The following is a 224,734-nucleotide window of genomic DNA, read 5'->3' as shown; positions in this document are numbered from 1 at the left end:
CCAGCCGCGAGGGCCCCTGCGAGGTGAACGCTCTGATGTCCACATACCGCTTGATCTGCGCGCGCTCGTTGAGCAGGTCGCGTACGGTCGCGGACGTCTCCAGCTCCACCTTGTCCGACAGCGTGCCGCGGTCGGGGTTCGCGTCGACGGCGATGACGCGGTCGCCGCGCACCTGCGCGAGCGTGGCGCCGAGGCCCACGGTGGTCGTGGTCTTGCCGACGCCGCCCTTGAGGCTGAGCACGGCGACGCGATGGTGGCCGGTGGCGACCGGGGTGCGGGCGCGGTTGACCAGCTCGCGGCGGCGCCGCACCTCCGGCGGCTCGCCCGGCTTGATCAGCCCCGCCGACGCCTTGTAGACGAGACGCCGCCAACCGGCGGCGGGAGCGTTCCGCCGGCCCCTCAGCAGGGTGACGGGGTCGAGACTGTCGGCGGTCGGCCCGCCCGCCTTGGCGCCCGTCGCGCGGGCCGGTGAGCCGAACGCGCCGGGCGACGGGGCCTGCCTGCGCCGCGGCTGGTACGGCTCCCGCTCGGCGACGGCCTCGCGGTCCGGCTCGGCGCCGAGCGGCGGATCCGCCTCGTACGGCTGTCGCTCGCGGGCGGGGGGTGCCTGCTCGCGCTCGGGGTCCTGGGCGGGCTCCGCGGTGGTCCTCCGCTCCGTGCCGTAGGAGCCGAAGGAGATGTCCGCGGCGTGGTCGGCGGTCAGGCCGAAGCCCCGTTCCCCGGTGGAGCCGAAGCCCGCGTCCCGGTCGGTCTCCGAGCCGCCCGAGGAGCCGCCCGATGGGCCGCCCGTTGAGCCGCCAAACGAATCACCCGCCGAGCCCCCGGAGAAGCCCACAGACGATCCGGTGGGCGAGCCGCCGTAGGGCTGCCACTCCCGCTCGGCCGTCACCGTCGGCTCCGGCTCATACGGCTGGTACGGCGACGAGTGCTCCTCGACGTCCCGCTCCTCGTCCCGGACGGAGTGGTCGCCCGGCGGTTGGTCGGCGGCCGTTGTGGCATCCGACGATTCGCCGGGCTCCTGGAGATCCGAGGCCGGCGTCTCCGCCGACAGGCCCGCCTCCACCTTGGCGATGTCGACCGGTACGGCCGGCTCCAGCCAGCCGCGCAACTGCTGCTCGCCGGTGGTCGCCGAAGACGACGTCTCCTCGGCCTCGTCGCGACTCTCACCACGACCGCCGGCACGGCTGTCACCGCCGCCGTCCACCTCGCCGAACGCGCCGACGCCGTAGGCGTCGGTGTCCGCCGGTGACCGCGAGAACGCTCCACGCCCCTCCGACCGCTCCCCGAACAGCGGGCCGGAAAAGGGCGAGCCGGAGTCGAGGGCTCCGGGAGGCGAGGTGGAGTAGTCGTCGTCCTCGCGCGAGCGGTCGGCGAACGACTCAAGCGACTGCGTGGCCTCCACGGGCGAGGATCCCAGTGACGAGGATCCCGGGGCACGGTCGACGGCGACGGTCGCGTCTCCGGCACGCTCGGCGGCCGGTTCCGGCGCGGCGTCCTCCTCCGGCTCCGTCGCGAACGCCGACCGGCGGCCCTCGTCGGCGGAGCCGGCTCCGGACGCCGGCTCCTTGTCGCCGAAGAGCGGGTCGCGGCCGAAGCCCGGCGTGCCGAAGTCTCTCGTGTCCGAACCGCCGAAGGACGAGCCGCCGAACGACGACCCTCCCAAAGAAGATCCGCCGAACGACGGCTCTCCGTACGACGAGCCGGACCCGAAGGCCGGGCCGTCCTCCCGCGCGGGAGCGTCCTCGACGGCCGGCGAGCCGTACACCGACTCGACGGCACCGCGCAGCAGCGTGCCCGACGTCGACTCGGACGGGACGTGGCTCCAGGGGTCCTTGGGGTACGGCGAGGTGGCCTCGGGCTCGGCGGGCGGAGCGGGGGCCGGCTGGGGAGCGGCGAGCGTCGCGGAGGTCACGGCGCTGACCGCGATCTCCACTTCGTCGGGCATCTCCTTGATCGCGTCAAGCCATGCGAGCTGGTCCTCGAGAGAATGGGGATCCTCACGATCATGTCTCGCCACCGTGTTCCCCCTCGGGATGGGCTAATGGGGTAGCAAACACAATGCAGATTAGCGCCACGTAATACGGTGAATCCGGGCAACCTCTGAGTTCTCCGCCAAGCTACTTTAGGTCACATGCGCGCGATCGTGATTACTGAGCCGGGCGGACCTGAGGTTTTGGCCTGGCGAGAAGTGCCCGACCCGCGTCCGGGCCGGGGCGAGGTTGTCATCGACGTCACAGCCTCGGCCGTGAACCGGGCCGACGTCCTGCAACGGCAGGGGAACTATCCTCCGCCGCCCGGCGCGTCCGAGATCCCGGGCCTCGAATGCGCCGGAGTGATCTCCGAGATCGGCGAGAACGTCGAGGGCTTCTCCGTCGGCGACCGGGTCTGCGCCCTGCTCGCGGGTGGCGGGTACGCCGAGCGGGTGGCCGTCCCCTGGCAGCAGGTCATGCCGGCGCCCGAGGGGATCTCCCTCGCCGAGGCGGCCGGCCTGCCCGAGGTCGCCTGCACGGTCTGGTCGAACGTCTTCATGGCCGCCCGGCTGCGCAAGGGCGAGACGCTGCTGGTGCACGGCGGCGCGAGCGGCATCGGCACGCTCGCGATCCAGCTCGCGAAGGCGTTCGGCTCCCATGTGCTGGTGACGGCGGGTACGGCGGAGAAGGTGCGGCGCTGCCTCGACCTCGGCGCGGACGAGGGGGTCAACTACCGCGAGGAGGACTTCGCGGAACGGTTCCGGGGGCGGGCCGACGTGATCCTCGACATCATCGGGGCCAAGTATCTGGAGGGAAACCTGGCCGCCCTCACCACGGGCGGGCGGCTGGTCGTCATCGGCCTCCAGGGCGGGGCCTCGGCCACGCTCAATCTGGGCGTCCTGCTGACGAAGCGGGCCTCGATCTTCGCGGCCGGCCTGCGGGGCCGCCCGGTGGACGAGAAGGGCGCCATCTGCCGCGGGGTCGTCGACAACATCTGGCCGCTGGTCGGGGCCGGGGCCATCCGGCCGGTCGTGCACGCGGAGGTGCCGATGCGGGACGCCGCGGAGGGCCACCGCCTGATGGAGCAGGGCGAACACATCGGAAAGATCCTGCTGATCCGGTGAGCTAGGTTGGAGCGGGTGGGCACGGAGCATCCGCTGGATCCGAACCAGGAGTCATAAGGGATCAATGAACGCAGACGAGAGCACCCCGCAGATCGTCGTCGTTGGGCCTGAGGGTCTCATCTCCGGCGACGACGGCAAGCAGGGCGAGCAGGAGCGGTCGGTCGCCGAGTTGGTCGAGCAACCGGCGAAGGTGATGCGCATCGGCAGCATGATCCGCCAGCTTCTCGAAGAGGTCCGCGCGGCGCCTCTCGACGAGGCGAGCCGGCGGCGGCTGAAGGAGATCCACGAGAGCTCGGTCAAGGAGCTTGAGGAGGGTCTCGCCCCGGAGCTCGTCGACGAGCTGGAACGGCTGTCCCTGCCCTTCAGCGACGAGAACGGCACCCCGCCGAGCGAGGCGGAGCTCCGGGTGGCGCACGCGCAGCTGGTCGGCTGGCTGGAGGGCCTGTTCCACGGCATCCAGACCACCCTGTTCGCGCAGCAGATGGCCGCCCGCGCCCAGCTTGAGCAGATGCGCCGCGCCCTGCCGGGCGGCGTTCCCCAGGACGACCAGGGCCACCGGGGCGGCGGCCCCTACCTGTGACGGTTTAGAAGTCCACTAGAACAGCGTCTCCAGCACCCGGGCCACCCCGTCGTCGTCGTTGGCCGCCGTGACATGATCCACGGCGGCCAGCACGTCGGCGTGGGCGTTCGCCACGGCGTACGAGACGCCGGCCCAGCTCAGCATGGGCAGGTCGTTCGGCATGTCCCCGAACGCGATCACCTCGGCCGGCTCGATGCCGCGCTCCTCTGCCAGGACGGCCAGCGCGGAGGCCTTCGTCACACCGTGGGCGCTCATCTCGATCAGGGCCCGGCGGCTGGAGTGGGTGGGGGTCACCAGCTGGCCGACGAGCCCGTGCACGAGAAGCTGGAGATCGTCCGGGTCCATGTACGGGTGCTGCGCGAGCAGCTTGGCGCACGGCCGGGCGATGAGCGCCGCGGTGGGGGTCTCCCGCCCGGTCGGCCGCCGGGAGTCCCAGCCTCCGGGTGTGAATTCCGTCTCATGGGCGAAGCCGCCCTCGTACTCGACCGCGAACCGCAGGCCGGGCACACCGTCCCGCAGGCGGCCTACGCACTCCCGCAGCACGTCCGGGGCGATCAGATGGGCCTCCACGATCTCCTCGCTGTGCAGGTCGTACACCAGGGCGCCGTTGGCGCAGATCGCCAGCCCACGGTGCCGTACGGCCCCGGCCACGGTGTGCATCCAGCGGGGCGGGCGGCCGGTGACGAAGACCAGCGTGCCGCCGGCCTCCTCCACCCTGGCGAAGGCGGCGGCCGTACGTGGGGAGATCGTCCCGTCGGCGCGCAGGGCGGTGCCGTCGAGATCGGTGGCGACGAGGCGGGGGCAGGTCATGAGAGTTCCAGTCTGTACCGATATGGGTACGTCCCAGGCCCGCGACCATCCACAGATCGAGAAATCTGCCGCGGACGTGGAACACCATGGGGCTACATAGTGTTAGATGTGAAGGCGTTGTATTAGCTGTTCCCGTAGCGAAAACCAGCTTGACTGTATGAGCCACCCGGGGAGCTGTGCGACACACCCGGGGTCCACGAGGTGTGGTCCCCAAGATTCATCCTTAGGGAGAGCAGTAATGGCTCAGGGAACCGTCAAGTGGTTCAACGCTGAGAAGGGCTTCGGCTTCATCGCACCGGACGGCGGCGAGCCGGACGTGTTCGTGCACTTCTCCGCGATCACCGGCTCTGGTTACCGGAACCTCGAGGACGGCCAGCGGGTCGAGTTCGAGGTCATCGCGGGCCCGAAGGGTCCGCAGGCGTCCAACGTTCGCGGTCTCTGATCTGACCTGACGCGCCGAAGGCGGGGTTCGCATCGCGAACCCCGCCTTCCGTGCTGTCCGGGGTGGAAACCGCGGCCCGCGGGCCTCAGCGGGACACCGGCTCCAGGACGTCGAGCCCAACGTACGGCCGCAGCGCCTTGGGCACCACGACCGAGCCGTCCGCCTGCTGGTGGTTCTCCAGGATGGCGACGATCCAGCGGGTGGTGGCGAGGGTGCCGTTCAGCGTGGCGACATGCTGCGGCCTGCCGTCGGCGTCGCGGGTGCGCACCCGCAGGCGGCGGGCCTGGAAGTCGGTGCAGTTGGACGTCGAGGTGAGCTCCCGGTAGCGGCCCTGCGACGGGATCCACGCCTCGCAGTCGTACTTGCGCGCCGCGGACGTGCCGAGGTCGCCCGCCGCCGTGTCGATGATCCGGTACGGCAGCTCGACCTTGTCCAGCATCTCCTTCTCCCAGGCGAGCAGCCGCAGGTGCTCCTCGTGGGCGTCCTCCGGCCGGCAGTAGGAGAACATCTCGACCTTGTCGAACTGGTGCACCCGGATGATGCCCCGGGTGTCCTTTCCGTACGAACCGGCCTCGCGGCGGAAGCAGGACGACCATCCGGCGTACCGCAGCGGCAGCGAGCGCACGTCGAGGATCTCGTCGGCGTGGTAGGCCGCGAGCGGCACCTCCGAGGTGCCGACCAGGTAGAGGTCGTCCTCGGGCAGCCGGTAGATCTCCTTGTCGTGCGCGATGTGGAAGCCGGTGCCCTGCATCGACTCCGGCTTCACCAGGACCGGCGTGATCATGGGGGTGAAGCCCGCCTCGACCGCCTGCTGCATGGCCATGGTGAGCAGCCCGAGCTGGAGCCGGGCGCCGACGCCCTTGAGGAAGAAGAACCGGGCGCCCGACACCTTGGCGCCGCGCTCGATGTCGATCGCGTCGAGCAGCTCGCCCAGCTCCACGTGGTCACGCGGGGTGAACTCGAACGCCGGCTTCTCGCCGACCTCCTCCAGCACGACGTAGTCGTCCTCACCGCCGGCGGGAGCGCCCTCCTCGACGATGTTGGGCACCGACATGAGCAGCTCGTCGAGCTCGCCGCCCAGCGTCTCCGCCTCCGACTCGGCGGCCTTGACCTGCGCCGCCAGGTCCTTCGCCCGGTCGAGCAGCGCCTGCCGCTCGTCGCCGGAGGCGCGGGACACCGACTTGCCGATGTTCTTCTGCTCGGCGCGGAGCGACTCGAAGCCGGTCAGCGCGGCACGGCGGCGCTCGTCCAGGGCGAGCAGGGCGTCCACGACCGAATCGTCCTCACCGCGGGCGCGCTGCGACGCCCGGAGACGATCGGGGTCCTCACGAAGGGTGCGCAGGTCAATCACGGATCAAAGGCTACCGGAGCCGGTACGGCTCCCGCCCATCACACGCGATCCGCCCGGACCGGACCTGGCAGAGATTCCCGAACCCTAGATCCTCTGATCAGGCGCCGCCGGAACGGATCCGGTCGAGCCAGCTCGCCGCCTCGGCGAATTCGGACTCCGACATGCCCGGCCCGATCCGCGGCCGGCCCCGGTCGGCCCGGGGATAGCTGCCCAGGAAACGCACGTCGAGACAGCGCCGGTGCAGGGCCGCGATCGCCTCCCCGACCCTGGCGTCGGCCACGTGGCCCTCGCAGTCGAAGTGGAAGAAGTAGTGGCCGATGCCGTCGCCTGTGGGACGCGACTCGATGCGGCTCAGGTTGACCCCGCGGACCGCGAACTCGCTCAGCATCTCCATCAGGGCGCCGGGATGGTCGTCGCGCAGGAAGACGACCAGCGAGGTGCGGTCGGCGCCGGTGGGCTGGGGCAGCGACCCGGGACGGCTCACCCGGACGAACCGGGTCACCGTGTCGGACCGGTCGCCGATGCCCGAGGCGAACTCCGCCAGGCCGTAATAGCCGGCCGCGACGGCCGGGCTGATCGCCGCGTCGTACGGCGAGCCGGCCGCGGCGACCTCCTGTGCGGCGGCCGCGGTGGACGGCCAGGCGACCACGTCGGCGTCGGGGAACTCCCGTTCGACGTATCCCCGGCACTGGGTGATGGCCGCAGGGTGGGAGATGATCCGCTTGATCTGCCACGACTCGGTCCCCGGCCGTACGAGCAGGGAGAACTCCACGGGCAACAGCAGCTCCCCGGTGATGAGGAGCGGCACCCCCCGGGCCAGCTGGTCGAGCGTCTGGGTGATCGCCCCCTCGACCGAGTTCTCCAGGGGGACGACGGCGCCGTCGGCGGTGCCGTCGCGGGCCGCGTCGAGGGCAGCCCCGACGTTGGCGCAGGCGAGGCTCTCGGCGTCCGGCGCCAACCGGCGCAGGGCGGCGTCGCAGAAGGTGCCCCGCGGGCCGAGATACGCGAGCTTCGACATGCCCACCAGACTATTCGCACAGGCGGCCGTTCTCCGGGTGATCCGGGTGACCTGAATGGGTTGAATAGGCTGGGTCGCGCCCGCCGTCAGCGACGGACCCGCTGGGGCTCCACCTCGGGGCCGATGCCGAGCCGGGCCGCCCTGACCGCGTGCTCCTCCTCCGGGGAGAGCGGTTGCAGGCCCTTGCCGCCGCTCACCGGTCGTACGTAGGTGCGGGTCTCGGTCCTGCCGTTGATCGAGGTGAGCACGATGCCGTCGCCGAACCCGTTGATCAGGGCCACCGAGAACGACAGCCGCCCGGTCATCTCGTCGAGCGCGTCGTATCGGTAGACGGCGACGTCGCGGATCGCCCTGCTGTCCATCGCGCCGTCGAAGGCGTCGCGGCGGGCGAGCGCGTCCATGCACTCCTCCACCGAGCCGCGGGCCCGCCGTAGCATGACCAGCCCGATTGACAGGCCGGTCACACCGGACAGCGTCCCGGCCATCACCAGAACGGTAATCAACACGGCACCGAGCGTAATCAGTCGGGCAAGTCGGCGTACGCGGAACGGGAGATCTGGGGACGGTCCGCCACGCGCCGGGGCAGCCAGGACCCGAGAATCCACACGAGGGCGACGGCGCCGAGACCGAAGCCGTCCTGGACGATCTTCCCCACGACCGGGCTGAGCACGGGGATCTCCAGCGCCTTGATCGACACGCCCCACCACGGCACCGGCAGCACGTAGAAGAGCCAGACACCGGCGGCGACCAGCGACCTGACCCGGTCCCGTCCCGTGCCCGCGAGGGCGGCGACGACGATCACCACCCAGGCGATGTGGTGGATCCACGCGACCGGCGACAGCAGCACGGCCATCAGACCGGTCAGCGCGACGGCGGTCATGGTGTCGCCGGACCGGTGGGCCCGGCGGGCGGCGCGGAAGCCGTACCAGCCGATCACCGCCACGGCTGCCAGCCAGATGACGGCGGTGAACGGGCCGGGCAGGTAGAGCCTGAGCAGCATGCCGCGCAGCGACTGGTTCGTCGTGGCGGCGTTGGCGCCGAGGCGCTCGGAGTCGAGGAGAGCGCCGAACCAGTAGTCCCGCGCGTCGTCGAAGATCACGAGGAACGGCAGCACGGTGAGCAGCGCGGCCGTTAACGCGCCCAGGAAGAACGCCCGCCGCGACTCCCCGTCGCCGCCGCGCCGGGGGAAACCGGTGATCGCGAGGTAGATCAGGAACACGCCGGGGGTGAGCTTCACCGCCGTGGCGATGCCGATCAGCATTCCCCTGGGCCACCTCGGCCGGCGGACGACGCAGTCGAGCAGGCACAGCAGCAGCAGGAAGAGATCGACCTGCCCAAACCTGACCTGATCCCTGATCGGCATCAGATAGGCGCAGGCGGCGGTGAGCAGCGCCAGTGCCGGCGGCGCCGCCCATCGGCCGGGCAGCGACCGCAGGAGCGGGCGGAAGGCGCACCCACCTGTGACCACGAGGGCGGCCACGATCCCCGCCGTCCACACCCACTGCGCGGCCGGCCACGACATCTCGGCGAGCGGCACGGCCAGCATGGCGGCGACGGGCGGATAGGTGAACGGGAGGAGCTGCGGTGCCGGAGTGATCACGCCGTAGACCGGAAGGCCGGTCAGCAGGGCCCAGCCGCCCGTACGGTAGACGTCCAGGTCGACCAGGCGCTGGTCGGCCGGGTTGGTCAGCCAGTAGTGGACCAGCGGCGCCACGGCCGCGGCGATCGCCAGCAGCGCGAGGGCCCAGGCCCACGCCGGTGGCCTGCCCGCGGTCGTCCGGCCAGTCGTCACGAGCAGGCAGGTTACCGTGGACCCTGTCCCCGACGTCGGCCCAGACGTCCCGTCACGAGCGAGGAGCCGGACAACCGTGCCAGCCGAGAGTGGTGCCCACCGCTCACCGGGCCGCCCGTCGCCAGGCCGCCCCACACCGCCCCGGCCCGCCCGAGGCCGCGCGTACGCGCGGGCGGTTTTCGCCGCGGTGCTCGCCGTGGGAGCCCTCCTGGCAGGCGGCCTGACGGGCGTCGCGGCGCCTGCCGAGGCCGCGGCACGGCCCGAGGGGCGGGTGATCGTCATCGGCGTGCCCGGCCTGCGCTGGGACGATCTCGACCCGGCCCGCACGCCCAACCTGTGGAGCCTGGCGGCCAAGGGCGGCACGGCCTCGCTGTCGACGCGGGTGGTCCCGCCCGAGGGCCTGCCGGTCACCTGCCCCGCGGCCGGATGGCTCACGGTCTCGGCCGGTCAGCGGGCTGCGGCGCCCGGCACACGGTGCGGTCCCGCGCCCACGCCGGTGGCGGCCCCGGACGGCTCCGCCACCGTCCCCGGCTGGGCCGAGCTGGCGGCCCTCCAGCGATCGAGCCCGTTCCGGGCCACTTTGGGGCTGCTCGGCCGTACGGTCACCGCGGCGGGAGGCACAGTGGCCGCCGCCGGGCCGGGGGCCGCGCTCGCCGCCGCCGACGGGTTTGGCCGGATCGGGAGATACGCGCCCGACGTGTCCGGGCTGCCCGACCTCACGCCGTACAGCCTCGTGATCGCCGAGGCGGACGACATCACCCGGGCCTGGACGGGCGCGGCCGCCTCCGGGACGCCCGGGGCGGCCGATGGGGGAGGCGATCTCGCCGGTGCCGCGCGCCGGGCGGCCGTCGCCGCCGCCGACCGGACGGTCGGGCAGGTCCTGGCCCGGGTGCCCGCCGGGTCGACCGTACTCGTGGCCGGGCTGGCCGACTCGGGATCCACCGCGCACCTGCACGTCGCGGTCGCCGCGGGCCCGGGAGGCGCCGGACTGGGGGGCGCCGGTCTGGGAGGCGCGGGCGGGGCGCGGGAGCCGTACCGGCCGGGGTCGCTGACCGCGCCGTCGACGCGGCAGGAGGCGCTGGTCACCCTCACCGACCTGACCGCGACGGTCACCCACGCGCTCGGCCTGCCCACTCCCCAGGGCGTCGTCGGCCGGCCGTGGGAGAACGGCGCGGCCGCGACGTCCGGACGCGCCGCGATCACCCGGCTTTCCGACGCCGATCTGGCCAGTCAGGTGCTCAGGCAGGTGCGCGAGCCGTTCTTCGTCGTGCTCGTGGTGGCGCAACTGCTCTTCTACGCGCTGGCGTCGGCCGTCGTCCGGCGGCACCGGCGCATGCTCACCGCGACGCGGGTGGTCGCGGTGGTGAGCGCCGCGCTCCCGGTGTCGACGTTCCTCGCGCAGCTCGTGCCGTGGTGGAGCTTCGCCCACCCGATGCCCGCCGTGCTGGTGACGATCCTGGCGTTCGCCGGGCTGATCACCGCGCTCGCCTTCGCCGGTCCCTGGCGGGGGAGCGTCCTCGGGCCCCCCTCGGTCGTCGCCGGGGTGAGCTCGCTCGCCCTGCTCCTCGACGTCATGACGGGCTCTCACCTGCAGGTCAACGCGGTCACGGGATACGAGCCGGTCACCGGAGGCCGCTTCTACGGCTTCGGCAACATGGCCTTCGCCACCTACTCCACGGGGACCCTCCTGCTGCTGGCCGGGGTCGCGCACGCGTTCGGACGCCGCAGGCGCGCCGCCGTGGCCGTCTGCCTGGCGTACGGGCTGCTGGCGATCGTGGGCGACGGCTGGCCCGGCTGGGGGGCCGACTTCGGCGGGGTGCCGCCGTTCGTGGTGGGTCTGGCCGTGTTCCTCCTGCTGCTGACCGGCCGGCGGGTGTCGGTCGCCCGTCTCGGGCTGATCGGGGTCGGCGGCGCGGTGTTCATCGCGCTGATCGCGGTGGCCGACTGGCTCCGGCCCGACGAGCAGCGGACCCATCTCGGCGCCTTCGTCCAGCAGGTCGTCGACGGCGAGGGCGGCCTGGTGGTCGGCCGCAAGCTGAGCGCGATGATCCACAACCTGGGCAACGGGTGGCTCACGGCGCTGTCGCTGGTGGCGCTGGCGTTCCTGTTCCTCGTGCTGTCCCGCCCGTCGCGGTGGGGCGCCTCCGCGCTCAGTCTCGCCTACGGCCGGGCTCCCGAGTTGCGCGCGGGGCTCGTCGCGGCGCTCACCACCGCGCTGGCGGGCTTTCTGCTCAACGACTCCGGGATCGCGATCCCGGCGATGGCCCTGACGGTGGCCGTACCGCTGACTCTCGCGGCGTCTGCCCGGGCGCTGGAGCTCGGGTCGCCACCGCCCACCAGATCAGGCATGCAGTCAGCGCGAGCAGGAACGCCGGCACCGCCAGCGACCTGACCACGCTGACCAGCCATTCCAGGTCGGCGGGCTGCCCGGCCTGACGCGCCGGGAGATACGCCAGGGAGAGGGCGGTGAGCCGGGCCGTCAGGAAACCGTCCAGGCCTGTGGCCGGGACCAGCGCGACCAGCGCGAACGCCAGGCCGTCATACCAGGGCAGGGCGTACGGCGTGGCGAACAACCAGGCGGTCGTGAGGGCGAGGGCCACTCCGGCGCCCGCAGGACCGGTTGAAGGCGCCGCGTGCCGTCCGGGGGCGTCGGCGTCCCCCGGCGACAGCCGCCGCAGCAGCAGGACGGCGAGCACCGCCATCAGCAGCAGCGAGCCGATCTGGATCAACGCGTGGTACGACCCCGAGCTGATCGACTGGGCGGCCCGCTTCACGAGCATCCACGGCGTGGCCAGGGACACGGTTTTGCTGGCGTCGAGCACCTGGTCGAGCGCGTGGGGCCCAGCCAGCCAGTAGAGCGTGACGACGGTCGCCGTCGCCGACACGGCGACCAGGGCCAGGCGTCCGGGCTGGCGCCGCAACTCCCAGGCGGTGCCCAGGGCGACCAGACCTGCCGTGACCTTGACGGCGACGCCCAGCCCGAGCAGCACGCCCCGGCGGGCCACCAGCCCGCCCACCACCAGGGCGATCGCCAGGGTGTCGAGGTGCATGCCGGCCGCGAGCTGGTAGAGGAGCAGCGGGTTGACCGTCCACAGCAGGGCCGCCCTGGCCTGCCGTACGGGATCGTCCCGGGTGGCCCGGTGGAGCACCAGGGCCGCGGCGACGAACGCGACGAGGTTGGCCAGCTCCAGTGCGAAGACCGTCAGCCGCAGCGAGTCGCCGCCCACATGGGCCGCGAGAGACTGCACGATCGTCGCGACGGGGCCGTACACACTGGGTGTGCCGCGCCACTCCTCGACCCGCCCGATCAGCGGGTCGGCCGGCAGGTCAGCGGCCACGGTGACGTACGGGTCGTACCCGAGCGCCGCCATCCGTCCGTACGCCGCGTAGTTGAGGTGGTCGGAGGAGCCCGAGGGCGGCAGGAAGGTCAGCACGGCGGCCGCCAGGCACCCGGCGAGGAGCAGCACGCGAGGCCGGGGGAGCCTGCCGGGCACCGCGAGACCGGCCGCCAGACCGGCGCCGCCGAGGATGATCGCCACCGCTCCCAGCGCGACGACCAGGTGGCCGCCGGGCGCGAGCCCCAGCGAGTACGGCGGCTGCCAGGGCGCGCCGGGCAGCTCCGGGACCATCGCCGATGGGCCGAGGAGCCCGATCGTGACCGTGCAAAGGATCGACAGGGCACCCGCCACCGTCGCGGCCCGCGACAGAAGACGCTGCGGCTCTGCGACGGCAGGCGTGGACGACCTCGGTAAGGTCACGAGCGCGGTCGGGGGCGCAGCGCGTCCCAGCCCTGCCGGACGGCGGGCTCGCGGGCGGCCAGGGCGAGGCCGACGTCGCGGAGCTGCCGGGCCCGGTGCAGCTGCGACCGCCAGTCGGTGCCGGTCGCCCGGTGGGCCATGTCGACCTCCACCTCGACGATCCGGAAACCCTTCCTGAGCAGGTCGACGGTCATGCCCGTCTCCACGCCGAAGCCGTGGGCGAGCGGCCTGGCCGCCTCGAACGCCGCCCGGGTCAGGCACCGCTGCCCGTTGAGAGGCTGGGTCGCCGACCAGCCGGTCAGCCGCTTGATGCCGTCGCGGGCCAGCCGCACCACGGCGCCGTGACCGCCCAGCTTCACCCGGGTGGCGAACACCGCGATCGTCATGTCGGCCGAGCCCGTGCGCACCGGCACGATCAGCTCGTGCGCGGCGCCGGCCGTCTCGCCGAGGTCGGCGTCGAGGAAGAGCAGGTTGCGTGCCTTCTCCTCGTCGAGGAGGCGCACGGCCTCCGCTCCGCTCTCCATGGCGGCGGCCTTGCCCTTGTTGCGGCTGTGCCGCACCACCCTGGCCCCGGCCGCCCTGGCCGCCCGGCCGGTCTCGTCGGCCGAGCCGTCGTCGACCACGACCACGAGATCCACACCGGGCAGCTTCAGGGCGGCCGAGACCGTGGCGGCGATGCGCTCGGCCTCGTCCTTCGCCGGGATCACCACTGCGGTGTCCGGCTCCGGGACCACAAGCTCACCCATGCGGCTAGCCCTGCGGCTCAGCCGTGAGCAGGTCGTCCGGCAGGGTCTCGTGCACGGTGAAGACCGAGTCCAGGCCGGTGACCTGGAGGATCTTCCGTACCGCCGGCCTGGGCGCCGCCACTTCGAGCACGCCTCCGCGCTCGCGCAGCCGCTTGAGCGCCGACAGCAGCACGTTCATGCCCGTGGAGTCGCAGAACTCCACCCCGGACATGTCGATGACCACCCGATCCGGCTCGGTTTCCAGCAGGCGGGTGAACTCCGCCTGCAGCCGGGGAGCGGTGTACAGATCGATTTCGCCGGCGACGGCCATGACGGCCTGACCGGCGTGGGATTGCGTCGCGACTTTGAGCTCCACGAGCCGCACACTAGCGCCGTACCGGCCCCGGGTCACGTTCCAGCGGAATCGTCGAAGAGTCGTCCGCGCTTTGTCCCCGATTCCGGCCTCACGCAAACGGCGAGTGCGCGAAGCTTGACGCTATGCGACGCCGGCTTGCCGGATGGAGGGCCCCGGAACCTCCGCGTCTTGGTCGTCACTTCGAAGAGGAGGGCGGGCGCCGAGCACAGTGGGCCCGACAGCATGATGAACAGTGATTTCTTCGAGGATCCACACCGGCAGAGGCTGCGGGAACGGCTGGAGGCCATCCAGGTCCGCACCGAGAAGGCGTCCTCCTGGCGTGAGGCGGCCGAGCCGCTGCGGAGCCTGATCAACCGCGAGGGCTACGTCCCGGTGACCGCACGGCTGGCCGTCGAGGATCTCGACTTCCTCACCGAGGCCCGCGAGGAGCTGCTCGGCTTCGCCGAGCTGGGCATCCGCCTGCTCGACCTCCATCAGCCCAGGGACGCGGGCGGCATCTCCAGCGACCCGGCCAACCCGATCCTCCGGTGCCGCAGCTGCATGTGGCGCTGGCCCTGCCCGACGTTCCGGGCGATGGCGGAGGCGTTCGCCGACCGCGAGCGCGACGTCCGGCGCGAGCCCGACGTCGAAGTGCCCGCGTGGCGCGGCCAGCTGGAGCACCAGACCGACCCCTGAGCTCGGCGCGTCCCCTGCCCTCAGGTGCGTACGGCCAGGGGAAGCCGGATCTCGAAGCGGCAGCCCGGTCCGTCGTTGACCACGCCGATCTCGCCCTCGTGGGCCTCGATCACGCCCTTGGCGATGGCGAGGCCCAGCCCCGCCCCGCCGTCCGGCCCGGGAGTCCGGGCGGCCTCCCCGCGGAAGGCGACGTCGAAGACCCGCGGCAGATCGTCCTCGGGGATGCCGCCGCACTCGTCGAGCACGGCGAGGGTGGCCCGGTCTCCGGTCTCGATCGCCCGCACCCGGACGACTCCCCCCGCCGGGGTGTGCCGGATCGCGTTCACCACCAGGTTCCGTACGGCCCGGGACAACTGGTCGGCGTCCACATCGACGGGCAGCGCCGGGTCGGCCTCTCCCTGGAGCCTCACGTGCTTGACGGCGGCGAGCGGCTCCACCCCGGCGAGCGCGTCGGCGAGCAGGTCGCCGAGCCCGACCCGGGCCCGGTTCAGCCGCAGCGAGCCGGCGTGGATGCGCGACAGCTCGAACAGGTCGTCGACCATGCCGGCCAGCCGGTCGGCCTCCAGCCGCATCTGTACGTGATACCGCTTGATCGTCTCGGGCTCGGCGGCCACGCCGTCCTCGAGCGCCTCGGCCATGGCCCGCAGCCCGGCGAGCGGGGTACGCAGGTCGTGGCTGACCCAGGCGACCAGTTCCCGGCGGGCGCTTTCGAGGGCCCGCTCCCGTTCGCGGCCCACGCGCAGCCGCTCGTAGGCCTGTTCGAGCGCCCTGGCGATGGTCTCCAGCTCGGCGGGCAGCGGCACCTGCGGCGCCGTGAAGTGCCCGGAGGGCGGCATGGTCTCCACGGCGTCGACCAGGACCCGGCTCGCGTGCACGACCTTCCTGGCGTTGATCAGCGCGACGCCGAGCCCGACGAGCCCGCCGATGGCGACCACGGTGAGGACGATGTTCTTGGGTTCCCCGTTGATGACCATTTCGAGGGTGATCGCCACCACGCCGGCCAGCGTGGCGGCCACCGTCACGGCCGCCACGACCGTCAGCATCACGCCGATCGAGCGGCGCCGCAGAACCTTGAGCAGGGCGAGGCCGAGGGCCGCGATGAGCGCGCCGAGCCCCGCCGTCACCACGACGATCTGGGTGATCATCGCAGCGGCTCGTATCGGTAGCCGACCCCCCAGACCGTCACGATCCGCCGGGGATCGGTCGGATCGGGCTCGATCTTCTCCCTGAGCCTGCGCACGTGCACGGTCACGGTCGAGGAGTCGCCGAACGACCAGCCCCACACCTGGTTCAGCAGGGCCGTGCGGCTGAAGGCCTGCCGGGGGTTGCGCAGCAGGTAGGCCAGGAGATCGAACTCGCGGGCCGTCAGCGTGATCTCCTCCTCGTTCAGGCGCACCTCGTGCGCGCCGACGTCCACGACCAGGTCGCCGTCGCGCAGCACCCCGGTGCCCGTCGGCACGAGCGCCCCGCGCGCCCGGCGCAGCACGGACTGGACGCGGAGGGCGAGTTCGCGCGGGCTGAACGGCTTGGTCACGTAGTCGTCCGCGCCCGTCTCAAGCCCGGCGACGCGGTCGATCTCCTCACCGAGGGCGGTCAGCATGATCACGGGGACCGGCCAGCGTTCCCGCAGCTTCCGGCAGACCTCCAGGCCGTCCATCTTGGGCAGCATGAGGTCGAGGACGAGCAGGTCGGGCGGGTCGGCGAGAGCGCGCCGCAGGGCTTCGGCGCCGTCGCCGACGCACTCGACGCGGTGGCCGTCCCGTTCGAGGTAGCGGGCCACGACCTCGGCCACTGTGGGGTCGTCGTCCACGACGAGGACACGGGACGCCGAACCGGCCGTCATGGGGTTGCTCCGGGTGACACACGTTCACGGTAGGCCCTCGGCCGGGCCCCGGGAACGCGGAAGTCGTTCCGGATCGGAGCCACCCGCCTTCACCCGGTCATGCCGAAAAGGCATGATTCACGTGAAACCTTGCACTACCCAAAGATCATCCGAGCTGCGGGAACGAACCGGCACCGGCATCTCGATCATCCTCGCGGTTGTCGGTCGCACCGCGTACCTTGACCCTATGGCCCGTATCGCTCTGACCGTCCTGGGGATCATCCTGGCCGTCTGGCTGGTGTTCGGATTCGTGATCCCCGCGCTTTTCGCGACACTGAAGTTCCTCTTCATGATCGCCGTTATCGCGTTCATCGTCGTCGCGGTGATCACCGTCGTCGGCAAGCTGTCACGTTAGGAAGCCAGGCCGTGTCGGCGCGCGGTCACGATCGACGCCGCGCCGGCACGCCACCCGGTCGAGGCGCCGTACGCCTGCCAGGTCAACCCACCTCGCGCAGAGCGGGGGTTCCGGTCTTTTCGGCTTGACCGTTTCGGGTCGGCCATGAACCCACCACGATCGCCCACACGGTGGTCGAATCGTCGTCGTGGCGGACTCCCCAGCGGTCCGCCAGGTATTCCACGATGCCCAGGCCCCGGCCGCCGAGCGAGGAGAGGGGCGGCCGCCCGGCCCGTGGTTGCGTGTGCGCGCCGCCGTCGCTCACGGCCACCTCGATCTGGCCCTCCGAGCAGATCCAGGTCACCCTGAGCTGGCCGGAAGGCAGGGGATGCGCATGTCGCAGGGCGTTGCTGAGCAGTTCGCTCATCACGAGGACGACGTCGTCGACCGTGTCGGCGACCAGTCCCGTGGCCAGCAGTTCCGTGGTGAGGCGCTGGCGTGCGATGGCGACGCTCGACGGTGCGTACGGCAGCATCACGGCGCTCGACGCACTCACCTCCCCGACTTCATACCCCCGGCGGAGTCCAGCCCCAGGACCGAAATGCCCCGTTCCATCGGACGGGAAACCGCCGTCCGATCACAGCTTGTGCACATTGGACAGTAGATCAGTCGTCGGATGGCGGCCTCGTTACCGCCACGCTGGGCCGGATCAGGTAGTGGAGGCCGCGTCGAGCACGACCCGCATCCGGGTCCCGCCGCCCGGGCGGGCGAGGGCCGTGACGTCGCCGCCCTGCGCCCGGGCCAGGCTCCGCACGATGTAGAGGCCCAGCCCCACTCCGCCGAACCTGCGCCTGTCACCCGTGTCGACCTGGACGAACCGCTCGAAGACCCGCTCGCGGTCGGCGGCGGCGATGCCCAGCCCCTCGTCGTCCACCGCGAGGACGACCCGCCCCGACTCCGGCCACGCCTGCACCCTGATCAGGCCGCCGTCCGGGGAGTACTTGAACGCGTTCTCCAGCAGTTGCCCGAGGAGAATGTCCGTCGCCAGCGCGTCGCCGTACACGGGCGGCAGGCCCGGCGGGATGTCCACCTCGACGCGGTGCCGGTCGGACAGAACGGGTAGGCCGTCGGTCGCCACCCGCACCCGCTCGCCCAGATCGAATGTCTCGACCTTGACCTCCAGCTCGCCGGCGCCCGCCCGCGCCCCGAGCAGCAACTGGTCGAGCAGCCGCCCGAGCGACCGGGCGCGCTCCGCGATGGTGTGCACGGCGGCGCGCCGGTCCGCGTCGGACAGGTGATCCCATCGGGAGTCGAGCGTGCCGGCGAAACCGCGCACGATCGTGACAGGAGTCCGCAGCTCGTGGCTGGTCGTGGCGAGGAACAGGTCCTTGGCCTCCTCCAGCTCCTTGGCCCGGGTGACGTCGCGGAAGTCGACGACGGTCTCCCCCGTCTCCCTGATCTCCGCGCACAGCACGTCGAGCCAGCGGCCGGAGGGGAGCTGGAAGGTCAGTTTCTCCCCCGGAGCCGGCAACGGGAACGGCGGCGGGCCGCCCAGCGCCTTCTCGGCGGGCACAGCGGTCAGCTCGGCGGCGGCGGGGTTCCACCTGGTCACCCTGCCCGTCCCGTCGAGCACGGCGATGCCGTCCGCGCTCGCGTCGAAGACCGCCCGCTCGTGCGCGCGCTGCCGGACCGCCTCCTGGTAGGCCATGGCGTTGCCGACGGCGATGCCGGCGTGGCCCGCGAGCAGTTCGAGGAGCTCCAGCTCCAGATGCCCGGCCCGGTCACCCGCGAACAGCGCGTAGAGCGCCCCGTACGGCCGTCCGCCCACGGCCGCCAGCCCCACGGCGATCGTGTGCAGCCCGGGCAGCCGCGCCCAGACCAGGTCGCGCAGGGCGTCACCGCCGGTCTCCAGCAGGACGGGTTTGCCTGTGCGCAGGAGCTTGCCGACGAGGCTCGTGTGCAGGTCGGCCGTGGCGCCCCGCATCGTCTCCGGCAGGCGGTGGACCCCGACCAGGCGCAGCCTGTCCCCCTCGATGGACACGAATCCGCCGGCGTCCGCGCCGGTCAGCTCGGTGAGGCTCGCGGCGATCCGGTCCAGCACCACGGACAGGTCGAGCTCGGCGTTGATGTCCCCCACGACGTCGGTCAGCCGGCTGACCAGGGTGGCGCGCCGCGCGGCCCGCCCCTGCGCGGCGTCGTCGTCCTGCGCGGCGTGGCAGACGCTGACATATCCGAGCAACGCCCCGTTCTCCGAGCACAGGGCGCTGGTGTCGACCCGCAGGTCGAGGAGCCGGCCGTCCTGGTGGAGCCGCTTGGTGAGCAGCGACACCCGGCCTCCGTTGCGGGCCCGTTCGAGGACGGCGTTGTGCTCGGCCACCAGCTCGTCGGGGACGATCGGGGCCCGCCTGCCGATCAACTCCGCGGCCGTCCAGCCGAACAGCCGCTCCGCCGCGGAGTTCCAGGTGAGGACCGTCAGGTCGCGGTCGACGGCGAAGATGGCATCCGGCGAGCTGGCGAGCACGGCCTGCGCGATGCCGTCGCCGTCTCCCCCCTCGTTGTTCCAGTCGCCGCCCACGCCCCCAATCGTGCCGTCTTTCCCCATTGATCATGTGCTTTTCCACCACCTCGCGACCGCTCCGATACGCTGCCTCCACAGAGCGAGAGGAAGTGGGGCGCCAATGTCCTCAGGGGACCTCGAAGCCCTGCTGCGCGTGACCGCGCCGGGGTATGTGGGAAAGTCCCCGCCCGACGTGGCATTCGGCACCGCCGACACGCCCGTCGGCCGTCTGACCCTCGCCGTGACGGCCCGTGGTGTGGTGGCGTGCAGCTATGACGACGAGCACACGGTCTACGCCCGGGTCCACAAGTCCGTCGGCTCGTTCATCGGGCCCGATCCCCGCCGCCTGGATCCCGTACGGCGCGAGCTTGACGCCTACTTCGCCGGCCGGCTCCGGGCCTTCTCCACGCCGGTCGACCTCCAGCTCGCCACCGGGTTCGCGCGGACCGTGGTCCAGATGGTCATGTCGGTGCCCTACGGGAGTGTCACGACCTACCAGGAGGTGGCCCTGCGGATCGGCCGGCCGCAGGCGCCACACGCGGTGGCCAACGCCCTGACGGCCAACCCCGTCTGCGTGATCGTGCCGTCCCACCGGGCGATCGAGGCGCCCGGCGCGCTCGGCGGATACGCCGGGGGGCCCGCGGCCAAGGACCATCTTCTCCGCCTCGAAGGCGCCCTGGACTAGACGGTCCCGGGCGACGGCGCGTCGGGCAACGGCGCCGCGGACGGCGGTGCCGCGGGAGACGGCGCCTTGGGCGACGGCGCCGCGGAGGGCGGGACCTCGGGGGACGGCGGGGCCGGGGCCGCTTGGGCCGCGCACTCCTCGGACAGGCACGACCGTTCCCCGTCGGGCGTCCGCATCTCGACCCGGGTGCCCGACGGCACGGTCAGCGTGTAGGTGGCATGGCACTCGTCGCGAGGGCAGTCGAGATCGACGCTGAGCTTGCGGCCGTTCTCCCACGTCTCCTTCAGGTCCCCGCCGCGGTCGTCGTCGTACCACGTCAGCTCTCTCAGCACGGAGAGGCGGCCGGGCGGGCCGGGCAGAACGCGCACACTGGTCCGCCCGGCGGCCTCGACGACGACGACCGACGCCAGCAGCGAGTACGCGCGGGAGGACAGCTCGGTCTTCATCACCCGTGGTGGCGGCGGGCCGGACCTTCCGCCGAAGCCGTGGCCCACTCTGATCCCGTCCGAGATCGCGAAGGCGACGACTATCACGGAGATCGCGGTGAACGCGCCGCCCACGGCGATCCAGGCTCTGCGGGCGCGGCTGCCCATCGGTGTGTCCTCTCTCAGATCTTCAGGAAGCGCAGTACGGCGAGCACGCGTCGATGGTCCTTCTCCGCGCCCGTCAGCTCGAGCTTCGTGAAGATGTTGTTGATGTGCTTGCCCACGGCGCTCTCGGTGATCACCAGAGCCTCGGCGATACCGGCGTTCGACCGACCCTCCGCGATCAACGCGAGCACCTCGTGCTCCCTGCGGGTCAGCCGGTCGAGCGGATCGCTGCGGCGCCGGACCAGGAGTTGAGCCACCACCTCGGGATCCAGGGCGGTGCCGCCGGCCGCGACCCGGCGCAGCGCGTCCAGGAACTCGGCGACGTCGGCCACCCGGTCCTTGAGGAGATAACCGACCCCGGTGGTCGTGGTCGACAGCAACTGGGTCGCATACCGTTCCTCGACGTACTGCGAGAGCACCAGGATCGCGAGATCGGGCCGCTGCCTGCGCAGGACCAGCGCCGCCCGCAGCCCCTCGTCGGTGTGCGTCGGCGGCATCCGCACGTCGGTCAGCACGAGGTCGGGGTCATGCTCGTCGACCGCACGCAGCAGCGCCTCGGCATCGGCCACCGCCGCCACGACCGCCATGCCCGCCGCGTCGAGCAGGCGGACGAGCCCCTCCCTGAGCAGGACCGAGTCCTCGGCGAGCACTACACGCACGGCAGATCCGCCTCGATCGTCGTCGGGCCGCCCCTCGGGCTCTCGATCGTCAGGGTGCCGTCGACCGAGCCGACCCGCTGGGCCAGGCCGCGCAGCCCGGTCCCTCCGCCGTGCGGATCCGCGCCGCCCCGCCCGTCGTCCCGTACGGACAGGCGGAGACGCCCCTCCTCGGTCCGGACCGTCACCTCGGCGGCGGACGCCCGCGCGTGTTTGGCGACGTTGGCGAGCGCCTCGGACACGACGAAGAACGCCACGGCCTCGATCGCCGGCGAGGGCCTGGCGTCGAGTTCCACGCACAGCCGGACCGGCACCCGCACCCGGCTCGCGATGCCGGACAGCGCCGCGTCGAGTCCCTGGTCGTTCAGTACGGCCGGGTGGAGGCCGCGGACGAATTCGCGTAGTTCCTTCAGCACCAGCTTCGACTCCTCGTGTGCCCGCGCGATGACCTCCCTGGCCGGTTCGGGCAGGTCGGTGAGGACGGCCCGGGCCATGCCGAGGTCCATCGCGAGCGACACCAGCCGCTGCTGGGCTCCGTCGTGCAGATCCCGCTCGATCCGCCGCCGCTCCGCGTCGGCCGCCTCGATCAACTCCGTCCGGCTCACCTGCAGCGTCTCCACCCGCTGAGCCAGCTCGTCGCTGAGGCTGGGCCCCAGGAGCGCCTCAGCCGCCAGCGTGTCGAGCGTGCTGATCACGCGGGCCACCCAGGGGCCGAGCAGGAACCCCGCCAGGGCGAAGATCGCGGGCGGCGCCCACCACCACGTGTCGCCCGCGAACAACGCCCTCAGGGCGAGGATGACCCCGGCCACCCCTCCCGACCAGGTGGCGGCCAGTCCGATCGCCCCGGCGGCGCTGATGAGCGGAGCGAGGAGATGGTAGGCCACCTGCCGCCAGGTGCTCCGCCTGCGAGCCCGCTGGATCAACCGCCGCAGCGGGCCGACCCCGGGCCCGGGCGGTGGAATGGGCGGGATGTCCACCCCAAGGTAGGCCGAGAACCTGGCCCGCTGCACCCGGGTGAAGAACGGCACAGCCCACAACAGCAGCGGCAGCCCGACGACCGGCGCGATGACGGTCCACACGAACACCACCGACAGGATGGCCAGCCCGATGATGACGGTCGCGGCGAGCAGACCGGTCGGCAGGCCGACCGCGATGTGGACCGTACGGAGCCATTCCCGCCCGGAGTAGCCCGCCCGGATCCTTTCCCAGGGTGAGGGGGTCATAGGGCCCACCGTAGGGTTCCGCGGCGGGCCTGCGACATGGCCCCGGCCTCCGAGCTCATGGTGAGGCGAACCCCACCATCCCCGGCTCTCGGTCCTCGGCCGGCGCCCCGGTGCGTACGGCTAACGCGCCCGTCCCCGCCGCGGCAGACCGGTCAGCAGGGTGATCAGCGCCGCCACGAGGAAGGCGGCGAGCGCCGCGTTCATCCACGGCTGGTGGCTGAAGCCGACGGCGGACCGGACGTTCTGCCACAGGTGGTCCCACCAGGGCACGGTCGGGGTCGCCGTGACGGTCCAGTAGGCGAAGAACCCGAGGATCCACGGCACGGTCATGAGCCAGCGCGACGGGGCGTTCTCCGCGGTGTCCCACCGGGTGGATCCGCCCAGCAGGAAATAGTCCACCGCGAGCACGGCGAACATGGGCACGAACACCGCGCCGATGACGGCCAGGAAGGCCCCATAGGAGTTCACGTCGGCGAACAGCGCGATGACCGTGGTGATCACGCCGACGGCGACCGAGATGACTCTGCGGTCCAGCCGCGGCGCGAGGTTCTGGATCGACACGGTGGTCGAGTAGACGTTGGCGAACGACTGGTCCACCTCGCGCAGCACCAGGATGCCGAAGAAGAGGGCGCCCAGCGGCGCGGCCACGAACGGATCCCAGACCTTGAGCGAGTCGTTCCCCACCAGCGCGAGCGCCACGATCCCAAGGGCCAGGCAGGCGACCTGCGCGATCGTGTAACCGCCGACCACGCCGCCGAAGGCGGCCCGGCTCGACCGCGAGTGCCGCGCGTAGTCGGCCGCCATCGGCACCCAGGAGACCGACAGCGCGATCACATAGTCGACGGCCGGGGCGAAGGCGTCCCAGCTGCCGCCCTCGATCGCCGGGGCCCGCCGGAACAGCGCGACCGACAGCCAGATCATCGCGATCACCACGCCCGCGGTGACGTAGCGGCGCAGCAGCCGCAGCGAGCCGAGCGGGCGGATCGTGAGCGCGATCGTCACGACACCGGCCAGCACGGCCCAGACGCCGTACGGCACGGCCGAGCCGAAGACGGCCTGCGCGCCGCTCGCCACCACCCACAGCTCGTACGCCCCCCAGCCGAGCATCTGAACGATGTTCAGCACGGTCGGGACATACGAAAGGCGGGCTCCGAACAGGCCGCGCAGCAGCACCATCGCCGGCCGTCCGGTCCGGACGCCGGGAATGGCGGCCAGCCCGACCATGGCCGTGCCGATCAGGCTGCCCACGACCGCGGCGAGGACGGCCCCGGCGAACGTCAGTGGCCTGCCGCCCAGCGGGTCGAGCAGGAAGAGCGCGCCCGCGAACCCGAGCAGGCTCACCCCGAGGTTGGCCCAGAAGGCGCTCTGATCGAGCAGCCCGAGAGTCTTGGGGGCCTCCTCGTCGAGGGTCAGCGGGACTTCCGCTCGGGCGGGGTCAACGAGGGCGGACGTCATCACACGCTCCCTACGCCGGCATTATCCGGACAGGTTCATGCGGTCGGCGGCACGCCTCTGGAGGAGCCGCCCTCTCAGCCCGGTCACGCCCGAGCTCCCGCGGTATTCGAATGTCGTCGCGATTATGCCATCGCTTTACTTATGCGATGAAGGGGGCCTCTCCCGTCTCGCTGATCACGGGACGGCCGACCGCGGCCCAGGACTGCATGCCGCCGTCCACGTTCACGGCCTCGCGGCCGATGTGGTTGAGCCACGCGGTGGCGTGGGCGGACCGCCCGCCGACCCGGCACAGCACGTAGACCGTGCGGTCCGCGGGCAGCTCGTCGACCCGCCGCTGCAGGTCACCCAGCGGGATGTGCGTGGCCGCGGGCGCGTGACCCGCCTGCCACTCCTCGATCTCTCGCACGTCCAGCAGGTATGCGTCCTGGGGCACGGCCTCGGCGGTGATTTCCGGCATCGTCATGCGCTTATTGTCGCCCGGACCCGCGGGTGCTCCGCTCCGGCACGCAGGGGTACCCGCCGTCGCGACCGCCGACTACTCTCGATCGCGTGGAGCCCGGGGTGAATCGAATCACCGCCGTCCGGCACGGACAGAGCACCGCGAACGCCGCCTTGGCCCGCGCCGTCCGCGACGGGCTCGCCGTGCGGATCCCCGGCCGCGACGCCGACATCGAACTGTCCCCGTACGGCAGGGCGCAGGCGGCGGCCGTCGGCGACTGGCTCGCCGGCGACCCGGACGACCGGATGCCCCATGCCGTGTGGTGCTCGCCGTACCGCCGGGCGCGGGAGACCTGGAGCATCGCGGCCGAGCGGCTCCGGGCAGCCGGGATCCCGGCGCCCACGGAAACGGTGGTCGACGCCCGGCTGCGCGACCGTGAGCTTGGTGAACTGGAACTGCTCACGCCGGCCGCCGTCGCCGCGCGCTTCCCGGCGGACCACGCGCGGATGGACGGCCCGGAGGCGGTCTCCCACCGGCCGCGCGGAGGGGAGTCGTTCGCCGACATGGCCGGCCGTGTCCGCGCGGCGCTCGACGACATGGACCGGGCGGCGGCCGGCCTGTCGGTGCTGGTGGTGGCGCACGACGCGATCGTCCTGCTCATCCGTCACCTGCTCGACGCCGGGGAGCCGTCCGATGTGGGGCGCGTGCTCGGCTATGGGCAGGTCGGCAACGGCTCCGTCTCCCGCTGGCACCGCCGCGGCACACGACTGGAGCAGGTCGCCTTCAACCAGACGGCCCATCTGCCCGTCGAACGCCCCGACCCGTCACCTCGTTGATCAACCGGGCGGCCGGTGGGCTACTTGAGCAGTCGCGACAGGCGGCGGTCGGCGAGCGGCTTGCCGCCCGTCTGGCAGGTCGGGCAGTACTGCAGTGAGGAGTCGGCGAACGACACCTCGCGAATGGTGTCTCCGCACACGTCGCACGCCTCTCCGGTACGGCCGTGCACGCGGAGCCCCGACTTCTTCTCCGACTTGAGGTCCTTGGCGGCCAGACCGCGTGCCCGCCCGACCGCCTCACGCAGCGTGGTCACGATCGCCGTGTGCAGGCCGGACACCTGCTCGTCGGTCAGCGTCGCGGCGATCTTGAAGGGCGACATCCGGGCGGCGTGGAGCACCTCGTCCGAATAGGCGTTGCCGATGCCGGCGATCACCTTCTGGTCGCGGAGCAGGCCCTTGATCTGGGTGCGACTCCCGTCCAGGATCGCCTTCAGCGCGGCGGGGGTGAAACCGTCCGCGAGGGGGTCGGGGCCGAGGGCGGCGATCCCCGGCACCTCTCCCGGGTCGCGCACCACGTATACCGCGAGCCTTTTCTGGGTTCCGGCCTCCGTGAGCTCGAACCCCGGCGCCCTGCCGTCCTCGCCGGGCGACAGCCGTACGCGCACGGCGAGCGGGCCCTTGCCCGGACGGACCGGTTTCGCGCCGGACAGGTCGTCACGCCACCGCAACCAGCCCCCACGTGCCAGATGGGTCACGAAGTGGAGGCCGTCGCAGTCGAGGTCGAGGAACTTCCCATGCCGGGCGACGCCCGTCACCTCCAGTCCGCCGAGGGCCGTGACCGGCGGGTCGAACGTCTTCAGGGCCTGAATGGCCACGACGTCCACCCCCACGACGGCATGGCCGACGGCGCGCTCGCGGAGGAACTCGGCGAGCGCTTCCACCTCGGGCAGCTCCGGCATGCCCTCACACTAACCCGCGCCGCCCGCGCCCTTCGAGCGTTCGCGACCGGCCTGTGGAAACGACGTCACAGCACCGGGGGGACGTCCCAGAACGCCAGCTCATGCCGCATACCCTCGGTGAACAGCGCACGGGCCCTGGCAGGATCGGGCCGCGCCTCGTCGATCATCACGGCGATCCGCTCGGCCAGCGCGGCGAACCCCGGGTCGGCGTAGGTCTCGACCCAGGCCCGGTACCGGGGCTCTGCGGGTGGGTTCTCCGCGAGGATCCGCCCGAGCGTGGAGTATCCCCACATGCACGGATAGAGGGCGGCCAGGCCCTCCGCGTAATCGGCCGCCGACCGCAGCAGGAACGCCGTGTACGCCGCACAGGCGGGGCCCTTGACGGCTCCCGCGAGGTCGGCGCCGAACTCCGCGGAAAGGGACCGGTGCAGGTCGAGCTCGTCATGCCACGTGGCGTGGGCCAGGTCGACCAGGTCGCCCAGGTGCCCGTCCGGCGCCTGCCAGGCCAGCCGGGAGAACACCCGCACGTAGTCGAGCAGGAACAGGTAGTCCTGCTCCAGCCACGATCGGAACACCGGGTCGGGCAGGTCTCCCGCCGCGATCCCCCGGACGGTCGGATGGGTCAGCTGGGCGTCGAGCAGCGGCCGCCCGATGGCGTGCAGCTCGCGTGATATCTCCACGAGACAGCAATTCTGTCGTGCCGCTGTAGCGCCGTTGCGTGGTGATCCCGGCAGAGGACGTTTCCAGCTGGTGGAGAAGTGTCATCCTCCCCGGTGGAGGAAGTCTGTCCACAGACCCAATCGCGATTTGACTACCATGTGCAATCGGCTGATAACTTCCCGCGCATGCCTGGCGCCCACACGACCCCCACTACGGCCTGATCTGCGAAATCGAAACCCGCCTGTCAGAACCCAAACTGCACCAGGCACTGCGCCACGCCGCCACCGTCTGGCTCCGCCTCGACAAACCCGTCCACGTCCTGTTCATCACCCCCAACACCACCGGCGACCGCTACAACCGCCCCCTCACCCTCAACGCCGGCGGCCTCACCCTCACCCTCACCACCTGCATATGCGGACCCAACCAGATCGAAGCGATCACCGACCCCCACCAGGTCGCCGCCGACCCCGCCATGGCCACACTGTCAGTGACGCACCACGGCGACCGCAAAGAAGTCGCCGAAGCATTCCTGATCGGCCTCTCCACCCTCGATAACTCAGCGCGATATTATGAATACGCTCACGACATGGCTCCCCACCCGGTCAGACAAACCCTGGAGGCAGTGATGACCACCACCAGCTGGCCCGTGTACAGCCCCTTCGCGAAAGAGCACTACGGCAAGGGCCTCGCCGAAGGCAAAGCCGAAGGCCTGGTCGAGGGCAAGGCGGAGGGCCTGGTCGAAGGCGAAGTGAAGGGCAAGGCCGCCGCGATACTGGCCGTACTCGCCGCCCGGGACCTCACCGTCACCCAAGCACAACGAGAGCTGATCGAAAACACCACCGACCACGACCGCCTCGACACCTGGGTCCGCCGCGCCGTAACCGTCCCCTCCACCGACGCGCTCCTCACCACAGACTCGGACTGACCCCTGTCGTCCAGGAGCCTCCGACGTGCCCGCAGTGCCATGACAGCCGTTCCGCGAGCGGGCCCGGCGACGCCGGGCCCGGAGGCTACTTCGCGATCACGTCTTTGGGGACGGGCTTGTCCTCCGCGAGGGCGCCGAACAGGCGGAGCGCCTTCTGGGTGTCCCACTTGACGACGTCCTGGCCGTTGATCCTGGGCAGCGACCCGATGGGGACGGCGGTAGCCACAGGGCCGCCCCGCATGGCCAGGCCGACCGACAGCAGGTCGAAGAGGCCGGTGCCGGGATCGACGGCGACGGAGTCGGCGGCGCTCAGGGCCAGCGGCACCGAGCTGAACGGATTCAGCAGCGTGCCGGGGCTCGCGGCCTTGTCCACGACGGCCGCGAAGAACTGGCGCTGCCGCTGGGTGCGCTCGAAGTCGGGAATGGCGCCGGTGGCACGGGTCCGGACATAACCGAGGGCTGTGCCTCCGTCCATGTCCTGGCAGCCCTTCTTGAGATTGATGCCGGCCTTCGGGTCCTTGATGTTCTGCTTCACGCAGATGTTCACCCCGCCGATGGCGTCGACGATCCCCACGAATCCACCGAAACCGATCTCCATGTAGTGATCGACCCGGATGCCGGTGACCTTCTCGACGGTCTGGGTGAGGAGCTTGGGGCCACCGAAGGCGTACGCGGCGTTGAGCTTGGCGCTGCCGTGTCCCTCGATCGGCACGTACGAGTCGCGGGGCAGGCTGACCAGGGTCGCCTTGCCGTCCGATGGGATGTGCAGCAACATCATCGTGTCGGTTCGCTTGCCGACGGCCTTGCCCGTCTTGAGTTTTCTGCGCTGCGCGGCCGTGAGGCCGGCGCGGCTGTCCGACCCGACCAGCAGCCAGTCCTCTCCGGGCGTCGCCGCGGGCCTGCCGCTGTAGTCGGTGAACGCGTCGACCGTCTGGAGCTTCGACCCGATCCAGAAATATCCCCCGACGGCAAGGACGATCAGCACGGCGAGCACCGCGGCGACGATCTTGACCACCGTCCTGCCGCTGCGCCGTGGAGAAGTCCCGGCCGCCGCCCCGCCGCCCCGGGGTGGACGCCGGTCGTCTCCGGAGGCACGCCCGTCGTCGCCGAGCGGCCGCACCGGAGCCTGCCCGGAACGCGGCTTTCCGTAGACCTTGGACCTCATCCGGGGGATCGTGGTCGAGCCTTCCTCCGCGGAGGGGGATTCCCGCCCGGTTCCGGGGGCCTCTCCCCATCCGGCGGGCCCGGCCGCGGGATGAGCCGGCTCCCCCGCCGCCCCCCGGGCGGGTGGCCGGCGAATCGCTCGGGTCGCCTCGTCGTCGTCGGCCACTGTCTTCCCCCAGCCCTTGCGTTTTCCGACCGCCTGATGCCCTGGCTTGGGCGGATGCCGTCCCCCTCTTTACGGTACGTCCCCGCCATCACGGTACCGGGGAACGTTCCGGGCACCAGTTGAACTCACGCCGGAAACAGAGCCGAGATCTCAGCCGTTACGGTTGTATACCAACCGATCGAAAGGATCGTCGTGTCCGTCCCGGACCCCTGGAGTACCTGCCCGTGCCTCGGCACGGGATCGCTTGATCATACGGCGGAAGCGCGATGAGCCCCGCCCTCGGCCTGCTCGGCGTACTGCTTCTGACCCTCGCCACCGGCTTCTTCGTCGCCCAGGAGTTCGCCTTCGTGGCGGCCGACCGCGGCGTCCTCCGCGAGCAGGCCGCGGCGGGCGACGCCGCCGCCCGCCGCGCACTCGACGTCACCGGTCGTCTGTCGTTCATGTTGTCGGGCGCGCAGCTCGGCATCACCGTCACGACCCTGCTCGTGGGCTTCCTCGCGGAACCCGCCATCGCGGACCTGCTGCGCGGCCCGCTGGAGAGCGCCGGGCTCCCGGCCGCGGCGGTGCCCGGCGTGTCTGTGGCCCTGGGGGTGACGATCGCCACCGTCGTCCAGATGATCCTGGGCGAGCTCGCGCCGAAGAACCTCGGCATCGCCCGGCCCGAGCCCGTGGCCAAGTCGCTCGCCCGGCCGACGCTCGTCTATCTCGCGATCGCCGGACCCGTCGTCCGCCTGTTCGACAGCGCGGCGACCAGGCTGGTCCGCCTCGCCGGCATCGAGCCCGTGGAGGAGCTCGAACACGGCGCCACCCCCGAGGAGCTCTCCCGCATCGTGGAGGAGTCGGCGGAGGCGGGCGAGCTGCCGCCCCGGCTGGCCGAGTTGCTTGAGCGCGCGCTCGAGTTCGGCGACCGTACGGCGGAGGACGTGATGGTGCCGCGGCCCCGCGTCGTGTCGCTCCGCGCGGAGTGGCCCGTCGGCGATCTGCTGGACGCGCTCCGGGTCCACGGTCACTCCCGCTATCCGGTGCTGGGCACCGACGCGGGCGACGTGGTGGGTGTCACGGGACTGCCGGAGTATCTGCGGGCCGGTTCGCCCTCCGACGGGCTCATCGGCGAGATCACCGGCCCGCCGATGCTCGTACCGGCCACGCTGCCGCTCCCGGCACTGCTGCGCCGGATGACCTCGGCCGGCGCCGCCTTCGCCTGTGTGATCGACGAGTATGGCGGCCTGGCGGGCGTGGTCACCCTGGAAGACCTCGCCGAGGAGCTGGTCGGCGAGCTGGTCGACGAGAACGATCCCGAGCCGCTCGGGGTGGTCAGGCGGGCCGACGGAAGCTGGGACGTGCCGGGCACGCTCCGGCTCGACGAGGTCGAGCGGGCCACCGGCGTGCGCCTTCCCGAGGACGGCAGCTACGAGACCCTGGCGGGCCTCGTGCTGGCCGCCCTGGGCCGCATGGCCGAGCCGGGGGACGAGGTGACGACCGAGGTCGTGCCCGAGACGGATCTGTTCGACGAGGAGGACGACAGGGGCAGGCAGGCAGTGATCAGGGTGGAGAGCGTCCGGCGCAGGGTTCCCGAATGGGTCCGGCTGTCCACGACGCGGGCCCGCCCGGCGACAGATCACGCCGAGCAGGACGCGCCACGTCAGCATGTGGAGTACGGCCCCGAGCTGTTCGCCGCCCTCTTCCAGGGGAGGCCCGCGTGAGCGCGCTTCCGGCGATCCTGCTCGGGATCGTGCTGCTGGTCGGCAACGGGCTCTTCGTGGCGGCCGAGTTCGCCCTGATCTCGGCACGGCGGCACCGGCTGGAGGAGGCGGCCGCCGGCGGTGGCCGGCTGACCAAGCTGACGGCCCGCGCCGCGGTGCGCGGCGGCCGGGAGCTGTCGCTGATGCTGGCCGGCGCCCAGCTCGGCGTCACCCTGTGCTCGCTCGGGCTCGGCATGGTGGCGGAGCCGGCCCTTGAGCACCTGCTGGAGCCGGTTCTCGTGCTGCTGCCCGAGGCGGCCAGGGTTCCCGTGGCGTACGTCGTGGCCCTGGCGATCGTGACGTTCCTGCACATGGTCGTCGGCGAGATGGCGCCCAAGTCGTGGGCGCTGACGTACCCCGAGAGGGCGGCCATGGGGCTCGCGCTCCCGTTCCGCGGCTTCACGTGGGTCGTGCGCCCGCTCCTCGCGGCGCTGAACGGCCTCACCAACGCCGTGCTACGGCTCGTGGGAGTGCGGCCGCGCGACGAGCTCCAAACGGCGCGGACCCCGCGTCAGCTCGCCATGCTGGTCGCCGAGTCGGGGCGGATGGGCATGCTCGACCGTGACGAACACGATCTGCTGACCCGGGCGCTGCGGGCGCAGTCGCAGACGGTCGAACGGCTGATGCTGCCGATCGCCGACGCCCCGGCGGTGCCGGCGGGCGCGGACGACCGGACCGTCAGGGAGCTCGCCGCCCGGTCGAGCGGCCTGCGCATGCTGGTGCTGGCGGACGGCCAGGCGCCGTCCGGGCGTGACGTCGTGGGCGTCCTGCACGTCCGGGACGCGCTCCTTGAACCGGAGCGGACCCCGCGGGAGCTCGCGACCCCGGCGCCCCGGATGTCCAGGGCGACCACGATTCCCGACGCGGTGACCATCCTTCAGGATGCGCACGCGCAACTGGGCCTGGTGACCGACGAGAACGGGATCCCCGAAGGTGTGATCGATCTCACTACGCTGGTCGGCGAACTACTGGCCGTCTAGGCCCGCGAAAGCGTTTAACTCCGGCCGCCATGGGTGCAAGTCAGCCGTAAGTGGTTTGAAAGGGGCCCGGCAGAGAATCGGGCAGAGGCGCGCACGGGAGGGGAGTGCGCGCCGTCGAGTGTCTCCACACGGGGCGCCCCGGCGCCGCTGTGAACCCGCGGAAGGAGTGGGCGTCCCGTGTGCGAGCACGTTTTCCACGGCAGAAGAGCCGTTGCCCGGTCCGCCCATCCCGGCGGTACCGGGGCTCGGGTGCTCGTCCGAGGATTGATCCGGGCAAACAGAAAGCCCCGCCGGGAGGAAGCCTTGCTTCCGGCCCTGCGAGGCCTGTTCACTGTGGGCAAGGGGGGAGTTGAACCCCCACGTCCTTTCGGACACACGGACCTGAACCGTGCGCGTCTGCCATTCCGCCACTTGCCCCTTGCGGGTGCCCCAATCGCTGGGTGCCTGGAAAGGTTAGCACGTAACCGCCCGTGCCACCGAACCCGGATACGATCCTTCTAAACGACGGAGCGAAGGAGCTCAGTGCAGCCCCGGAGCGGTCGCGACCGTAGCAGAGTGGAAGGGAGGTATCCGGTGGGAGTCCTTCAGCGCTTCGAGCGCAGGCTCGAAGGGTTGGTTGAAGGGGCCTTCGCGCGGGCGTTCAAGTCAGATCTCCAGCCGGTCGAGGTTGCCAGTGCCGTGCAGCGAGAGATGGACGAGCGCGCCGCGATCGTCGCTCAGGGTCGCACGCTCGTGCCCAACGACTTCGTGGTGGAGCTGTCGACGACCGACAGCGAGCGGCTGGAGGTGTACGCCGACAGCATCAGCCATGAGCTGGCGAACCTGGCCAGGGAATACGCCAAGGAGCAGGGCTACTCCTTCGTCGGCCCCGTCCGGGTGCGGTTCGAGACGGCCGACGATCTGGCCGTCGGGCTGTTCCGGATCCGTTCGGGCGTCATCCGCGGGGCGACGGTCGAGCAGGACGAGATCAGGCAGCCGGTCAGCGACGTGCCGCCGGGACGGCCGAGCGCCTTCGGCGGGCGGCCGCGACTGCTGGTGTCCACCCAGGACGACCCGCAGGGGCAGCGGTCCTACGAGCTCACCACGCCGGTGACGCTGCTCGGCCGGGGCACCGATTGTGATCTTCGGCTGGTGGATCCCGGCGTATCACGGCATCATGCCGAGCTACGGGTGGAGGGGCAGCAGGTGGTGCTCGTCGACCTGGGTAGCACCAACGGCACCTTCGTCAACGGCCAGCCGGTACGACGGGTCGATATGCAGGACGGGACAAGGGTGACCTTGGGCCGCACGACCCTGGTTTTCCGGCGCGATTAGAGGTAGACAAACGGTCCATGTCCGAGCTAACGCTGCTGCTGATCCGGCTCGCCTTCCTGGCGTTGCTGTGGTTCTTCGTGATCGCCGCGGTCGGTGTGATCCGGACAGACCTGTTCGGTGCGCGAACCGCGCCGGCGCCGGCGCGGAAGCCGGTCAAGCAGGCTCGGCCGGTGTCGAAGCCCAAGAAGGGCGAGCCTCGTCAGCTGATCGTCACAGGTGGTCCCCTGCAAGGGACCATCATCAACCTCTCGGAGACGCCAATCACCATCGGCCGGGCGAATGACGCCACGCTGGTTCTCAGCGACGACTACGCTTCGAGCCGGCACGCCCGGCTCTTCCCTCAGGACGGCCAGTGGATCGTGGAAGATCTCGGCTCCACCAACGGCACGTACCTTGAACGCTCGAAAGTGACCCGCCCGACGCCGGTGCCTCTCGGAGTTCCGATCCGCATCGGCAAGACCGTCATCGAATTGCGCAAATGACCATCGCACTCCGCTACGCCGCTCGCTCGGACGTCGGGCTCCTCCGTGAAGGCAACGAGGACTCGGCGTACGCCAGCGGCCGCCTGCTGGCCGTCGCCGACGGCATGGGCGGGCATGCTCACGGCGAGGTGGCCAGCTCGGTCGCCATCGCCGCGTTGTCGTCCCTGGACAGGGACGCGTTCGGCGGTGACCTGCTCGGGGACATCGAGGCGGCCGTCCGGGACGCCAACCATCAGCTCCACGCGATGGTGGCCCGGGATCCGAGCCTCAAGGGCATGGGCACCACCCTCACCGCGATGCTCTGGAACGGCCCGCGCTTCGCGCTGGTCCACGTGGGCGACTCCCGCGCGTACCTGTTGCGCAACGGCGAGCTCTACCAGATCACGCACGACCACACGCTGGTGCAGTCCCTGGTGGACGACGGCCGCATCACCCAGGAGGAGGCGGCCAACCACCCCCAGCGTTCGATCCTGTTGCGCGCGCTCGACGGCAGCGGGGAGGTCGATCCCGACCTGCAGGACCGGGAGGCCCAGGTCGGCGACCGGTATCTGCTGTGCTCGGACGGCCTGTCCACGGTCGTGAGCGCCGAGACGCTGCACCACACGCTGAGCACCGTCGACGACCCCGAGGACGTCGTCCGGCAGCTGATCGACCTGGCCAACAGGGGCGGCGGCCCGGACAACATCACCTGCGTCGTCGCGGACGTGATCGAGCTGGACGACGTCCAGCCGCCGATCTCGGCCGCGGCGGTGGTGGGCGCCGCGGGGTCCGGCCGGGGCCGCAGCGGACCGCCGGACACGCCTGCGGGACGGGCGGCGACGGTCACCGCCCCACAGCCGGTGATCTTGGACGACGAGATCGACGAGGAGCCCGCGCGGGACGTCCAGGCGTCCGCGCGGCGCTCCCGCAAGCGCCGGTCCTGGCCGCGGACCGTCACCGTGGTCCTGGTCGTCGCCGTCGTGCTCGGTGGCGGGGGCTACTTCGGCTACCGGTGGACGCAGACGCAGTTCTACATCGGCGCCAAGGGAGACGAGCTGGTCGTCTTCCAGGGCGTGGACGCGGAGATCGGCCCGGTGTCCTTCAAGAAGGTCGCCTACACCGAGCACGCCCGCCTCTCCGCCCTGTCGCCGGTGCAGCAGGACCAGGTCCGCAGCGGGATCGCCGTCGACACCCTGCAGGCCGGGATCAGCCGGATCAAGACGTTCCACGACACGGCGGCCACGCCGGACGCGAGTCCGACGCCGACCCCCACGAGGTCCGTCAAGTGAGTGCCGTCGACGTGACGCCCGTCCCGATGACCGCGAAGCGGCGGGGGGCCCAGCTCGGCATGCTGGCCTTCGCCGTGCTGATCGTGATGGGCGCCTACGCGAGCGTCGGCCTCGGGATCAACGACAAGATCCCGTCCGGCATGCTCGGCTACGGCCTGGGCCTCGGCGGCCTCATGCTCGCGGCCTACCTGGTGCTGGCGAAGTTCGCACCGTGGGCCGACCCCCTCCTGCTTCCCCTGGTGACGCTGGTCAACGGCATCGGCCTGGTGATGATCTACCGGATCGAGCTCGCCGGCGCGAAGGACGCCTCGGCCGCCAGCCAGCTCATGTGGACGGCGCTCGGCGTGGTGATGTTCTCCGCGACCCTCATCGTGTTGAAGGACCACCGCGCCCTGCAGCGCCTCACCTACACGGCCGGATTCGTCGGCGTCGGCCTGCTGATCCTCCCGCTGCTGCCGTTCATCGGCACGGAGATCAACGGCTCCCGCATCTGGATCAACGTCGGGTTCTCGATCCAGCCGGGCGAGTTCGCCAAGCTGGCGCTCGTCGTGTTCTTCGCCGGTTATCTCGTGGCCAAGCGCGACGTGCTGGCCCTGGCCGGGCGCCGCCTGCTGTTCATCGACCTGCCCCGCGCCCGCGACCTCGGCCCCGTGCTCATCACCTGGGGCGTCAGCATCGCCGTGCTGGTCGGGGAGAAGGACCTCGGCACCTCGCTGCTGCTCTTCGGCACGTTCATCGCGATGCTCTACATCGCCACGCAGCGCACCTCGTGGGTGCTCATCGGCCTGCTGCTGTTCGTCGGCGGCGCCGTGCTCGCCGGGCAGGTCTTCAGCCACGTCGAGGCCAGGTTCGACGGCTGGCTGCACGCCAGCTCCAACGACCTCTACTACCGCCAGTTCGGCAGCAGCTACCAGCTCATGCAGGGCCTGTTCTCCATCGGCTCCGGCGGCATCCTGGGCTCCGGGCTCGGCAAGGGCCACCCCACGCTGATCCCGTTCTCCTTCTCCGACTTCATCTTCGACACCCTCGGCGAGGAGCTCGGCCTCACCGGCCTGATGGCCATCCTCATGGTCTACGCCCTGATCGTCCAGCGGGGGCTGCGGACCTCGCTGGCGGCCCGCGACCCGTTCTCCAAGCTGCTCGCGGCCGGTTTCTCGTTCCTGCTGGCCTGGCAGGTGTTCATCATCGTGGGCGGCGTGACCCGGCTGATCCCGCTGACGGGCCTCGTCACGCCGTTCATGTCCGCCGGCGGCTCGGCGCTGCTGGCCAACTGGATCCTCATCGCCCTGCTCGTACGGATGTCCGACGCGGCCCGCAGGCCGCCGCCGCAGGCGATCCAGGACGAAGGACTCACCCAGGTGATGCAGCGATGAACGGCACGATCAAGCGCGTCTCCGTGGCCTGCCTGCTCATGTTCGGCCTGCTCATGGCCAACGTGACCTATCTCGGCACGGTCAAGGCCGACGACCTGCGGACCGACTCCCGCAACTCCCGGGCCTTCTTCGCGCGCTACGCGATCGACCGTGGCTGGATCACGACGGACGACGGCAAGACGACCCTGGCCAAGACCGTGGACACCGGCGACTCGACCTACCGGTTCGAGCGGCGATATCCCATGGGCAAGCCGTTCGCGCAGGTCGTCGGCTACTTCGCGCCGGAGAGCTCCAGCGGCATCGAGGCCGCGGAGGGCAGCTATCTCGACGGCAGCCATCCCGACCTGGTGGTCCGCCGGGCGATCGACATGATCAGCGGCAAGCCCGCCAAGGGCGCCAGCGTCGACCTCACCCTGGTCAGCAAGGCCCAGCAGATCGCGTACAAGGACCTGGCGAGCACCGGCAAGCGCGGCGCGGTCGTGGCGCTCGACCCGAAGACGGGCGCGGTCCTGACCATGGTGTCGGTGCCGTCGTACGACCCCAACCCGCTGGCGGTCGCCAACAAGGACACCGTCAACAAGGCCTACAACAAGCTGGACAAGGACGACAACAAGCCGCTGCTCAACCGGGCCATCAACCTGACCTTCGCCCCCGGGTCCACGTTCAAGACCGTGACCTCGGCGGCCTACCTCAGCGACGACACGTCCCGTACGGCGGAGACCGAGGTGGACGCGCCCGACTCGCTGCCGCTGCCCGGCACGTCGATCTCGCTGCCCAACTACCACGGTGAGTCGTGCGGCGGCCGGGCGACGCTGGTCGAGGCCCTGACGATCTCCTGCAACACGCCGTTCGCCAAGATGGGGATGGACCTGGGCTACGACAAGCTCAAGGAGCAGGCGGCGAAGTTCGGCGTCGGCGAGCCTCTCCAGATCCCACTGGAGGTCGCGCCGAGCAACATCGGCCCGGACCAGGGCAAGGCGGCGCTGGCCAAGACCGCCATCGGGCAGCAGGACAACCAGATGACCCCGCTGCAGATGGCGATGGTCGCGGCCGGGATCGCCAACAAGGGCACGGTCATGAAGCCGTACCTGGTCAACAAGATCCTGGGGCCGGACGGCAGCGAGATCGACGCCACCCGGCCGGACGAGCTGAGTGAGGCGGTCAGCCCCGAGGTGGCGGGTGAGCTGACCAAGATGATGGTCAACGTCGTCGCGCACGGAACCGGCACGTCCGCCCAACTGCCCGGCAAGACCGTGGCCGGCAAGACCGGCACCGCCGAGACCGCGCCCGGCAAGCCGTCGCACGCCTGGTTCATCGCGTTCGCCCCGGTGGACAACCCGCAGGTCGCGGTCGCCGTCTTCGTCGAGTCGGGCAGTGCGGGCAACGACGCCACGGGCGGCGCGGTCGCCGCGCCCATCGCCCACGACGTCATGCAGGCGGTGCTGGGGGAGTGACCTCGCCACACTCGGTTCTCGGCGGCCGCTACCGGCTGGTCTCACCCATCGCCGCGGGCGGCATGGGCGAGGTCTGGCGGGCCACCGACGAACTGCTCGGCCGGGACGTCGCGGTGAAGCTGCTCGGCCGCCACGTCGCGGCCGATCCGGCCTTCCGCGAGCGGTTCCGGTCGGAGGCGCGCATCACCGCGGGGCTGACCGACCCCGGCATCGCCCAGGTCTTCGACTACGGCGAGAGCGACGGTGTCGCCTACCTGATCATGGAGCTGGTGCCGGGCGAGCCGCTGTCGGCGATCCTGGCCCGCAGCGGCGCGCTCGGCCCCGAGGTCACCCTCGACCTGATCCACCAGACCGCCAAGGGCCTCTACGCGGCCCACCGGGCGGGCGTCATCCACCGCGACGTCAAACCCGGCAACATCCTGGTCACCGGGGACGGCCAGGTGAAGATCACCGACTTCGGCATCGCGCGGGCGCTGGAGGCCGCGCCGCTCACCAGGACCGGGCTGGTGCTCGGCACGGCCCAGTACGTGAGCCCGGAGCAGGCGTCCGGCCGGACGCTGACCCCCGCGACCGACATCTACTCGCTCGGCGTCGTCGCGTACGAGTGCCTGGCCGGGCGGCCGCCGTTCACGGCGGACAACCACGTGGCGCTCGCCGTGCGGCACATCACCGACCCGCCGCCGCCGCTGCCGGACAGCGTGCCCGCCCCGGTGCGCGCCCTCGTGTCCGACATTCTGGCGAAGGACCCGGCCGAGCGGCCGGCCACCGGCGCGACCCTCCTCGACCGCATCGCCGAGCTCCGCGACCGGACGGCGTACCCGGGCACGACGGTCCTGGGCTCGCTGACCGATCCCGAGGGCTTCGCCGCCCCACGGACGGCAGGCCCCGGCAACCCGGGCGGCCCCACAGGCCGCTACACCCAGCCCCCGGACGGCCCCGCCCGGACCTCCGCACGGCAGCCCGCCCCGTCGACCGCGCCCCTGGGCCCGGCGGCCGGGCGGTTCCCCGACGGCGCGGCCGCGCCGGCCGCACCGGCCCGGCGGCGCCGCCGTCCGGTCGCCGTGCTCCTGGCCGTCGCGGTGTGCGCGGTCGCCGCCACGGCCGGCGTCCTGGCCTACAACCAGGGAGGCACCTCCACCGGAGGGAAGCCGTTGCCCGCGGAGGTCACCAGCACCGCCGCGACCCCCAGCGCGTCCGCACCGCCGTCTCCGTCGAAGACTCCGCGAGTGTCGCGTCCGGTGGATCCCGTCACGCCGATCGAGCCCGTGCGGACTCCGTCGGCTACGGTAAGCACGTCGGCATCACCCACCGGGCGGCCCACACCGCCTCCGTCGCGAACTCCCACCCCCACTCCTCCGACGCCCACCCCAGCCCCGGCGCCAAGCGACACTACGGAGCCAACGGAAGCCCCGCCCGACACGGAACCTCCGGATGGGGGGACGTGATGAGGAAAGGGGTCGATGATGGACACCGGCGGCACCCCAAGATGAACGGCAAGGGACAGTGCAGGAAATGACTCAGCCACGACTTCTCGGCGGACGCTACGAACTCGACGGTGTCGTCGGACGTGGCGGCATGGCCGAGGTGTATCGCGCCCGGGACATCCGGCTGGACCGCATCGTCGCCATCAAGACGCTCCGTTCGGACCTGGCCAGGGACCACACGTTCCAGGCGCGGTTCCGGCGGGAGGCCCAGTCGGCGGCCTCGCTCAACCATCCCTCGATCATCGCCGTCTACGACACCGGCGAGGACATGATGGACGGCACGCCCGTGCCGTACATCGTGATGGAGTTCGTCGACGGGCGGACCCTGCGCGACCTGTTGCGGGCCGACCGCAGGCTGCTGCCCGAGCGGGCGATGGAGCTGGTCGACGGCATCCTGCGGGCACTCGACTACAGCCACCGCGGCGGCATCGTCCACCGGGACATCAAACCGGCGAACATCATGCTGACGCTCAACGGCGAGGTCAAGGTCATGGACTTCGGCATCGCCCGGGCCATGGCCGACTCCGCCGCGACGATGACGCAGACCGCCCAGGTGATCGGCACAGCCCAGTATCTGTCGCCCGAGCAGGCCCGCGGCGAGCGCGTCGACGCCCGCAGCGACATCTACTCGACCGGCTGCGTGCTGTACGAGCTGCTGACCGGCCAGCCGCCGTTCACCGGCGACTCCCCCGTGGCGATCGCCTACCAGCACGTGCGTGAGGACCCGATCCCGCCGTCCCGGATCGACCCCGAGATCCCGCAGTGGGCCGACGCGATCGTCCTTAAGGCGATGGCCAAGGACCCGGCACAGCGCTACCAGAGCGCGGCCGAGATGCGGGGCGACATCCAGCGCGTCATGTCGGGCATGCCGGTCGACCCGCAGACCATGGCCATGGCGACCAACTTCAACGGTTACGGTGCCACCGACCACACCCGGACGATAGCGACGGGCGGAGGCGCCGCCGCGCAGGGCACCCGGGCGATCCCGCAGTACGACTACGGCCCCGAGGAGCGCGGCGGGCGCTACGACGGCCGGCGGCGCAGTGGCGGCGGAGGCAACACCGCGCTGAAGACGGCCGCCTGGATCATCGTCCCGCTGCTGATCATCGGTGCCTTCATCGCGGTCGGCTACAACTTCCTCAGCCCCGGCGGCTCCAGCACGACGAGCCAGGTCACGGTTCCGGACGTGACGAACCAGACCAAGGAGGCGGCGCAGCAGGCGCTGACCGCTCGCAAGCTGAAGGTGGCCTTCGCCGATGAGGAGTACAGCGACAGCGTGCCCAGGGGCGCGGTGATCAAGACGGACCCGGCCGGTGACACCGAGGTCGAACCGAACGCCACGGTGACCGTCACGGTCTCCAAGGGCAAGGAGAAGGTGCAGATCCCGCCGGACATCATCGGCATGGGCCAGGACGAGGCCAGGACCGCTCTGGAGCAACTGGGACTCCAGGTCAGCGTCGTGCCGCGGGCATCGGCCAGGGAGCAGGGCAAGGTCTTCGACAGCAAGCCCAAGCCGGGCGAGCGGGTCTCCAAGGACTCGCTGGTCACGCTCTACGTCCCCAAGGAGGCCCAGGCGATCCCGAGCGTCGTCGGCATCCCCCTGGAGGAGGCCCAGAAGACCCTGAAGGACGCCGGGTTCCGGGTCAAGATCGTGCAGCAGTCGAGCGACGTCGTCGCCGCGGGCAACGTGATCGACCAGAGCCCGCAGGCCGGGCAGAAGTTCCCGCCGAACACCACCATCACGCTGACGGTCTCCAGCGGGCCCTCCCAGGACCCGAGCACCGAGCAGCCGCCGACGACGGACCAGCCGGGTGGCGACCAGCCGCCGACGGACGGCTCGCCCGACGGCGGGGTGGACATCGGCGACGGGGGCGACAACCCGTTCGGGTGAGCCGGCCGCCCAGCCGGGCTCACGAGCGAGCCCGGCAAATCGGGTGAGTCAGGTGAAGGGGGTGCGCACCGCGCGCCCCCTTCGTCATGTCATGGGAGCCGGGGTCGCGAGGAGCCGGTTGTCGCGGGGAGCCGGGCGGCCGGAACGGGCCCGGACATACGAAGAGGGCTTCCGCCACTCGGGGGCAATGGCGGAAGCCCTCATCCAGTAGTCGTAACGGGGGCCGCGGACGTTACAGGAAGTCGGCGGAAATTTCCGAAAATCCCATCCAGCCAGTTCGCCAGCAGGTGATGGCCGTGTTCCGACACCACGGACTCGGGGTGGAACTGCACGCCCTCGACGGGCGCGGACCGGTGGCGCAGGCCCATGACGGTCCCGTCCGGGGCGACGGCGCTGATCTCCAGTGCGGCCGGCACGGTCTCCGGCACCACCGCGAGCGAGTGGTAGCGCGTCATCGTGACCGGGGAGGGGATGCCCGCGAACACGCCCCGGCCGTCGTGAACGATCGGGCTGGTCCCGCCATGGACGAGCTCGGGCGCGCGGCCGACCGTGGCCCCGTACGCCACGGCGATGGCCTGGTGGCCGAGACAGACGCCGAGCAGCGGGACCCCGAGCTCGGCGCAGCGGCGGACGAGCGGGACGCTGACGCCGGCCCCTTCGGGTGTGCCCGGTCCCGGCGAGACGAGCACGCCGTCGGCCTCCCGGGCGTCGGCGAGCGTGACCACGTCGCGGGGCCGCACGTCGCAGTCGGCCCCCAGCTCGCGCAGATACTGCACGATGGTGTGGACGAAACTGTCGTGGTTGTCCACCACGAGCACGCGGATCCGGGTCATGCGCCTTGTCGCCAGGGAAGGAATTCGGACTTTCAGGTTACGTTAATCGGACACGAGGGATCGCCCCCGCGTGGGTCGGCCCACTATCCTTGCTCGGGACTTCACCACCGCAGCGACTACGCTATTGACAGAACCCGCACCACCGCGCGGGTGCCCACCAGGAGAAAATCCCGTGCCCAAGTCGAAGACTCGCAAGAAGGCCGTCTACACCCCGCCGCAGAAGGCGCAGACGGTCAAGGTCAGTCCCCGCTGGCTCGCCCCGCTCATGGTCGCGTGCTGGCTGATCGGCATCGTGTGGATCGCGGTCTACTACATCGCGCCGAGCGTTCCCGGCATGTCGGCGCTGGGCAACTGGAACCTGCTGATCGGCTTCGGCCTCATCATCGTCGGCGTGGTGCTCTCCACCCGGTGGCGATGATCGGACCACGCTGGGGACTTTCTTTCCACAGCTTTTATCCACAGCCTGTGGGCAGCCACGACGTCACCCCGTAATCGGGATGAGCTGCGGGTGCATCCCCGGCATGAGGGCGGTCACGAGCAGGATGAGCGCCACCAGTACGGCGGCCGCCGTACCCAGCTGTACGGCGGCCCGGTTCCGCGCGGGCGCGTAGGCGAAGCCCGCGGCCACCACCACGCCCGTCACCAGTCCGCCCAGGTGGCCCTGCCAGCTGATGCCGGGGACCACGAACGTGATCACGACGTTGATGCCGATCAGCCAGAGCACGCCCCTGGCGTCGTACCCGAGCCTGCGGGCCACCACGAACAGCGCGCCGAACAGCCCGTAGATGGCGGTTGAGGCGCCGAGGGCGTTGGTGCCGAAGAGGTAGACCGCCACCGAGCCGCCGAGGGCCGACAGCAGGTAGAGCGCCGCGAACCGGACCGAGCCCAGCCGCCGTTCGAGTTCGGGGCCGATCGCGAACAGCGCCCACATGTTGAACAGGATGTGCCAGAACGACGGCGGCGGGGCGTGCAGGAACGCGCTCGTGATCAGCCGCCACCATTCGCCGTAGTAGACGTCCACGGGGAACATGGCGAAGCGCCCGATCACCTCGTCGGGCGACAGGAACTCGGCGACGTAGGCCAGCACGTTGGCGGCCAGCAGCGCCCAGGTGACCCGGGGAACCGTCACGGCGGCCCCGCCGAAGACCGCCTGAGCCGGCCGTACCGACTGGTTGCCCTCGCGGACGCACTCCACGCACTGGTGTCCCACCGCCGCCTCGCGCATGCAGTCGGGGCAGATCGGGCGCTCACAGCGCTGGCAGCGGACGTAGGTCTCGCGCTCGGGGTGGCGATAGCAGGTGGGCACGGCTTCCGAGCCCGGAGGCGTGCTCGGGGGCGGCTGGGAGGTCATGGAGTCCTTCCGGAGGAGCAGGTCCACTCGGAACCAGCCTATAAGAGCGCCCGGCACCCACTGAGAATTCGCCGGCCGCCCCGGGCGCGGCCGCTACCCCCGGCCGCTCGCGGGGAGAGCGGCCGGGGGCACGACGTACGAGCGTCAGGAGCGCTCGATGGTGACCTCTTCGAGGACGACCTCCTCAAGGGGCCGGTCCCGGCCGTCGGTCGCGGTCTTGGCGATCGAGTCGACCACCTCGGTGCCCTCGATGACCTCGCCGAAGATGGTGTGGCCCTGGTTGAGGTGGGGCGTCTTGGCGACGGTGATGAAGAACTGCGACCCGTTGGTGCCCTTGCCGAAGCGCTTGCCCGCGTTGGCCATCGCCAGCAGGTAGGGCCGGTTGAACTGGTTCTCCGGGTGGATCTCGTCGTCGAAGTCGTAGCCCGGACCGCCGATGCCCTGGCCCAGCGGGTCACCGCCCTGGATCATGAAGCCGCTGATGACACGGTGGAAGATGGTGCCGTCGTAGAGCTTGTCGGTCGTCTTGACGCCCGTGGCGGGGTGGGTCCACTCCCGGGTGCCCTCGGCCAGCTCCACGAAGTTGCGCACGGTCTTGGGCGCCTTGTTCGGGAAGAGCTGGACCTTGATCGTGCCGTGATTCGTACGCAGATGCGCGATGAGGTTGTCAGCCACGAAGGCCGCCCCCTTTTGTACCGGTGTTAGTTGTCGACTCACCAGGGTATCGAGGATGCCTCCGAGCACCGGTCGTGATTGAGCCGCGACCATGCGGGAAGGGGTCGTCACAGGGCCCCGTCGACAGGGAGGTTGATGTGTCCCTCACTACGAAGAGAAGGCGCCGCGTCGAGGTGATGATTCCCCAGACGTGGCTGGACCGCATGATGGTGCAGGCCCGCCGGGCGAGCGGCCGGATGAGCCCGATGGCGGAGAGCGCCCGCGACATGGCCTCGCACCGCATCGAGGACGCGCGGATCTGGGCGGCGCCCAAGCTGGACCAGGCCGCCCAGTCGGTGGAGGAGCAGATCGCCCCCATTGTGAGCGCGTTCCTGGCCGAGCTGTCCAGGCGGATCGACGTGTCGGCGGCCGCCCGGCGACCCCGGCGGCGCTGGCCGGTCATCGCGTTGCTCGGCGGTGCCGCCATCGGCGCCGTTGGCGTGGCCATGTACCGCAACCAGGCCCAGCGCTGGACCGACACGATGACGGACACCATGCGGCAGGCCCGCCACCAGGCCGAGACCTGGGTGGGTGAGAAGGCCGACGAGGTGAAAAGTGACAAGTCCGGCAAGACCGGAGACGAGATCTCCGGTAAGTCCTCCTGAGCTCGCCGGGCCCACACGTACGGCCGGCGCACCCCCCGCGCCGGCCGTACCCACGTTCGCCGACGTCCTCAGCGCAGGCGCGCGAGCACGCCGGGCAGCGGGCCCTCGTGGACCACGGTCAGGCGGCGCGTCGTCCTGGTGATCGCCACATACAGGTCCTGACCGCCCTTGGCCGACTGGGCCAGGATCGCGGCGGGGTCGACGACCACCACGGAGTCGAACTCCAGCCCCTTGGCTCCGCGAACGGTCAGCACCGCGACCGGCGACTCCAGCGGCTCGGACGACTCCGGGAAGAGCGCGGAGGTCTCGTCCAGGCGGTCGTCGGGCACCACGACGAGGACACGCCCGTCTCCGATCTCCAGTAGCTCGGCGTCGACGAGCGAACGCAGGTCTGTCTCCCCGGCCGGCACGGCGCGCGGCGGCGCCTCGCCGTACCGGACCGACTCGGGCGGCTCCTCCCCCGGTGCCACCGCCCGCAGCACATCGGCCGCGACCGCCATGATCTCCGCGGGCGTCCGGTAGTTGACCGTGAGGCGTTCCTCCCGCCAGCGTCCCTTCAGGTGCGGATCGAGCATCTCGGCCCAGGAGCGCGCCCCGGCCGCCGAACCGGTCTGCGCGATGTCGCCCACGATGGTCAGCGAGCGGGCCGGCACCCGCCGCAGGACCGTCCGCCACGCCATCGCCGACAGCTCCTGCGCCTCGTCCACGATCACGTGGCCGTACGCCCACGACCGGTCGCGGGCTGCCCGGTCGGCCGTGGTCAGGTAGGGTCCGGCGTCGCGGTTCCGCTCGGCCAGGGCGCCGGCGTCCATCCGCTCGTCGAGCGCGTTCACCGTCAGCACCTCCCGGGCGAACAGCTCCTCCTCGGCACGCTGGGCCGCCGCCGTCCGCTCGCTCGCCCGGTCCGCGCCGTCGCCTTCACCCAGCAGCTCGGCGGCCTCGTCGAGCAGCGGGACGTCCGCCACCGTCCACGGCTCGCCCCGCGGGCGCAGCAGGGTGGCCCACTCGTCCTCCGCCAGGTACGGCGCGGCGGCCGACCGCAGGAGCTCCACGTCGGACAGCAGCTCGCCGACCAGCCGTTCCGGCGTCATGCGGGGCCAGAGGGCGTCGATCGCCGCCCTGACCGTTCCGTGTCCCCACAGGGCGCTCGCCGCGTACTTCAGGTCCTCCGCGTCCATGGGACGGTCGAGCTGCTCGGCCTCGTCCCGCGCGAGTCCGCGCAGGATCTCGTGGACGAACCGCCAGCGCGCGTCGTTGTGCGGCCGTCGCAGGGCCCTGGCCCGGTCGCGGGCCCGCTCGCACGCCGCCCGTGCGAGTCGCACCGGCATCTCCTCGACCACCACCTCGACGCCGTCCCGCAGCGAGGTGCGCACGGGAACGGCCACCTCCAGGTCGCCGTCCGGCACCCGCTGACGGTCGCGGACCGCCTGCGCGATCACGTCGGCCATTCGCGCGCCGCCCTTCACGACCGCCGTCTCAGGGCCGTCCTCGGCGGTGGCGTGCACGCCCGGGTGGAGCTCGCCCAGGCTCGACAGCACCACCTGGGTCTCGCCCAGCGAGGGCAGGACGCTGTCGATGTAGCGCGAGAAGGCGGCGTTGGGCCCCACCACGAGCACTCCACGCCGTTCGAGTGTGGCGCGGTGGGTGTAGAGGAGGTAGGCCACGCGGTGGAGGGCCGCGACGGTCTTGCCCGTCCCCGGCCCGCCCTGGACGACCAGGGCTCCGGCTAGTCCCGAACGGATCACCCGATCCTGCTCGACCTGGATCGTGGCCACGACGTCGCTCATCCGTCCGGTGCGCCCGCGCCGCAGCGCGGCCATGAGCGCCGCCTCGCCCACGAGCGTGCGACGGTCGCCCGCGCTCATCCGGTCGAGGTCGAAGACCTCGTCGTCGATGCCGACCACCGTGCGGTCGCGGGTGTGCAGATGGCGGCGCCGTACGAGCGGGCCCGGGTCGGCGGGGGTGGCGGCGTAGAAGGGACGGGCGGCGGGGGCGCGCCAGTCGATCAGTACGGAGGAGTGGTCGTCGTCGCGCAACCCCACGCGGCCAATGTAGAGAGTCGAGCCGTCGGCGTCGTCGATGCGGCCGAAGCAGAGCCCCCGCTCGACGGCGGAGAGCCGGGCCAGCAGGAGCGCCTTCTCCGCGGCGGTGGCCTCCCGCTCCATCAGCGCCTGGCGGTTGCCGGCGCCGCCCCTGGCGAACGCGTCGCGCAGCGCGCGATCGGCCGCCTCTCTGGCGAGGTCGAGCCGCCGGTAGAGCATGGACACGTAAGACTGCTCCGCTCGCAGGGCGTCGGCCCGGGCCGAGTCGGATTGACGGAAGCCCATTGGTTTGATAAACTCCTTACAGTTGTGGTGTTCCCTTTTTATTCCAGGCAAGGAACTCATCAGCTTAGCGCAGCCGTGACGTCTCCGGCATGCCTCCGTTCCCGCATCTCCGGTTGTCCGTCCGGGCTTCCTGGTCCTGTTATCCGCCGGTCGCGGCACGGGTGGGGAAATCGAGGCGTTTGTGAGTGAAGTCGTCCCGCTGCCGGGTAGTGCCCCACGGGCGGCCGGAAGGCCGCCGGGCGGCGGAGACGGCTGACGCGGGCCGATCGGCATCGGTCCGGCGTCAACCCCGGAACGCCGCGGGACGTCTTTAACAAGGAGGCCCGGATGGACGTCCTGGACAGCCTCGTGGACGAGGAGCTCCGGCTGGAGCTCCTCCTGGTCGAGGCGCTACACGAAGAGGCGGAACGGCTGGCCGCCCCAGCCACCGACTGACTCGCGAGCCCGCCATCCCTCAGGGGGTGGCGGGCGGTCTCCCCTCATCGCCGGGAGTGGACGGCGCGCCTTCCCATCAGGCTCTCCGGCTCGTCCGGTTCTCCGGCTCAGCCGGTGGACGCGGTGGCGGCGACGGCCTCGTCGACCGTCGGAAAGACGGGCACGTGGAAGGCCAGGCCGGTGATCCACAGAACGCGGGCCGCTCCTCGCTCGACCGCGACCATCGCCAGCCGGCCGCCCTCGTCGACGGCGCGCTTCCAGCACCCGATGAGCAGGCCGGTCGCCCGGGAGTCGAGGAAGTCGAGTTCGAGGAGGTTCACCACCAGGTGGGGGCCGAACTCCGCGAAGGCCCTCTCGAAGAACTCGGTCGCGACCTGGTGGTTGGTGAAGTCGAGTGTGCCCCGGATCGTCAGCACGCCGACGGATCCCCTGGCATCGGCGGCGAACTCGGTCGTGGCAGTCGAGATGTGAAGATCGGACATCAGGAGACTTCCCCGGTTCTCGGCTGGATGCGGGCCACCAGGATGCAGGTGTCGTCGCTGGTGTTGCTCGGCGCGAGCGCCTCCATGATCGCGGCCATCCGGTCGCGCGGCCGGCGCCGGAGAACGTCCGAGATGGTCGCGCCGAGCGCGTCCAGACCGTCGAACAGATCACGGCCGGGACGCTCGATGAGCCCGTCGGTGAACATCAGGAGCAGGTCGCCCGCCTGCAGCCGGGCACTCGCGCACGTGTAACTCACCGTCTCGAACACCCCGAGCAGCACTCCCGGGTGGTGCAGGCGGTGCACCGTGTCGCCACGGACCAGCAGCATCGGCGGGTGACCGGCGTGGCTCCAGCTCAGCGTGCCGTTCACGGAGTCGTAGTTGGCGACCACGGCGGTGGCGAGGACGTCGGGGCGCATGCGCCGCAGCAGCCGGTTGAGCGCCACGAGGATCTGCGCCGGGTCGTGGTCGGCGAAGGCGAGACCCGTGATCGCGTGGCGCAGTTTCGCCATCGCGGAGGCCGCGGCCAGGCCGTGTCCGGCCACGTCGCCGACGGCGAGCAGGACGTCGTGGCTGTCCACCGGAATCGCCTGGTACCAGTCGCCGCCGAGGGGGGCGGTCTCCGCGGGGAAGTAGCGGACCGCGATCTCCACTCCGGGCAGCGGGTCGTCCGGCACCGGCATGATGATGTTCTGCAGCCGCGCCGTGAGCTGCGACTCCTCCTCCAGCCGCTGGCTCACCTCGGCGAGCTCGTCGGCCGTCCGGCGCCAGTCGGTGATGTCCTGGGCCACCACGTGGACCTCGATCGGCTGACCGGTGCCGTCGCGGCCGACCTCCGCCGTGGCCCTGATGTGGCGGAACTCCTCTCCGCGCCGGATGCGGACCTCGAACTTCTGCGGCACCTCGCTGGTGCGCAGGACGTCGAGCGTCCGGTCGAGGACCGGGACGTCCTCCGGGTGGACGACGGTCCGGTAGTGCTCCAGGGCGATGGGCCCCTCGCCCCGGTCGCGGCCGTGGATCGCGTAGAGCTGGTCCGACCACTCGACCTCGCCGGTGAGCCTGCTCCAGTGGCCCCAGCCGATGTTGCCCAGCCGCTCGGTGTGCAGGAGGCGGGCCGCCTGCCGTTCCTCCTCGTCGTGGCGGATCCACGCGGTGAGCAGGCCCCCGCTCACCCGTGAGACCCGGACGCCCCATGTGGAGCGGTGGGGGACGCCCTCCAGGCTCTCCACATGCGCGTAGTCGGCGATCTCCACGGGCTCGCCGGTCTCGAGAACGCGGAGGTAGCTCTCCCACAGGATGGTGTCGGCCGTCGCAGGATAGGACTCGGACATACGAATGCCGATCATCTCCGCGCCGGCGCTGCCGTGGACGTCCACGGCCTCCCGGCTCGCGGCCATGATTTCGAAGTCGACGATCCGGCCGGCCTCGTCGCGGACGGGCAGGGACCAGGCGACCTGGCCGGGGATGGCGTCCAGCAGGGCCCGTATCCTCGCGATCGTCGCGTCCCTGGGCTCGGGCGGCTCGACGGGCGGAATGACGGGCGTCAGACGCAGAATGCGATCGCCTCCACCCATGAAACGCCAGCCACCCTTTCGAGCCCTCCCAAGAGCGGAGCACGGGGAGATCGCTCTTGCCGTTCAGAAGAGACTACCCTCGCTGCTCAGAATAGGCGCTCGCCACCCCATCGGGCGATCGTCGCCGGAGTTCCCAGGCGCTCGCCGGCGGAAGCCCGATGCCCCCCATTCGCCGCCGGAAACCCCGGATCCCACGGAAAGCCGTCCAACCAAGGGCGGTAAAGTACGGCAAATGCACTATTTGCCCAATTTGGCGAGGTGAGGATGTCGGGGGTCCAGTCGGTCCTGAGACGCGTGGCTCTCGACACCCGGCCCCTGGCCGTACCCGCCTACCGGCGGCTGCTGATCGGCCAGGGCGTGTCGTTCGTCGGTTTCCAGCTCACCGCGGTGGCCGTGAACGGGCAGGTCTTCGAGATCTCCGGATCGTCCCTGTGGGTCGGCCTGCTCGGCCCCGTGAGCCTGGTACCCCTGGTCGTCTTCGGGTTGTGGGGCGGCGCGATCGCGGACGCGGTCGACCGTCGCAGGCTCCTGCTCATCGGCTCTGTCATCTCCTGGCTCGCCACCGCCGCCCTCCTGCTGCACGCCTGGTCGGGCCTGCGGAACGTCTCCCTGGTGCTCGGCGTGATCGCCCTGCAGTCGATCGGCTTCGCCATCACCTCGGCCACCCGCGGCGCGATCATTCCCCGGATCGTCCCCGTCGAGCGGGTCGCCGCGGCCAACACGTTGAACTTCCTCGTCAGCAGCATCGGCACCGTCATCGGCCCGCTGCTGGCCGGGATCGTGCTGGCCAAGGGCGGGTACGCGCTCGCGTACCTCATCGACGCCGTCCTCTTCGGCGCCGGCTTCTACGCCGCCGTACGACTGCCTGGGCTGGCCCCGCTCGGGGAGACCTCCCGTCCCGGCCTGCGTTCGGTCGCCGACGGGCTCGCCTACATCGCGACCCAGCCGATCGTGATGATGTCGTTCGTCGTCGACATCATCGCGATGGCGTTCGCGATGCCGCGCGCCCTGTTCCCCGAGCTCACGGCGGAGCGGTTCGGCGGTTCCCCGGTGGCCTTCGGCTGGCTGTCGGCGAGCATCGCGATCGGGTCGGTCATGGCCGGTCTGTCGTCGGGATGGATCGGCCGGGTGCGCCGCCAGGGCGTGGCGCTCACCCTCGTCATCGCGCTGTGGGGCCTCACGGTCGCCGCCGCGGCGTTCGCCCGGCCGCTCTGGCTGGTCGTCGTGCTGCTGGCCGTCGGCGGCGCGACCGACCTGGCGTCGGCCGTGTGGCGGCAGACGATCCTGCAGACCTACGCGCCCGACGAGATGCGCGGGCGCATGCAGGGAGTGTTCATGGTCGTCGTGGCCGGCGGCCCCCGGCTCGGCGATCTCCGGGCCGGCGCCACGGCGACCGCGTTCGGGCTGGTCCCCGCCTGGGCGGGTGGGGGCCTGGCGTGCGCCGTGCTCGTCCTGATCACCGGTTTCGCCATCACCTCCTTCCGGAGGTACGACGCGGTGGCCGGGCGCCTGCGGCGGAGCGACCCCACGCTGCACGACGCACCGGCCTGACCCGGCGGCGGGCGGAACCATATGAGCCAGGCTCACGTGTTCTGGCCCCACTGGTTCTCAAGAACGATCACATGCGATAGAAGAGCTTCTGCACCTACAACTCCCCCCGAGGTAAACGTGAAGAAGCTTCTCCGAATCCTCGCCCTCCAGTTCACCGTCGCCGCCTTCATCGTGGCCGGCGCGTCGAGCCCGGCCGGCGCCGACACGACAGAGACCGACGCCGAAATCGCCGCCCAGTGGCAGAACGCCTGGGACACGTACAAGTTCTACGACACCACCCCGCCCGCGCCGGACTCCGGACGCAGCCGGGTGACCACCAGCATCTCGATCCAGATCGACGCCCCGATCAATCACGTCTTCACGGCGTACTCGAACATCAACAACCACATCGGGCGGGCCGCGTTCCTCAAGCGCGTCATCACCCACAAGGACTGGTGCTCGGGTGACACCCGCTTCATCAACTTCACCGCGATCGAGGACATCCCCTACCAGGGTGTGATCGTCACGGCCAAGACGTTCGCCCAGCAGCGGATCCACAGCTCGGACTACTACTACGAGACCGACACCTGGTCCGACCCCAACGTCGTGACCCACCAGAAGATCACGTTTAACCGGGTACCCGGCAACAAGACCGTCGTGACCGAACGCCTCACCTTCGACGCGGACGCCACGCTGATCGACTTCGTCGTCCAGAACGGCGTCGCCTCGCACCAGCAGACGCAGACGGCCGTCAAGCAGGCCATCGAGAGCGGCGAGCTCTGACATTCACGGACAGGGGGCGCCGCCGTTCCGGTGGCGCCCCGTTCTGCGTACGGCAGCGGGGACGCATACGGCGGGGATGAGAACAGAGGCCCGGGAGGGCGCGCTGGGTGCGGCCGTGGCGCGCGGCGCTGGGCGCCAGGGGGCCGCTCAGATGATCGCGAGAGCGGTCAGGTAGGCCATCACCAGGATGGCGAGGACGACGAGCAGGATGCTCGTGCCGCTGACGACCACGACGATGTGCGCCCGCCGGCCGAGGCGGCGGATCGCGGCCAGCACCATCGTGATCATGGTGGCGAGGATGAGGATCGTGAGGTGTCCGCCGTCCTCGGGAACCGGCGTTTCGACCATGAGGTGGGGGATGAGTGTGATCATTCAGTCTTCCTGCCGGAGATGCGCTCGATCGAAGCCTTCCGTCGACCTCCCCTCTTCACTTAATTTCAGTTAATACGTCGTCTTAACTGAACTCTGGCTGTACCTTTGATGCCCTGCCTGAACACGGTCAATCCAGACGCGAGGGCTACAGAGATGTGGCTACACTTCCAGTCGTCGCGCTCCCCGTCCTGGCGAGCCGTTCTGTTATCCCTTAGCTGCGGGTCCGTCACCGCGAACGGTCGGGACAATGCTTTACGCTGCATACTGAAGTTCAGGTGAAGTGATGGGGCGATCATGAGCGGCGACGATCCCGAGGTGTCCGCGCTGGCACGCCGGCTGCGCGAACTACGCGAGAACCGGTGGCCCGGCGTGCGGGTGACCCAGCCACAGCTGGCCGCCGCCCTCGGAGTCAGCGTCCCGCTCGTCTCGTCCTGGGAGTCGCGGACCAGCCCCCGGGTCCCGCCGATGAACCGGATCGAGGGCTACGCGACGTTCTTCGCGACCAGCCGGCCGGCCACGGAGGGACACCCGCTGTCGCCGTCCGACCTGACCGCGGCGGAGCTCGACGAGCGCGCGGCGCTGCTGAGTGAGCTCACCCGGCTGCGCAGGGCCGCGCAGCGAGCCCAGAACGAGGTCGCGGCCGCCGACGGTGGGCTCATGCCGTCCGACGTCCGGCGGGGGCCCTGGCACTTCGCCGACGGCGAGCCCATCACGATCATCTGCTCGGTCGTTCCCCCGGAACGCAGGGAGAAGATCCCATACGCGCACCCGGGCGATCCCGACTACATCGAGCTGTACAAATACTCCGACCTCGACTCGCTGTTCGAGCTGCACGGCCACCTCCGGGCGGCGAACCCCACCAGCCTGGTCTCGCTCCGCTCGAACGACCAGCTGACGCCCGACGATCTCACCACCCATCTGGTCCTGCTCGGCGGGGTCGACTGGAACCGCATCACGGCGTCCGTTCTGGGCGACATCGAGGCGCCGGTGCGGCAGGTGGCCCACTGGTCGGCCGAGGACGGCGTGTACTTCGAGGTGACCGAGGGCGGCGACACGCGGCGGCATCACCCCGTGACCGAAGGATCCGGCGCTAGCCTGCGACTGATCGAGGACGTCGCGTTCTTCTATCGCGGAGAGAACCCCTACAACGTCGAACGCACGCTGAGTATGTGCAACGGGATGTACGCCAGAGGGGTCCTGGGCGCGGTGCGGGCGCTGACCGATGAACGGTTCCGCGACCGGAATGCCGACTACCTGCACAGACGCTTCGGCGACGCCCGTTCCTACAGCGTTCTCAGCCGCGTGCAGATCGTCGGCGGAGTCGTCATCACCCCGGACTGGACCCTCGAGTCCGTCCGGCTGCACGAGTGGCCCTGACGCCGAATGGAGCGCCGAATGGAGCCGACGACGGACGAGGCCGCGTCCGAGCATCATCATGGCTCACATCGGCATCTGGTCGACCTGCTCGACGCCTTCGAACCGGCGACGCCGGGCCGGGTCGACGCCATTGTCGTGCCCACGATCCGTCATCCTCGCTGGCTGGGACACGCCGTACGGCTGGCGACCGCGCTGCGATGCCCCCTCGTGTCGCTCCACAGCCGGCGGTGGAGCAGCGCGGAACAGGCCGCCGCCCTCATGCCGCCCGACGTGGACTTCATCGCGATCGACGTCGGACCTGCCGTCCAGACCTTGAACATGCCGGAGTTCCGGACCGACCGGCTGCTCCACGACACGCCGTTCCACCGGCCGACCGACCTCGGGGTGAAGCGCAACATCGGACTCCTGCTCGCCCGGCGCATGGCCTGGGAGCGCGTCGTCTTCCTGGACGACGACATCGAGGTCGGCGGCCACGAGGAGGTCGCCAGGGCGGCGGGGCTGCTCGACACCTATGACGCCGTCGGCATGCACATCGGGGGCTACCCGGACAACTCGGTGGTCTGCCACGCGCACCGGGCGGCGGGGGGATGGCAGGAGAGCTTCGTCGGGGGCGGCGCCCTCGCCGTCCAGACCTCGCGTAACCGCTCCTTCTTCCCCAATGTCTACAACGAGGACTGGTTCTACCTGCTGGGGGACAAGCGCCTGCGGCCCCTCGCCGTGACCGGCATGGTCAGGCAGCGGCCGTACGACCCGTTCGACCGGCCGGTACGCGCCCGCGACCAGGAGTTTGGCGACGTGCTGGCCGAGGGCGTCTACTGGCTGCTCGACCAGGAGTCGGATCGCAACTGGCGGGAGGCGGCCGACCTGGCCCACTGGGCGTTCTTCCTCGATCGGCGCAGGAACTTCATCGAGGACGTGCTGGGCCGGGTGCGGCGCCTGCCGCGGCGCGGCACGCCGAGCCCGGCGGCGATGGAGGCTTCGCTTCTGGCGGCCCTCGGCCGGCTCCGCACGATCCGGCCCGACCTCTGCGTGGCCTACATGCGAGCCTGGGCGGCCGACCGGGAGGGCTGGGCCCGTCATGTGGAGAGGACGACGGTACGCGGCGGCGACGTCGACGACCTCGGGAAGTGGTTGGTCAAGAAGGGCAACAAGCCACTCGACGTCATATACCGCCTGCGATGAACCTTGCTTTACCGGATGTATAGCCGGGAATGTGGAGGTTGTGGGGGGCCCTGTTATCCGTCAAGCCGCCGAGGCGGACGTCCCTTCCCTCGTCCGGGCGCTCGATCAGGCGGCGTACTTCACGGAACGGCTGCGGCTACAGGGAGAGGGCCACGGACGGCTCCTGGTGGCCTGGGACGCGGATGTCCCGGTGGGCGACGTGTACGTATGGCTGGGCGCCCCGGAGGAGCCCGAGCTGCGGGCCCGCCTCACGGACGTCGGACTGATCACACACCTGGAGGTGGCGCCGAGACGGCGCAACAGGCGGATCGGCAGCGCGCTCCTGGACGCCGCCGAGCGCGCCATCTGGGACGAGGGCCGCAAGCTGGCCGTGCTCGGCGTGGGGCTGGACAACGAGCACGCCGCCGGCCTCTATCTGCGCCGGGGCTACGTGGAGTGGGAGCACGGCCTGCTGAGCACTACGCGGGTGGAATACCGCCCCGACGGCTCCCGGGAGATCCGTCCCGAGGTCTGCCGGGTCATGGTGAAACCCCTCCACCTGGGCCCCTGAACACCTCGCCCGCCGGCGGCTCGGACGCCGATACGCGGCGGATGCACGCCTGAGCGGCCGCGGACACAAGCCCTCGACTCCACGGAGACATGACGGCCACAGAATGGGACCGTCCCTATAGTGGCACTACAAGCCGTCCGCCTACTTTAGGAAGTAATGTCCGATTCAGTCTCCGAGCCGGCGGCCGTGATCCTCCTGGTCGAGGACGACGAAGTGATCCGCAGGACGGTCGCGATGGCCCTGGAGCGGTACGGCTACGAGGTGTCCGCGGCCGCGGACGGCCTGACCGGCCTGGAACTCTTCCGGGAGGGACGGCACGACCTGCTGCTGCTCGACCTGATGCTGCCGGCGCTCGACGGCATCGGCCTGTGCCGGAGGGTCAGGGAGTCGAGCATGGTGCCGGTCCTGATGATGTCGGCCAGGGGCGACTCGCTCGACGTGGTCTCGGGGCTGGAGGCGGGCGCGGACGACTACGTCGTGAAGCCCGTCGACACGGCGGTGCTGGTGGCGCGGATCCGCTCGCTGCTGCGCCGGGCGACGTTCGCCCCGTCCGCTCCCCCGGCCGCGCGGCCCGCCGAGCCGGACGACGCGGCCCTGGTCTTCGGCGACCTCAGCATCGACCCGCGGGGCCTCGACGTGTGCCGCGGCGGCGAGCCCGTCGCGCTGGCCCCCACCGAGCTGCGGCTGCTGCTGGAGTTCGCCGCCAACCCGGGGATCGTGCTCGACCGGCAGACGCTGCTGCGCGACGTCTGGGACTACGGCTGGGACGGGGACAGCCGTGTCGTCGACCTCTGCGTGCAGCGCCTGCGCAAGAAGATCGGCTCCGACCGGATCGAGACGGTCCGCGGCTTCGGCTACAAGCTGCGGCGCTGAGATGGGCCGCCTCGCTCCGCCGCGCCACCTGCTCAACCCGCGGTCCCTGCGCTGGAAGATCGCCGCGCTGACCGCCGCCGCCGCGTGCGCGGTCACGGCGGTGGTCGGAGTCCTCGTCCACCGGGCGACGTACGACTGGTCGCTCACGGTCGGCCGGCAGCGGGCCTACCGGGCGCTCGACGACGCGGCGGCCGCGTACGCCCGCACCGGCGACAGGCAGGGCCTCGCCGACGTCGCCGGACTCCCCGCGCCACTGCCGGCCTCGCTCCGGCCCGGCGAGACCTCGACCTCCTACGACGACAGGAAGCCCGGCCAGCCGTGGATGTGGGCGGCGCGGGTCGTCGACGGCGAGACGCTGGCCGTCCGGATCGACATGGGCCCCGAGCAGCGCAGTCTTCAGGCGCTCGACCGGCACATCGTCATGGCGGCGCTGGCCGCGCTCGCCGTCGTCGTGCCGCTCGCCGCGCTGGCCGCCGAGTTGCCCAACCGGCGGCTGCGGCGGGTCGCCCGTACGGCTCGCCGCATCGCCGGCGGCGACCTGGACGCCCGGATCGGCACGACCGGCGGCTCCGGCGGGCGCGGGGACGAGATCGCCGAGATCTCCGCGGCGGTCGACTCGATGGCGGGCGCGCTGCAGCGGCGGCTCCTCAGCGAGCAGCGCTTCACCGCCGACGTGGCCCACGAGCTGCGCACCCCGCTGATGGGCCTGATCACCTCGGCGGAGCTGCTCCCGGACGGCGAGGCCACCGACCTGGTACGCGACCGGGTGCGGGTGCTGTGGACCCTGGTGGAGAACCTGCTGGAGATCTCCCGGCTAGACGCGGGGGCCGAACGGGCCGACCGCGTGCCGGTGCCGGTGGGTCGGATCGTCGAAGAGTCCGTACGGCGGACGGGGCTGCGGGCGGACGTCACAGTGATCGGCGCGCCGGTCGCGGAGACGGACCCGCGCCGGCTCGACCGGATCATCGCCAACCTGGTCATCAACGCCCACCGGCACGGTCTGCCTCCCGTCGAGGTCGCCGTGGCAGGGCAGAGCGTCGTGGTGCGCGACCACGGCCAGGGGTTCCCGGAGGAGCTGCTGACCCGGGGGCCGGAGCGGTTCCGCACCGGAGCCGCCGAGCGCGGGAGAGGCCACGGCCTGGGCCTCACCATCGCGCTCGGCCAGGCTCGGGTCATCGACGCCGATCTCACCCTGGCCAACGACCCCGCCGGCGGCGCCGTCGTCACCCTGCGGCTGCCCGCAACCGCCGGCCAGCCGTCGCCCGCGGTGGGGCCGCCCGGCGAGATGGGCACTAGCCTGATAGGCAAATGAACCGTTTGACGACGTCGCGCGGTGAGTTCGACCTCACCCGCTTCCCGGAGGATCCCCGCGACCCCTTCCGCGCGTGGGACGCCGCGGACGAATACCTGCTGCGGCACCTCGACGGGATCGACGGCGAGCCGGTGGACCTGTCGGGCACGGTGGTGGTGCTGGGCGACCGCTGGGGCGCCCTCGTCACCGCGCTGGCCCGGCACCGGCCGGTGCAGATCGGCGACTCCTTCCTGGGACAGCGGGCGACCGTCGCCAACCTGGCCCGCAACGGGACCGACCCGGAGGCCGTGCCGCTGCGCACGACGAGGGACGACCCGCCGGGCCGGATCGACGTGCTGCTCATCCGGGTGCCCAAGAGCCTCGCGCTCCTTGAGGACCAGTTGCACCGCCTCGCGCCGTCTCTGCACGCGGGGACGGTCGTCGTCGGGACGGGCATGGTCACCGAGATCCACACCTCGACGCTCCGGCTGTTCGAACGCGTCCTCGGCCCCACCCGGACGTCGCCGGCCGTCAGGAAGGCCCGGCTCATCTTCTGCTCGCCCGACGCCGGGCTGCCCCGGACCGCCAGTCCGTGGCCCCTGACGTACGCGCTGCCGCCCGACGCCGGCGCGGTCGCGGGTCTGCGCGTCACCAGCCACGCGGGCGTCTTCTGCGCCGACCGGCTGGACATCGGCACCCGGTTCTTCCTGCGGCATCTGCCCGCGCCTCGGCCCGGGGAGCACGTCGTCGACCTGGGCTGCGGCAACGGGGTGATCGGGCTCGCCGCCGCGCGTTCCGGCCAGGACGTCGAGGTGACCTTCGTCGACGAGTCCTACCAGGCCCTCGCCTCGGCCGAGGCCACGTTCCGGGCGAACGCGGAAGCGGGCGCGTCCGCCCGGTTCGTCGCCGCCGACGGAATGTCGGACGTGCCCGCGAAGACGGTCGACCTGGTGCTCAACAATCCGCCGTTCCACAGTCATCGCGGGACCACCGACGCGACGGCCTGGCGGATGTTCAACGGGTCGCGCGCCGCCCTGCGTCGCGGCGGCGAGCTGTGGGTGGTCGGCAACCGCCACCTCGGCTATCACGCCAAGCTGCGCCGCCTGTTCGGCAACTGCGAGGTCGCGGCGAGCGACCCCAAGTTCGTCGTGCTGCGCGCCGTCAAACGCTGAGCCCCGCCGGCCTCCCCGGCCGTCAGCACGTGGCGAGCCGGTCGCGAAGGTGGCGGGCCTGGGGCTCGCTCATTCCGGCCGCGAGCGCCTGGCCGTACGCCTCGCGCGCCTCCTCGCCGCGGCCCAGCCGGAGCAGCAGCTCGGCCCGGGTGGCATGCCACCACGGGTAGGCCGTGAGCCCGGAGATCGCGTCGACCAGAGTCAGCCCCGCGGCCGGACCGTCGCGCTCGGCCACCGCGACGGCCCGGTTGAGGCGGATGACCGAGGTGTCCTGGACGGTGAGCAGCACGTCGTACCAGGAGACGACCGCGTCCCAGTTCGTCGCCGCCGGGGAGGGCGCGAGGGCGTGGCACGCGGCGATGGCGGCCTGCACCACGTAGGCGTCGGGCCGGTCGGGAGTGCGCCGCAGCGCCTGCCCCACCCGCTCGACGCCCTCTCTTATCTCCACGGCGTTCCACCGGCCGCGGTCCTGGTCGGCGAGCAGCACCGGCCGGCCGTCGGCGTCCAGCCGCGCTCCCCGCCGGGAGTTCTGCAGCAGCAGCAACGCCAGCAGACCCAGCACGGTCGGCTCGTCGGGCATCAGCTCGGCCAGCAGCCGGGCCAGCCGGACCGCCTCCACGGTCAGCGCCGTGCGGACGAGATCCGCGCCGGCCCCGGCCGCGTACCCCTCGTTGAAGATCAGGTAGATGGTCGCCGCGACGCCGGCGAGCCGGGCGGGGAGCTCGTCCGCGGCGGGCACCCGGTAGGGGATGCGCGCCTGAACGATCTTCCGCTTCGCCCGGGTGAGCCGCTTGGCCATGGTCGCCTCCGGCACGAGCAGGGCGCGGGCGACCTCGGCGGTCGACAGCCCGCCCAGCGTGCGCAGTGCCAGCGCGACCTGCGCCTCCAGGCTCAGGGCCGGATGGCAGCAGGTGAAGACCAGTCGCAGCAGGTCGTCGCGGACCACCTCGACCGGCTCTGGCGGCGGATCGGTCATCGCCATCGCCTCGGCCTCCTTGGCCGTCCCGCGCGCCCGCCGCCGCACCAGGTCGATCGCCCGGTGCCGCGCCGTTACCAGCAGCCAGCCTCGGGGGTTGCCGGGCACGCCGTCGCGCGGCCACGTCTCCAGCGCCCGGACGACGGCGTCCTGCATCACGTCTTCGGCCAGCTCGATGTTGCCGGTGACGCGGATGAGCGTGGCCAGGACCCGGGGCCCCTCCTCGCGCACCAGCCGCGCCACCGCGTCACCGGTCGTCATCGCCGGACAGTCAGAACGTGATGACCGGCCTGATCTCGACGGTGCCGTTCCAGGCCGCCGGGATCTTCGCCGCGACCGCGACCGCCTCGTCGAGGTCGGCGCACTCCAGCAGGTAGAAGCCGGTCAGCGCCTCCTTCGTCTCGGTGTAGGGCCCGTCGCTGGTGACGACCTCCCCGCCCTTGCCGTCCGGGACGCGGACCGTCGTCGCGGTCGCCGTGGGGTAGAGCGCGTGGCCGCCCCTGAGCACGTCGGCCGCCGCCTGGCCGAAGGCGATGTACTCCTTCGTCTCCTCGGCGTATTCGGGGCGGGTCCAGTCGACGTCGGCGGTGTAGGTCAGCGCGATGTAGGTGGGCATGCGTGTTTCTCCTCGTCCGGGGACGGCACCTTCGCCGGTCCTCTGTGCAAGGACGAACGGGCCCCGGCCGATATGGACATCGGGCGCCGCCCTTTTCCCGGCCAGAATAAGCGAGCGCCCTCCGCCCCGCCGGGTCGTGCGCGGGACCTGTGGAAAAGTGCGTCAGAAGAGGGTCAGCGGCTCGGCGGGCACGGGTTCCGGAAGCGGCTCCACCTGCGGCACCCTGGTCCGCACCTCCTCGTGGAAGCGGCGGGCGAGCGTCAGCGCCTCCGCGTTGTCAGGGGTGTGGACGAACACGGTCGGCGAGCGGCCCTCGCGCAGCCACTCCGTGACCTGGTCGACCCAGTGCGCCCAGCCCGCGATCGTCTCCGTGGCCGCGTCCCGGCCGATGTACCGGACGACGGGCCGGCCGGTCAGCGCGGCCGACCGGCGCGGCAGCCGCGGCTTGCGGGTCCACGCCTCGCGTTCCGCCTCACTCGTCGGAGGACGGCCGAACAGGACGGTGGTGTCGAACGGCACCCACTCGGCCCCGGCCGCCCGGAGGACCCCTTCGAGGAGCCGTTCCGACCGGGCGTCGGCGAAGAAAGCCGGGTGGCGGACCTCGACCGCGTACCGGTACGCCCCGGGGAGGCCGCGCAGGAACGCCGCGAGCGCGCCGAGCTCGGCCGGGCCGAAGGAACCGGGCAGCTGCACCCACAGGGCGTCGACCCGCGGCCCGAGCGGCTCTATCGCCTCCAGGAACGCCTGGAGCTCCTCCTCGGCCCCATGGAGGCGGCGCTCGTGTGTCACGGTTTTGGGCAGCTTGACCAGGAACCGGAAGCCGGGCTCGGTCTGCCGCGCCCACGACTCGACGGTGGCGCGCGACGGCGTGGCGTAGAACGTCGTGTTGCCCTCGACCGCGTTGCACCAGCTCGCGTAGGCGCGGAGGCGCTCCGCCGGGGGAAGGGGATGCGGCAGGAGACGCCCCTGCCACGGCGTGTGCGCCCACATCGCACAACCCACATGAAGCCGCATGGCCCCGACGCTACCGCCCTATCGGGACGGCAGCGTGGGGTGCGGGTCGCCCGGGTCGAGGCCGGCCGCCGCGGCGGTGATCGCCCAGCGCTCGTGGTCGCGCCAGGCTCCGTCGATGAACAGCAGCGCGGGCGAGTAGCCCTCGCGCAGGAAGCCCAGCCGTCTGACCATCTTCAGCGAGGACTCGTTGCCGGGCTGGATGTTCGCCTCCAGCCGATGGAGCCGCAGCACCTCGAACACGTGGCGGAGCACCAGCCGGAGCCCCTCGGTCATGTAGCCGCGCCCGGCCGACGGAGCGAAAGCCGCGTAGGCCACCGAGGCGCACTGGAAGCGCCCGCGGATGACGCTGTTGATGTTGACCAGGCCCGCGATGGCACCGGTTTCGCGTACGCACACCAGAAGGCTCTGCTCGGCCTCGCGGTCCGCGTACCGGGCGAGGTGGGCCGCGAACGCCTCGGGGGTCGCCGGCAGGTGCATCCACGGGTGATGCAGGTCGGCGCTGACCCGCACGAGCCGGACGAACTCGTCCTGGTCGTCCGCGCCGACGTGCCGCAGGAAGACCCGGGGGGCGTCCGGGACCGGTTCGACGAGCCGGGCGAGGTTGGCGAGCGCCATCCGCGTGCCGGCCTCGTTGTCCGCGGCCGGAACGGCGTCCGGGATTCCCTCGTGCAGGATGACGACCTCGGTGCCGCCGCCCGACTCGGTCAGCGTGGTCGTCATGGTCATCTCACCACGCAGCCCGGGGTCCGCCGTCTCGAACTCGACCACCTCCACCACCTGCTCGCCCGGCACGAGCCGTACGAACCGGCCGTGGTAGGTGTCGGTGTGCGCCGAGGTCTTGCCGCCGGTGCCGGGCAGGTCGTAGGTGAGGGAGACGCGGAACGCCCCTCCCTCACGGGCGTCGAACTCGTGCACCTGGCCGCTCATACCGTCCGGCACCCGCCACCTCTCGACCGCGTACGGGTCGACGAGCGCCTGATAGACCGCAGCCGGCGGCGCGCCGATGTGTCGGGATATCCGCGTCGAATACACCCGGCCAGCATAAGGAACGCACGATCTTCCCGGTCCGGCGTCCGCGGAGACGCCGACGCCGGACCGGGCCCGGTGTCACCGGCTTTCGGGATCCGCCACGGGCAGGTAGACGCGGTTGCCGCCCGCGGCGAACTCCGCCGCCTTCGCCCGCAGACCGGCCTCGATCTCGGCGGCGCCGTACCGCTCGGCGATGTCGTGGCTGATCTTCATCGAGCAGAACTTGGGCCCGCACATCGAGCAGAAGTGGGCCGTCTTGGCCGGGGCGGCGGGCAGGGTCTCGTCGTGGAACGACCGGGCCGTGTCCGGGTCGAGGGACAGGTCGAACTGGTCCTCCCAGCGGAACTCGAACCGGGCGTCCGACAGCGCGTCATCCCACTCCTGCGCGAGAGGGTGCCCCTTGGCCAGGTCCGCGGCGTGCGCCGCGATCTTGTACGTGATGACCCCGGTCTTCACGTCGTCCCGGTCGGGCAGCCCGAGGTGCTCCTTGGGCGTGACGTAGCACAGCATGGCCGTGCCGTACCAGCCGATCATGGCGGCGCCGATGCCCGACGTGATGTGGTCGTAGCCGGGGGCGACGTCGGTGACGAGCGGGCCGAGCGTGTAGAAGGGCGCGTCGTCGCAGATCTCGCGCTGCAGGTCCACGTTCTCCTTGATCTTGTGCATCGGCACGTGGCCCGGCCCCTCGACCATCACCTGCACGTCGTGCCGCCGCGCGATCGCCGTGAGCTCGCCGAGGGTGCGCAACTCGGCGAACTGGGCCTCGTCGTTGGCGTCCGCGATCGAGCCGGGCCGCAGCCCGTCGCCGAGCGAGAAGGCCACGTCGTAGGCGGCGAAGATCTCGCACATGTCCGCGAAGTGCTCGTAGAGGAAGCTCTCCCGATGGTGCGCCAGGCACCAGGCCGCCATGATCGACCCGCCGCGCGACACGATGCCGGTCCGGCGGCGCACGGTCAGCGGCACGTGCGACAGCCGCACTCCCGCGTGCACGGTCATGTAGTCGACGCCCTGCTCGCACTGCTCGATGAGCGTGTCGCGGTACACGTCCCACGTGAGGTCGGCGGCCACCCCGCCGACCTTCTCCAGCGCCTGGTAGATGGGCACGGTCCCGACCGGCACCGGGGAGTTGCGGATGATCCACTCTCGGGTGGTGTGGATGTCGCGGCCGGTGGACAGGTCCATGATCGTGTCGGCGCCCCAGCGGGTCGCCCAGGTCATCTTCTCCACCTCCTCCTCGATGGAGGAGGTGACCGCGGAGTTGCCGATGTTGGCGTTGATCTTCACCAGGAAGTTCCTGCCGATGATCATCGGCTCGCTCTCCGGGTGGTTGACGTTGGCCGGGATGATGGCGCGGCCCGCGGCCACCTCGTCGCGGACGAACTCGGGGGTGACCCCCTCCCTCACCGCCACGAACTCCATCTCCCGGGTGATCTGACCTCGCCTCGCGTACGCGTACTGCGTGACCGGCGTCCCGGTCGCCCGCAGCGGCCGCACCTCGCGGCCGTCGTACCGGGTCACGTCGTCCCGGCCGAGGATCCAGTCCTCGCGCAGGCGCGGCAGGCCGCGGGTGACGTCGGTGGCGACCTCCGGATCGGTGTACGGCCCCGAGGTGTCGTAGAGCCGCACACGACGGCCGTTCGAGAGCAGGATCTCGCGCATCGGGACCCGCGGGTCACCGGTGTAGATCTTGGAAAAACGCGCGCCACTCATCGCGCAACTCCCTTCGCCGGCATTACCCGGAGCAGGTTCTGGCGGTCGGCGGCTGATTCGTAGCCGTCCTCTCAGCCCGGTCACACCGGGCTCCCGCGTCGGACGGCGTCACCGTAACCCGGCTCGGATCGGCGTGCAAGGGGCGTCCTCCAACGGCCGGGGGCGGCGGGGTCAACGCCCGGCATGGCCGTGCGGCGGCGGATCGCCGCCAGGTCAGTCCGCGGTCACTTCTCGCTCATCCCGGCGAGAACGGCGGAAGCGCGGCGGCCGTCTCGGGGTACCACCGCAAAGCGGATGAATGGGAACAATTCGGACACGACCCGTTCACCCGCGGCCGCCCGTTTCAACGGACCGGCGCGCGCCGGACACCGCGGGCAGGCCCAGCCCGACAGAAAGGTACGTCGTATGTCTTCCATCCGAGAGCAGATCGTCGCCACTCCCGCCGAGCGGATCGCCGACGAGGCGTCGGTACGCGCCTTCTGGTCGCACCTCAACACCTCCATGGACGGGGATCGCGAGCTCAGGGCGCGTTTCGGGGCCGACCCCGCGGGCGTCCTGTCGGAGCGCGGCCTGCCGAGGGACGCCGACGAGGAGCACGGCGACCGGAGCGTCAAGCCGACCAGGTACGGCTGCACCTACTACCGGTGCCCCGACTGAGCCGGTCGGCTCAGGGACGCCCCGGTGCACGACCGCAGGGCGCCGGGCCCGGCGCGGGCTGAGCGGATCCACGCTCGGTACGCACGGGCTCTCGAGGCGTTCGCCGCCGAGCTCCCGGACGGCTGGAAGACCCGGGTTCACCGCGACGATCCGGTGTCGTGGCGGGTCTTCCAGCATGCCGGCGAGTCGCCGGAGCAGGGGTGGAAGCTCCATGTCTCCGCCTCGGCGGCGGACGCCCTCGACCTGCTCGAGATCGTGCTCCCCGAGCTGGTGGCCGGCTCGACGGCCTTCAAGCTGCCCGGCGACCTGCGTTCGATCATCTCGATCAACGCCGGGCTCGCCGGCCGTCCTCAGGTGGGGAAGATCGTCACGGTGTATCCGTCCTCCGACGACGCCCTGCCCGCTCTGATCGACCGCCTGGACGCCGTGTGGCGTCCCCACCGCGCGCCCGCCGTCACATCCGACCTGCCGGTCGGCCGCGGTGGTGCCCTCTTCATCCGGTACGGCGCGTTCGTCCTGTCCGAGGTGATCACCGACTACGCCGGCGCCGCCCACGCGGCCGTACGGGCGCCCGACGGGAGCCTCCACCCCGACGTGCGCCACGCCGGGGGGCGCCAGCCGAGCTGGGCCGTTCCTCCGGTGCCTCCGGCGGCGCGTACGGTCACCACCGAGCCCGACGGCCCCATCGAGGTCGACGGCGCGACCTATGTCCCGCTCAAGGTTCTCACAGCGGACGCGCGCGGATACGTCGCGCTCGGCGTGCGGCCGGACGACCGCCGGCTCGTGATCATCCGGCACCGGCTGCGCGGAGTCGACGGCGACGAGTTCGGGAACGACGTGCTGACCCGGCTGGAGAACGAGTGGCGGCTGATGCGGCGGCTCAGCGGCTCCGGCATCGTTCCCGAGCCGCTGGCCTACGATCCGGAGGCCGGATATCTGATCCTGACGGACGCGGGAGAGGGCCGGCTGGAGTGCCTGCCCGCGCCCGAGCGGCTCCGCCTCCTGCCCGAGCTCGCCGCGGTCGTGGCCCGGCTGCACGCGCTCGGCGTGGTGCACCGCGACCTCAAGCTGTCCAACGTACGGATCGGGCCGGACGGCCCGTGCCTCGTCGACCTCGAAGTCGCCGCCCCCACCGGGACGAGGCATCCCCCGCCGTGGGGCACCGACGGCCACGTGGCCCCGGAGGGGACCTACGCGACCGCGGCCCCGCCGTACGACGTCTACAGCCTGGGCTCCTGCGTGACCCACGCGGTCGTGGGCCACTGCCCCGGCACCCTGCCGCCGGGCGACGACGCCGGCCGCCAGATCGGCCTGCTGCTGCGGCTCGGGCAGCGGGCGGCCGCGTCGGTCGTGCGGGAGTGCCATCACCCGGATCCCGCGCTCCGGCCGGCCGCGGGCGAGGTGGCCGAGCGGCTGAAGGCCGCGCTCCCTGCGATCCTGGCCGAACGCGCGGCCGGGCCCGACGCCTACCGCGGCGCGCTCGACCGGCGCTGGGCGACAGCCGCGGCGGCGAGCGCGGGAACGGCCACCCGGCTCTTCGGTACGGCGGGGTGCGACTGCGGGCGAACCCACCACGATCTCGCCGAGCACGAGCCGGAGAGCCTGCACGCGGGCGCCGCCGGAGTGATCGTCGCGCTGGCGACGCTGGACACCGCGCTGGGCACGTCACAGTTCGGCCGTGACATCGCGGCCGCCGCCGGACGGCTCGCCGGGCGTCCGCCGTCGGCCCGTGCCCACGGGTTCTTCACCGGAGACAGCGGAGTGGCGGTGGCGCTGGCCGTCGCGGGACGGCGGCTGGGCCGCGACGACCTGGTCCGGGCGGCGCGGCGACGCTACGAGCACGCGGCGGGCAGCGCGGTCGCCGACTACGACCTGTTCTCCGGCGCGGCGGGCATCGTGTGGGCGGGATGCCTGCTCGACGCCGTTCTCGGCTCGTCGTGGGGGCGCGACCTCGCCGGTCGGCAGGTGGCGCGGATCGTCGCGGCGGCGCGGCCGGTCGAGGGCGTGGCCGGGTGGCCGCCCGACCCCGAGCAGGATCCGTGCGACCGCGTCTACCGGGGAGCCGCCCACGGGACCGCGGGCGTCGCGATGGCCCTCGCGAGCTGGGCCCGGTCCACCGGCGACGCGGCCACGGCGGCGTTCGCGCGGGAGGCGTTCCTGGACATCGCCGCGCACGGGCTCACGGAGGACGGCACCACCATCCTGTCCACCGCGGGGGGCTCCACGCGCGTGCCGCACCACTGGTGTCACGGCATGGCGGGCTTCCTGTGGTGCCTGCTCCAGGCCTGTCCGGCGACCGGGCGCACAGAAGGGCTGAAGGAGGCGCGGCAAGCGGCCGTTGCGGCGTTCGACCGTGTCACACCGCTCCTGGACAACCCGACGATGTGTCACGGCCTCGCCGGTGTGCTGGAGGTGTGGCGCATGGTCGGGGCGCTCCCCGGGCACCGCGACACGGCCCGCCGCCGCGTGGCCCTGGCGGCCGAATGCCTCCGCCTCCTGCGCCGTTCGCGGGACGGCGCCACGGTGTGGGCGTCGGACGACCCCTCCGTCGTCATCCCCGACCTGTGGACCGGGTTCCTGGGCCCGGCCGTCCAGCTCGCCCTCGCCGCCACGGGGTCGCCCCACGCGCTGCTGTCCCCGTCCTGGCTGCGCGCGTGCGCGCTCCCGGGGTGAGGCCGGACGCCGCGGTCTACGGGCACGTGGGGCGGTAGTCCACGGAGGGAACGTAGGCCGACCACTCGTCGCGGGTGAGGTCACGGCCGATCTCCCGGCAGAGCGTTCCGACCAGCGGATCGGGCCGGAGCGACCAGCGGATGATCCTGCCGTCCTCCCCACCGGAGATCAGATCGCCGTCGGCGGTGAAGGCCAGGCCCCTGATCGGCGCGTCGTGGCCGGTCAGCGTGACGGTCTGCCTGCCGGACGCGAGGTCCCAGACGATGATCGTGCGGTCGTCGCCCGCCGAGGCGAGCGCGCGGCCGTCCCGGCTGAAGGCGATGACGTCGATCGGCGCGGTGTGGCCCCGCAGCGTGCCGACGGACCGCCCGGTCCGCACGTCCCACAGCGCGACGGTCCGGCCGGCTCCCGCGGTGGCGATCGTCTCACCGTCCGGGCTGAACGCGACGTCGAGCACCGAGCCCTGCCGGGTCCTGAGCGCGTGGACCTCCCTGTTCGCGGCCTGGTCCCACACGATCAGGTCTCCCGACGGGCCGGTGACGGCCAGCAGCGGATCGCGCGGGCTGAACGCCAGCGCCGAGACCAGATAGCCCGGCCCGGGAAACGGCGCCTCGACCGGCTTACGCGGGTCGTGGACGTCCCAGCGGAACAGGCCGAGGGCGGTGGCGACGAGGTAGCGTCCGCGCGGGTCGAAGGCGACATCGGTGGAGGCGCCGAGCCCATGGTAGGTGGCCGTGGCGATCTTCCGCCGGCCGCCGACGTCCCAGAGGGTGAGCGTGTGGCTGCGGGTGACGGTCGCGAGCCGGCGGCCGTCCGGGCTGAAGGCCACGGCCCTGACGTGGTCGGGCTGGTCGCCCAGCGTGGCGACGGGGTCTCCCCGCGGGTCCCACAGCCGGACCGTCCTGTCGCTGCTTGCCGACGCGATGAGCCGGCCGTCCGGGCTGATCTCGATGTCGTTCACGGCCTCGCCGTGCCCGGTGAAGGAGGGGACGGCGTGCTCGCGGACCACGATGGTCCGGCCCAGCCCGGCCGAGGCGAGCATCGAGCCGTCGGCGCTGAGGGCGAGGGACAGCGCCTCGGTGCGGCTCCGGTCCTGGTACGTCGCGATGGGCCGGCGCCGAGCGACGTCCCAGACGGTGATCAGGCCGTCCTCGTCGGTGACGGCGATCCGGCCGCCGGCGGGAGCGGACATGTCCCACGTGTACGGCGACCGGTTGGGCAGCGCGAACAGCGGGGTCGCGCCGTGGCGGGCGATGCGCCAGAACCGCACACCGTGGTAGGGCGACCCCGTGGCGAGGACGCCGTCGGCGGGATCGAACCCCAGCCGGTGGACATTCTCGACGGGCAGCGCGGCGATCCTGGCCCCGGAGGCGACGTCCCAGACCAGGGGTTTGTCGGTGCCGCCCGTGCTCGACACCAGGAACCTCTCGTCGGGGCTGAACGCCAGCGCCACGACCTCCTCATGATGTCCTCTCAGGGTGCGCCTGCTCCCGTCGCGCAGGTCCCACACCTCGATCGCGCCGCCGCCGGCCCCCACGGCGATCCTCGTGCCGTCGGGGCTCAGCGCCATCGCGTCGGTGAGCCTCTGCCGGATCCGCTGGAACACCGGCCGACCCGAGCGCGGATCCCACACCGTGATCGCACCCCTGGACGACGCGAGCGCGGCCACCCTGATGACGGAGGCGAGCAGCCGGCCGTCGCGGCTGAACGCGACCGCCCTTCCGTCGACCTCCCCCGTGCCCTGGAGCTGCGGGGGCCCGGGAAAGGAAGCGAGGCGAGTGTGGTCGCGCACGCTCCACAGGCCGACCGCGCCATCGGTCTGCGCCGAGGCCAGCAGCGTGCCGTCCGGGCTGAACGCCACCCCGAAGACCGCCGGCCCTTCGGCGTTGAGCTCGATCCGGCGGTTCGCCGCAGCTGAGACACTCAGCAGGGCGCCCCGCGTCTCGGCGTCCGGATTCAGGCGGTACGCGGCGATGGCCAGCAGACCGGCCAGATCGGGATCGGTGTCGAGGAGCGACCTGGCCTTCAGGGACAGCTGCCGGGACAGCGCGGCCATCTGCTGGTGACTCGCCTCCCTGCCCTGCCGTACGGCCACGCCTCCGCCGACTAGGGCGAGCAGGAAGAGAGCGGCCATCCCGCCCAGAAGGCGCTGCAGGAGCCGGGTGCGGCGCCTGGCCGTGACCCGTTCGCTCTCCTCCAGTGCACGGCTGGCCCGCAGGAACGCGCTCTCGACGTCGTTCAGGTCCTGCGGGTGATCCTCCGCCCAGGTCCGGGCGACGAGGAGCTGCGCGCCTCGATACAGGGCTCCCGCGTCGCGCTCCAGTTCCCGCCACGTCTGCGCGGCGTCGGTGAGCCGCCGGTGGACGAACAGGTTCTCCCTGTCGTCGGTGAGCCAGCGGTGGAGGCGGGGCCAGGCCCGGATCAGCGCCTCGTGCGCCACGTCCACCGTCTCCTCCGCGAGCACGGCCAGCCGGGCGGCCGCGAGCCGGTCAAGTACGCGCGCGATGACGTGGGGGCCCGCCAGGCCGACGAGCTCCGCCCGGGAGATGGGACGCCTGGTGTCGTCCGTGCCCTCTCCCAGCGCGGTCAGTCTCAGGAAGATCCGGCGCGCGGCCTGCCGCTCCTCGGGGCCGAGCTCGCCGAAGACCCGTTCGGCGCTCTGCGCGATGGCTCCGCGCACCCCTCCGGCCGCCTGGTAGGCGGGCAGGGTGAGGCGCGCTCCGTCACGGTTGCGCCAGGTCTCCAGCAACGCGTGCGAGACCAGCGGCAGGCTGCCCGGCTCCTCGGCCGCATCGGCCAGGACCGTGGCGAGCAGATCGGGGTCCACGGTCAGCCCGGCGCGGGCGGCGGGCCGCAGCACGATCTCCCGCAGGTCCGCGGCCGACACCGGCCCGACAAGCAGCTGGGCCTCGCCGCCCAGCGCCTCGACCAGATCGGGATGCAGGGTGAGATGGGCGAGGAAGTCGGCCCTGATTCCGAGCACGAGGGCGACGCGTCGGCCGGCGCCGAGAGCCAGGCCCAGCAACGTCTCGACGAACCGCCGGCGTTCCCCCTCGTCGGCGCAGAGTGTGAAGGTCTCCTCGAACTGGTCGACCACCAGCGGCAGGCGGGTCTCCCCGTCGGCGTCCGGCGCATCAGCCAGGGCCTCGTTCAGGACGACGCTCAGGGCGGCGTTCAGGGCGGCGCTCGCGGTGTCCGCGTCCACGTCGAGTTCGTCGCGGAGCGCCTCGGGATCGCCGCCGGACACTTTCGCGACCAGTTCGGCCAGCGCGTCCAGCGGATGCTCGCCCGGCGTCATGATCAGGCCAGGCCACGGCCCGGCCGCGCCACGCTCGCCGGAGACCGCCCCCAGCAGGCCGGCCCGCAGGAGGGACGACTTCCCGCTGCCCGACGCCCCGAAGACCCCGACCACCGGCAGGCGCCCGGCCAGTTCGCGGAGCCGGCCGGCCAGCCGAGCGCGGCCGAAGAACCACTCCGCGTCCTCCGGCTGGAACGCCACCAGGCCCCGGTACGGGCAGCCGTCGGCGGCCCATCCCTCGGCGTCCGCCCGCGGCCCGGCCGTCCGCGCCGCCGATCCCGGTGCCGATCCCGGTGCCGGGAGAAGGTCCTCGTCGCCCCGGAGCATCGCCTGGTGGAGCCGCTGGAGCGCGGGGCCCGGCTCGATCCCGAGCTGCGCGTTCAACAGGTCGCGCGTACGGCGGTAGGTTTCGAGCGCCTCGACCTGACGGCCGGACCGGTACAGCGCCACCATGAGCTGGGCGACCATGCTCTCCCGGTAGGGCTGCTCGCGGGTCAGGTCGGCCAGGCCGGCGGCCACCTCGGCGTGCCGTCCCAGGGCGAGCTCGGCCTCCGCCAGCCGCTCGTGGACCGTGAGCCGCAGCTCCTCCAGCCGCCGGGCCTCCGCGGCGACGAGTTCGCAGTCGCCGAACTCCGCGAACGCCGGCCCCCGCCACAGGTTCAGCGCCGCGCGCATCAGGTCACGGGCCGCTTCGAGGTCGCCGCGGTCCAGGGCCGCGCCGCCCTGGACGGCGAGAGCGCGGAAACGCACCGCGTCGAGCCCGTCGGTGACGATCGCGTACCCGCCGGGCCGTCCGGGCAGCAGATGCTCGCCGTACATCCGCCGTAACCGGTGGACGTAGAGGTGGATGTTGCGCCGCGCGGACGCCGGCGGCCGATCGCCCCAGACCGCGGCGATCAGCCAGTCGATCGAGACCGGCTGGCCGGCCCTGGACAGCAGCGCCGCGAGGGTGAGCTGGAGCTTGGGCGCTCCGGTGACGGGGACCAGGCGGCCGTCACGAGAGACGCTGAGCGGCCCCAGAACGTGAAACTCCACTCAGACTCCGGCCCGGTCGGACATGGAACTGAAGAATCCTGGACCGCCGCCCGCCATGTCAATCAGGCGTTCGCGGCGATGACATCGGACCGGACCGCACCCGCCGAAGTAGCGACTACCAGGCCCTATATCCCGCGTATACCCACATGTCCAATGCTGTCCTCGATGTCGGGCGTGCCCCTCCAGCACGGCGGCCTGGAGGGCCGCACGTCCGATCGCCGAGGCTGAAAATTACACCTCGCGCGATCCCGCGCTTCATAACAAGGAGCTTGATAACCAGCGGAAAGCGCGCGCCGCACGTCCGGGCGATTTCGCCGCGGCGTCCGTCGCGTTGACCCCGCCGGTGAGCCCTCGCACCCTGGTCAAGATCGATGGCGCGCTCGCCGAATTCGCCCTCGAGCCTCCGCCGTCGGACAACGGGATTTCCATCGGAACGAACGCGGTGACCAGGAATCGGGGAGAGCGAACGATGAGACGACATGCCAGGAAACTCGCCGGGATATGCGTCACGGCGGTGGTCGCGGCGCTTTCCGTGATCGTGATGCTCGCGCCGCGAGCGTCCGCGGCGACGCTGACCCAGGTGACCAATTTCGGGTCCAACCCCGGCAACATCCAGATGTACCTGTACGTCCCCAACAATGTGGCGCCCCACCCGGGCATCCTGGTGGCGATGCACGGCTGCAACGGCTGGGCCCAGGGCTTCTACCAGGGCACCGAGTTCGCCTCACTGGCCGACCAGTACGGATTCATCGTCATCTATCCGCAGGCGAACAAGAGCGCCAACGGCCTGTCGAACTGCTTCGACGTGTGGACGGACGCGTCCCTGCACCACGGCGGCGGCAGCGACCCCGCCTCCATCGTGTCGATGGTGAACTACGTGGAGCAGCACTACAACGGCGACCCGGAGCGGGTGTTCGCCACCGGCTTCTCGTCGGGCGCGATGGAGACCAACAACCTGCTCGCGGTCTACCCGGACGTGTTCAAGGCGGGGGCGCCCTTCTCGGGCGTGCCGTACGGCTGCTTCGGGCCCGCGGGGTGCGGCGACAAGACGCCGCAGCAGTGGGGTGACCTCGTCCGCAGCGCCTATCCGGGCTACACCGGTCCCCGGCCGCGGGCGATGGAGTGGCACGGCACCGCCGACTCCGTGCTGAACTACACGAACCTCCAGGAGGAGGTCGACCAGTGGACGAACGTGTGGGGCATCAGCGGCACGCCCACCTCCACCGACTCCCCGCAGTCCGGGTGGACCCGGCGGCGCTACGGCTCCGGGCAGGTCGAAGCGTGGACGATCTCCGGCGCCGGCCACGACCTGCCGCACCGGGGGATGGCCATCTACGCCATCCGCTTCTTCGGTCTCGACAACGCCTCGCCGACGCCCGGCACGTCGCCCTCTTCCAGCCCATCGCCGAGCGCCTCTCCCAGCGCTTCGCCGAGCGCTTCGCCGAGCGCGTCGCCGAGCCCCAGGAGCACCCCGGGCACCTCGCCCACTCCCGGGACGTCGCCGACGCCGGGCGGGCCGGCCTCCTGCCGCGTCGCGGCCTCGGTGAACGCGTGGCCCGGCGGCATGACCGAGAGCATCACCATCACCAACACCGGCACCACCGCGATCAACGGATGGTCGCTGGCGTTCGCCCTGCCGTCCGGGCAGACCATCACCTCGGGGTGGAACGCGACCTACAGCCCGACCGGCGGCCAGGTCACGGCCACCAACATGAGCTACAACGGCTCGCTGGCGCCGGGAGCCTCCACCAACATCGGATTCCAGGCCAACCAGACCGGCAACGCGACGGCGCCCACCGCGTTCACGCTCAACGGCAACGCCTGCACGGTGACATCCGGCTGAGCGAGCCCGCGTACTGATCGTCGTCGTCGAGGCCCGGACCGGGGAGATCATCCCCGGTCCGGGCCTTCGATCGTCGCGCCCATGGCGGGGTCGCCGGGTCAGGGGCACAGAAAGGGTATATGGCCACTCATGCATTTTGCCGGTTAATCTTTTTCCCCTCGTTCGGAAGAGCGACGATTAAGTCCCGCAGGTCAGTCATGCACGCGCCGTCGATTACCCGCAAATTAGGTACCTACCTCGGCCGTGTCGTCGGCCAACGGCGACGGAGCACATCGACCGAACCTGGAAAGGGACTGACTTGGTGCGACATCTTGACAGAAGCGCCATTCTGGCCGCCGCGATCGGGTTGAATCCCGCCGATCGCAGCGACCGCAACACTCACGGCGACGGCGCGCCCGGCCGGAATCCCGACTCGAATGAGCGGTCGACGTCCGGGAATTCCCCCGTTTCCGGCGGAATTCAGGAGACGATCAGCCTCGCCGAATCCGGGCAGGGCCGTACCGGTCGGGAGATCACGTGAGGCCGCGTTCTCGTCGCGTGTTCGTCGGGGTGTCTCTCGCCGCGTTGCTCGCGACATCGTCCCTGGTCGGCCAGAGCTCGGCGGCGAGCCTGCCCGAGACCGCCGGCCGGCAGCAGGCCGCCTTCCCGAAGCCGTTGAAGCTCGACAAGAAGAGCCTCGGCGACTACGTCCTCAACTGGGACTGGAAGAACCCGGCCGGCAATTCGTACCAGCCCCTCATCAAGCAACTGCGCAAGCGCGTCAAGGCCAAGAAGTACGCGACGCTGCCGTCGCTGCTGGACAACGCCAAGCACACGGCGACCCGCGGCTGCGCCTCCGCGGTGAAGGACGGCGGCGCGCTCAACAAACCGCTGAAGGTCCCGGCGGTCGACTGGTTCTGCCTCGGCGCGAAGGACGCGAACACCACCAGCTGGATGCCTCAGGGCATCAGCGGCACCTCGGACTCGAGCTGGCCCGGGACCGTCAACGGCCGCCGGGCGTTCGCCTTCACCTGGCACTATCACGTCCCCAACAAGAAGAACGACCCGTTGGAGAACGGCGCCTCACGGGTGACGTTCCTCAACCAGGCCTCCGTTCCCGGGAAGCCGACCAAGTACAGATATCGGAACGTCCTCATGGTGTATCCCCTCCGGACCGCCAAGGGGGATGTGACGTTCCGGTCCGTACCGATACACGCCGGCGGGCTCGTCTGGTTCCACCAGTATCTGCTCGTCACCGACGACAGCCAGAACAGCTTCTTCAACGGCGTTCTCGTCTTCGACATGCACAACCTGCTCGATCTCGCGAACAAGAAGCTGGTCAACACCACGAACCCGAACCGGGTTGGCCTGTACAAGAAGACCTACTACACGCTCGGCTACCGGTACGTCCTGCCGCTGATCGGCATCTGGAAGACGGGCGGCGCCGCGGCCTGCCACACCGAAAGCCACCGGCCCTGCTACGAATACGCCGGTCTGGATCGGAGCGCGTCCCCGCCGTCGCTGATCACCGGCGAGTGGTGCGACCCCGGGACCCATCCGTGCAGCACGGGGCGGGTGGCCCGGTTCAGGCTGGTCGACACCAAGACCTGCAGGTACGGCTGCCTGGAGACCAGGAAGGACGGCCGGGCCCACGCGACGCGGGTCTACCGGCAGGTGAGCCCCTACGTCCAGGGCGGCGACTCCTGGGGCGGCAAGTACCAGTTCACCACCAGCTACCAGAGCTGGGCCAGACGCTTCAGCGCCATCCCGAACAAGAAGCCCAAGACGTTCGCGGCGGGCAGAGGCGCGCAGGACCTCTACTGGAACCGCACCGGAGGCGTACGCCGGCTGTGGTCGCTGACCGAGTTCCCCGGAAAGGGCAACCGGGTGCTGTACGGCGTCAAGCCATAAGTCACTCCGATCACCACACCCGTCGTCCTCGTCTCGACCGCGAGGGTGCGCGCCTGATCACGCCGATGTGACGACCACGGCCGGGCCCGCCCCGTGAACATAGACAATCGCTCTCCTCCGGCGCGACCACAGATCTCGCCGGAGGAGAGCGATTCCCTTCTGTTCAGGTTTCCTTCTATTCAGAACACCACTCGGACCGTCAGGGGCTCGTGCAGGTCACGCCCGTCGGGGCGGCCGAGCCGCTGCCGTTGGCGGTGTATCCGAACGTCGTCGACCCGTTCGCCGCGATCGTGCCGTTGTAGGCCGCGTTCTTGACGGTGACCGCGCCGCTGGTGCCGGTGTTCACGCCGTTCCACAGGCTGGAGATGGACTGCCCGCCGGCCAGCGTCATCTTCACGGTCCACCCGTCGAGCGTGGACGACCCGTTGTTGCTGACGGTCACCTCGCTCTGGAAGCCGCTGCCCCAGTCGTTGATCACCTTGTACGTCGCCACGCAGCCGCCCGGCTGCCCGCCGGTCGGGGTGGCCGAGGGGCTGGGACTCGCCGACGGACTCACCGAGGGGCTCGCCGACGGACTCACCGAGGGGCTCGCCGACGGACTCACGGATGGGCTCGCCGAGGGGCTCGGAGACGCCGTCGCGCCGCCGCTGACGCGGTAGACGACGGTGCCGTGCGCCGGCACGCTGGCCGAGATGGTGCCGGTGCTGGTGCTGGTCCCGTTGCTCCACGCGTCGCGCAGGGTGAACGAACCGCCCGACAGGCCGACCGCGGACGCGGTCGTGCTGATCGTGGTCGTGCTGCCGCCCTGGTTGAAGAGCGCGACCGCGACGTCGCCGTTGCTCAGGTTCTTCGCCAGCACCCGACGGGTTCCGTCGTTGCTGATCTGGCGCGCCTGCTGTGCGAGGGAGTCCTGGTTGATGGCGATCAGGTTCTGGTTCTTGAGGATCGTCGTCGTCGCCGAGTCCATGTTGCGGATGTCGTTACCGGCGATGAGCGGTGAGGCCATCATCGCCCAGAGCGCGAAGTGGCTCCGCATCTCGGTGTCGTTCATGCCGCCCCGGCCGATCTCCATCATGTCGGGGTCGTTGAACGCCCCCGGCTTCGCGTACGACGCGAGGGGGATCGTGACGTTGACGATGTTCTGGATGCCCATCGGATAACCGTTGGTCTGACCGGTGTCCCACTTGTTGGTGATGTCCTCGGTCGTCCGCCACATGTTGGCGACATCGCCCCAGTTGCGCTGCGGCCCCGTCTTCGAGTGGATGCTGTTGGGGTTGATGCTGTAGACGATCTGGCGCCCGGTCGCCGCCAGCGCGTCGCGCATCTTCGCGAACGTGTTGACCTGGTCGGTGATGGTGCCGTTGGGCGAGCACCAGTCGTACTTCAGGTAGTCGACACCCCAGGCGGCGAACTGCCTGGCGTCCTGGACCTCGTGCCCCTGGCTTCCGGTCGCGCCGGAGTAACTGTTGAAGTACTGCGCGCAGGTCTTGTCCACCGGCACCTCGTAGAGGCCGAACTTCAGCCCCTTGCCGTGCAGGTAGTCACCGAGCGCCTTCATGCCGCTGGGGAACCTCGACGGATTGCCCTGCAGGTTTCCGGACGAGTCACGAGTGGGGTTGAACCAGCAGTCGTCGACCACGACGTACTTGTAGCCGAGGTCGCGGAGGCCGGAGTTGACGATAGCGTCGGCCATCTGCTTGATCAGCGTCTCGGAGATGTTGCAACCGAACGTGTTCCAGCTGTTCCAGCCCATGGGCGGCGTACGCGCCACGCCGTTCTCCAGGGCGCTGGCCTGGTCCTGAGTGGCGATCAGGCCGCCTGCGAGTATCCCGGCGGCCAGTAGAGCTCCTACCCTGCGCAAGGAGCCTCCTTGGTGTGAGCGTTAACATTTCGCGGACGACTGTGGATCGCCGCTGGGGAGCGGCCAGTCCACGGCAGCATGGCACCGGGCGTCACCGGGTGAACAGGACGCGGGGGGCCGGCCGCCACACGGTGTGAATACGCGCTGGTCGTGGCGTGGCAGCCGCACAGTGCGGGTGAATCGTTCACGCGGTTCCCGCACCGATCCCGCGAATGACGGGTACGAGCCCCCCGCTCTACGACTGTGCGTTCTCCGGCACGTACGTGAGGTTGAGCACCCCGGTCTGGAACGTCTCGGACTTGACCAGCGTCAACGCGTGGGTGGGGGTGTCCTCGAACAGCCGCTGGCCGTGGCCGACGGCGATCGGGTGGACGAGGAGGTTGAGCTCGTCCAGCAGTCCGTTGGCGAGGAGCCACCGCACGGTGGTCGCGGAGCCGGACATCTGGATCTCGCCCTCGGTCTCCTCCTTGATCTCGCGCAGCCGGGCCGCGACGTCACCGGAGACGACGGTGGTGTTGTTCCAGTCCGCCTTCTCCAGCGTGTTCGACACGACGTACTTGCGGGCGTTGTTGATGAACCCCGCGAAGTCCTGGTCCTGGTCCGTCGTCGTCCAGTACGCGGCCCACTCCTCGTAGAGCCTGCGGCCCATCAGGAACGCCCCGGCCTTCGCCACGCCCGCCCCGATGGCCGCGCCCATCTCGTCGTTGAAGTACGGGAAGTGCCACTTGTCCGGCGACTCGACCACGCCGTCCAGAGCGATGAAGAAATTCGAGATGATCTTAGCCACTGCGCCTGTTCCCTTGCCGTCGAAGGTGAGTGCGGATCGGTAACCGCGGCTGAGAGGTTAGGCGACGGGAGGCGCTCAGGTCTTGTACAGAAGCGACAGCGGCTCCGCCTCGCCGAGGCCCCGATCGCGGAGGCGCGTGGCGGTCCGCCCCACGTAGCGGTTCAGCGAACGTGCCAGGTGGGGCTGGTCGAAATAGCCGAGCCGATCGATCACGTCCTGGGCCGGCACGCCCTCCCGGATCAGCACCGCCGCTTTCCTGGCGCGTTCGATCTGCCGTACGGCGCCGCGGGTGAGCCCGGTCGCCGCCACGAAGCGCCGCTGGACGGTGCGTTCGGAGACATCCATCGGCGTGCCGCGGAGCGCCGCGTCGACGATCGGATCCCGGAGGATGACGCCCTCGCGCGCCATCCGCCGCACGAATTCCTCGGCGTTGTCGTAGCCGGGAACGCGCCAGGCCGACCCCTTCAGCCAGAACGATCTGGGCGTCACGTCGGGGATCCCGGCGAAGCCGTCCACGAGCCGGCTGGCCGGAATGTGCGGCATCGTCGTGCCAAGAGAGAAGACGATCCCGAAGAACGTGGCCTCCTCGGGCACCGGAGCCTGCCGCGCCCGTGACTCCGGCCCCTGTACGGACGCGCTGACGCGACCCCGATGTGTCCAGAAGACCAGGTCCCAGTGCGCGGTCGCGACCGACATCATGCGTCCGACGTCGTAGCTGGTGCTCCGCCACACGCGTTCGATGTACGGCGAGTCAGACGGCCGGCTCTCGACCACCAAGCTCGTTCGACCCATTTCTCCTGCTCCGTCGGCCCGTTGCCGCCAGTGTGGCACGAGGCCAGGCCGCGGGCGGTGCCAGCCCGCCGAATCGGAACCGGAGCCGCGTCAGACGCGGCTCCGCCACCCGGCGAGGGACGCCATCCGACCCTCGCCGTGTGGCGGAGGCCGCCACTCACCCGATCTTGACAGTCTCGGTCGCGCGGCTCAGGATGCGCTCGAACCGCCCTTCCCAGCCCACCGCGCCGCCCCGCGGGCGCGTCCAGAAGAGGGATCCATGCGTTCTCCGCGCGCGCCGTGGACGATCATCGACTCCGACCGGGACGGCCGGCGGCCGCAGGGCCCGGAGCACTCGGGCTCACAGGTTGACGATCGTCTCCCCGGCGATCTCCGAGGTGTGCGCGTCGCACTGCGCGGCCGACACACCGCTGCCGTAGACGATCGATCCCCTGGCGTAGTACTGGCTGCCGTTCCTGAAGCGCTCGCAGGTGACCTGGAGATACCACCCCGACTGGGTGCTGTTCCAGCAGTCGGCGGCCACCCGTCCGACGGACAGGTTGTAGCTGAACTGACAGTTGGCCGGGTTGACCGCGGCCTGGGCGGGCGTGGCGGTCGCCGTGAGGACGCTCATCGCACCGATCGCGAGGGCGGCGGCACCGGCGCGTCCGCGGATAAAACCGAACATGATCACCTCTCCGGTCTCGACGTGATCCGAACGTATCCGCGCCCGTCCGCCGCGCAGTCTCAGACGAGTCTCAACCCACCCGCCTCATCGGCCGCCTTCACGGCGGCGGTCGCCTGCGTTCGCACGGCGCTCGGCGAGGCGGACGCCGGCGACGCTCAGCGGATCGTCAACGTCGTGGGCCCTCTCGGCGTCGGCAAGAGTCACCTGCTCACGACCCTGTCGGCCAGGTTCGTCGACCTCGGCCGTGCCTCCGCCGGGGCGCAGGGGGCCGGCAGCGATACGGCGCCAGGCGGAGTCTCCGGCGAGGTGCCCGGCGGCGCGCCGCTCGCCGTCGACGGCGTCGACACCGACGACCGCGCGGACGCCGCCGCGCGTTTCCTGGACCGCGCGGGCCGCGGCCGATTCCTGATCGCCAGCCGGCTGCCCCTCATCTCGCGGGCCGGATGGGCACACCGGCCGCTCGTCACCGTCGAGCTCAGACCGTGGTCGCCCGCGGACATCCGGGAGCTGGCCTCGTCGCTCGGCGTGGCCGATCCGGCTCGGATCGATCTCGTCGTACGGCTCAGCGGCGGCATCCCTCTCGTCGCGGGCTCGCTCTGCCGGGCGATCCTTCGGGGCGGGGAGCCGGGGCCGGTCGGCGCGCTGGCCGACCTGGTCGCAACCGAGGTGCTGCACCGCCTGGCCACGGAGTCGCCGGCGGTCGACCCCGAGGCGGTGCCGATCGTGTCCACCGTCGACGGGGTCGACGAAGATCTCCTCACCGCGCTGGCGCGGCTCCCGCCCGCCACCTTCACCCTGCTGAGGCGGCTGAGCGTCATCCGCCCGGACCACCATGGCCTGAGGGTCGCCGAGCCGTACCGGACGCTCTTCGACCTCGCCTATCGGTGGCGTCACCCCGTGCTGCGCGACGAGATCGCGGCGCGTGGGGCCGCGCACCGCCACCGTCAGCTGTCCCGCACCGCCGACCCGGCGCTGCGGGCCCGGCTCGCCGACCAGGTCCTCTACCTGTCGGGACGCGGGCGGGCACGGCGTGACCTCTACGCCGAGGCGGGCGGCGAGTTCTCGGTCCGGCGGGCCCACGACGGGGACGGCGACGCGATCGCCCGCCTGATCCGGCTGTGGGCCGCCGCCGAGGGGCTGGCGGACCGCACCGCGGAGGCGATGCGCGATCTGTGGCTCTCCGGCGCCGATCACGGCTTTCATCTGGTGGTGGACACCGACGACCATCCGGTCGGGATGACCAACCTGACACCGCTGGATCCCCACGGGTCGCCGGCTCTCGAGTCACTCCTCCAGCAGCACGCCGGCACGCTGCTTGAGGCCGGAACGACCGGGTCGGTCGTCGGCATGATGGCGGTCGAGCCGCGGTTCGCCCGAGCGCAGCCCGCGCTCGTCCGTCACATCCTCACGACGGCGATCGCGAGCGGCCGGCTCGTCGTGTCAACGCCGTGGGTCCCCTACCAGCAGATGTCGGCACGCTTCGGGCTGAGCCACCTGGGCGACGCGCGGCACGACCTCTACCGGTGCGGGCGGCCGAGCGCGCTCTACACCCGCACCTTCACCCCGGAGGAACTGCCGGCCTGGCTGCGCCGGATGCAGGGGCCGCGTCCCGAGGGGCCGTACCGGATGGTCGAGCTCGTGCGCGCCGCGCTGCGCGACCTGAACAGCCCGGCCCGGCTGGCCGCCTCCCCGTTGCAGGCCCTCGCCGGGCCCGGACCGGCGCCCCCACTCGGCGACCTGCTCCGGCAGGCGGTCGTGGCGCTCGGGTCGTCGGACTCCGCCGTCGACGCAGAGGCCGGGCAGGTGCTCAGCCTGTACTATCTCGCGCGAGCCGGTGGTCACGACCTGCTCGCACACCGGCTTCACCTGTCCCGCGCGACGTACTTCCGGCGGCTGGACCACGGCGTCGCCAAGGTCGCGGAGACGGTGATCCGCTCTCTTGGTCTTCCCGGCCCGCCGACGGAGTGCCGGTGAGGTGATCGGCCGCGGTTCGCTATCGGTCGCCGTCCTGGTCGGTCAGGATCCCGCGCAGTGTGACGGCGAAGGCGTCCGGGTCTCCCTTCACGCCGAACTCACCGTCGAGGAAACCGCCGTGATGGCTGGGAAAGATCACCGCCTCCGTGCCGAGCCGTTCGGCGACCGCCACGCCGGCTCGGTGGGCCATCTCTCCCTCGGACTCGGCTCCGACACCGATGACGACGCGGGTCGGCGCGGCACGCAGCGCGTCGAAGTCGTGCTCGTAGTGTGTGCAGGTCATGAGATTGTCCCGGAACATCGCGTCGCCGCGGGAGCCGTCGTCCTCCTCCGGCAGCCCGAACTCGGCCGGGCTCCGCATGGGGAGGTCGGCGAAGCCGGCCGGGATCTCGCCGCGCAGCCCGGCCAGCGCGAAGAACTTCACCATCGCCGGACCGAAGCCGTCCCGGTCATACGTCCGGCGGACGTCCGCCACCGCGGCCAGTGCCTGCTCCCGGTCGGGCAACGCCTGGGCGGCCGGCGGCTCATGCGCCACCAGCGTGCGCACCTGCCCCGGATGCCGGGCCACCAGCGCCAGCCCGTTGACGGCGCCGCCGCTGCTGGCGAAGACGTCCACCGGCCCGGCGCCGAGGGCGTCGATGAGGCGGCTCAGGTCGTCCGCGTGCTGCTCGGGAGTCGACTCGACGGCGTCGTCGGTCCGCTCACTCCGGGCGATCCCACGCGGGTCATACGTGACGACCGTACGATCCCGGAAGTGCCCGGCCAGGGCGGCGAACCCACTGGCGTCCATCGGAGAACCGATCATCAGCAGAATCGGCGCGGCGCCCGCGTCGGCCTCCCGTACGTCGTAGTGGAGAACGCAGCCGGGCACGTCAAGGGTGTGGGTCCTGGGCTCGGTCATGATCGTTTCCTCTCGACACCCGGTCCGTGATCGCGTATCGGACACCTGTTCGAGAACACCCTACAGCGGCCCCACCTGCCACGTCAGCGGATGAACCTAATCCGGCGCCCTGTGCTGCCGTACATGACCGAGGATGGCCTTCGCACACGTAAGGGAATCGGTTCGCGTGGTGTCCACCTCCAGGTCGTAGGCCACACCTTCGTGGACCACCGCCGCCTGCGACACGGCCATTCCCACGATCCGGTCTCCCCGAGCCCTCTCGCGCTCGGCGGCGACCGCGCTGTCACACCTGACGCCGACCCACAGGACGTTCAGTCCACCGAGAACCTTCCGCCACCGTTCCTGGGTCGCCACCGCGCCGAGGAAGACGTCATCGATGATGATCCCGGCTCCGGCCCGGGCCATCGCGGCGATCCCCTCCATCCACGCCGTCTGCAGCGCCATGAAGTCCGGCCCGACATCCACCCCGCCGTCGGGGGCGAACTCGATCCCCGTCTCGGACGCGTGCATCGACTGGGGCATCGCCTCGATGAGTGAGTCAACCCCGAAGGCGAGCCACGGTCGCGACAGGACAGCCTGCAGGTTTCTGACGATTTCGGACTTGCCGGCGCTGGATCCACCATTGAGCACGATCACCTGAGTCGTCACGGCGTCCACCGTAGGGGTTCGGTCTCCACGGCGTGAAACGGTTTTGAGCCGTCGAATTCGTCTCTCAAGATGGAGAACAGGAGTTGATCGTGCCATCGCCCGCCACGCCACTGGGCGCGTCTGACCACGCCCTCCAGCCGGAACCCGATCTTCTCCAGGCACCGGATCTCGGCCTTGTTCTCCGGGTCGGTGGTGGCCTGGACGCGCTCCACCCGTGTGTGCGTGAACAGATAGCGGACGAGTTCCCGCTGAGCCGCGGTGCCGATCCCCCTGCCCCGCCAGTCCGGCAGCAGCCCGGCGGCGATCTCCCAGCACAGCGACGTGTCACGGCGGCCCCAGCGCCGCTCCAGCCACTCGACCCGCCCGGCGAGTTCGCCGTTCACCGCGACGGCGAGCATGTTGTCGGCTCCCGCCAGGAGTCCGCGGGTGCGCAGGGCCTCCCGCAGCCCCACGGTCGGGGTGAAGCCGAACCACTGGTACGTGGTCGCCCCGCTCTCGCTCTGGAACGCCAGGTCGAAGACGTCAAGGTCGGCTTCCGTGACTGGGCGGAGTTCCACATCAGTACTGACCATTCCCACTGCTCTTTCGTTGATTGCCACAGCCGCCCTGCCGGGTCCGATCCGTTATCGCCAGTCGGTCTTCTCTCCCTGCTTACGCCCGACGGCGATCAACATGCTGAGCACCGTGTACGCGCAGAGCAGCGTGAGCCCGGCCCACCAGGGAAGCGGGAAGTACCCGGCCGACGGCGCATAGTGCTCCGTCACCTGCGGATACTCCACCATTGTCTGCTTCACCGCGAATCCGGCGGCCGGCGTGAGCCGTAGCAGCCAGTCGGAGACGGCGTCGGGGAGCAGCGGGAACGCCGTGACGGCATAAGGCAGAGCGATCAGCGCCACTCCGATGAGGATCGCCGACCGGCCGCGGCCCAGCCGAAGACCGAGCCCGTACGCGACGACGGCGCAGAGCGCGAGCACCACCGCGAGGCCGACGATCAGCCGCGCGCCGGTCGGCACCGGCAGCGACGGCACCACGACGCCGTTGGCTCTCAGGCTCGCCCTGCCCGCGTAGAGGGCCACGCCGACCGCGACCAGACCGGTGACGAAGCTCGCCCCGGCGACGGCGAGCGCGCGGGCGACGATCGATTTTCGGGATGACGAGTCGCCGGCCGTGCGGGCGCCGTAGCGAGCCGCGACGATGACCAGGATGATCAGCGCGACCGGCAGGCCGAGCAACATGATCTCGATGGTGCGGCCGCCCTCCTCACCAATCGGCCCGATGTCGCCGGTGCCGCTGATCGTGACGACGCCGCCCTTCTCCACGGCCCCCGATGCGTTGTGGTACTTCTCCCAGTCGGTCTGGTTCATCTCGCCGACCGAGACGCTGTCCCACGTGCCGGTGCCGCCGCCCTCGACGCTGACGTTGTCGAAGACGCCGGCGGCCTGGGTGAATCGGACCTCCTCGACCGCGCCGCCGAGGCCGATCTCGCGGAGTGTGAGGTCTCCTGGGGAGGTGGCGAACATGCCGACCTGCACGGTGTCCGGCAGCCCGTCGAGCGTCGTGGTCGCGACGGTGCGCCACCGGCTTCCGTCGGCGGACTCGGAGCCAGTGATCATGTTGCCTGAGCGGGTCAGCCGCAGCCAGCGCGGGGACTGCGCCGAGACACCTCCGGCGCTTCCGGCGACGTCGTGCCGGTAGTCGTACTGGAAGCGCACACCGTGGCCGCCGGTCATCATGAGCGCCGCGTACTGCGAGCCCTGCCGCACGCCGTCCTTGACGATGATCCCGGCCTTGGCCCACGGCACCAGCCCGGCCACGATCTGGTCGTGGTTCGGCGGAGGATAGGTGATCGTCCCGGTCATCGAGGTCATCCGGACCGTGATGCTGCCCTCGCGGCCCAGGTCGCGATGCAGAAACCAGAACCTGTCACTGACGATGGAGCCGTCGCCCGCCACGGGCACTGCCGGGCACGGACCCGGGCAGGACGAGTGGCTGTTGAGCGTGGACAGGAGACTCAGCGCGATGACGATGAGAGCCGCACTGGCCAGGGCGATGAGGCGGCCAGGCCGGCGGAACGAGGTCCATTCCCGCCGCAGGAGTTCGGTGGTCGACATGCCGTCGGTTCTACGGATCGGTGCCTAACACGGCCCGAACCGGTGCCGTCATGCTGCTGTTAGGTCCCCCCAGGCATGCTGGCAGCATGACTTGGCCGCGCAGTGGGACCGTGGGGGCACGGTTCACGATGTTGTACGCCGTTGTGTTCCTCCTGTCGGGTGTCGGGCTGCTGGGTCTCGCCTTCCTGCTCTCCGGGAGCAGCCTGAGCCAGGTCGCCCCGGCTGGAGATCTCCCCGGCCAGGGGGGCGACACCGCGACGCAAGAGCGCGTCCGGCTGTTGGAGAGCCAACTGGCCACGGTGCATGCGGAGCAGTCTCGCCAACTGCTGGCCGGCTCGCTGCTCGCGCTGATCGTCATGGCGGTCGTCTCGTTGCTGCTCGGCCGGATGCTGGCCAGGCGTGTCCTGCGGCCGCTGCGGCTCATCGCCGCTGTCACCCGGCGCATCTCCGCCGACAGTCTGGATCAGCGACTGGCCGTCACCGGTCCGGCGGACGAGGTGAAGGACCTCGCCGACACCATCGATGAACTGCTCGGACGGCTTGAGGCGTCGTTCACCGCACAGCGGCGCTTCGTCGCCAACGCGTCTCATGAGCTGCGTACGCCGCTGGCGACGATGCGAGCGTCGCTGGACGTCGCGGTCGCCAAGCCCGACCCGGCCGCCTCGACGGTGGCGCTCGCGGCCCGCATGCGCCGGCAGCTCGACCGGGTCGATCACCTGCTCGACGGGTTCCTCGTACTGGCCCGGGCGCAGCACGGTGCGCCGGACGACGCCGCACCTGTCGATCTCGGCGACCTCGTCGACGCCGCTCTGCGGGAGAGATCGGCCGACGTGCGAAGAAAGGGACTGAACGTGACGGTGGCCGTGCCGCCGGCGACGACCGTGGGCAGCGCGGCGCTGCTGGCGCGACTGGTGGGCAACGTCGTCGACAACGCGGTGACCCACAACGAGAACGGCGGCTGGATCGACATCAGCGGCTCCGCGAACGCCGAGGAGACCGCGCTGATCGTCGAGACCGGCGGGCCCGTCCTCGACCAGCGGGAGGTCGACCGGCTGGCGCAGCCCTTCGAGCGGCTCGGCGGCGAACGCACCGGCTCCTCGGGTCTGGGCCTGTCGATTGTGGCGGCGGTGGCCGCGGCCCACGGCGGCCGGCTCGCCCTGCTCGCCCGGCCTGAGGGCGGCCTGCGCGTGTCGATCACCCTTCCGGCCGCGAAAGTGCGGGTGCGGGCGTGAGGATCCTGGTGGTCGAAGACGACGACGCCCTCGCCGAGGTCGTCGCCGAAGGGCTCCGCGATCAGGGAATGGCCGTCGACCTGGCGTACGACGGGCTCACCGCCGCGGCCAAGCTGGACCTCACCGCGTATGACGTGGTGGTCCTGGACCGGGACCTGCCCGGCCTGCACGGCGACACCCTGTGCCAGATGATCACTGAGCGGGCGGACCGGCCGATGGTGCTGATGTTGACCGCGGCCGGCGCGCCCGGCGACCGGGTCAGCGGGTTGACCCTGGGCTCGGACGACTATCTCGCGAAGCCCTTCCACTTCCCTGAGCTGATCCTGCGCATTCAGGCGCTGGCCCGCCGCAGGCCCGACGCGCGGCCCCGCATGCTGTACGTGGCCGGGATCGAGCTCGACCCGGTACGCCGGACCGCCGTTCGCGACGGTCGGCAACTCGACCTCTCGGTGAAGGAGTTCGCCGTGCTCGAGGCGCTGCTGCGGGCGAGTCCGGGCTTTCTGAGCACCGAAACCCTCCTCGAGCGGGTGTGGGACGAGAACGCGGACGGCTTCACCAACACCGTCACGGTCACGGTGGGCCGGCTGCGGCGCAAGCTCGGTGACCCGCCGGTCATCGCGACGGCCCGAGGAGTCGGCTATCGGATCGCTTGATCACTCGGGTCAGGCCGGTTCCGCGTTCGCCAGGGTCACTGGGTCGGTTGTCCGGTACTGCCGAGAGAGCAGGATCCAGGCGCAGACTACGAGTTGCGGCACCAAGATGACCGGCATCACGACGAGGTCGTCGAGCCCGGCACCGTCGGTCAGCACGATACTGGCCAGTAGCGACAGCACCATGTTGTTGCCCGCGTGCGCGAGACTCGTCGTCCAAATTGTGCCGGATCGCATTCGCAGCCAGGTCAGCATGATTTCCTGGCATATGAATCCGGCCGTCCACAGCATCAGCCCGAGCAGCACATTGCCGTACTCGACGTATCCGAGAAACGCTGCACGACTCGATCGGGCACACTCTCACCGCGACCACCATCCAGGCGGCATTGGCCGGCGACCTCGTCGCGTCCGATCCCGATCAGGCGCGACGCGCGATGGACAGCATCGAGGAGACTTCTCGTACCGCGCTGGAAGACCTCGATCACATGCTCGGTGTGCTGCGCGAGGGCACGCCGCCCCGGGAGCCGCACTACACGCTGGCCGACCTGGAAGCGTTGCTGGATCGAATTCGGCATGCAGGTGTATCGGTCGACGCGCGGGTCACCGGCGATCGCGGCCGGGTACCGGCACCGGTGTCCCGGGAGGCGTACCGGATCGTGCAGGAAGGACTGACCAACGCGATGCGCCATCCAGGCCCGATCACGGTACGGATCGACGTGGGCCCGCACCGGCTTGACATCGAACTGACCAATCCGATCGGGACCGAGGGGTCTCGCAACGCAACGAGCCCACGCGGTGGACGGGGCCTCGCCGGAATCACGGAGCGAGTCCATGTGCTGCGCGGCGAGGTCACCGCGGGCCCGGTCACTGAAAGCGCGGATCGCCACTGGCGGCTGGCCGCCTGGCTCCCGTTGGAGTCCAGGCCGTGATCCGTCTGCTGATCGCCGACGACGACGAACTCACCCGCGCCGGCCTGTGTGCGCTGCTGTCCATCGAATCCGACCTCGACGTGGTCGCCGAAGCCGCCGACGGAACAGAAGTACTGCCCATGGTCACCGCGCTGCGCCCGGACGTGGTGCTGATGGACGTACGGATGCCCGCGCTCGATGGCATCCAGGCCACCCGGCTACTACGCGCCGAACTGACGGAGCCACCCAAGATCCTGGTCATCACCACGTTCCAGAATGACGAATATGTATACGAGGCGCTCCGCGCCGGCGCCAACGGATTCTTGCTCAAACGCGCGAAAATTTCCCAGATCGCCCACGCGATCCGCCTGGCCGACGCCGGGGAATCACTGCTGTTCCCCGACGCCATCCGCACGCTCGTCACAGCCCACCTCGCACCCCCGGTAGCCGTGCCGCGCCCGTCGCTGACCGTTCGAGAATCTGAAATTCTCCGCCTTATGGCCACCGGCCGGTCCAACACCGAAATCGCGCGAACGCTGGTGATCAGCCTCGAGACAGTGAAGACCCACGTGGCCAACATCTTCAACAAGTTGGATGCGGCCAACCGCACGCAGGCGGTAATCATTGCCTACGAGACCGGCATCGTCACCCCAGGAATCGCAGACATATGGCCGGGCAACGGCACGTGACGCCGCCTACCCCTGGGTGACGGTGACGGCGGCTCCCGGACCGGGCAGGATGTCGATGCCGGTGACGTCCATGGGACGGTCACAGACGGAACAGTGCAGCTCGACGTGGCCGATCTCGCCGCACTCGTGGTGCCGGTAGAGCACCGGAGGCCCGGCCTCGCCCGCCGTCCAGCGGTCGCCCCACCGCACCATCACCATCAGCAGGTCACACAACTCCTCGCCCTTGACGGTGAGGGCGTACTCATAGCGGGGCGGCCGCTCCGAGTATCGCCGCCGTTCCAGCACGCCGTTGGCCACCAGGTGCCCGAGCCGCTCGGTCAGCACCTTGCGGGAGATGCCGAGGCTCCGCTGGAGCTGGTCGAACCGGACGATCCCCACCAGCACGTTGCGCAGAATCAACGGCGACCACGGTTCGCCGATCACGTCCAGCGTGCGGGCGATCGAGCAGGCCATGTCGCCGAACCGGGTTCGCTGCATGCGGTCCATCATAGCCGAGAAGGTTCCCTAAAGAGACCTACCTCTGCTAGCGTCGGTCTCGGTTAGTTCCCAGAAGAGACCGACAGAGGAGTTCCGCCATGAACCGCCCCCCGATCGTGTCGGCACAGGAATGGCAGGCCGCGCGCGAGGCACTGCTGATCAAGGAGAAGGCGCACACCCGCGCGCTCGACGCGCTGGCCGCGGAGCGGCGCAGGCTGCCGATGGTCCGCCTCGCCGGCGGCTACCGCTTCACCGCGCCGGACCGCTCGACGGTCGACCTGCCCGGCCTGTTCGAGGGCCACCGCCAGCTGGTGATCTACCACTTCATGCAGTCTCCCGGGCAGGACTGGCTGTGCACAGGATGCGCCACCTTCACCGACAACGTCGCCGACCAGTCCCACCTCAACGCACGGCACACCCGCCTGATCCTCATGTCCCGCGCACCGCAGGACGAACTCGACGCCGTACGGCGGCGGATGGGCTGGACCGTGCCGTGGTACTCGGCCGGCGACGACTTCTATGACGACCTCGGGCTCGGAACGGGTTTCGGGCTGAGCGTGCTGCTGCGCGACGGTGCGGAGGTCTTCCGCACCTACTTCACCACCGGCCGGGGGGTCGACCGCCTCCGGCTCGACTTCAACCTGCTCGACCTGACGCCGTACGGACGCCAGGAGGAGTGGGAGGACTCCCCGGAGGGCTGGCCGCAGGACCCGACGATGAGCTGGCTCCGGCCGCACGACGAATACCCCGCCCCGTCGAACCCGTGACTCCACGCCCTCGGCTTCCGCAGCCCCCGACCGCTCGCCCAGGAGGCAGCCATGGCACGAACTCTCACCGTCCCCGAGCGCGAGCACTTCCTCGCCCAGCCGCAGGTCGGCGTCCTCAGCGTCGCCGCGGACGACGGCCGTCCCCCGCTCACCGTGCCTGTCTGGTACGCCTACACACCGGGCGGAAACCTGAACTTCTTCACCGGCAGTCAGGGCCGGGTCGCGCGCAAGACCAGGCTGCTCCAGCGGTCGGGGGCCCTCAGCTTCTGCGTGCAGCAAGCCGAGTACCCCTACAAATACGTCACGGTCGAGTGCACGGTGGTCGAGGAGGACTGGACGCCGTCGGTCGAGGCGGTGACGGCTGTCACCTCCCGCTACCTGCCGCCGGACCTCGCCCGCGCCTTCGCCGAGGCCGAGACGGCCAATCCCGCCGGCACCTTCGTTCTGTTCACCGCGCGTCCCGACCGGTGGCTGAGTTTTGACTTCGCCGATGACGCGGACGCCTCAGCCGGAGACTGAGGCGCACGCGGCTTGAGTCTCGAGCGGCTCGAAGGTGCAGGCTCGTCTTCGTGAGTGACGGAACAGAGCTCTACACCGTGGGCCAGATCGCTCGGCGTACCGGTCTTTCGGTCCACACCATCCGCTTCTGGTCCGACAGCGGCCTGATAGTGCCCACAGACCGCTCGGCCGGCGGATACCGCCTGTACGACGCCGCCGCCGTGGCCCGGTTTGATCTGGTCCGAAACCTGCGCGAACTCGGGATCGGACTGGAGGCGATCCGGAAGATCCTGGCGCGGCAGACCACGGTGGCCGAGGTGGCCGAGGTCCACGCCCGAGCGCTGGACTCGGAGATCAGGGCTCTGAAGCTCCGCCGCGCCGTACTCCGCGCGATCGCCAAGCGCGGCGGCACAACCGAGGAGACGATGATGACGCACAAACTCGCCCAACTGTCCGCCACACAGCGACAGCAGATCATCGACGAGTTCATCGAGAACACGTTTTCGGGGATCACGCTGAATGACGACGCCAAGGTGGTTACGGATTGGATGCGGGAGCTGCCCGATGAGCTGCCGGACGACCCGGCGCCACGCCAGGTCGACGCCTGGGTGGAGCTGGCCGACCTGGTCAACAGCGAAGACTTCCGGCAGCGGCTCCGGCAGATCACACTGAGCAGTGCCTCACCGGTCGCATCGCGCTACGGCTATGAGCTCCGGTCCCTGACCATGAAGCACGCCGGCCAGGCGGTAGCCGAATCGATCGCACCGGACTCGGCCGAAGGCCGTGCGGTTCTGGATCGCATCATCAAGCCCGACATGCCGGGCGATGAACGCGGCGAACTGCGGCGGTGGCTTGAGACCGTCGCCGACCCCCAAGTCGAGCGCTACTGGCAGCTCATAGCCGTGCTCAACGGACGTGAGCCCGCTCCGCCGACCATGCCCGCATTCACCTGGCTGATCGCCGCCCTCCACGCCCACGGCTGAACCGCCGGCCCCGTCGTGATGGAACCCTTCCCCGCCCCGCGCTGAGCGCTGTCACGAAGCCGAACGGACGGCGACCGACCGCGTGGGCCTCCACGCCGCTGTCTCATGCGGTCACATGCTGCCGTTGAATGACTGCTTGTAGAAACCATCATGTTTGTCGGACGTGGTGGCGATCGAGTAGATGACGGCGCCGGCCAGCGTGTCCCAAACGGTGAGATGCGTTGCCGATGCTCACGTGGGGGCGCGACCGCTCCCCCACGGAATCCACGCCAGGCGCACGAGCGTGGCTACTGGTGCGTGTCGTCGGTCTTGAGCGGTTCTCCGGTGGTGGAGACGAAGACGACGAGGAGCTTGGCCGGTTCTGTGTCGCTGGCGTTCTCGGTGGCCACGTGGTGGGCTCCCGGCTGCTCGACCCAGTTCTCACCTTGGTGGTAGGTCCGCTTCGGTGCTCCTTCGAGCTGGCTGCGTACCGTGCCTTCGAGCACGTAGGCGTAGACGAACGCCTGTCCGTGTCGATGGGGCATCGCTCGGGCGCCCGGCGGCAAGGTCACGGTCGCCGAGGTGAAGGTTCTGCCTTTGACGTTCGGGAGCTCCTGCTGGATCAAAGGTGTCAGGGTCTCCGAAGGAGGTGTCGAAGCCACGGCCGCGGCGGCCGGGGTGGTGGTAGTGCTCGCATGCTCCGTCGCAGGGGCGCATCCGAGGATCGCGGCAGTCGTGGCGGCGATCAGCACGCCGCCGGTGATTCGCATATCGATCATGAGTGCTCTGCTCCTTTTTCGTCCGTGACCTGGATGATCGTTTTGCCGGGCGTGCGGCGATCGCGAGCGAACGCGGCGGCCGTCTCGGAGAGCGGTCGTACGGCGCCGACGATGGGCTTGAGTCGTCCGTCTCGGAGGCGCTGAGCGAGGTCGGTCAGCCGGGCGCGGTCGGGTTCGACGACGAAGAAGACGGCTCGCCCGTTCTTGGGCCACACGGTCGGCGGCATGACGATGGTGACGAGGGTGCCCCCTGGGCGTACCAGTTCGGCCGATCGCTCGAGGATCTCGCCGCCGATGACGTCGAGCACCACGTCCACCTCACCGGCGTGCCGCAGATCGCCGGCGTCCAGGTCGAGGAAGGCCTGCGCACCGAGGCCGAGCACGACATCACGGTCGTCGGCCCGGCCGGTGCCGATCACGCGGGCGCCCACCTCGCGCGCGAGCTGGACGGCGATCGAGCCGACGCCGCCCGCGGCGCCGTGGATGAGGACGGTCTGGCCGGTCGTGAGGTCCGCGTGGTCGAACAGTGCCTGCCATGCGGTCAGTCCGGAGATCGGCAGCGCGGCGGCCACCGTGTGGTCGATGCCGGCCGCGAGGGGCGCGAGGTTGCGTGCCTCCACCGCGGTGTATTCGGCCAGAGATCCGTCGCGGGTCCAGTCGGTCAGTCCGAACACCCGTTGGCCCACGGTGAGGCCGGTGGTTCCGTAGCCGAGCTCGACCACGACTCCGGACAGCTCGTGCCCGGGGATGGTGGGTGTCCGGTCGCGGCCGGCGCGATCGGTCCACGTAGCCGGCCAGTCGAGCTCTCCGGGGGTGAAACCCGCGGCGTGCACGCGCACGACGACGTCGTTCTCCGCGGCGTGGGGGTAGGGCATGTCGGTCAGGGTGAGCCCGCCGACACCCGCGTCACGGTCTCGCACGGTGATCGCTTGCATGTTGATCCTTCCGTCGGTACGGGGTGGTTGTGGGGGGCATCGGGTGTGTGATTCCGGTCAGCTCGGCCAGGGCGAGCCGAGGATGAGCTCGACGGTTGTCACCCGCCGGAAGCCGGGGATGAAGTGTTCGAGCACGTCGGAGTTCACGGTGCCGTTCGTCGTCTCGGGGCGGTTCTTGAGCCCGTCGAGGTAGGCGCGCAGGAACTCGTTCTTGAAGTCCCCTCGCGGGTGGACGGCGAGGATTTCGTCGAGCTGATCGTGTTCCAGTCCGTCCAGGCCGAAGCCGAGTATGTCGGTCAGGACCCCGAGGTGGGTGGTCGCGATTTCCGGGGCCATCCGGCCGGGGATGCCCGGGGTGGTGTGCAGCGCGATCGCCGTCCAGACGGTCTCGGCGGCGGCCGCCGGGAACCCCCGCTGCAGGAGGAACTTCTGCGCGTGGTCGGCGCTGTCGACCTCGAAGCGCTGTTCCACCGCGGAGAAGGGGGTCAGCAGGCCGGTGTCGTGGAACATGGCCGCCAGGTAGAGCAGCTCCGGGTCCGGCCTCACGCCGAGTTGGTGAGCGTGGATCAGGCCGAAGAAGAAGACCCGCCGGGAGTGGTGGTAGATGAGCGGGCTGGTCGTCTCCTGGATCAGCCGGGTCGCATCGGCGACCGCCGCCGTCTCAGGAATCTCCAGCCCCGCGATGACCTCTGGCATGACCTCTGACTTTCCAGGAGGCGTGTCGGCTACGTGGCCGTATGTCCGACTTCCATGCTGCTCGCCGACCCACACGTGCCGCCGCCTCCGTACGGCCAGGAATCACCTATATCCAGACAGGCGAAACCGCGGATCTCTGACGGCCCGGTGCCCTGCGTGCCTACAATCCCGACCGTGGAGGGCAAGCTGGTGGTCGTGACCGGCGCGGCGAGCGGCATCGGGAAGGCCACCGCACGTGCCTTCGCCGCCGCCGGCGCCCGTGTGATCGGGACCGATCTGACCAAACCGACCGATGATGGCGTGTGCGGCTACCGGATGGACGTTTCCGACGCCGAGTGGGTGGAGTGGTTCGCTATGGAGGTCCTACGGGATTTCGGCGTGCCCGACGTGCTGGTCAGCAACGCTGGTATCGGCATGTCCGGGCCCTTCCTCGAGACCACGGCCGACGACTGGGCGCGGATCGTCGGAGTCAACTTGTTCGGCGTGGTTCACGGCGCCCAGTCCTTCGCACCCGCGATGGCCGAGCGTGGATCCGGGCACATCGTCAACGTGGCCTCGGCCGCGGCCTTCGCCCCGTCCCGCTCACTGTCCGCCTACGCGGCGACGAAGTCGGCAGTAGTCATGTTCTCCGAATGCCTGCGCGGAGAGATGGCGAACCATGGGGTCGGAGTGACGGTGGTCTGTCCCGGGCGAATCAGGACACCGATCACCGAGACGACGCGGTTCGTCGGCCGCAGCCCGGAGGAGCAGGCCCTGGCGCGCGCCCGGATGACCAAGCAATACCTCAAGGCACTACCGCCCGAGACGGTGGCGGCGGCGATTCTGAGGGCGGTGCGGAAGAACCCGCCGCTGGTCTCGGTCGGGCTTGACGCCAAACTGGCCCACGCACTGTGGAGGGTCACCCCCGGGATCATGCGTCGCCTCGCCAGAAACGGCCCGGCCGACAAACTGGGCTCTTAGAACGCCTGGACAACCGGAAGGTCCTGTCGGGCATCGCGCTCGTGCGCTCCGGGCCCGCGCAGCCTTACATCCGGGATCTCAGCACGTCGATCTCACAGCCCGGCGCGAACGGGTCGAAGCCGTGCTCGGCCAGCCAGCGAACCACCAGCAGGCTCCGCAACGACCACCACGCGCGGATCACGTCGAGGTCGACGTCGGTGCCATAGCCGGCGACGACGTCGCCGAGACGCTCCTCATGTCCGAGCGTCAGGATGGCGAGGTCGAACAGGGCATCACCTCGGCCCGCCTCGGACCAGTCGATGATGCCCGTGATCTCGTCGCCGTCGACGAACACGTGACCGATCTGCAGGTCGCCGTGCGTGAACACCGGAGCCCACGGCCGGAACGCGGCCTCGGCGACCTGGCGGTTGCGGGTGACCAGGCCGGCGGGCAGGACGCCGTTCGTCACGAGCCACTCGCACTCGCCGTCGAGTTCGGCCGCCAACTCGTCGGTGCCCCGGCCGGCCCGGCCAGGCCGGGGCGGCAACGGCGCGTCGTGCAGCTTCCTGATGGCGGCGCCCGCCGCGGCCCACGCCGCCGGAGACGCGGTCGACGGCTCGCCGAGGCGGCCGAGCGCCGTCCCCGGGACCGCGGCGATCGCGAGCACGTGCGGCTTGTGCCACAGGACCTTCGGGGTCGGGACCGGCGCCAGGGCCATCGCCTCGACCTCCACGTCGATGCGCGCCTGATCGGCGTCCACCTTCAGGAACATGTCGCCGACGCGCAGGGTCGCCCGCTCGGAATGGGCGACGACCAGTTCGACCTCATCCATGGGCGACCCAGTATCCCGGGGATGATCGCCGGCGTCACCGGGTTTACGCATGCGATCGCGCGGCCGAATTGGCGACCTCAGGGATGTCGGCGCCCTCGCGGTGCCCGGGACGGCGGCGGCGGATGGCCAGAGCCGCGACCATAAGCGCACAGACAACGAAGACAAGCAGGATCAGCCAGGACGCGGTCCACGTGTGCGCCGCCGTTTCGACGACGGCGAGCGGGGCGACCGAGTTCGCCGAGTCGGTGAGCAGCGGGAGCAGGGTCACCGTCCCCGTCAGTCTGAGCAGGGGAGCCACTCCGTGCACCGGCACGGAGACCTTCCAGGTCTCGCCCGGGAGGAGCTGGGGCGTGTCGCCGATGCCCCCCGCGCGTACTTCCGAGCGTCCGAAGGGACCGGACACCGACACCGCCTGCCGTGCGGTGAGGATCGCGTTGCCCGTGTTGCGGATCGTGTACGTGACGGTGGCGTCGCCCGCACCGAACGGATTCGACGGGCCCGAGTAGCGCACGTTCAGGTTCTCCACCGACAGGCCCGGCTTGAGTTCACCGCCCACGCGCAGCCGGATCCGGATGCCGAGACGGTCGGTTCCGGCGGCCTGCGCCGGGGCGGTGACGATGCCGCCCAGGTATTCGCCGGGGGCGGCGTCGGCCGGAAGGGTGACCGTGAACGGCACCTCGGCCGACTTTCCCGGCGGGACCGTCACGTCGCGACCGCCCGGGTGAACCCACGCGCCCACCCGCGTCGACTTCACGTCCTGGGTGAGCAGGTCGAGCCGGCCCCCCTTGTCGGTGAACCCGTCGGCGGCGTACACGGCGAGGCGCAGCGGCGTGGTGCCGTGGTTGGCGACCACGAGGCCGTCCTCGACCTGCTCGCCCGGATTGATGGTGTAGCTGTAGTTCTGCCGGCCGGACCCGAAGTCGTTGGACGCCGTCGCGACCGTCCAGGAGCCGGCACCATCCGCCGCCGCGGCGGGCCCCGCCCCTGCGGTGAGAAGGCCGAGCGCGGTGAGCAGCACCACGGCGGTGGCCTGGGCGAGCGCTGCCGTTGTCTTACGCGGTCTGGGCATCTGGTGATCCTCGGCTGGATATGAAAACACGGATGGTGGGGTGGGCCCCGGACGGTGCCCACCCCACCAGGTGAGAGGGGCCGATCAGCTCAGCGCGGTGCGCGCCTGAGGGTCCCGGCACCGCCTCGGTCGGCTACTGGAGCCACGCGGCGGCATCGGCCGTGGCCTGCTCCTGCTCCTCGGCCCTGCCGCTGTTGGTGTGGATCACGACACTGTCGACCCTGGAGCCGACCGGCAGAGCGGCGTCCTTGCCGTCGTTCGGGCCGCACCAGGAATCCCTGCCCAGCTCCACGGCGGCGTTGGGGGCGGCGCAGGTGCCGCTGCGGATGTTCTCGACGACGAGCTTCTCGCCGCGCACCTGGACTTTGACGTAGGTGCGGACGTGCTCCTGGTTCTGCACCGAGTTGGCCCAGTGGCTCTTGGGGTTGAGCGGGTCGGGGCCGTAGTTCGGGTCCTTGGTGACGTCCGGAGCGGTGATGTCGTAGTACTTCGAACCCGACGCGGAGTTCGCCGTCACGTAGATGACGCCACCGGGACCCTCGGCGACCGCGGCGGCACCGGGCTGCTCGGCCGGGTCGGCCTTCTTGCCGTTCTTGATGACGTAGCTACGCGAGTAGCTGTGGTCGTGGCCCTGCAGGACCAGGTCGACGCCGAGCTTGGAGAAGGCGGTCGGGAAGTCCTGGCGGCGCAGCTTGTTGTCGCCGTCGTTGGCGTGGTCGGCCGGCGAGTAGATCGAGTGGTGGTAGACGAGCACCGTGTGCTTGGCCTTGGCACCGTGGTTCTTGATCACGTCGGTGATGTAACCGATGTGCGCGGCGTCGGCGCCGTTGGCGTAGGCGTTGCTGTTGATGTCGATGAACAGCACGCTCTTGTACATGAACCAGTAGTCACCGCCCGAGCGGGTGTTCACGTCGCCGTTGTAGTACGGCGCGGAACGGTCGGTGTTCGGCGTCCAGAAGTGCTGCTCGTACGCCTTGCCGCCGACGTCGTGGTTGCCGATGGTGGCGGCCCACGGGTACGAACGCAGCTTGTCCGACGCGAGGAACGCGTTCCACTGCGTCTCGTTGTTGGCGCTGTCGATCTGGTCGCCGCCGGAGACCAGGAGCTCGGCCTTCGGGTCGGCCGCGGTGGCGACGTTGAGGGTGTCCGCCCAGCCGGCGCCGTCCTTCGCGACGTCGCCCGACGAACCGATCTGCGGGTCGCCGAAGAACAGGAAGTCGAAGCTGTTCCCGTTGAAGTTCTGGGTCGTGAACGAGTAGGTCGAGGACCAGGCGCCCTCGGTGCCCACCCGGTAGGAGTACGAGGTGTTCTGCTTCAGGCCGTCGATGACGGCGTGGCCGTTGAAGCCACCGTTGACCTTGTTCGCGGTGACCGTGGCCGAGATGGTGACGGCGTTCTTGGGGAACTCGCCGTTGCGCACCTGGGAGGCCGGGGCGACCTGGACCACCTGCGCGGTGCCGGCCGAGGAGTACCAGGACACAACGCGCTGCGCCTCGGTGGCGCCCACGCCCAGGATGATGCCGCTGGCGGTCGCCGCGTCGGCGTGAGCCGCCATCAGGCCGCTGCCGAACACGGCGGTGACGCCCATGGCCAACGCGGCGGCGCCCACAGCTACCCGCTGCCGAACAGGCCCGCGGCCCTGTGTCCGGTTATGGAACTTCATCGGGTTTCCGTCCATTTGAGGGGAAATAAGTGCTTTGTAAAGGTTCCGAAGCTGGGAGTCCTGGAGGTGAACGTCAGGTGGGCGGACCGTAGCGCTAGTCAGAAGTTGTGATCTCAGAGCCCGAGAACCCGCTGGACGAACCACACCAGGCCCATCACGGACACCCCCGCCGCGGTCGCCCCGGTCGCCCACAGTCCGGCGACCGGACGGCGGCGGCGCAGCAGGGCGAGCAGCGGGAAGACGGCGGCGATGATCGACAGCTGCACGACCTCGATGCCCACGTTGAACACCAGCAGGGACCACAGGAGCCGCCAGGACCAGGCCTGTTCGATCCCCAGGGCCGAGGCGAAGCCGAGTCCGTGCACGAGGCCGAAGCAGAAGACCACCGCGAGCCGCGTCCAGCCCGCGCGGTCGAGGCTCAGGTGGCCGTGGCCGGCCGTTTCCAGGTCTGTGGCGTGCGACCGGCGTCGCCACAGACGCCACAGGTGCCAGCCGGCCACGACCGCGATCGAGAGGGCGATGACAGGCTCCACGAACGACGCGGGCACCTGCACGAGGCCGAGGGCGGCGAGGATGAAGGTCACCGAGTGGGCGAGCGTGAAGGTCGTCGCCGCCAGCACGATCTCCCGCAGGCGCCGTGATCCCGCGATGAGCGCCAGCAGGAACAGGATGTGGTCGAGACCCGTGAGCAGGTGCTCGGCGCCGAGCCGGAAGAACTCCCAGAACCGCTCGGTCCACGACTGCCGGGTGGAGAACGAGGGGTGCTGCGTGTCGAGGGCGGTGCTGCCGGACCTCAGGTCGAGGTCGTACGTCACGATCGTCTTGGTGCCGCGCACATATCCCTCGGAGTCCGGGAACACCCCGCTGCGCACCTCGTGCGCCTCGGCCGGCTCCGCACACCGGTAGTCGAGGACCACCACGGCATACGGCACTCCTTCGCGTCGCACGATGCCGAAGCCGCCGTCCCGGACCGGGGTGCACGCCCTGCCCTGTGCCGTCACGCCGAAGTGCTTCGTGACGTACGCGACGACCGAGTTCGCGTGGGCGTCGAGCGCGGCCTTCTGCTCCGGCGTGTCGCCCGCCTCGAACGCCGCGTTGCCGGTCTGGAAGAGCGGATCGTCCTTCTCGTAGTCGGCGGCGGAGACGACCAGCAGGTCGTACTCCAACTCCAGCCGGGCCTGGACGTGCCCGGTTCCGGGCGAGCTGAGGTCGGCGTACACGGTCGAGCTGAATCCGTGGGCGAGAGCAGGCATGGCGCTGAGCAGAACGGCTACAGCCACGGCGGCGATGACAGCACAGGCACGACGCCGAGCGGCGGGGAACAATGTGACTCCTTTTCCGGTTTGGCTACCGAAATCTGCTGGACAGAGATGAACGAACGGCAGCTCACCGGCAAACAGTGACAATCGAACCCCTGGTCGGTCCGGCCCGCGCCCCGCGGACCGGAAGCGTTGAGGTAGGAAGTAGGCGCACTTCCCGCCACCTCGAAGGACGATCCCCATGCGCCCCCGACTTCTGGCCGTCGGCGCGCTGGCCGCGGCAGTCACGACCGCCGCACTGGTCAGCGGATGCGGCTCAGGCGACGACTGGTCCCGGCCGCACCCGAAGCCCAGCGCCGTCGGCAGCCTCGGCCCCGGGTTCTGGCCGGCGGAGTCACCCGCCCCGGAGGCCACGATCACGCCGCGCACCGGCTCCTGGAACGGGGTCCGCCCGTCGGAGGGCTACCGCGTGGTGCTGCTCACCGCGGGGAAGGAGGCGCAGACGACGACGCTGGTGAACGCCGTGACGAAGTGGGCCGAGGAGCAGGACGTCAGCATCAGGACCATCGAAGCCACGGCCCCCGACCAGTACGTTCCGAGCATCGTCCGGGCGATCGACATGGCACCCGACCTCATCATCAGCGCGGGCAACGACCTCATCGACCCCCTGGCCCTGGTCACCGCCAGCCACCTCGCCCAGCAGTTCCTCGTGGTCGGCGCCGAACTGGCCGAGCCCACGGAGAACGTCACCGCCGCCGACTGGACCGGCGCCTCGTTCCGTGGCGAGGGACTCGGCATGTCGTCCGCGTACGATCCGGCCACCTTCACGCCGGAGCGCGCCGACCGCGCCATACGGGCGGGTGTCGCGGCTGTGCTCAACGGCCGGACCGGCATCGTCATCTGGCTGGACTGACCGGTCGAGCGGCTTTCGCCTGGCTCCCGTCCCCGTACCGTCGCCTACTGCGGGCCGGTCAGCACGGGGCGCAGTTCGCAGTCCTTCGGCTCTCCCACTGGAGATGGCACCGAAGCGGATCAGAGAACCGGACATCATGGGATAAAAGCGTCATAAATGACATGCATCTGGCCTTATGTGAACAATAAGGCATCAAACAGTGTAGATCGCCGTTTATCGCTCATTCGGGCTGGAAATCATTGGCATCGCGGGTGACGACCGCCGAACGGTCATAAAGCGATATTCCTTGATAATCGGGCATATCGTGCAAATCAGGCACTTGATCCTTTAGAGAGGGGACACATAATGCCCAAGCTCAAGAAGGTCATCGCCGGACTCGCACTTGGCACCGCGCTTGCCGGCGGCGCTCTCGCCGTGAGCGCCACGGCGGCGAGCGCGACCACCGCCCCCAGCGACTTCTTCGGAAACCGCTTCGGCAACGACCGCTGCTCGGATATGGACGACCTCTACTGGGACCTCTACGTCGCCGGCAACTGCTGCGACAGAGGCTGTTCCTATTAGAAATCCGCCATGACGGCCTGCGGATGAAGCATTCGCTCCCCGCAGCAGGGACAAGGGCTCCGGCGGCCGAACCGCCGGAGCCCCAGGCGTAAGACAGTCCGCGGCACAGCGCAGGGCTGATCGGCTCCAAGACGGTGAAGGGTGCCGACGCCGTTGGGCGCGAGTCCCGCGGTCAGAATGTGGCGATCGGGTTGACCGGGCTGCCGGACGTACCGGCGAAGCGGACCGGCGCGACTGCGAGGTGGAAGTCCCACTGGCCGAGCTCGGCAGCCGTCGTCGCGCACACCTCCAGGTCGCAGTTGTCGAGCAGCCACAGACCCATCGCGACGAGGCTCACGGCGTGAACCGGCATCAACACGTCTTCGTACCCTGACGGCTGAACGTCCTGCGGGGTGTCGGCGCCGATCAGCGCGACCTCCCGTTCATGCAGCCACGGCAGGCAGGACGCGTGCCAGCCGGCCTGCGTGAAACCGCCGGCCGCACCGGCCTCGTGCCGGAAGCGGCCGTAGCCGGTCCGCAGGAGTACCGCGTCGCCGGATCGCACCCGCACACCCTGGCGACGCTCCGCCTCCTCGAGGTCGTCGGGAAACACACCCTCTCCAGGTTCCAACCACGGCACACCGCGGGCCCTCGCGATGTCCAGCAGGACACCACGCGTGATGATCCCGTTCGCCGCCGCCGTGACGGCCGCCCACGCCGATCCGGTCGCGGCGTCGACCAACGAGTGCGACCGCCCGTTGTACATCGTGCCGTCCCAGAAGATGTGGCACGGCGAGTCGACGTGGGTGAGGGTGTTGCCGTGGAAGGTGATGCCGAGCCGCTCGGACGAAAAGCCCCAGCGCCGGTCCTGGTGGAATGCGGGCACCGGCATGTTCTCGGCACCCGGCATGTCGGCGGCGCACGGGCACGTCGTCGTCGACCGCTCCATGTCTTCCGGTACGGCGACCTCCCATGCGCACGACACGCTCCTGCCGTGGCGCACGGCCCGCGCCGCCGCCAGCCGGACGTCGTCGGTGATGTGGTTCAGAGTGCCGAGCTCGTCGTCGTCTCCCCACCGTCCCCAGTTCGACAGCGTGTTGAAGTATCCCAGCACGTCGTCCTGTGTGGGCATCGGTCGCCCTGCCGTCATCCCAGCATCGACTCCTCCGGTCACGCGGTTCGAGGCACGCCGAAGGCAGGCTATCCCGCCCTCGAAAAGTCGGTCGGCAGTCGCCGCCACGGCCATCCGATGCGCGCCACCTAGAGGATCGCGTCCACCAACGCGCGCTTTCACCGTGAACAGTCCGGTTCATCGATGAAGGACTGAGCGTGCCCGCGCTTGACTAGGGCATCCACCGATTCTTTACCCGAGGCTTGTCCAGATGCGGTGATCGAGTCAAAATCAGTTCAGCCTTCAACTACTGGTTGGAGGAGTCACCGCACGGATGAGGAGAGGCATGAAGCGCACCATCTCCGTTCTCGTCGCCACCGGCGTGCTCGGCGCCACGCTCACCGGCATCAGCCCCGCGGCCGCGGCCACCCCCGCAATCGACTGCTCCACGGGCGGGTACACACGGGTTCTGAACAGCTACGTCCCCACCAATATCGAGCGGCCGGCGGTGGACGGCTACAGCTACCACATCGGCGGTCCGTTGGCGTACACGTACGAGGTCTGCCTCGACATCCCGGACACCTCGACATTCACAATCGAGGTACGGACCTTTTCCAACGGGTCGCAGAGCACGTTCGTGGATGACCGGCCCGGGGACAAGGTCTTCCGCTACTCGATTGGCGCCAACAGCTTCTGGCAGGTCTACGGCACGTTGACCGGGCCCGACAGCACCTACATCTACTACACCTGGTACGAGAAGCAGATTCCGGCCTGACTCGGAACGGGGCCGGCCGCCTCGCTCGGCGAGGTGGCCGGCCCTCCCATGGGCCGTTCGACTGCGACCGAGGGATCCTTCACGCGGGCGTACGCAAAAGTGCGCCGAAGTCAACGCGGCATATCCGGGCCTGATAGCTAGGAGGCGAGCAGGTCGAAGTGGAAGCCGATGATCAATCCCGCCAGGGACAGGATTCGTACGGCCGTAGCGAAACTGGGCTTGCCGAAAAGCCACCCGAGGAGTCTTGGCCCCAACAGCATGGCTGTTGCTGGGACTCCTAGGACAAGGAGGACGAGCAGCGGCAGTCCGGCGAAGTGCCAGGGTGTGTCCAGTGGTATGTGCATGATCCGCAGTGTCACTGCGATGATCGCGAAGACCAGGCCCATGAGGAGGAAGTTGAAGACATAGGGGGAGGATCTTGCCGGCTCGGCCTATCCAGATCATGGGGATGCCGTAGAGGGTGTGGCCGATTGTGGATTGGCCGTCCAGCCAGAGGCTCCATGCGTCGAGGAGTCCGAGGTTGGTCATGAGCGGAGGGTACGGCGTCGACAGTGGGCCGCATAGCACCCACGTCATAGCGCTCCGACGGTGGCAACGCCTTGATCTGATCTTCACCGCGCGGCGCGCAGAGGCTCCCGCCGACGCGCTCGCCCCACTCGACTCCCGGCCGCAATGCTCCGAACCGGACCGGAAACCGAGTTCCCGCTGCTCAGAGCAGATCTGCCCCAAGCGGATCGTGTCGACGCCGATTCGGATCGCCTCACATGATGGAGGCATGAGCGGAGAATCGAATCTTCCACTGTTCAATGCGCGGGTAAGGCGCGACCTCTACGACCAGCGTGTTCTCGTTCTCGACGGCCCTCTCGACGATGACAACGGGACACTGCTGGCCACGCAGCTGATAGCACTCGCCACGCAGGACGCGTCGACGGATATCGCATTGTGGATTCACTCGCCGGGCGGGTCGGTTCCCTCGATGCTTGCGATCCGCGACATCATTCGGCTGATTCCCTGTGACGTATCGACCCTTGTGCTGGGCATTGCTTACAGTGCCGGCCAATTCTTGCTGTCATCAGGGGCCCGAGGGAAGCGCCGCGCCCTGCCGCACGCACGTGTCCTGATGCACCAGGGCTCGGCGGGAATCGGTGGCACCGCAGTCGACATCGAACTTCAGGCCGGCGACCTTCGGCATACTCGCGACACGGTCCTCGGGCTTATCGCCGAAGACACAGGGCAGCCCGTCGAGCGCATATTCGAGGATTCCCTGCACGATCGCTGGTACACAGCGCAAGAGGCACTGGATTACGGCTTCATAGATGCGATCGTGCAGAATTTCGACGAAATCGCGCCACGCAATCGCCTACGGCTCGGGTTCGGCGTCACCGAAGGAGTCAACCAGTGAGCACATACACAATTCCGAACGTCATCGCTCAGAACTCTCGTGGCGAGCGGATCATGGACGTCTACTCGCACCTGCTCACCGAGCGAATCATCTATCTGGGCACCGCAATCGACGCGGGCGTCGCGAACGCGTTGATCGCGCAACTGATTTTTCTGGAGTCGGACAACCCCGATGCCGAAATACAGTTCTATATCAACTGCGAAGGCGGGGATCCGAGCGCGATGCTCGCGATCTATGACACCATGCGCTATATCCGCCCGCGGATTTCGACAACCTGCGTTGGACAGGCCGTCGCGGTGGGCGCCGTCCTTCTCGCCGCGGGCGCCGAAGGAAAACGTGCCGCTCTCCCGCACGCACGAGTGATCCTGCACCAACCGGCTGCTCAGGGACGCGGAGCGATCCCTGATCTCATCTTGCAAGCCGACGAGGTCGTCCGTGTCCGAGCAGACATCGAGCGCATACTGTCACGGCATACCGGCCAGACGATCGAGACCCTACGCGCCGACACCGATCACGATCGCGTGTTCACCGCGACCGCGGCCCTGGAGTACGGACTCCTCGATCAGATCATCGAGGAGCGTTCATAGGCCAGTGGACAATCCCGGCAAGCCACGCTAGGCGGCCAGAGCATACGCGGCCGAACAGGTAGCACCTCTCGACGTGCCGCTCTGAGCAGAACGCAAGGTCTCGACGACGGCAAGGGTCAGATCGACCAGGGTCACATCCAGCGCACCGGCGACCGCAGCGATCATTTCGCTCGACGGCTCTTTGACGCCTCGTTCCATCTCGGAAAGATACTGCGGCGAGACTCCGGCGCGACGTGCCGTCTCGCTCAACTTCTCGCCCCGCTCGTGACGAAGGCCTCTGAGACACTCACCGAGCGCGTGCCGCCACAGCGGCTCGCGAGCCGGAGACGGCTTGGAGCTGGTCCGATCGGTCGCCGGACGTAGCGGCGGGACAGAAGAGGCCATGCCTCACCTTAGGTAGATGGCCCGTTCTAGTTCAGCCCGATCCGCGCAGAGCGGAATCATCCGGCCGGGGGAGCCACGGAACTTCCGGCGCGGCTTCGCCAACGCCTGTGCCAGGGGAGAAGGTCCGTGAGGTGCACGTGCACACCGACCCAAGACCTGCGCGTCCCCGCTCGTCACCCTCGACGTCCACCCGCGCGTGGCGATGCAGCTCCCCTGGCACGGCCAACACCGGAGGCCTCTTGTCACCCATCAGTCGCCGACCCGGCCGCGCCCTCACCGCGCGACGAGGCCGGCCCTCACTTCTCCCGGCTCCTGTAGGTGGCCCGAAGGTCGATCAGCTTCTCCCTGGCCACCTCGTCCAAGGCCCGGCGCTGATCCGGGTCCTCCTCCCAGGTGGCCTCCGCGCACAGAACCCTAGCCGCCTCGTGCGGCTCGGCATCGCGGACCACGTACCAGACGGTGTCGCCCCAGCCGCGCCTATCATGATCGCGGCGCAGGATCGTTACGATGCCGGAGACAAGGATCTGTCTGGTCCACGGGTTCCTGGCCAGAACCTGCCGATCCACCGTCAGCCCGCCGTCCATGAGCTCGCCGCCGAGCATGTCGTCCTCCCACCGCCACACGCGGCGGCTGACACCCGGTGGTACATACAGGGCGCCGCGGCCTTCGACGGGCACAGAGAACGTCAGGGTGCCGCTGCGGCACAACTCCTTGGCGATGCGCTCGCCGTCGGCGTACTCGCGCAGCCGATCCTCGCCTAGGTCTTGCCCGGACAACGAGCCCCGCCGCGCCTGCTCGGCGTAGTAACTGTCGATCAGCGGATCCTCGAACCGCCCCGCACGCGCGCGCGGCGGTGTGCAGGAGGCCGGGGTGAGGTCCACGCCGTCCTCGATGTCCACCCCCGACGCGCGCAGCAACTCGTGAACGGTGACGCCTCTGCCCTCGGCCTTGCGGCGCACCCTACGCAGCCAGCCGTCAAAGGTGTCCAGGTCCGGGTACGTGCGCAGCGACGCCCAGTCCGCCACCGCCGAGACCGGCACCGGCACCTCCCGCCGCGCCGGCGGTTGCATGAGCTGCTCGGGCTCGAGGTCGATCGAGTAGTACAGAACCCCGCGCGCGATATAGGAGAACGGCGCCGCGTGCATGATCGGGTCGAAGACATCCCGGATCGGCCAGAACCTCAGCAGCCATGCCTCCTCGCACTCACCTGTGGCATGACCGTCGCCCGGCTCGGGCTCACGCAGGTGCATGTCCACGCCGTACTCGAAACGCGGCGGCCCGATCAGGAAGTCATGGCCCTTGCCCTCCATCATCGAGAGGATCGCGACCACGCCACTCTCCGCGACGAACGTCGTCGAACTGACCGGCGTCCACGAGGCATCCGCGGGCCCGGGCTCGGCGTCCCAGGACTCCAGCCGCACGGCCGCGACGAAGTGGTAGATCTCGTCGGTCGGGGAACTCCACTCCGGCAGGTCGGTGCCGTCCAGCCCGAAGGTGTTGTACTCGACGTAGACCTCGTCGTCGAGCCTCCGCAGCAACTGTGCCATGTCAACGCCTTCGCCTTGTTGGTGATCATCCTGGTTTGGCGGAGTATGGCCCATTGCACTGACAATCCAAGCCGCGCCCGCTTCGACCCTGACCTCTTTCCCTTCAGGCCTGGCGGTGGTTTTCGTCGTATGCCTGTCGGGCGGCGGTGATGGCGGGCGCGGCGTGGCGGGCCCAAGACGACAGCGCTTCCCAAGGCTCACGGATTTCGTCGATCAATGGTGTGGTGGCGTACTCCACCCGGGGCGGTGCGTCCGGGTAGGCCGCCCTGATCGACTCCGGCGACCCAGGCGCGTTCCGCGCCAACTACAACGCCTTCTCCCGAGAGCAGGCCCGCACACCGAACTCACGGCATCCGGCCTCCCGATTCTGATGTACGCGGGAACAGCCGATCCCTGGCACGAGCCGATGCAGAGTTTCGCCGCCGACACCGGATTCGGCTTCTTCTCCGTTCCCGATGCGGATCATAAGGGCGGCTGGGACAGGTCCACGGATGTGCTTCCCCATGTGCTGCCGTTTCTGGCCACCCACAAACCGGCCTGAGGACCCACGCAGGCCCTGCTCCGCTTCCGTCCTCCTCGTAGCTGCGAACGCCCAGGACGGGACACTCAAGCAGAGAGGAGGACGAGATCGGAACCTGTCGGCTGATCTAAGGCCATCACACGCTGGCCGTGTGGGCGGCAGCGTGACTCTTATCGTCGCAACTGCTGGTCGGCGTCGCGTTTCGTCGGCTCTGGCGCAGAGTCCTCCACGAAGCGAGGACGGCAGGCGAACCAGCCGGCGATCACCCCTGGGATGGCGGTCGCGGCGAGCACCAGGATCGGGATCGACCATGATCCGGTCGCCTCGCGCAGCAGGCCCAAACCGATCGGGCCGAAGCACGCCAGCCCATAGCCGATGCCTTGCACGAAGCCCGACACGGCAGAGGCTGTCTGCGGGCTCTTGGTTCGACGGTTGATGAGGGTCATGCAGAGCGGGAAGGTGCTCACCCCGATTCCCAGCGCGCACATCCACATCAGCGTCCCGCCGAGCGGGGACAGGAGCAGGCCCAGATATCCCACTACCAGGAAGATCGCGCACCCGACGACCACGACGAACGGGTTCGTCATGCGCGTGGCCAGGTGTGGAACCACCAAGGCCGCGAGCATGCCCCATGACGAGTACAGCGCGACCATGGAGCCGCCCAGGGCCGCTCCTCCTCCTGCGTCGGTGAGCACTGCCGGAACCCAGGTGATGATCCCGTAGTTGGACAGCGACAACATCGCGAAGAGGATCACCAGGCCCCAGACGGTTGACGATCGGCTGATCCTCGGTCCCGCATCGGTCGACGTCACAGCCGCGGGCGCGTGGTGCTCGGCGGGCAGTCTGATTGCCAGGACGAGCCAGACCACACCCGCCACAGCGGCCGGTCCCGCCCAGATACCTACCGAGAGCCGCCACGTCGCCGCTTCTGCCACCGGGACCGCGAGGAGCGGGGCGATGAACTGGCCCGCCTGCATGAGGATCAGGTAAAGCGAGGTCGCCAGGGCCAGTCGATGGGCGAACCAGGCCTTCACCAACGGAACGACTACGACGTTCGCGGCCCCGATTCCGGCGAGTGCCAGCACGGTCGAGAGGACCAGCAACAAGGGCGTCGGAGAGAAGGCGCGCACCAGGAGCGACAGAGCCGTCAGGCCCAGCGCCACAGTGGCCGTGCGCTCAAGTCCGAACTTCCTCGTCACCGCTGGGGCGAGAAACCCGAAGATGGCGAAGGAGGCCGCTGGCACAGTGCCGAGCAGGCCGGCCAGCGTCACCCCGAAGCCGAGATCGGATCCAATGATCTCCAGGAGCGGAGTGAACCCGGTCACGGCCGTTCGCAGGTTGATTGCTGTCAGGGCGATGGCGAGCCCGGCCCACAAGGTCAGACGCCCACGGTGTAACGAAACGAGCGATGAGGGGGGCGATGTCACGTTATACTCCGGTGAACGTCAGCAGATGATGGGATTATGGGATGAGTTCCGAAGAGTCTGACACGCGACAGCCGATGCGTCGAGTGGGACTCATCGGCCAGGCCGCCGAGCGCTTCCGCGAGGAGGTGGTCTCTGGACGCTGGCCGGTCGGTGAGCGGATACCGACCGAGGCCGCACTGGTGTCGGAGTTCGGGATCGGCCGGAACACGGTGCGCGAGGCGCTGCAGTCGCTGGTGCACGCAGGTCTGCTGCGCCGTGAGCAGGGCCGCGGCACCTTCGTCATCTCCAGCTCCGAGCTGACAGGCACTCTTGAACGTCAGCTCGCCGGTGGCACCCGTCGCCACTACCTGGAACTACGCCTTGCCCTGGACAGCGCTGCAGCGTCACTGGCCGCATTGAACCGCTCAGATGCCGACGTCGAGCTGCTGCGCGAGTTGCGCGACCGTCGAGAAGCGAGCTGGTCGGCCGATGATCTCGACCTGCGAGCGAGCGCAGACCTCGCCCTGCACCGCGCGATCGTGGCAGCGACGCACAACCCTCTCTACGTCAAGCTGTACTCCAGCATGCTCGACATCTTCGCTGCCCACATGCGCGACGAGAAGAGCGAGGACGACGACGCGGCGCACCGCCACCACCACGAGCTGGTCGAGGCGATCGCGGACGGGGACGCCGACCGTGCTGCCACGAAGGTGGTTGCCATCTTCACACCCTTCATGCGCTGACCCACGCAACGGTCGCGGGGTAGCGTGATGGCAGGCGCCTCCTACACCTACGTAAACATGGCGATCACTCCCGATCGGCTTCCCCGTCTCGGCCGAAGACCTGGACATCGCGCGGCACCCACCGAACGGGCGACCGAAGTTGATCTCGGGCAACGCGAGTCCCGGCCCCACAACATCCGACACGCCGCATGAGCGGGTATCGGCCCGGCACCATGCCTCTCCTAGGAGCTGGGGGTCAGATCCTGGAGGCCGACGACTCGCAGTAGTTCGAGCCGCTGGTACGTCTCGGTGCCCGGCCGCGCCGAGTGCACGACGAGTTGCTGGCTGTGGCCGTCGCTGAGCAGCACCTCGCAGTCGAGGTCGAGGACACCGACCATGGGGTGCAGGAAACGCTTCGGTGACGGACGGCGCACCACGACGTCATGCGACTCCCAGAGTTCCTCGAACTCATTTGACGCAGCGCGGAGTTCGGCCACCAGGGCGGCCGGGCCCGGGTCGTCGGGGCGTGCCGCAGTGACTGCACGCAGGCTTGCTACGTGCGCGCGGGCATGCTCCTCGTGGTTCTCGGTTGGGGCCAGGTCCCGTGCTCCCGGCACTATGAACCAGCGGCGGATCATATTCGCCCCTACATGGTCGCCGGTCAGGGCCACTGACATGGTGTTCTGTGCGAGCATCTGGCCCCAGTCGCTCAGCACCGACGCCGGGAGGTCGTGCAGCCGGTCCAGGATCAGCAGTAGCCCCGGGCGGACGTGGTCTGAGGAGCCGCCGGGCCGGGGCGGCTCCTGGCCCGCCAGGTGGAACAGGTGGTCGCGCTCCACGTCCGTGAGCCGCAGGGCGCGGGCGAGAGCGGCGAGCATCTGCCGCGACGGGTGGGAGCCGCGGCGCTGTTCCAGCCGCGTGTAGTAGTCCGTGGACATCCCGGTGAGCTGCGCCACCTCCTCGCGGCGCAGGCCCGGGGTGCGGCGCCGCGGACCCGTGTTCAGGCCCACGTCGGAGGGGGCCAGGCGGGTGCGGGCGCGGCGCAGGAAGTCGGCGAGTTCGGTACGGTCCACTGTTTGAGGATCCTCCGCTCCCGGGCTTGTATCCAGGGCGCGCCGGTCCCTGGATGACCGCTTCTCTTCCGCTACTCCCATCCTTCCCGCACGCTTCAAAGGTGGCTACGACGATGAGGAGGCGGCCATGCTGACTTTGGTGACAGGAGCGACGGGCCAGGTCGGGCGGCGGTTCGTGCCGCGGCTGTTGCAGAGCGCGGCGCCCGGCGATGAGGTACGGGTCCTGGTGCGGGACGCGGCGCGCGGCGAGCGGTTCGCGGAGCTCGGCGCCCAGGTGCTGGTTGGCGATCTGCGTGACGCGGAGGTGCTCGGCAAAGCGACGGCCGGTGTGGACGCGGTGGTGAACGTCGCCGCCGCCTTCCGCGGGGTGCCGGATGAGGAGGCGCGGGCGGTCAACCGGGACGCGGCCATCGAGCTCGGCCGGGCCGCGGTGGCTTCCGGCGTGCGGCGGTTCGTTCAGGTCAGCACCGGTCTCGTGTACGGCACGGGGCGGGGCAGAGCGCTGGTCGAGAGCGACGAGACGGTGCCGGGCGATCATCTGTGGGGCGCCTACCCCGAGTCCAAGTGGGAGGCCGAGCGTGCGCTCAGGGCGTTGGACGGCCTCGATGACCTGCGCATCGGACGGTTGCCGTTCGTGTACGGCGACGGGGACCCGCATCTGGCCAATGTGATGGAGTGGGCGCTGAACTGGCCCGCCATGCAGCGCCTGCACATGGGCCACCACATGGATGTGGCGCAGGGCCTGCGGCGGCTGCTGTACGCGCCCGGGGCACACGGCGTCTACAACATCGCCGACGATGCCCCGGTCACCATGGTCGATCTCTTCCAGTTCCAGGGGCTGCCGGTGCCGCAGGACGCCTACGACAAGGACGCCCCGGATCCGTGGCACAGCGTGATGTCGACGACTCGCATCCGTCACGAACTGGGCTACCGCCCTCTGGTCCCGTCGGTATGGACGGCACGAGACGCGGGAGTGCTGTAACCGGCCCGCGACTGAGGGCTCCGCCGAGGGTGATGTGTCCCTGTACACCCCACTGTTCTGCGGCACACCGGCAACACCCTGGCCGCCAGCACGGGCGCCCCCTGGTCCACCCCGTCCTCCTCGTAGCCGCCGGCCAGACTGCCGGAGGAGTTGCGTGAACGCGCGAAGATCCGTGCCGAGCAGGAGGGCAAGAGCGTGTCGGCGCTGGCCAGAGAAGCCTTCGAACAGTTCCTCAGAGCAGGATGAGCACGCGGTGGACGAGCGACGGCACCAGGTGGCCAAGCGCTCGACAGACTCGCGCGAGGACAACTCAAGAGCGGCATGGGCACGCGACGGCTTGGCAGAGCGCGAAGGCCGACCAATGATCAAAGCCCAGGCAGGATAAATGGCTCCGACCTGGGCGAGCAGCAGTCCGCGAGTGACCGTGAGTACCCCCTGCTGACCGCCCTTAATGGCACGCTAATGGCACGACGATCATGGTCTTGAGCCGCGGCTCCGATGACATGCACTGGGAAAGGGAGAGACTATGAGCAGCCTCTTCGCTCACTCACAGACGCGGTGAGACCCGAGTACGGACTCTTCGCCGTCGCCAACGTTATCGACGGCCGACTAGTGGGCATCGGATGATGGGACGATTGGAGCCACGGACGAGGATACGGCAGGGTACGACGGGCTCATCATCGAGACGGCATATTCCGACGGGTATGTGCATACGGTCGACAACCGGTTCGAGCGGTGGGCCGGGCCGCCACCTGTGGATGACTGGGAAGAGCTGTGGTCCGGGCGGCTCTTGCTGAAGTCCGAACTGATCGGTGTAGAAGCTTGGGCAGCTTGCTATCCGCACGATACGGAGTTCGACCTGGGTCAAGGTGATACGACCTGGTCCACACGTGTGGCCACCAAGGTCCTTCGTACCGAGCAGGAGCCCGGCTTCCCCAACGCAATCGCCCGGATTGAGCTATACAAGATCCAGTTTTGCGCCTAAAGAGGTCCCGCCACAATGAGGGATCCCGAGGCGGACATGAACATATTGCCCGCCGCGGTGCTCGGGGGTTCCGCACTCATGTAAGGATCATCGTCCACTTCTCACCAATGAGTCGGAGAGGACCATCACGTGGATATCCGACGCCCCTCGACCGACGAGGTGTTCGGACACTATCAACGGCTGGTCGGTGAGCCAGAGTTGGATGTGGCGGCCTGCTGGGCGGTCGTGGTTCCCCACGACAGCCTGGACTCTCTTTCCTTGCCTGAGGTGAGCACGCGGCTGGGCGGAGGAACCAGCTATGCGCTGCGCGAAGTGGTGAAGCCACACTTCGTGAACCTCCCCTTGCGCCGCCAGGGCCCGTGCACGGTCGTGGACCGATCCGGTGCGGCGGTCGTCTTGTATGGGCTCGACCACCTCGGGTATTCGAGCGGAGCGCTCCGGCGGCTGTCGTCGAATGCCCGGGTCTACAGCGCCTGGTGGAACGTCAACTCCGTGAACCGCTTGTCCCTCACCGTGAACGGCGAAGTCCTTGTATCAATCAACGGATTGTTCCCAGGACGTCCTGAGGATCACCCGAACCTGGCGTCGTGGCCTGAACTGACGGCGATGAGCGAGTTCTTCCTCGACTACGTGGACGAAGACTTCCTGGGGAGAGACGACCGCTGGGACTGGAGGGCAGGTTTCCTGACGGCCATCGAGCTGGCCACAGGGGTGAGGCTGGACCGCCAGTGGCTGGATGTGGAACATCCCTATCTGGTGTTTTCGGGTCCCATCCCAGAGTGAGGTCCTAACAGGAGGATCAGGAGAGGAGGCGTCGCCAGCAGATAATCGCGGCGGCGAGAGCGATGAACGCTGATCACCACGCTGCTCGGTGAGCCGGGGTGAGGAACGAACCCTGGATCTGCGATCGCCCCCAAGCACATACGGCGGCTGGCCGCCGGGTGGCTTAGGTGGGTCTGACTGTCGGGCCGGTCTCGGCGAGGCGGCCGTCTATGACCAGACCGCTGGCCGCCGCTGATTACCTGGTGCGCTCAAAGCGGTCGTCGTACTCTTCGCGGGCGGTGATGACTTCTTCGATGTGCAGCACGGACCACTCCGTGAGCGCCTTCAGCGGTTCCCGTAGCGTCTGGCCGAGCGCGGTCAGCTCATACTCCACGTGCGGCGGCACCTCTGGGTAGACGGTCCGGCTGACCAGCCCGTCGCGTTCGAGGGTGCGCAGCGTCTGGGTGAGCATCTTCTCGCTCACGCCCGCCAGCGCCTGCCGGAGATGACCGAACCGGGAGGTCCCGTTCCGGCCGAGTTCGCCCAGCACGAGGACCGCCCACTTGCTGCCGATCTGGTCGAGCAGGTCCCGCGACGGGCAGCCGCGCTCGTACGGATCGAATGACGGCATGGGCCCGGTCACATTCTCGACAGCAGCCATACGGCTCACCTCAATACTTTCGCGGCGGTAAGTACCCTACCAAGAAGTGGCTACTCCCCAACAGAGAGTGTCCAGGTCATTCTGTGTTCTATCCCGCGGCGGACGGACCGCGGCAGGCGTGCGAGGCACGCGCGGAAGGAAGGAATGACCATCATGCCGATCGTCGTCACTGGAGCCACCGGCCAGCTGGGCAGGCTCACCGTCGAGGCACTGCTGCGGCGCGGGATTCCGGCCGCGGACATCATCGCGACCGGCCGGGACATCGCCGGGATCAAGGATTTGGCCGACCGAGGCATCACAGTACGCCGCGCCGACTTCGCGGACACGGACGGCCTGGCCCAGGCATTCGCGGGGGCGGACAGGCTGCTGCTGATCTCGGCCTCGGTCCCCGTGGGCGAGCGGGTCGCCAACCACCGCCGCGTGATCGACGCCGCGGCATCCGCAGGCGTGTCGCTAGTGGCGTACACGAGCACGACGCACGCGGACACGGCCACCACCGTCATCGGTGCCACGCACAGCGAGACCGAGGCGTATCTGCGGGACCGCGGAATCCCCAGCGTGCTGCTGCGCAACGGCTGGTACTTGGAGAACTACACCAGCCAACTGCCGCAGATCCTGCAGAACGGCGCGGTCGTCGGCGCCGCAGGCGAGGGGCGGATCAGCGCCGCGTCCCGCGCCGACTACGCCGAGGCCGCAGCGGTCGTCCTCACCACTGAAGGCCACACCGGCGCCGTGTACGAGCTCGGCGGCGACGAATCCTTCACCCTGACTGAGCTCGCCGCCGCGATCTCCGCTGCGGCCGGAAAGCAGGTTACCTACGCTGACCTCCCGGTGGCCGACTTCGCCCAGGTACTGGACGCCGCCGGCCTACCCGCCGAGCTGGCGGAGGTCCTCGCTGACGCTGACCGCGGTATGAACCGCGGCGAGATGTACACCGACTCTGGCGACTTGCGCCGCCTGATCGGCCGCCCGCCCGTGACCCTGGCCGAGGCACTCGCGGCCGCCCTGCATTACTGAGGTTGAACTCGTGATGTGGCCGGGTTGCTCAGGTGGGTCTGATTGCCAGGCCGGTCTCGGCGAGGCAGCCGTCTATGAGTTCGCTGCGGTACTGGATGTGCCGTAGGCCGCGCCGGATGCGCTGGACGAGGTGTTCAGGGGTACTGAAGGCGACGTTGGAGAGCCAGCCGCGTCGCAGGAGGGACCAGATCCCCTCGACTGGGTTGAGGTCGGGTGCGTAGGGCGGCAGATAGTAGATGGTCAGCCAGTCCCGGGCCTCGGCGAACTTTTGCAGGTCGGCGGCCTTGTGGACGTTGAGGTTGTCCCAGACGAGAACGATCGGGCCACCGAGCTGCTGGTGTGCTGCGATCAACAGGTCCCGGTAGTCGCGCCAGGAGAAGCTCTTGCGCCCATCGCGACGGCCGTCGTCATGGCGGGGCCGGTAGATGAGCCTGGAGCGGCGACCGGATTTGTAGCAGGTCAGCGCGGCGATGGAGATCCGTCTGCGGGAGCGGCCGCGGACCCGCACCACCGGGGTCCGGCCGCGCTGTGACCAGGTCCTCGCGTGCGGCGGCGTCATGGAGAATCCGGCTTCGTCCTCGAAGACGAGCCAGGCTCCACGGGCCGCCGCGAGTCTTCCGCGCAGGGCCATACCTCCTTGACCCACCCGGCCACCACCCCGTCGTCCCGCTCCATGGCCCGTCGGGCCGGGACCTGCCAGGACCAGCCGTTACGCGCCAGCAGTTTCCGCACGCCCTGGATCGTTTAGGCCATGTGAAAGCGCCGACCGATCACCGTCTTGATCCGCGCCAGTGTCCAGCGCTGGTCCTCCCAGCCGTGCGCGGTCGGCGCCTTGGCCAGCTCCGCCTCCAGCTGCGCGAACTGCTCCTGGCTCAGCCTCGGCAGCGATGCCGGCCCCTGCGACCGCAGGGCCCGTGGACCGCCCTGCTCCCACTTCTGCCGCCACCGTTGTACCGAGCGGACGTTGACGCGCAGGGCCTTGGCGATGACCGAGCTCGCCTCGCCCTGGGCGAACCGCTCGGCCGCCTTGAGCCGTAACTCCTCGCGGAACTGCTGCCGTTCGGCAGTCAGCCCGCCTCCTTGTGGATATCGCATGCTCCGGTGATACCGACGGACGACGAGCCATCAGCCCCTACGACACCACGAGTTCAACCTCAGTAAGCGAGCACCTGGCCGAGTTCGTCGACCAGGCCGATGACGCGTTCGTCTTTCTCGGTAAGCGAGGGGCGTTCCTGCGCGGTGGCAACTTCCGGCGTGAGGCCAAGTGGGCGGAAGCACTCAAGGAGATGGGCGTCAAGGGTCTGCACTTCCACGACCTGCGGCACACGGACAACACGCTCGCCGCGCAGTCGGGCGCGAGCCTGGCCGATCTCAAAGCGCGGATGGGGCACGACAGCGACCGGGCGGCGCTCATCTACCAGCACGCGACACGCGACGCGGATCAGAAGATCGCCGATGCGCTTAGCGCGCGGGTCGAGGCGGAGCGCAATGCCGACACGAGCTAATGGCCCGGACACCGCTTCCCAAGATCAGGGAGGCGGTGTTTTTCGAGGTGGAGCCTAGGGGATTCGAACCCCTGACTTCCTGCTTGCAAAGCAGGCGCTCTGCCAGCTGAGCTAAGGCCCCTCATCCGCCGGCCGGCGGAAACGACAGATCACGACGCGGTCGGGTACACGGTAGCAACAGCGTGAGTACGCGCGCCACTCGACCACACGCCATCAGTTGCTGCTGGGGGCCACGTCGCGCATCGCCACTCCGTGTGTGACCACGCCGGGGACGCCGTCGGTGGGACGGTCGGCGAGCAGCAACGCGGGCAGGTCGGCGATCGAGTCGATGATGTGGGTGGCTCCTCCGCCGACCAGGCGCTCGCGGCTGTGCACGCCGGTCAGGACCCCGGCGACGATCGAGGCGCCGGCCCGGCGGCCGCAGAGCATGTCGCTCTCGGAGTCGCCCGCGACGGCCACCTGCCGGACGTCTTCGATCCCGGATCGGAGGACGGCCGTCAGGACCATGTCGGGGTACGGACGCCCGCGCCCGGCGTCCTCAGGGCAGATGGCGAGATCGAGCTTGTCGGCCCAGCTGAGCGAGCTCAGCACCCGGCTCAGGGTCGGCCTGCTGAAGCCGGTGATCAGCGCGATCCTCATGTCGGCGTTCCGCAGCCTCTCGAGCGCCTCCACCATGCCCGGCGCCGGGGCGAGGCCCGTCCGCTCGATCGCCCCCTCGTAGGCGCGCTCGAATGTCAGGTTCGCGGCCTGCGCCTGAGCCTCGTTGCCGGGGAAGATCCCGCGGAACACCTCGATCTTCGGGCAGCCCCGGGACCTGTGCACATGCACCATCGCACGCGCATACGCACTGGTCCCGGGCACGATGCCCTGCGTGGCGATCGCCTCGGCGAAGGCCCGTTCCAGCATGTCGATGTCACCGATCGTGGTCCCGGCCAGATCAAGGCAGGCCAGCCTCACGGGCGTCATTCCCGCACCTTCGCCACGATCACGCACCATCCTGTGTGGTCAGTTCTCGCTACCGGTGGCCTCTGTCCACAGGTCCAGCTCAGCACGGTCGGCCTGCACCTTGCGCCAGACAAGAAGTCCGCCAAGAGCGACCAGGGCGAGAACAATCAGCTTCTTCACGGTGTGACCCCACTTCTCAACGGTCTCACCTGCCGGGTGAGACAACGCCCGGTTCTACGGTTCCCTGCAGCCTAGCAAGGCTTCGGTACCCGGCCCGGTTTGCTCCAGATTCTGGTGAACCGAATTATCGGTAACGGCTTGCCCGTCGGGCTCGCCGGTCAATCCCTGCGGCGAGTCGGTGAGATCAGAAGTGCCCAGGTCGCGTTGGGGCTAACCCTAGCGGCACCGTGGGGCTCCGTGGGGGCGTCCCGGGGTTTTCGGACCGGCTCCGGGGCCGCGTGCCCGCCGATGATCAGACCAGCAGCACGCAGAGCCTGATGACGGTGCCGCGAGGTCCGGTGCGGACGGACAGGTCGGCGAGGCGGTTCATCAGCCAGAGTCCACGGCCGCCGAAGTCGAAGCGGGTCGTCGCCGCGTCCTTGTCGAGGGCCTCTGGGGGGATGCCGGGCCCGCTGTCGCTCACCTCGCAGACGAGCGAGCTCTTCTCGCGGTAGAGGGTGATGTCGCGCGGAGGCGTGCCGTACCGCACCGCGTTGGTGACCGCCTCGTGCACAGCCAGCACGAAGTCCTCCAGGGCCATACCGTCCAGCCCGGCCTCGTGCGCCGAGACCGTGACGAGATGCCGCACCCGGGTGACCGTACTTCGGTCGAACTCCAGGCTCAGCAGGCCGCCCGTCAAGGTCCTCACCGCCCTCCCTGCTCCAGCAGCACTGGTAATACTCCCTTTACCGCACATGCGCGCCTAACACGTGTTTACCGGTACGGCTTGCGCCCGGTGTGTGACGGGAGGCGGACATGGCAACGGTACGCCGGACGCCGAGGCCCCGCTCAGAGCGCCGTCATGACCTGGTTCAGCAATTTCCTGGTTTCCGAGACCGTCTCGGCTTCGACGCAGAGCCGTTCCATGACAGCCAGATAACGGTCCGTTTCGTCCCGTTTGTCCAGATAAATGGCGCTAATCAACTGCTCCAGATAGACAACATCCGGAATGTCCGCTTCGGCGAATCGGAGCACACTGAACGGGCCGCCCGCGGCGGCATGGCCTCCCACGCTGAAGGAGTGGATCTGCAGCGACACGTTGGGGCGTTCCAGCAGGTCGAGCAGGTGCCGGAGCTGCGCTCGCATCACCTCCGCGCCGCCGACGGGCCGCCGCAGGACCGCCTCGTCGACGACCGCCCACAGCGTGGCGGGGCCCGGCCGGGTCAGCACCTTCTGCCGGTCCATCCGCAGCCGCACCCGGCGCTCGACCTCGTCGGCGTGCGCGCCCGGGTGCGCCAGCCGCACCATCACCCGCGCGTAGTCCTCGGTCTGCAACAACTCCGGAACGAACTGGACCTCGTAGTTCCTGATCGAGACGGCGGACTGCTCCAGCCCGACGTACGTCTCGAACCAGGACGGCAGGACGTCGTCGTAGTAATGCCACCAGCCGGGCGCGTTGGCCTGCGCCACCAGGGAGAGCAGCGCCTCCCGCTCGCTCTCGTCGGTGACGCCGTACAGCGTGAGGAGATCGGCCACGTCGCGCACGCGGAAGCTGACGCGGCCGAGCTCCATCCGGCTGATCTTCGAGTGGGACGCGCGGATCGCCCGCCCGGCCTCTTCCAGGAGGATGTGCCGTCTCTCCCGGAGGCGGCGCAACTGGGTGCCGATGAGGAGCCTCAGGACCGTGGGGCTTCTGGACGGCTGTGCCGTCCGCTCCGCCGGTTGAGGCGCACCCTCCATGGGGGCCGCAGTCATATGAGGTCCTTCGGGTGCACCGTCGTTTACGCGACGTTTACGATACTCGTCCCACCCCTTCGTGCAAGCGGTCTCGACGGCCACCGAGGAGATCGTCGAAATCACCCGCTTTGGTGGACTCCACGAACGCCAGAACGTCCTCCCGCCGGTAAACCAGCACCGGGCCCGCCGGGTGACGTGAGTTCCGTACGGCCACACGTCCGTCCGCGAGCCGGGCAATCTCCACGCAGTTGCCGTTGGGGTTGCTGTGCCGGCTCTTGTGCCAGGCCACATCCCCCAGAAGGCTCGCCGACATCCCGTTGTGCACGCCCGTCATCCCCGCCCCTTCTCTTCGAACCGCGGAAAGAATACGGGTATGTGCGTTTGCACGTGCATCCGTACTTGCACACAGGCATCATTCAGAGCAGTATGACTAACTGAGTCATCCCGTCACATGACCGACAGCAACCTCATAGGGCCATTAATGACTGGTTACCGGACAGACCAGGCTCCCCTCGCGGCGGCCGACGCCGAGGGCTGGGAGCCCTGGCTGAGCACGCTGGGGCAGGTCTTTCCGGACGGAATGCGGTGGCCCTGGGCCCCTGAGGACGATCGGTCGGTCGTCCTGCGCGTGGCCGTCCACGAGTTCGCGTTCGAGAGCATGCCCGCGCGCACCGCCCGGCGCTTCACGATGGACGTCATGCGGAGCTGGTCGTTCGCCGAGATGGCCGACGACGCGACGCTCGCGGTCTGCGAACTCGTCACCAACGCGGTACGGCACGGCCTGCGGCACCCGGCGATCCACACGGTGCCCGTCCGGCTGCTGCTGTTCCGGTCCTGCCGTTCGCTGTTGTGCGTGGTCACCGACCCGAGCAACGAAGCCCCCGTGATCCGGGAGCCCGACCACGTCGCGGAGACGGGCCGCGGGCTCCAGGTGGTCGCGGGCGTCAGCCGCATGTGGGGATGGACCCACCTGCGGCCGACGGGCAAGGCCGTCTGGGCGGGCTTCTGCCAGAGCCGGCCCCGCGCCGGCTCACTGGGCTGACCAGGCCCCCGCCTCGGGCCTGGATCGGTCACCCGAGGATCCGGTCCAGGTAGAAGGCGGCGCTGATCAGCGACAGGTGAGTGAACGCCTGCGGGAAGTTGCCCAGCTGCTCGCCGGTGTGTCCGATCTCTTCCGCGTAGAGGCCCAGGTGGTTGGCGTACGTGAGCATCTTCTCGAACGCCAGCCGGGCCTCGTCGATCCGCCCGGCGCGGGCCAGCGCCTCCACGTACCAGAACGAGCAGATGGAGAACGTGCCCTCCTCGCCGTCCAGGCCGTCCGGGCTGAGCCGGGTGTCGTAGCGGTAGACGAGCGAGTCCGACACCAGCTCCCGGCTGAGGGCGTCGAGCGTCGAGAGCCACTTGGGGTCGGCCGGCGAGACGAACCTCGACAGCGGCATCATGAGGACCGAGGCGTCGAGCACGTCGCCGTCGAGATACTGGCTGAACGCCCGGAGCCGCGGCGACCAGCCCCGCGCCATGATCTGCCGGTAGATCGCGTCACGCGACTTCTGCCAGTGCCGCAGGTCGGCGGGCAGCCCGCGGCGGATGGCCAGGCGGATGGCGCGCTCGATCGCCACCCAGCACATCAGCCGCGAGTAGACGTAGTCCTTGCGCCCGTGGCGCGTCTCCCAGATGCCCTCGTCCGGACGGTCCCAGTTGCGGCACACCCAGCCGACGAGCCTGCAGACCTCGTCCCAGCGGTCGCTGGAGATCTGCTCGCCCCACTTGTCGTACAGATAGATCGAGTCGATGAGCGCGCCGTAGATGTCGAGCTGGAGCTGCCCGACGGCGTTGTTGCCGACCCGGACCGGCCCCGAGCCCTCGTAGCCCTCCAGATGGCACAGCTCGGTCTCGGGCAGCTCGCACCGGCCGTCGATGCCGTACATGATCTGCAGCGGCCCGGACGGCCCGTCGTCGCCGCACGTGGTGACGTGCTCGGACAGGAACGCCATGAACGCCTCGGCCTCCTCCATGAAGCCCAGCCGGAGCAGCGCGTAGACGCAGAACGCGGCGTCGCGGATCCACACGTAGCGGTAGTCCCAGTTGCGCCGGCCGCCTATCCGTTCGGGCAGGCTGGTCGTCGGGGCGGCGACGATGCCGCCCGTCGGCGCGTACGTGAGGAGCTTCAGGGTCAGCGCCGACCGGTGCACCATCTCGCGCCACCGCCCCCGGTAGCGCGACTGGGAGAGCCAGCGGCGCCAGAACCGCACGGTCGCCTCGAACTGCTCCTCGGCCTCCTGGATCGGGCAGCCCCGCATGGCGATGTCGTCGCCGCAGCGGTCGAGCGCGAAGACGGCCGTCTCCCCCTCGTGCAGTTTGAACTCGGAGTAGACGTCAAGGCCGTCCTGCTCAAGGGGCGCGGAGCCGGTGAGCGTGAGGGACAGCGACGGCGACTCGAAGACCGCGCGGTGACCGGTCACGGTGACGGTGTGCGGCTCAGCGCCGTAACCGAACCGGGGGGCCATCCTGGCCCGGAACGGCAGGGAGCCGCGCACGCAGAGCACCCGGCGGATCAGCCGGTGGCGGTCGATCTCGCGTGATTCCTCGCTGATGGGCATGAAGTCCTGGACCTCGCCCACCCCGTCGGGCGCCGAGAAGCGGGTGATCAGGACGTTCGTGTCCGGGAAGTAGAACTGCCTGGTCCGCGCGGGCGTGTCCGGGGAGAGCGTGAACGACCCGCCGCGGTCGGCGTCGAGGATCGAGCCGAACACGCTGGGAGAGTCGAAGCGCGGGCAGCAGTACCAGTCGATGGTGCCGCAGGTGCCGACGAGGGCGACCGTGCGCAGATCGCCGATCAGGCCGTGTTCCGCGATCGGCGGATAACGGGGCTTGGTGCGGCCGGCCCACTCCCGGGTGTGCGACGACCCCAGCAGGGGCCGGTACGGTTCCGCTCCGCCGCCGTGTGTGGACATGCCGGCCTTCTCCCCGCCCGGTTTCCCCCGTGCCGCCCGGGCCGCGGCCTGTACCGCTTCCCACCGTACGACGGGGACCCGGGCCCCTCTCAGCGGGGAGCCCGGGTCTGCGCGTGCGGGGCGTGAGGGTCAGCTGGGGCGGGGGGCGATCTCGTCCAGCTCGGCGAGGGCCGCCTCGTCCGGCACCCAGGCCGCGGCGACGGCGTTGGCCTTGACCTGCTCCGGCCTGGTGGCGCCGGCGATCACCGACGACACGGCCGGCTGCGCGAGGAGCCCGCCGATGGCGACGTCGAGCAGTCCCACGCCCTGCCGCCGGGCGAAGTCGTCGAGCCGCTCGACGACGTCGAACCGCTCGTCGCTGAGGTAGTCGTGCCGGCCGGCCAGCCGGGTGCCCTCGGGCGCCTGCTCGCCCCTGCGGTACTTGCCGGTCAGCATGCCGTTGGCCAGCGGGAAGTAGGGCAGCAGGCCCACGCCGTGGTGCAGGAGCGCCGGGACCAGTTCGCGCTCGGCCCGCCGGTCGAGCAGACTGTACTCGTTCTGCGCGCTCACGAAGCGGACGTGGCCCTCGCCGCGGGCGATCCATTCGGCGTCCGTCACCTGCCAGCCGGCGAAGTTGGACGAGCCGACGTACCTGACCTTGCCCTCCCTGACCAGCTCCGACAGGGCCGCCAGGGTCTCCTCCACCGGGGTCGCCGGGTCCGGGAAGTGGTACTGGTAGAGGTCGATCCAGTCGGTCTGCAGGCGGCGCAGCGACCGCTCGACCGCCCTGCGGATGTAGCGCCGGGAGCCCCGGGCGTTCCAGTCGGGGCCATTGGCCCCCTGCAGGTCGCCGCCGAACTTGGTCGCCAGGACGACCTGGTCGCGGCGGCCCTTCAGCACCTGGCCCAGGTAGGTCTCAGATTCGCCGTAGATGTCGGCGGTGTCGATGAGCGTGACGCCGGCGTCAAAGGCGGCATCCACCACGGCCCGGGTGGCGTCGAGGTCGATCCTGCGCCCGAAGTTGTTCGCCCCGAGGCCGAGGGCGGACACGACCAGCCCCGAGTCCCCCAGCCTGCGGTACGTCATGTCGCTCATGTCGCTTCCTTCGTTGATCTTTTCCTGTGCAACGGCCCCGCCTACTCGCGGAGCAGCTCGATGACGGCGGCGATGTCGTGGCCGTCCCAGCCGCGCGCGGCCGCCTCGTCGTAGCGTCCCTCCATGACTCGCACGAGCGGGGCGGCCACCCCGGACTCCTCCGCCAGCTCGCGGGCGAGGCGCAGGTCCTTGGCGCCGAGCCGGGTGGTGAACCAGCCCCGGTGGTCGCCGGAGATGAGATCGTCCAGCCGGTTGCGGAGACCGGGCGCCACCAGCGGCGAACGCGACAGCAGGTCGCGGGTGAGGCTCTCGTCCAGCCCGGCGCCCTGCGCCGTCACCACAACCTCGGCGAGAACCGCGAGGCCGGACATCAGCAGGTAGTTGTTGAGCAGCTTGAACGCCGACGCGTGGCCCGGGTCCTCCCCGCAGTAGGTCGCGGCGTCGTACAGGTCGGCCCAGATCGGCTCCAGGCGCGAGACGAGTGCCTCCGCGCCGCCGATGAGAGTGGTCGCCTTGCCCTCCAGGAGGGCGGCGGGGCCGCCGGCGATCGGCGCGGCGACGAACCGGTGGCCCGGCGCCAGCTCGCGCAGGGCCCTCGACGTACCGGGGGAGACGGTGCTCGTGTCGACCACGATCGGGCCGGGCTCCATGCCCGTCAGCCGTTCCATCACCGCCCGGACGGCCGCGTCGTCGGACAGCGAGAGCACCACCGCGTCCTTGCCGGCCGCCGCCTCCTCCGGCGCGGACGCCTCCACGCCGCCCTCGTCGAGCACCTCGCCTGCCCTGCCCGGAGTGCGGTTCCACACGGTCACCGCGTACTCGTTCCTGAGCAGCCGCCGCGCCAGCGCCCGGCCCATCTGGCCCATCCCCAGCACCGCGACGCGCATCAGCGCTCCCTTCGCTCGTCGTCTTCCCTCACCGTAGTAAGGCCACCAGAACGTCCTTCGGGCGGATCACCCCGTAAGCCCCTCCCCGGATGCAGCAGGATGATTCCCATGACCTCTGTGCGGCACGGCGTGCGGGCCATCCTCTTCGACGGCGACGAGATCATCCTGTTCCGGCGCGTACGGCCAGGGGTCGAGCCGTACTGGACCACACCGGGCGGCGGGGTCGAGCCGACGGACGCCTCTCCCGAGCTGGCCCTGCGCCGGGAGCTGGACGAGGAGCTCGGGGCGGTCGCCGGGCCCGCGCTGCGGGTCTTCTCGCTGGCCGAGCCCGGCCGGCTCAGCACGGTGTACGCCTGCCGGCTGGTGTCCATGGACCTGTCGCGCCGCAGCGGCCCCGAGTTCCTCGACCCGGACAATGGTGTCTACGAGATCAGGCGCATCCGGCCGGAGGACGCCGGCGGGCTCAACTTCGTCCCGGCCGAGCTGGCCACGTTCCTCGCCGCGGAGGGCGCGGGCCTGCCTGCGCTGCTCGACGTGGCCACGGCGCCGGGACGCTACCGGCCCGTGGTCGACGTCCATCTGCTGCTGTTCGACGAGAGCGGACGGGTACTGCTCGGCCGCAGGCAGGACACCGGCTACGCCGACGGCGAGTGGCACATCATGCCGTCCGGGCACCTGGAGGAGGGGGAGTCAGTCGTCGCCGCGGCGGCCCGCGAGGCCAGGGAGGAGCTGGGGATCGAGGTCGGCGAGTGCCGGGTGGCCCACGTCATGCACCACCGGAACCCCGGCGGAACGGCGCGGATCGGGATGTTCCTCACCACCACCGGCATGTCCGGCACTCCGGTCAACGCCGAGCCGCACAAGTGCGCCGAGCTGGCCTGGTTTCCGCCCGACCGGCTGCCCGATCGCATGGTCCCCTACTCCCGCGCCGGGGTGGCGGCGGTCTGCCGCGCGGACGCCTTCTCCCTGCACGGCTGGACGACTCCGGGCGCCGCCGAATTGGCGGCCGAGGCCGTACGCGCCGGGTTCGCGGAGTTGTCGGCCTGCGTGGTCGCCCACCAGCACGGCAGCGTGCTGGTGATCTCCGATGAGGAGACCGACCGGCTCCCCTCGACCGTCGTCAAGCCGGGGGAAGGGCTCGACGAGGCGGTCGCCCGGCTCGCGCCCGGCGACGGGACGCGCTTCCTCGGCGCGGAGGACTACGTGTCGCCGTCGGGCCGGCCCGGGCGCCGTTTCACGTTCGCGACCGCCTGGGCGCCCTCGCCGGAGAACGCGCCGGAGGGTCTGCCGGGCGGGGTCACAGGCGGTGATTCGGACGGTGTTACGGGCGGTCTCACGGGCGGGCGGGTCCGGTGGCTGCCTCGGGCCGCCGTGAGCGCGAGCCGCCTGCCGTACGCGGACCGGGAGATGATCGCCCGCCTCTCTTGATCGTCCGCCTGCCCTGAGGGCGCGCCTTACCTGGGGGCGCGCGGTCGCCGTCCGGCCCTCTCGATGTCGCCTCGTACGTCGAAGCCCAGCCCGGCGGCGATCGTCACCGCCTGGTACGGATCGATGACGGCGCCCGCCAGCGTCACCGTCTGAACGTTCACCGAGGAGAGGTCGCTGCCGCGCAGGTCGCAGCGGGACAGGTCGGCGTTGTGGAACCAGGCGCCGGAGAGGTCCAGCCCCCGCAGGGTGGCTCCGGCGCACCGGGCTCCGCCCAGGTCGGCCTCGCGCATCCGGACGCCGTCGAAGGTCGCCCGGCGCAGGTCGGCCCCGGCGAGGGACGTGTACGACCAGTCGCCGCCGTCCACCTTGAGCAGGTCGAACGTGCAGCCGTCGAACACGCTGCCCACGAGCTTGCAGGCGGTGAACGTGGTGTCGAAGAAGGTGCAGCGGGTGAAGGCGCAGTTGACGAACGCCGCGTCCGTGTGGATCGACGCGTTGAACCGGACGCCCCGGAAGTGGCATTCGGAGAAGTCGGCGCCCCGGCCGAACGCCTCCGTCATGTCCACGTCGACGAAGGCGACCCGGCGGTACGTCTCGCCGGACAGGTCCCGGCTGTCCCAGTCGGCCGAGTCGATCGTGGTCTCCGTCGGGGGCGCGGGCCTGGTCCGCGGGCGGTCAGCCATGACGGTCTCGGCGTCGAAGCATGCGGTCACAGTACCGCCAGGACCCCGCACAGAGCTGGTTTCGATCTTGAGAACTGCGGGTGCGCGGGCGTACGCTTGTCGCATGCGTCGTCCGCCATGTGCGAACTGGTGGCGCTCCCCTTAGGAGCGGCCACCCCTGACGCGTATGGCGAGGGCCGTTCGGATGGACGGCCCTTCCGCGTTCTCGGAAGTTCTCCGGAACTGATCGAAGAGTGGGCCCCACCGGCGGCCGGCACCCGACCGGAATCCAGCACCCACTCCCATCAGACCAGGAGAACCAATGCCCACCACGGCCTACTCCAGCGCCGACACCGCCGACGCCCGTCCGGGCGAGGACGCCGGCGGGCCGGACCCGCTCGGCCTGTCCGCCGCCCGCCGGCGCAGCGCCGAGATCGAAGACCAGCTCGCGACGGACCCCGGACGGTTCCGGGTGCTGACCGGCGACCGGCCCACCGGCCGGCTGCACCTCGGCCACTACTTCGGCACCCTGCGCAACCGCGTACGCCTGCAGGACAGCGGTGTGGAGCTGATGGTGGTGATCGCCGACTATCAGGTGCTCACCGATCGCGACGTCGCCGACCGCCTCACCGAGAACGTCGAGGAGTTGGTGCTCGACTATCTCGCCGTGGGTGTCGACCCCGAGCGTGCCACGATCTTCGCCCACAGCGCCGTACCCGCCCTCAACCAGCTCCTCCTGCCGTTTCTCAGCCTGGTCTCGGTGCCGGAGCTGAACCGCAACCCCACGGTCAAGGATGAGATCGCCCATTCGCGCCGCTCGTCGGTGAGCGGGCTGATGTACGTCTATCCCGTCCACCAGGCGGCCGACATCCTGTTCTGCAAGGCCAACCTGGTGCCCGTCGGGCAGGATCAGCTTCCCCACCTGGAGGTCACCCGCACCGTCGCCCGGCGCTTCAACGCCAGGTACGGCAGGGCGGCCGGGGTGCTCCTGCCCGAGCCCGACGCGCTGCTGTCCGACGCCCCGCTGCTCCTCGGCACCGACGGCGGCAAGATGAGCAAGAGCCGCGGCAACGCCATCGCCCTCGCGGCGAGCGCCGACGAGACCGCGCGGCTGATCCGCGGCGCCAAGACCGACGCGCTGCGGCACATCACGTACGACCCGGTGGCGCGGCCCGAAGTCGCCAACCTGGTGCTGCTCGCCGCCCTGTGCCTTGGCCGTGATCCGCGCCAGGTGGCCGACGAGGTCGGCGACGGGGGAGCCGCGGCGCTGAAGAGGCTGGTCACCGAGGCGGTCAACGAGCACCTCGCGCCCCTGCGGGCCCGCCGCTCCGCCTACGCCGCCGACCGCGGGCACCTCCGGGCGATCCTGAGGGAGGGCAACGCCCGCGCCGAGGCCATCGCCGAGACGACACTCGGCGAGGTCCGCGCCGCGACGAGGACCGACTACTGAAGGGGACCGAATGCTGAGGGGCACGCGGCTCACAGGCCGACGTCTCGGCGCATGAGATCTTCCGGGCCTTCCCGCCGGACCACCAGCCGGGCCCTGCCCCTGCTGACGGCGACGACCGGCGGGCGGCCCGTCATGTTGTACGTCGAGGCCATCGAGTGGTTGTAGGCCCCCGTCGCGGCCACCGCCAGCACGTCTCCCGGCCGGATGTCGGCGGGCAGGGGAACGCCCTCGCCCAGGGTGTCGCCCGTCTCGCAGTGATGCCCGACCACGGTGTGATCCCGGACGCCGGCCCGCGTCGCGCGGCCGACCAGGCGGATCTCGTGGCGGGAGCCGTACATGGCGGGCCGGGGGTTGTCGCTCATCCCGCCGTCGACCGCGACGTAGGTGCGGCGCAGGCCCTTCTTGACCGCGATGACGCGATAGAGCGTCACACCCGCCGGGCCGCTGACCGCCCGTCCCGGCTCGATGACCAGGTGCGGGGCCGGCAGACCCGCGCCGGCGCAGCGCTCCCGCACCGCGTGGGCCACGGCGGCCAGCCGGTGTGGAGCCAGGCCGTGCTGCCCGTCCGCGTAGGCGATCGCGTGGCCTCCCCCGAGGTCGAGCTCCGGCAGGATCACGCCGTGGGCCTCCCGGATGCGGGCGAGCTGCTCCACCAGGACCCGGGCCGCCCGCTCGTACGGCTCCACCTCGCCGATCTGCGATCCGAGATGGCAGTGCAGGCCGGCCAGTTCGAGCCGGGGCTGGGCCAGGACACGGCTGACCGCCTCCCCGGCCGCCCCGGCGGTGATGGAGAGACCGAACTTGTGGTCCTCGCCGCCGGTCCGGATCGCGGCGTGGGCCCCGGCGTCGATGTCGGGGATCACTCGGACCAGGACCCGCTGCCGGGTCCCCGGCGGGACGAGCGCCGCCAGCCGGTTGATCTCCGCGAGGTTGTCGATCACGATGCGTCCGACGCCCTCGTCCACCGCGGCGCGCAGCTCGGCCGGGGTCTTGGCGTTGCCGTGCATAATGATCCGCCCGGCCGGGAACCCGGCGGCCCGCGCCACGGCCAGCTCACCCGCGGAGCAGACGTCGAGGCCGAGCCCCTCCGACCGCACCCACACGGCCATCGCCCGGCACAGGAACGCCTTCGCCGCGTAGGCGATCTCGGCCCCCGGCAGCGCGGCACGGTAGTCGCGGCAGCGGAGGCGGACGTCCGTCTCGTCCATCACGTAGGCCGGTGTGCCGAACCGGGTCGCGATCTCCAGCAGGTCGACCCCGCCGACCGTCATCCGTCCGTCGTCGCCGAACCGGGCCGTGGCCGGCCAGGGCGAGGGGCCGGGCGTGCGCACGACCCGGTTCGGCGTCTCCCCGGTGGCAAGGTTTCCGGTGGCAAGGTTTCCGACGTCGCCGCTGACGGCGTGCCTGGTCACGACGCTCATGACTCCCCCTACTCCCTCCGGCGCTCCGGTGCATTCAGCTCGGACAGCGCTTAAATCGGGACAAAATCGACGCTAAGCATGTCTCTGGTGGATGAGGAGTCCTCCTGACGCCTTCCTGATGGGCCCGCGCCAAACACTGACGCCCGGTTGACGCGACGGGTCCCGCACGGCCGTCAACGGCGCGTCAGCGTTCCCCCGACCGGCGTCGCAATCGCGTATCGAGGCGGTCGCCCAGGGTCTTTGCCGCACTAGCGTCGCCGTGTCGACGTCCTGTCGACGCTCTACGGAGGCACCCGATGTCTGATCAACCGCTCTTATACGTGCCCGTACGCCCCGGCGCCTGTGCCCTGGCGCTCCGTCTCTTCCGGACCCCGTCGGGGCGGAGGACGTCTGTCGCGTTCACCTCGTCACCGCGGCTGGCCCGGGTGCTCGGCACGGAACAGCCCTGGATCCGGCTCAGCGAGCCCGCGCTGCGCGGCATGCTCAAGGACCTCGGCGTGGCCGGCATCGTGATCGACCCCGCCGGGACGATGGACCGGCCGATCTCCAGGACCGCGTGATGTGCGTACTGGCCAGAGATCTCGCCGCACACGCGAGCGACAGCGACAACCCCCATCCCGACTCCGGGCCCGGCTCCGGCCTCGGGCAGTCGGAGACGGGCTCGGCCCACGCCCCGGCTTGAAGTGAACTTTTTCCCGTCCTGTACCGTGGTGGCCGGTGCGCCGGGAAGTCTGGTCGGCATGTCAGCAGGCATTCCGAGGAGACGTGGTGCAGAGCGTTCAGATCGTGCTATTCCTGGTCGCCGTGGCCACCGTGGTGGCGACATTCGCGGGCCGGATCCGTGTCCCCGCGCCTTCACTGCTCGTCGTCGCGGGCGTCGCGCTTGGGCTGCTGCCGTTCACCGAGCAGATCCACGTCACCCCCGAGATCGTCAGCCTGGTCGTGCTGCCGCCCCTGCTGTACGCCGCGGGCGAGGAGCTGTCCTGGCGTGAGCTGCGGCGGCTGTGGCGGCCGGTCACCCTGCTGGCGGTGGGCCTCGTGCTGGTCTCGGCGGCGGCCGTGGGCTATGTGACCACGCTGCTCACGCCGCTGCCGATCTCGCTGGGATTCGTCCTGGGGGCCGTGCTGGCCAGCACCGACCCCGTCGCCGTGACCGCCCTCGGCCGGCGGCTGGCCCTGCCGCCCCGGCTGCAGGCGCTGGTGCAGGCGGAGAGCCTGTTCAACGACGCCACCAGCCTGATCCTCTTCCGGATCGCCAGCGCCGTCGCGGTCGCCGGGGGAATCGCGGGGTGGTCGGGGATCGCCCTCGACTTCGCCCGGCTGGCCGTCGGCGGCGCGATCGTCGGCGCGCTGCTGGCCGTCGGCGTCTCGTTCATCCGGCGGCGCACCGAAGACCCGGTGCTCGAAAGCGTGATCGCGCTGATCGTGCCCTACCTCGGCTACGTCCTCGCGGAGGCCGTGGGCGCCTCGGGCGTGACCTCGGTGATCGTCTCGGCCGTGATCATCGGTGCGAAGCAGCACGAGCTGACCGACTCGCGGATCCGGCTCCAGCTCACCGCCGTGTACGGCACGGTGATCTTCCTCTTGGAGAGCGTCGTCTTCAGCCTGATCGGGCTGCAGCTCCCGGGACAGATCCGCCACCTCGCCGCGGCCGAACGGCCCTGGGTCGGCGCGGTGGTGGTCATCGCGATCATATTGGTCCTGGTCAGGGTGGCCTGGATGGTCCCGCTGACCGCCCTGGCCCAGCGCCGGAGCGGCGGGCGGCTGCGGCCGTCCTGGCCCGTGTCGGCGGTCGTGTCGTGGGCCGGCGCCCGGGGGGTCGTGCCGCTCGCGGCCGCGCTGTCCATCCCGCTGACCACCGCCACCGGAGCGCCGCTCCCCCACCGGAGCCTGCTCGTGGTGCTGGCCACCGGCGTCATCGTCATCTCCCTCGTGGTCCAGGGCTTCACGCTCGCCCCGCTCGTCCGGCTCTCCGGCCTGGCGGTCGCGGCCGGCGACTCGCAGGCCGAGTACACCCAGGCCAGGAGACGGCTGACCGAGGTCGCCGCCGCCTACGTGGAGCAGCTCGGCGACCTGGAGGCCGCCTCACCCGCCGTACTGGAGCAGGTGCGGCGCTCGCTCCGCATCCAGCAGGACCTGGACCAGGAGTCGGAGGACCTCACCGACACCTACGGCCAGGTCCGCAGGGACGTGCTGGACATCCAGATCGAGGCGCTCGCCCGGATGCACGCGGCGGGGGAGATCGGCGAGCGCACCTACCGCCGTCTTCAGCGCCGTCTCGACCGCCAGCACCTGCGCTACATCGACGAGTGAGCCCCCTGTCAGTCGTCCCTGTCACGGCTTGAAGCGGTAGCCCATCCCGGGCTCGGTGATCAGATGGACGGGATGGGCGGGATCCCGCTCCAGCTTGCGCCGCAACTGGGCCATGTACTGGCGCAGGTAGTGGGTCTCCTTGACGAACTTCTCCCCCCACACCTGGTTGAGCAGCTGCCGCTGGCCGACCAGTTTCCCGGGGTTGCGGGCGAGGATCTCCAGGATGTGCCACTCGGTGGGAGTGAGCCGTACGTCGCCGGAGACCGTCTTGCCGATCAGGTCGATCACGTGGTCGCCGATCCGGACGCTGGCCAGTTCCGCCTCGTGCACGGCGGCGCGGCGGGTGACGGCGCGGACCCGGGCCAGCAGCTCGTCGATGCCGAACGGCTTGGTGACGTAGTCGTCGGCCCCGGCGTCGAGGGCCTCCACCTTGTCCTGGTTGCCGGCGCGGCCGGACAGCACGATGATCGGCGTGCTGGTCCAGCCCCGCAGCCCGTGGATGACGTCCACCCCGTCCATGTCCGGCAGCCCGAGGTCGAGCAGCACCAGGTCGGGACGCCGGTCGGCCGCCTCCCGCAGCGCGGACGCGCCGTCCGCCGCGACCGCGACCTCGTATCGGCGGGCCACCAGGTTGATCCGCAGCGCCCGCAGCATCTGCGGCTCGTCGTCCACGACCAGGATGCGCGTCACCGTGCCTCCTCGGAGAGCCGCGGGCCCTCCGGCGGCTCCGCCTCGGCGCCGGGACCTTCGTCCGCGGGCTGATCCGCCTCCGGGACGGGCCGGATCCAGGCGGGAACCGGCAGGGTCACCGTCATGGTCAAACCGCCTCCCGGTGTCTCCTCGGGGAGGAGCGTGCCGCCCATCGCCTCGGCCAGGCCGCGCGACAGGGCGAGGCCAAGCCCGACCCCCGTGTGGTTGTCGCGGTCCCCGAGCCGCTGGAACGGCAGGAAGACCTGATCGTACGCCTCGGGCGGGATGCCGGGGCCGCGGTCGACGACCCGGATCTCCACGTGGTCTCCGTACGCGCTGGCGGTCAGGAGCACCTTCTCGCCGGGCGGGCTGTAGCGGACGGCGTTGGAGATCAGATTGACCAGGACGCGTTCGAGCAGCGCCGGGTCGGCCAGGACGTCCGGCAGGTCGCCGGGGACGCGGGTGTCGACCCGGTCGCCGGGGGCGCCGAGGTCGTCGAGCGCCACGGGCACGACCTCCTCCACGGCCACCGGCTGGATGGCGACGCCGAGCGCGCCCGCCTGGAGCCTGCTCATGTCGAGCAGGTTGGCGACCAGCCGGTCCAGCCGCTCCAGCGACTCCTTCGCCGTCGCCAGCAGCTCCGCGCGGTCCTCCTCCGACCATTCGACGTCGGTGGTGCGCAGGCTGTCCACCGCCGCGGTGGCCGACGCCAGGGGAGTGCGCAGGTCGTGGCTGACGGCGGCGAGCAGGGCGGTGCGCATCCGGTCGGCCTCGGCCAGCGGCCGGACCCGCTCCGCCTCCTCCTCCAGCCGTTCCTGCCGCAGCGCGACGGCGATCTGCGCCGCGAACGCCTCGATCACGTGCCGGTCGGAGGCGTCGAGCAGCCGTCCCCGCGCGGCCAGCACGAGATCGTCGTCGACGGCCACGTCGGTGTCGGCGGCGTCGGGGCAGGCACAGACGGGGCCGCCCGAGGTGGCGACGATCCGCCAGGCGCCGGGATCGGGCCGGTCGTCGGGCCCCACCGGGCCGCGCCGTTCCAGCAGGGTGACCGAGGCCAGGCCGAACGTCTCCCGCGTGCGGGCCAGCAGGGACGGCACGGCCGACTCGCCCCGCAGCACGTGCCCGGCCAGGGCCGACAGCACCTGCGCGTCGGCCCCCGCGCGGGCCGCCTCCCTCGTACGGCGGGCCGCCAGGTCGACGATCATGCTCACCGCGGCCGCCACCAGGACGAACACGGCCAGCGCGAAGAAGTTCTCCGGATCGGCGATGGTGAACTTGCCGGTCGGCGGGGTGAAGAAGTAGTTGAGCAGGAGCGACCCGCCCACCGCCGCGGTGATCGCCGGCCACATGCCGCCGACCAGGGCGACCCCGACCACGGTGGTCAGGAACAGCAGGATGAAGCTCGGCAGCGACAGCGCCCCGCGCAGCGGCACCAGCACGGCCGTCAGCAGCGGCAGCAGCGTGGCGACCATCGCCCAGCCGGCCAGGCGGCGCCGGCGGGTCAGCGCCGCGCGAGACCGGGACGGGTGGCCGCGGCCCTGCCGTACGTGCTCGTGGGAGATCATGTGGACGTCGATGGTGCCCGACCTGGCCGTGGTCTCCACCCCGACACCGGGCGCCAGGATCTGGGCCAGGCGGCCGCGGCGGGACGCGCCGAGCACGAGCTGGGTGGCGTTGACCCCGCGGGCGAACTCCAGCAGCGCCCGCGGCACGTCGTCGCCGGCCACCTGGTGATAGGTGCCGCCCATGCTCTCCACGAGAGTGCGCTGGCGGGCCAGCAGCGCCGGATCGCCCCCGGCCAGCCCGTCGGAGCGGGCGACGTGGACGGCCAGCAGGTCGGCCCCCTTGGTGCGGGCCGCGATCCGCGCCGCCCGCCGCAGCAGCGTCTCGCCCTCCGGCCCGCCGGTCAGCGCCACCACCACCCGCTCGCGCGCCTCCCAGGTGGTGGCGATGCCGTGCTCGGCCCGGTAGCGGTCGAGCTGCTCGTCGACCTTGTCGGCCACCCACAGCAGCGCCAGCTCCCGCAGCGCGGTCAGGTTCCCCACCCGGAAGTAGTTGGACAGCGCGGCGTCCACCTTCTCCGGCCCGTAGACGTTGCCGTGCGCCATCCGGCGGCGCAGCGCCTCGGGCGACATGTCCACCAGCTCGACCTGGTCGGCCCGGCGGACCACCTCGTCGGGCACCGTCTCGCGCTGCGGGATGCCGGTGATCTGCTCGACGACGTCGTTGACCGACTCCAGGTGCTGGATGTTCACCGTGGAGATCACGTCGATGCCGGCGTCCAGCAGTTCCTCGACGTCCTGCCAGCGCTTGACGTTGCGCGACCCCGGCACGTTGGTGTGGGCCAGCTCGTCGACCAGGGCGATGCGGGGGGCGCGGCCCAGCACCGCGTCCACGTCCATCTCCTCGAAGGCGGCGCCCCGGTGGAGCATCCTCCGGCGCGGCACCGTCTCCAGGCCGGCCAGCAGCTCGGCCGTACGCGGCCGGCCGTGGGTCTCCACCAGGGCCGCCACCACGTCCCTGCCGCGATCCTGGGCCCGGCGGCCCTCGCACAGCATGGCGTACGTCTTGCCCACCCCCGGCGCCGCGCCGAGGTAGATCCGCAGCCGCCCGCGTCGCATGCCCTATCTCCCGTCCAGGGCGAGGTTGAGGCGGAGCACGTTGACGGCCGGCTCACCCATGAAGCCGAGGGCCCGTCCGGTCGTGTTCGCCCTGATGAGATTCTTCACCCTGGCGAGCGGGAGGTGCCGCTCCCGGGCCACCCGTGGCGCCTGAAGGTCGGCGTACGCCACGGAGATACCGGGGTCGAGACCGGACGCGCTGGCCGTGACGGCGTCCGCGGGGACGACCGCCTTCGCGTCGCCGCGGACCGGGACGGTCCGTCCGGCCGAGTAGTCCTCGCCGGGCTTGGCGCACTCGACCGTGATCCCCTCATAGACCCGGACGAACGGGGTCGCGGGGCAGGCCTGGTTGACGCTGACCACCCGGGTGGCCCGGCCGACGGCGGGGAAGACCTTCAGCACCGCGCCGACCCCGTCCGGCGTGCAGTACGGCCGGGCGCCGCTGACGCCCTCCAGCGCCCCGATCGCCTTGGAACGGGCGCACACCTGGGTGAGCAGGCTCTGCCTACCGGTGTCGGGCTCGCCCTGGTCGTTCTTGGCCCCAGTGACGGGCAGGACGTCCAGGACGTCTTCGGGGCCGAGGTTGCTCGCGGCGGTGGACAGCGGATCATAGCCGGCGCCGGCGGCGGACGGGCGGCTCTGGAAGTAACCCTTGACGGGATTGCCGTCCTTGTCGGTGAAGAGCTGGCCGATGAGGTCGCTGCCGACGTCCGTGCCGTTCTTCCCGGGGACCCTCTCGGCGATGGAGCCGTTCGCCCTGCCGTGGAACAGCGCCTGAGCGACGCCGGTGACGACGAGCGGGTAGACGCCGCCCAGGATCAGCGTGAGCACGACGATCGCCCTGATCGCCGCTATGTGCCGGCGGAGCCAGCCTGGCAGGCGTTCCATCACGACATCCCCGGAAGAAAGTGGATCAGCAGGTCGATGAGCTTGATGCCGGCGAACGGCGCGATGATGCCGCCCAGACCGTAGAGGTAGAGGTTGCGCGACAGCAGCTTGGACGCGCTGGACGGCCGGTAGCGCACTCCGCGCAGCGCCAGCGGGATCAGCACGACGATGACGAGCGCGTTGAAGACGACCGCGGACAGGATCGCCGACTGCGGGCTGTGCAGCCGCATGACGTTCAGCGTGTCGAGCCCCGGATAGACGGCGGCGAACATCGCCGGAATGATCGCGAAATACTTCGCGATGTCGTTGGCGATCGAGAACGTGGTCAGCGCGCCTCGGGTGATCAGGAGCTGCTTGCCGATCTCAACGATCTCGATGAGCTTGGTCGGGTTGGAGTCGAGGTCGACCATGTTCCCGGCCTCCTTGGCGGCCGAGGTGCCGGTGTTCATCGCCACCCCGACGTCGGCCTGCGCGAGCGCCGGGGCGTCGTTGGTGCCGTCGCCGGTCATCGCGACCAGCCGGCCCCCCTCCTGCTCCTTCTTGATCAGCGCGAGCTTATCCTCCGGTGTCGCCTCGGCCAGGAAGTCGTCGACCCCGGCCTCGTCGGCGATCGCCTTCGCCGTCAGCGGGTTGTCCCCAGTGATCATCACGGTTCTGATGCCCATCCGGCGCATCTCGTCGAACCGCTCGCGCATGCCCTCCTTGACGACGTCCTTGAGGTGGATGACCCCGAGGACGCGGGCCGTGCCCCCGGTCACCTCGCCGACGACGAGGGGCGTCCCGCCGGAGGCGGAGATGCCGTCCACCAGGTGGCCGACGTCGCCGGTGGGGTGGCCGCCGTTGTCGCGGACCCACTTCATCACCGACGTCGCCGCGCCCTTGCGGACCTGGCGGCCGTCGACGTCGACCCCCGACATCCGGGTCTGGGCGGTGAACGCGATCCACTCGGCGTGCGCCAGCTCGCCGGGCTCCCGCTCCCGCAGGCCGTACTCCTGCTTGGCGTAGACCACGACCGACCGCCCCTCGGGCGTCTCGTCGGCCAGGCTGGCCAGCTGGGCCGCCCGGGCGAGCTCCGCGCCGGTGACGCCCTCGACGGGGACGAACTCCGACGCCTGCCGGTTGCCGAGCGTGATCGTGCCGGTCTTGTCCAGCAGCAGGGTGTTGACGTCGCCCGCCGCCTCGACCGCCCGGCCGCTCATGGCCAGCACGTTGCGCTGCACCAGCCGGTCCATCCCGGCGATGCCGATGGCGGAGAGCAGCGCGCCGATCGTCGTCGGGATCAGGCAGACCAGCAGCGACACCAGTACGACACCCGTGACGCCGTTCGCGTCGAGCGCGAGCGAGTCGGGCACCCCGGGGTTCTGCCCCTTGGAGTAGATCGCGAGCGGCTGCATCGTCACGGTCGCGACCAGGAAGATGATCGTGAGCGCGGCCAGCAGGATGTTCAGCGCGATCTCGTTCGGCGTCTTCTGCCGGTTGGCGCCCTCCACGAGCGCGATCATCCGGTCGATGAAGCTCTCACCGGGCTTCTGCGTGATCCGCACGATGACGCGGTCCGACAGCACCTTGGTGCCTCCGGTGACGGCGGACCGGTCGCCGCCCGACTCGCGGATGACGGGGGCCGACTCTCCGGTGATGGCCGACTCGTCGACCGAGGCGATGCCCTCGACCACGTCGCCGTCTCCGGGGATGACCTCGCCCGCCTCCACGATCACGTGGTCGCCCTGCCGGAGCTCCGGGGCGCCGACGACGTCCCATTCGAGTGTCCGGGCGCCCGCGGTCCAGCTCTTCAGCCGGCGGCCGGTGGTGTCGCGCTTGGCCGCCCGCAACGTCGCCGCCTGGGCCTTGCCGCGGCCCTCGGCCACCGCCTCGGCCAGGTTGGCGAACACCACGGTCAGCCACAGCCACACGACGATCGCCCAGGCGAAGACCGACGGATCGAGGATCGCCAAAACCGTGGTGGACGCCGCGCCGATCTCGACGATGAACATCACCGGATTGCGCCACAGGGTGGCGGGGTTCAGCTTCGCGAACGCGCCGGGCAGCGAGGCCATCAACTGTTTGGGGTCGAGCAGGCCGCCGCCGACCCGCCCGCCCGGGGCGGGAGAGCGGTCCGGGGCTTCGAGCACCGATGTCGACATGATCAGGAAAGTCCTTCTGCGAGCGGCCCGAGCGCGAGGGCGGGGAGGAAGGTCAGGGCCACGAGCACGACCGTCACGCCCACGACCATCCCGACGAACTGCGGACGGTGGGTGGGCAGCGTGCCGGCCGACTGGGGCACGGGCGCCTGCCGGGCGAGCGAACCGGCCAGGGCCAGGACGAAGACGATGGGCAGGAACCGGCCGAAGGCCATGCACAGGCCGAGCGCCACGTCGTACCACGGGGTGTTGACGGTGACCCCGGCGAACGCCGAGCCGTTGTTGTTCGCGGCGCTGGTGAAGGCGTAGAGGATCTCGGAGAACCCGTGGGGGCCGCGGTTGAGCATGGCCGCCAGGCCGGAGGCGTTGCCCATCGCCGCGGCCGTCCCGACGAGCACGAGGACGGGAGTGACGAGGAAGTAGAGCGATGCGAGCTTGATCTCGCGTGAGCCGATCTTCTTGCCCAGATATTCGGGGGTGCGCCCGACCATCAGCCCCGCCACGAAGACGGTGATCACGGCAAGGACGAGCATGCCGTACAGGCCGGAGCCCGTGCCGCCGGGGGCGACCTCGCCCAGCATCATGGTGAACATCGTCATCATGCCGCCGAGGGGCGTGAACGAGTCGTGGAAGGAGTCCACGGCGCCGGTCGAGGTCAGCGTGGTGGCCGCGGCGAACGTCGCCGAGTCGGCGACGCCGAACCTGACCTCCTTGCCCTCCATCGCCGCTCCCACAGCCTGGGGGACGGTGGCGTGGCCGGAGAGCTCGAACACGTTGATCAGGACCACGCTCAGCAGGGCGAGGGTGACCATAACGGCGAGGATCGCGTAGCCCTGCCTGACCTGGCCGACCATCCGGCCGAAGGTCCGGGTCAGCCCGAAGGGGATGAGCAGGAGCAGGAAGATCTCCAGCCAGTTCGTCCACGTCGTGGGGTTCTCGAACGGATGCGCCGAGTTGGCGTTGTAGAAGCCGCCGCCGTTGGTGCCGAGCTCCTTGATGACCTCCTGGCTGGCCACCGGCCCGCCGGTGATCGCCTGGGTGCCTCCGGTGAGCGTGTTCACCACGTGGGGGGAGGCGAAGTTCTGGATCACGCCGCCGGCCACGAGCACCAGCGCGCCGACGACGGCGATGGGCAGCAGAACGCGGAGCGTGCCGCGGACCAGGTCGACCCAGAAGTTGCCGATGGTGTCGCTGCGCCTGCGGGCGAAGCCGCGGACCAGCGCGACGGCGACGGCCATCCCGACCGCGGCCGACACGAAGTTCTGCACGGCGAGGGCGGACATCTGGACCAGGTGGCCCATCGTGGACTCGCCCGAGTAGGCCTGCCAGTTGGTGTTGGTCACGAAGCTGATCGCGGTGTTCCACGCGATGTGGTCGGTGACGGGCGGCAGGCCGAGGCTCAGGAACAGCCTGTCCTGCAGCCGCTGCATGCCGTACACCACGAGGATGGAGATCGCGGAGAAGGCCAGCAGGGCGCGGGCGTAGACGTTCCAGGGCTGCTCGGCGTCCGGCCGCACCCCGATGAGGCGGTAGACGCCGCGCTCGACCGCGAGGTGCCGGGTGCTCGTGTAGACCCGGTACATGTGGTCGCCGATCGGCCGGTAGGCCAGCCCGAGCGCGATGACCAGGGACGCGATGAAGACGATCCCGGCCGTGGTGGTGGTCATCAGAAGCGCTCCGGGAACAGCAGGGCGGCGACCATGAAGACCACCAGGACGGCGGACACGCCGAGACCGACGGCGTTGATCACGCTCACAGGCGCTCCACCGCCCTGACGACAAGCCCGAAGATCACGAACATCGCGATCGTCAGCGCGACGAAGATGACGTCGGTCATCCTCACTCCTTGGATTCCGGTTGCGACGCCGCCGTCTCAGGCGGCTACATGACCAGGAAAGTCCCGGATTCGAATGATTACGACGCTTCTTGACGGGTTCTGTACGCGCTCGGCGCGAGTATTGACGCCCGTCATACAGCCCGCGGACTCAGCCCACGTGAACGTGCGGCCGGCGGATGACGTCGGGCTCCGCCTGCCGCAGGACCTCCCTCGTCAGGGGCGGCACGTCACCGCCACCGAACAGCAGGTAGCGCAGCATGGCCGTGACGGGATTGCCCTCGGTCCAGTGGAAGTAGATGTGCGGCGGGTGCCCCGTCCGGTCGCGCAGGTGAAGCAGGAGCGCGGCCAGGGAGTTGGGCACCGTGGGACTCCGGTAGTGCAGGATGCGGTGGCCGAACCGCTCCTCTCCGTGGACGGAGAGCTCGGTCGCGAAGTCGGACGCGTCGACCACCGTGACCTCGACGAACATGACCGGCTCCGCGCTGCGCAGCCGGTGGTTGAGCCACTGCTCCCGCCGCTTGTCGTTGTACTCGTCCTGGTCGCGGTCGTTCGGCTCGTTGGCGATCAGGTGGATCTCCCCGCTCGCCTCGTTCACGAACCGCTCGGCGAGCGGGTCGAGGTGGATGTCGGTGACCCGAAGCTCGGTCGACCGGGTCGCGCGCGAGATCAGCGACGTGACCACGATGGCCACGATGAAGAACGCGGCGATCTTCACGCCGTCCGGCCGTTCGATCACGTTCGCCACCAGGGTGTACGCGAAGACCGCGGCGATCAGGCCGAACAGCGCCCGGGCCCGCCGCCGGCCACGCCGCCACGCCGACAGGGTCACCGCCACGGCCGCCGACAGGATCAGGACCAGCACCCCCGTGGCGTACGCGCCGCCCTGGGCCTCGACGTCCGCGTGGAAGATGAGAGTGATCACGACGGCGATGAGGCTGAACACCAGCACCAGGGGCCGGACGGCGCGGGTCCAGTCGGGCGCCATGCCGTACCGGGGAAGGTAGCGGGGCACCAGGTTGATCAGCCCGGCCATGGCCGACGCGCCCGCGAACCACAGGATCGCGATCGTGCTGACGTCGTACGCGGTGCCGAACCAGTCGCCGAGGAAGGCGTGGGCGAGGTAGGCCAGGGCCCGGCCGCTCGCCTTGCCGCCGTCCTGGAACTCCCGGGCCGGGATGAGCACGGTGGTGACGACGCTGCTGCAGATCAGGAAGACGCTCATGACCAGCGCCGACACGGTGAGCAGGCGCTTGGCGCCCCTGATCCGGCGCGGCCGGTCTCCCTCGATCACCGGCATCACCGCGACCCCGGTCTCGAAGCCGGACAGGCCGAGCGCCAGCTTGGGCATGACGACAAGAGACAGGCCGACCATCGCGATCGGGTTGCTGTACGTCGAGGTCAGCAGGTGCCGCCAGTCCACCACGAGATGCGGCTCCTCCAGCACGCGAAGCACCGCGGTCGCCACAACGACGCCGTTCATGAGCAGATAGAGGCCCACGAGCACGACGGCGATGCCGATCGCCTCGCTGAAGCCCATCAGGAACACCGCGCCGAGCAGAACGAGCAGGAAGAGCGTGACCGGCACCTGCTGCCCGTCGAGGAACGCGGGGACGAACGGGTTCTCCAGGATGTGGGCCGTCGCGTCGGCCGCCGACAGCGTCATGGTGATGACGAAGTCGGTCGCGGCGAAGCCCAGCAGCGCCAGCACGAACAGCTTCCCCCACCACTGCGGGGCCAGCTTCTCCAGCATGGCGATCGAGCCCTGGCCGTCGGCGCTCTCGTCCGCGACCCTGCGGTAGATCGGCAGCGCCCCGAACAACGTGAGGAGCACGAGCAGGAGGGTGGCGAGCGGGGAGAGGGCCCCGGCGGCCAGGGCCGCGATGCCCGGCTGATAGCCGAGCGTGGAGAAGTAGTCCACGCCCGTCAGGCACATCACCTGCCACCAGGAGTGTTTGCGGTGGGGACCGTGCTCGATCTGCCCGCGATCGGCCTGCAGGCCGTCGAGCAGCCACCGCCGCACCGGGCCGTCCCCGGTGGACACACGCTGCAGCACCCCGGCCATTCGCCCCGCCTGTTCGTCAAAAGGTCGTAAGGACGAAAAGCACCCTACTCAGGTCAGAAGGGCGTCACCGCAGGTAGGGGCGTCAAGAAAACGTCAAGATCGATTGATTCGACGGGGCTCAGCGATGGCCCGACATGTTCTGCACGATCTTGCAACCCCGGGTCCGCTTCCGGCAGAACGCCGCCTGCGTGTTGGCCAGGGTGCTGATGCTGACCGAGATCTGCTGGGTGCCGCTCATGTTGGTGGGGCTGTTGACGGCCGAGTAGTTGTTGTTGCCTCGCCCGTTGCCGTTGTGGGAGTTGACGGGACCGTCATCGGCGGTGTGCCGGGGATGCCGGGAGGAGCGGAGGGGGACGGTCGAGGCGTCCGCCGCCTCGGGAGCGAAGCACGACGTCCAGGCGCAGAGCAGCACGCACGCCAGGCTCCACGCCACGGCCGCTCCGCGGCGACCGCTCGTGCGGCTCCAGACCATCGTGTGGCACCCATCCCTTCGTCCGTGCCGCTCGCGGTCCATCCCGACCGGGCCGAGCAGCCGAACGAGGGGATACCCCGCTCCCGGCCTCAATCGTCACCGCGAACGGTCTCCAGGGCGCGCGATGACGCACTCCTTGCCGGCCAGGCACGCCCGGCCGGCGTGAACAGGTGGCCTCAGCCCTGGTCCCAGCGCCGGCCTCAGCGGGCGGGCGTGCCCTCCCGCTCGTAAGCCGTGGTCAGCGCGGCGAGCAGCGTGTCGACGGGCTGCGCGCCGGACACACCGTACGCGCGGTCGAGCACGAAGAAGGGAACGCCGGTGATGCCGAGCGCCCGCGCCTCACTGAAGTCGCCCTCGACGTCACGCGCGTACTCGTCACCGGCAAGCACCCGGCGGGCGTCGTCCTCCGGCACGCCCACCTCGGTCGCGAGCCGGGTCAGCGTCTCATGGTCGTCGACCGTCTCGCCCTCGATCAGATGGGCCCGCAGCAGCCGCTCGTGCGCCTCGGCGCCCAGGCCGAGCGTCCCGGCCAGGTGGATCACCCGGTGGGCGTCGAGCGTGTTGACCGCGACGGCCCGGTCGAAGTCGTAGGTCAGCCCCTCGTCCGCGGCCAGAGCCTTGACCCGGTCGGTCATCGCGCGCACCTGCTCGGCGGAGCCTCCCGTCTTCGCGGCGAGCATGTCGTAGACCGGCATGCGGACGCCCTTCGCATGGGAAGGGTCGAGCTGGAAGCTCCGCCAGACCACCTCGACGTTCTCCGCGTGCTCGAACCGCTCGACGGCCTTCTCCAGCCGCCGCTTGCCGATGTAGCACCACGGGCAGACGACGTCAGACCAGACCTCGACCCGCAGCGGCCTTTCCCCGCTCACGCGCAGCGCCCGTCCGCGCACACCGGCGCGTCCTCTGCGCCCAGGATGACCAGCCCGGACGGTACGGCGAGAGGCGCGAAGCCCGGTACGTCCAGGACGGCGCCGCTCTGCGGCGCGGCTCCGGATTCGGTCGAGGTCGGTCCGTTCATCTCGTCCCCTGTAACTCGCGTCCGGTCTGTAACTCAGGTCCGGGTCACAGCATAAGAGACGCTTTGTGCTGCTTTTTGCCTAACTGCCGCTAGGCACCCGGGCGTACGAACTCCGGCTGGTCGATCACGCGCAGCCAGCTCCCGTCCGGCTGGCGGCGGACGACCTGGGCCCGAGCGCCGGCGCCGTCCCTCGGCGGCGTCGAGGTGAGCGCGATGTCCCCGTTGACCAGCGTGGGCAGCGACTCCTCCGGCTCGAAACGTGGGCGGTTGGCCAGCACCTTCTCCCACAGCTCGCGAATGGCCTCCCGGCCCACGGTCACCCGGCCCGGCGGATAGGCCAGCACCGCGTCGGGCGCGTAGAGCTCGGCCACACCCGCGGCGTCCCCGGCGTTCGACCGCTCGACGAACAGCCGGGTGATGTCCTCGGGTCGCATGGCCTTCTCGTACTCCCGTGCAGGCTCATATCCGGGCTGATATTCAGGCATGGTCCGCTCCTCCTGTCGTCTGGGCTCGTGACCCAGGATCGCCGGGCGGTCGGGCAGAAGTCCAACAGCTGGTTCTGATGAAGTCCACAACCACACGTTCTTGATCGGCTCGCGACCATATGGTGCCCGGTCCAACAGAAAGCCCTCACTAATTGTTCGGATATCCCGCACATATACCGGCCAGCTGAAACATTCAGACCGCCACCGCCCCGCATAAAAGGGTGCCGTTAGAATTCCGCCATGTTGATAGGCCAATCCGACAAGCTAACAAACGTCTGTTACGATATTCGCGGTCCTGTGTTGAAACGCGCAGCCGAGCTCGAGGCGCAGGGGCACAGCATCCTCAAGCTGCACATCGGCAATCCGGCGCCGTTCGGCTTCGAGGCTCCTCCCGAGATCGTCGAGGACATGGTCCGGAGCCTGCCGCTCGCGCACGGGTACGGCGACTCCAAGGGCCTGCTCGCCGCCCGCACGGCCGTCGTCGACCTCTACGAGAGGCGGGGGATCACCGGGCTGGGACCGGACGATGTCTACCTCGGCAACGGCGTCTCCGAGCTGATCGTGATGGCCGCCCAGGCCCTGCTCAACAACGGCGACGAGGTCCTCGTCCCCGCGCCGGACTACCCGCTCTGGTCGGCGGCGGTGTCGCTCAGCGGCGGCAGGCCGGTCCACTACGTCTGCTGCGAGGACGAGTCGTGGTTCCCCGACCCCGACGACATCGCCGCGAAGATCACCGAGCGGACCAAGGCGCTGGTGATCATCAACCCGAACAACCCCACCGGGGCGGTCTACCCGCCCGACCTGCTGCGCCGGCTGCTCGACCTCGCCCGGCGCCACAATCTGGTCGTCTTCGCCGACGAGATCTACGACCGCATCCTCTACGACGAGGCGGTGCACACGTCGATCGCGTCACTCGCCGACGACGTGCTCACCCTCACCTTCTCCGGGCTGTCGAAGACCTACCGCGTATGCGGGTACCGCTCGGGTTGGATGATCATCACCGGGCCCAAGCGGCGGGCGCAGTCGTACATCGAGGGTCTGGAGATCCTGACCAACATGCGGCTGTGCGCCAACGTGCCCGGCCAGCACGCGATCCGGGCCGCGCTCACCGGCGCGCAGAGCATCGACGCCTTGGTCCGGCCGGGCGGACGCCTGTGGGAGCAACGAGAGCGCGCGTGGAAGCGGCTGAACGAGATCCCCGGGGTGAGCTGCGTCAAGCCCGCCGGTGCCCTGTATGTCTTTCCGCGCCTGGATCCGGAGATGTACCCGGTCACGGACGACGTCCGGCTCGTCCTGGACCTCCTGGAAAAGGAGCACATCCTCGTCGTCCAGGGCACCGGATTCAACTGGCCGCGGCCCGACCATTTCCGGATCGTCACCCTGCAGCGCGCCGACGACCTGGAGGAGGCGATCGGGCGCATCGGCACGTTCCTGGCCGGCTACCGGCGCTGAGTCCCCGCCCGCCCTACCCGTGCTGAGCCTCCTCCACGGGCGCTGAATCCGTCCCGGCCGGCCGGCGGCGGGCGAAGGCAGGCGCGTGCTCCGGGCGGGGCCCGAAGCCGATGAGGCGCGCGGCTCCGACGCGGATCCGGGGAAAGACCCGGCCGAACAGGAGGAGAAGCCTGGGCGGGCCGGACCGCTTACCCGCGAACTGCCGCTCGAACATGACCCGCTGGAGCAGGCGCTGCATGCTCTGGACGATCACGGTGGGAGGCCGCCTGCGCCGTTGCACGGCGGCCAGGTCGGCGAGGGACACGTCGTGCCGCCGGAGGGGCTCGGCCAGGATCGTCGCCGCGGCCACCGCGTCCTGGATCGCGAGGTTGATGCCGACTCCGCCCGCGGGCGACATGGCGTGCGCGGCGTCGCCGATGAGGAGCAACCCGTCGAGATACCACCGCCTGAGCCGGTTGAGTTTCACGTCGAGCGTGAACACCTCGTCCATGCTCGCGATATGGCCGACGCGGTCGGCGAGATCGGGGCGCAGCCGGGCCACGCGCTCGCGGAAGCGCTCCACTCCCTCGGCACGCAGCCGGGGATCGGAGCCCTTCGGGGCGAAGTAGGCCAGCTGGTAATAGTCGTCGCGGTCGAGGGCGAGCAGCCCCTCGGCGCCCCGGCCGATCGGCGTGAGCCCGGCGGGCACACCGCGCTCCTCGGGCTTCTTCGGCAGACGGAACCACCAGACGTCGAACGGCACCGGGAACTCCTTGGGCACCAGGCCGGCGTCTCTCCGGAGGGCGGAGTGCCTGCCGTCGCAGGCGACCGTCAGCTCGGCGCGGATCTCCCCCTCATGTCCGTCGGCCGTGCGGTATCTGACCCCGGCGACCTTGCCGCCGTCTCTGACCAGCCCGACCGCCTCGGTCTTCATGCGCAGCTCGAACCCGGGCTCCCGACCGGCCTCCCGGGCGAGCAGATCGAGCAGGTCCCACTGGGGCACCATCGCGACGTAGTTGTACGGAGCCGGGAGCGCCGTGAAGTCGGCGATCCGGACCAGACCGCCGTCGGGGGTGGGGAGTGAGACGTTGCCCAGCCTGCTGTGCGGCAGCGTCTGGAAGCGGTCGCCCAGGCCCAGCTCGTCCATGAGCCGGACAGTCGCGGGGTGGACGGTGTCCCCGCGGAAGTCACGGAGGAAGTCGCCGTGCTTCTCCAGCACGGTGACCGCCACTCCCGCCCTGGCCAGCAGCAGGCCGAGCATCATGCCCGCGGGTCCGCCCCCGCAGACGAGGACGCCGGTGCGCTCCGTACTCATGTCGATCCCTCCTCGTGCCGGCCCCATCTGGCGGGGGCCGTACTTCGGCGAACGGGGCGGCGGCTCCGCTCGGGCCGGCACCGTAATTCACTAACTGATGAGATCCTGCTGTAGACGATACACGGATGAGGTTCATATGAGAAGCAGTACCATTGGGCCTCGTGGACAGGCCCCCGATGAACGCCGCCCCGGTGGACCCGGCGCCGGTGGACGCGGCGCTGGTGGATCCGGCGCTGGTGGATCCGGCGCTGGTGGATCCGGCGCTGGTGGATCCGGCGCTGGTGAACGCGGCACTCGCGGCGGCCGAGGAGCACGGCACCGACGTCGCCGAGGTGTCGCTGGGTGAGATCGCCGCGGCGGCCGGCATCTCGCGCAGCACGCTGCTGCGCAGGATCGGCGGGTCACGGACCACGCTGGACGAGGCGGTGCGCGCGGCCGGGTTCGATCCCGGCGGACGCCCGCCGGTGCGCGACCGGGCGCTCGACGCGGCGGCCACGCTGATCAACCAGGAGGGGCTCGGGGCGGTGACGCTGGAGGCCGTGGCCGCGGCCGCGCGCTGCTCGCCGACCAGCCTCCATGCGATCTTCGGTGGCAGGGACGGCCTGCTGGCCGTCATGTTCGACCGGTACCTCCCCCTGCCCGACCTGGAGGCCCTGGCCGCCGATCCGCCCGAGCGGATCGAGGACACCGTTCATGCGATCTATCGCGCGTTGGTCGAGGCGTTCCTCCGGGAACCGCGTGTCCTGCCGGCCATCTTCGGCGACCTGCTCTCGCGTCCGGACGGCCCGGCCGCCCGGACGCTCAAGGCCAACCTGCCGCGGATGTTCGCGAGCCTCAACTCGCTGCTGAGCTCCCAGATCGGGGCCGGTCGGCTGCGTCCGCTCCCCGTGCCGCTGCTCATCCAGCTGATGTTCGGGCCCATGGTCGGGCACATGCTGCTGCGCCCCGCCCTTCAGGAGTCGCTGGGCGACATCCTGCCTCCCCTGGAGGAGGTCGCCCGCACGTTCGCCGAGGCGTTCCTGCGCGCCACCGCGGTCTCCGGCATTACTTCCGGCCCGGCTCCGGGCCCGGCTTCCGGTCCCGCCCCCCGCACGGTGTGACGCGGGCGGAAATTCGCTCGATGGCCGGCGTCGCCCCGTGATAGCCAGTGTTTCCCAGTGATGCCCAGCGGTACGCAGTGGGCAGGGGAGGGATCCGATGCGGCCTTCAGTGGGCGACACGCTCCGGACGTGCCCGGCCTGCGGCGGCTACGAGTACAGCGGCGCGCCCGGCTGCCCGCGTTGTACACAGCTTGTGGACGACATCGTCGAGGAGCGCTGGCGGGACTGGCTCGGCCGTGAGTTCGGCACCCTCAGCCCGGATGACGAGCGGTCGGTGGCCGGGATGGTCGTCGGCGAGCCCGACCGGCACGACTGGCGGGTGGTCGACGCCGCGTACGACCGCCTGACCTGTCCGGAGTGCGGAGGCAGGCTGAGCCGGGGACCGGCCGGATGCGGGCCGTGCGATTTCGCGAACGGCTTCCGCTACGTCGCGATCGAGGTCGACCGGCCGGGGGTTCCCCCGGGGAACGAGCACGCGATCCGGGTGAACGTGTCGGTCGTCCGGCGTCCTCACGCGCTCTCCGCGCGGGAGCTCCTCGTCCGCCGCGTCCTCCTTCCGGCGCTGCTCGTCGGCTATCTGCCGACGACCGAAGAGGCGCAGCGCGCGAGCGCCCTGCTGAGGGACAACCCCACGTACGAGACGGCGGTCCGGCTGCTCGACGCACTGGTCAGCCGTGGCTGACCCCGCCGCCGTGCGTGTTCTCCCGGCCGGTCTCCTGTCGGGCTCCCTGTCCAGCCTCCCGGGCTGACAGCATGCGCTCCATCAGTGAGATCTCCGCTGCCTGGGCCGTCACGATCGCCCCGGCCAGACGGCGTACGCGACCGTCGTCGCCGCTCCGCAACACGGCACGCGCCATGTCCACGCCGCCACGGTGATGAGCGATCATCAGCTGGAGGAACAGCGTCTCCGCCGCGCGGTCCCGGGCTTCCCCCAGCCGCTGCAACTGGGCGGAGGTCGCCATCCCTGGCATCGCGGCACCCGTGTGGTTCATGGCCGCATGGCCCTGCGCCGCCCACGCCATGGGAGGGGCGAGGGAGGTCTGCGGCAGCCCCCACTGGTCGAGCCAGGCGAACATCTGGCCGATCTGCTGCTGCTGGGTGAGCGCGATGTCGTAGGCGAGCGTCCGCACCTCCTCGTCGCTCGTCCGGTCGCGCACGATCATCGCCATCCGCACCGCCTGCGCGTGATGGACCTGCATGTCCCGGGCGAACCCGGCGTCCGCCGAGTCGTCGGCCGGGCCGCCGAACACCGCCGCGCCGGTCACGACGACCGCCACTGTGACGGCCACGGTGACGGTCACAGCGAGTACGACCGCGACCGCGCGACGTCTGATCGACGTCATGCGACGGGCTCCCCCGTTCCTCCGCTGCATGGAGCGCCGGGTTCGGGGGCCAGTGGGCTGTTCGCGTGGGCTCGGACAAACCGGGCGAGCCGGGGATCGTCCGGGCCGTCCAGGATCAGTTGCCGGCCCCAGGCGCTGGCGATGACGGCCGCCGGCTGGCCCGGGAACGGAGAGAGGACGACGTAGTCGCGCCCGGCCACCAGGGCGCGGACCCGCTCCAGATCGGACTGGGGGAGATCGGGGGCGTAGGTGATCCAGACGGCGCCGTGCTCCTGGGCGTGGACCACGTTCTCGCTGCGCAGCGGCTGGTCGTAGACCCCGCAGTTGATCCAGGTCGGATCGTGGTCGCCGCCGACCGGCGGTGACTGCGGATATCTGACCGGCGCGGTGGTGTGGTTGCGCTGCTTGACGGAGTAGGTCGCCACGGCGTCGAGCGACGTCTTCTTCCTCTCGTTGAGGAAAAGGACGACGCCGGTGACGGCGACCCCACCCGCCAGAACGGTCGAGACACCGGCCAGGGTCACCTTGCGCCACCGCTCGGCCCTCCGCTGCCTGGCCTGCAGATGGGAGAGGCGCTCCTTTCTGGTCCCCTGCTCCGTTCCGCTCATGGGGCTTCTCCCGTCGCTTGTTTCTACGATGGGTAGAAGTTCTACAGAACGTAGAATATGGCGGTCGTAAAGCCGGGGATCAGCCGCGCCAGACGGTCACGCAGAGCAGCGGCGCGAGGAACACCGCCACGGGACCGCTCAGCAGCACGGCGGCCACGGCACACGCCGCGACCGCCCGCCACCGCGAACCCGGAGGGCGGACCCGCGTCAGCCGCTCCACCCGGTGCAGCACGGCCACGTCCGCGAGGGCGGGGGCGCCGCCGGCGCCCTCACCGGCCGGCACCGCCATGCGGACGAGCGCCTCGGCGAGCACCCGATCGCCGTACCGTCTCCGGGCGCGATCGTCGGCCAGCATCTCCAGCAGCGGCGGAACCGCCTGCCTGGCCACCCGGGCCCACGGCAGCCAGGGGAAGGCGCGAGCGCAGGCCAGGAACGGGAGCAGTGCCAGATCGTGCCGTCCCGCCGCATGTGCCCGCTCGTGTTCGAGCACCGCGCGCAACTGCGGCTCGTCCAGAAGCCGAAGCGCCCCACGGCTCAGCACCACGTGCGCGCGCCTGCCGGGCACACAGTACGCCGCGGGACGCGGGTCGGGGATCACGTACGCGTCGTGCTCGTCGAGGCGGTCGGCCACCAGGCCGACCATCAGGCGCAGCCGGCGCTGTTCGCCCGTGACCCGCACGGCCGTTCGTACGGTGTGGGCGAGCAGCCACGTCAGGAGGGTGGCGGACCAGGCCAGCGCGACGACCTGGGCGGGGCCCAGCCCGTCGAGGCCGCGGCCCGCGACTATCTGACGACCGAGGACGTGCGCGCCGTGGGGAAACACCGCGGCGAGGGGCGCGACGGCCACCACCAGCCCGACGCCCACGGCGGCCAGGCCCCCGGCGACGCCCATCGCCTGCCAGGTGAGCAGCGCCGCGCGCGGATGGTGCGACGTCCACCGCGCGGAGGCGAAGCGAGCCGCCGACCTTCCGTTCATCACGACGGGCAGCAGTGCGAGGCCGGCCGCCACGACCCACATGATCATCGGTGCTCCCCGACGTCGCGCCGGCCGTCCAGCGTTTCCCGGGGAGTCTTCCGCGGTGCCTCCCGCGGTGCCTCCCGCAGGGCTTCCCGCAGCGCCTCCGCCACCTCCGGGGAGACCGTGCCGACGAAACGGCTCACAGCCGCCTCGACGTCCTCCGCCTCGTCGAGCGCGGCGCGCATGGTCTCCGCGACGTAGCCGTCCCTGTCTCCCGTGGCGAAGTAGAGGTGCGCGCGGCCGACACGTTCGCGCCGCACCAGGCCCTTACGGGTCAACCGGACCAGCACGGTGAGGACCGTCGTGACGGCGGGACGCGAGTCGAGCTCCTGCGACAGGTCCTGCGCGAGCGCGCCGCCGGGGCGGCTCCACAGCGCCTCCATGATCGAACGTTCCAGGTTGCCCAGGCGCACCGCAAGCTCTCCGCCCACTTCGCTCTACGGGAAGACAGCAGGCTACCGCGCCCGCCTCCGGTCCCCCGGTCCTCCGGTCCGCCGGCGGGGCGAGATCACCCCGCCGCGCCCAGCTCGGGCTGCGACTCCACGCCGGTCATGAGACGCAGGAAGGACCTGACCCGGGTGCTCGCGGGGTCGGTGAAGAACGTGCGGGGCGGCTGCTCCTCCAGGATGTAGCCGCTGTCCATGAACAGGACGCGGTCGGCGACCTCGCGGGCGAAGGCGATCTCGTGGGTGACGATCACCATCGTCGTGCCCCGGGCGGCAAGGTCCCGCAGGACCTGGAGCACCTCGCCGCGCAGCTCCGGGTCGAGCGATGAGGTGGGTTCGTCGAGCAGGACGACCTCCGGGTCCATGGCCAGCGCCCTCGCGATGGCGACCCGCTGCTTCTGGCCGCCGGACAGCCGGGACGGGTACTCGTCGCGCTTGTCGGCGAGGCCGACGCGTTCCAGCAGCCGTTCGCCGACCTCGACGGCGTAGGGGCGGGGCAGCCGACGTACGGACAGCGGCCCCTCCACGACGTTCTGCAGCACGGTCATGTGCGGGAAGAGGTTGTACTGCTGGAACACCATGGCGGTCCGGATCCGGATGTCCCGGATGAGCCGGGCCCGGCCCCGGCCGGAGCCGCGCGCCGAGCAGTCGACCGTACGGCCGCGGACCGTGACGGTGCCGGCGTCGGGCCGTTCGAGGAGGTTGAGGCAGCGCAGCAGCGTGGTCTTGCCCGAGCCCGAGGGGCCCATGATGACGACGACCTCGCCGCTGCGCACCGAGAGGTCGACACTCTTCAGCACCTGGAGGTCGCCGAAACGCTTGTGGAGCCCATGCGCGTCGATCGCGTTCCTGTCCGTCATGCGTACGCCCTTCCCATGCGTCGTTCGAGTGCCGCCTGTCCGAGCGACAGTGCGGTGTTGATCAGCCAGTAGCCGGCGGCGGCGGCGACGAACGCCTCGACGTACCGGAAGGAGGAGCTGCCCGCGCTCTCCGCGACACGGGTGAGCTCGACGACCGTGATGGCCGAGGCGAGGGACGTGTCCTTCATCAGGGCGATGAACCGGTTGCCGATCGCGGGCAGGGCGGTCCTGATCGCTTGCGGGAAGATGATCCGGCCGAGCATGCGCCGGTAGGTCAGGCCCATCGAGTTCGCGGCCTCCCACTGGCCCTTGTCGACCGCGAGGATGCCGCCCCGGAAGTTCTCACTGAGGTACGCGCCCGAGTAGAGGGTGAAGGTCAGGATGGCCGACGGGATGGGCGGAATCCTGACGCCGAGCTGCGGCAGCCCGAAGTAGACCAGCATGATCTGGATGAGCAGGGGAGTGCCCCGGAACACCGAGACGTACGCGACCGCCGCGAGCCGGAGCGGCAGGACCGCCGAGATCCGGGCCAGCGCGACGACGGCGCCCAGACCCGAGCCGAGGACGAAGGACGCCAGGCCCAGGAAGAACGTGACGGCCAGCCCCTGCAGCAGTGCGGGCAACGGTAGAGCGAGAAAGTCCATCAGAGGCTCCTGTACGCGGGTGATGGGGTGGCCGGAGCAGTCGGGGCCGCCTTGTCCGCCTTGGCCGTCGGCAGGTCGCGCATCTCGGCCGCCATGTCGACGTCGCCGAACCAACGGTGGGAGATCGCCGTCAGCGTGCCGTCCGCGATCATGCCGTTGATCGCCGTGTCGACGGCGTCCCTGAAGTGCGGGGATCCCTTGCGGAACGACATGCCGAGGATCTCCCGGTGGAGCGCGGGGATCGCGGCCCGGACCGGCAGCGCCTTCCGCGTGGCGAGGTAGCCGCCCTGAAAGCGGGAGACGAGGGCCGCGTCGGCGCGTCCCTGCGACAGGTCGGTCAGTCCCAGCGTCGCGTTGCGGTAGGTCCTGACGTTCGCCCGTGGGATCGCGGAGCGGGCGAAGTCGGCCTCCGTGGTGCCCTCGGAGACGGCGATCCTCCGGCCGGCCAGGTCACCGACATCGACGATCGCCGTGTCTCCCGTCCGGACGAAGACGGCGACGTCGTTGACCGCGTAAGGACGGGAGAAGTCGACCTGTTCGCGGCGCCTGCTCGTGATCGTCTGCGCGGAGACGACGATGTCGAACCTGTCGGCCAGCACGCCGCCGATGAAGCTGGCGTAGTCGGAGCCGATGAATTCGACCTGCCCGATCCGCAGCCGCTTCGCGAGCTCCCTGGCGACGTCGACGTCGTAACCGGCGGGTCTGTCTGCGTCGTCGAGGAAGTTCCACGGCGGATTGGCCTCCGTCAGCGCGACGCGCAGGGTCCCGGAGGCGCGGGCGCGGGTCAGCACGTCTTCGGTGCCGGCTCCTGAGCATGCCATCGCGCACGCCAGCACGGGCAGGAGCAGAAACCTGGCGGCCCTCCGGCGGAACCGCATCTTCGCGATCATCGCGGCGCTCGCTCTGTCGGTTGGTTGCCCGGTCATGCGCGTCATCGGTTGGGGGAGAGGTAGTGGGGTCCGTGGGGGTCCGCGCAGTGACGGGGCTCGACGCAGTCGGCGGTATCGGCGACCGGCTCGTCCGCCCGATCGACCTGCAGCGTCGTGTGGGTGATTCCGTAGGAACGCGCGAGCAGATTCTGCAACCCGAGCCGGACCGCGCCGCAGTCGCCCGGCGGGCGGACGAACACGTGCGCCGACAAGGTGAGATAACCGGATGTGAGCTCCCATATGTGAAGGTCGTGCACCTCCGCCACGTCCGGCTGGGTGGCCAGCCGCGCGCCGATCTCTCCCGGGATGAGCCCGGCGGGAGCGGCCTGGAGGAAGATCCGCCCGGTCTCGCGGACGAGGCCGTAGCCCGCCTTCAGCATCAGGACCGCGACGATCAGAGTCGCGATGGCGTCGGCCCGCGGGTAGCCCGTCAGGAGAATGACCAGCCCGGACACCGCGGTCGCCACGAACGCGAACAGGTCGTTGAGGATGTGCTGGAACGCCCCTTCGACGTTCAGACTGGTCCGGTCGGCCCTGCTGAGCAGCCAGGTCGCCGCGACGTTGACGACGATGCCGACCAGTGCCGTGACGAGGACGAGCCCACCCTCGACCTCCGGCGGCCAGATGAGACGCCGCACCGCCTCGTAGAGGAACAGCCCCGCGAGCACGAGTAGGGTCGCCCCGTTGAGCTGCGCCGAGAGGATCTCGGCCCGCTTGAATCCGTAGGTGAACTCACCGCGTGGCGGACGGGCCGCGAGCGCCATCGCCACCAGGGCGAACGCGATCGAGGCGGCGTCGGTGAGCATGTGACCGGCGTCGGAGATGAGTGCCAGAGACCGCGCGACCAGTCCCACGACAAACTCGGCGGCCATGAACCCGAGGATCAGGGCCAGGGCCGCGGCCAGGAACCGCCGGTCCGCGTTGGCCGATACGCCGTGCCCGTGGCCGTGGCCGTGGCCGTGGCCCTGCCCGTGGCCGTGACCGTGACCGTGACCGTGATCGGGGTCATGATCGTGACCGTGATCCTGGTCGTGGTCGTGGTCGTGGTCGTGGTCGTGGTCGTGGTCGTGGTCGTGGTCGTGATCCGGCGTCCGCTCGGCGCGAGTCACCTGGTCGGACGCCGGGTGATGGTGAACCGTCATGATCAATACGCCTCCTGATCCCATTCGCGGCGGCCTGTCACAGCTGCGCGCCCTCTCGCCTCGGCTCCTCCACCACGCTCACCGGAGCCGCCTGAGAGATCGCGCGAGAGATCTCGGCACGGGTGGCCATGGCTCCGGCGCTCCGCTCCGCAGTCCGCCCGCTCTCCTCGTCCCCATGCGTCGCATGGGCGAAGGCAAGGAGGGTGCCCGCGGTGATGGACACGGCGGCGGCGATGGCGAGGTGTGTCCGGGAGAGCCGCCCGTTGCGCTGGCGGCTGCCGGCGAGCCGCATTCCGACGATCGCCGTACGGGACAGCACCCCGATGACCAGCCCGAGCAGAACCGGCACCCACTGCTCGGGCAACGGCCGGAAGGTCGCGAAGAGCACACCCACCGCGGGGCTGAGGCAGGCCACGACCAGCCAGGGAGCGAGACGCTGCCGGGCCATGTCCAGCAGGGCGGCCAACGCCAGGCCCTCACTCGCGGAGTGCACCGTCAGCGCGAGGATGATCATCGCTGACGCGGTCAGCGCGAGAGTCGCCCCCTCGATCGCCCGATGGAGAGTCAGGGCGGCGGCCGTACCCATCCCGCCGTAGAGCGCCGCGCCGACCGCCTCTTTCACCCGGCGATGCAGTCCCGGTGCGTGTTTCCCGGCGCGGGACTCCGCCGCATCGTGCGGGCATGCGCAGCCCTTCCGGGTGAAGTAGGTGATGACGGTGAAGCCGAGGACGGCGGCGAGTCCAACGGTCCACATCGGGGTGCGGCTCTCCGCCGCCTCGTGCCATGCGTCGGGCAGCAGGTCGACGAGGGCGGTGACCAGCATCATCGCCGAGGCGATCGCCAGCCAGATCGTCATACGCCGTGAGTTCCTGCGGGCCAGCCAGGCCCCCGCGAGGGTCGAGGCGCAGACCAGCACGACCGCTGCCCACGCCTCCTGCCCGGCCGGCTGCCGCTCCAACGCGGCTCCGATCGCCCCCGGCCAATCTGTCAGTCGCATCTGTACGGCTCCTGGGATCGAGTTGATGACGTCGTACGCGATGCCACGCAGCCCGTGGGTGACCCCCGGCTCGTGACGGACGTGGGGAATTCGGATCGCGGCCTAGAGCTGTGGAGCCGCCTCACGGGTAGAGGCGTCCGCGACCGGGCCGGGCGGTTCCCGCCCGTCCAGCAGGGCGAGCAGGTGCTCCGTGTGCTCGTGAAAGCACTGCCGCAGCACCGCGTCGAAGTCCGCGACGATCAGCCGCAGATCCTGAAGCCGGCGTTCCATGACCTCTCTGCGGGTCTCCTGCGCCTGACGCTGCAGCTCAGTGATCTTTTCCAGTGCGTCGCGCCCCAGGCCGTCGGCGCGTCGCCGCGCCTGCGCGACGATCGTTTCGGCCTCCTTGTTCGCCATCGCGACGATGCGGTCGGCCGCCTCCTCGGCGACCTCGACGATCCGGACGGCCCGGGCGCCCGGCGACGGAGCGGCCTCGAGGGCGGTGCAGTCCGGCGTCGAGCTCAGCCGCGCCTTCAACTCCTCGTTTTCACGTACGAGCCGGCTCAGTGCCGTTTCGACGCGCCCAAGGAAGCCGTCGACCTCCGCCAGGTCATAGCCCTCGCGCAGGCGGACGACGGAGAAGACCTGATTGCGCACGTCGCTGGGGGTGACGATCCGAGACGCCCCGCCAATGCCGCCGAACGGCACCGGGTCGCCCTCCAACACCTCCGTGTCGTGGCCGTGCCCGTGGCCGTGTCCGGCACCATGTCCGGTTCCGTGTTCGTTGTCGTGATCGTTGTCGTGCCTGTGCTTGCGTCCGTCTCCTGGCCCGTTTCCGGGCCTGCTGGCTCCCTTGAGCCCGTTGGGTCCGTTCCTGGGTCCGTGTTCGTGTTCGCCGCCCATGACCCGCTTCACCAACCCTTTCCGCCACTCGCCGGAATCATTGCCAGAGGGATGCAGCCATGAACGCGCGACAAACCGTGCGACATTTCCGATTTCGCCCCTTCGCCTAAGGCCCACCCGAGCGCCAGATCCCACGCCCACACCTGGGGATTCTCACCTCTAGTGATTCTCCGATTACCACTCGTTTACACATCTGAGCAACGGCTCAACTATTTCCTTTACCTTCCAGATCAGATATGCCATCAAATAGTGAGCGGCCTATCGAAATGCCATTTAAGGCGGAAATGTGGACAGAAACGCTCGGCCCGCCTCGCGTCACCGCATGCGGCCGCCATCCAGCCGACGCGCGGCGGACGAGACCTTCAGAGAACCTCAGTCTGAGAGTCGCTGGGAGGCTCCATGCCAAGGGCCGATATGGGCGTCCACCCGACGTCGCGCCTTGCCTATACCCGGCGCCTATACCCGGCGCCTATCCCCAGGCGTCTACCCCGGCAGCCCGTGCCCGGGCGCCTGCGTCCGCGTGTCGCGTATGGGGGCGGAGCCAGACCCGCGCGGAGCGGTCGTTGAACACTGCCGTATCAGACGATGTCACCATCAACGGAAGCACGACCGGAAGCACAGCCGGAGCCACAGCCACAGCCGGAGGCGCAACCACATCCGTCTCGCTCTTCGGCGAGCGTGCCGCCCAGCGGAGGCGGCGGGCAGCAGGCGTCGCCGCGCCAGGCTTCTCGTCCCTCCTTCACCGCCACCACGGCGATGACCAGCGCGGCGACCGGATCGGCCCAGGACCAGCCGAGGGTCGCGTTGAGCCCGAGGCCGACGAGCAGGATCGCCGACAGGTAGGTGCACAGGAGAGTCTGCTTGGAGTCGGCGAACGCCGAAGCGGAGCCCAGCTCGCGGCCCGCCCGGCGCTGGGTGAGCGACAGCAGCGGCATCACGACCAGCGACAGCGCCGCCAGGATGAGACCCGGTCGCGACGGCTCGGCCTCCCCGCCGCCCGCGAGCGCGCGAACGGCCTCGACGGCGACGTACGCGGCGAGCGCGAAGAACGAGAAAGCGATGACACGCAGGGCGATCTTCTCGCGGGCCTCGCGCGTCTCGTGCGTGCCCGCGGAGAACTGCCAGGCGACGGCCGCGGCCGAGGAGACCTCGATGACCGAGTCGAGGCCGAAGCCGATCAGTGCGGTGGATGATGCGTGCACGCCGAGGGTGATCCCCACGATCGCCTCGACCACGTTGTAGCCGATGGTGGCCGTGACCAGCAGCCGGATCCGGCGGACCAGCACCGTACGCCGGACCGGGGCGAGGCCGGCGGCCGGTGTCAACAGCACCCCTTCTCCGCGGCCTCCGGGCAGGTGCCGTCGGAGGCGACCGCGACGACGGCCCGGCGCAGGTCGTCGAGTGCGTGGGCCAGCCGTGGGTCGGCCAGCTCGTAGCGGACGCGGCGACCGACCGGTACCGCGACGACGAGGCCGCAGTCACGCAGGCAGGCCAGATGGTTCGACAACCGGGTACGTGAGACGCCCAGCGTGTCCGCGAGGTCGGAGGGATAGGCCGGCGCCTCGCGGAGAGCGAGCAGCAGCCGGCAGCGGATGGGGTCGGCGAGCGCTCGACCGAAGCGCGCGAGCATCTCGCCGTCGGAGGCGATGGTCAGCATGTTCGCCACGGTACAGGAATCATTGAATTCATAAAACCCTGAATTCAGGCTACTCGGGATCCGACGACCGCCACCGGTTCGCTCCCGGCGAGCCGCCCGGCCCGCCCGAGCAGGTGAACGGCGAGGGCGCCCGCACCGCCCAGGGCCGCCAGGGCGATCCAGGTGAGCACGCGCACCCCGGTGTCGAGCAGCGCCCCGGTCAGCAGGTTCCCCAGCGCGATGCCCACTCCTGCGACGGTGTTGTAGAGGCCGTAGTGCGTCGCCACCAGCCGCTCGCCGGACAACCGCACCACGGTGTCCATCTCGAACGGATAGCTCAGGGTCGTGCCGAACGTCAGCACCACCGCGCAGACCAGGATCGCCCCCACCCGCGCCGCCGTCGCGTCCGGCCAGAGCGCGGCGCAGAGCGCGGGAGGCACGAACGCCACCCCCATCGACGCGAGCCCCATTGAGATCGCGTACGGCGGAGCCCATCGCTCACGGGCCCAGCTCGTGATCCGCGACTGGCCGACGACCGCGACGGCGGCGGAGAGAGCGAAGATCGCGGTGACCGCCCCGGCGTCGCCCACCTCCAGCGGGAGCACGAGATAGATCTGGAACGACACGACGTACGCGCCGGTCATCGCCACGGCGAACAGCAGGAACGGCCGGTTGCCCACGATGGCCCGCCAGTCGCCGAGCACCCCGGCGGCGGCCACGGGCACGGCGTGGCAGGGAGGCAGCGCCCTGATCTGCAGCACGGTCAGCGCGGCGAACAGACCCCCAGCCACGAGGCATACCAGGCGGAAGTCCACCGCGACCAGGGTCAGGCCGATGAGCGGGCCGAGCAGCGTGCCCGCCTGGTAGAACACGTTGAACAGCGCGAACGCCTCCACCCGGCGGTCGGCCGCGGCATGGGCGAGGTAGGCCCGTACGGCCGGGTTGAACAGCGCGCCGGCGAAGCCGGTGGCCGCCGAGGCGACCAGGAGCGCGCCGAGGGAGTCGGCGAATCCGAGCAACACGAACCCGGACGTGCGCAGCAGGCACCCCGCGACGATGACGTTCTTGTATCCCAGCCGGTCGGCGAGTGTGCCGCCGAGCAGGAACAGCCCCTGCTGACTGAGGTTCCGCGCGCCCAGCACCAGGCCGACCGCCCACGCGGCCATGCCGAGACCATGGGACAGGTGCCCGGCCAGGTACGGCATGAGCATGTAGAAGCCGACGTTGATGGTGAGCTGGTTCACCATGAGCAGCCGGACGGCCGGGTCGAAGGAGAGCAGGCGCCGGAGCGTCACCCCGTCACCACCTTGGCGCAGCGGGTCCAGCGCGTGACCTCGGCGTCACCGGGATGCGCGATCTCCTCCGGTTCGGGCGCGGGCGGGCGGCCGAGCAGGTCGTGCCGCGCGCAGTAGGCGTCGTCGAAGACCGTGGTGAAGTAGCGGGCGGGGCCGTCGGGGAAGATCGCCACGATCCGGGTGCCGGGCCGCAGGGTGCGGGCGCACCATGCGGCGACGACGGTGACAGCGCCGACGCTCCAGCCACCCGTGGCGTAGTGGGTGGACGCGAGCGTGCGGCACGCCCACACCGCCTCGTGCGGCGCGACCCAGTGGACCTCGTCGAACGCCTCGTGGGCGACGTTGCCCGGATGGACGCTGCTGCCCAGCCCTCGCATGAGGCGGGGCCGTGCGGGCTGCCCGAAGATCGCCGAGCCGACGGAGTCGACGCCGATCAGCCGCATCTCCGGAAAACGCCGGCGGAGCACCCGGGCGATCCCCGCCGAGTGGCCGCCCGTGCCGACGCTGCACACCAGGACGTCCACCCGGTCGATCTGGGTGAGCAACTCCCCCGCCAGGCCGGCGTACGCGCCCGCGTTGTCGGGATTGTCGTACTGCCGGGGCCAGTAGGCCGCGGGCCACGCGCCCCGCAGCTCCGCCAGCCGCTCCAGGCGGGCCCGCTGCCAGCCACCCACCGGATGTGGCTCGGTCACGGTGACGACCTCCGCGCCGTACGCGCTGAGCAGCCGGTGGACGATGTCCTCCATGCCGGGATCGGTGACCACGGTCAGGGGATGACCGTAGGCGACCGCGGCCAGCGCCAGCCCGAGCCCGAAGGTGCCCGACGTCGATTCGACGATCCTGGCCCCCGGTGCGAGCTCGCCCCGCGCCCGCGCGCGTTCGACGATGTGCAGTGCCGAACGGTCCTTGAGACCGCCCGGGTTCGCGCCTTCCAGCTTCGCCCAGAAGCCGCGTCCCGCCGGGGCGAACGGCGCTCCGATCCGATAGAGCGGGGTGTCGCCCACGAGTGGGGCGGTGCCGGGTGTGCCGAGGGTGGATCGCAGGGCGGACATGGCGGGTCCTGAGCTCCTTGTGCTCGTCGCTGACGCTTCCGGACATGCGGACGGGCCGCGGTCCCGTACGGACGGCGGCTCGTCCCGCCTGTCAGCGACGACAGATCTCCAGGGTGCGCGTGAGCACCGCGCGGGCCCGATAGCCGCACGGCGGATCCCGTCCCGCCCGGCTCGCGGGGTCGATCGACGGCGGGCTCAGCGGCGCGATCTCGACATCGGGCCCGGCGAGCGGGGGCCCCGCGGCGGCGGCCGCCGCGCCGGGCACCGTGAACGCCACGGAATGCGCGGTCGTGTCGTCGCCGCCATTCCATGGGTGATCGGATTCGGACGCGATCGGCGGAGAACTCCTATGATCCGCGCCGCCATAAGGACTGCAGGCGTGAGACCAGAGATGGGCGACCGTGATGATTCCCAGCAGCACGACGGACCACGCCGCACAGCGTGGCCTCATGTCGATGTCGGAACGGCGAATCATGGCTGGTCAACGACGGTAGCACGGCGTAACGGACACGTGCCTGAGCGCAACGGCCACGAGAACGGCGGGCGTCGGGACACCACGCTCGCGGCTGACGGATCGCCCCGCGGCGATCTCCCGCGCCTCCGCGGCGCCACCCCCGGCGTACCGACGGAATACGGTAGGGGGGTAGGGTGTTGGCTCAGGAAAGGACGTGAGAGCGGGGCGGAGCGCGATGGCTGGGTACACGGACACCAAGGACGACCACCTCAAACGGCTGCGCCGGATCGAGGGGCAGGTCCGCGGGCTGCAGCGGATGGTCGACGAGGACAAGTACTGCATCGACATCCTCACCCAGGTCTCGGCCGCCGGCAGGGCACTCCAGGCGTTCGCCCTGGAACTGCTCGAAGAGCACATGGCGCACTGCGTCGCCGAGGCCATCGCCACGGGCGGCGCCGAGGCGGACGACAAGATCAAGGAAGCCTCCGACGCCATCGCCCGACTCGTCCGTTCCTGATCGATCGCACCGGAACACCGAGCAGAACCGAGGAGAGTCGTCATGACGACCGCCACATACACCGTCGCCGGCATGACCTGCGGCCACTGCGTCAGCTCCGTCAAGGAGGAGGTCGGCGAGGTGCCCGGAGTCACCGAGGTCGAGGTCGAGCTCGACGGCGGGCTGGTGACCGTGCACAGCGACACCCCCGTCGAGCCGGCCCAGATCAAGGCCGCCGTCGAGGAGGCCGGATACGAACTGGTCGGCTCCCACCCCGGCGACTGACGCCGGGCGGCACGTGGAAAGACGAAAGGAGAAGTGATGGTCTCCGTCACCGGCGACCGGCCGCCCATGGGCGGCGACACGGTCGAGCTCTCGATCGGCGGCATGACCTGCGCGTCGTGCGCCAACAGGATCGAGCGCAAGCTCAACAAACTGGACGGCGTGACCGCCACGGTCAACTACGCCACCGAGAAGGCCACGGTCAACTTCCCCGATGACCTGGATCCCCACCTGCTCGTGGCTGAGGTGGAGAAGGCCGGATACACCGCCAAACTGCCCGAGCCGCCGAAGCCAGAACCGGCCGCCGGAGAGCCGGAGGACGATCTCGCTCCCCTGCGCACCCGCCTGCTCGTCTCCATCGTGCTCGCCGTACCCGTGGTCGCGATGGCCATGATCCCCGCGTTGCAGTTCACGTACTGGCAGTGGCTGTCGCTCACGCTCGCGGCCCCGGTCGTCGTGTACGGCGGCCTGCCGTTCCACCGCGCCGCCTGGACCAACCTGCGCCACGGCGCCGCGACCATGGACACCCTCGTCTCCGTGGGCACGCTCGCGGCGTTCAGCTGGTCGCTGTGGGCGCTGTTCTTCGGCGACGCCGGTATGCCGGGGATGACCCACGGTTTCGACCTGACCATCACACGCGGCGACGGCTCGGGGAACATCTACCTTGAGGCCGCGGCCGGAGTGACCACGTTCATCCTGGTCGGACGGTACGTCGAGGCCCGCTCGAAGCGCCGTGCCGGGGCGGCGCTGCGGGCGTTGCTCCACCTGGGAGCCAAGGACGTCGCCGTGATCCGCGGCGGCCGCGAGTCGCGCGTCCCCGTCGGTGAGCTGAAGGCCGGCGACCTCTTCGTCGTACGGCCCGGCGAGAAGATCGCCACCGACGGCGTCATCGAGGAGGGCACGTCGGCGGTCGACGCCTCGATGCTCACCGGAGAGTCGGTGCCCGTCGAGGTGCGGCCGGGCGACGGCGTCACCGGAGCCACGGTCAACGCCGGCGGACGTCTGGTCGTCCGCGCCACCCGGATCGGGTCCGACACCCAGCTCGCCCAGATGGCCCGGCTGGTCGAGCAGGCCCAGGCCGGAAAGGCGCAGGTGCAGCGCCTCGCCGACCGCATCTCGGGCGTCTTCGTGCCGATCGTCATCGCCCTGTCGGCCGCCACGCTGATCTACTGGCTCGCCGCGGGCGAGGGCGCCGGTGCGGCCTTCACCGCCGCGGTCGCCGTACTGATCATCGCCTGCCCCTGCGCGCTGGGACTGGCCACCCCGACCGCGCTGCTCGTCGGCACCGGCCGCGGCGCCCAGCTCGGCATCCTGATCAAGGGTCCGGAGGCGCTGGAGTCGACCCGCGCGATCGACACCGTCGTGCTCGACAAGACCGGCACCGTCACCGAGGGCAGGATGCGGCTGGTCGACGTGATCACCGCCGAAGATGAGAACCCCGACGAGGTGCTGCGGCTGGCCGGAGCGCTCGAACACGCCTCCGAGCACCCGATCGCGCGGGCGATCGCCCGCGGGGCCGCGGAACGCGTCGGCGGCCTGCCCGCGCCGGAGGACTTCGCCAACGTCGAGGGCCTCGGCGTCCAGGGCATCGTGGACGGCCACGCCGTACTCGTCGGACGGCCGCGCCTGCTGGCGGAATGGTCCCAGCGTCTTCCCGGGGAACTGGACCGGCGACTGCGGGAGGAGCAGGCCGCCGGTCGTACGGCGGTGGCGGTCGGCTGGGACGGCGCCGCGCGGGCGATCCTCGTGGTGGCCGACACGGTCAAGCCCACGAGCGCTCAGGCCGTCCGTGACCTGCGCGCGCTCGGGCTCACTCCGGTGCTGCTGACCGGCGACAACGACGCGGTGGCCCGTAGCGTGGCGGCGGATGTGGGCATCGACGAGGTCGTCTCCGAGGTGCTGCCCGCCGACAAGGTCGACGTGGTCAAGCGCCTGCAGTCCCAGGGCAGGACCGTGGCGATGGTCGGCGACGGTGTGAACGACGCCGCCGCGCTCGCCCAGGCCGACCTCGGCCTGGCCATGGGCACGGGCACCGACGTCGCCATCGAGGCCGCCGACCTCACGCTGGTGCGGGGCGACCTGCGGGTGGCGGCCGACGCGATCCGGCTGTCCCGTCGTACGCTGCGCACGATCAAGGGCAACCTGTTCTGGGCCTTCGCCTACAACGTGGCCGCCCTGCCGCTGGCCGCCGCCGGCCTGCTCAATCCGATGATCGCCGGGGCGGCGATGGCGTTCTCCAGCGTCTTCGTCGTCGGCAACAGCCTCCGCCTGCGCCGCTTCCACTGACCCCGCCACTGTGACGGGGTCAGGGCCTAGGCCGATCGTCTTGGGGATTCGTGGGGCCTTTGGCCGATGAGGGTGGGGGTTGACGCGTTCTAGGCTCTGGCCATGGCTTTCACCCCTGCTGAAGCGGAATATCTGGCGGGTCAGCGACGCGGACGGCTGGCGACGGTCGCGCCCGACGGCACACCGCAGAACAAGCCCGTCGGATTCGACCACAACGCCGAGCTCGGGACGATCGACATCTACGGATTCGGGATGGAGTCGTCGGCGAAGTTCCGCAACATCAAGATCCACTCGGATGTCTCCTTCGTGGTCGACGACGTGGTGGGCGATGGGATGTCCGGTGTGCGGTTCCTGGAGATCCGGGGCCGGGCGGAGGCGGCGTCACTGGCCGCCCCTCCGGCCGATCACGCGAGCACCAGCTTCATCCGTATCCGTCCGCGCCGGATCGTCGCCTACAACGTCGACCCGGACCGGCCCGGTATGTACGGCCGGGACATCGCGCCCGAGGGGACCGGCCGGTGACGGTGGAGACCGCGGTCGTTCTGGGACCCGGCGGCCCGGTCGGTACGGCGTGGCTGGCCGGGCTCGCGGCGGGGCTCCGACGCGAGAGGATCGACCTCGGCGCGGCCGATCTGATCGTCGGCACGTCGGCGGGCGCGATCGTGGCGGCGATCCTGGCCGGTGGAGGAGATCTCGACCGGCTCGCCGTGCTGCCCTCTTCTACTGATCCCGGCGGCTTACGCACTGATCCGGGGAGACTCGCGGAAGTGTTCGCGACGCTCGGCGACACCGAGCTTGAGCCGGCCGAGGCCCGGCGCCGGGTCGGCCGGATCGCTGTCAGCGCTTCGACCGGCGGCGAGGAGGTCGCCGTCGCCCGGATGCGGTCCGTGATCGGCACGGCGGAGTGGCCGGACCGGCCGCTGCTGATCCCGGCGGTGGACGCCGAGACCGGCGAGGCGGTCATATGGGACCGGCACGGCTCCGCGTCACTGCCGGAGGCCGTGGCCGCCGGCACCGCCTTCCCGGCGACCGCGCCACCGATCACCATCGGCGGGCGTCGCTACATCGACGGTGCTCTCAGGGCCGGGACCAACACCGACCTGGCCGGTGACGCGCGCGTCGTGATCGTGGCTGAGCCGATGGCACACATGTCCGGGACGAACGGTGTCACGACAGGTGGAGCAACGGTCGTACGGCTGGTTCCGGATGCCGAGGCGATCGAGGCGTTCGGACCGGACATCACCGATCGCACCAGATGGGGACCGGCATATCAGGCCGGTGTCAGACAGGCTCCGCACGCCGCCGGGCGTATCAGAGCGTGTTCGGTGACCATGTGAGCCGCCCCGGCCGGTGAGGGGGCCCTACCGGGTCCGGACGTCGTGAGTGGTGCCCTTGACGATCGCCTGAAGTTTGTCCGGGTTGGCCACGTTGTGGATGGCGGTGATGTGGCCGTCCGCGCCGAAATCGAAGGTGACGGTGGCGATCGGCCGTCCCCGTCCGCTGAACATCAGGCCCGGCCCGCCGTTGATCTCGACGATCTCGGCGGCCATGTCGGCGGGTTCGACGCCCTGGTAGGCGACCGTGCCGATGGCGGCGAACCATCCGGCCACCGTGGACGCGCCCACGACCGGCCGCATGGCCTGGCGCACCTTGCCGCCGCCGTCCGTCCACAGGGTGACGTCGGGCGCCAGCAGCTCCATCAGGGCGTTGACGTCACCACCGGTCGCGGCGGCGAGGAACCGCTCGGTGACCTGGCGCTGCCGCGACCGGTCCGCCGTGAAGCGCGGCCGCCGGGCCCGCACGTGCTCGCGAGCGCGGTGGGCGGCCTGTCGCACCGCGGCCTCCGAGCGCTCCACCGCCTCCGCGATCTCGGCATGGGTGAAGCCGAAGACCTCCTTCAGCACGAATACCGCGCGTTCGAGCGGGCTCAGCGATTCCAGCACCACCAGCATCGCCATCGACACCGACTCGGCGTCCGCGACGGCCTCGGCGGCGTCCCCGCCGGTGTCCCCGGCGGTGAGGATGGGCTCCGGCAGCCACGGCCCCACGTAGGTCTCACGCTGGTGCCGGCTGGAGCGCAGCCGGGCCAGTGCCTCGTTCGTCACGATCCTGGTCAGGTACGCCCTGGGGTCGGCCACCTGGGAACGGTCGGCGGCCGACCACTTGATCCAGGCGTCCTGGACGGCGTCCTCGGCGTCCGCCGCCGAGCCGAGGATCCGGTACGTCACGGAGAACAGCAGACCGCGGTGCCGGTGGAACACCTGCTGGCCGGGGTCCGCGGACGGGGGATTCACGGATGGAGTATTCACGACGCCTCCCGGATGCGGGTGAAGCGGCCACCGCGGGGCCAGAACACGCCCGAAGCGGGCATCTTCTTCATGCGGCCCCAGGTGGGCCAGGGCGCGGCGCTCACCACCTCCTTGTACCTGGCCGCCAGGCGGCCGGTCAGATACATGCGCCGCGGCCTGTCGTCGGGGTGGGTGAACTGCACGACCGCGTCGTGCCGGCCCAGGCTCACCGGGGTGTGGTAGTAGCCGAAGCGGAACGGCCTGGGCCGCCTGCCCCGCAGCGCACGGACGATCGACACCGCGGCGTGCACGCCGGTCGGCATGCCGCCCTGGCAGGTGCCGTGCATGACGCCGTACCCCTGTCGGATCGCGGCCGCGTCACCCACGGCGTACACCTCCGGGTGGGACACCGACCGCAGCGTCGCGTCGGTGACGACCCGGCCGCGCTCGTCGACCGTCAGCCCGGCGGCGGCCGCCAGCGGCGACACCCGTGTGCCGCTCGTCCACACCACCACGTCGGCGGCGACGCGTTCCCCGCCCGCCAGCTCGACCGCACCGGGCGTCACCGCGGTCACCTCCACCCCGCCGCGCTCCCGGACGCCCAGGCGACCGAGCGCCGCGTGGAGATACGCCCTGGCCCCGGGGCGCATGTCCGCGCCGGGTTCACGCCGGCCCAGGAGCACGACGTCCAGCTCCGGGTGCCGCTCGGCGATCTCCGCGGCCGACTCGACGCCGGTCAGCCCGCCACCGGCGACCACCACCGTGCCGCCGCCGACCCGCGCCAGCCCCGCCAGCCGTTCGGCCAGCGCCTCGGCGTCCTGGGCGCTGTTCAGCGTGTACGCGTAGTCGTCCACACCCGGCACCGCCGCCGTGTCGGCCACGGACCCCAATCCGTACACCAGCGTGTCGTAGGGCAGGACCCGGTCGGCGCGGTCGGCGTCGATCCGCACGATCCGCGCGTCCGCGTCCACCGCGGTCACCCAGCCGCGCACGAACCGCGTCGCCGTGCCCTCAAGCAGCTCCGGGACGCTCAGCTCGGCGAGCCGCTGCCCGGTCGCCGTCATGTGCAGCCGCAGCCGCTCGGTGAACCGCTCCTCGGCGCTCACCAGGGTCACTTGCGCGTCGCGCCCCTTGAGGCGGGCCCCGAGCTGGATCGCCGCGGACAGGCCCGCGTAACCCGCCCCCAGGATCACGACGCGGTGTGGGGTGGCCGTGCCGGATTCGTGGTCAGTGTTCATCGTCCCGCCTTCGCTCGCTCGCCGTTCCCGACGACCAGCAGATGCGAGCGGCCCGTCCGGCCGTGACATGGGATCGATGTGACGCGCGGCACACTCGGGAGCGGGCCGGGCGGCGGTCTCAGCTCCGGTCATCCGCCCCGGCGGGCCGCCGTACGGTGATGGCGAGCAGCACCGGGCCGTCACGCCGGGTGCCGCACCCGGGCTCGCCGTTGTCGCCGTGGGCGCACGAGCCGCATCCGCCGCTGGGGCAGGCGGCCGCGATGTCGTCGGCCGACAGGCGTCCCTTGCGGATCCAGTAGCCGACCATGGCGTCGACCTCGTCGCGGCCGAGATCCAGCCTGCGGGCGATCTCGTCCAGACTCGCCCCGCCACGGGCCGCGGTGATCTCCTCCAGGACTCTGCGCAGCGCGCTCACAGGAACAGGCTCCCCACCTGGAACACGGCCAGGGCCAGCACCCAGGCCACGACGAGCTGCATCCCGACGCCGAAGAGGGTCAGCCGACCCCCGATCTCGACGCGCTGGGCCGCCACGGTTGTCATGCACGGCGTGTAGGCGAGCAGGAACACCAGGAACGCCAGTACGGCGGGGACGGGGTGACCGTGCGAGGTCTGCCCGATGGTGTCCCGGAGGGCGGCGCCGAGCCCGCCCGGCTGGTGGCCGTCGGCCGGTTCGCTCATGCTGTAGGTCTGGGCCATCGTCGAGACGACGGCCTCCTTGGCGACGAATCCGGTGAGCAGGGCGGCCGAGGCGTGCCAGTCGCCGAACCCGGCCGGCGTGAAGACGGGGGCGATGGCGTGCGAGGCCGCGCCGAAGACGCTGTTCTCGATCGGGGTGTGGGCGAACGAGCCCTGACCGCCGAACGGGATCGACGACAGCAGCCACACGAGCGTGACCGTGGCCACGATGATCCCGCTCGCCGTCTTCAGGAAGGCCCGCAGCTTGATCCAGGTCTGCGCCCCGATCACCCGTACGGCGGGCAGCCGGTACGGCGGAAGGTCGAGCACGAGCGGCTCCTCGGCCATGCCGCGGAAGAGGGTGCCGCGCAGCAGCAGGCCCATCCCGATCACCAGGGCGATCGACAGCACGTACATCGCGAAGACGACGGTGCCCGCGGCGCTGCCGAAGAAGGCGCTCGCCACGAGGACGTACACCGTGAGACGAGCGCTGCAGGTCACGAAGGGGATCAGCAGCCCGGTCAGCAGGCGGTGCCGCCGGTCGGACAGGATGCGGGTGCCGGCCAGGGCGGGCACGTTGCAGCCGAAGCCGACGATCAACGGGAGGAAGGCGCGGCCGGGCAGTCCGATCAGCCGCATGAGCCGGTCGACGACGAACGCCGCGCGGGCCAGATAGCCGGAGTCCTCCAGCACGGACAGCAGCACGAACATGATGGCCATGAGCGGAACGAAGGCCAGCACCTGTCCGACCCCGGCGATCAGGCCGTTCATCACCAGGCCCCGGATCGCCTCGCCCGCGCCCAGCGCGTCGAGCAGGCGGCCCGCCCCGGCGGACACCGGGCCGTCCACGATGTCCTGAAAGCCCGTCATCAGCGGTGTGGCGGCCTTCGTGGTGAGCACGAATACCGCCCACATGACCGCCAGGAAGATCGGCGGGCCGAGCCATCGGGAGGTCAGCACCCGGTCGACCCGGTCGGACCAGGTGGCGCGACCGGCTCCGGCGCGGGTCACGACCTCCGCGATCACCTCGTGCACCCACGCGTAACGCTGCTCGGCGATCAGCAACTCGGGATCGTCCAGCTCAGGGTCGTCTGGCGCACCGTCGCCGGTCAGCACGTCGCCGGTGAGCGCGGCATCGGTCAGCACGGCGCCCGCGGCGCGCGCCCCGGCCGCGGTCGCCTCGGGAACGCCGGGCACGTTCTCCCCGGCGAGCAGCGCGATCGACAACCAGCGCGCCGGGTAGCGGGCCGCGGCCTCGCCGGGCACCAGGGCAGTGACCTGCGCCAACGCGGTCTCCAGGTCGTCACCCAGGGCGGGCACGGCCGGGCGGCGGGGAGTGGCCAGCGCCGCCGCGATCACGCGACCGAGCTCGTCCACGCCCTCGCCCCGGCGGGGGACGACAGGCACGACGGGCGCGCCGACCAGCTCGGCCAGGCGTCCCGCGTCGATCCGGATGCCCCGGGTCCTCGCGATGTCGACCATGGTGAGCGCCACGACGAGCGGCACGCCCGTCTCCATCACCTGGGCGAGCAGGTAGAGGTTCCGCGTGAGGTTGGCCGCGTCGACCGTGATCACGACGAGGTCGGGACGGCCGTCCATGCCCCGGTCGACGAGCAGGTCCCGGGTCAGCGCCTCGTCGGGCGAGCCGGGAACCAGGCTGTAGGTGCCGGGCAGGTCGATGACCGTGACGCCGCCGCCGGGCGAGCGCCAGGTGCCCTGCGCGACGCTCACCGTCTTGCCCGGCCAGTTGCCGACGCGCTGCCGCGCGCCGGTGAGCATGTTGAAGAGCGTCGACTTGCCCACGTTGGGGTTGCCGACGAGGGCGACCCTGGGATCGCCGGCGCGGACGACGCCTGGGGCGTCGTCGCAGCACGGCTTGGTCAGAACGGCTCTGGCGACCGGCCGGTCACCCATCGGCGGGCTCCACCACGAGCGTCGCCGCGGTCAGGGCGTCGACGGCCACCCGGCCGTCACCGAGGACCAGGACGAGCCCGCCGTGCAGGCCCCGATTCAGCACCGACATCTTCGCGCCCGGCACGAACCCCAGCTCGGCCAGCCGCCGGCGATGCCGCCGGTCGCCGGTCACGCGGCTCAGCCGCATCACCCCGCCGCGCGCGAAGTCACCCGGACTCATGGCACCTCCCCGCCCCCCAATATATGAGGTTAGGTTTGCCTAAGGTCGGCGGGCCTGTCTATCCCCCTCGGGTAATCCTTTCGCGCCTCAACCGCCCCATCTTCCACTATGAATACGATCCATCCAAGTTCTGTTTATTTCCGACATGGGTCACTAATCTCGACGCCATCGGTCTCATCGGTCGGAGTATCCGGCACCCTCCGCAGCCAGTGGCCGTACGTTGGGAGAGGAGACATAGCGATGGCGCGGTGGTTGTGCCGGTTGTTCGTGCTCGCCGTTTTCGGGGGCATGGCGCTGACCGCCTTCACCGCACCCGCGGCGGCCCACGGACAGCTCGCGCTGACGATACCGGCCAAGGACAGCACGGTGCGCGAGCCGCTGGAGTCGGTCTCGCTCTATTTCACCGAGATGCCCGCCCCCATCGACTACTTCACGGTCACCAGCCCCAGCGGTAAGCGGGTGGACCAGCCCTGGTCGCGCGGCGAGCCGAAGCGTCTCGACGAGCCGATCCAGGAGTATCACCTCGTCGACGGCGTCTGGGAACCACGTGTGTTCAACACCGGGCTCCCGGCGCAGATCCCGGTGGCCTACTGGCCCGAACACGGCGTCTACGTCATCCGATACCTGACGATCGCCTCGGACGGCGAACTGGTCAAGGGCGACGTCCGATTCACGTACAAGGGCAAGACCTCCGGACCGCCCAAGGGCTGGCAGGCTCCCACCAACGAACCCGACCCCACCCTGCTCGCGCCGGAGCACGGGACCAGTCCCGCGTCCGCCGTCCCCGAGACGGGCGGAACCCAGGCCGCCGTCCCGGAGACCGGCCAGAGCCAGGCCCCCGTCCCGGAGACCGGGAGCTCCCAGGCCGCGGTGCCCGAGATCGGGACGAGCGGAGCCGCCGCCCAGACGGCGCGGCCGTCCGACTCCGGCAGCGGACTTTCCGTGTGGCTGGTGCCCGCGATCGTCGTCGTCGCAGCCGGCTTCATGGTGGCCCGCGCGGCGCGGCGACGGCCCGCACCCACCGGCCCGGCGGCCCGGCGCCGCCCCGGCGGTCAGCCGGCGAAGAAGACCTCACGCGCGCCCGCGTCGCGCAATGCACGCCGTCCCGGGTCCGCCAAACGGCGCTGACCTGTCCGCACCCCCTGGAGAGATAACGATGAGGCACGCGCCTGCCCGAATCCGCCGTCCGCTCGCCACGTTCCTGCTCGGCGCCGCCCTGGTGATGGCGACGTCGGCCTGTGGCGGGTCGAGCACCCCCGCCTCCGCCGACGCCCCGCCCAAGGACATCACCGTGACGATCGCGGGCGGCAAGGTGACGCCGGAGCCGGGCCGGATCGAGGTGACCAAGGGGCAGACCGTGCGGATCAAGGTGACCAGCGACGTGGCGGACGAGGCCCACGTGCACGGGTACGACAAGGAGGCGAGCCTGCAGCCGGGCACTCCCGCCTCGATCGAGTTCGTCGCGGACGAGACCGGGCTGTTCGAAGTCGAGACCCACGAGACGGAACTGCAGCTGTTCCAGCTCGTCGTGCGCTAGACCGACGCGATGCTGCTGGCTCATGGCATCGGCGGCCGTCAGGACCTGCCGATCCCCTTCTCGGCCGCGCTGACCGGCGCCGTTCTCGCGTTGCTGGTGTCGTTCGTGGCGCTCGGCACACTGTGGAAGGACGCGCGGCTGGGCGGCGATCTCCGTGCCGCCCGCCTGTTGCCCGCCGCCGTCCGGAGGGCGGTGCGCTCACGTGCCTGGCCGTGGGTGTGGCGCATCGCCGGGCTCGTCGCCGCCGCGTACTTCTGCGTAGGTCTGATCTTCGGTCCCGACGTGGCGGACAATCCCACGGCCGGGGCGTTCTACGTGCTGTTCTGGGTCGGCCTGGTGCCGTTGTCGCTGTTGTTCGGCCCGGTCTGGCGGGGCCTGAGCCCACTGCGGACCCTCCACCTGCTGGCCTGCGCGGCGCTCCGGCGCGACCCCGCGCTCGGGCTGCGGCGGACGCCGCCGGGCCTCGGCTACTGGCCCGCCTGCGCGGGGCTGTTCGCGTTCGTCTGGCTCGAACTGGTCGCCCCCGAACGGGCCACCCTGCCGGTCATCGGGATCTGGCTCGCGATCTACGTCGTGATCATGCTCGCCGGAGCGGTGGTCTTCGGCGCGAAGTGGTTCGGCCACGCGGATCCGTTCGAGGTCTACAGCGATCTGGTCGGCCGGCTCGCACCGGTCACGCGGCGCGCGGACGGCCTGCTGGTCTGGCGCAACAGCCTCGACGGGATGGCCGGGCTGCGGCCGGCGCCTGGCCTGACGGTGCTGGTGGTGCTGCTGCTCGGATCCACCATGTACGACAGCGCGTCGAACGCCCCGACCTGGGTGCGCATCGTCCAGGACGCCCCGGTGCCCGCGCCCGTCATGGGCACCGCGGGACTGGTCGCCGTCATCGGCCTGGTCTTCGCGGCCTATCGGGCGGCGACCGCGCTGGCCGGCCGGTGGGGCGCGGCGGAGCCCGGGTCGACCGCGGGCGAGCTCGCCCACTCGATCGTGCCGATAGCCGTGGGCTACGTGATCGCCCACTATTACACGCTGTTCCTCCTGGAGGGGCAGCGGACCGTGGCCCTGCTCTCCGATCCGCTGAACACCGGCGCCAACTGGCTGGGCACCGCCGGATGGACGATCAAGGCGCTCGGCACCACTCCCGCGGGGATCGCGACCCTCCAGGTGACGGTGATCGTCGTCGGTCACGTGCTGGGCACCGTGCTGGCGCACGATCGCGCGCTGGCCCTCTTCCCGCGGCGGACGGCCGTCCTCGGGCAGATCCCGCTGCTCGTGCTGATGGTGATCTACACCCTGGTGGGCCTGCTGCTCCTCTTCGCCGCCTAGAGCCACGTGGAGGCCGGTCGAGGCGACGGGTTTAGGCAAACGTCAGGGGGTACGGCCGTGCGTTGAAGAACCTGTTCGACTGAGACCGGCCTTCCGGGGGCGCGCGATGAAGAACATGGACGACGACAAGCAGCGGCAACTGGCGGCGGACCGGGTCGATCCGGGGAGCGGCCCGCTGACCACCGACCAGGGCGTACCCGTCGACGACACCGACAACTCGCTGAAGGTGGGCGAACGCGGCCCGACCCTGCTGGAGGACTTCCACTTCCGGGAGAAGCTCACCCGGTTCGACCACGAACGCATCCCCGAGCGGGTGGTCCACGCGCGTGGAGCCGGCGCGTACGGATACTTCCAGGTCTACCGATCACTGGCCGAGTACACCGTGGCCGACTTCCTGTGCGATCCCTCGCTGCGGACCCCCGTCTTCGTCCGCTTCTCCACCGTGGCGGGCTCGCGCGGATCCGCCGACACGGTGCGCGACGTGCGGGGCTTCGCCACGAAGTTCTACACCCGCCAGGGCAACTACGACCTGGTGGGCAACAACATGCCGGTCTTCTTCATCCAGGACGGCGTCAAGTTCCCCGACTTCGTCCACGCGGTCAAGCCCGAGCCGCACAACGAGATCCCGCAGGCCCAGTCGGCGCACGACACGTTCTGGGACTTCGTGCAGCTCCAGCCCGAGATCATGCACATGGTCATGTGGGTGATGTCGGACCGGGCGCTGCCGCGCAGCTACCGGATGATGCAGGGTTTCGGCGTGCACACCTTCCGGCTGGTGAACTCCGAGGGACGCGGCACGTTCGTGAAGTTCCACTGGCGTCCGCTGCTCGGCACGCACTCCCTCGTCTGGGACGAGGTGCTCCGCATCCAGGGGAACGACCCCGACTTCAACCGGCGGGACCTGTGGGAGTCGATCGAAAGCGGCGCGTACCCCGAATGGGAGCTGGGCCTGCAACTCGTGCCGGAGGAGGATGAGCACCGGTTCGACTTCGACCTGCTGGATGCCACGAAGATCATCCCTGAGGAGCTCGTCCCGGTCACGCCCGTTGGCCGGCTGGTCCTCGACCGCAACCCGCACAACTTCTTCGCCGAGACCGAGCAGGTGGCCTTCCACACGGCCAACGTCGTCCCGGGGATCGACTTCACCAACGACCCGCTGCTGCAGGCGAGGAACTTCTCCTATCTGGACACCCAGCTCATCAGGCTCGGCGGTCCCAACTTCGCGCAGATCCCGATCAACCGGCCCGTCGCGGCGGTGACCAACAACCAGCGCGACGGATACCACCAGCACATGATCCACGAGAGCACGACCAGCTACGCGCCCAACACCATCAGCGGCGGCTGTCCCATGTCCGGGGTGGTGAACGGCGACCTTCGCGGCGTGTTCCAGCACTACCAGGAGCGGGTGGACGGCCAGGTCATCCGCCGGCGCAGCCCCAGCTTCCAGGACCACTACAGCCAGGCCACCCTCTTCTGGAACAGCATGGCCGGCTGGGAGAAGCGCCACATCGTGGAGGCGCTGCGGTTCGAGCTCGGGCACGTCGAACGCCGGTCCGTCAAGGAGGGCGTCCTCGAGCAGCTCGCCCATGTGGACGGCGACCTGGCCCGGCAGGTGGCGGAGGGGCTGGGTCTGCCGGCTCCGGCCGTGACCACGCCCAACCACGGGAGGTCGTCACCGGCGCTGAGCCAGGCCAACGCGCCCCGCGACACGATCGCCACCCGGAAGATCGCCGTCCTGGCGGCCGACGCGACCGACACGGCCCAGGCGGGCGAGCTGATCGCGGCGCTGGAGGAGAAGGGGGCGATCTGCGAAGTGATCGCGCCCCACGGGGGGACCGTGGGCACGCTCGACGTGACCAGGCAGCTCTCCGCGACCTCCTCCGTCCTCTACGACGCCGTGCTGCTCGCCGACGGCGGCGAACTGGCGGGCAACGGACACGCGGTCCACTTCGTCCGTGAGGCGTTCAAACACGGCAAGGCCATCGGCGCCGTACCGCGGGGCGAGGCCCTCCTCGACGCCGCGGCGCTGCCCGGCCAGCAGGGCGTCGTCGGACCGAAGATCTCCGGTGACGGCTTCGTCGAGGCGTTCGCCGAGGCGGTCGCCGCCCACCGTCACTACGACCGGGACGTCGATCTCGTTCCCGCCTGACCGGTGCCGCCCGGCCCGCCCCGGCCCAACGGCGGGGCGCGGCCGGTCAGGCGGTCATGGCTCAGGCATGGTCAGGCGGTCGCGCCCACCGGGGTGAACCGGCACAGCGCCCCGATCCCCTCCGCGGGCGCGCCCGGTGTGCCGGGGCTCAGCACGTGCACCTCGGCCCCGGTCCGAACGGCGGTGCCCACCGCGACGTCGGCCAGGCGTTCGCGGGTGATCGGCTTCCCGGTAGGGGCGAGCGCCTCGTGCCGGTCCGACACCTCGCCGGGGAGATCTCCGAACCACGCGGTACGGGTGTCGCCGGGATCGTCGACGATCAGGAGCGTCTGCACCCGGCCGTGCGCGAGCGCGTTCAGGGTCTCCCTGGCGCCCTCGACGGAACGTCCGGACGGGCACCTGCCCTCCGCCAGCCGGTGCAGCAGGGCCGCCGTCCGTTCCTCGGCCGCCCGGCGGATCTCCGCCGCGACCTGCTCGTCGCGGTCGCCCTTCGCCCCGTCCTCGCTCCGGCTTCCGCTGACCCGCCGGATGCAGACGTCGCGCCGCACCCATTCCGGCAGGTGCTTGGTGAGGTACTGCAGGGCCCGTACGTCACCGGCCAGGAGCAGCAGCCTGGCCTGCGAATCCAAGAGGGTGCGCGTCAGCTCGTCCGCCACCCGCACCGCGTTGTGCTCCCATGAGTCCTCAGCCCGGTGCTGGTAGCGCATCTGCGCCCATCCGCCGGGCGCGTTGCGCTCGATCTCGTCGTCGGGACCGGTGACCGTCCAGGTCACGGGCTCCGTTCCGCCGCGTGGGTAGGCCGCGATGTCGGCGCCCGTACGGTCCACGATCGCCAGGACGTACGGCGGCCGTTCCTGCATCCACGTCAGCAGCGGCAGCACGCGGGGCAACGGCCCCCAGACGGCGACGTCCGGCCGGTGTGCCCCGGCCATCTCCACGTCGAGCATGAGCTCACCGTCCGCGACGAACGCGGCCAGCATCCCCGGGCCGGGCACCGAGGCCGACACCTTCCTGGTCAGCACCTCGACCGCGCCGGGATCGGCCCCCTGTTCCGCCAGCCGCTGGACCAGCGCCTCCCACCTGAGTGCGGCGTCCTCCTCGGGAGTGGTGAACAGATCGAAATAGCTGGACACCACCGGTCCGGGTACCGTGAACAGTCGCCGCAGGACGTTCTTGTCGATCAACGTGTTCGCTCGTCCCATACCCCCATGCTGGGACGGCGGGCGTGGCGCCGGACAGGGCCGAAAGTCCTGACCGGCGCGTTCGCGCGGCGAACCGCACACGGCCAGCTGGGTATAACGCTGGGGTCGTCGACATGTCTCGGGGGGGCTGCGATGAGCGTGACGAAGACCGGTAAGAAGGCGCGGGACGTGATGCACGAGGGCGTTCAGTGCATCGGTGAACACGAAACACTGCGGGTCGCCGCGGAGATCATGGCCGATCTGGGCGTGGGAGCCCTGCCGATCTGCGGAGACGACGACCGGCTCAAGGGAATGATCACCGACCGCGACATCGTGATCATGTGCTGCGCGCACGGCAAGGACATCGACCGGACGACCGCCGGGGAGCTGGCCCGTGGGCTGGTGTGGGTCGACGCCGACGCCAGCCTCGAAGAGGCGCTCTTCTCGATGGAGGAGCACCACATCAAGCGGCTGCCCGTGGTCGCGCGGCATCGCCTGGTCGGCATCATCAGCGAGGCGGATCTGGCCAAGGAGTTGCCGGACACCAAGCTCGCCGAGTTCGTCCACCGCGTCTACGCGCTCGACTGAGCGCCGGCGGCCCCGGGCGGGGCCGTGCCCGAACGAGGTGACCGAAGGAGCAGGTCAGAAGGGGCCGGGGTTTGACGTGACCCCTCTGGCCGGAGTTCACTGAAGGTGTGGGCGGATTTTCCGATGCGCTCGACCAGGGGCGATCGGCCCGGCCACGCGGCCCGAGGAGGTGATTGGGATGAGCTCTGGCAGTAGTCCGTGTCCGTCCATCCCGGCGCCCTTCCCGCGCGTGGCACGCCCGGCCGATCACGAGGGTCCGTCGTCGTAACGACCGGACCGCCCGTCGTGAACACTCCCGGATGCTGTCACGTGCCGTGACGGGTGCCCCATCCGTGCCGGGTCTCCGGCGCGGGGCAGGAGGTCCGTCATGACGATCACGATTTCGATCCCTTTCACGCTGCCCCGGACCCTGGTCCTGGCGGCCCGCGTCATGTTCCCCGTCGTGATGCCCCTCGCCCTCACGATGATCGGTTCCACGGAACCTGGATCCGGTCTGCGGGTGGGGCTCGAGATCGGCCTGGTGCTCCTGCGGCACCTCCTCGGAGCCTGAGCGCACCACCGGGAGCCAGGTCGACGACGTGGACGTTCAGCACGACGCCGCCGGAGCACGGCGGCCGGCTCACAACTGCGGCAGGCACTTGGTCTTGCCGGTGGCCTCGGCGTTCTGCCCGACCATGTCGAGGCGGGCGCCGGCCCGTACGCAGCCCACACCCGTGAGAAGCAGATTGCCGTAAGCGGAGTCGATGTGCCCCATCCGCCAGGAGTTGGCGGTGTCGTCGGCCGGACGGACTCCTTCGACGGTGAGCACCCCGACGGTCGTGTCGGTGGCCACGGGGTTGAGCCCGGGTGTGGGCATGAACCAGGGCCACGCTCCGGCGCAGCGGGCCGAATACAGCAGGTAGATCGTGCCCACCGTGGTGCCCGCGGGAAGGCTTCGGCCGCGAAGACGCGCCGTGCGCTGGAGGACGACGGGGGCGGAATCGAGGACCACCTTGTCGCCGCGGCAGCCGGCGATCGTCGGATCGGTGCCGTCCAGAACACGCACCGCACTGGCCGCGGAGACGGGGGTGGCCGTGGTGTCACCCGCCGCGGCCGGGCCGAGCCGGCCCGGAAGGACCTGTCGCGCCGCGGCGAACACGGCCACAGCGAACACGGCCACAGCGAGCAGGGCGGCGGCCGTCGCCCACGGCCACACACGCCTCCCGGCCGCGCCCGTGCCGACGGCAGGGATCAGCGCGAACCCGGCGGTGATGTGGGTCAGGCCGTCGGCGCCGTTCGCCACGAGATCCGCGTGCCCGTTCCGTACGGGCACCATGATCGTGACGGGGACGAGAGCGCCCTCATATCGGCCTTCGACGTGGCCGCCGGCCGGACCGGCAGCCGCCTCCGCGACGGCCCTCGCCCAGCGTTCGCGCCACTGCGGCCAGTCGCCCCCGCAGGTGAGCACGTAGTTTCGCACCACGTTCTCCGACGGCAGTCTGCGGCCCGCCACCGCCGCGGCGAGCGCGCTCTTGGACACCTCGCAGCGCCGTGCCATCTTCCAGAACGGCGGGTCGCCGGCGGCCGCTCGCAGTGCTCGTAGCTCACAGGCGAATCGCTGCACAGGTCCGGCGGTCGGATCCAGAGCCCGCATTCGTCGTCCGATGACTCCGTCCTCCTCGCCGAGTGGACAATCCCGTTTCGTGGGTCTGGACAACGAGCCGAGCGGATTGTCCAAATGCCTTCGATTTGGACAATCCGGCCTTTACCAAGATTGCGTATGTTTCCGCTCGTGGAAAGGCCACAGCATGAAGAAACTCGTCTCGGCGATCGCCGCCGTGGTGCTCGCGGGACCGGTCGCGGCCCTCGCACTCGCCAGTCCGGCGAGCGCCACGTCCTACTTCACCTGCTCGCCGGAGGACTACCACGTCACCTATTCGGCCGCTCACTGGGAGTGGTACACGTACCTGTCCAGTGAGGTGATCGACGTGCCCCAGCACAACGGGTGGGGCTACGTCTACCGGCGCCATTACGATCACTGGACCTACTGGGTCATGGTCAACCCCGTGTCCGGAGCGCCCATCTTCATCGACAACCACCAGGCTCTGACCTGCACGACCTGATCGCGCCGATCAGACCCGATGTGCCGGCCGTCTTCCGCCCGAGCGGGGGCGGTCTCGGCGCACCACCCGGCCTCTCCGATTTCGACGTGCGCGGATCACGAACCGCCTGCGGCGGGTTGCGGACGGGGCCGGGCCGGGGCCGCGCGGCGGACGGGGCGCCACGTGGCGACCAGGGCCGCGGCCAGCAGGAGCTCGGCGACGTCCCCGCCGTAGTACATGATTTCGGCGCCGCCCCGGACCTGGGCGATCGGGGCGTGCACGTCGACGAGGAACCCGCCGTACATCAGCTGGGCGATGACGGCGTGGGCGGCGATGGCCACGCCGAGGACCACCAGCCGGTACGGCACGGAAGGACGGTGGGGAGCGGGGTCGGGGCCCGCGATTATCCAGGCGAACAGGCAGCCCGACAGCAGGAAGTGGACGTCCAGCAGCCAGTGCGCGATCGGCCGGCCGGTGGCGGCGTCGTACAGCGGAGTCATGTACAACACGGCCAGACCGCCTGCGGTCAGGCACAGCGCCGTGATCGGATGGGTGAGCGGTTCCAGCGCACGGCTCCGCAGCACCGCGGTCAGCCGCCGGGCCCGGCGCGCGGGTAACGCGCGCAGCAACGTGGTGATCGGCGCGCCCAGCACCAGGGCCAGTGGCGCGTACATCCCGATCAGCAGGTGCTGGAGCATGTGACCGCGGAAGTCGTGGTGGGCGGACGACGCGATCGGCGGCAGCAGCGCCAGGGCCAGCAGCGCGCATCCAGTGAGGAAGGCCGCGACACGCCACCGGTCCCGCGGACGCCGCACCGAATATCCGGCGCGCCGCGCGAGCAGCAGATAGACCGCCGCGAGCAGCGCCACCCCGGCCACCGGCACCGTGCCGGCCCACGGCCCGCCGTCGTGGAGATGCGTCAGGCTTCCGGGCATCAGGTGCCTCCCAACCCCCCGGCGGCGGAGCCGGGACCAGGCTCGGGACCTTGTTTGGGACCTCGTTCGGGGCCTTGTTCGGGATCGAAGGGCGTGCCCGTGCGCCGCACCAGATAGCCCACGGCCACCAGCACCGCGCCAAGGACCAGGAACCCGATGTCCCACCAGACCTGGTACGGGCCCCCGCGCACGTGATGGATGCCCAGGACGTGGTGGTCGACGATGCCCTCGACCAGGTTGAACAGCCCCCAGCCGACCAGCACCCAGCCCCAGAGCACCCGGGAGGTCCACACCCGGCGGCGCCGGTGGGTGACCCGCGAATACAGGAGGCCGAGGCCGATCAGCACCGCCAGCCAGCACACGACGTGGAACAGGCCGTCCCACACCGTGTTCATCTCCAGCCCGGACAGGGTGCGCGGGTTGTAGTACTGCACGCCGATGTTGTCGGTGTCGGTGCCGCTGAGCATGTGGTGCCACTGCAGGAGCTGGTGCAGCAGGATGCCGTCGACGAACCCGCCGAGCCCCACCCCCAGGATGATGCCCGGCGACCGCAGACTCGCCGGGCCGTCGTCCACACCGGTCTGGTCGACGGCTGACCGGTTGGTTGCGGCCATGACCCCCCTGTTCCTGACGGAGCACGTGGCAGAACAAGAATGGGTTTCACTTGTGGCGCTACCCGGAGCCTGGGCGCGTAATCTCCGGTCGCCGACCGGAGATCGGGCCGGGGCGGTGGCCCCGGCCCGATCTCACCTCTTTTCGCTGGAGGGGTCAGGGGCTGAAGGGGTCAGGGGCTGGTGCAGGTCACGGTGGGAGTGGCCGCGGATCCGTTGGCGAGGAACCCGAAGCTGGTGGACCCTTCCGCGGCGATCGAGCCGTTGTAGGACACGTTGCGGACGGTCACCTCGGAGCCGGAGGTGCTCAGGTCGCCGTTCCAGGCCTGGCTGATCGTCTGCCCGCCGGTCCAGGTCCACTTCACCGTCCAGCCGTTGATCGCCGAGCTGCCCGCACGGACGGTCACGTTCGACTGGAACCCGCCCGGCCAGCTGTTGACCGTCTCGATCGTCGCCGAACACGCACCGGAGTCCGGAGGCGGAGACGACGACGGGGACACCGAGGGAGACGCCGACGGAGACGCCGACGGAGACGCCGAGGGGGACGCCGAAGGAGACACGGACGGCGAAGCCGAAGGAGACGGGCTCGGGCTCGGGCTCGGCGGGACCGAACCCGTGTAGATCTGGAGATTGTCGAACTGGGCGGTCTCGGTGGTGCTGGTGCCGATGCCGATCTGGCCGGCGCCCCAGGTGCCGTCGGTGACCGTGCCGACCTGCGTGCTGTCGATCTTCGCGGTGATGGTGCTGCCCGAGAAGCCGAGGGACAGGGTGTGCCAGCGGCCGGTGCCGAGCGAGGCCACGGTCCCGCTGCGGATCGTCGTCATCGCGTTGTCGGTGTTGTTGCGGATGATCTGCCAGGAGCCGGTGTCGGTGACGCGCAGGTAGTAGGCGTTCAGCCCTTCGGGGCCGAAGGAGTGCTGGGCGCCGGCCCGGCCGATCAGCTCGGCGTAACCGCTCTGTTCCAGCATCACGTCGGCCGAGACGGTGTAGTTGTTCCAGCCGAGGTCGCCGAGCAGGGCGTAGGGGTGGGAACCGCCGGTCCACAGGATCGGCTGACGGGGGGCCATCTGACGCACGCACCGGCCCGAGCGGCCGCCGCCGCAGCTCACGACCTCGAACGACCCCTGCATGTCCGACAGGTACTTCGCCTCCCGGCCCACGGCGTAGGAGTCGAAGGTGTCGGAGTACGGCAGGGCCATCGAGCCACGGGCCGGGCTGGTCGCGGTGCCCTTGCCCTGCCCGGTCGTGGTCGTGATCGAGTACACGTACCCCGGCTGGACGGTCAGGGAGAAGTTCCCGCCCGAGGGGGTGATGTCACTGGTGTGCACGAGGTAGTCGGCCGGGTTGCCGGAGTTGAGGTTGGTGGCCCACACGTGCACCTGGCCGGTGGACAGGCCGCCCGTGACGGAGAAGTTCAGCGTCTGGGCGGAGGTGGCGTCCATCGTCTCGACGATGGTGCTGTAGTCGGAGTTGTTGGTGGACTTCAGCGACACATAGCTGCCGTTGTTGCGGTTACCGCCGATGTAGCCGCTGGAGGAGTCCAGATACTTCCACCCGGGGGAGGTGAACTGGGTGGTCTGCGCCATCACCCAGGCGTTCTTGCCGATCGCGTAGTAGCCCGACCACGGCTGCGGCGCGACCGCCACACCCATCGTGGCGAACGGCAGATTCGGAGTGATCGCCGCGATCACCGGCCAGTTGATGTAGGCCGTCATCTTCCCGTCGATGTAGTCACGGTTGATGCCCCGGGCCAGCGCCTTGGCCCCGTCGTTGTAGTCATCGGAGCCGTTCTCACTGGCCCACAGCACCTTGCCGGAGTTGATCGCCGTGGTCGAGCTCGGACAACTGGACTGCGCGCCGCGGTACCCGCACACGTAGTGCCCGCCGTACACGTCGACCGCGTTGCGGAACGCCGTGTTGTTCACCGCGTCGTCGGCGGCGCCGAAGCCCCAGTCGTCCGAGGCGATGATCTTCACGTTGCCGAACCCGCGGGAGTCCAGCGCGCTGTTGAGGTTGACGTACCAGTTCAGGTCGCGGCCCTTCTCGTTCCAGCCGCCCAGGTAGTCGATCGTCAGGTTGTGGCTGTTCTTCGCGCAGCCCAGCCAGTCGACCAGGTAGTTGATGGTGTCCTGGGACCAGAAGTTGCCGCCGCCCAGCCAGCCCGGCGCGCCCCAGGCCAGCCCGACCAGCTTGATGTTGGGGTTACGGGCCTTGGCCTGCTCCATCAGCCACCACTCATACCCCCGATCGCAGTCCAGATCGCCGGAGGTGTGCCGGTGACTGGGCTCGGCACCGTCGGTGGAGTTGGTGTCACCACCGATCTCGACCTTCAGGATCTGCATCGACGCCCCGAACCCGGGCTTGAACAGGTAGTCCAGGATCTGGCTGCGCTGCGGCTCGGGGTAGTCGACCAGCAGGCGGCTGTTGCCGCCACCGCCGCTGATCGCGCCGACACCGTCGAACGTACGACCACCCGAACCGCCGTTGATCGTGATCGAGACCGCCGCCCGCGCCGGCGACACGGCCACCAGGGACATCACCACCGACAGCAATGCCACCACGGCGGCGGCCACAACCCGCGCCGTCGTCATCCTTCGTTGATTCACGAGGGGTCCTTTCAGACACGCCACGCCGAAATAAACACAACTGAACTTGATCAAACAGATTGCAGCAAGAGAATGCGCACACATGCGGGGTGCGTCAAGCGCGGTCAGGGCCGTGCGTGAATCCGCTCCCTTATCCGGGAAGCCCTGACGCGGCCGGCCGCCGAGCGGAGATCGGCGCGGCGTCACAGCCCGTTCCCAGCACGCCGTCGCTCGCCGTCCAGCGCCGGACATGTCGGCAGACGTCAGAACGAGTGATGAGGGCGAGACCCGGAAACGATCTCACCGACGGTGACCGGCGGGCTCCTCGCGACAATCCCGAACGTGCGTGAAGCAGGCCACCCCGGCGATAACCCCCATCGATCTTTTCAACCTGAAATTTTCACCCTCACCCGATGACGCCTCGCCGGATATTCCACCGTCCGCGGCACCACATGAAACGCGCGATATTCGCTGTACGCCCCACGAAGTTTCTCGGGGAAATCCGATTATGAGACGACGAAATCCCGCAGCCCCGCGCCCGCACCGGCACCGGCACGACGGTCTCTCCGGCTCCGTCCGCGGCGGCGCCGGCCGAGCCATCGACGATTGCACTATGCAATGATGGGGCGCCGGGGGACCCGAGAGGGCTCCCCTTTTCGGCCTGCGCGGATGCGAGCAGATTCGACGTGATCACCCATCGATCCGGTTCCATCAAGCAACTGTGATCCTCGTCACATCTATCTGACAGAAGTAGCGATTCGCAACAACCGCGGTCAGGTGACGCACATACCCGCCGACCTGCGACAACGCGTAACGGATAGGCCGACACGACCGGAGATAACGAAAAGGTCTCACGCTGAGCTGCGAAAACGCCTTCTTTGATGGGCCTTACGGCGAGTTGGGGAGGCTTGTAGGTTCTTGCCCGTCCTTAACTGACGAACGGGCGCAGGGTCGCCCGACGACAGAGCAAGGAGCTTTGTTGTGCAGCACTCCCTCACTCTCCCCCTCGGCGGCGTCGCCGCCACCGGTCTGCTCGCCGCCGCGCTGATCGCCGCCCCGGCACACGCGTCGAGCGTGTACGCCGACGACACACTCGCCGGATCCTCCACGGCGGCCAAGGACATCGCGTTCTTCTGGTCCTCACAGCTGCTGACCGAGGCCACGCCGTACAACGTCGAGACCACGGTCGCGGCCCGGCACATCTCCAGCGGTGGGCCCTCGGCCGACAGCAAGCCGGGCACGGTGTCGGCGATCGGCGACGAGAAGAAGTCCTCCAGCCGGTCCAAGAACGTCAACCTCCCGAAGACCACCGGCAAGGTGTTCTTCCTCGGCGCGGACGGCAAGCCGCACTGGTGCTCGGGGACCTCGGTCCAGTCGCACTACCGCAACCTCGTCGCCACCGCCGGGCACTGCGTCTACGACACGCGGAGCAACAAGCCCACCCTCGACAACTGGGTCTTCGTGCCCGGCTACTACCAGGGCAAGACGCCCTGGGGGATCTACGTCGGGAAGCAGGCGTTCACCCACTACGACTACGACGTCTACGAGGACGGCGACCGCGACTACGCGTTCGTCACCGTCTACAACGGCATCAAGATCACGGGTGACCGGGAGGTCGACAAGAAGACCTACGACGCCTACACCGGCACCAAGAAGATCACCTCCACGGAGGTCTCCGCCGCGGAGTTCGCCGCCAAATACACCGACGGCGGGCCGTACTGGAAGAAGACCCTCGACCCGGAGATCACGCAGGTCGACCCGCCCGCCGACGGGTACGCCAAGCACGACGACTACTACACCAAGGGCGTCAACGGCATCAAGCTGACCGCCGTCGAGGTGAAGCGGTCCGACTACCTCGCCGCTCCGGCCGGCACCACGGCCATGAAGAACGGCGAGAAGTGCCCGAGCTGGTGCGGACACACGAGCGACACGTGGGTCCGCATCTCGATGGACGAGTATCGCAAGCTGAGGTCCGACCGCAGCTTCCTTGGCGATCTCTACCGGGGCCACGGCAGGCGCTCGGACGAGACGTACAAGAAGCAGTACTTCCTCAAGCGCTGGATCAAGACCACCGCGCACGAGAAGTACTACAAGGACCGCTACTTCATCCAGGGGCTGGCGAACGCCGGACGGCTCGGCGACAACGTCGGCGGCCAGGGGCTCGCCTACAACCAGAAGGTCGGCAAGAGCGTCTTCGTCTTCGGCTACCCCAGCGGGTCGCACCCGGACGGCAACCACGCCTACACCGGCCGGACCCTCAAGTGGTCGTACGGGAAGACCTTCGCGGCCACGGCTCCGGCGATCAAGGGCGAGGAGCTCGTCGGCGTGAAGTCCTCGTTCACCGGCCAGGGCGCGATCGGCTCGTCGTGGCTCGTGCAGTACAAGAACACGCGCCGGCTCGGCTACCTGAACGGTGTCACGATCAGCGTCGCCGACCGGGACGGCAACCGGCGCATCGACACCAGCCTGTCGCCGTACTTCGACGGCGAGACCTACGGCGTCTACAAGGCGGCGGCCAACCGCTGGTCGGGCTCGATCCTGTGATCCCGGCCCCGTTCGTCCAGGCCATTGACGAACGGCCGGCGGAGCGTGAAGACCGAGGTCTGGCGCTCTGACGGTGGATCGCGGGTGACGGCGGCTGGCCGTCGGCCGGCGACGTCGGGGAGGGCGTGCTCTCCCCGACGTCGCCGGCCTTCTCCGCGCGCCCTGTCCGACCTCCAGCCGTCCGGGCTGGAACAAGACCCGCCGGCGGGATACGCATGGACCGCTTGCGGCGCGCTCAGCCGGTGTACGGAGGGGCCACGCCCCACCCCCACCGCGGTACGGGAGCCTCCTGCATGACCGCCGCGCCGGGTTGCGAATTCCCGAGCGCGAGACGCGTCCCCCACTCGATGTAGCCCACGAACGCGGCGCGGAACTCCGGGTCGGCGGGCAGTTCGACATCGTCGGCCGCGTCGAGCAGCAGGCTGACCCAACGGCGCCGCATGGGTTCCGTGATGGCCCTGCCGAGGTGCATGGAGAGCATGTGGGGATAGCCGCCCCGCTCGTCGGTATATCTGGCCGGCCCTCCGAACACCTCCGCCAGCCACATCGCCACATAACGCGGGTGGTCAGGATCCATGCCCTTGAAGAGGGGCCCGATCAGCTCATCGTCCGCGACGAGATCGTAGAACCGCTCCGTGAGCCGTTCCAACGCCTCCGTGCCGCCGAGCCAGTCGTACAGCGAAGGAACCGAACCGCCCGCGCCGCGCACCGATGTGCGTTCGTAGTGGCTCATCTCCTCGATGTCGGGCACGAACGGACGGATCGCCGCGAAGAACTCCCGGAACAGCTCACTGCGCCGGAATCCCTCCATATGATCCTGCGCCGATGTCCAGGTGATGCGCAGGATGTAGGAATCGGGCTGTTCCGCACTGCGGGCCAGCTCATAATCCACGCACTGCGGGGCACGTGACAGGCAGTCGGCGGCCCGGCGATAGGCCGCCTCGAAGTCCTCGCCGCGGTTGACCGGAATGCGGTAGCGGATGTACTCAACGATCACAAGCGACCAACTCCACGGGGTCGGCGGACAGTCTCACGCGGGCACAGACATGGTGCACTCTTGTAATCAAGTAATCAAGCTCTGACCGATCTTTCCGGTACGACGGGCTCTCGGAGCTGGCCGGCCTCGGCGGGTGGACGGCGGACCGCCAGATGCCGCCCACCCGCCGGATCCCTACTTGAGAAGTTCCTTCATCGTGCGGATCTCGGCGGACTGGCTGGAGACAATCGAGGCCGCCATCCGCCTGGCCGGCTCATAGGCACCATTGGCCTGCTCCTCCTTGGCCATGGCGATGGCGCCCTCGTGGTGCCGGATCATCATTGTCAGGAACGCCTTGTCGAAGGCTGCTCCGGAGAGACGTTCGAGCTTCTTCATGTCCGAGGCGGACATCATGCCCGGCATGCCGTGATCCATCGGCATGGCGCCCTCGCCGGGCGCTTTCAGCCCCCAACCGGTCAGCCAGCCGCTCATGGTCTGGATCTCCGGAGTCTGGGCGGCCTCGATCTTTGCGGCCAGTTCTCTGACCTGGCTGCTACCGGCCCGGTCCTCGGCCGGCTTCGCCATCTCCACCGCCTGGCGGTGGTGCGGGATCATCATCTCCGCGAACATGACGTCCTGCTCATTGTGGTCCGCGGCCGGGCTCGTGGCAGGAGCCTGCGACCCCGCCGCCATCGCGGGCATCGACGCGGATATCGACGTCGCGGACGACATGTCGTGGGCGGCGGTGTCGGCCGGGCCGCACCCGCCGATCAGGAGACCGGCACCGGCCAGCAGGGCCGTAGGAATGACAACGCGCTTCATGAACGAACACTCTCCGTGTCGGATTGGGAACAGTCGGCTCTGGCTCGACAGTCGGAGAGACCGCCGAGTGCGCCTTCTACACCCGGATCACACAGAGTCGCGCGAGGGTCGGCCCTCGGGGACGGGCGGTGGGCCCACGCGGGAGGAACGCCCTGAGGAACGGCCGGGCCGACGGCACGGCGAAGCCCGCGGCCGTCACGACGAGGAGGAGGAGCAGGGCCGATCCGGCCAGAAGGAGGGCGAGACAGACCTGGCCGCCGCCGTGCCCGTCATGGGGAAGACTCCGGCCGTCACCGTGCCCGTCGCCGGACGCCATCGGCATGGCCGCTCCGACGGCGTGACCGGGGTCCACGGTCAGGACGCTCGGAGCCGCGACAGGACCGGGTGAGGGCTGCACGCCGTGCATGGCGAACAGCCCGCACAGCACGGCGGCAAGCAGCAACAGCCCGCTCAAGGGGGCCGCCCCGCGCGCCGCACTGCCCGTAGTCACAGTCAACACACTACCGACGGCCCCCTACGCCCCCTCCGCCGAGCACCGGTCGGGCACGTTGGATGAGCGCCGGCGCCGGGTCAGAAGTCGGCGTCGAAGGTGACCGTGCCGGTCACGCCCACCTGGTACGCCGACACCCGCCGTTCGAAGAAGTTCGAGAGCTCCTGGACGTCCTGCAACTCCATGAACGCGAACGGGTTCTTCGCGCCGTACAGCGGCGGGATGTCGAGCTGGGCCAGCCGGCGGTCGGCGACGTGCTCCAGGTAGGTCCGCATGTCGGCGATGGACATGCCGGGCACGCCGCCGCCGAGCAGGTCCTCCGCGAACCGCACCTCGCACTCCACCGCCTCGGCGAGCATCTCGCGGACCTGGTCGGCCATCTCCTCGTCGAACAGTCCCGGCTCCTCCTGGCGGACCGTCTCCACCACGTCGAAGGCGAAGGCCATGTGCATGGACTCGTCGCGGAACACCCAGTTGGTGCCCGAGGCGAGCCCGTTGAGCAGGCCGCGCGAGCGCAGGAAGTACACGTAGGCGAAGGCGCCGTAGAAGAACAGCCCCTCGATGCACGCGGCGAAGCAGATCAGGTTGAGCAGGAAGGCCCGGCGGTCCTCCCTGGTCCGCAGCTCGCGCAGCTCGAAAATCGAGTCGATCCAGCGGAAGCAGAAGTCGGCCTTGCGGCGGATCGACGGGATGTTCTCGATCGCCGCGAACGCGGCGAACCGCTCCTCCTCGTCGGGTACGTACGTGTCCAGCAGGTTCAAGTAGAACTGGACGTGGACGGCCTCCTCGAACAGCTGCCGGGACAGGTAGAGGCGGGCCTCGGGTGCGTTGATGTGCTGGTAGAGGTTGAGCACCAGGTTGTTGGCCACGATCGTGTCGCCGGTGGCGAAGAAGGCGACCAGGCGGCTGACCAGGTGCCGTTCCGCGGGGGAGAGCCGGCCGAGATCCTTGAGGTCGGAGTGCAGGTCCACCTCCTCCACCGTCCAGGTGTTCTTGATCGCGTCGCGGTAGCGGTCGAAGAAGCGCGGGTAGCGCATCGGCCTCAGGGTGAGGTTCATTCCCGGGTCGAGCAGCATCGGGGTCTCGGGGTCGGTGGTCATGGCTCTCGCCTTTCGCGTGATTCCGGGAAATTCCGGGAGACGTGTGGATTTGCGGGGGACGTGCTCACTGGCACGCTTCGCACGACTCCGGGTTCTCCAGGGAGCAGGCGAGCGCCTCGGCGGTCATCTCCGCGTTCGCGGAGGCCGTTCGCTCCGGCCGCGCCTGCTGCGATGGGAGAGACGACGCGAGGGACACCGTCGCCTGCTGGATCCGGGTGGCCGGACGCGATCGCAGGTAGTAGGTGGTCTTCAGGCCGCTCTTCCAGGCGTACAGGTACATCGAGGAGAGCTTGTCGATCGTCGGGGCGCCCATGAACAGGTTGAGCGACTGGCTCTGGTCGATGTACGGCGCCCGCGCGGCGGCCATGTCGATCAGTGCTCGCTGGGGCAGCTCCCAGGCGGTGCGGAACAGTTCGCGCAGCTCAGCCGGTAGTTCGTCGATCCCCTGGACCGAGCCCTCCGCCCGCTTGACGGCGGTCCTGATCTCTTCGGTCCACAGGCCCCGCGCCTTCAGCTCCGCCACCAGCGCGCTGTTGATCTGGAGGAACTCGCCGCTGAGGGTCTCCCGCTTGAAGAGGTTGGACACCTGCGGCTCGATGCACTCGTAGCACCCGGCGATGGACGCGATGGTCGCGGTGGGCGCGATCGCGATGAGCAGCGAGTTGCGCAGCCCGTGCTCGGCGACCCGCTCACGCAGCGCCGCCCAGCGCGCGTCCTGGGCGCCGGCGACCTCCCACAGGTCGGGCTGCAGGAGTCCGCGGGCGGCCCGGGTCTGCGGGAAGGCCGGATGCGAGCCCGCCTGCGCGGCCAGGTCGGCCGAGGTCTCCAGCGCCGTCAGATAGATCTCCTCGGCGATACGGGTGGACAGTTCCCTCGCCTGGGGGGAGTCGAACGGCATCCGCAGGCTGAAGAAAACGTCCTGCAGGCCCATCATGCCGAGGCCGACCGGACGCCAGCGGGGGTTGCTCGCCGCGGCCTGCGGGCTCGGGTAGTAGTTGATGTCGATCACGCGGTCCAGGAAGGTGACCGCGACGCGTACGGTGGCGCGCAGCCGCTCCCAGTCGATCCCGCTTCCGGCCAGGTGCGCGGCGAGGTTGACCGAGCCGAGGTTGCAGACGGCGGTCTCCGTGTCGCCGGACACCTCGATGATCTCCGTGCAGAGATTGGACAGGTGCACCACGTTGCCGGGCTCGGCCGTCTGGTTGCACAGCCGGTTGGACGCGTCCTTGAAGGCCATCCAGCCGTTGCCCGTCTGGGCCAGCGTGCGCATCATCTTGCCGTACAGGTCCCTGGCCCTGACCTGCCGGACGTACCGGCCGGCGGCCTCGGCCGCGCGGTAGGCGGCGTCGAAGTCCTCTCCCCACAGGTCGGGCAGCTCGGGGACCTCGTCCGGGTCGAACAGCGACCACATCGCGTCGGCTTCGACCCGGCGCATGAACTCGTCCGGGATCCAGTTGGCGAGGTTGAGGTTGTGGGTGCGGCGGGCGTCCTCGCCGGTGTTGTCGCGCAGTTCGAGGAACTCCTCGACATCGGGGTGCCAGGTCTCCAGGTAGACGCAGGCGGCGCCCTTGCGCCTGCCGCCCTGGTTGACGGCGGCCACCGACGCGTCGAGGGTGCGCAGCCACGGCACGATGCCGTTGGAGTGACCGTTGGTGCCCCGGATGAGCGCCCCCCGCGAACGAACGCGCGACCAGGAGATGCCGATCCCCCCGGCGAACTTCGACAGCTGCGCCACCTGCGCGTACCGCTCATAGATCGAGCCCAGCTCGTCGCGGGGAGAGTCGACCAGGTAGCAGGAGGACATCTGGGTGTGGCGCGTCCCGGAGTTGAACAGCGTCGGCGAGCTGGGCAGGTAGGCCAGCGACGACATGAGGCGGTAGAACTCGATCGCCTCCGCCGGCGTCGTCGCAAGGCCGCACGCCACGCGCAGCAGCCAGTACTGCGGAGTCTCCACCACCAGCCGGGTCGAGGGATGGCGCAGCAGGTAACGGTCGTACACCGTGCGCAGACCGAAGTATTCGAACCGCAGGTCGCCTCTCGGGTCGATCGCGTCGTCGAGCTTGCGGGCGTTCGCGATCACGAAGTCGGCCGTGGCGTCGCCGATCAGCCCCTGCTCGTGCCCGAGCCGGATCGCCTGGCTGAACGACGCCACTCCCTGGCCGCGGACCTCCTTGTCGATGTACCCGGCCAGCAGCCTGGCGGCCAGCCGTGAGTACTGCGGCTCCTCGCCGATCATCTCTGCCGCCGTCTGGATCGACAGCCGGTCCAGCTCGGCGGTGGTCGCCCCGTCGTACAGGCCGCTGATCGTCTTGGTCGCCACGCGGAGCGGGTCCACGTCGGCGAGATCGTCCGCCCAGCGCTCCACCGCCCGGACGATCTTGTTGACGTCGACCGGCTCGCTCGCCCCGTTGCGCTTGCGTACGTGCATCTGCGCACGTCGCGGCATGGACCCCTGCCGCTCGGCATCCACCGGCGACACCCCTGTGACCGTCACAGCTCTCTCCTCGTGAACTCGGTCCCCAAGGTCGGAGGCAGCGCGCAGGAGGTTCCGGCGGACACGCGAAAGCGGCGCGCCGGAGCCATCAGCCGTCCCGCGCGGCTTCCGACCGGCCGCGTACGCAATCACCCGGTACGCGGCACGCTGGCAGGTCTTCGGACTCGTGGGCGGTGCGGCCGGCTGCCGCGTTGCCTACTGGTTGTCGCTTCCCGGGTCGCCCGTATGGGCCGGATCCAGTGCGTGTGACAACGGTCGTTCCCACTCACCGCTGCGGGGCAGTCCCGGACTCACACCGGGTTCCCTCTTGCCTCGGCCACCCTGGATGGACGGCCGAACCAGCTGCAGCGAACACCATATATAGGGGGCTAAGAAAAGTCACACCCAACATGTCGCGTCACTGTGGCAACTCCCGTCACCGCTCAAGATCTTTCAGGAGCCGGTGTGGAGCGGGCCTGGCACCGGTTCCGCCGGCTCTCCCGTGCCTCGCAGCGGGGGCATGGCCAGCAGTTCGCGGCCGAGCGCGACGGCCGCGTCGGTGAGCTGGGGCCGCACCCGTGCGAGGGCGCGGACGGTCCCCGTCAGCGCGGAGGCCGCGTCGCCCCACAGCGGGTCGGCTGAGATCCGCACGGCCCCCTGGACGGTGGCGGCGAGCGGTTCGAGCAACTCGGTCACCACGGTGCGGTGCAGGTGCCCGGCGATCCGCGCCGGGTCGCGGATCCGCCATCCGTCCAGGTCGGCGGCGCGCAGCGGCAGCGGTTCGCCGGTCACGGCCCGCCAGTGGACCCGCCGGGGATCCAGGTCGACGAGCACGTCGTGGGCGATCACGGCGCCGATCGACGGCGCCCACAGCCGGGCGGCGATCTCCTGGAACAGGATCGTGGCGGACGCCTCACGCTCGGCCGCGCCCAGGCGGCCTGCGACGGCGTCGATCACTTCAGCCAGGACGCCGGGATCGGCGAACAGGTCGGCGAGCGGCCGCCACCCCTCCCCGAGCTGGTCGATCTCAAGTGCGAAGCGGCCGCCGAGGGTGGAGACGCCGGCGACCGCGTCCGACACGGCCGCCGGAGTGGCGGGCAGCAGCGCCGGCGGCGTCTCCCTCAGCGTGTCCGCCGCCCGGCGGCTCCAGGCGGCCAGTTCGGGCAGCGTGGCGAAAGGGATGACGTCGCCGTCGAAGGCCGCCACGTATCCGTCGCCGGCCTGCCGTACCGCCAGGTCGGCGGGTTCCCCGCCGTCCTCGCCGCCGCGGCGGGACGTACGCCATCCCTCTCTGGCCAGCGCCCGTTCCAGCAGCGGGGTGTGGTTGTCGCCAGCGGTCACCCGCAGGCGCCCCGCGTCGCCCTCCCGGAGCACGAAGACGCCGGAGGCGGGGTCGAAGGAGAGTTCGTCCCCGTCGAAGGCGGCGCCGATCAGTCCCGCGACGGTGAGTTCCTCCGGTGTGCCGGTGTGCAACAGACCGCCGGGAGTCAGCAGCCAGAGCCGGTCGGCGACGCGCAGCGCCAGCTCCAGATCGTGCGTCGACACCACGACGGCGAGACCCCGGTCGCGGGCGAGGCGACGCAGCAGTCCCATCAGCGCCACCCGGGAGGTGACGTCGAGAAACGCGGTCGGCTCGTCCAGCAGGATCGCCGACGGCTCCTGCGCCAGGGCGCGGGCGACCAGCACCCGCTGGCGCTCGCCGTCCGACAGCTCCGTGACCGGGCGATCGGCCAGGTGGGCGGCGTGGACCGCCTCGAGCGCCCAGGCCACGACGTCGTGGTCGGCGGCCGAGAGGCGTCCGGTGAACCCGGTGTGCGGGTGCCGTCCCAGCGCGGCCAGCTCACGCGCGGTCAGCAGGGCGGGCACGTCTCGCTCGGTCAGCACGACGGCGAGCCGCCGGGCCAGCTCGGGCGCCGGTATCGCTTCCACGGCGCCGCCGTCGACGAGGACCCGCCCGCCGAGAGCGGGCTGCAGCCCGGCCATGGTCCGCAGCAGGGTCGACTTGCCGGTGCCGTTAGGGCCGATCAACACCGTGAGCTCACCCGACGCGGCGGTCGCGGCCAGGCCGTCCAGCACCCGTCGTGGCGCGTGCCCACGCCGCCCGGGATATCCGGCGCACACGCCGTCCAGGCGCAGACCTCGGTCGTCCATGCTCACACCGCCGCCCCGGTCCTGACCGCGCGGCTGCGCAGCAGTACGGCGATGGCCACGGGGGCGCCGACGACGGTGGTCACCGCGTTGACCGGGAGCACCACCCCACCGCCCGGCACCTGGGCGGCCACGCAGCACAGCAGTGCCGTCGTGGCGCCGAGCAACGTCACACCGGGCATGAGCAGCCGATGGTCGGCGGTGCCCAGCGACAGCCGGGCCACGTGCGGCACGGCCAAGCCGAGGAAGGCGACCGGCCCGCAGAACGCGGTCACCGCGCCGGCCAGCACCGATGACACCAGCAGGGTGAGCGTCCGGGTCAGCCGCACCCGCACCCCCATGGTGCGGGCGTAGCTCTCCCCGAGAAGCAGCGCGTTGAGCGGCTTCACCCCGGCGAGCGCCGCCGCCAGCCCGGCCAGGCAGACCGGGGCGAACAGCGCCAGATCGGCCCACGTGGTGGCGGCGAAGCTGCCCAGACCCCAAGTGAGGAACTGCTGCGCGCGCTGCGGGTCGGTGTAGGTCAGCAGCAGCGTGACCATCGAGGTGGTGGCCGAGCCCACCATCACTCCGACGATCAGCAGCGTGACCACCGACCGCACCCGCCGCGACAGCGCGAGCACGAGGGCGAGCACGGCCGCCGCCCCGGCGGACGCGGCCACCACGACCCCGGCGCGGCCGAGCCCGCCCACGCCCACGCTGAACGTGCCCGCCGCCCCGCCCCAGCCGATGATGACGGTGGCGACGCCCAGGCTGGCCCCGGAGCTCACGCCGAGGATGTACGGCTCGGCCAGCGGGTTGCGGAACAACGTCTGCATCTGCACCCCGGCCGCGCCGAGGGCGGCCCCGGCCAGCGCGGCGGTGATCGCGCGCGGTAGCCGTACCGTCCAGATGATCTCGCGGACGGCGGGGTCGGCCGAGCCGTCGCGCAGCAGCGCGGGCAGCGCCCGCGACAGCGGTATCGAGGTGGAACCGAGCGTGACGGCCAGCGCGAACGCGACCGGCACGGCCAGCGCCAGGATCGACAGCACCACCGCCCGGCGGCGGGAAGCCGCCGGAGCGGCCGTCAGTGCCGCCACGGTCACTTGGTCATCTTCTGGTAGAACGCGAACTCGTGGCCGGGAGCGAGCTCCGGGTGCAGGATGGCCACCAGATCACCCAGGACCAGGTCGGGCCGGGCGACGCCGCGCTCCCCGAAGTCGTTGCCGCCGCCCGGGCTCAGGGCCTTGTTGGCCGACCACACCTCGCCCTTCTTGTACGCGGAGAACTCGGCGTAGCGGGAGTCGGCCTTCACCACATCCGCCAGGGTCTTCCAGTCGTAGGCCGTGGCCAGCCAGACCTGCGCGTTCCTGGCCTTGGCCAGCACGGCCTCGAGGTCGAGCGTCATGGTGCCCGAACCGGAGGTGTCCGCCCACGGGTAGGTCCCGCCCGCGTCCTTGAGCATCCCGGCCACGTAGCTGCCGCCCTTGGGCACGAACCACTGGCCCTGGTACATCTCGCCGGGCAGCACGGTGACCGGCGTGGCCGTCTTCACTTTGGCCGCCAGCGCCGCGTAGTCGGACTCGATCGTGCCGAACACCTCGTTCGCCCTGGCCTCGGTGCCGGTGAGCGCGGCCATCAGCCTGATCCACTCGGCCCGCCCCAGCGCGGTCGGCTCCAGCCACTCGGCGTTGGCGACGACCTTGATCCCCGCCTGCCGGAGCGGCCCGTACGCCGCGTTCTCATTGCCCTCGGTCATCAGCACGTCGGGCCTGGCGCCGATCACCTTCTCGGTGTCGATCTCCTGCCCGGAGGCGTATTCGGTGACCGCGCCCGACTTCACCCGTTCCAGCACCTCGGGGGAGCTGACGTACTGGGCCGTGGCGACGCCCTTGAGCCGGTCGAGCACACCCAGCTCGCTCATCAACGGCAGATGCGTGGTCGAGGCGGAGTAGAGCGACTGGATGGGCGTCTCGATCGTCACCGCGCCCGCGAGTTCGCCGGTCGGCTTGGGGGCGGGGGTGCCGCAGCGCACCAGCACGTACGTCTCCGGCCTGGCCCCCGGAGCAGGCTGCTTGACCGTGACGACCTGGTAGTTCTTCGCGTACGTCAGGGTGAAGTTGGTGGCGTGCCTCAGGGTCTGCTTGACCGGGAAGTAGTCCGTGTTCGCGTCGTAGTTGGTGACGCAGCGGCCCTCGGCCGCCGGAGCTCCCGTCGCGAACGACGCGGACGGTCCGCCGCCGCCGCAGGCGGCGGTGGTGAGCAGAATCGCGGGTAGGACGGCGAACAGCGCGCCGCCGAGCGGGCGGGGGATACCCATCGGTGGTCTCCTGTGAACGGGCCGCGACCGCCGTTCCGCGACAGCGCGACGCGGCGAGCGAGAGCCGGATCACCACGAGATCCGTCTCAATTCCATCGAGGAGGCGACCGCGTGAGTCTCCTGGCTCTCGGGTCGACGCTCACCCCCGCCTTCCCACCCGCGTACGGGCAGTGGCGTCGTCGGGGTTCGCTCACCGATCACAGTGGCGGGACCACGCCGGATTCACACCGGCTTCCTCGCCGCCGTCGCCTTCACGAACATGGTCGCATACCGCCCCCGCCATCCTCCGGCGGGTCAGGACATGACGGCCTTCGCGGAGTTCCACAGCACACCGCGGTTCAGCCGGTCCGGGTAGAGCGCGACCATGGCCTCGTAGAGGTCCGAGTGGCTGCCCGCCTGCTCGGCCGCCGCGGCGAAGTCGTGGATGTAGCGGCGGGTCCTGTCGATGTCCCCCGGGCTGTCGGGATCGCCGTCGCGCTTGTGACCGGCGACGACGGCGCCGGGCCTGAGCGCTTCGACGACGTCGAGGGCGTCGAGCCATGCCTGCCGGCCGTTTCCCCCCGACTCGGCGAGATACAGGTGGACGTCCCCGTACACGGCGTCACCGGCGACGACCAGTCCGATGGAGGGGACGTGCAGCGCGCTTGAACCGTCGGTGTCGGCGTGGCCCAGCTCGATCGCCCGCAGACGCTCTCCCTCGAGTTCGAGCACGCCGTCGGACAGCGGCCGCACGGCCGGCCGTACGCCCGAGATCTGGCCGGGAAAGCGCGGATTCCAGAATCCGCCGAACCAGCGCGAATTCCACTGGGCGTCCATGTGGGCCACGACGCCGGGCGTGGCCACGAGTTCGGCGTCCGGGAAGCGTTCGAGCACCGCCGGGGCGCCGAAGAAATGGTCGCCGTGCGCATGGGTGACGAAGACGGCGGTCACGTTCTTGCCGGTGCCGGCCACCCAGGTCGCCAGCGCGCGCGACTCCTCGACGGTCATGAGGGGGTCCACGAGGATCGCGTCCCGCTCGCCGTAGATGAGGGTCGACGCGGTGGGCGACCACATCCGGCGGGCCTCGCCCGGGGGAAGGTCGTCGGACACCACCGGCTTCGACGGCGCGACGTACACGGAATAATTCAGGTCTGCCATAGCCGTTCCCCGATCGATCGAAGGCCGAGTGCGCCTACGCCCCGCGCCGGCGAAGCCGGGCATCCAGCAGGGCCGGCGGAGTGGCGCCGTAGTTGTCGCCGGGGTTCAGGTCGGTGCCCGGCGGCACGATCGCGTCGATGCGGTCGAGGACGTCGTCGGTCAGATCGACGTCCGCGCCGGACAGGAGCCCGTCGAGCTGCTCGGCGGTGCGGGGACCGATCAGCACGGCCGTGACCGCCGGGTGGCTCCGGGCGAACGCGATGGCGAGCTGCGGGAGCGTGATCCCCATCTCGCCCACGAGCTCGGTCAGGCGGGCGACCGCCGCGGCCTTCGTCCCGCCGGTCGGCGTGGTCGGGTCGTACATGGACGGCTGGACGGAGGCGCGGTGGCCGGACGAAACGTCGGCACGGCCGGAGAGCCAGCCGCCGTTGAGCGGGCTGAACGTGAGCACGCCCATGCCGTGCCGCTGCGCGGTCGGGAACACCGCGGCCTCCGCCTGGCGCGTGAAGATGGAGTACATCCGCTGCTCGGTCTGGAACCGGTAGGTCGTGTGACGCTCGGCCGTCCACTGCGCCTCGGTGATGAGTTCCGCGGCGAACATGGACGAGCCGAATGCCCGGATCTTCCCGGCCCGCACCAGATCGGTGAGGGCGGCCAGGGTCTCGGCCACGTCGGTCTCGTGGTCGGGCCGGTGCATCTGATAGAGGTCGATGTAGTCGGTGTCCAACCGGCGCAGGCTGTCCTCGACGGCGCGGGTGATCCACCGGCGTGATCCGCCGCGGCAGTTGGGGTCGTCGCTCATCGGCAGTCCGAACTTGCTGGCGAGGACGATGTCGTCACGGCGACCCTTGATCGCCTTGCCGACGATCTCCTCGCCCTCTCCGCGGGAGTAGACGTCCGCGGTGTCGATGAGATTGATGCCGGCGTCGAGCGCACGGTGGATGACCCGGACCGAGTCCTCGTGGTCCGTGTTGCCCATGCTGCCGAACATCATCGCGCCGAGCGCGAGCTCGCTCACGGATATGCCGGTGGTGCCCAGGATTCTGCGTCGCATTGGTGGATGCCTTCCCTTTCTGTGCTGTCCTCTTCATCCCAGCACCCACGCCGGCGGCGCACCGAGCGCGATCCTCTCGCCGTCTTGCCTGATCCTGTCGATGTTCCGGCCGCCGGGCAGACGTGACGTTGTGGTTGGCTGGAGCACATGGACCTCCTCGACAGGTTGCGGAGGCTGATCGTCCGGCACGCGGGCGGTGGTCCTCACGCCGTCAAAACGATCATGGAGGGGGTGACCGTCGGGCGGGTGGATCAGCCGACGCCACCTGAGGCGGCGATGCTGAAGCCCTCGGTCGCGATCGTGGCGCTGGGTATGAAGCGCCTCATCCTGAACGGTGTCCCCTACGACTACCGCGCCGGGCAGTACCTGGTCGCCTCGCTCGACCTCCCCGCGGTCGGACAGGCGCTGCGGGCGAGCCCCGAGGAGCCGTTCGTCGTCGTCAGCATCCGGCTGCGGCCCGCCGACATCGCGCCGCTGCTGCTGGAGGCGACGGCGTTGAAGCCACCGGCGTTCACCGGGCTGGCGATCAGTGACGCGACACCCGAGTTGCTCGATCCCGTCGTCCGGCTGCTGGAGACCGTCGACCGTCCGGATGACATGCGCGTACTCGCACCCGGCTACCGGCGGGAGGTCCTGTGGCGGCTCATCACCGGCGAGCAGGGCGCGCTCGTGCGGCAGATCGGCCTGACCGGCGGCAACCTCACGCACGTCTCACGGGCGATCCAGTGGATCCGCGACCACTACCGCGAGCCGATCCGCGTGGGGCAACTGGCCGCGCTGGCCGGCATGAGCGAGTCGTCCTTCCACCGCTACTTCCGGTCGGCGACCTCGATGACGCCGATCCAGTTCCAGAAGCAGATCCGCCTGCAGGCCGCTCGTACCCTTCTCATGACCCAGTCCGAGAGCGTGGCCGAGATCGGCTACTTCGTCGGCTACGAGAGCCCGTCGCAGTTCAGCCGCGAGTATCGCAAGACGTTCGGCACCTCCCCCGGCCGCGAGACCGGACGGCCGTCGGCCCGGCCTCAGGCCGTCCCGTGACGCCTCGCGGCTGGAGCGGACGCGCTTCGGCTACGACGACAGGACCGCGTCGAGCAGCGCCGGAAAGCGTTTGTCGACCTCTTCCTTGCGCAACGTGACGGTCCGCTGACGACCGGCGGGCTCGTTGCGGATGAGGCCGGCTTCGCGCAACGTCTTCAGGTGATACGAGAAGGTCGACTTGGGCATACCGGGCTCCGTCGCCTGGCACTGCGCCACAGTCAGCGACCCTTGCGTCGCGAGCTGCCGCACGAGGTCGAGCCGGATCGGGTCGCTGAGTGCGAACAGGACAGCGGGAAGCTCGACGTCTTCCAGCTCCGGGTGGGGGAGCCTGCGCGTTGTGGCGTCGCTCACAGTTCGACCTTTTTGGAACTATCGACAGTACGGTCTGGTTGCAACGGTTCGATACAACTCGAACGGTAGGCCGGTTGGAGCGACCATGACAAGTCTGCGGCAGGAATCACCGCCCGCTCTCGACACCCCCATTCCTCGACGCCGCGGCCTCGTGGTGCTGCCGCGCGCCGCGGCCTTCTGGCTGGTGGCGGGCACCACCGCCATCCTGCTGGCCGCGTCGAGCGCGCCGAGCCCCCTCTACCCGGTGTACCAGGCCGAGTTCGGCTTCAACGCCCTCACGCTCACGGCGATCTTCTCGGTGTACGTGCTCGCACTGCTGGTCAGCCTGCTCACCGTGGGACGGCTCTCCGACTTCCTCGGCCGCCGCCCGGTCCTCGCCGCGGCGCTCGTCACCGAAGCCGCCGCGATGGCCGTCTTCCTCGACGCGCACGGCGTCGCCGCCCTGTTCGCCGCCCGCGTCGTCCAGGGCCTGGCGACCGGCGCCGCCGTCGGCGTGCTCGGAGCGTACCTGCTCGACCTGCAACCGTCCGACGGCTCGCGGCTGGGATCGCTCGTCAACGGCGTGGCCGCCACCGGCGGCCTGGGCCTCGGTACGATCGCGAGCGGCGTCATGATCCAATATGCGCCGCAACCGACCCGGCTGATCTTCGCGGTCCTCACCGCGGCGTTCGTCGCTCTCGCCGTCGCGACGGCGGTGCTCCCCGAAACCGTCGCACGGACCCCCGGCGCCGCCGCCGCGCTGCGCCCGCAGGTGCAGGTTCCCCCGGCGGCCAAGCGCGCGTTCCTGCGCGCGGCCCCGGTCCTGATCTCCACCTGGATGCTCGGCGGGCTGATCTTCTCCCTTGGGGGCTCCCTGCTCACCGCGGTGTTCGGCGAGCTCAACCACGCGGCGGTCGGCCTCATGCTCGGCGCGCTCGCCGTAGCCTCCGCGGCGGCGTCCGTCCTGCTCAGACGGCACGCACCGGAGCGGATGCAGCGAGAGGGCACGCTGCTGCTCCTCGTCGGAACGATCCTGCTTGTCGTCGCCGTGGCGTCGTCTTCGCTGTGGGTCTTCGTCGCGGCGGCGGTCATCGCGGGTGTCGGATGGGGTCCGGCCTACCTGGGTGCCTTCCGTACGCTCAGCCAGCTCGCGGAGCCGCATGAGCGAGCCGCGCTGATCTCGGCGATCTACGTGCTCAGCTACCTGGCCTTCAGTATCCCCGCCTTGATCGCCGGGGTGGCCATCACGACGCAGGGCCTGCGGGGAACCTCACTGGTCTACGGTGCCGTGGTCGCCCTCGTGGCCGCCGGCACCCTCGTCTACGAGGCGCGGGGCCGGCACCGGCTGGCCGCTTTGTGACTGCCGCCGGACCGGTCCGCTGCTCGCCGGGGCAACGCATGGGCTGGTCCGGCGCAGGACGGTGAGGGCGATGAGCACGGCGACGAGCAGAAGCGCGGCGCTCACCGCCAGCCCGAGCGCGTACCCGTCGTTGAGCGCCTCGGGCGTCGTGGCCGGTCCGGTGCGGTTGTTCGCGACGGTGCCGAGCGCCGCGAGTCCGAGTGAAGCGCCGATCTGCCGCGAGCTGTTGAGCAGGCCGGAGGCGGTGCCGGTCTCGTGGGGCGCGACGCCTGCGGTGGCGGTGGAGACCACCGGTCCCAGGCAGAGTCCGAAGCCGACGCTGGCGACGATCGAGGGCCCCAGGATGTCGGTGGCGAAGGCGCCGTCGGGACTGACCAGGCCGAACCACGCGAAGCCTGTCGCGGTGAGCAGCCCTCCGGCGACGAGAAGAGTCCGCGGCGCGAGACGGTAGCCAAGCTTGACGGCGAGCACGGAGCCTCCGACCACGCCGAGCGCGAACGGCACGAACATGACCCCGGTCAGCGCCGGTCCCGTTCCGAGGACCCGTTGCAGGTAGAGGGACACGAAGTAGAAGGCCGAGGCCATGGCCGCGCCGACCAGGAGGTTGTAGGCGTTCGCGCCGGCCACCGAGCGGTTGGCGAACAGGCCCAGCCTGATCAGTGGTGCACGGCCGGTGGTCTGCTCGACGTAGACGAACGCGGCCAGCAGCGCGGCGGCGACCGCCAGGGTCGTCACGGTGACGGGCGAGGTCCACGCGTAGCGGTCGGTGCGGACGACGCCGAACACCAGCAGCGTCATGCCCGCCGTGGCCAGGAGGGCGCCGAGCACGTCCGGCCGCCCGCCGGGGGCGGCCGGCGGGTCCGCGGCGACGCCGCGCCAGGTCAGGGCCAGGGCACAGACGGCCATCGGCACGTTGACGAACATCACCCAGCGCCATCCGGCGTACTCGGTGAGCAGGCCACCGGTCAGGACGCCGAGGGCGCCCCCGGCGGCGTTCATCGCGCTCCACACGCCAAAGGCGCGCACGCGGGCCCTGCCCGTGGGGAACATCGTGGTCAGCAGCGCCAGGGCGGCCGGAGCCACCGCGGCGGCCCCGATGCCCTGTACGGCGCGGGCGGCGACCAGATGGCCGGGCACCTGGGCGAAGCCGCCGGCGAGAGAGGCGAGCCCGAACACGCCGAGCCCGAGAAGCAGAACCCGCCTGCGGCCGTACCGGTCGGCGGCCTTGCCGCCCAGCAGGAGCAGCCCACCGAAGGTGAGCGCGTAGGCATGGATCACCCAGGTCAGGCCCATCGCGCTGAAGCCGAGGCCGACGGCGATCCGCGGAAGTCCGACGTTCACCACCGACAGGTCCAGCGACACCATGAACTGCACGACGGCCACCGCGGCGAGGGTGCGCCCCGGGCGGGCGTCCGAGTTATGTGTCATCGCGGGCTCCGTCCCCCTCCATCGATTTTCGGAACATGTTCCGAAAGTAGCATCGCAGCCGCCACCGGGAAATACGTAAGGGCGGATCGGGCGCCGCTTTCACGGCAGAGGACGGAGAACGGGCATGATGAGGCAATGCCCCGATCTCCCGCACCGCCCGGGTCACACGGTCGCACCGGCAGGCCGCGCGTGACCTCCCGTACGGAGATAGTGGCGGCGGCCCGCAGGCTCATCGACCGGGACGGCTGGGAGAAGCTGACCATCCGCCGGCTAGCCACCGAGCTCGGCGTCGGGGCGACGACCCTCTATCACCACATCCGGGACAAGGACGACCTACTGGTCCTCCTGCTGAACAATTACGTCGAACAGCTCGAACGCCCCCAGCTGCCCAGCGAGCCACGGGATCGCGTCGTCGCCGCCGCCACCGCGCTCCACGACGCCCTCGCGTTCTGGCCGTGGGCCGCGGAGGTCCTGACCGTGGACGGTTTCGTCGGCCTCCTCGACGAATCGGCGCTGTGGATGGTCGAGGCCATCGTGGCCGGGGCCCACGACCACGGATGCACACAGGCACAGGCCGTCGACGTCTTCCGCGGCATCTGGTACTACACCGTCGGCGAGATCCTCGTCCGCGCCCACTCCGCCCGCCGTCGGGCCGGCGACGAGCACCCGGCTGACCGCGGCGCGTTCTTCGGCGGCCTCGACGCCTCCCAGGTGCCGCACCTGGCCGCCATCGGCGACAGATGGCCCGCACTGGCGGCACGAGACACCTACTGCCAGGGGCTCCGCGCGTTCGTCGACGGGCTGCTCCCCCACGCCGCCCCGCCGGCTCCTCCTGGCGCGGGCGGCTGAGCACGGCACGCCGGGTCCTCCGTCAGCTCGACATCCGGCGATGCCACCGCGTCGTCGATCTGGTCGAGGCCGGTGGTGCCACGTTTGATGGAGCGCATGATGCCCCTCTAAAGTATCTGGAGAGTTCTCCGCATAACGCGGTGGGCCGGTCGTCGCCGCCATCACGGAGCTCCTCGACGCCGGCAAGCAGGACGGCAGCATCCGCGTGGACGCCCACCCCGGCGACTTCCTCCAGCTCACCGGCGCTCTCTGGCGTGCCGCCTCCAGACCCGAAGACCGATCCCCACGCATGCTCGCGCTCATACTGGACGGACTCCGCACACAACCACAGCGCCAGAAGTCGCGTAACTAGGAGACCTGATCCATGGCTTGGCACATCACGGACAGACCTGACGTTTTCCATGCCGAGGCGGGAGCGTTCGTCGCGTCGCGTCCTGACCTGCACACCATGCTGCTGTCCGGACTCGACACGATTGAGCGCCTTCGCTCCGGCAGCGCGATGCCGCCTGCGGTTCTGGGATGGTGGCGAGACCAAGGGGAGAACCGTACGACAGCCGCTTTCGTGTGGATGCCGCCACACATACTGGCGGCCAGTCGCCTTTCCGGCGCCGCGTGTACGGACCTGGCCCAGTTGCTCTCCGCCGGTGACCACCCCTTCAGAGGGCTGATGGCCGACGACGCGACGATCGGCCTCTTCTCGCAGGCATGGAAGACGGCCACAGGGTCAACCCTGGAGAGCAGACTTCACCTTCGCCTGTACCGTCTGGAACAGGTCGTATCTCCGAGCCTCGCAGTTCCGGGCAAGTCCCGCGTGGCGACCGCCGGAGATCGGGACCTTCTGCACGCCTGGTGCACGAGCTTCATCGCGGAAGCCGGCCCTCTGGGGGTGGACCTCGACACGTTCATCGACGAGCGGATAGCTCGGCACGGGTGGCGACTGTGGGAGGTCGGGGGCGAAGTGGTCGCCATGGCCGCCACCACCCCCGCCGTGGCAGGCATGGCGCGCATCACGCCCGTCTACACCTCGCCCGACCACCGTGGGCAGGGCTACGGCGCCGCTGTCACCATGGCCGTGTCCAGGGCCGCGCAGGAGAGCGGCGCGGCACACGTACTCCTCTTCACCGATGTGTCGAACCCCACGAGCAACAGGCTCTATCAGCGCATCGGCTACCAACCGGTCTCGGACTACCGGATAGTGCAGGTCTGACCTGGGTGTACGCCGACGGGCCCCGACTCATGCCCTGCTACGCCTCCGGCTAACGTCGTCCTGGTGGAATCGCTTGAAAGATCGCTCGCGGCGCACCGCGCGTACCTCCTCGGCTGGAACATCGGGGCCCCCGCGAGCCGCGACTTGCCGATCTACCGCAGCGAGGTGCCACACGCGCCGCTCAACGGCGTGCTGCGCGTGAGCGGGCGCGCCCCGCAGGAGGCGCTCGCCGAGGCCCGCCACCGTCTCGACGGCGTACCCCGAATCTGGTGGGTCGGCCCGGACAGCGACGCCGGCACCGCGGACGCACTGCTGTCTCGCGGCGCTGTCCGGCTCGCCCGCATGCCGATCATGACCGTGGCGATCGACAAGGCGGCCTCCGCGCCCACGCCGCCCGGGTTGCACATCACAGAGACCACCGACCTGGTCGAATTCGTCCCCGCCTACGGCCGGGTGTCCGGAATCAGTCCGGACGGCGTGGCCCGGGCGATCGAGCGGGAAAGGGCATTCTCCGGCGACGGTACGGTGATCAGGCTGGCCGGCCGCCTCGACGACGGTCAGATCGCCGGCACGGCCGTCGCGTGGCTCAGCCATGACCTGCTCACGCTGTACTTCATCGGCACCCAGCCCGAACATCGCCGGCGTGGCATCGGCACCGCCATGACCAGGGCCGCCCTCGATCTGGCCCGCGAGCGGGGCGTACGCACGGCCGCCCTCACCTCGACCGCCGCCGGCGAATCGGTCTACCGCGGCATCGGCTTCCGCACCGTGGACGCCTTCGACCTGATGTCGTTCTGAAACTTCCGTGCGCCGCCTGACGCGGTCTCACGTCGAGCGTCGGGCCCGTGCCCGGTACGCGGCCACGTTGGCCCGATTCCCGCACACCTCGTAGGAGTGCCACCGCTGGGTGCGACTACGCGTGGTGTCGTAGAAAGCGTGCGAGCACTCCGCGTTGGCGCAGATGCGGACACGTGAGAACTGTCCCTGCGCGACCAGTTCCGCGACGGCGCGGATGACGGCGCCCACGACCGACGGACCGGACACCTGCAGCAGGGCGACGCGCCCGTCGCCGTCGAAGACGTGTCGGAACGCCGACGTGGCGGCCGACTGGTTCACTCCGGCCCACGCCTCCTGCGCCGCTTCGGTGCCGGGCTGGGAGACGACATCGACCAAGCTGTCCCGCAGGTCGCGCAGCTGGGCGATGTCGCCCTGCGACAGGGCGGGCTGATCCGGTCCACGGAACGGGCGCAATATCCGTTCTGCGATCTCGGGGTCCGCGAGCGTGTCCGGAGTCGGCGGAGTGGCGTGCGGACGTGAGTTCACCAGTTCCACGACCGCGTCCGCGAGAGCGGGTACCTGCCGCTGCACCGCGTCCGTCGTCTCCTGGCTGGCCATGCCCCCAGCATAGAGCGACATGGTCGTTCGCGGAAGACCTTTACACGCCCCGGAGGGTCGTGCTAGAACCGACATCGCCAAAACAGCAAAGACCATTACCTGAGTGAAGGGCTACCGTTATGAGCCGGCTCGTTCTCACCGCCGTCGGCGGCGATCTCCAGGACACCGTCACCCTCGCCGAAAACCCGGACCTGCACCTCGCCCCGGGCGACGTGCTGGTCGAAGTGGACGCGGCGCCTGTCAACAACGCGGACCTGTTGTTCACCATGGGCTGGTTCTCCGCCCAACCGCGGCTGCCGCAACCCCTGGGCGCCGAGGGCGTCGGGCGCGTCATTCGGGCCGGCGAAGACGTGGACCAGACGCTGGTCGGCCGACGTGTCCTCATCCTGCCCACCTTCGTCCAGGGCACGTGGACCGACCAGGTCGTGGTTCCGGCAAGCACCGTCGTCCCACTCCCCGTCACGAACCAGGCGGATGCCTTGCAGCTCGCGATGCTGCCCGTCAATCCCGCGACGGCCTACGCGCTGCTCCACGACTACGCGACGCTGCGGCCCGGCGACTGGATCGGCCTGAACCTGGCCAACTCCGCGGTCGGCAACTACGTCATCGCCCTCGCCAAGCGGGCCGGGATCAGGACCCTGGCCGTTGTGAGGCGGGAGTCGGCAGCCGAGCAGGTCCGCGCCCTCGGCGCGGACGCCGTCGTCGTCGACGGTGCCGACCTGGGCGAGCGCATCTCCGCCGCATTGGGAGGCGAGCGGTTGCGGCTGGCGCTGGAAGGCACCACCGACCCTGAGCAGACCGCCGCACTGGTGCGGTCGCTGGAGGACGGCGGCACGGTGGTCACCTTCGCGGCGGCCACCGGACAGGCGCCCTCCGTCCCCGTGGGTGACCTGATCTACCGCGGCATCGTCCTGCGTGCCTTCTTCATCCTCAACTGGATTCGCGACACCCCGCGCAAGGAACTGGAGATCGTGTACACCGAGTTGGCCGACCTGGTCGAGCAGGGCGTGCTTACGGCGCCGGTCGAGGCCACATATCCCCTGGAAGACCACCGCGCCGCCCTGGCCCACGCAGCCAAGGCCGAGCGCTCCGGCAAGATCCTTTTTGTGCCGCGCGATCGAAGCTGACCCCGCACAACCAGTCCAGGCGAACGGCTCCCGCCCGGCATGGTCGCGCCGAGGACTCCGATGAGTACGTGCATGGTGTCTACTTCGCCTGGTCGAGGATCACCTGGGCGAGCGCGTCGGCGGCATCGGGCCGGCCGAGGGCTCTGGCGGCTTTGGTCATGCGCGCTCGGAGGCCCGCGTCGAGGAGAAGCTCGTCGAGTTCGGCGAGGAGTTGCTGAGGGGTCGGGTCGGGTTCCAGCAGGGCGCGAGCGGCCCCGGCGCCGACAAGGTAGCGGGCGCTGTCGCGCTGCTCGTCCCCGGCGGCGGGGACGAGTGGAATGAGCACGGACGGTTTTCCGACCGCGACCAGCTCGGCCACGGTTCCCGCGCCACTGCGGGAGACGACGACGTCCGCGGCGGCATACACGTCAGCAAGCTCCTCGCCGACGTACGCCGTGGGGTGGTAACGCGCGCCGATCTCGGCGGGGAGATCGGCGGCGACCTCGCCGAGGTGGCCGATCCAGTCCCGGCCGCACTGGTGGAGCACCTGGGCACGGGTGAGCAATGTGGGCAGGATCCGCTCGATCAGGGTGTTGATCTGCCGGCTGCCCTGGGCGCCGCCCGTCACGTAGACGAGCGGCAGATCCGGGGCCAGGCCGTACCGCTCGTGCGCCCGGACCGGGTTTCCGTACAGGAGCTGGGGACGGATGGGGTTGCCCGTGACCACGGCCCGTGCGCGCACCCGCTGAGGGAGATGGTCGATGGAGGTCGGGTGGGTGAGCGCGACCGTCGTGGCGACCCTGGCCAGGATGCGGTTGGCGAGGCCGAGTGAGGTGATCTGCTCGTGCATGACCAGCGGGCGGCCGAGAAGGCGAGCGGCGAGGCCGAGGGGCACGCAGACATACCCTCCCGTCGACAACACCACATCCGGCCGGTAGCGGGCGGCTATGCCGGCCGCCTGCAGAACGCCGATCGGGATCTTGAAAAGATCGATCACGTTCCGGCCGAGCTCACGCAGGTTGGGTGATCGTCTGACCTTGCCCGCGCTGATCGCCTTGAACGGGATGTGCTGCTCCGCGGCGATACGTGCTTCCAGCCCGTCCGCCGTGCCCACCCACAGCACGTCCACATCGCGGCCCTGTGCGGCGGCGTGCTGCCGTACGGCCGTGAGGGTCGTGAGCGCGGGGTAGGTGTGCCCGCCGGTCCCGCCCCCGGTGACGAGCATCCGGATCTTCCGCGCGGCTCTCATGCGGTCGTCTCCTCCTTGTTGTACGGCCTTGTCGTACGGCACGGCCGAAGCGAGCGCCGGCCCGGCGGATCGTTTCGGGGTGTTGATCGGCATCCACTGTTCCACGGATACGGCACTGCCTTGGCGCCCGCGAGCGATCTTCACGCGAGCCTGACCGGCGACGAGTCACCGGGAACGACGCAGGGTCACTGACCGGAATACTCCCGTTGTGGGGATGTCGGCGGCGAGGACGGTCTGAAATTTCAGCGTCGAACCGGACCGGGATGCCACCCACGCATGAACAGAACGTGCGCACTACCACGGCGATTCAATCGTTTCCGGGATCGCCTTGCCGCGTATCGCATTACCCGCAAATTATGCCGATTGACACGCATCTTCACTGCGAGATACCTGTGTGGAACGCAGGAAGGACGCACAGCTCCTCGCCGATTTCGGACCACAATGGCGGCCATTTGTGCCGCTTTCCAAATTGCGGCCGTTTTGGTCGGCCGCTATGACCCGGGTAACCGAGGAGGAAAGATGCGTGGCAAAAGAAAAGTCGACGAGAAAGCCGGCGCCCTGTGGCGCATGCCGGCGTGGCCGGCCGCCGTGGTCGCGCTGCTGGCAAGCCTGGTGGTGGTAAGTTCACCGGCTTCGGCGGCCGACCTGCCGTACGGGCCGTACACCTGCGCGAGTGGGTACGTGTGGCGGGAGGCCTACTCAGGCGACCAGGTCTGCGTGACGCCGGCGATCCGCACCCAGACCGCGACGGAGAACGCGCTGGGCCCGTCGCGCCGGGAGCCGAACGGCGGCCCCTACGGGCCCGACACCTGCAAGCAGGGCTACGTCTGGCGTGAGACGCGGCCCTCGGACCGCGTCTGCGTGCCGCCGGCGAGCCGTGACCAGGCATACAGCGACAACTCCAGCGCCGCACTGCGACTGGCGGACCCGGGCGCGACGCCGCACGGCGGGGTCAGCGTCTCCACCTCGCTGAACCAGCTCGGCGGCCGCATCTTCGCCAACGGCAGCGGGCTCACGCCCAACGGCACGGTACGGTTCTTCGCGGTCGGGATCGGCACCACCGGGCCGTACGGGCTGGGTACGCTGACCGCCGACGCCTCCGGCAATCTGCCGGGATGGCAGTACGTCGCGGACGTCTGGTGCCGCAGCTACCAGACGGGGCCGGCCACCATCGTGGTCCTCGACGTGAAGACGGGCCTCGTCACCACCGCGGGCACCACGACCGCGTTCCTCCACTGCGGCTGAGCCCGTAGGACGTCACGAACAACAACCGGCGCGTACGGGCGGGCATGGCAACCCGTACGCGCCGGCCGCGCCAAATCACATGGATCGGGAATGTGCTTCTGAGTCGATGAACCGCAGTACGCGGGCGTTGACCAGTTCCGGCGCCTCCAGCGGAAGCCCGTGGCCGACGCGCGGCACGATCTCCGCGCGTACGCCGGGGATGAGCGCGCTCGCGCGCCGCAGCGCCTTGCGGGGGTTGAGCAGCGTGCTGCGCCCGGCGAGCACGACGAGCGCGGGGACACGTATCGAGCCCAACTCCTCGTCGGTGAAGGGCCTGGCCGGCGGGCGGTAGGACGGACGGTATGTACGCGTGCCCAGCATGATCGGCGCCATCAGCCGGGCCGGGGCGATCAGCGCGTAGTTGGCCAGCACTCGCGCGAACCAGGGCCGGAACCGGCGAGGGAAGAGCATCGCGAACAGGCCACAGACCGAGCTGACCAGGAAGCGGAGGGGGACCTTCTGCAGGCCGCCGGGGTCGAGCACGGTGACGGAGGCCAGGCGTTCGGCGCCGTACACGGCCTGGTTGAGCGTCAGCCAGCCGCCGTAGGACAGGCCGACCAGGTGGACCCGTTCCAGGCCGAGCCCCTCAAGCACCTCGTTCACCCAGGCGGCATTGTCCCGGGAGTCCTTGATCACGGTGTGTTGGACGCTGCGACCGGGGTCGTCGATGGTGTCGATGGCGTAGACGGGGTGGTGTTCGCCGAACGCCTCGATCTGGGGGTACCAGTTGGAGGAGTTCCCGCCGTGACCGTGCAGCAGCACGATGGGCTCTCCCTGCCCGGCCCCGGCGCGATGCACATGCACGGCGCCGAAGCTGGTTTCGACGTCGCACTCCTCCCGAGGCCCGGGCCACAGGCCCATGGCCTCCTCGTAAGCCTTCAGGAACCTCTCTCTCGCCTCGTCGCTGACAAAGCGGCCGACGGCTGTCCTGGTCATCCCACCCTCCTCGACTTTGGTAGTACCATCGTACTACCAAAATCTGTAAGAGAATGAGCCCCATGCCGAAGCTGGCTGACCACGGCGAGCGTCGCGCCCAGATCGCCGAGGCGCTCCTGCGCATCGCCGGGAGTAAGGGACTGCACGCCGTCACCATGCGGTCGGTCGCGGCGGAGGCGGGCTTCGCGGTGGCTGTCGTGCAGTACTACTTCGAGTCCAAGGAGAAGCTGCTGCTGTTCGCGCTGCAGCATCTGGCGCAGCGGATGGGCGAGCGGGTCCGGGAGCGGGTGGGCGAGGCCGGCTCGGGCGCGAGCCCCCTGCGCGTCGTCGAGACCATCCTCGGCCAGGCGGTTCCCGCGGACGAGGAGAGCCGGATCTTCCACCTCGTCTACACGTCGTACGCGGTTCTGTCGGTGACCGATCCGGCGCTGGCCGCCCAGCCCTTCCTGGCCGCCCCCAACCTGATGCAGACCTTCATCGCCGACCGGCTACGCGAGGCCCGGGACACAGGGGAGATCGCCGCCGGCCTCGACCCGGAGAGCGAGGCGGCCGTGCTGCTCACCATGTCGGCCGGCCTGGGAACCAGCGTCCTGCTCGGTCAGCGCACCGCCGAGCAGGCCATGGACATCCTGCGCTATCACCTCACTCGCATCGCCGCGTCCGAACACTGACGCCGCAGACGGCCGTGTTGACATTAGGCAGGTGAATACCTGCATAATCGAGCGCGTGACTGAGATGGGCAGCTTGCTCGCCGGCGTGGAACTGCCCGGGCGCACGAAGCAGCTTTAGTGTGGCGCCGCGGATCGTCCAGCACCGTCCTGGCGAACCTCACCGACGCCCTGCGCCCTCACGACCGAGTCTCAGCGTCCGCGTTGGGCTTGTCTCCGGCTCCGATCGCGCCGGCGGTCAGGACGAGCGCGGCGACAGCGCCATAGAGCAGAAACACGAACCCTGGTCCCTGCGAACCCTCAGGGCAGTATGGGGAGAAGAACGCAACGGTCGAAAGTGCATGGTATGCGGCTGTAGCGAACGCCCCGCCCGCTCCTATCCAGGCCAAATGCCGACGCCTTTGGGGCAGTGATCGCCATGCGGCCACGGCCAGCACTATCAAGGTGAAGGGAAGAAGAGCGGCCATCGCACCGAAGCCAAGGCCGAGCACATCACGACCGGAGTATCCACCTTCGGTGTCCATATAGGCGCAGATGTAGATCTTTGTATCTACTGGCAACAGAGCCCAGTTGGGAACGGTGGACAGAAGGATGGCACCCAGCCAACACACCAGTGCGCGGCGGTTCATCGCCCATTCCTGATCGGTGAGATCTGTGGGGTAAGGCAGTCGATGGTCAGGCATGGGGGAACCTCCCCCATCAGCACCTCACACGACTCCCAGCCCGACCGGCTACCTGAACGCCACTTTTCGAACACCCTCCAAGTGTCTCGCAGGCCGGGGCTCGCCGTACCAATCGTGGGCTCTCTTGGCTCACCGGGGCACACCCTGCACCGTTGACCCGGCACCACGCAGGTACTCGTCGAGACGGCCACGGACGTGGTTCCGGGCGCGTGCCAAGGCGGCCGTTCCCGAGAGCTCGTCGAGTCCAAGTGCCCGCGCTGAGTCGGCCAGCGCGTTGCCCTGTATATCGACGAGCGCGAGAAGCTCGCCGAATGGCTCGGGCAGCTCGCCGAGTGCCTTGTCGATCAGGTCATATACCTCTCCGGTCTCGTCTACTTCCTCCGGGCCCAGGATCTCTGCGCCGTCGCGCCACTGGTTCCGGCTATCGGCCCACTCCTCGATCCTGTCCTCGCCTGGGTAGAGATCTGGGTAGAAGAGCTCAGGCTCATCGGCATCGCTGTTGAGGTCTTCGAGTGAGCCCGCTCGGGCTCGGGCAGCCGCGTTGACGTCGACGGCGGGTGTTATGTGGCCGTCCAGCCGCATTTGGGCATCACTGAGCGCGTGCATGATTTTGGTCAGCTCGACGATCCCTCGTGGGCGGGAATCTCTGCGTTGTAGAGCAAGGCCCACTTCCAGCGATCGCTGGACGAGGTCCTCGGCGTTCGCGGGGTCAAGCAGTTCGGCACGCGTGAGGAGAGCACTTCGCAAGGCCTCGGCGCCCATCGCCTGAGACTCTTCCGCCACCGGCATCGTGTCGCCGGCCAGGTCGTTCTGGACGCCGGCGGGACCAGAGTGTCGTCCAAGGAGCTCGCGGGTCGTGGCGATCTGTGAGACATACGACGCGCAGTCCGGGCAGCCAGCCAGATGGGCGGGCAACGAATCCTGAAGGTGTTCAGGTGCCAGGCTGAGATCGCCGCCGAATCGCACCACGTCGGAACATCTGCCATCAGTCATGGAGGTCACCTTCTCGGTTGGCCTGGTCGCACCACGACAGGGCCGGCCAGGGGCATTGATCGACGGCCCGTTTCCCTCGGCCACCTCGTCGGAGTCTGGTCTATATAGTCCAAGTTTCGCAATCTAAGACGGCCCACAACGGCCTAGGCATGAGCACACGCTCGAAGGCCAACGACCGGCTCAACCACAGGGCCTACCGCGGCGCGCAACATGATGTTCGCCAGTCCCCGGAGAGCGCGGCGCGCGCGACGGACCGCGAGCGCTTTGACACCGGTTACAGCGGAACCCTAAGTTGGACGAAAGAGTCCATAACAAGATAGCTTCCGCCATCAACTCGATCATGAGACGCCCTCCACTAGAGACCGTTGGGTCTGGAAGAGAGCACAGGGTGACAATCTCGCGTGGCTTCTTCGGCCATCACGACCCGCGTGCCGCCGATCTGCCGCCCGGCCAGCATCTGACCCACGGATTCCCCGTGCTGACGGCCGGGCCGACGCAGCTGATCTCGACGGATAAATGGAGCTTCACAATCACGCCCGAGAGCGGCAAGCCGAGGCGGTGGAGTTGGGGCGAGATGATGACCTTGCCCTCTGAGGAGATCAACGTCGACATCCACTGCGTGACCCGGTGGACGAAACTCGGGACCCGCTGGCGGGGCGTCGCGCTCGACACCTTCTTCGAGGACATCGAGACCTCCAACGAATACGCGATGGTGCATTCGTACGGGGGCTACACCACGAACCTCCCGTTGGAGGACCTGGTCGGCGGCAAGGCCTGGATCGTGTACGAGTACGAAGGAGAGCCGCTTCCCGCCGAGCACGGTGGTCCGGCCAGGCTACTGGTGCCCCATCTCTACTTCTGGAAATCCGCGAAGTGGGTGAACGGCATCACGATGCAGCGCTCCGACGAGCCGGGCTTCTGGGAAAGCTTCGGCTATCACCACTACGGGAACCCGTGGCGCGAGGAGCGGTACGCCGGTGACTGACACAAGCAAGACCGAGGACCCGGCCGAAGGCCCCGTAGAAGCCACTCCCCCAGCAGGGAACCACTGGCGCGAGGCGACGCTCATCGGTGTGCAATCGCAGTCCCGGCATTCCCGGACACTTGTTCTACGTGTTCCCGGCTGGACCGGGCACCTGCCCGGTCAACACGTAGACGTACGTCTCACCTCCGCGGACGGCTACTCGGCCCAACGCAGCTACTCGTTGGCAGAGCCTGCCACGTCCAACCGCGTCGCGGTCACCGTCGACCTCCTACCCCACGGCGAGGTCTCGCCGTACCTGGCGGAGATCATGGAGATCGGTGACGAGCTCGAGGTACGCGGGCCCATCGGTGGATGGTTCGTCTGGGAGCCGGGGGACCCATCCATCGGGGACGGCCCGGTACTCCTGATCGCCGGCGGATCAGGGGTGGTGCCACTGGTCACCATGCTGCGAGCCCGGAAGCGAGCGGAGGACTCGACGCCGACGATGCTCGTGTATTCGCTTCGCGGCCCTCGCGACCTCATGTACGGGCCTGAACTGGAACAGATGTCGGCCGATCTGTCCGCGCCAGGGTCCGCAGAAGTGCGCCTCGTCTACACGCGCAAGGTCCCCGACGGGCATCCCCGTCCCGCCTCCCACCTCGCGGTCGAGGACATCCAACCTCCGTCCGCGTGGCCGGAGCCTTTGGCGGCCCGGGTCTACGTGTGCGGCCCCTCTGGCTTCGTCGACCACGCCACAGGTCTGCTCCGCGAGGTGGGATACCCCGGCGATCGCATACGCACGGAACGATTTGGACCAACAGGAGTTGATCGATGACCTGGGATCTCTCGACCCCGGCCGCGCCCGACGGCGCCGCCGAGTCAGGGGCGGTCTTGGACGGCAACGCCGCTGCCGGTGAGTTTGCCGGGATCCTCGCCAGTGACCCGACCGTCGTCACTGTCCGCTGCGGTGTCTGCGGCGCCGCACAGGCATTCGGACAGCTGCATGCCTACATGGGCGGACCGGGAACTGTGCTGCGCTGTCGCGAGTGTGAGGCGATGGTCGCCCGAGTGGCCCGGACACCTCGGGGCACGTGGCTCGACATCTCGGGCTCCAGCTCGTGGTTGTTTTCGCCTACCCCGGGTCGCGCCCAACCGTGACCGCCGGCCCACCGCGAACAGGGCTTGGTGTCCTTTGCGAGAACCTCGGCGGGAACTCGCTGACCGTCACACGATGGCTCGCCCCATGTCCGGCGCTTGCGTCAGCAGCTTGGAGTTACACCACGCCTGTGGACGCAACCGGTGTCGAACGCCCCGCAAGATCGGCCAGCTGGGGCCTCGCCGCCGACGCTGATCGCCAATTGTCACCACCAGGGAGTTGCAGATGGACCCAACCCACGCACATGAGTTGATCGAAGGTGAACGTGCCCGCATCAAGGAACTGCTCACGTACTCAGCCGCTGCGCGGGCGGCTGACCTGGAGGCGGCCGCTGATGCGAGGACCTCGGTTTTCGATTCGGCGAACCCGCTCGCCCAAGAGCTTCTCGACGATGCTGTAGCCGAGCAACTCAGCGCACGGTTGGCTGCGCTCGATCGGGCCAGCGAGCGCCTGCAGGCCGGCACCTACGGAGTTTCGTTGCGCAGCGGTCGGCCGATCCCCGACGAGCGGCTCGAGGCTGACCCTGCGGCGGAGCTACTCGTTGATGAGGTTTGGTAGGACGGCATCGCTGCCCACAAGGCCTCCATCAGTGTCGGCACCGCCACCGGTCTGCCGGTGTGCGCAGCAGGGTCGCCACGCATGCGCGCGATCATCCCTGCGGCGCGGGCAGCGTGACCGAGACGGCCAGTCCGCCCCCGGCGTTCGGCGCCGCGATGACCGTGCCGTGGTGGGCGTGCACGATGGACCTGACGATGGCGAGGCCCAGACCGGTCGACCTGGAGCTCGCGGTGCGGTCGGATGTCAGCCGCTGGAACGGCTCGAACAGCCGATCGACCTCGGCCGCCGGGATGGCGTCTCCGCTGTTGCGCACCGTGACGACCGACTCCCCGTCGCGGCTACCGGTGACCACCTCGATCCGGCCGCCCGGATGGTTGTGCCGGATCGCGTTGTCCACCAGGTTGCGCACGAGGCGATCGAGCAGGACCGGGTCGCCGGCGACCGGGGCGGGGCGCAGCTCGGTGGCGATCGTCAACTCGGCGCGCTCGGCCTCACCGTCCGCCTCGCTCAGCGCACCGGCCGCGGCGATGGCGAGGTCGTGCGCCTCGTGGGCGATGACGCCGCTGTCGCTGCGGGCCAGTGCCAGCAGGCCGTCCAGCAGGCGTTCGGCCCGGCCGCTCGCGGTCAGCACGCGCCGGCCCATCGCCTCCCACTGCGCGATCGTGCTCTCCCGCTTGGCCAGCAACACCTCGGCGCCGGTGCGGACGATCGCGAGCGGGGTGCGCAGCTCGTGCGAGGCGTCGGCGACAAACCTTCGCTGGCTGGTGAAGGAGGCCTCCAGCCTGGCCACCATCTCGTCGAAGGTGTCGGCCAGTTCCTTGAGCTCGTCGCCCGGCCCGGTGAGGGCGACGCGCTCGTGCAGGCGGTCCTGGGAGATCCGCCGTGCGGCGGCGGTGAGCGTGTGCAGCGGCTTTAGCATGCGCCCGGCGACGATCCAGGAGACACCGAGCCCCGCCATCGCAGTGATCGCCAGCGCGATCGCCGACGTTCCGGCCGTGCCCAGCAGCGTTTCGGCGCGCAACCGGTCGATCTGGGCCTGCTCGATCCAGTAGGACCTGATTTTCACGTCCGCCAGCGCCCGGTCCGCGTTGGCCGGCAGGCTGCTGGCCGCCGCCTGCATCTCGGCCGCGGGCGGTCGATTGATGTTGTCGTAGAGGCTCTGATACAGCAGCGCGTAGTTGAGCGCGAGGAGCGCCGCGCAGGTCGCCACGAGCACGACCGCGTACACCAGGGTCAGCCGCAGCCGTATCGAGGGGCGCCTCAGGCGCGGTCTCACAGCCGGTACCCCGCGCCGACGACGGTCTCGATCAGCGGCGGGTCGCCCAGCTTGCGGCGCAGCCGGGCGACGGTGACCCGCACGGTGGCGGTGAACGGATCCGCGTGCTCGTCCCACGCCCGTTCCAGCAGGTCCTCGGCGCTGACGACGGCGCCGCCGGCGCCCATCAGGATCTCCAGCACGGCCATTTCCTTCGTGGTCAGCGGGATGACACGGCCGTCGCGGGTGACGACGCGGCGCGCGGTGTCGAAGGTCAGCCCGGCGCGCCGCAGGACGCGCGGGGCGTTGTTGGCCCTGCGGGCCAGCGCGCGGATCCGCAGCACCAGCTCGTCGAAGACGAACGGCTTGGGCAAGTAGTCGTCGGCGCCGAGGCTCAGGCCGGCGACCCGGTCGGCCGCCTCACCCGCCGCGGTCAGCATGAGGATCCGGGCGTCGCTGCCGCCCGCGGCCAGCGCGGTGCACACTTGGTCGCCGTGGACGAGCGGCAGGTCGCGGTCGAGCACGACCACGTCGTACCGGTTCGCGACGGCCTTGTGCAGGCCGTCGACCCCGTCGGCCGCGAGGTCGACCGCCATGCCCCGGTCGCGCAGCCCGTCGGCGACCTGTTCGGCCAGCAGCGCCTCGTCTTCGATCAGCAGCACTCGCACTCTGACATCCTCCCTGCTCAGCAGTCTCGGCGACCAGGCATAACACCCGCGTTACAGGCGCTGTGACGGTGCCGTTGCGGGCGGGGCGCTCCACTGGACCCACCGGACCAGAGGAGATCGTTGATGAGAACCAGACTCCTGGCCGTCTGCCTGCTACCGCTCTTGCTGGGCACGGCGACCGCCTGTGGAGGATCGAACGACGGCAGAGGCGTGGCCTCGGTGGACGGCTCCGCCGCGGCGAGTGCGACACCGAGCCTCAGCCGACTCGATCTGCTGACCAGACTTTCGCAGTGCATGCGGGAGCACGGCGTGCCGATGGCCGACCCGGAGGTCGAGGGCGACACCGTCAGACAGGGCAGGTACGACAAGGACGCCGTGAGCGAGGGCACGGAGATCAAGGCAGAGGAGGCGTGCAAGCAGTACCGCCCTCCCCAGGAGCACGGCCCCGAGATGGACCTCAAGAAGGAGTTGGCGCGCCAGTTCGCGCGGTGCATGCGGGAGCACGGGGTGGAGAAGTTCCCCGACCCGGACCCCGACGGTCCCACCCGGGTCAGCTCGGAAGTCGGGGCGGATCCGCAGTATCCCCAGGCGAGGCAGACCTGTGACGCGGAGGCCGACGCGGCGTCCCGGTCGATGCGCCCGAGCCCGTCGTGAGCGGAATGGCGGAGGCGACGGATCCCGTGAACGACACGGAGAAGACGACCGGGGCCACGAGCGACATGAGGGTGGCCGGGCCCAGGGAGCCCCTGAACGACACGGTGGCGGCGAACCGGCGCACCGTACGCCGGCGACGCGGCCGAGCCCTCGCGGTGGCCGGCCTGATCGTGCTCGCCGGCGGGGCGGCGGCCGTGGCCGCGGTCGGGTTCGGCGGCGGGAGCACCGACACGCCGGCCGCGACGGACCTGCCGCCGGCCACCGCGCAGGTGACGCGGCAGACGATGCTCGACACGGACGAGATACCCGGCGTTCTGGGCTACAGCGCCACGACCACGCTGGCCGGCCGGATCGCCGGTGTCGTCACAAAGGTGCCGCTGCCCGGCGACGTCATCCGCCGAGGCCGGCCGATTTACCGGGTGGACAACCGGCCGGTGGTACTGATGTACGGCGCCGTCGCCGCCTACCGGACGCTCGGCCCGTACGCCACCGGCACGGACGTGCGGCAGCTCGAAACCAACCTGAAGGCCCTCGGCTACGGCGGCTTCACGGTGGACCGCACGTACACGGCGGCCACCGCGACCGCCGTGAGGCGATGGCAGAAGGACCTCCGCATGCCGCAGACCGGCCAGGTCGAGCAGGGGCGGGTGCTGTTCGCCCCGGGCCCGATCCGGGTCGACGCCGTCACGGCCGGGGTGAACCAGTCCACCGGCGGCGGCCAGGAGGTGTTGCGGTACACCGGGACCGGCCGGCAGGTGACGGTCCGGCTCGAGGTGGCCAAGCAGCGGCTGGCCCGCAGGGGCGTCAGGGTGCGGATCGAGATGCCCGACGGCACGAAGGTGGCCGGCCGGGTGAAACGGGTCTACACGGTGATCGAGCAGCAGACCACGCCGGACGACCAGGCCGAGACCATGCTCGAGGCGATCGTGTCGCTGAACGACCCCAGGGCGGCCAGGGGGATCGAGACGGCCGTGGTCAACGTGGTCTTCACCGCGGCCGAGCACGAGAACGGGCTCACCGTGCCCGTGGCGGCGCTGGTGGCGCTGGCCGAGGGCGGCTACGGCGTCGAGGTCGTCCAGGGCTCCACCACGCACTACGTCAAGGTGAAGACCGGCCTGTTCGCGAACGGCCGGGTCGAGGTGACCGGCGACGGGCTGACGGACGGCATGACGGTGGGGATGCCGCGATGATCGAGCTGACCGACGTGACGAAGGTGTATCCCGGCGACGTCCACGCGCTCGCGGGCGTCACCCTGACCATCGGCGCCGGCGAACTGGTGGCGGTGGCCGGCCCGTCCGGCTCGGGCAAGTCCACCATGCTGCACATGCTGGGCACACTGGACCGGCCCACCTCCGGCCATGTGGTGGTCGACGGCCACGACGTGTCGCGACTGTCTGACCGCCAGGTGTCGGCCCTGCGCGCGAGCCGGATCGGCTTCGTGTTCCAGCAGTTCCACCTCGCCGCGGGCGTGCCGGCGCTGGACAACGTGGCCGACGGCCTGCTCTACGCCGGCGTGCCGATGAGGGAGCGCAGGCGCCGAGCGGAGGCCGCGCTGGAGCGGGTCGGGCTCGGACACCGGCTCGGCCACGAGCCACACGAACTGTCCGGCGGGGAGAAGCAACGGGTCGCGATCGCCCGTGCGGTGGTCGGCGAACCCGCGCTGCTGCTCGCCGACGAGCCGACCGGCAACCTCGACTCCACCTCGGGCGAGGGCGTCGTCACCGTGCTGCGGGCACTGCACGCCGCCGGCACCACGGTGGTGGTCATCACCCACGACCGGGAGCTCGCCGCGGGCCTCGACCGGCAGGTGCTCATGCTCGACGGCCAGATGGTCGGCGACAGCGCGATCACACCGGCGGCTCGGCGGTGACCGCGTACCAGGGCCGCCCGCGGCTCCAACCCGCGCGTATGGCCCCACGTGATGTGGTCCGGGTCGGCGCGGTCGGCCTGCGCACCCGCCCCGCCAGGGCACTACTGTCCGCACTCGGCATCGCGATCGGCATCGCCGCGATGGTCGCCGTAGTCGGCATCTCGTCCTCCTCCCGGGAACAGCTCGACCGTCAGCTCGCCGCGCTCGGCACGAACCTGCTCACCGTCTCCCCCGGACAGACCATCGAGGGCGAGAACGCGGAGCTGCCCGCCGAGGCCGAGGCGATGATCGGGCGGATCGGCCCCGTCACCGCCGTCTCGGCGACCGGGAGGGTCGGCGGCGCCAAGGTGTACCGCTCGGACAGGATCCCCAAGGTGGAGACCAACGGGCTGACCGTGCTGGCCGCCCGGACGAGCCTGCCGCCGACCGTCGGCGCGACCCTGCGCGGCGGCGCCTGGCTCAACGGGATCACGGGCCGGTACCCGGCGGCGGTGCTCGGCTCTGCCGCGGCGGAGCGGCTCGGCATCGGCCGGGCCAGCCCACAGGTGGAGATCCTGGTTGGCGGCGAACAGTTCACCGTCATCGGCGTGCTCGACCCGGTCGCGCTCGCACCCGAGCTCGACACGGCCGTCCTGATCGGCTGGGAGATCGCCACCGACGCGTTCCGCTTCGACGGGCGGCCGACGACCGTGTACACCCGCTCGCGGGACAGCCAGGTCGAGGCCGTACGCGCCGTGCTGGCCGCCACCGCCAACCCGCGGGCCCCCGGCGACGTCAGCGTGTCCCGGCCTTCGGACGCCCTGGCCGCGCGCCAGGCGGCCGATGCGACCCTGAACGGGTTGCTGCTCGGCCTGGGCGCGGTGGCGCTGCTGGTCGGCGGCGTCGGGGTGGCCAACACGATGGTCATCTCAGTGCTGGAGCGCCGGGCCGAGATCGGGCTTCGCCGTTCACTCGGCGCCACCCGAGGGCAGATCCGGGTGCAGTTCCTCGCCGAGTCGCTCCTGCTCTCCGCGCTCGGCGGCGTGGGCGGAGTGCTGCTGGGCATCGCCGTCACCTCGGGGTACGCCGCCTACCAGAGCTGGCCGGCGGTCGTGCCGGCCTGGGCGACGGCGGGCGCCCTCGCCGCCACCGTGCTCATCGGCGGCGTCGCCGGGCTCTACCCCGCGATCCGGGCGGCCCGGCTGTCCCCGACCGAAGCGCTTGCGGCCCCCTGACCGGCGCCGGCCACCCCTGACGCGGCGGTCAGATGACTAACAAACAATCAAAAGGCCAGGTCCCGGATCTTGGGAACTGGCCTCTGAGCTGGTACTTCGTGGTGGGGCTACCAGGACTTGAACCTGGGACCTCTTCCCCGCCCGCCATGCGCAGCATCTCAACGGCTCAACTACGTTAATTGCGAGGCTGCGCCGGCATCTGCAGCGGGACACCGAACCGGTTGAAGGCGTTCATCAGAGCCACCTGGACGACCAGCGCGCCGAGTTCCTCGTCGGTCATGAGGTCGCGGACGCCGGCCCAGACCTCGTCGCTGACGCCGTACGGGGTCAGCGTCGTTGCGGCCTCGGTGTACTCGAGCGCCGCCCGCTCCGCCGGAGTGAACAGCGCCGATTCGCGCCATGCGGACAGCTGGATGATGCGGTTCAGCGATTCGCCCTGCTCCAGGGCATCGTGGCTGTGCAGGTCGATGCAGTGCACGCAGTGGTTAATCTGCGAAGTACGCAGCTTGACCAGCTCGCGGATGGTCGGATCGAGTGGCGAGTTGAGAATGGCCTGGTCCGCGGCGTAGAGCGCCTTGGCGGCCTTTGGGGCGGCCGTCCGCAGGTCGAGGCGGGGCTCACCGGTGTGCACGTGGGTGGTCATGATTTCTCCTTCAGGCGTGGATATCGCGTTGTCGAGTTAGGCGTGCGCTGGCGGGGGTCACGAGGACTGCGCGGCTGACCAGTCGTCGAAGCTGGTGCGCCCGATCCGGGCGACACCGAGCGGAACCAGCGAGTCCCGCACGATCGGTACGCCGAAGTAGCCGGCGCCGGCGTCCGGTTTGAGGGGGCGCTCATCACCTTGCGCGGCGAGCGCCGGACCGATGAAACGGGCGAACGCCGCGCGCTCCGGCCCCGCGACCTCGACCACGCCGTCGAGCGGGGCGGAGGTGGCTACGTCCACGAGTGCGGCGGCGACGTCGGCTGCAGCGACCGGCTGAAGGTCCGCGGTGGGTGGCACGATCACGTCGTTCTGGGCCATGCCAGCGCCCATGGCCGTTAGGTTCTCGAAGAACTGTGTCGCCCGCACGATGGTGAAAGGGGTGTCCGATTCGGCGACGAGCCGTTCCTGCGCGGCCTTGGCGTCAAGGTAGCCCGGGTGCGAGAGCCGGTCTACACCGACGATCGACAGCACCACATGGTGCCGCACCTCGGCTTCCCGCCCGGCGTTCAGCAGGGTGCGGGTGGAGGTGGTGAAGAAGTCGAGGATCGGCTCGGGTTCGAAGATCACTTTGTTGGTCACGTCGACGACCACGTCCGCGCCCTTCAGCGCGTCGGCGACGCCGCGGCCACTGATCGTGTCCACGCCGGTTCCTGGCGCGGCCGGAACGACGTCGTGGCCCAGCATCTGCAGCGACTCGACGACTTTCGACCCGATGAGTCCGGTTCCCCCGGCAACGACGATGCGCATGTCCCACTCCCAAATTCGGATAACTCTTGTCCGAGATTCTATTCGGACAACAGTTATCCGAGTCAAGTAGGCTGGGCGAATGAAGATGTCAGGCGGGGTCGAGTGGGGCTTGCACTGTTGCGTCGTGCTCAGTGGGGCGGGCGCGCCGGTGACGGCGGCCAAGCTCGCCGAGCTGCACGACGTCTCGCAGAGCTATCTGGCCAAACAGCTGCAACTGTTGTCCCGCGCAGGCCTTGTGCGCTCGACGCTGGGCCAGTCCGGCGGCTATGTGCTGACTCGGGCTGCGAACGAGATCACGGTGCTGGACGTGGTCGAAGCGATCGACGGCGTCCAGCCGGCGTTCCGGTGTACAGAAGTGCGTCAGCGGGGCCCGATGGCCGTGCCGGCGGAGCGGTGTGACACTCCCTGCCCGATCGCCCGCACGATGGATTCCGCCGACCGCGCTTGGCGGGAGTCGCTACGCAGGGTCACCATTGCCGACCTGATCGCCGACGTCAACCGTACGACGCCACCTGAGATACTCTCGGGGGCCCGGGAGTGGCTGCGCGCCTGAGCAACGGCGACGAGCCGTGCATGGCCGCGAACCCATCCGGCTCCGGCACTGCCCGCAGCGAGAGTGTGTCCAGTAAGTGGTGTATCTCGATCTTGTTTGATTAACTCGCCGGAGCAAGCCAGGAGCCAGCGCGCGAGCAAGACCAGCCTGCAGCGAATCCCCACAACCTGGCCGAACACGACATCACTCAGGACTCCCATGCTCGTGGCGGCCACCTATGCGGCCGGTACCCACAGACCGACGATGCGCGAGCGGAAAAGGCTGAACACAATGTAGGCCAGCAGCACGACGACACCGACGACGTCCATCCTGCATTCAACGCGTTGTTCGAGCCGAACCCATTCCAGCCGGGTCATCCGGCTCGCCACAACGCCGACGCTGGCACCGGCGGCGACCCCGCCGCAGCCCACAGCCACGTCCGCCCTCCGCCGATGACGGCATCAACAACGGTGACGATCAGCGCCACCCCAAACACGGCGAAATAGATCCGGCCCGACGGGTGATCAACGCATCGACGTGACAGTGAGCCGCCTCGCGCCACCGCTCACGCTCCGACAGCCCTTCGCCATCGCCATTCGTATGACTCATAGTCCCCAGCCCTAGACACCTCCATCCCTCATAAGTCACCCAGGTCGTAACGAAACAGGCATGCGCACCCGGGCCGGCCGCGCGATCCTGGCCGGCCATCGAGGGCAGCCCGTCGTGTGGGCCGACCGCGTCCTCCGGACGCAGCGTATGGACCTCGACGGCGCGGGCGAGGAGGGCGTGCGAAACCAGCAGGTGGTCGATGAGTTCGCCGCGACCGTGAAAGACCCGGGAGAACCGCTCGGCAGCGGGGATACGAGGGGCGAGGTTCCATAGCCGGGCCTTGTCGCCCCGGTCGGGCTGGTCGGCGCCCGGGGTGCCCAATTCGGAGCCGGGCGGGCCCAGCAGGATCTGGGTAGTGGCGGCCTCCGGCTCGTCGTTGAAGTCGCCCGTCACCATGACCTGACGCGCCTCGCCCTGACCGCCGAGCAGTTCGTCGGCCAAGGCGCGTACGGTGACGGCCTCAGCGGTCCGCCGGTACAGGGCGTAGGCAGCTACCCGGGCCCGTTCGCCTTCGTCTCGGGGCTGGAAGCGGGGCCGCCCAGTGGGCCCGGGCGGGAACGACAGCAGCTTGCTCTTCAGGTGCGCGACGATCAAGTCGATGGTTCGGCCGTCGGGTTCGGTGACGCGGACGGCCATGGCACCCCGGCCCATCTGGTGGGCCGTCGTGCCGTCATCGTCGGCCTGAATCGCAGACAGCTGCTGGGGGAAGGCCCTCCCGTCCAGCTGACCGAGGATGGCCGGCGTGTCGTGCTCGTCGAATGGCAAGGTTGGAAGAGTAGGGAATGGGCTCACCGGCTTCTCGGACGAAAGGTCACGGCTTCTCTGCTTCCTGTCGTACAGGCTCGGCTGCTGGCACGGCATATCCGCGGTGAACTGCCCACGTACGTACCCTGGACCCTAAGCTGAAGCAACTACTCCTGACGTACGACGTGGCGACGACGACACCTGAAGGACGACGCCGTCTGCGTCAGATGGCTAAGCTCTGCGAGGGATACGGCCATCGTGTGCAGAAATCGGTCTTCGAGATCACTTGCTCGGACGCCGAACTACTGACCCTGCTTCATGGCCCCTCTCTGCCAGAGTTTGTTGAGACAGATGTGACTAGGATTCATCTGTGTTGATGAGGGTGAGTAAGGATCTCAACGAATCATGAGCAGGATGCTGGTCGGCTCTCCGGTGCCGACGATCGTCCAT

223 protein-coding genes, 2 tRNA genes, 2 pseudogenes and 4 riboswitches (1 of these 231 cut by a window edge) are annotated in these 224,734 nt (G+C 70.2%); of the genes and pseudogenes, 94 read left to right on the top strand and 133 right to left on the bottom strand.

Annotated features, from left to right (window positions below):
• On the bottom strand, positions 1-1,945 hold the 5' portion of the coding sequence (locus JOL79_RS21130; protein ID WP_210157587.1) for a MinD/ParA family ATP-binding protein. 536 nt of this gene lie to the left of the window's left edge; only the first 1,945 of its 2,481 coding nucleotides appear in the window; it begins with the start codon at positions 1,943-1,945; its stop codon lies beyond the left edge, outside the window.
• A gap of 186 nt (positions 1,946-2,131) precedes the next feature.
• Between JOL79_RS21130 and JOL79_RS21125 the strand changes: the two genes are divergently transcribed.
• Both JOL79_RS21125 and JOL79_RS21120 read left to right on the top strand, forming a co-directional pair.
• On the top strand, positions 2,132-3,094 hold the full coding sequence (locus JOL79_RS21125) for an NAD(P)H-quinone oxidoreductase (RefSeq protein WP_210157586.1): 963 nt from the start codon (positions 2,132-2,134) through the stop codon (positions 3,092-3,094).
• A gap of 64 nt (positions 3,095-3,158) precedes the next feature.
• Positions 3,159-3,674: a bacterial proteasome activator family protein gene (locus tag JOL79_RS21120; protein ID WP_210157585.1), complete on the top strand. Its 516-nt coding sequence runs from the start codon at positions 3,159-3,161 to the stop codon at positions 3,672-3,674.
• A 15-nt stretch (positions 3,675-3,689) separates the two neighbouring features.
• Here JOL79_RS21120 and JOL79_RS21115 read toward each other — a convergent pair whose 3' ends face one another.
• Positions 3,690-4,484 carry an HAD family hydrolase gene (locus JOL79_RS21115; RefSeq protein ID WP_210157584.1) on the bottom strand — a complete coding sequence of 265 codons (795 nt, stop codon included), beginning with the start codon at positions 4,482-4,484 and terminating at the stop codon, positions 3,690-3,692.
• 238 nt (positions 4,485-4,722) lie between these two features.
• Between JOL79_RS21115 and JOL79_RS21110 the strand changes: the two genes are divergently transcribed.
• Positions 4,723-4,926 (top strand): cold-shock protein, encoded by a 204-nt coding sequence (locus tag JOL79_RS21110; RefSeq protein WP_041952879.1) that lies wholly within the window; start codon positions 4,723-4,725, stop codon positions 4,924-4,926.
• An 85-nt stretch (positions 4,927-5,011) separates the two neighbouring features.
• Here the strand turns inward: JOL79_RS21110 and serS are convergent, their stop codons facing one another.
• The 4 genes from serS to JOL79_RS21090 all read right to left on the bottom strand — a co-directional run bounded on the left by serS (position 5,012) and on the right by JOL79_RS21090 (position 9,087).
• The gene (gene serS, locus JOL79_RS21105; RefSeq protein WP_210157583.1) at positions 5,012-6,277 is read right to left on the bottom strand and encodes a serine--tRNA ligase; all 1,266 of its coding nucleotides are present in this window, start codon (positions 6,275-6,277) and stop codon (positions 5,012-5,014) included.
• Positions 6,278-6,374: 97 nt separating this feature from the next.
• Entirely contained in the window at positions 6,375-7,295 is a 921-nt protein-coding gene (gene pheA, locus JOL79_RS21100; protein WP_210157582.1) for a prephenate dehydratase, read from the bottom strand.
• A gap of 86 nt (positions 7,296-7,381) precedes the next feature.
• Positions 7,382-7,801, bottom strand: a complete 420-nt coding sequence (locus tag JOL79_RS21095) for a DUF4446 family protein (RefSeq protein WP_210157581.1) — start codon at positions 7,799-7,801, stop codon at positions 7,382-7,384.
• Between the two features lie 14 nt (positions 7,802-7,815).
• Positions 7,816-9,087: a glycosyltransferase 87 family protein gene (locus JOL79_RS21090; protein ID WP_307848648.1), complete on the bottom strand. Its 1,272-nt coding sequence runs from the start codon at positions 9,085-9,087 to the stop codon at positions 7,816-7,818.
• A 196-nt stretch (positions 9,088-9,283) separates the two neighbouring features.
• Between JOL79_RS21090 and JOL79_RS35850 the strand changes: the two genes are divergently transcribed.
• Positions 9,284-11,479: a hypothetical protein gene (locus JOL79_RS35850; protein WP_372446795.1), complete on the top strand. Its 2,196-nt coding sequence runs from the start codon at positions 9,284-9,286 to the stop codon at positions 11,477-11,479.
• A gap of 544 nt (positions 11,480-12,023) precedes the next feature.
• Here the strand turns inward: JOL79_RS35850 and mptB are convergent.
• The 3 genes and pseudogenes from mptB to JOL79_RS21075 form a co-directional block, all read right to left on the bottom strand.
• Positions 12,024-12,716, bottom strand: a pseudogene (mptB, locus tag JOL79_RS35845) (polyprenol phosphomannose-dependent alpha 1,6 mannosyltransferase MptB); the annotation flags it as partial.
• Between the two features lie 125 nt (positions 12,717-12,841).
• Positions 12,842-13,591 (bottom strand): glycosyltransferase family 2 protein, encoded by a 750-nt coding sequence (locus JOL79_RS21080; RefSeq protein WP_210157579.1) that lies wholly within the window; start codon positions 13,589-13,591, stop codon positions 12,842-12,844.
• A 4-nt stretch (positions 13,592-13,595) separates the two neighbouring features.
• Positions 13,596-13,946, bottom strand: coding sequence for an STAS domain-containing protein (locus JOL79_RS21075; protein ID WP_210157578.1), 351 nt, complete (start codon positions 13,944-13,946; stop codon positions 13,596-13,598).
• A 222-nt stretch (positions 13,947-14,168) separates the two neighbouring features.
• Here JOL79_RS21075 and JOL79_RS21070 point away from each other — a divergent pair, with 222 nt between their 5' ends.
• Positions 14,169-14,621 (top strand): hypothetical protein, encoded by a 453-nt coding sequence (locus JOL79_RS21070; protein ID WP_230985143.1) that lies wholly within the window; start codon positions 14,169-14,171, stop codon positions 14,619-14,621.
• Between the two features lie 20 nt (positions 14,622-14,641).
• On the opposite strand, the gene JOL79_RS21065 is transcribed toward JOL79_RS21070, so the two are convergent.
• Both JOL79_RS21065 and JOL79_RS21060 read right to left on the bottom strand, forming a co-directional pair.
• The gene (locus JOL79_RS21065; RefSeq protein ID WP_210157577.1) at positions 14,642-15,766 is read right to left on the bottom strand and encodes a sensor histidine kinase; all 1,125 of its coding nucleotides are present in this window, start codon (positions 15,764-15,766) and stop codon (positions 14,642-14,644) included.
• Positions 15,763-16,464 carry a response regulator transcription factor gene (locus JOL79_RS21060; protein ID WP_210157576.1) on the bottom strand — a complete coding sequence of 234 codons (702 nt, stop codon included), beginning with the start codon at positions 16,462-16,464 and terminating at the stop codon, positions 15,763-15,765. Before JOL79_RS21060 ends, JOL79_RS21065 begins: the two co-directional genes overlap by 4 nt.
• Positions 16,465-16,690: 226 nt before the next feature.
• Here JOL79_RS21060 and JOL79_RS21055 point away from each other — a divergent pair, with 226 nt between their 5' ends.
• On the top strand, positions 16,691-16,858 hold the full coding sequence (locus JOL79_RS21055; RefSeq protein WP_210157575.1) for a hypothetical protein: 168 nt from the start codon (positions 16,691-16,693) through the stop codon (positions 16,856-16,858).
• 82 nt (positions 16,859-16,940) lie between these two features.
• Here JOL79_RS21055 and JOL79_RS21050 read toward each other — a convergent pair whose 3' ends face one another.
• Both JOL79_RS21050 and JOL79_RS21045 read right to left on the bottom strand, forming a co-directional pair.
• Positions 16,941-17,393, bottom strand: coding sequence for an ATP-binding protein (locus JOL79_RS21050; RefSeq protein WP_307848646.1), 453 nt, complete (start codon positions 17,391-17,393; stop codon positions 16,941-16,943).
• Between the two features lie 153 nt (positions 17,394-17,546).
• Positions 17,547-19,439 (bottom strand): sensor histidine kinase, encoded by a 1,893-nt coding sequence (locus tag JOL79_RS21045; RefSeq protein WP_210157574.1) that lies wholly within the window; start codon positions 19,437-19,439, stop codon positions 17,547-17,549.
• Between the two features lie 76 nt (positions 19,440-19,515).
• Between JOL79_RS21045 and JOL79_RS21040 the strand changes: the two genes are divergently transcribed.
• Positions 19,516-20,079, top strand: coding sequence for a methylated-DNA--[protein]-cysteine S-methyltransferase (locus JOL79_RS21040; RefSeq protein WP_210157573.1), 564 nt, complete (start codon positions 19,516-19,518; stop codon positions 20,077-20,079).
• Here JOL79_RS21040 and JOL79_RS21035 read toward each other — a convergent pair.
• The 5 genes from JOL79_RS21035 to JOL79_RS21015 form a co-directional block, all read right to left on the bottom strand.
• On the bottom strand, positions 20,076-20,672 hold the full coding sequence (locus tag JOL79_RS21035; RefSeq protein ID WP_210157572.1) for a hypothetical protein: 597 nt from the start codon (positions 20,670-20,672) through the stop codon (positions 20,076-20,078). The genes JOL79_RS21040 and JOL79_RS21035 overlap by 4 nt on opposite strands.
• Positions 20,673-20,686: 14 nt before the next feature.
• Entirely contained in the window at positions 20,687-21,328 is a 642-nt protein-coding gene (locus JOL79_RS21030) for a response regulator transcription factor (RefSeq protein WP_210157571.1), read from the bottom strand.
• On the bottom strand, positions 21,319-22,548 hold the full coding sequence (locus tag JOL79_RS21025; protein ID WP_210157570.1) for a sensor histidine kinase: 1,230 nt from the start codon (positions 22,546-22,548) through the stop codon (positions 21,319-21,321). The genes JOL79_RS21030 and JOL79_RS21025 overlap by 10 nt, the downstream gene beginning before the upstream one ends.
• Before the next feature lie 120 nt (positions 22,549-22,668).
• On the bottom strand, positions 22,669-24,003 hold the full coding sequence (locus tag JOL79_RS21020; RefSeq protein ID WP_210157569.1) for a purine-cytosine permease family protein: 1,335 nt from the start codon (positions 24,001-24,003) through the stop codon (positions 22,669-22,671).
• Positions 23,993-24,114: riboswitch (TPP riboswitch) on the bottom strand. Its footprint overlaps the gene before it by 11 nt.
• A gap of 28 nt (positions 24,115-24,142) precedes the next feature.
• Positions 24,143-24,466, bottom strand: a complete 324-nt coding sequence (locus JOL79_RS21015) for a rhodanese-like domain-containing protein (protein WP_210157568.1) — start codon at positions 24,464-24,466, stop codon at positions 24,143-24,145.
• A 98-nt stretch (positions 24,467-24,564) separates the two neighbouring features.
• Here JOL79_RS21015 and JOL79_RS21010 point away from each other — a divergent pair, with 98 nt between their 5' ends.
• On the top strand, positions 24,565-25,278 hold the full coding sequence (locus JOL79_RS21010; protein WP_210157567.1) for a histidine phosphatase family protein: 714 nt from the start codon (positions 24,565-24,567) through the stop codon (positions 25,276-25,278).
• A gap of 20 nt (positions 25,279-25,298) precedes the next feature.
• Here JOL79_RS21010 and JOL79_RS21005 read toward each other — a convergent pair whose 3' ends face one another.
• Positions 25,299-26,177, bottom strand: a complete 879-nt coding sequence (locus JOL79_RS21005) for an Fpg/Nei family DNA glycosylase (protein ID WP_210157566.1) — start codon at positions 26,175-26,177, stop codon at positions 25,299-25,301.
• Between the two features lie 65 nt (positions 26,178-26,242).
• Complete coding sequence (locus JOL79_RS21000) at positions 26,243-26,857, bottom strand: TenA family protein (RefSeq protein ID WP_210157565.1); 615 nt, start codon at positions 26,855-26,857, stop codon at positions 26,243-26,245.
• A gap of 605 nt (positions 26,858-27,462) precedes the next feature.
• Between JOL79_RS21000 and JOL79_RS20995 the strand changes: the two genes are divergently transcribed.
• Positions 27,463-27,762, top strand: a complete 300-nt coding sequence (locus tag JOL79_RS20995) for a hypothetical protein (RefSeq protein ID WP_210157564.1) — start codon at positions 27,463-27,465, stop codon at positions 27,760-27,762.
• Between the two features lie 85 nt (positions 27,763-27,847).
• On the opposite strand, the gene JOL79_RS20990 is transcribed toward JOL79_RS20995, so the two are convergent.
• A complete protein-coding gene (locus tag JOL79_RS20990; RefSeq protein WP_210157563.1) occupies positions 27,848-28,927 on the bottom strand; it encodes an LCP family protein in 1,080 nt (359 codons plus the stop codon).
• Between the two features lie 431 nt (positions 28,928-29,358).
• Between JOL79_RS20990 and JOL79_RS20985 the strand changes: the two genes are divergently transcribed.
• Complete coding sequence (locus tag JOL79_RS20985; RefSeq protein ID WP_210157562.1) at positions 29,359-30,795, top strand: hemolysin family protein; 1,437 nt, start codon at positions 29,359-29,361, stop codon at positions 30,793-30,795.
• On the top strand, positions 30,792-31,814 hold the full coding sequence (locus JOL79_RS20980) for a hemolysin family protein (protein ID WP_210157561.1): 1,023 nt from the start codon (positions 30,792-30,794) through the stop codon (positions 31,812-31,814). Before JOL79_RS20985 ends, JOL79_RS20980 begins: the two co-directional genes overlap by 4 nt.
• Positions 31,815-32,148: 334 nt before the next feature.
• Here the strand turns inward: JOL79_RS20980 and JOL79_RS20975 are convergent.
• Positions 32,149-32,231: transfer RNA gene (locus JOL79_RS20975), tRNA-Leu, on the bottom strand.
• 156 nt (positions 32,232-32,387) lie between these two features.
• Between JOL79_RS20975 and JOL79_RS20970 the strand changes: the two genes are divergently transcribed.
• The 7 genes from JOL79_RS20970 (at position 32,388) to pknB (ending at position 41,080) form a co-directional block, all read left to right on the top strand.
• A complete protein-coding gene (locus JOL79_RS20970; protein WP_210157560.1) occupies positions 32,388-33,128 on the top strand; it encodes an FHA domain-containing protein in 741 nt (246 codons plus the stop codon).
• Between the two features lie 17 nt (positions 33,129-33,145).
• A complete protein-coding gene (locus JOL79_RS20965; protein ID WP_210157559.1) occupies positions 33,146-33,610 on the top strand; it encodes an FHA domain-containing protein FhaB/FipA in 465 nt (154 codons plus the stop codon).
• Positions 33,607-34,878 carry a Stp1/IreP family PP2C-type Ser/Thr phosphatase gene (locus JOL79_RS20960; RefSeq protein ID WP_210157558.1) on the top strand — a complete coding sequence of 424 codons (1,272 nt, stop codon included), beginning with the start codon at positions 33,607-33,609 and terminating at the stop codon, positions 34,876-34,878. Before JOL79_RS20965 ends, JOL79_RS20960 begins: the two co-directional genes overlap by 4 nt.
• A 26-nt stretch (positions 34,879-34,904) precedes the next feature.
• A complete protein-coding gene (locus JOL79_RS20955; protein WP_210157610.1) occupies positions 34,905-36,251 on the top strand; it encodes an FtsW/RodA/SpoVE family cell cycle protein in 1,347 nt (448 codons plus the stop codon).
• Positions 36,248-37,705 carry a peptidoglycan D,D-transpeptidase FtsI family protein gene (locus tag JOL79_RS20950; RefSeq protein ID WP_210157557.1) on the top strand — a complete coding sequence of 486 codons (1,458 nt, stop codon included), beginning with the start codon at positions 36,248-36,250 and terminating at the stop codon, positions 37,703-37,705. Before JOL79_RS20955 ends, JOL79_RS20950 begins: the two co-directional genes overlap by 4 nt.
• Positions 37,702-39,150, top strand: coding sequence for a serine/threonine-protein kinase (locus JOL79_RS20945; protein WP_307848644.1), 1,449 nt, complete (start codon positions 37,702-37,704; stop codon positions 39,148-39,150). Before JOL79_RS20950 ends, JOL79_RS20945 begins: the two co-directional genes overlap by 4 nt.
• A gap of 67 nt (positions 39,151-39,217) precedes the next feature.
• Positions 39,218-41,080, top strand: coding sequence for a Stk1 family PASTA domain-containing Ser/Thr kinase (pknB, locus tag JOL79_RS20940; RefSeq protein WP_210157556.1), 1,863 nt, complete (start codon positions 39,218-39,220; stop codon positions 41,078-41,080).
• A 200-nt stretch (positions 41,081-41,280) separates the two neighbouring features.
• Here pknB and JOL79_RS20935 read toward each other — a convergent pair whose 3' ends face one another.
• Positions 41,281-41,913 carry an anthranilate synthase component II gene (locus JOL79_RS20935; protein ID WP_210157555.1) on the bottom strand — a complete coding sequence of 211 codons (633 nt, stop codon included), beginning with the start codon at positions 41,911-41,913 and terminating at the stop codon, positions 41,281-41,283.
• A gap of 172 nt (positions 41,914-42,085) precedes the next feature.
• Between JOL79_RS20935 and JOL79_RS20930 the strand changes: the two genes are divergently transcribed.
• Complete coding sequence (locus JOL79_RS20930; RefSeq protein ID WP_210157554.1) at positions 42,086-42,331, top strand: cell division protein CrgA; 246 nt, start codon at positions 42,086-42,088, stop codon at positions 42,329-42,331.
• 63 nt (positions 42,332-42,394) lie between these two features.
• On the opposite strand, the gene JOL79_RS20925 is transcribed toward JOL79_RS20930, so the two are convergent.
• Positions 42,395-43,291 carry a rhomboid family intramembrane serine protease gene (locus JOL79_RS20925; RefSeq protein ID WP_307848643.1) on the bottom strand — a complete coding sequence of 299 codons (897 nt, stop codon included), beginning with the start codon at positions 43,289-43,291 and terminating at the stop codon, positions 42,395-42,397.
• A gap of 117 nt (positions 43,292-43,408) precedes the next feature.
• Complete coding sequence (locus tag JOL79_RS20920; protein WP_307848642.1) at positions 43,409-43,939, bottom strand: peptidylprolyl isomerase; 531 nt, start codon at positions 43,937-43,939, stop codon at positions 43,409-43,411.
• 176 nt (positions 43,940-44,115) lie between these two features.
• On the opposite strand from JOL79_RS20920, the gene JOL79_RS20915 reads away from it, so the two are divergent.
• Positions 44,116-44,583 (top strand): hypothetical protein, encoded by a 468-nt coding sequence (locus tag JOL79_RS20915; RefSeq protein WP_210157553.1) that lies wholly within the window; start codon positions 44,116-44,118, stop codon positions 44,581-44,583.
• Between the two features lie 68 nt (positions 44,584-44,651).
• On the opposite strand, the gene JOL79_RS20910 is transcribed toward JOL79_RS20915, so the two are convergent.
• From JOL79_RS20910 to JOL79_RS20900, 3 genes are all read right to left on the bottom strand, one after another.
• Positions 44,652-46,910, bottom strand: coding sequence for a HelD family protein (locus JOL79_RS20910; protein ID WP_210157552.1), 2,259 nt, complete (start codon positions 46,908-46,910; stop codon positions 44,652-44,654).
• Positions 46,911-47,452: 542 nt separating this feature from the next.
• Complete coding sequence (locus tag JOL79_RS20905) at positions 47,453-47,827, bottom strand: STAS domain-containing protein (protein WP_210157551.1); 375 nt, start codon at positions 47,825-47,827, stop codon at positions 47,453-47,455.
• Positions 47,827-49,401 carry a PP2C family protein-serine/threonine phosphatase gene (locus tag JOL79_RS20900; RefSeq protein WP_210157550.1) on the bottom strand — a complete coding sequence of 525 codons (1,575 nt, stop codon included), beginning with the start codon at positions 49,399-49,401 and terminating at the stop codon, positions 47,827-47,829. The genes JOL79_RS20905 and JOL79_RS20900 overlap by 1 nt, the downstream gene beginning before the upstream one ends.
• A gap of 294 nt (positions 49,402-49,695) precedes the next feature.
• On the opposite strand from JOL79_RS20900, the gene JOL79_RS20895 reads away from it, so the two are divergent.
• Both JOL79_RS20895 and JOL79_RS20890 read left to right on the top strand, forming a co-directional pair.
• Positions 49,696-50,952, top strand: a complete 1,257-nt coding sequence (locus tag JOL79_RS20895; protein WP_307848641.1) for an MFS transporter — start codon at positions 49,696-49,698, stop codon at positions 50,950-50,952.
• 117 nt (positions 50,953-51,069) lie between these two features.
• Positions 51,070-51,714 carry a hypothetical protein gene (locus JOL79_RS20890; RefSeq protein WP_210157548.1) on the top strand — a complete coding sequence of 215 codons (645 nt, stop codon included), beginning with the start codon at positions 51,070-51,072 and terminating at the stop codon, positions 51,712-51,714.
• Positions 51,715-51,861: 147 nt separating this feature from the next.
• Here the strand turns inward: JOL79_RS20890 and JOL79_RS20885 are convergent, their stop codons facing one another.
• Positions 51,862-52,086: a hypothetical protein gene (locus tag JOL79_RS20885; protein WP_210157547.1), complete on the bottom strand. Its 225-nt coding sequence runs from the start codon at positions 52,084-52,086 to the stop codon at positions 51,862-51,864.
• Positions 52,087-52,380: 294 nt separating this feature from the next.
• Here JOL79_RS20885 and JOL79_RS20880 point away from each other — a divergent pair, with 294 nt between their 5' ends.
• The 6 genes from JOL79_RS20880 (at position 52,381) to JOL79_RS20855 (ending at position 58,531) form a co-directional block, all read left to right on the top strand.
• Complete coding sequence (locus JOL79_RS20880; RefSeq protein ID WP_210157546.1) at positions 52,381-53,463, top strand: helix-turn-helix domain-containing protein; 1,083 nt, start codon at positions 52,381-52,383, stop codon at positions 53,461-53,463.
• Positions 53,464-53,481: 18 nt separating this feature from the next.
• Positions 53,482-54,645, top strand: a complete 1,164-nt coding sequence (locus tag JOL79_RS20875; RefSeq protein WP_210157545.1) for a hypothetical protein — start codon at positions 53,482-53,484, stop codon at positions 54,643-54,645.
• Between the two features lie 40 nt (positions 54,646-54,685).
• Positions 54,686-55,195, top strand: coding sequence for a GNAT family N-acetyltransferase (locus tag JOL79_RS20870; RefSeq protein WP_210157544.1), 510 nt, complete (start codon positions 54,686-54,688; stop codon positions 55,193-55,195).
• Positions 55,196-55,351: 156 nt separating this feature from the next.
• Entirely contained in the window at positions 55,352-56,068 is a 717-nt protein-coding gene (gene cseB, locus JOL79_RS20865) for a two-component system response regulator CseB (RefSeq protein ID WP_210157543.1), read from the top strand.
• A gap of 1 nt (position 56,069) precedes the next feature.
• Positions 56,070-57,380: an ATP-binding protein gene (locus tag JOL79_RS20860; RefSeq protein ID WP_210157542.1), complete on the top strand. Its 1,311-nt coding sequence runs from the start codon at positions 56,070-56,072 to the stop codon at positions 57,378-57,380.
• Positions 57,377-58,531, top strand: a complete 1,155-nt coding sequence (locus tag JOL79_RS20855) for a methyltransferase (RefSeq protein ID WP_210157541.1) — start codon at positions 57,377-57,379, stop codon at positions 58,529-58,531. Before JOL79_RS20860 ends, JOL79_RS20855 begins: the two co-directional genes overlap by 4 nt.
• Before the next feature lie 22 nt (positions 58,532-58,553).
• On the opposite strand, the gene JOL79_RS20850 is transcribed toward JOL79_RS20855, so the two are convergent.
• From JOL79_RS20850 to thiC, 5 genes are all read right to left on the bottom strand, one after another.
• The gene (locus JOL79_RS20850) at positions 58,554-59,768 is read right to left on the bottom strand and encodes an RNA polymerase sigma factor (protein ID WP_210157540.1); all 1,215 of its coding nucleotides are present in this window, start codon (positions 59,766-59,768) and stop codon (positions 58,554-58,556) included.
• A 10-nt stretch (positions 59,769-59,778) separates the two neighbouring features.
• Entirely contained in the window at positions 59,779-60,123 is a 345-nt protein-coding gene (locus JOL79_RS20845; protein ID WP_210157539.1) for a YciI family protein, read from the bottom strand.
• Positions 60,124-60,285: 162 nt separating this feature from the next.
• Positions 60,286-61,137: a DUF72 domain-containing protein gene (locus JOL79_RS20840; protein WP_230985141.1), complete on the bottom strand. Its 852-nt coding sequence runs from the start codon at positions 61,135-61,137 to the stop codon at positions 60,286-60,288.
• An 18-nt stretch (positions 61,138-61,155) separates the two neighbouring features.
• The gene (locus JOL79_RS35525) at positions 61,156-62,169 is read right to left on the bottom strand and encodes a GNAT family N-acetyltransferase (RefSeq protein WP_210157538.1); all 1,014 of its coding nucleotides are present in this window, start codon (positions 62,167-62,169) and stop codon (positions 61,156-61,158) included.
• 75 nt (positions 62,170-62,244) lie between these two features.
• On the bottom strand, positions 62,245-63,876 hold the full coding sequence (gene thiC, locus JOL79_RS20830) for a phosphomethylpyrimidine synthase ThiC (RefSeq protein ID WP_210157537.1): 1,632 nt from the start codon (positions 63,874-63,876) through the stop codon (positions 62,245-62,247).
• Positions 63,868-63,983, bottom strand: a riboswitch (TPP riboswitch). Its footprint overlaps the gene before it by 9 nt.
• Before the next feature lie 298 nt (positions 63,984-64,281).
• Between thiC and JOL79_RS20825 the strand changes: the two genes are divergently transcribed.
• Together JOL79_RS20825 and JOL79_RS20820 are read left to right on the top strand one after the other, a co-directional pair.
• Entirely contained in the window at positions 64,282-64,533 is a 252-nt protein-coding gene (locus tag JOL79_RS20825) for a hypothetical protein (protein WP_210157536.1), read from the top strand.
• A gap of 24 nt (positions 64,534-64,557) precedes the next feature.
• Positions 64,558-67,206, top strand: a complete 2,649-nt coding sequence (locus JOL79_RS20820) for a class III lanthionine synthetase LanKC N-terminal domain-containing protein (protein WP_210157535.1) — start codon at positions 64,558-64,560, stop codon at positions 67,204-67,206.
• A 16-nt stretch (positions 67,207-67,222) separates the two neighbouring features.
• Here the strand turns inward: JOL79_RS20820 and JOL79_RS20815 are convergent, their stop codons facing one another.
• Positions 67,223-71,539: an nSTAND1 domain-containing NTPase gene (locus tag JOL79_RS20815; RefSeq protein WP_210157534.1), complete on the bottom strand. Its 4,317-nt coding sequence runs from the start codon at positions 71,537-71,539 to the stop codon at positions 67,223-67,225.
• A gap of 469 nt (positions 71,540-72,008) precedes the next feature.
• Between JOL79_RS20815 and JOL79_RS20810 the strand changes: the two genes are divergently transcribed.
• Together JOL79_RS20810 and JOL79_RS20805 are read left to right on the top strand one after the other, a co-directional pair.
• A complete protein-coding gene (locus JOL79_RS20810; protein ID WP_210157533.1) occupies positions 72,009-73,382 on the top strand; it encodes an extracellular catalytic domain type 1 short-chain-length polyhydroxyalkanoate depolymerase in 1,374 nt (457 codons plus the stop codon).
• 516 nt (positions 73,383-73,898) lie between these two features.
• Positions 73,899-75,272 carry a hypothetical protein gene (locus JOL79_RS20805; protein WP_210157532.1) on the top strand — a complete coding sequence of 458 codons (1,374 nt, stop codon included), beginning with the start codon at positions 73,899-73,901 and terminating at the stop codon, positions 75,270-75,272.
• Between the two features lie 199 nt (positions 75,273-75,471).
• On the opposite strand, the gene JOL79_RS20800 is transcribed toward JOL79_RS20805, so the two are convergent.
• The 4 genes from JOL79_RS20800 to JOL79_RS20785 all read right to left on the bottom strand — a co-directional run bounded on the left by JOL79_RS20800 (position 75,472) and on the right by JOL79_RS20785 (position 79,379).
• A complete protein-coding gene (locus JOL79_RS20800) occupies positions 75,472-77,133 on the bottom strand; it encodes a cellulose binding domain-containing protein (protein ID WP_210157531.1) in 1,662 nt (553 codons plus the stop codon).
• A gap of 235 nt (positions 77,134-77,368) precedes the next feature.
• Positions 77,369-77,920, bottom strand: coding sequence for a dihydrofolate reductase family protein (locus JOL79_RS20795; RefSeq protein ID WP_210157530.1), 552 nt, complete (start codon positions 77,918-77,920; stop codon positions 77,369-77,371).
• A gap of 75 nt (positions 77,921-77,995) precedes the next feature.
• Positions 77,996-78,712: a helix-turn-helix domain-containing protein gene (locus JOL79_RS20790; RefSeq protein WP_210157529.1), complete on the bottom strand. Its 717-nt coding sequence runs from the start codon at positions 78,710-78,712 to the stop codon at positions 77,996-77,998.
• Positions 78,713-79,052: 340 nt separating this feature from the next.
• Entirely contained in the window at positions 79,053-79,379 is a 327-nt protein-coding gene (locus tag JOL79_RS20785; protein ID WP_210157528.1) for a hypothetical protein, read from the bottom strand.
• Between the two features lie 21 nt (positions 79,380-79,400).
• On the opposite strand from JOL79_RS20785, the gene JOL79_RS20780 reads away from it, so the two are divergent.
• Positions 79,401-81,353 carry a hypothetical protein gene (locus JOL79_RS20780; protein WP_210157527.1) on the top strand — a complete coding sequence of 651 codons (1,953 nt, stop codon included), beginning with the start codon at positions 79,401-79,403 and terminating at the stop codon, positions 81,351-81,353.
• A 19-nt stretch (positions 81,354-81,372) separates the two neighbouring features.
• Here the strand turns inward: JOL79_RS20780 and JOL79_RS20775 are convergent, their stop codons facing one another.
• The 4 genes from JOL79_RS20775 to JOL79_RS20760 all read right to left on the bottom strand — a co-directional run bounded on the left by JOL79_RS20775 (position 81,373) and on the right by JOL79_RS20760 (position 85,013).
• The gene (locus tag JOL79_RS20775; RefSeq protein ID WP_210157526.1) at positions 81,373-82,254 is read right to left on the bottom strand and encodes an alpha/beta fold hydrolase; all 882 of its coding nucleotides are present in this window, start codon (positions 82,252-82,254) and stop codon (positions 81,373-81,375) included.
• A 96-nt stretch (positions 82,255-82,350) separates the two neighbouring features.
• Complete coding sequence (cpt, locus tag JOL79_RS20770; protein WP_307848640.1) at positions 82,351-82,902, bottom strand: chloramphenicol phosphotransferase CPT; 552 nt, start codon at positions 82,900-82,902, stop codon at positions 82,351-82,353.
• Entirely contained in the window at positions 82,899-83,474 is a 576-nt protein-coding gene (locus JOL79_RS20765; protein ID WP_210157525.1) for a GNAT family N-acetyltransferase, read from the bottom strand. The genes cpt and JOL79_RS20765 overlap by 4 nt, the downstream gene beginning before the upstream one ends.
• A gap of 51 nt (positions 83,475-83,525) precedes the next feature.
• Positions 83,526-85,013, bottom strand: coding sequence for a DUF1349 domain-containing protein (locus tag JOL79_RS20760; RefSeq protein ID WP_210157524.1), 1,488 nt, complete (start codon positions 85,011-85,013; stop codon positions 83,526-83,528).
• 86 nt (positions 85,014-85,099) lie between these two features.
• Between JOL79_RS20760 and JOL79_RS20755 the strand changes: the two genes are divergently transcribed.
• Positions 85,100-86,245 (top strand): sensor histidine kinase, encoded by a 1,146-nt coding sequence (locus JOL79_RS20755; RefSeq protein WP_210157523.1) that lies wholly within the window; start codon positions 85,100-85,102, stop codon positions 86,243-86,245.
• Positions 86,242-86,898: a response regulator transcription factor gene (locus JOL79_RS20750; RefSeq protein ID WP_210157522.1), complete on the top strand. Its 657-nt coding sequence runs from the start codon at positions 86,242-86,244 to the stop codon at positions 86,896-86,898. The genes JOL79_RS20755 and JOL79_RS20750 overlap by 4 nt, the downstream gene beginning before the upstream one ends.
• 9 nt (positions 86,899-86,907) lie before the next feature.
• On the opposite strand, the gene JOL79_RS20745 is transcribed toward JOL79_RS20750, so the two are convergent.
• Positions 86,908-87,201 (bottom strand): hypothetical protein, encoded by a 294-nt coding sequence (locus JOL79_RS20745; protein ID WP_210157521.1) that lies wholly within the window; start codon positions 87,199-87,201, stop codon positions 86,908-86,910.
• Between JOL79_RS20745 and JOL79_RS20740 the strand changes: the two genes are divergently transcribed.
• Positions 87,168-87,824, top strand: coding sequence for a sensor histidine kinase (locus JOL79_RS20740; protein WP_210157604.1), 657 nt, complete (start codon positions 87,168-87,170; stop codon positions 87,822-87,824). The two genes, JOL79_RS20745 and JOL79_RS20740, sit on opposite strands and share 34 nt — an antisense overlap.
• Positions 87,821-88,492 (top strand): response regulator transcription factor, encoded by a 672-nt coding sequence (locus JOL79_RS20735; RefSeq protein ID WP_210157520.1) that lies wholly within the window; start codon positions 87,821-87,823, stop codon positions 88,490-88,492. Before JOL79_RS20740 ends, JOL79_RS20735 begins: the two co-directional genes overlap by 4 nt.
• Positions 88,493-88,498: 6 nt before the next feature.
• On the opposite strand, the gene JOL79_RS20730 is transcribed toward JOL79_RS20735, so the two are convergent.
• Positions 88,499-88,969 (bottom strand): winged helix-turn-helix transcriptional regulator, encoded by a 471-nt coding sequence (locus JOL79_RS20730; protein ID WP_210157519.1) that lies wholly within the window; start codon positions 88,967-88,969, stop codon positions 88,499-88,501.
• A 98-nt stretch (positions 88,970-89,067) separates the two neighbouring features.
• On the opposite strand from JOL79_RS20730, the gene JOL79_RS20725 reads away from it, so the two are divergent.
• The 3 genes from JOL79_RS20725 (at position 89,068) to JOL79_RS20715 (ending at position 91,217) form a co-directional block, all read left to right on the top strand.
• Positions 89,068-89,736 (top strand): DUF899 domain-containing protein, encoded by a 669-nt coding sequence (locus tag JOL79_RS20725; RefSeq protein ID WP_210157518.1) that lies wholly within the window; start codon positions 89,068-89,070, stop codon positions 89,734-89,736.
• Positions 89,737-89,787: 51 nt separating this feature from the next.
• The gene (locus JOL79_RS20720; RefSeq protein ID WP_210157517.1) at positions 89,788-90,255 is read left to right on the top strand and encodes a pyridoxamine 5'-phosphate oxidase family protein; all 468 of its coding nucleotides are present in this window, start codon (positions 89,788-89,790) and stop codon (positions 90,253-90,255) included.
• Positions 90,256-90,332: 77 nt separating this feature from the next.
• Positions 90,333-91,217 carry a helix-turn-helix domain-containing protein gene (locus JOL79_RS20715; RefSeq protein ID WP_307848639.1) on the top strand — a complete coding sequence of 295 codons (885 nt, stop codon included), beginning with the start codon at positions 90,333-90,335 and terminating at the stop codon, positions 91,215-91,217.
• A gap of 287 nt (positions 91,218-91,504) precedes the next feature.
• Here JOL79_RS20715 and JOL79_RS20710 read toward each other — a convergent pair whose 3' ends face one another.
• The 3 genes from JOL79_RS20710 to JOL79_RS20700 are packed head-to-tail and all read right to left on the bottom strand — an operon-like array spanning position 91,505 to position 93,606.
• Positions 91,505-91,975: a cupin domain-containing protein gene (locus tag JOL79_RS20710; protein WP_210157515.1), complete on the bottom strand. Its 471-nt coding sequence runs from the start codon at positions 91,973-91,975 to the stop codon at positions 91,505-91,507.
• On the bottom strand, positions 91,972-92,910 hold the full coding sequence (locus JOL79_RS20705; RefSeq protein ID WP_210157514.1) for an NADP-dependent oxidoreductase: 939 nt from the start codon (positions 92,908-92,910) through the stop codon (positions 91,972-91,974). Before JOL79_RS20705 ends, JOL79_RS20710 begins: the two co-directional genes overlap by 4 nt.
• A gap of 57 nt (positions 92,911-92,967) precedes the next feature.
• Positions 92,968-93,606, bottom strand: a complete 639-nt coding sequence (locus JOL79_RS20700) for an HD domain-containing protein (protein ID WP_210157513.1) — start codon at positions 93,604-93,606, stop codon at positions 92,968-92,970.
• Between the two features lie 54 nt (positions 93,607-93,660).
• Between JOL79_RS20700 and JOL79_RS20695 the strand changes: the two genes are divergently transcribed.
• Positions 93,661-94,566 carry an SDR family NAD(P)-dependent oxidoreductase gene (locus tag JOL79_RS20695; RefSeq protein ID WP_210157512.1) on the top strand — a complete coding sequence of 302 codons (906 nt, stop codon included), beginning with the start codon at positions 93,661-93,663 and terminating at the stop codon, positions 94,564-94,566.
• Between the two features lie 64 nt (positions 94,567-94,630).
• Here the strand turns inward: JOL79_RS20695 and JOL79_RS20690 are convergent, their stop codons facing one another.
• The 4 genes from JOL79_RS20690 to JOL79_RS20675 all read right to left on the bottom strand — a co-directional run bounded on the left by JOL79_RS20690 (position 94,631) and on the right by JOL79_RS20675 (position 99,389).
• The gene (locus JOL79_RS20690) at positions 94,631-95,377 is read right to left on the bottom strand and encodes a phosphotransferase family protein (RefSeq protein ID WP_210157511.1); all 747 of its coding nucleotides are present in this window, start codon (positions 95,375-95,377) and stop codon (positions 94,631-94,633) included.
• A gap of 43 nt (positions 95,378-95,420) precedes the next feature.
• On the bottom strand, positions 95,421-96,446 hold the full coding sequence (locus JOL79_RS20685; protein WP_210157510.1) for a WxL protein peptidoglycan domain-containing protein: 1,026 nt from the start codon (positions 96,444-96,446) through the stop codon (positions 95,421-95,423).
• 133 nt (positions 96,447-96,579) lie between these two features.
• Positions 96,580-98,109 carry a purple acid phosphatase family protein gene (locus tag JOL79_RS20680; protein ID WP_210157509.1) on the bottom strand — a complete coding sequence of 510 codons (1,530 nt, stop codon included), beginning with the start codon at positions 98,107-98,109 and terminating at the stop codon, positions 96,580-96,582.
• Between the two features lie 113 nt (positions 98,110-98,222).
• Positions 98,223-99,389 carry a HupE/UreJ family protein gene (locus JOL79_RS20675; protein ID WP_210157508.1) on the bottom strand — a complete coding sequence of 389 codons (1,167 nt, stop codon included), beginning with the start codon at positions 99,387-99,389 and terminating at the stop codon, positions 98,223-98,225.
• Between the two features lie 220 nt (positions 99,390-99,609).
• Here JOL79_RS20675 and JOL79_RS20670 point away from each other — a divergent pair, with 220 nt between their 5' ends.
• Both JOL79_RS20670 and JOL79_RS20665 read left to right on the top strand, forming a co-directional pair.
• Positions 99,610-100,281 carry a type 1 periplasmic-binding domain-containing protein gene (locus JOL79_RS20670; RefSeq protein ID WP_210157507.1) on the top strand — a complete coding sequence of 224 codons (672 nt, stop codon included), beginning with the start codon at positions 99,610-99,612 and terminating at the stop codon, positions 100,279-100,281.
• A gap of 345 nt (positions 100,282-100,626) precedes the next feature.
• Positions 100,627-100,842 (top strand): hypothetical protein, encoded by a 216-nt coding sequence (locus JOL79_RS20665; protein ID WP_210157506.1) that lies wholly within the window; start codon positions 100,627-100,629, stop codon positions 100,840-100,842.
• A 172-nt stretch (positions 100,843-101,014) separates the two neighbouring features.
• Here JOL79_RS20665 and JOL79_RS20660 read toward each other — a convergent pair whose 3' ends face one another.
• Positions 101,015-101,971 carry a cyclase family protein gene (locus JOL79_RS20660; protein ID WP_230985140.1) on the bottom strand — a complete coding sequence of 319 codons (957 nt, stop codon included), beginning with the start codon at positions 101,969-101,971 and terminating at the stop codon, positions 101,015-101,017.
• Positions 101,972-102,278: 307 nt separating this feature from the next.
• Here JOL79_RS20660 and JOL79_RS20655 point away from each other — a divergent pair, with 307 nt between their 5' ends.
• On the top strand, positions 102,279-102,707 hold the full coding sequence (locus JOL79_RS20655) for a hypothetical protein (RefSeq protein WP_210157505.1): 429 nt from the start codon (positions 102,279-102,281) through the stop codon (positions 102,705-102,707).
• Between the two features lie 137 nt (positions 102,708-102,844).
• On the opposite strand, the gene JOL79_RS20650 is transcribed toward JOL79_RS20655, so the two are convergent.
• Positions 102,845-103,051, bottom strand: coding sequence for a hypothetical protein (locus JOL79_RS20650; RefSeq protein ID WP_210157504.1), 207 nt, complete (start codon positions 103,049-103,051; stop codon positions 102,845-102,847).
• 431 nt (positions 103,052-103,482) lie between these two features.
• Between JOL79_RS20650 and JOL79_RS20645 the strand changes: the two genes are divergently transcribed.
• On the top strand, positions 103,483-104,109 hold the full coding sequence (locus JOL79_RS20645; protein ID WP_210157503.1) for a ClpP family protease: 627 nt from the start codon (positions 103,483-103,485) through the stop codon (positions 104,107-104,109).
• On the top strand, positions 104,106-104,696 hold the full coding sequence (locus JOL79_RS20640) for a ClpP family protease (protein ID WP_210157502.1): 591 nt from the start codon (positions 104,106-104,108) through the stop codon (positions 104,694-104,696). Before JOL79_RS20645 ends, JOL79_RS20640 begins: the two co-directional genes overlap by 4 nt.
• A gap of 27 nt (positions 104,697-104,723) precedes the next feature.
• On the opposite strand, the gene JOL79_RS20635 is transcribed toward JOL79_RS20640, so the two are convergent.
• Both JOL79_RS20635 and JOL79_RS20630 read right to left on the bottom strand, forming a co-directional pair.
• Positions 104,724-105,080, bottom strand: coding sequence for a helix-turn-helix domain-containing protein (locus JOL79_RS20635; RefSeq protein ID WP_210157501.1), 357 nt, complete (start codon positions 105,078-105,080; stop codon positions 104,724-104,726).
• 296 nt (positions 105,081-105,376) lie between these two features.
• Positions 105,377-106,627: a hypothetical protein gene (locus JOL79_RS20630; protein ID WP_210157500.1), complete on the bottom strand. Its 1,251-nt coding sequence runs from the start codon at positions 106,625-106,627 to the stop codon at positions 105,377-105,379.
• Positions 106,628-106,997: 370 nt separating this feature from the next.
• Here JOL79_RS20630 and JOL79_RS20625 point away from each other — a divergent pair, with 370 nt between their 5' ends.
• Positions 106,998-107,168 carry a hypothetical protein gene (locus JOL79_RS20625; RefSeq protein WP_210157499.1) on the top strand — a complete coding sequence of 57 codons (171 nt, stop codon included), beginning with the start codon at positions 106,998-107,000 and terminating at the stop codon, positions 107,166-107,168.
• 149 nt (positions 107,169-107,317) lie between these two features.
• Here the strand turns inward: JOL79_RS20625 and JOL79_RS20620 are convergent, their stop codons facing one another.
• On the bottom strand, positions 107,318-108,574 hold the full coding sequence (locus JOL79_RS20620; protein ID WP_307848638.1) for an MFS transporter: 1,257 nt from the start codon (positions 108,572-108,574) through the stop codon (positions 107,318-107,320).
• Positions 108,575-108,615: 41 nt separating this feature from the next.
• On the opposite strand from JOL79_RS20620, the gene JOL79_RS20615 reads away from it, so the two are divergent.
• On the top strand, positions 108,616-109,296 hold the full coding sequence (locus tag JOL79_RS20615) for a FadR/GntR family transcriptional regulator (protein ID WP_210157497.1): 681 nt from the start codon (positions 108,616-108,618) through the stop codon (positions 109,294-109,296).
• 221 nt (positions 109,297-109,517) lie between these two features.
• Here JOL79_RS20615 and JOL79_RS20610 read toward each other — a convergent pair whose 3' ends face one another.
• A complete protein-coding gene (locus JOL79_RS20610) occupies positions 109,518-110,348 on the bottom strand; it encodes a helix-turn-helix transcriptional regulator (RefSeq protein ID WP_210157496.1) in 831 nt (276 codons plus the stop codon).
• 127 nt (positions 110,349-110,475) lie between these two features.
• Between JOL79_RS20610 and JOL79_RS20605 the strand changes: the two genes are divergently transcribed.
• The 3 genes from JOL79_RS20605 (at position 110,476) to JOL79_RS20595 (ending at position 113,098) form a co-directional block, all read left to right on the top strand.
• The gene (locus tag JOL79_RS20605) at positions 110,476-111,330 is read left to right on the top strand and encodes an NAD-dependent epimerase/dehydratase family protein (RefSeq protein ID WP_210157495.1); all 855 of its coding nucleotides are present in this window, start codon (positions 110,476-110,478) and stop codon (positions 111,328-111,330) included.
• Positions 111,331-111,468: 138 nt separating this feature from the next.
• A complete protein-coding gene (locus tag JOL79_RS35840) occupies positions 111,469-111,576 on the top strand; it encodes a hypothetical protein (RefSeq protein ID WP_372446799.1) in 108 nt (35 codons plus the stop codon).
• Between the two features lie 868 nt (positions 111,577-112,444).
• Complete coding sequence (locus JOL79_RS20595) at positions 112,445-113,098, top strand: hypothetical protein (protein ID WP_210157493.1); 654 nt, start codon at positions 112,445-112,447, stop codon at positions 113,096-113,098.
• Positions 113,099-113,333: 235 nt separating this feature from the next.
• Here the strand turns inward: JOL79_RS20595 and JOL79_RS20590 are convergent, their stop codons facing one another.
• Positions 113,334-113,738 carry a winged helix-turn-helix transcriptional regulator gene (locus JOL79_RS20590; protein WP_230985139.1) on the bottom strand — a complete coding sequence of 135 codons (405 nt, stop codon included), beginning with the start codon at positions 113,736-113,738 and terminating at the stop codon, positions 113,334-113,336.
• A 144-nt stretch (positions 113,739-113,882) separates the two neighbouring features.
• Here JOL79_RS20590 and JOL79_RS20585 point away from each other — a divergent pair, with 144 nt between their 5' ends.
• Positions 113,883-114,755 (top strand): SDR family oxidoreductase, encoded by an 873-nt coding sequence (locus JOL79_RS20585; RefSeq protein WP_230985138.1) that lies wholly within the window; start codon positions 113,883-113,885, stop codon positions 114,753-114,755.
• 28 nt (positions 114,756-114,783) lie between these two features.
• Here the strand turns inward: JOL79_RS20585 and JOL79_RS20580 are convergent, their stop codons facing one another.
• From JOL79_RS20580 to JOL79_RS20575, 3 genes are read right to left on the bottom strand one after another with little or no spacing between them, the layout of a single operon-like run.
• The gene (locus JOL79_RS20580; protein WP_230985137.1) at positions 114,784-115,386 is read right to left on the bottom strand and encodes an IS630 family transposase; all 603 of its coding nucleotides are present in this window, start codon (positions 115,384-115,386) and stop codon (positions 114,784-114,786) included.
• Entirely contained in the window at positions 115,311-115,487 is a 177-nt protein-coding gene (locus tag JOL79_RS35835) for a helix-turn-helix domain-containing protein (protein ID WP_372446794.1), read from the bottom strand. Before JOL79_RS35835 ends, JOL79_RS20580 begins: the two co-directional genes overlap by 76 nt.
• Positions 115,488-115,499: 12 nt before the next feature.
• Positions 115,500-115,850, bottom strand: coding sequence for a helix-turn-helix domain-containing protein (locus JOL79_RS20575; RefSeq protein WP_210157491.1), 351 nt, complete (start codon positions 115,848-115,850; stop codon positions 115,500-115,502).
• Between JOL79_RS20575 and JOL79_RS34205 the strand changes: the two genes are divergently transcribed.
• Positions 115,838-116,260, top strand: a complete 423-nt coding sequence (locus JOL79_RS34205; RefSeq protein ID WP_210157490.1) for a tyrosine-type recombinase/integrase — start codon at positions 115,838-115,840, stop codon at positions 116,258-116,260. The genes JOL79_RS20575 and JOL79_RS34205 overlap by 13 nt on opposite strands.
• Positions 116,261-116,308: 48 nt before the next feature.
• Here the strand turns inward: JOL79_RS34205 and JOL79_RS20565 are convergent.
• From JOL79_RS20565 to JOL79_RS20540, 6 genes are all read right to left on the bottom strand, one after another.
• Positions 116,309-116,381 (bottom strand) — tRNA-Ala (locus JOL79_RS20565).
• Positions 116,382-116,473: 92 nt separating this feature from the next.
• Positions 116,474-117,226, bottom strand: coding sequence for an HAD-IA family hydrolase (locus tag JOL79_RS20560; protein WP_210157489.1), 753 nt, complete (start codon positions 117,224-117,226; stop codon positions 116,474-116,476).
• 39 nt (positions 117,227-117,265) lie between these two features.
• Positions 117,266-117,385, bottom strand: coding sequence for a DLW-39 family protein (locus tag JOL79_RS20555; RefSeq protein ID WP_210157488.1), 120 nt, complete (start codon positions 117,383-117,385; stop codon positions 117,266-117,268).
• A 292-nt stretch (positions 117,386-117,677) separates the two neighbouring features.
• Complete coding sequence (locus JOL79_RS20550; protein ID WP_210157487.1) at positions 117,678-118,073, bottom strand: ATP-binding protein; 396 nt, start codon at positions 118,071-118,073, stop codon at positions 117,678-117,680.
• 140 nt (positions 118,074-118,213) lie between these two features.
• Positions 118,214-119,119, bottom strand: coding sequence for a Sco1979 family transcriptional regulator (locus JOL79_RS20545; RefSeq protein ID WP_210157486.1), 906 nt, complete (start codon positions 119,117-119,119; stop codon positions 118,214-118,216).
• A 37-nt stretch (positions 119,120-119,156) separates the two neighbouring features.
• Positions 119,157-119,435, bottom strand: coding sequence for a DUF397 domain-containing protein (locus JOL79_RS20540; protein WP_210157485.1), 279 nt, complete (start codon positions 119,433-119,435; stop codon positions 119,157-119,159).
• A 147-nt stretch (positions 119,436-119,582) separates the two neighbouring features.
• Between JOL79_RS20540 and JOL79_RS20535 the strand changes: the two genes are divergently transcribed.
• Positions 119,583-120,143 carry an ATP-binding protein gene (locus tag JOL79_RS20535; RefSeq protein WP_210157484.1) on the top strand — a complete coding sequence of 187 codons (561 nt, stop codon included), beginning with the start codon at positions 119,583-119,585 and terminating at the stop codon, positions 120,141-120,143.
• Between the two features lie 28 nt (positions 120,144-120,171).
• Here the strand turns inward: JOL79_RS20535 and JOL79_RS20530 are convergent, their stop codons facing one another.
• The 3 genes from JOL79_RS20530 to JOL79_RS20520 form a co-directional block, all read right to left on the bottom strand.
• On the bottom strand, positions 120,172-122,055 hold the full coding sequence (locus JOL79_RS20530; protein ID WP_210157483.1) for a glycoside hydrolase family 15 protein: 1,884 nt from the start codon (positions 122,053-122,055) through the stop codon (positions 120,172-120,174).
• Positions 122,056-122,184: 129 nt separating this feature from the next.
• A complete protein-coding gene (locus tag JOL79_RS20525; RefSeq protein WP_210157482.1) occupies positions 122,185-123,129 on the bottom strand; it encodes an aldo/keto reductase in 945 nt (314 codons plus the stop codon).
• 41 nt (positions 123,130-123,170) lie between these two features.
• Positions 123,171-124,016, bottom strand: a complete 846-nt coding sequence (locus JOL79_RS20520; protein WP_210157481.1) for an NAD(P)-dependent oxidoreductase — start codon at positions 124,014-124,016, stop codon at positions 123,171-123,173.
• Between the two features lie 108 nt (positions 124,017-124,124).
• On the opposite strand from JOL79_RS20520, the gene JOL79_RS20515 reads away from it, so the two are divergent.
• Positions 124,125-125,444, top strand: coding sequence for an NUDIX hydrolase (locus tag JOL79_RS20515; RefSeq protein ID WP_210157480.1), 1,320 nt, complete (start codon positions 124,125-124,127; stop codon positions 125,442-125,444).
• A 26-nt stretch (positions 125,445-125,470) separates the two neighbouring features.
• Here JOL79_RS20515 and JOL79_RS20510 read toward each other — a convergent pair whose 3' ends face one another.
• The gene (locus JOL79_RS20510; protein ID WP_210157479.1) at positions 125,471-126,127 is read right to left on the bottom strand and encodes a pentapeptide repeat-containing protein; all 657 of its coding nucleotides are present in this window, start codon (positions 126,125-126,127) and stop codon (positions 125,471-125,473) included.
• Positions 126,128-126,428: 301 nt separating this feature from the next.
• On the opposite strand from JOL79_RS20510, the gene trpS reads away from it, so the two are divergent.
• Positions 126,429-127,556, top strand: coding sequence for a tryptophan--tRNA ligase (trpS, locus tag JOL79_RS20505; protein ID WP_210157478.1), 1,128 nt, complete (start codon positions 126,429-126,431; stop codon positions 127,554-127,556).
• Between the two features lie 29 nt (positions 127,557-127,585).
• Here the strand turns inward: trpS and lysA are convergent, their stop codons facing one another.
• Positions 127,586-128,977 (bottom strand): diaminopimelate decarboxylase, encoded by a 1,392-nt coding sequence (gene lysA / locus JOL79_RS20500; protein ID WP_210157477.1) that lies wholly within the window; start codon positions 128,975-128,977, stop codon positions 127,586-127,588.
• 296 nt (positions 128,978-129,273) lie between these two features.
• On the opposite strand from lysA, the gene JOL79_RS20495 reads away from it, so the two are divergent.
• Positions 129,274-129,537 carry an SAV_915 family protein gene (locus JOL79_RS20495; protein ID WP_210157476.1) on the top strand — a complete coding sequence of 88 codons (264 nt, stop codon included), beginning with the start codon at positions 129,274-129,276 and terminating at the stop codon, positions 129,535-129,537.
• A gap of 208 nt (positions 129,538-129,745) precedes the next feature.
• The gene (locus tag JOL79_RS20490; RefSeq protein WP_210157475.1) at positions 129,746-131,290 is read left to right on the top strand and encodes a Na+/H+ antiporter; all 1,545 of its coding nucleotides are present in this window, start codon (positions 129,746-129,748) and stop codon (positions 131,288-131,290) included.
• Between the two features lie 21 nt (positions 131,291-131,311).
• Here the strand turns inward: JOL79_RS20490 and JOL79_RS20485 are convergent, their stop codons facing one another.
• The 11 genes from JOL79_RS20485 to JOL79_RS20435 form a co-directional block, all read right to left on the bottom strand.
• Entirely contained in the window at positions 131,312-131,980 is a 669-nt protein-coding gene (locus tag JOL79_RS20485) for a response regulator (RefSeq protein ID WP_210157474.1), read from the bottom strand.
• Positions 131,977-134,601 carry a sensor histidine kinase gene (locus JOL79_RS20480; protein WP_210157473.1) on the bottom strand — a complete coding sequence of 875 codons (2,625 nt, stop codon included), beginning with the start codon at positions 134,599-134,601 and terminating at the stop codon, positions 131,977-131,979. Before JOL79_RS20480 ends, JOL79_RS20485 begins: the two co-directional genes overlap by 4 nt.
• Positions 134,602-134,604: 3 nt before the next feature.
• Positions 134,605-135,489 (bottom strand): potassium-transporting ATPase subunit C, encoded by an 885-nt coding sequence (locus JOL79_RS20475; protein WP_210157472.1) that lies wholly within the window; start codon positions 135,487-135,489, stop codon positions 134,605-134,607.
• On the bottom strand, positions 135,489-137,630 hold the full coding sequence (gene kdpB, locus JOL79_RS20470) for a potassium-transporting ATPase subunit KdpB (RefSeq protein ID WP_210157471.1): 2,142 nt from the start codon (positions 137,628-137,630) through the stop codon (positions 135,489-135,491). The genes JOL79_RS20475 and kdpB overlap by 1 nt, the downstream gene beginning before the upstream one ends.
• Positions 137,631-137,632: 2 nt before the next feature.
• Positions 137,633-139,294 carry a potassium-transporting ATPase subunit KdpA gene (gene kdpA / locus JOL79_RS20465; RefSeq protein ID WP_210157470.1) on the bottom strand — a complete coding sequence of 554 codons (1,662 nt, stop codon included), beginning with the start codon at positions 139,292-139,294 and terminating at the stop codon, positions 137,633-137,635.
• On the bottom strand, positions 139,294-139,383 hold the full coding sequence (locus JOL79_RS20460) for a K(+)-transporting ATPase subunit F (protein WP_210157469.1): 90 nt from the start codon (positions 139,381-139,383) through the stop codon (positions 139,294-139,296). Before JOL79_RS20460 ends, kdpA begins: the two co-directional genes overlap by 1 nt.
• 228 nt (positions 139,384-139,611) lie before the next feature.
• A complete protein-coding gene (locus JOL79_RS20455; RefSeq protein WP_230985136.1) occupies positions 139,612-141,525 on the bottom strand; it encodes an APC family permease in 1,914 nt (637 codons plus the stop codon).
• A 118-nt stretch (positions 141,526-141,643) separates the two neighbouring features.
• Positions 141,644-141,958 carry a hypothetical protein gene (locus JOL79_RS20450; RefSeq protein ID WP_210157468.1) on the bottom strand — a complete coding sequence of 105 codons (315 nt, stop codon included), beginning with the start codon at positions 141,956-141,958 and terminating at the stop codon, positions 141,644-141,646.
• Positions 141,959-142,197: 239 nt separating this feature from the next.
• Positions 142,198-142,848: a DsbA family oxidoreductase gene (locus tag JOL79_RS20445; protein WP_210157599.1), complete on the bottom strand. Its 651-nt coding sequence runs from the start codon at positions 142,846-142,848 to the stop codon at positions 142,198-142,200.
• A gap of 14 nt (positions 142,849-142,862) precedes the next feature.
• The gene (locus tag JOL79_RS20440) at positions 142,863-143,015 is read right to left on the bottom strand and encodes a hypothetical protein (RefSeq protein WP_210157467.1); all 153 of its coding nucleotides are present in this window, start codon (positions 143,013-143,015) and stop codon (positions 142,863-142,865) included.
• 89 nt (positions 143,016-143,104) lie between these two features.
• A complete protein-coding gene (locus JOL79_RS20435; RefSeq protein WP_210157466.1) occupies positions 143,105-143,500 on the bottom strand; it encodes a YybH family protein in 396 nt (131 codons plus the stop codon).
• Positions 143,501-143,797: 297 nt separating this feature from the next.
• Between JOL79_RS20435 and JOL79_RS20430 the strand changes: the two genes are divergently transcribed.
• Entirely contained in the window at positions 143,798-144,952 is a 1,155-nt protein-coding gene (locus tag JOL79_RS20430; protein ID WP_307848637.1) for a pyridoxal phosphate-dependent aminotransferase, read from the top strand.
• A gap of 13 nt (positions 144,953-144,965) precedes the next feature.
• Here the strand turns inward: JOL79_RS20430 and JOL79_RS20425 are convergent, their stop codons facing one another.
• Positions 144,966-146,246, bottom strand: coding sequence for an FAD-dependent oxidoreductase (locus JOL79_RS20425; protein WP_210157464.1), 1,281 nt, complete (start codon positions 146,244-146,246; stop codon positions 144,966-144,968).
• 161 nt (positions 146,247-146,407) lie between these two features.
• Here JOL79_RS20425 and JOL79_RS20420 point away from each other — a divergent pair, with 161 nt between their 5' ends.
• On the top strand, positions 146,408-147,346 hold the full coding sequence (locus JOL79_RS20420) for a TetR/AcrR family transcriptional regulator (RefSeq protein ID WP_307848636.1): 939 nt from the start codon (positions 146,408-146,410) through the stop codon (positions 147,344-147,346).
• Between the two features lie 97 nt (positions 147,347-147,443).
• Positions 147,444-148,028, top strand: coding sequence for a hypothetical protein (locus JOL79_RS20415; RefSeq protein ID WP_230985135.1), 585 nt, complete (start codon positions 147,444-147,446; stop codon positions 148,026-148,028).
• Here the strand turns inward: JOL79_RS20415 and JOL79_RS20410 are convergent.
• The 8 genes from JOL79_RS20410 to JOL79_RS20375 form a co-directional block, all read right to left on the bottom strand.
• A complete protein-coding gene (locus tag JOL79_RS20410; protein WP_210157463.1) occupies positions 148,015-148,689 on the bottom strand; it encodes a DUF305 domain-containing protein in 675 nt (224 codons plus the stop codon). The two genes, JOL79_RS20415 and JOL79_RS20410, sit on opposite strands and share 14 nt — an antisense overlap.
• Positions 148,686-149,297 carry a thioredoxin-like domain-containing protein gene (locus JOL79_RS20405; RefSeq protein ID WP_210157462.1) on the bottom strand — a complete coding sequence of 204 codons (612 nt, stop codon included), beginning with the start codon at positions 149,295-149,297 and terminating at the stop codon, positions 148,686-148,688. The genes JOL79_RS20410 and JOL79_RS20405 overlap by 4 nt, the downstream gene beginning before the upstream one ends.
• 79 nt (positions 149,298-149,376) lie before the next feature.
• Positions 149,377-150,321, bottom strand: a complete 945-nt coding sequence (locus JOL79_RS20400) for a M56 family metallopeptidase (RefSeq protein WP_210157461.1) — start codon at positions 150,319-150,321, stop codon at positions 149,377-149,379.
• Positions 150,318-150,728: a BlaI/MecI/CopY family transcriptional regulator gene (locus JOL79_RS20395; RefSeq protein ID WP_210157460.1), complete on the bottom strand. Its 411-nt coding sequence runs from the start codon at positions 150,726-150,728 to the stop codon at positions 150,318-150,320. Before JOL79_RS20395 ends, JOL79_RS20400 begins: the two co-directional genes overlap by 4 nt.
• Positions 150,729-150,823: 95 nt before the next feature.
• Positions 150,824-151,621, bottom strand: a complete 798-nt coding sequence (locus tag JOL79_RS20390; protein WP_210157459.1) for an amino acid ABC transporter ATP-binding protein — start codon at positions 151,619-151,621, stop codon at positions 150,824-150,826.
• Positions 151,618-152,265 (bottom strand): amino acid ABC transporter permease, encoded by a 648-nt coding sequence (locus JOL79_RS20385; RefSeq protein ID WP_210157458.1) that lies wholly within the window; start codon positions 152,263-152,265, stop codon positions 151,618-151,620. Before JOL79_RS20385 ends, JOL79_RS20390 begins: the two co-directional genes overlap by 4 nt.
• A complete protein-coding gene (locus JOL79_RS20380) occupies positions 152,265-153,191 on the bottom strand; it encodes a transporter substrate-binding domain-containing protein (protein WP_210157457.1) in 927 nt (308 codons plus the stop codon). The genes JOL79_RS20385 and JOL79_RS20380 overlap by 1 nt, the downstream gene beginning before the upstream one ends.
• Positions 153,192-153,196: 5 nt before the next feature.
• Positions 153,197-154,099 carry a cation diffusion facilitator family transporter gene (locus tag JOL79_RS20375; RefSeq protein WP_307848651.1) on the bottom strand — a complete coding sequence of 301 codons (903 nt, stop codon included), beginning with the start codon at positions 154,097-154,099 and terminating at the stop codon, positions 153,197-153,199.
• Positions 154,100-154,135: 36 nt separating this feature from the next.
• On the opposite strand from JOL79_RS20375, the gene JOL79_RS35520 reads away from it, so the two are divergent.
• Positions 154,136-154,354, top strand: a complete 219-nt coding sequence (locus JOL79_RS35520; RefSeq protein WP_230985133.1) for a hypothetical protein — start codon at positions 154,136-154,138, stop codon at positions 154,352-154,354.
• 19 nt (positions 154,355-154,373) lie between these two features.
• Here the strand turns inward: JOL79_RS35520 and JOL79_RS20370 are convergent, their stop codons facing one another.
• The 7 genes from JOL79_RS20370 to JOL79_RS20340 form a co-directional block, all read right to left on the bottom strand.
• A complete protein-coding gene (locus JOL79_RS20370; protein ID WP_210157455.1) occupies positions 154,374-155,333 on the bottom strand; it encodes a ZIP family metal transporter in 960 nt (319 codons plus the stop codon).
• 102 nt (positions 155,334-155,435) lie between these two features.
• Positions 155,436-156,038 carry a DivIVA domain-containing protein gene (locus JOL79_RS20365; RefSeq protein WP_210157454.1) on the bottom strand — a complete coding sequence of 201 codons (603 nt, stop codon included), beginning with the start codon at positions 156,036-156,038 and terminating at the stop codon, positions 155,436-155,438.
• Positions 156,039-156,793: 755 nt separating this feature from the next.
• The gene (locus JOL79_RS20360; protein ID WP_210157597.1) at positions 156,794-157,543 is read right to left on the bottom strand and encodes a cation efflux transmembrane domain-containing protein; all 750 of its coding nucleotides are present in this window, start codon (positions 157,541-157,543) and stop codon (positions 156,794-156,796) included.
• Positions 157,537-157,872 carry an ArsR/SmtB family transcription factor gene (locus tag JOL79_RS20355; protein WP_210157453.1) on the bottom strand — a complete coding sequence of 112 codons (336 nt, stop codon included), beginning with the start codon at positions 157,870-157,872 and terminating at the stop codon, positions 157,537-157,539. Before JOL79_RS20355 ends, JOL79_RS20360 begins: the two co-directional genes overlap by 7 nt.
• Before the next feature lie 44 nt (positions 157,873-157,916).
• Complete coding sequence (locus JOL79_RS20350) at positions 157,917-159,146, bottom strand: MFS transporter (protein WP_307848635.1); 1,230 nt, start codon at positions 159,144-159,146, stop codon at positions 157,917-157,919.
• On the bottom strand, positions 159,143-160,198 hold the full coding sequence (locus tag JOL79_RS20345; RefSeq protein WP_210157452.1) for a PLP-dependent cysteine synthase family protein: 1,056 nt from the start codon (positions 160,196-160,198) through the stop codon (positions 159,143-159,145). The genes JOL79_RS20350 and JOL79_RS20345 overlap by 4 nt, the downstream gene beginning before the upstream one ends.
• 91 nt (positions 160,199-160,289) lie before the next feature.
• Complete coding sequence (locus JOL79_RS20340) at positions 160,290-160,475, bottom strand: hypothetical protein (protein WP_210157451.1); 186 nt, start codon at positions 160,473-160,475, stop codon at positions 160,290-160,292.
• 412 nt (positions 160,476-160,887) lie between these two features.
• Here JOL79_RS20340 and JOL79_RS20335 point away from each other — a divergent pair, with 412 nt between their 5' ends.
• From JOL79_RS20335 to JOL79_RS20315, 5 genes are all read left to right on the top strand, one after another.
• Complete coding sequence (locus tag JOL79_RS20335; RefSeq protein ID WP_210157450.1) at positions 160,888-161,169, top strand: metal-sensitive transcriptional regulator; 282 nt, start codon at positions 160,888-160,890, stop codon at positions 161,167-161,169.
• A gap of 42 nt (positions 161,170-161,211) precedes the next feature.
• Positions 161,212-161,433: a heavy-metal-associated domain-containing protein gene (locus tag JOL79_RS20330; RefSeq protein WP_210157449.1), complete on the top strand. Its 222-nt coding sequence runs from the start codon at positions 161,212-161,214 to the stop codon at positions 161,431-161,433.
• Between the two features lie 36 nt (positions 161,434-161,469).
• On the top strand, positions 161,470-163,716 hold the full coding sequence (locus JOL79_RS20325; RefSeq protein ID WP_210157448.1) for a heavy metal translocating P-type ATPase: 2,247 nt from the start codon (positions 161,470-161,472) through the stop codon (positions 163,714-163,716).
• A gap of 102 nt (positions 163,717-163,818) precedes the next feature.
• Complete coding sequence (locus tag JOL79_RS20320; RefSeq protein WP_210157447.1) at positions 163,819-164,238, top strand: PPOX class F420-dependent oxidoreductase; 420 nt, start codon at positions 163,819-163,821, stop codon at positions 164,236-164,238.
• The gene (locus JOL79_RS20315) at positions 164,235-165,053 is read left to right on the top strand and encodes a patatin-like phospholipase family protein (RefSeq protein WP_210157446.1); all 819 of its coding nucleotides are present in this window, start codon (positions 164,235-164,237) and stop codon (positions 165,051-165,053) included. Before JOL79_RS20320 ends, JOL79_RS20315 begins: the two co-directional genes overlap by 4 nt.
• Positions 165,054-165,077: 24 nt before the next feature.
• Here JOL79_RS20315 and JOL79_RS20310 read toward each other — a convergent pair whose 3' ends face one another.
• The 5 genes from JOL79_RS20310 to JOL79_RS20290 form a co-directional block, all read right to left on the bottom strand.
• Positions 165,078-166,010 (bottom strand): RNA polymerase sigma-70 factor, encoded by a 933-nt coding sequence (locus tag JOL79_RS20310; protein WP_210157445.1) that lies wholly within the window; start codon positions 166,008-166,010, stop codon positions 165,078-165,080.
• Positions 166,011-166,021: 11 nt separating this feature from the next.
• Positions 166,022-167,242 (bottom strand): NAD(P)/FAD-dependent oxidoreductase, encoded by a 1,221-nt coding sequence (locus tag JOL79_RS20305; RefSeq protein WP_210157444.1) that lies wholly within the window; start codon positions 167,240-167,242, stop codon positions 166,022-166,024.
• A gap of 118 nt (positions 167,243-167,360) precedes the next feature.
• Complete coding sequence (locus JOL79_RS20300; protein ID WP_210157443.1) at positions 167,361-167,657, bottom strand: FeoC-like transcriptional regulator; 297 nt, start codon at positions 167,655-167,657, stop codon at positions 167,361-167,363.
• Positions 167,654-169,831 carry a ferrous iron transport protein B gene (gene feoB, locus JOL79_RS20295; protein WP_210157442.1) on the bottom strand — a complete coding sequence of 726 codons (2,178 nt, stop codon included), beginning with the start codon at positions 169,829-169,831 and terminating at the stop codon, positions 167,654-167,656. The genes JOL79_RS20300 and feoB overlap by 4 nt, the downstream gene beginning before the upstream one ends.
• Complete coding sequence (locus JOL79_RS20290) at positions 169,824-170,051, bottom strand: FeoA family protein (protein WP_210157441.1); 228 nt, start codon at positions 170,049-170,051, stop codon at positions 169,824-169,826. Before JOL79_RS20290 ends, feoB begins: the two co-directional genes overlap by 8 nt.
• 240 nt (positions 170,052-170,291) lie before the next feature.
• Between JOL79_RS20290 and JOL79_RS20285 the strand changes: the two genes are divergently transcribed.
• From JOL79_RS20285 to JOL79_RS20270, 4 genes are all read left to right on the top strand, one after another.
• Positions 170,292-171,179, top strand: a complete 888-nt coding sequence (locus JOL79_RS20285) for a copper resistance CopC family protein (protein WP_210157440.1) — start codon at positions 170,292-170,294, stop codon at positions 171,177-171,179.
• A gap of 28 nt (positions 171,180-171,207) precedes the next feature.
• A complete protein-coding gene (locus JOL79_RS20280) occupies positions 171,208-171,588 on the top strand; it encodes a cupredoxin domain-containing protein (protein ID WP_210157439.1) in 381 nt (126 codons plus the stop codon).
• Between the two features lie 9 nt (positions 171,589-171,597).
• The gene (locus JOL79_RS20275; protein ID WP_210157438.1) at positions 171,598-172,914 is read left to right on the top strand and encodes a hypothetical protein; all 1,317 of its coding nucleotides are present in this window, start codon (positions 171,598-171,600) and stop codon (positions 172,912-172,914) included.
• A 106-nt stretch (positions 172,915-173,020) separates the two neighbouring features.
• Complete coding sequence (locus tag JOL79_RS20270; RefSeq protein ID WP_210157437.1) at positions 173,021-175,063, top strand: catalase; 2,043 nt, start codon at positions 173,021-173,023, stop codon at positions 175,061-175,063.
• Between the two features lie 71 nt (positions 175,064-175,134).
• Here the strand turns inward: JOL79_RS20270 and JOL79_RS20265 are convergent, their stop codons facing one another.
• Positions 175,135-176,265, bottom strand: a complete 1,131-nt coding sequence (locus JOL79_RS20265; protein ID WP_210157436.1) for a baeRF2 domain-containing protein — start codon at positions 176,263-176,265, stop codon at positions 175,135-175,137.
• A 132-nt stretch (positions 176,266-176,397) separates the two neighbouring features.
• On the opposite strand from JOL79_RS20265, the gene JOL79_RS20260 reads away from it, so the two are divergent.
• Both JOL79_RS20260 and JOL79_RS20255 read left to right on the top strand, forming a co-directional pair.
• The gene (locus JOL79_RS20260) at positions 176,398-176,832 is read left to right on the top strand and encodes a CBS domain-containing protein (protein WP_210157435.1); all 435 of its coding nucleotides are present in this window, start codon (positions 176,398-176,400) and stop codon (positions 176,830-176,832) included.
• Between the two features lie 367 nt (positions 176,833-177,199).
• Positions 177,200-177,382: a hypothetical protein gene (locus JOL79_RS20255; RefSeq protein WP_210157434.1), complete on the top strand. Its 183-nt coding sequence runs from the start codon at positions 177,200-177,202 to the stop codon at positions 177,380-177,382.
• Positions 177,383-177,451: 69 nt separating this feature from the next.
• Here JOL79_RS20255 and JOL79_RS20250 read toward each other — a convergent pair whose 3' ends face one another.
• Positions 177,452-178,435 (bottom strand): hypothetical protein, encoded by a 984-nt coding sequence (locus tag JOL79_RS20250; RefSeq protein WP_210157433.1) that lies wholly within the window; start codon positions 178,433-178,435, stop codon positions 177,452-177,454.
• 184 nt (positions 178,436-178,619) lie between these two features.
• Here JOL79_RS20250 and JOL79_RS20245 point away from each other — a divergent pair, with 184 nt between their 5' ends.
• The gene (locus JOL79_RS20245; protein ID WP_210157432.1) at positions 178,620-178,934 is read left to right on the top strand and encodes a hypothetical protein; all 315 of its coding nucleotides are present in this window, start codon (positions 178,620-178,622) and stop codon (positions 178,932-178,934) included.
• Positions 178,935-179,029: 95 nt separating this feature from the next.
• Here the strand turns inward: JOL79_RS20245 and JOL79_RS20240 are convergent, their stop codons facing one another.
• The 3 genes from JOL79_RS20240 to JOL79_RS20230 form a co-directional block, all read right to left on the bottom strand.
• Positions 179,030-179,848: a cytochrome c oxidase assembly protein gene (locus tag JOL79_RS20240; RefSeq protein WP_210157431.1), complete on the bottom strand. Its 819-nt coding sequence runs from the start codon at positions 179,846-179,848 to the stop codon at positions 179,030-179,032.
• Positions 179,848-180,462, bottom strand: coding sequence for a DUF2243 domain-containing protein (locus JOL79_RS20235; protein WP_210157430.1), 615 nt, complete (start codon positions 180,460-180,462; stop codon positions 179,848-179,850). The genes JOL79_RS20240 and JOL79_RS20235 overlap by 1 nt, the downstream gene beginning before the upstream one ends.
• A gap of 170 nt (positions 180,463-180,632) precedes the next feature.
• On the bottom strand, positions 180,633-183,065 hold the full coding sequence (locus JOL79_RS20230; RefSeq protein WP_210157429.1) for a cellulose binding domain-containing protein: 2,433 nt from the start codon (positions 183,063-183,065) through the stop codon (positions 180,633-180,635).
• Between the two features lie 960 nt (positions 183,066-184,025).
• Between JOL79_RS20230 and JOL79_RS20225 the strand changes: the two genes are divergently transcribed.
• The gene (locus tag JOL79_RS20225; RefSeq protein WP_210157428.1) at positions 184,026-185,588 is read left to right on the top strand and encodes a trypsin-like serine peptidase; all 1,563 of its coding nucleotides are present in this window, start codon (positions 184,026-184,028) and stop codon (positions 185,586-185,588) included.
• 235 nt (positions 185,589-185,823) lie between these two features.
• Here JOL79_RS20225 and JOL79_RS20220 read toward each other — a convergent pair whose 3' ends face one another.
• From JOL79_RS20220 to JOL79_RS20175, 10 genes are all read right to left on the bottom strand, one after another.
• Complete coding sequence (locus JOL79_RS20220; protein ID WP_210157427.1) at positions 185,824-186,585, bottom strand: globin domain-containing protein; 762 nt, start codon at positions 186,583-186,585, stop codon at positions 185,824-185,826.
• A 174-nt stretch (positions 186,586-186,759) separates the two neighbouring features.
• Entirely contained in the window at positions 186,760-187,257 is a 498-nt protein-coding gene (locus tag JOL79_RS20215) for a DUF305 domain-containing protein (RefSeq protein WP_504739996.1), read from the bottom strand.
• Positions 187,258-187,462: 205 nt separating this feature from the next.
• On the bottom strand, positions 187,463-187,876 hold the full coding sequence (locus JOL79_RS20210) for a DUF6153 family protein (protein WP_210157425.1): 414 nt from the start codon (positions 187,874-187,876) through the stop codon (positions 187,463-187,465).
• A gap of 80 nt (positions 187,877-187,956) precedes the next feature.
• Positions 187,957-188,976: a ribonucleotide-diphosphate reductase subunit beta gene (locus JOL79_RS20205; protein WP_230985132.1), complete on the bottom strand. Its 1,020-nt coding sequence runs from the start codon at positions 188,974-188,976 to the stop codon at positions 187,957-187,959.
• Positions 188,977-189,040: 64 nt separating this feature from the next.
• Entirely contained in the window at positions 189,041-191,470 is a 2,430-nt protein-coding gene (locus tag JOL79_RS20200; RefSeq protein ID WP_307848634.1) for a ribonucleoside-diphosphate reductase subunit alpha, read from the bottom strand.
• 131 nt (positions 191,471-191,601) lie between these two features.
• Positions 191,602-191,828, bottom strand: a riboswitch (cobalamin riboswitch).
• Between the two features lie 74 nt (positions 191,829-191,902).
• The gene (locus tag JOL79_RS20195; RefSeq protein WP_210157424.1) at positions 191,903-193,600 is read right to left on the bottom strand and encodes an ABC transporter ATP-binding protein; all 1,698 of its coding nucleotides are present in this window, start codon (positions 193,598-193,600) and stop codon (positions 191,903-191,905) included.
• Positions 193,601-193,602: 2 nt separating this feature from the next.
• On the bottom strand, positions 193,603-194,679 hold the full coding sequence (locus JOL79_RS20190) for an iron chelate uptake ABC transporter family permease subunit (protein ID WP_307848633.1): 1,077 nt from the start codon (positions 194,677-194,679) through the stop codon (positions 193,603-193,605).
• Positions 194,676-195,893 carry an ABC transporter substrate-binding protein gene (locus tag JOL79_RS20185; RefSeq protein ID WP_210157423.1) on the bottom strand — a complete coding sequence of 406 codons (1,218 nt, stop codon included), beginning with the start codon at positions 195,891-195,893 and terminating at the stop codon, positions 194,676-194,678. Before JOL79_RS20185 ends, JOL79_RS20190 begins: the two co-directional genes overlap by 4 nt.
• A gap of 113 nt (positions 195,894-196,006) precedes the next feature.
• Positions 196,007-196,131: riboswitch (cobalamin riboswitch) on the bottom strand.
• A gap of 56 nt (positions 196,132-196,187) precedes the next feature.
• Positions 196,188-197,030 (bottom strand): MBL fold metallo-hydrolase, encoded by an 843-nt coding sequence (locus tag JOL79_RS20180; protein ID WP_210157422.1) that lies wholly within the window; start codon positions 197,028-197,030, stop codon positions 196,188-196,190.
• Between the two features lie 34 nt (positions 197,031-197,064).
• Entirely contained in the window at positions 197,065-198,084 is a 1,020-nt protein-coding gene (locus JOL79_RS20175; RefSeq protein ID WP_210157421.1) for an aldo/keto reductase, read from the bottom strand.
• Positions 198,085-198,231: 147 nt separating this feature from the next.
• Here JOL79_RS20175 and JOL79_RS20170 point away from each other — a divergent pair, with 147 nt between their 5' ends.
• Positions 198,232-199,122 (top strand): AraC family transcriptional regulator, encoded by an 891-nt coding sequence (locus JOL79_RS20170; protein WP_210157420.1) that lies wholly within the window; start codon positions 198,232-198,234, stop codon positions 199,120-199,122.
• A gap of 30 nt (positions 199,123-199,152) precedes the next feature.
• Here the strand turns inward: JOL79_RS20170 and JOL79_RS20165 are convergent, their stop codons facing one another.
• The gene (locus JOL79_RS20165; protein WP_210157419.1) at positions 199,153-199,473 is read right to left on the bottom strand and encodes an ArsR/SmtB family transcription factor; all 321 of its coding nucleotides are present in this window, start codon (positions 199,471-199,473) and stop codon (positions 199,153-199,155) included.
• Positions 199,474-199,558: 85 nt separating this feature from the next.
• Between JOL79_RS20165 and JOL79_RS20160 the strand changes: the two genes are divergently transcribed.
• Complete coding sequence (locus tag JOL79_RS20160) at positions 199,559-200,812, top strand: MFS transporter (RefSeq protein ID WP_210157418.1); 1,254 nt, start codon at positions 199,559-199,561, stop codon at positions 200,810-200,812.
• Here the strand turns inward: JOL79_RS20160 and JOL79_RS20155 are convergent.
• Positions 200,723-202,240: an MFS transporter gene (locus JOL79_RS20155; protein WP_210157417.1), complete on the bottom strand. Its 1,518-nt coding sequence runs from the start codon at positions 202,238-202,240 to the stop codon at positions 200,723-200,725. The two genes, JOL79_RS20160 and JOL79_RS20155, sit on opposite strands and share 90 nt — an antisense overlap.
• A gap of 189 nt (positions 202,241-202,429) precedes the next feature.
• Between JOL79_RS20155 and JOL79_RS20150 the strand changes: the two genes are divergently transcribed.
• From JOL79_RS20150 to JOL79_RS35515, 4 genes are all read left to right on the top strand, one after another.
• Positions 202,430-203,089: a TetR/AcrR family transcriptional regulator gene (locus JOL79_RS20150; protein WP_307848632.1), complete on the top strand. Its 660-nt coding sequence runs from the start codon at positions 202,430-202,432 to the stop codon at positions 203,087-203,089.
• Between the two features lie 160 nt (positions 203,090-203,249).
• Positions 203,250-203,441 carry an SbtR family transcriptional regulator gene (locus tag JOL79_RS35820; protein WP_372446796.1) on the top strand — a complete coding sequence of 64 codons (192 nt, stop codon included), beginning with the start codon at positions 203,250-203,252 and terminating at the stop codon, positions 203,439-203,441.
• 12 nt (positions 203,442-203,453) lie between these two features.
• Complete coding sequence (locus JOL79_RS20145) at positions 203,454-204,296, top strand: GNAT family N-acetyltransferase (RefSeq protein WP_210157415.1); 843 nt, start codon at positions 203,454-203,456, stop codon at positions 204,294-204,296.
• Between the two features lie 63 nt (positions 204,297-204,359).
• Positions 204,360-205,094 (top strand): GNAT family N-acetyltransferase, encoded by a 735-nt coding sequence (locus JOL79_RS35515; RefSeq protein ID WP_210157414.1) that lies wholly within the window; start codon positions 204,360-204,362, stop codon positions 205,092-205,094.
• 27 nt (positions 205,095-205,121) lie between these two features.
• Here the strand turns inward: JOL79_RS35515 and JOL79_RS20135 are convergent, their stop codons facing one another.
• Positions 205,122-205,691 carry a CGNR zinc finger domain-containing protein gene (locus JOL79_RS20135; RefSeq protein WP_210157413.1) on the bottom strand — a complete coding sequence of 190 codons (570 nt, stop codon included), beginning with the start codon at positions 205,689-205,691 and terminating at the stop codon, positions 205,122-205,124.
• A gap of 119 nt (positions 205,692-205,810) precedes the next feature.
• Here JOL79_RS20135 and JOL79_RS20130 point away from each other — a divergent pair, with 119 nt between their 5' ends.
• Positions 205,811-206,818 carry a zinc-dependent alcohol dehydrogenase family protein gene (locus tag JOL79_RS20130; protein WP_210157412.1) on the top strand — a complete coding sequence of 336 codons (1,008 nt, stop codon included), beginning with the start codon at positions 205,811-205,813 and terminating at the stop codon, positions 206,816-206,818.
• Between the two features lie 79 nt (positions 206,819-206,897).
• On the opposite strand, the gene JOL79_RS20125 is transcribed toward JOL79_RS20130, so the two are convergent.
• Positions 206,898-208,046 (bottom strand): UDP-N-acetylglucosamine--N-acetylmuramyl-(pentapeptide) pyrophosphoryl-undecaprenol N-acetylglucosamine transferase, encoded by a 1,149-nt coding sequence (locus JOL79_RS20125; protein ID WP_210157411.1) that lies wholly within the window; start codon positions 208,044-208,046, stop codon positions 206,898-206,900.
• Positions 208,047-208,565: 519 nt separating this feature from the next.
• Here JOL79_RS20125 and JOL79_RS20120 point away from each other — a divergent pair.
• Entirely contained in the window at positions 208,566-209,291 is a 726-nt protein-coding gene (locus JOL79_RS20120; protein ID WP_210157410.1) for a hypothetical protein, read from the top strand.
• Between the two features lie 75 nt (positions 209,292-209,366).
• Here the strand turns inward: JOL79_RS20120 and JOL79_RS20115 are convergent, their stop codons facing one another.
• The gene (locus JOL79_RS20115; protein WP_210157409.1) at positions 209,367-210,266 is read right to left on the bottom strand and encodes an alpha/beta fold hydrolase; all 900 of its coding nucleotides are present in this window, start codon (positions 210,264-210,266) and stop codon (positions 209,367-209,369) included.
• Between the two features lie 62 nt (positions 210,267-210,328).
• On the opposite strand from JOL79_RS20115, the gene JOL79_RS20110 reads away from it, so the two are divergent.
• Entirely contained in the window at positions 210,329-210,937 is a 609-nt protein-coding gene (locus JOL79_RS20110) for a TetR/AcrR family transcriptional regulator (protein WP_210157408.1), read from the top strand.
• Between the two features lie 176 nt (positions 210,938-211,113).
• On the opposite strand, the gene JOL79_RS20105 is transcribed toward JOL79_RS20110, so the two are convergent.
• Both JOL79_RS20105 and JOL79_RS20100 read right to left on the bottom strand, forming a co-directional pair.
• The gene (locus tag JOL79_RS20105; protein WP_210157407.1) at positions 211,114-211,617 is read right to left on the bottom strand and encodes a hypothetical protein; all 504 of its coding nucleotides are present in this window, start codon (positions 211,615-211,617) and stop codon (positions 211,114-211,116) included.
• Positions 211,618-211,746: 129 nt separating this feature from the next.
• Complete coding sequence (locus tag JOL79_RS20100) at positions 211,747-212,610, bottom strand: RNA polymerase sigma factor (RefSeq protein WP_210157406.1); 864 nt, start codon at positions 212,608-212,610, stop codon at positions 211,747-211,749.
• A gap of 388 nt (positions 212,611-212,998) precedes the next feature.
• On the opposite strand from JOL79_RS20100, the gene JOL79_RS20095 reads away from it, so the two are divergent.
• From JOL79_RS20095 to JOL79_RS20085, 4 genes are all read left to right on the top strand, one after another.
• Complete coding sequence (locus JOL79_RS20095) at positions 212,999-213,595, top strand: sulfite oxidase-like oxidoreductase (protein ID WP_307848631.1); 597 nt, start codon at positions 212,999-213,001, stop codon at positions 213,593-213,595.
• Positions 213,588-214,409 (top strand): FAD-binding oxidoreductase, encoded by an 822-nt coding sequence (locus JOL79_RS35510; RefSeq protein ID WP_210157404.1) that lies wholly within the window; start codon positions 213,588-213,590, stop codon positions 214,407-214,409. Before JOL79_RS20095 ends, JOL79_RS35510 begins: the two co-directional genes overlap by 8 nt.
• A complete protein-coding gene (locus JOL79_RS35815; protein ID WP_372446793.1) occupies positions 214,406-214,732 on the top strand; it encodes a DUF6510 family protein in 327 nt (108 codons plus the stop codon). The genes JOL79_RS35510 and JOL79_RS35815 overlap by 4 nt, the downstream gene beginning before the upstream one ends.
• A gap of 223 nt (positions 214,733-214,955) precedes the next feature.
• Positions 214,956-215,288 (top strand): TraR/DksA family transcriptional regulator, encoded by a 333-nt coding sequence (locus JOL79_RS20085; protein WP_210157403.1) that lies wholly within the window; start codon positions 214,956-214,958, stop codon positions 215,286-215,288.
• Between the two features lie 91 nt (positions 215,289-215,379).
• On the opposite strand, the gene JOL79_RS20080 is transcribed toward JOL79_RS20085, so the two are convergent.
• Positions 215,380-216,564 carry a sensor histidine kinase gene (locus JOL79_RS20080; RefSeq protein WP_210157402.1) on the bottom strand — a complete coding sequence of 395 codons (1,185 nt, stop codon included), beginning with the start codon at positions 216,562-216,564 and terminating at the stop codon, positions 215,380-215,382.
• A complete protein-coding gene (locus JOL79_RS20075; RefSeq protein WP_210157401.1) occupies positions 216,561-217,211 on the bottom strand; it encodes a response regulator transcription factor in 651 nt (216 codons plus the stop codon). The genes JOL79_RS20080 and JOL79_RS20075 overlap by 4 nt, the downstream gene beginning before the upstream one ends.
• A 123-nt stretch (positions 217,212-217,334) precedes the next feature.
• Between JOL79_RS20075 and JOL79_RS20070 the strand changes: the two genes are divergently transcribed.
• Genes JOL79_RS20070 through JOL79_RS20055 form a run of 4 tightly spaced genes read left to right on the top strand, consistent with a single transcriptional unit; the run spans position 217,335 to position 220,949 of the window.
• The gene (locus tag JOL79_RS20070) at positions 217,335-217,865 is read left to right on the top strand and encodes a hypothetical protein (RefSeq protein ID WP_210157400.1); all 531 of its coding nucleotides are present in this window, start codon (positions 217,335-217,337) and stop codon (positions 217,863-217,865) included.
• A gap of 26 nt (positions 217,866-217,891) precedes the next feature.
• Positions 217,892-219,055 (top strand): peptidoglycan-binding protein, encoded by a 1,164-nt coding sequence (locus JOL79_RS35505; protein ID WP_210157399.1) that lies wholly within the window; start codon positions 217,892-217,894, stop codon positions 219,053-219,055.
• The gene (locus tag JOL79_RS20060; protein ID WP_210157398.1) at positions 219,052-219,735 is read left to right on the top strand and encodes an ABC transporter ATP-binding protein; all 684 of its coding nucleotides are present in this window, start codon (positions 219,052-219,054) and stop codon (positions 219,733-219,735) included. Before JOL79_RS35505 ends, JOL79_RS20060 begins: the two co-directional genes overlap by 4 nt.
• A 38-nt stretch (positions 219,736-219,773) precedes the next feature.
• Positions 219,774-220,949 (top strand): ABC transporter permease, encoded by a 1,176-nt coding sequence (locus JOL79_RS20055; protein ID WP_210157397.1) that lies wholly within the window; start codon positions 219,774-219,776, stop codon positions 220,947-220,949.
• A 175-nt stretch (positions 220,950-221,124) separates the two neighbouring features.
• Here the strand turns inward: JOL79_RS20055 and JOL79_RS20050 are convergent, their stop codons facing one another.
• Together JOL79_RS20050 and JOL79_RS20045 are read right to left on the bottom strand one after the other, a co-directional pair.
• The gene (locus tag JOL79_RS20050) at positions 221,125-221,592 is read right to left on the bottom strand and encodes a carboxymuconolactone decarboxylase family protein (protein WP_210157396.1); all 468 of its coding nucleotides are present in this window, start codon (positions 221,590-221,592) and stop codon (positions 221,125-221,127) included.
• Positions 221,593-221,649: 57 nt separating this feature from the next.
• Positions 221,650-222,399 carry an SDR family oxidoreductase gene (locus tag JOL79_RS20045; protein WP_210157395.1) on the bottom strand — a complete coding sequence of 250 codons (750 nt, stop codon included), beginning with the start codon at positions 222,397-222,399 and terminating at the stop codon, positions 221,650-221,652.
• Positions 222,400-222,478: 79 nt separating this feature from the next.
• On the opposite strand from JOL79_RS20045, the gene JOL79_RS20040 reads away from it, so the two are divergent.
• Positions 222,479-222,952, top strand: a complete 474-nt coding sequence (locus JOL79_RS20040; protein ID WP_210157394.1) for an RrF2 family transcriptional regulator — start codon at positions 222,479-222,481, stop codon at positions 222,950-222,952.
• 215 nt (positions 222,953-223,167) lie between these two features.
• Here the strand turns inward: JOL79_RS20040 and JOL79_RS20035 are convergent, their stop codons facing one another.
• Together JOL79_RS20035 and JOL79_RS20030 are read right to left on the bottom strand one after the other, a co-directional pair.
• Positions 223,168-223,368, bottom strand: a complete 201-nt coding sequence (locus tag JOL79_RS20035) for a hypothetical protein (RefSeq protein WP_210157393.1) — start codon at positions 223,366-223,368, stop codon at positions 223,168-223,170.
• A 40-nt stretch (positions 223,369-223,408) separates the two neighbouring features.
• Entirely contained in the window at positions 223,409-224,305 is an 897-nt protein-coding gene (locus JOL79_RS20030; protein WP_210157392.1) for an endonuclease/exonuclease/phosphatase family protein, read from the bottom strand.
• 137 nt (positions 224,306-224,442) lie between these two features.
• Here JOL79_RS20030 and cas2 point away from each other — a divergent pair.
• Positions 224,443-224,598, top strand: a pseudogene (cas2, locus tag JOL79_RS20025) (CRISPR-associated endonuclease Cas2); the annotation flags it as partial.
• Positions 224,599-224,734 lie beyond the last annotated feature (136 nt).

Origin of the sequence: Microbispora oryzae, assembly GCF_017896165.1 — a bacterium.
Classification (GTDB): Bacteria; Actinomycetota; Actinomycetes; order Streptosporangiales; family Streptosporangiaceae; genus Microbispora; species Microbispora oryzae.
The sequence above is the reverse complement of the archived record's forward strand: the minus strand, read 5'-3'. Positions and strand labels throughout refer to the sequence as shown.

Bases quoted from the DNA above. Each gene is read 5' to 3' on its own strand.
- JOL79_RS21125 (WP_210157586.1), top strand. From the start codon at position 2,132: ATGCGCGCGATCGTGATTACTGAGCCGGGCGGACCTGAGGTTTTGGCC.
- JOL79_RS21120 (WP_210157585.1), top strand. From the start codon at position 3,159: ATGAACGCAGACGAGAGCACCCCGCAGATCGTCGTCGTTGGGCCTGAG.
- JOL79_RS21115 (WP_210157584.1), bottom strand. From the start codon at position 4,484: ATGACCTGCCCCCGCCTCGTCGCCACCGATCTCGACGGCACCGCCCTG.
- JOL79_RS21110 (WP_041952879.1), top strand. From the start codon at position 4,723: ATGGCTCAGGGAACCGTCAAGTGGTTCAACGCTGAGAAGGGCTTCGGC.
- pheA (WP_210157582.1), bottom strand. From the start codon at position 7,295: ATGTCGAAGCTCGCGTATCTCGGCCCGCGGGGCACCTTCTGCGACGCC.
- JOL79_RS21080 (WP_210157579.1), bottom strand. From the start codon at position 13,591: ATGGGTGAGCTTGTGGTCCCGGAGCCGGACACCGCAGTGGTGATCCCG.
- JOL79_RS21070 (WP_230985143.1), top strand. From the start codon at position 14,169: ATGATGAACAGTGATTTCTTCGAGGATCCACACCGGCAGAGGCTGCGG.
- JOL79_RS21065 (WP_210157577.1), bottom strand. From the start codon at position 15,766: ATGATCACCCAGATCGTCGTGGTGACGGCGGGGCTCGGCGCGCTCATC.
- JOL79_RS21060 (WP_210157576.1), bottom strand. From the start codon at position 16,464: ATGACGGCCGGTTCGGCGTCCCGTGTCCTCGTCGTGGACGACGACCCC.
- JOL79_RS21055 (WP_210157575.1), top strand. From the start codon at position 16,691: ATGGCCCGTATCGCTCTGACCGTCCTGGGGATCATCCTGGCCGTCTGG.
- JOL79_RS21045 (WP_210157574.1), bottom strand. From the start codon at position 19,439: ATGGGGAAAGACGGCACGATTGGGGGCGTGGGCGGCGACTGGAACAAC.
- JOL79_RS21040 (WP_210157573.1), top strand. From the start codon at position 19,516: ATGTCCTCAGGGGACCTCGAAGCCCTGCTGCGCGTGACCGCGCCGGGG.
- JOL79_RS21035 (WP_210157572.1), bottom strand. From the start codon at position 20,672: ATGGGCAGCCGCGCCCGCAGAGCCTGGATCGCCGTGGGCGGCGCGTTC.
- JOL79_RS21025 (WP_210157570.1), bottom strand. From the start codon at position 22,548: ATGACCCCCTCACCCTGGGAAAGGATCCGGGCGGGCTACTCCGGGCGG.
- JOL79_RS21020 (WP_210157569.1), bottom strand. From the start codon at position 24,003: ATGACGTCCGCCCTCGTTGACCCCGCCCGAGCGGAAGTCCCGCTGACC.
- JOL79_RS21015 (WP_210157568.1), bottom strand. From the start codon at position 24,466: ATGACGATGCCGGAAATCACCGCCGAGGCCGTGCCCCAGGACGCATAC.
- JOL79_RS21005 (WP_210157566.1), bottom strand. From the start codon at position 26,177: ATGCCGGAGCTGCCCGAGGTGGAAGCGCTCGCCGAGTTCCTCCGCGAG.
- JOL79_RS20995 (WP_210157564.1), top strand. From the start codon at position 27,463: ATGACCACCACCAGCTGGCCCGTGTACAGCCCCTTCGCGAAAGAGCAC.
- JOL79_RS20990 (WP_210157563.1), bottom strand. From the start codon at position 28,927: ATGAGGTCCAAGGTCTACGGAAAGCCGCGTTCCGGGCAGGCTCCGGTG.
- JOL79_RS20985 (WP_210157562.1), top strand. From the start codon at position 29,359: ATGAGCCCCGCCCTCGGCCTGCTCGGCGTACTGCTTCTGACCCTCGCC.
- JOL79_RS20965 (WP_210157559.1), top strand. From the start codon at position 33,146: ATGTCCGAGCTAACGCTGCTGCTGATCCGGCTCGCCTTCCTGGCGTTG.
- JOL79_RS20960 (WP_210157558.1), top strand. From the start codon at position 33,607: ATGACCATCGCACTCCGCTACGCCGCTCGCTCGGACGTCGGGCTCCTC.
- JOL79_RS20955 (WP_210157610.1), top strand. From the start codon at position 34,905: ATGACCGCGAAGCGGCGGGGGGCCCAGCTCGGCATGCTGGCCTTCGCC.
- JOL79_RS20950 (WP_210157557.1), top strand. From the start codon at position 36,248: ATGAACGGCACGATCAAGCGCGTCTCCGTGGCCTGCCTGCTCATGTTC.
- pknB (WP_210157556.1), top strand. From the start codon at position 39,218: ATGACTCAGCCACGACTTCTCGGCGGACGCTACGAACTCGACGGTGTC.
- JOL79_RS20935 (WP_210157555.1), bottom strand. From the start codon at position 41,913: ATGACCCGGATCCGCGTGCTCGTGGTGGACAACCACGACAGTTTCGTC.
- JOL79_RS20915 (WP_210157553.1), top strand. From the start codon at position 44,116: ATGATTCCCCAGACGTGGCTGGACCGCATGATGGTGCAGGCCCGCCGG.
- JOL79_RS20910 (WP_210157552.1), bottom strand. From the start codon at position 46,910: ATGGGCTTCCGTCAATCCGACTCGGCCCGGGCCGACGCCCTGCGAGCG.
- JOL79_RS20905 (WP_210157551.1), bottom strand. From the start codon at position 47,827: ATGTCCGATCTTCACATCTCGACTGCCACGACCGAGTTCGCCGCCGAT.
- JOL79_RS20900 (WP_210157550.1), bottom strand. From the start codon at position 49,401: ATGGGTGGAGGCGATCGCATTCTGCGTCTGACGCCCGTCATTCCGCCC.
- JOL79_RS20885 (WP_210157547.1), bottom strand. From the start codon at position 52,086: ATGATCACACTCATCCCCCACCTCATGGTCGAAACGCCGGTTCCCGAG.
- JOL79_RS20880 (WP_210157546.1), top strand. From the start codon at position 52,381: ATGAGCGGCGACGATCCCGAGGTGTCCGCGCTGGCACGCCGGCTGCGC.
- JOL79_RS20875 (WP_210157545.1), top strand. From the start codon at position 53,482: ATGGAGCCGACGACGGACGAGGCCGCGTCCGAGCATCATCATGGCTCA.
- cseB (WP_210157543.1), top strand. From the start codon at position 55,352: ATGTCCGATTCAGTCTCCGAGCCGGCGGCCGTGATCCTCCTGGTCGAG.
- JOL79_RS20860 (WP_210157542.1), top strand. From the start codon at position 56,070: ATGGGCCGCCTCGCTCCGCCGCGCCACCTGCTCAACCCGCGGTCCCTG.
- JOL79_RS20855 (WP_210157541.1), top strand. From the start codon at position 57,377: ATGAACCGTTTGACGACGTCGCGCGGTGAGTTCGACCTCACCCGCTTC.
- JOL79_RS20850 (WP_210157540.1), bottom strand. From the start codon at position 59,768: ATGACGACCGGTGACGCGGTGGCGCGGCTGGTGCGCGAGGAGGGGCCC.
- JOL79_RS20845 (WP_210157539.1), bottom strand. From the start codon at position 60,123: ATGCCCACCTACATCGCGCTGACCTACACCGCCGACGTCGACTGGACC.
- JOL79_RS20840 (WP_230985141.1), bottom strand. From the start codon at position 61,137: ATGCGGCTTCATGTGGGTTGTGCGATGTGGGCGCACACGCCGTGGCAG.
- thiC (WP_210157537.1), bottom strand. From the start codon at position 63,876: ATGAGTGGCGCGCGTTTTTCCAAGATCTACACCGGTGACCCGCGGGTC.
- JOL79_RS20825 (WP_210157536.1), top strand. From the start codon at position 64,282: ATGTCTTCCATCCGAGAGCAGATCGTCGCCACTCCCGCCGAGCGGATC.
- JOL79_RS20810 (WP_210157533.1), top strand. From the start codon at position 72,009: ATGAGACGACATGCCAGGAAACTCGCCGGGATATGCGTCACGGCGGTG.
- JOL79_RS20790 (WP_210157529.1), bottom strand. From the start codon at position 78,712: ATGGGTCGAACGAGCTTGGTGGTCGAGAGCCGGCCGTCTGACTCGCCG.
- JOL79_RS20785 (WP_210157528.1), bottom strand. From the start codon at position 79,379: ATGTTCGGTTTTATCCGCGGACGCGCCGGTGCCGCCGCCCTCGCGATC.
- JOL79_RS20775 (WP_210157526.1), bottom strand. From the start codon at position 82,254: ATGACCGAGCCCAGGACCCACACCCTTGACGTGCCCGGCTGCGTTCTC.
- JOL79_RS20765 (WP_210157525.1), bottom strand. From the start codon at position 83,474: ATGGTCAGTACTGATGTGGAACTCCGCCCAGTCACGGAAGCCGACCTT.
- JOL79_RS20760 (WP_210157524.1), bottom strand. From the start codon at position 85,013: ATGTCGACCACCGAACTCCTGCGGCGGGAATGGACCTCGTTCCGCCGG.
- JOL79_RS20755 (WP_210157523.1), top strand. From the start codon at position 85,100: ATGACTTGGCCGCGCAGTGGGACCGTGGGGGCACGGTTCACGATGTTG.
- JOL79_RS20730 (WP_210157519.1), bottom strand. From the start codon at position 88,969: ATGCAGCGAACCCGGTTCGGCGACATGGCCTGCTCGATCGCCCGCACG.
- JOL79_RS20725 (WP_210157518.1), top strand. From the start codon at position 89,068: ATGAACCGCCCCCCGATCGTGTCGGCACAGGAATGGCAGGCCGCGCGC.
- JOL79_RS20720 (WP_210157517.1), top strand. From the start codon at position 89,788: ATGGCACGAACTCTCACCGTCCCCGAGCGCGAGCACTTCCTCGCCCAG.
- JOL79_RS20710 (WP_210157515.1), bottom strand. From the start codon at position 91,975: ATGATCGATATGCGAATCACCGGCGGCGTGCTGATCGCCGCCACGACT.
- JOL79_RS20705 (WP_210157514.1), bottom strand. From the start codon at position 92,910: ATGCAAGCGATCACCGTGCGAGACCGTGACGCGGGTGTCGGCGGGCTC.
- JOL79_RS20700 (WP_210157513.1), bottom strand. From the start codon at position 93,606: ATGCCAGAGGTCATCGCGGGGCTGGAGATTCCTGAGACGGCGGCGGTC.
- JOL79_RS20695 (WP_210157512.1), top strand. From the start codon at position 93,661: ATGCTGCTCGCCGACCCACACGTGCCGCCGCCTCCGTACGGCCAGGAA.
- JOL79_RS20690 (WP_210157511.1), bottom strand. From the start codon at position 95,377: ATGGATGAGGTCGAACTGGTCGTCGCCCATTCCGAGCGGGCGACCCTG.
- JOL79_RS20685 (WP_210157510.1), bottom strand. From the start codon at position 96,446: ATGCCCAGACCGCGTAAGACAACGGCAGCGCTCGCCCAGGCCACCGCC.
- JOL79_RS20680 (WP_210157509.1), bottom strand. From the start codon at position 98,109: ATGAAGTTCCATAACCGGACACAGGGCCGCGGGCCTGTTCGGCAGCGG.
- JOL79_RS20670 (WP_210157507.1), top strand. From the start codon at position 99,610: ATGCGCCCCCGACTTCTGGCCGTCGGCGCGCTGGCCGCGGCAGTCACG.
- JOL79_RS20665 (WP_210157506.1), top strand. From the start codon at position 100,627: ATGCCCAAGCTCAAGAAGGTCATCGCCGGACTCGCACTTGGCACCGCG.
- JOL79_RS20660 (WP_230985140.1), bottom strand. From the start codon at position 101,971: ATGACGGCAGGGCGACCGATGCCCACACAGGACGACGTGCTGGGATAC.
- JOL79_RS20655 (WP_210157505.1), top strand. From the start codon at position 102,279: ATGAAGCGCACCATCTCCGTTCTCGTCGCCACCGGCGTGCTCGGCGCC.
- JOL79_RS20650 (WP_210157504.1), bottom strand. From the start codon at position 103,051: ATGCACATACCACTGGACACACCCTGGCACTTCGCCGGACTGCCGCTG.
- JOL79_RS20645 (WP_210157503.1), top strand. From the start codon at position 103,483: ATGAGCGGAGAATCGAATCTTCCACTGTTCAATGCGCGGGTAAGGCGC.
- JOL79_RS20635 (WP_210157501.1), bottom strand. From the start codon at position 105,080: ATGGCCTCTTCTGTCCCGCCGCTACGTCCGGCGACCGATCGGACCAGC.
- JOL79_RS20630 (WP_210157500.1), bottom strand. From the start codon at position 106,627: ATGGCACAGTTGCTGCGGAGGCTCGACGACGAGGTCTACGTCGAGTAC.
- JOL79_RS20625 (WP_210157499.1), top strand. From the start codon at position 106,998: ATGTACGCGGGAACAGCCGATCCCTGGCACGAGCCGATGCAGAGTTTC.
- JOL79_RS20615 (WP_210157497.1), top strand. From the start codon at position 108,616: ATGAGTTCCGAAGAGTCTGACACGCGACAGCCGATGCGTCGAGTGGGA.
- JOL79_RS20605 (WP_210157495.1), top strand. From the start codon at position 110,476: ATGCTGACTTTGGTGACAGGAGCGACGGGCCAGGTCGGGCGGCGGTTC.
- JOL79_RS20590 (WP_230985139.1), bottom strand. From the start codon at position 113,738: ATGGCTGCTGTCGAGAATGTGACCGGGCCCATGCCGTCATTCGATCCG.
- JOL79_RS20585 (WP_230985138.1), top strand. From the start codon at position 113,883: ATGACCATCATGCCGATCGTCGTCACTGGAGCCACCGGCCAGCTGGGC.
- JOL79_RS20580 (WP_230985137.1), bottom strand. From the start codon at position 115,386: ATGGCCCTGCGCGGAAGACTCGCGGCGGCCCGTGGAGCCTGGCTCGTC.
- JOL79_RS20575 (WP_210157491.1), bottom strand. From the start codon at position 115,850: ATGCGATATCCACAAGGAGGCGGGCTGACTGCCGAACGGCAGCAGTTC.
- JOL79_RS20560 (WP_210157489.1), bottom strand. From the start codon at position 117,226: ATGACGCCCGTGAGGCTGGCCTGCCTTGATCTGGCCGGGACCACGATC.
- JOL79_RS20545 (WP_210157486.1), bottom strand. From the start codon at position 119,119: ATGACTGCGGCCCCCATGGAGGGTGCGCCTCAACCGGCGGAGCGGACG.
- JOL79_RS20540 (WP_210157485.1), bottom strand. From the start codon at position 119,435: ATGACGGGCGTGCACAACGGGATGTCGGCGAGCCTTCTGGGGGATGTG.
- JOL79_RS20535 (WP_210157484.1), top strand. From the start codon at position 119,583: ATGACTGGTTACCGGACAGACCAGGCTCCCCTCGCGGCGGCCGACGCC.
- JOL79_RS20530 (WP_210157483.1), bottom strand. From the start codon at position 122,055: ATGTCCACACACGGCGGCGGAGCGGAACCGTACCGGCCCCTGCTGGGG.
- JOL79_RS20525 (WP_210157482.1), bottom strand. From the start codon at position 123,129: ATGAGCGACATGACGTACCGCAGGCTGGGGGACTCGGGGCTGGTCGTG.
- JOL79_RS20520 (WP_210157481.1), bottom strand. From the start codon at position 124,016: ATGCGCGTCGCGGTGCTGGGGATGGGCCAGATGGGCCGGGCGCTGGCG.
- JOL79_RS20515 (WP_210157480.1), top strand. From the start codon at position 124,125: ATGACCTCTGTGCGGCACGGCGTGCGGGCCATCCTCTTCGACGGCGAC.
- JOL79_RS20510 (WP_210157479.1), bottom strand. From the start codon at position 126,127: ATGGCTGACCGCCCGCGGACCAGGCCCGCGCCCCCGACGGAGACCACG.
- trpS (WP_210157478.1), top strand. From the start codon at position 126,429: ATGCCCACCACGGCCTACTCCAGCGCCGACACCGCCGACGCCCGTCCG.
- lysA (WP_210157477.1), bottom strand. From the start codon at position 128,977: ATGAGCGTCGTGACCAGGCACGCCGTCAGCGGCGACGTCGGAAACCTT.
- JOL79_RS20495 (WP_210157476.1), top strand. From the start codon at position 129,274: ATGTCTGATCAACCGCTCTTATACGTGCCCGTACGCCCCGGCGCCTGT.
- JOL79_RS20480 (WP_210157473.1), bottom strand. From the start codon at position 134,601: ATGCGACGCGGGCGGCTGCGGATCTACCTCGGCGCGGCGCCGGGGGTG.
- JOL79_RS20475 (WP_210157472.1), bottom strand. From the start codon at position 135,489: ATGGAACGCCTGCCAGGCTGGCTCCGCCGGCACATAGCGGCGATCAGG.
- kdpB (WP_210157471.1), bottom strand. From the start codon at position 137,630: ATGTCGACATCGGTGCTCGAAGCCCCGGACCGCTCTCCCGCCCCGGGC.
- kdpA (WP_210157470.1), bottom strand. From the start codon at position 139,294: ATGACCACCACCACGGCCGGGATCGTCTTCATCGCGTCCCTGGTCATC.
- JOL79_RS20455 (WP_230985136.1), bottom strand. From the start codon at position 141,525: ATGGCCGGGGTGCTGCAGCGTGTGTCCACCGGGGACGGCCCGGTGCGG.
- JOL79_RS20440 (WP_210157467.1), bottom strand. From the start codon at position 143,015: ATGAACGGACCGACCTCGACCGAATCCGGAGCCGCGCCGCAGAGCGGC.
- JOL79_RS20435 (WP_210157466.1), bottom strand. From the start codon at position 143,500: ATGCCTGAATATCAGCCCGGATATGAGCCTGCACGGGAGTACGAGAAG.
- JOL79_RS20425 (WP_210157464.1), bottom strand. From the start codon at position 146,246: ATGAGTACGGAGCGCACCGGCGTCCTCGTCTGCGGGGGCGGACCCGCG.
- JOL79_RS20415 (WP_230985135.1), top strand. From the start codon at position 147,444: ATGCGGCCTTCAGTGGGCGACACGCTCCGGACGTGCCCGGCCTGCGGC.
- JOL79_RS20410 (WP_210157463.1), bottom strand. From the start codon at position 148,689: ATGACGTCGATCAGACGTCGCGCGGTCGCGGTCGTACTCGCTGTGACC.
- JOL79_RS20405 (WP_210157462.1), bottom strand. From the start codon at position 149,297: ATGAGCGGAACGGAGCAGGGGACCAGAAAGGAGCGCCTCTCCCATCTG.
- JOL79_RS20400 (WP_210157461.1), bottom strand. From the start codon at position 150,321: ATGATCATGTGGGTCGTGGCGGCCGGCCTCGCACTGCTGCCCGTCGTG.
- JOL79_RS20390 (WP_210157459.1), bottom strand. From the start codon at position 151,621: ATGACGGACAGGAACGCGATCGACGCGCATGGGCTCCACAAGCGTTTC.
- JOL79_RS20385 (WP_210157458.1), bottom strand. From the start codon at position 152,265: ATGGACTTTCTCGCTCTACCGTTGCCCGCACTGCTGCAGGGGCTGGCC.
- JOL79_RS20380 (WP_210157457.1), bottom strand. From the start codon at position 153,191: ATGACCGGGCAACCAACCGACAGAGCGAGCGCCGCGATGATCGCGAAG.
- JOL79_RS20370 (WP_210157455.1), bottom strand. From the start codon at position 155,333: ATGCGACTGACAGATTGGCCGGGGGCGATCGGAGCCGCGTTGGAGCGG.
- JOL79_RS20355 (WP_210157453.1), bottom strand. From the start codon at position 157,872: ATGCTGACCATCGCCTCCGACGGCGAGATGCTCGCGCGCTTCGGTCGA.
- JOL79_RS20345 (WP_210157452.1), bottom strand. From the start codon at position 160,198: ATGTCCGCCCTGCGATCCACCCTCGGCACACCCGGCACCGCCCCACTC.
- JOL79_RS20335 (WP_210157450.1), top strand. From the start codon at position 160,888: ATGGCTGGGTACACGGACACCAAGGACGACCACCTCAAACGGCTGCGC.
- JOL79_RS20330 (WP_210157449.1), top strand. From the start codon at position 161,212: ATGACGACCGCCACATACACCGTCGCCGGCATGACCTGCGGCCACTGC.
- JOL79_RS20325 (WP_210157448.1), top strand. From the start codon at position 161,470: ATGGTCTCCGTCACCGGCGACCGGCCGCCCATGGGCGGCGACACGGTC.
- JOL79_RS20320 (WP_210157447.1), top strand. From the start codon at position 163,819: ATGGCTTTCACCCCTGCTGAAGCGGAATATCTGGCGGGTCAGCGACGC.
- JOL79_RS20305 (WP_210157444.1), bottom strand. From the start codon at position 167,242: ATGAACACTGACCACGAATCCGGCACGGCCACCCCACACCGCGTCGTG.
- feoB (WP_210157442.1), bottom strand. From the start codon at position 169,831: ATGGGTGACCGGCCGGTCGCCAGAGCCGTTCTGACCAAGCCGTGCTGC.
- JOL79_RS20290 (WP_210157441.1), bottom strand. From the start codon at position 170,051: ATGAGTCCGGGTGACTTCGCGCGCGGCGGGGTGATGCGGCTGAGCCGC.
- JOL79_RS20285 (WP_210157440.1), top strand. From the start codon at position 170,292: ATGGCGCGGTGGTTGTGCCGGTTGTTCGTGCTCGCCGTTTTCGGGGGC.
- JOL79_RS20280 (WP_210157439.1), top strand. From the start codon at position 171,208: ATGAGGCACGCGCCTGCCCGAATCCGCCGTCCGCTCGCCACGTTCCTG.
- JOL79_RS20275 (WP_210157438.1), top strand. From the start codon at position 171,598: ATGCTGCTGGCTCATGGCATCGGCGGCCGTCAGGACCTGCCGATCCCC.
- JOL79_RS20270 (WP_210157437.1), top strand. From the start codon at position 173,021: ATGAAGAACATGGACGACGACAAGCAGCGGCAACTGGCGGCGGACCGG.
- JOL79_RS20265 (WP_210157436.1), bottom strand. From the start codon at position 176,265: ATGGGACGAGCGAACACGTTGATCGACAAGAACGTCCTGCGGCGACTG.
- JOL79_RS20260 (WP_210157435.1), top strand. From the start codon at position 176,398: ATGAGCGTGACGAAGACCGGTAAGAAGGCGCGGGACGTGATGCACGAG.
- JOL79_RS20255 (WP_210157434.1), top strand. From the start codon at position 177,200: ATGACGATCACGATTTCGATCCCTTTCACGCTGCCCCGGACCCTGGTC.
- JOL79_RS20245 (WP_210157432.1), top strand. From the start codon at position 178,620: ATGAAGAAACTCGTCTCGGCGATCGCCGCCGTGGTGCTCGCGGGACCG.
- JOL79_RS20240 (WP_210157431.1), bottom strand. From the start codon at position 179,848: ATGCCCGGAAGCCTGACGCATCTCCACGACGGCGGGCCGTGGGCCGGC.
- JOL79_RS20235 (WP_210157430.1), bottom strand. From the start codon at position 180,462: ATGGCCGCAACCAACCGGTCAGCCGTCGACCAGACCGGTGTGGACGAC.
- JOL79_RS20215 (WP_504739996.1), bottom strand. From the start codon at position 187,257: ATGGCGGCGGGGTCGCAGGCTCCTGCCACGAGCCCGGCCGCGGACCAC.
- JOL79_RS20205 (WP_230985132.1), bottom strand. From the start codon at position 188,976: ATGACCACCGACCCCGAGACCCCGATGCTGCTCGACCCGGGAATGAAC.
- JOL79_RS20195 (WP_210157424.1), bottom strand. From the start codon at position 193,600: ATGGACGACCGAGGTCTGCGCCTGGACGGCGTGTGCGCCGGATATCCC.
- JOL79_RS20185 (WP_210157423.1), bottom strand. From the start codon at position 195,893: ATGGGTATCCCCCGCCCGCTCGGCGGCGCGCTGTTCGCCGTCCTACCC.
- JOL79_RS20180 (WP_210157422.1), bottom strand. From the start codon at position 197,030: ATGGCAGACCTGAATTATTCCGTGTACGTCGCGCCGTCGAAGCCGGTG.
- JOL79_RS20175 (WP_210157421.1), bottom strand. From the start codon at position 198,084: ATGCGACGCAGAATCCTGGGCACCACCGGCATATCCGTGAGCGAGCTC.
- JOL79_RS20170 (WP_210157420.1), top strand. From the start codon at position 198,232: ATGGACCTCCTCGACAGGTTGCGGAGGCTGATCGTCCGGCACGCGGGC.
- JOL79_RS20160 (WP_210157418.1), top strand. From the start codon at position 199,559: ATGACAAGTCTGCGGCAGGAATCACCGCCCGCTCTCGACACCCCCATT.
- JOL79_RS20155 (WP_210157417.1), bottom strand. From the start codon at position 202,240: ATGACACATAACTCGGACGCCCGCCCGGGGCGCACCCTCGCCGCGGTG.
- JOL79_RS20145 (WP_210157415.1), top strand. From the start codon at position 203,454: ATGGCTTGGCACATCACGGACAGACCTGACGTTTTCCATGCCGAGGCG.
- JOL79_RS20135 (WP_210157413.1), bottom strand. From the start codon at position 205,691: ATGGCCAGCCAGGAGACGACGGACGCGGTGCAGCGGCAGGTACCCGCT.
- JOL79_RS20130 (WP_210157412.1), top strand. From the start codon at position 205,811: ATGAGCCGGCTCGTTCTCACCGCCGTCGGCGGCGATCTCCAGGACACC.
- JOL79_RS20125 (WP_210157411.1), bottom strand. From the start codon at position 208,046: ATGAGAGCCGCGCGGAAGATCCGGATGCTCGTCACCGGGGGCGGGACC.
- JOL79_RS20120 (WP_210157410.1), top strand. From the start codon at position 208,566: ATGCGTGGCAAAAGAAAAGTCGACGAGAAAGCCGGCGCCCTGTGGCGC.
- JOL79_RS20115 (WP_210157409.1), bottom strand. From the start codon at position 210,266: ATGACCAGGACAGCCGTCGGCCGCTTTGTCAGCGACGAGGCGAGAGAG.
- JOL79_RS20110 (WP_210157408.1), top strand. From the start codon at position 210,329: ATGCCGAAGCTGGCTGACCACGGCGAGCGTCGCGCCCAGATCGCCGAG.
- JOL79_RS20105 (WP_210157407.1), bottom strand. From the start codon at position 211,617: ATGCCTGACCATCGACTGCCTTACCCCACAGATCTCACCGATCAGGAA.
- JOL79_RS20100 (WP_210157406.1), bottom strand. From the start codon at position 212,610: ATGACTGATGGCAGATGTTCCGACGTGGTGCGATTCGGCGGCGATCTC.
- JOL79_RS35815 (WP_372446793.1), top strand. From the start codon at position 214,406: ATGACCTGGGATCTCTCGACCCCGGCCGCGCCCGACGGCGCCGCCGAG.
- JOL79_RS20085 (WP_210157403.1), top strand. From the start codon at position 214,956: ATGGACCCAACCCACGCACATGAGTTGATCGAAGGTGAACGTGCCCGC.
- JOL79_RS20070 (WP_210157400.1), top strand. From the start codon at position 217,335: ATGAGAACCAGACTCCTGGCCGTCTGCCTGCTACCGCTCTTGCTGGGC.
- JOL79_RS20060 (WP_210157398.1), top strand. From the start codon at position 219,052: ATGATCGAGCTGACCGACGTGACGAAGGTGTATCCCGGCGACGTCCAC.
- JOL79_RS20055 (WP_210157397.1), top strand. From the start codon at position 219,774: ATGGCCCCACGTGATGTGGTCCGGGTCGGCGCGGTCGGCCTGCGCACC.
- JOL79_RS20050 (WP_210157396.1), bottom strand. From the start codon at position 221,592: ATGACCACCCACGTGCACACCGGTGAGCCCCGCCTCGACCTGCGGACG.
- JOL79_RS20045 (WP_210157395.1), bottom strand. From the start codon at position 222,399: ATGCGCATCGTCGTTGCCGGGGGAACCGGACTCATCGGGTCGAAAGTC.
- JOL79_RS20040 (WP_210157394.1), top strand. From the start codon at position 222,479: ATGAAGATGTCAGGCGGGGTCGAGTGGGGCTTGCACTGTTGCGTCGTG.